General features: G+C 57.5%; 183 protein-coding genes, 35 pseudogenes and 1 CRISPR repeat array (2 of these 219 running past the window's edge). Of the genes and pseudogenes, 99 read left to right on the forward strand and 119 right to left on the reverse strand.

Annotated features, from left to right (window positions below; all coding sequences use genetic code 11):
- From EH209_RS18415 to EH209_RS18435, 5 genes are all read left to right on the forward strand, one after another.
- Positions 1-206, forward strand: partial view of a universal stress protein gene (locus EH209_RS18415; RefSeq protein WP_126664320.1) — the end only. It extends 682 nt beyond the left edge of the window; the window shows 206 of its 888 coding nt (coding positions 683-888); its start codon lies off the left edge, out of view; the stop codon is at positions 204-206.
- Between the two features lie 248 nt (positions 207-454).
- The gene (locus tag EH209_RS18420; RefSeq protein WP_249038837.1) at positions 455-1,516 is read left to right on the forward strand and encodes a CBS domain-containing protein; all 1,062 of its coding nucleotides are present in this window, start codon (positions 455-457) and stop codon (positions 1,514-1,516) included.
- Between the two features lie 115 nt (positions 1,517-1,631).
- A complete protein-coding gene (locus EH209_RS18425) occupies positions 1,632-2,108 on the forward strand; it encodes a pyridoxamine 5'-phosphate oxidase family protein (protein WP_126664321.1) in 477 nt (158 codons plus the stop codon).
- Between the two features lie 284 nt (positions 2,109-2,392).
- A complete protein-coding gene (locus EH209_RS18430) occupies positions 2,393-2,992 on the forward strand; it encodes a universal stress protein (RefSeq protein ID WP_249038838.1) in 600 nt (199 codons plus the stop codon).
- Entirely contained in the window at positions 2,907-3,464 is a 558-nt protein-coding gene (locus EH209_RS18435) for a hypothetical protein (RefSeq protein WP_126664322.1), read from the forward strand. Before EH209_RS18430 ends, EH209_RS18435 begins: the two co-directional genes overlap by 86 nt.
- Positions 3,465-3,605: 141 nt before the next feature.
- Here the strand turns inward: EH209_RS18435 and EH209_RS18440 are convergent, their stop codons facing one another.
- Both EH209_RS18440 and EH209_RS18445 read right to left on the reverse strand, forming a co-directional pair.
- Positions 3,606-4,493, reverse strand: a complete 888-nt coding sequence (locus tag EH209_RS18440) for a universal stress protein (RefSeq protein WP_126664323.1) — start codon at positions 4,491-4,493, stop codon at positions 3,606-3,608.
- A gap of 114 nt (positions 4,494-4,607) precedes the next feature.
- Complete coding sequence (locus EH209_RS18445; RefSeq protein WP_126664324.1) at positions 4,608-5,069, reverse strand: DUF2267 domain-containing protein; 462 nt, start codon at positions 5,067-5,069, stop codon at positions 4,608-4,610.
- Between the two features lie 248 nt (positions 5,070-5,317).
- Here EH209_RS18445 and EH209_RS18450 point away from each other — a divergent pair, with 248 nt between their 5' ends.
- From EH209_RS18450 to EH209_RS18465, 4 genes are all read left to right on the forward strand, one after another.
- Positions 5,318-5,728 carry a universal stress protein gene (locus EH209_RS18450; protein ID WP_126664325.1) on the forward strand — a complete coding sequence of 137 codons (411 nt, stop codon included), beginning with the start codon at positions 5,318-5,320 and terminating at the stop codon, positions 5,726-5,728.
- A gap of 82 nt (positions 5,729-5,810) precedes the next feature.
- On the forward strand, positions 5,811-6,230 hold the full coding sequence (locus EH209_RS18455; protein ID WP_126664326.1) for a universal stress protein: 420 nt from the start codon (positions 5,811-5,813) through the stop codon (positions 6,228-6,230).
- Positions 6,231-6,376: 146 nt separating this feature from the next.
- Positions 6,377-6,580 carry a dodecin family protein gene (locus tag EH209_RS18460; protein WP_126664327.1) on the forward strand — a complete coding sequence of 68 codons (204 nt, stop codon included), beginning with the start codon at positions 6,377-6,379 and terminating at the stop codon, positions 6,578-6,580.
- Between the two features lie 52 nt (positions 6,581-6,632).
- Positions 6,633-7,073 carry a universal stress protein gene (locus tag EH209_RS18465; protein ID WP_126664328.1) on the forward strand — a complete coding sequence of 147 codons (441 nt, stop codon included), beginning with the start codon at positions 6,633-6,635 and terminating at the stop codon, positions 7,071-7,073.
- Between the two features lie 27 nt (positions 7,074-7,100).
- Here EH209_RS18465 and EH209_RS18470 read toward each other — a convergent pair whose 3' ends face one another.
- Positions 7,101-7,745, reverse strand: a complete 645-nt coding sequence (locus EH209_RS18470; RefSeq protein WP_126664329.1) for an SOUL family heme-binding protein — start codon at positions 7,743-7,745, stop codon at positions 7,101-7,103.
- Between the two features lie 143 nt (positions 7,746-7,888).
- Here EH209_RS18470 and EH209_RS18475 point away from each other — a divergent pair, with 143 nt between their 5' ends.
- Positions 7,889-8,833 (forward strand): ABC transporter ATP-binding protein, encoded by a 945-nt coding sequence (locus EH209_RS18475; protein WP_126664330.1) that lies wholly within the window; start codon positions 7,889-7,891, stop codon positions 8,831-8,833.
- Positions 8,834-8,869: 36 nt separating this feature from the next.
- On the opposite strand, the gene EH209_RS18480 is transcribed toward EH209_RS18475, so the two are convergent.
- Entirely contained in the window at positions 8,870-10,060 is a 1,191-nt protein-coding gene (locus tag EH209_RS18480) for a COG1361 S-layer family protein (protein WP_126664331.1), read from the reverse strand.
- A 165-nt stretch (positions 10,061-10,225) separates the two neighbouring features.
- On the opposite strand from EH209_RS18480, the gene EH209_RS18485 reads away from it, so the two are divergent.
- On the forward strand, positions 10,226-11,026 hold the full coding sequence (locus tag EH209_RS18485) for an ABC transporter permease (protein WP_126664332.1): 801 nt from the start codon (positions 10,226-10,228) through the stop codon (positions 11,024-11,026).
- A gap of 1 nt (position 11,027) precedes the next feature.
- Here the strand turns inward: EH209_RS18485 and EH209_RS18490 are convergent.
- Positions 11,028-11,542, reverse strand: a pseudogene (locus EH209_RS18490) (universal stress protein).
- Between the two features lie 90 nt (positions 11,543-11,632).
- Positions 11,633-12,499, reverse strand: a complete 867-nt coding sequence (locus tag EH209_RS18495; RefSeq protein ID WP_126664333.1) for a universal stress protein — start codon at positions 12,497-12,499, stop codon at positions 11,633-11,635.
- 164 nt (positions 12,500-12,663) lie between these two features.
- On the opposite strand from EH209_RS18495, the gene EH209_RS18500 reads away from it, so the two are divergent.
- Positions 12,664-12,852, forward strand: coding sequence for a hypothetical protein (locus EH209_RS18500; protein ID WP_126664334.1), 189 nt, complete (start codon positions 12,664-12,666; stop codon positions 12,850-12,852).
- A 190-nt stretch (positions 12,853-13,042) separates the two neighbouring features.
- Complete coding sequence (locus EH209_RS18505) at positions 13,043-13,810, forward strand: SDR family oxidoreductase (RefSeq protein WP_126664335.1); 768 nt, start codon at positions 13,043-13,045, stop codon at positions 13,808-13,810.
- A 58-nt stretch (positions 13,811-13,868) separates the two neighbouring features.
- On the opposite strand, the gene EH209_RS18510 is transcribed toward EH209_RS18505, so the two are convergent.
- The 3 genes from EH209_RS18510 to EH209_RS25140 form a co-directional block, all read right to left on the reverse strand.
- The gene (locus tag EH209_RS18510; RefSeq protein WP_126664336.1) at positions 13,869-14,318 is read right to left on the reverse strand and encodes a pyridoxamine 5'-phosphate oxidase family protein; all 450 of its coding nucleotides are present in this window, start codon (positions 14,316-14,318) and stop codon (positions 13,869-13,871) included.
- Positions 14,319-14,707: 389 nt separating this feature from the next.
- A complete protein-coding gene (locus EH209_RS18520) occupies positions 14,708-15,202 on the reverse strand; it encodes a universal stress protein (protein ID WP_343132693.1) in 495 nt (164 codons plus the stop codon).
- 239 nt (positions 15,203-15,441) lie between these two features.
- Entirely contained in the window at positions 15,442-15,681 is a 240-nt protein-coding gene (locus EH209_RS25140; protein WP_394343710.1) for a cation:proton antiporter domain-containing protein, read from the reverse strand.
- Between EH209_RS25140 and EH209_RS25270 the strand changes: the two genes are divergently transcribed.
- Positions 15,637-16,179 (forward strand): hypothetical protein, encoded by a 543-nt coding sequence (locus EH209_RS25270; protein WP_164722077.1) that lies wholly within the window; start codon positions 15,637-15,639, stop codon positions 16,177-16,179. The genes EH209_RS25140 and EH209_RS25270 overlap by 45 nt on opposite strands.
- A gap of 137 nt (positions 16,180-16,316) precedes the next feature.
- Positions 16,317-16,634: pseudogene (locus EH209_RS25150) on the forward strand (TrkA C-terminal domain-containing protein); the annotation flags it as partial.
- Positions 16,635-16,679: 45 nt separating this feature from the next.
- On the opposite strand, the gene EH209_RS24715 reads toward EH209_RS25150, so the two are convergent.
- Positions 16,680-16,886, reverse strand: coding sequence for an HVO_0649 family zinc finger protein (locus EH209_RS24715; RefSeq protein ID WP_126664337.1), 207 nt, complete (start codon positions 16,884-16,886; stop codon positions 16,680-16,682).
- Positions 16,887-16,986: 100 nt separating this feature from the next.
- Here EH209_RS24715 and EH209_RS18535 point away from each other — a divergent pair.
- Positions 16,987-17,621 (forward strand): annotated as a pseudogene (locus EH209_RS18535) (IS6 family transposase).
- A 54-nt stretch (positions 17,622-17,675) separates the two neighbouring features.
- Positions 17,676-17,861 (forward strand): hypothetical protein, encoded by a 186-nt coding sequence (locus EH209_RS18540; RefSeq protein WP_126664338.1) that lies wholly within the window; start codon positions 17,676-17,678, stop codon positions 17,859-17,861.
- 76 nt (positions 17,862-17,937) lie between these two features.
- Here the strand turns inward: EH209_RS18540 and EH209_RS18545 are convergent, their stop codons facing one another.
- The 3 genes and pseudogenes from EH209_RS18545 to EH209_RS25275 form a co-directional block, all read right to left on the reverse strand.
- Complete coding sequence (locus EH209_RS18545) at positions 17,938-18,381, reverse strand: universal stress protein (RefSeq protein ID WP_126664339.1); 444 nt, start codon at positions 18,379-18,381, stop codon at positions 17,938-17,940.
- Positions 18,382-18,495: 114 nt separating this feature from the next.
- Positions 18,496-18,690, reverse strand: coding sequence for a hypothetical protein (locus EH209_RS18550; RefSeq protein WP_126664340.1), 195 nt, complete (start codon positions 18,688-18,690; stop codon positions 18,496-18,498).
- Between the two features lie 61 nt (positions 18,691-18,751).
- A pseudogene (locus EH209_RS25275) lies at positions 18,752-18,832 on the reverse strand (DUF7692 domain-containing protein); the annotation flags it as partial.
- Positions 18,833-19,043: 211 nt separating this feature from the next.
- On the opposite strand from EH209_RS25275, the gene EH209_RS25155 reads away from it, so the two are divergent.
- From EH209_RS25155 to EH209_RS18570, 4 genes are all read left to right on the forward strand, one after another.
- A complete protein-coding gene (locus EH209_RS25155; RefSeq protein ID WP_211338395.1) occupies positions 19,044-19,229 on the forward strand; it encodes a lamin tail domain-containing protein in 186 nt (61 codons plus the stop codon).
- 652 nt (positions 19,230-19,881) lie between these two features.
- Positions 19,882-20,832, forward strand: coding sequence for a TAXI family TRAP transporter solute-binding subunit (locus EH209_RS18560; protein WP_126664341.1), 951 nt, complete (start codon positions 19,882-19,884; stop codon positions 20,830-20,832).
- A 174-nt stretch (positions 20,833-21,006) separates the two neighbouring features.
- Positions 21,007-21,504: a DUF1850 domain-containing protein gene (locus EH209_RS18565; protein WP_126664342.1), complete on the forward strand. Its 498-nt coding sequence runs from the start codon at positions 21,007-21,009 to the stop codon at positions 21,502-21,504.
- The gene (locus tag EH209_RS18570) at positions 21,501-24,248 is read left to right on the forward strand and encodes a TRAP transporter permease (RefSeq protein ID WP_211338388.1); all 2,748 of its coding nucleotides are present in this window, start codon (positions 21,501-21,503) and stop codon (positions 24,246-24,248) included. Before EH209_RS18565 ends, EH209_RS18570 begins: the two co-directional genes overlap by 4 nt.
- A gap of 1,897 nt (positions 24,249-26,145) precedes the next feature.
- Here EH209_RS18570 and EH209_RS18575 read toward each other — a convergent pair.
- Together EH209_RS18575 and EH209_RS18580 are read right to left on the reverse strand one after the other, a co-directional pair.
- Entirely contained in the window at positions 26,146-27,099 is a 954-nt protein-coding gene (locus EH209_RS18575) for a hypothetical protein (protein WP_126664343.1), read from the reverse strand.
- Between the two features lie 252 nt (positions 27,100-27,351).
- Positions 27,352-28,593: an AlbA family DNA-binding domain-containing protein gene (locus EH209_RS18580; protein ID WP_126664344.1), complete on the reverse strand. Its 1,242-nt coding sequence runs from the start codon at positions 28,591-28,593 to the stop codon at positions 27,352-27,354.
- A gap of 799 nt (positions 28,594-29,392) precedes the next feature.
- Here EH209_RS18580 and EH209_RS18590 point away from each other — a divergent pair.
- Complete coding sequence (locus EH209_RS18590; RefSeq protein WP_164722080.1) at positions 29,393-31,642, forward strand: DUF4209 domain-containing protein; 2,250 nt, start codon at positions 29,393-29,395, stop codon at positions 31,640-31,642.
- Positions 31,643-32,104: 462 nt separating this feature from the next.
- Here the strand turns inward: EH209_RS18590 and EH209_RS25045 are convergent.
- A pseudogene (locus tag EH209_RS25045) lies at positions 32,105-32,293 on the reverse strand (DNA-binding protein); the annotation flags it as partial.
- 296 nt (positions 32,294-32,589) lie between these two features.
- On the opposite strand from EH209_RS25045, the gene EH209_RS18600 reads away from it, so the two are divergent.
- Both EH209_RS18600 and EH209_RS18605 read left to right on the forward strand, forming a co-directional pair.
- Positions 32,590-33,366, forward strand: a complete 777-nt coding sequence (locus tag EH209_RS18600) for a hypothetical protein (protein WP_126664347.1) — start codon at positions 32,590-32,592, stop codon at positions 33,364-33,366.
- A 110-nt stretch (positions 33,367-33,476) separates the two neighbouring features.
- Positions 33,477-34,043, forward strand: a pseudogene (locus EH209_RS18605) (site-specific integrase); the annotation flags it as partial.
- Between the two features lie 434 nt (positions 34,044-34,477).
- A CRISPR array of direct repeats spans positions 34,478-35,949; the repeat unit is 30 nt; unit sequence GCTTCGACCCCACAAGGGTCCGTCTGTAAC.
- A 266-nt stretch (positions 35,950-36,215) separates the two neighbouring features.
- Here the strand turns inward: EH209_RS18605 and EH209_RS18610 are convergent.
- Positions 36,216-36,406 (reverse strand): annotated as a pseudogene (locus tag EH209_RS18610) (DNA-binding protein); the annotation flags it as partial.
- Between the two features lie 1,416 nt (positions 36,407-37,822).
- Positions 37,823-38,221 (reverse strand): annotated as a pseudogene (locus EH209_RS24720) (hypothetical protein); the annotation flags it as partial.
- A gap of 97 nt (positions 38,222-38,318) precedes the next feature.
- On the opposite strand from EH209_RS24720, the gene EH209_RS18620 reads away from it, so the two are divergent.
- Positions 38,319-38,504: a hypothetical protein gene (locus EH209_RS18620; protein WP_126664348.1), complete on the forward strand. Its 186-nt coding sequence runs from the start codon at positions 38,319-38,321 to the stop codon at positions 38,502-38,504.
- 23 nt (positions 38,505-38,527) lie between these two features.
- Here EH209_RS18620 and EH209_RS18625 read toward each other — a convergent pair whose 3' ends face one another.
- The 3 genes from EH209_RS18625 to EH209_RS25050 form a co-directional block, all read right to left on the reverse strand.
- Positions 38,528-39,889, reverse strand: coding sequence for an HNH endonuclease signature motif containing protein (locus tag EH209_RS18625; protein ID WP_249038839.1), 1,362 nt, complete (start codon positions 39,887-39,889; stop codon positions 38,528-38,530).
- A gap of 707 nt (positions 39,890-40,596) precedes the next feature.
- A complete protein-coding gene (locus EH209_RS18630) occupies positions 40,597-42,183 on the reverse strand; it encodes an HNH endonuclease (protein ID WP_126664349.1) in 1,587 nt (528 codons plus the stop codon).
- 177 nt (positions 42,184-42,360) lie between these two features.
- Positions 42,361-42,645: an HNH endonuclease gene (locus tag EH209_RS25050; RefSeq protein ID WP_343132694.1), complete on the reverse strand. Its 285-nt coding sequence runs from the start codon at positions 42,643-42,645 to the stop codon at positions 42,361-42,363.
- A gap of 64 nt (positions 42,646-42,709) precedes the next feature.
- On the opposite strand from EH209_RS25050, the gene EH209_RS18640 reads away from it, so the two are divergent.
- Positions 42,710-44,110, forward strand: a complete 1,401-nt coding sequence (locus tag EH209_RS18640) for a lamin tail domain-containing protein (protein ID WP_126664350.1) — start codon at positions 42,710-42,712, stop codon at positions 44,108-44,110.
- A 409-nt stretch (positions 44,111-44,519) separates the two neighbouring features.
- Entirely contained in the window at positions 44,520-45,011 is a 492-nt protein-coding gene (locus EH209_RS18645) for a hypothetical protein (protein ID WP_249038841.1), read from the forward strand.
- 301 nt (positions 45,012-45,312) lie between these two features.
- Here the strand turns inward: EH209_RS18645 and EH209_RS25160 are convergent.
- The 3 genes and pseudogenes from EH209_RS25160 to EH209_RS18655 form a co-directional block, all read right to left on the reverse strand.
- Positions 45,313-45,717: pseudogene (locus EH209_RS25160) on the reverse strand (DUF6884 domain-containing protein); the annotation flags it as partial.
- Positions 45,718-45,853: 136 nt separating this feature from the next.
- Positions 45,854-46,495, reverse strand: a complete 642-nt coding sequence (locus EH209_RS18650) for a hypothetical protein (protein ID WP_126664351.1) — start codon at positions 46,493-46,495, stop codon at positions 45,854-45,856.
- Between the two features lie 330 nt (positions 46,496-46,825).
- Complete coding sequence (locus EH209_RS18655) at positions 46,826-47,290, reverse strand: hypothetical protein (protein ID WP_126664352.1); 465 nt, start codon at positions 47,288-47,290, stop codon at positions 46,826-46,828.
- Positions 47,291-47,638: 348 nt separating this feature from the next.
- Here EH209_RS18655 and EH209_RS18660 point away from each other — a divergent pair, with 348 nt between their 5' ends.
- A complete protein-coding gene (locus EH209_RS18660; protein ID WP_126664353.1) occupies positions 47,639-48,133 on the forward strand; it encodes a hypothetical protein in 495 nt (164 codons plus the stop codon).
- Between the two features lie 246 nt (positions 48,134-48,379).
- Positions 48,380-50,041, forward strand: coding sequence for a hypothetical protein (locus EH209_RS18665; RefSeq protein WP_126664354.1), 1,662 nt, complete (start codon positions 48,380-48,382; stop codon positions 50,039-50,041).
- A 428-nt stretch (positions 50,042-50,469) separates the two neighbouring features.
- Here EH209_RS18665 and EH209_RS18670 read toward each other — a convergent pair whose 3' ends face one another.
- On the reverse strand, positions 50,470-50,874 hold the full coding sequence (locus tag EH209_RS18670; protein WP_126664355.1) for a hypothetical protein: 405 nt from the start codon (positions 50,872-50,874) through the stop codon (positions 50,470-50,472).
- Positions 50,875-50,907: 33 nt separating this feature from the next.
- Between EH209_RS18670 and EH209_RS18675 the strand changes: the two genes are divergently transcribed.
- The 4 genes from EH209_RS18675 to EH209_RS18690 all read left to right on the forward strand — a co-directional run bounded on the left by EH209_RS18675 (position 50,908) and on the right by EH209_RS18690 (position 55,181).
- The gene (locus tag EH209_RS18675; RefSeq protein ID WP_126664356.1) at positions 50,908-51,267 is read left to right on the forward strand and encodes a hypothetical protein; all 360 of its coding nucleotides are present in this window, start codon (positions 50,908-50,910) and stop codon (positions 51,265-51,267) included.
- A gap of 222 nt (positions 51,268-51,489) precedes the next feature.
- Entirely contained in the window at positions 51,490-52,716 is a 1,227-nt protein-coding gene (locus tag EH209_RS18680; protein ID WP_126664357.1) for an AAA family ATPase, read from the forward strand.
- 6 nt (positions 52,717-52,722) lie between these two features.
- Positions 52,723-54,537: a 5-methylcytosine restriction system specificity protein McrC gene (locus EH209_RS18685; protein ID WP_126664358.1), complete on the forward strand. Its 1,815-nt coding sequence runs from the start codon at positions 52,723-52,725 to the stop codon at positions 54,535-54,537.
- 353 nt (positions 54,538-54,890) lie between these two features.
- The gene (locus EH209_RS18690) at positions 54,891-55,181 is read left to right on the forward strand and encodes a hypothetical protein (RefSeq protein WP_126664359.1); all 291 of its coding nucleotides are present in this window, start codon (positions 54,891-54,893) and stop codon (positions 55,179-55,181) included.
- Between the two features lie 725 nt (positions 55,182-55,906).
- Here EH209_RS18690 and EH209_RS18695 read toward each other — a convergent pair.
- On the reverse strand, positions 55,907-56,161 hold the full coding sequence (locus EH209_RS18695; protein ID WP_249038842.1) for a MarR family transcriptional regulator: 255 nt from the start codon (positions 56,159-56,161) through the stop codon (positions 55,907-55,909).
- A gap of 161 nt (positions 56,162-56,322) precedes the next feature.
- Here EH209_RS18695 and EH209_RS18700 point away from each other — a divergent pair, with 161 nt between their 5' ends.
- Together EH209_RS18700 and EH209_RS18705 are read left to right on the forward strand one after the other, a co-directional pair.
- Positions 56,323-56,625, forward strand: coding sequence for a hypothetical protein (locus EH209_RS18700; RefSeq protein WP_126664360.1), 303 nt, complete (start codon positions 56,323-56,325; stop codon positions 56,623-56,625).
- The gene (locus EH209_RS18705) at positions 56,622-56,987 is read left to right on the forward strand and encodes a hypothetical protein (RefSeq protein ID WP_126664361.1); all 366 of its coding nucleotides are present in this window, start codon (positions 56,622-56,624) and stop codon (positions 56,985-56,987) included. Before EH209_RS18700 ends, EH209_RS18705 begins: the two co-directional genes overlap by 4 nt.
- A 265-nt stretch (positions 56,988-57,252) precedes the next feature.
- Here the strand turns inward: EH209_RS18705 and EH209_RS24730 are convergent, their stop codons facing one another.
- Positions 57,253-57,861 carry a hypothetical protein gene (locus tag EH209_RS24730; RefSeq protein WP_249038843.1) on the reverse strand — a complete coding sequence of 203 codons (609 nt, stop codon included), beginning with the start codon at positions 57,859-57,861 and terminating at the stop codon, positions 57,253-57,255.
- Between EH209_RS24730 and EH209_RS18710 the strand changes: the two genes are divergently transcribed.
- From EH209_RS18710 to EH209_RS24735, 3 genes and pseudogenes are all read left to right on the forward strand, one after another.
- Positions 57,829-59,667: a winged helix-turn-helix transcriptional regulator gene (locus EH209_RS18710; RefSeq protein WP_249038844.1), complete on the forward strand. Its 1,839-nt coding sequence runs from the start codon at positions 57,829-57,831 to the stop codon at positions 59,665-59,667. The genes EH209_RS24730 and EH209_RS18710 overlap by 33 nt on opposite strands.
- Positions 59,668-59,868: 201 nt before the next feature.
- Entirely contained in the window at positions 59,869-60,774 is a 906-nt protein-coding gene (locus EH209_RS18715) for a mechanosensitive ion channel family protein (RefSeq protein ID WP_126664363.1), read from the forward strand.
- Positions 60,775-61,040: 266 nt separating this feature from the next.
- Positions 61,041-61,238: pseudogene (locus tag EH209_RS24735) on the forward strand (hypothetical protein); the annotation flags it as partial.
- A gap of 130 nt (positions 61,239-61,368) precedes the next feature.
- Here EH209_RS24735 and EH209_RS18725 read toward each other — a convergent pair.
- From EH209_RS18725 to EH209_RS18750, 8 genes and pseudogenes are all read right to left on the reverse strand, one after another.
- Complete coding sequence (locus tag EH209_RS18725) at positions 61,369-61,608, reverse strand: hypothetical protein (protein WP_126664364.1); 240 nt, start codon at positions 61,606-61,608, stop codon at positions 61,369-61,371.
- Between the two features lie 15 nt (positions 61,609-61,623).
- Positions 61,624-61,944, reverse strand: coding sequence for a hypothetical protein (locus tag EH209_RS18730; RefSeq protein WP_164722078.1), 321 nt, complete (start codon positions 61,942-61,944; stop codon positions 61,624-61,626).
- Positions 61,898-62,062 carry a DUF7563 family protein gene (locus EH209_RS25280; protein WP_449271922.1) on the reverse strand — a complete coding sequence of 55 codons (165 nt, stop codon included), beginning with the start codon at positions 62,060-62,062 and terminating at the stop codon, positions 61,898-61,900. Before EH209_RS25280 ends, EH209_RS18730 begins: the two co-directional genes overlap by 47 nt.
- Positions 62,063-62,706: 644 nt before the next feature.
- The gene (locus EH209_RS18735) at positions 62,707-63,555 is read right to left on the reverse strand and encodes a hypothetical protein (RefSeq protein ID WP_126664366.1); all 849 of its coding nucleotides are present in this window, start codon (positions 63,553-63,555) and stop codon (positions 62,707-62,709) included.
- Between the two features lie 320 nt (positions 63,556-63,875).
- Complete coding sequence (locus tag EH209_RS18740; protein WP_126664367.1) at positions 63,876-64,100, reverse strand: hypothetical protein; 225 nt, start codon at positions 64,098-64,100, stop codon at positions 63,876-63,878.
- Between the two features lie 277 nt (positions 64,101-64,377).
- Positions 64,378-65,220 (reverse strand): hypothetical protein, encoded by an 843-nt coding sequence (locus EH209_RS18745; protein WP_126664368.1) that lies wholly within the window; start codon positions 65,218-65,220, stop codon positions 64,378-64,380.
- A gap of 327 nt (positions 65,221-65,547) precedes the next feature.
- Positions 65,548-65,928, reverse strand: coding sequence for a DUF7563 family protein (locus tag EH209_RS25285; protein WP_449271924.1), 381 nt, complete (start codon positions 65,926-65,928; stop codon positions 65,548-65,550).
- 6 nt (positions 65,929-65,934) lie between these two features.
- Positions 65,935-66,348 (reverse strand): annotated as a pseudogene (locus tag EH209_RS18750) (NAD(P)/FAD-dependent oxidoreductase); the annotation flags it as partial.
- A gap of 130 nt (positions 66,349-66,478) precedes the next feature.
- Here EH209_RS18750 and EH209_RS18755 point away from each other — a divergent pair.
- Positions 66,479-66,820 (forward strand): hypothetical protein, encoded by a 342-nt coding sequence (locus EH209_RS18755; RefSeq protein WP_126664369.1) that lies wholly within the window; start codon positions 66,479-66,481, stop codon positions 66,818-66,820.
- Between the two features lie 818 nt (positions 66,821-67,638).
- On the opposite strand, the gene EH209_RS18760 is transcribed toward EH209_RS18755, so the two are convergent.
- The 5 genes from EH209_RS18760 to EH209_RS18780 form a co-directional block, all read right to left on the reverse strand.
- A complete protein-coding gene (locus EH209_RS18760) occupies positions 67,639-71,856 on the reverse strand; it encodes a GH32 C-terminal domain-containing protein (protein ID WP_249038845.1) in 4,218 nt (1,405 codons plus the stop codon).
- A gap of 175 nt (positions 71,857-72,031) precedes the next feature.
- Positions 72,032-73,000: a carbohydrate kinase family protein gene (locus tag EH209_RS18765; protein WP_126664371.1), complete on the reverse strand. Its 969-nt coding sequence runs from the start codon at positions 72,998-73,000 to the stop codon at positions 72,032-72,034.
- A gap of 3 nt (positions 73,001-73,003) precedes the next feature.
- Positions 73,004-73,633: a transcriptional regulator GfcR gene (gfcR, locus tag EH209_RS18770; protein ID WP_126664372.1), complete on the reverse strand. Its 630-nt coding sequence runs from the start codon at positions 73,631-73,633 to the stop codon at positions 73,004-73,006.
- 93 nt (positions 73,634-73,726) lie between these two features.
- Complete coding sequence (locus EH209_RS18775) at positions 73,727-74,977, reverse strand: HAD family hydrolase (RefSeq protein WP_126664373.1); 1,251 nt, start codon at positions 74,975-74,977, stop codon at positions 73,727-73,729.
- Between the two features lie 67 nt (positions 74,978-75,044).
- Positions 75,045-77,309 carry a GH32 C-terminal domain-containing protein gene (locus EH209_RS18780; RefSeq protein ID WP_126664374.1) on the reverse strand — a complete coding sequence of 755 codons (2,265 nt, stop codon included), beginning with the start codon at positions 77,307-77,309 and terminating at the stop codon, positions 75,045-75,047.
- Positions 77,310-77,463: 154 nt separating this feature from the next.
- Between EH209_RS18780 and EH209_RS18785 the strand changes: the two genes are divergently transcribed.
- A complete protein-coding gene (locus EH209_RS18785) occupies positions 77,464-79,692 on the forward strand; it encodes a TrmB family transcriptional regulator (RefSeq protein WP_126664375.1) in 2,229 nt (742 codons plus the stop codon).
- A 58-nt stretch (positions 79,693-79,750) separates the two neighbouring features.
- Here the strand turns inward: EH209_RS18785 and EH209_RS18790 are convergent, their stop codons facing one another.
- From EH209_RS18790 to EH209_RS18820, 7 genes are all read right to left on the reverse strand, one after another.
- Positions 79,751-80,032: a hypothetical protein gene (locus tag EH209_RS18790; RefSeq protein ID WP_126664376.1), complete on the reverse strand. Its 282-nt coding sequence runs from the start codon at positions 80,030-80,032 to the stop codon at positions 79,751-79,753.
- Entirely contained in the window at positions 80,029-82,317 is a 2,289-nt protein-coding gene (locus EH209_RS18795) for an ABC transporter ATP-binding protein (protein WP_126664377.1), read from the reverse strand. The genes EH209_RS18790 and EH209_RS18795 overlap by 4 nt, the downstream gene beginning before the upstream one ends.
- Before the next feature lie 61 nt (positions 82,318-82,378).
- Entirely contained in the window at positions 82,379-83,377 is a 999-nt protein-coding gene (locus EH209_RS18800) for an ABC transporter permease (RefSeq protein WP_249038847.1), read from the reverse strand.
- Positions 83,364-84,374, reverse strand: a complete 1,011-nt coding sequence (locus EH209_RS18805) for an ABC transporter permease (RefSeq protein WP_126664378.1) — start codon at positions 84,372-84,374, stop codon at positions 83,364-83,366. Before EH209_RS18805 ends, EH209_RS18800 begins: the two co-directional genes overlap by 14 nt.
- Before the next feature lie 99 nt (positions 84,375-84,473).
- On the reverse strand, positions 84,474-86,423 hold the full coding sequence (locus tag EH209_RS18810; RefSeq protein ID WP_249038848.1) for a glycoside hydrolase family 32 protein: 1,950 nt from the start codon (positions 86,421-86,423) through the stop codon (positions 84,474-84,476).
- Positions 86,424-86,909: 486 nt separating this feature from the next.
- The gene (locus EH209_RS18815; protein ID WP_126664380.1) at positions 86,910-88,613 is read right to left on the reverse strand and encodes an ABC transporter substrate-binding protein; all 1,704 of its coding nucleotides are present in this window, start codon (positions 88,611-88,613) and stop codon (positions 86,910-86,912) included.
- Between the two features lie 2,120 nt (positions 88,614-90,733).
- Positions 90,734-92,089, reverse strand: coding sequence for a glycoside hydrolase family 68 protein (locus EH209_RS18820; RefSeq protein ID WP_126664381.1), 1,356 nt, complete (start codon positions 92,087-92,089; stop codon positions 90,734-90,736).
- Between the two features lie 223 nt (positions 92,090-92,312).
- On the opposite strand from EH209_RS18820, the gene EH209_RS18825 reads away from it, so the two are divergent.
- Together EH209_RS18825 and EH209_RS18830 are read left to right on the forward strand one after the other, a co-directional pair.
- Positions 92,313-93,368, forward strand: a complete 1,056-nt coding sequence (locus tag EH209_RS18825; RefSeq protein ID WP_126664382.1) for a TrmB family transcriptional regulator sugar-binding domain-containing protein — start codon at positions 92,313-92,315, stop codon at positions 93,366-93,368.
- Positions 93,369-94,366: 998 nt separating this feature from the next.
- Positions 94,367-94,855 (forward strand): universal stress protein, encoded by a 489-nt coding sequence (locus EH209_RS18830; RefSeq protein ID WP_126664383.1) that lies wholly within the window; start codon positions 94,367-94,369, stop codon positions 94,853-94,855.
- Between the two features lie 220 nt (positions 94,856-95,075).
- On the opposite strand, the pseudogene EH209_RS18835 reads toward EH209_RS18830, so the two are convergent.
- A pseudogene (locus EH209_RS18835) lies at positions 95,076-96,508 on the reverse strand (sugar porter family MFS transporter).
- Between the two features lie 260 nt (positions 96,509-96,768).
- On the opposite strand from EH209_RS18835, the pseudogene EH209_RS25290 reads away from it, so the two are divergent.
- From EH209_RS25290 to EH209_RS18850, 3 pseudogenes are all read left to right on the forward strand, one after another.
- Positions 96,769-96,996: pseudogene (locus EH209_RS25290) on the forward strand (hypothetical protein); the annotation flags it as partial.
- Between the two features lie 152 nt (positions 96,997-97,148).
- Positions 97,149-97,600, forward strand: a pseudogene (locus EH209_RS25295) (IS6 family transposase); the annotation flags it as partial.
- An 8-nt stretch (positions 97,601-97,608) separates the two neighbouring features.
- Positions 97,609-97,716: pseudogene (locus EH209_RS18850) on the forward strand (IS6 family transposase); the annotation flags it as partial.
- 25 nt (positions 97,717-97,741) lie between these two features.
- Here EH209_RS18850 and EH209_RS18855 read toward each other — a convergent pair.
- Complete coding sequence (locus EH209_RS18855) at positions 97,742-98,650, reverse strand: DMT family transporter (RefSeq protein ID WP_126664384.1); 909 nt, start codon at positions 98,648-98,650, stop codon at positions 97,742-97,744.
- 156 nt (positions 98,651-98,806) lie between these two features.
- On the opposite strand from EH209_RS18855, the gene EH209_RS18860 reads away from it, so the two are divergent.
- Together EH209_RS18860 and EH209_RS18865 are read left to right on the forward strand one after the other, a co-directional pair.
- Positions 98,807-99,289, forward strand: coding sequence for an Lrp/AsnC family transcriptional regulator (locus tag EH209_RS18860; protein WP_126664385.1), 483 nt, complete (start codon positions 98,807-98,809; stop codon positions 99,287-99,289).
- Between the two features lie 281 nt (positions 99,290-99,570).
- The gene (locus EH209_RS18865; protein WP_126664386.1) at positions 99,571-100,740 is read left to right on the forward strand and encodes an ISH3 family transposase; all 1,170 of its coding nucleotides are present in this window, start codon (positions 99,571-99,573) and stop codon (positions 100,738-100,740) included.
- A 606-nt stretch (positions 100,741-101,346) separates the two neighbouring features.
- Here the strand turns inward: EH209_RS18865 and EH209_RS18870 are convergent.
- On the reverse strand, positions 101,347-103,782 hold the full coding sequence (locus EH209_RS18870) for a heavy metal translocating P-type ATPase (RefSeq protein WP_126664387.1): 2,436 nt from the start codon (positions 103,780-103,782) through the stop codon (positions 101,347-101,349).
- Between the two features lie 9 nt (positions 103,783-103,791).
- Positions 103,792-104,583: a sulfite exporter TauE/SafE family protein gene (locus tag EH209_RS18875; protein WP_126664388.1), complete on the reverse strand. Its 792-nt coding sequence runs from the start codon at positions 104,581-104,583 to the stop codon at positions 103,792-103,794.
- 603 nt (positions 104,584-105,186) lie between these two features.
- Here EH209_RS18875 and EH209_RS18880 point away from each other — a divergent pair.
- Positions 105,187-105,495, forward strand: a complete 309-nt coding sequence (locus EH209_RS18880; RefSeq protein WP_249038849.1) for a hypothetical protein — start codon at positions 105,187-105,189, stop codon at positions 105,493-105,495.
- Between the two features lie 326 nt (positions 105,496-105,821).
- Here the strand turns inward: EH209_RS18880 and EH209_RS18885 are convergent, their stop codons facing one another.
- Positions 105,822-106,262 carry a response regulator gene (locus tag EH209_RS18885; RefSeq protein WP_126664390.1) on the reverse strand — a complete coding sequence of 147 codons (441 nt, stop codon included), beginning with the start codon at positions 106,260-106,262 and terminating at the stop codon, positions 105,822-105,824.
- 1,595 nt (positions 106,263-107,857) lie between these two features.
- Here EH209_RS18885 and EH209_RS18890 point away from each other — a divergent pair.
- Positions 107,858-108,367 carry a winged helix-turn-helix domain-containing protein gene (locus EH209_RS18890; protein ID WP_126664391.1) on the forward strand — a complete coding sequence of 170 codons (510 nt, stop codon included), beginning with the start codon at positions 107,858-107,860 and terminating at the stop codon, positions 108,365-108,367.
- On the opposite strand, the gene EH209_RS24750 is transcribed toward EH209_RS18890, so the two are convergent.
- The 5 genes from EH209_RS24750 to EH209_RS18915 form a co-directional block, all read right to left on the reverse strand.
- Positions 108,362-111,178: a type IV secretory system conjugative DNA transfer family protein gene (locus tag EH209_RS24750; protein WP_126664392.1), complete on the reverse strand. Its 2,817-nt coding sequence runs from the start codon at positions 111,176-111,178 to the stop codon at positions 108,362-108,364. The two genes, EH209_RS18890 and EH209_RS24750, sit on opposite strands and share 6 nt — an antisense overlap.
- Entirely contained in the window at positions 111,175-112,233 is a 1,059-nt protein-coding gene (locus EH209_RS18900; protein ID WP_126664393.1) for a hypothetical protein, read from the reverse strand. The genes EH209_RS24750 and EH209_RS18900 overlap by 4 nt, the downstream gene beginning before the upstream one ends.
- Entirely contained in the window at positions 112,233-115,190 is a 2,958-nt protein-coding gene (locus EH209_RS18905) for a VirB4 family type IV secretion system protein (protein WP_126664394.1), read from the reverse strand. The genes EH209_RS18900 and EH209_RS18905 overlap by 1 nt, the downstream gene beginning before the upstream one ends.
- 77 nt (positions 115,191-115,267) lie before the next feature.
- Complete coding sequence (locus tag EH209_RS18910) at positions 115,268-116,605, reverse strand: hypothetical protein (protein ID WP_126664395.1); 1,338 nt, start codon at positions 116,603-116,605, stop codon at positions 115,268-115,270.
- A gap of 25 nt (positions 116,606-116,630) precedes the next feature.
- Entirely contained in the window at positions 116,631-117,119 is a 489-nt protein-coding gene (locus tag EH209_RS18915; protein WP_126664396.1) for a hypothetical protein, read from the reverse strand.
- A gap of 141 nt (positions 117,120-117,260) precedes the next feature.
- Between EH209_RS18915 and EH209_RS18920 the strand changes: the two genes are divergently transcribed.
- Together EH209_RS18920 and EH209_RS24755 are read left to right on the forward strand one after the other, a co-directional pair.
- Positions 117,261-117,476: an ArsR family transcriptional regulator gene (locus tag EH209_RS18920; protein ID WP_126664397.1), complete on the forward strand. Its 216-nt coding sequence runs from the start codon at positions 117,261-117,263 to the stop codon at positions 117,474-117,476.
- A gap of 365 nt (positions 117,477-117,841) precedes the next feature.
- Positions 117,842-118,429 (forward strand): hypothetical protein, encoded by a 588-nt coding sequence (locus EH209_RS24755; protein ID WP_249038850.1) that lies wholly within the window; start codon positions 117,842-117,844, stop codon positions 118,427-118,429.
- Positions 118,430-119,026: 597 nt separating this feature from the next.
- Here EH209_RS24755 and EH209_RS25055 read toward each other — a convergent pair.
- Entirely contained in the window at positions 119,027-119,335 is a 309-nt protein-coding gene (locus EH209_RS25055; RefSeq protein ID WP_343132695.1) for a HalOD1 output domain-containing protein, read from the reverse strand.
- Between the two features lie 166 nt (positions 119,336-119,501).
- Between EH209_RS25055 and EH209_RS18930 the strand changes: the two genes are divergently transcribed.
- Entirely contained in the window at positions 119,502-119,933 is a 432-nt protein-coding gene (locus EH209_RS18930) for an ester cyclase (RefSeq protein WP_211338389.1), read from the forward strand.
- 25 nt (positions 119,934-119,958) lie between these two features.
- Here the strand turns inward: EH209_RS18930 and EH209_RS18935 are convergent, their stop codons facing one another.
- The 4 genes from EH209_RS18935 to EH209_RS18950 form a co-directional block, all read right to left on the reverse strand.
- Positions 119,959-120,594, reverse strand: coding sequence for an IS6 family transposase (locus tag EH209_RS18935; protein ID WP_126664399.1), 636 nt, complete (start codon positions 120,592-120,594; stop codon positions 119,959-119,961).
- A gap of 123 nt (positions 120,595-120,717) precedes the next feature.
- Positions 120,718-120,930, reverse strand: a complete 213-nt coding sequence (locus EH209_RS25165; protein ID WP_126664400.1) for a hypothetical protein — start codon at positions 120,928-120,930, stop codon at positions 120,718-120,720.
- Between the two features lie 472 nt (positions 120,931-121,402).
- Entirely contained in the window at positions 121,403-122,776 is a 1,374-nt protein-coding gene (locus EH209_RS18945; RefSeq protein WP_126664401.1) for a TIGR00341 family protein, read from the reverse strand.
- 167 nt (positions 122,777-122,943) lie between these two features.
- Complete coding sequence (locus tag EH209_RS18950; protein ID WP_126664402.1) at positions 122,944-123,576, reverse strand: GAP family protein; 633 nt, start codon at positions 123,574-123,576, stop codon at positions 122,944-122,946.
- Between the two features lie 785 nt (positions 123,577-124,361).
- Between EH209_RS18950 and EH209_RS18955 the strand changes: the two genes are divergently transcribed.
- The gene (locus EH209_RS18955; protein ID WP_211338397.1) at positions 124,362-124,655 is read left to right on the forward strand and encodes a hypothetical protein; all 294 of its coding nucleotides are present in this window, start codon (positions 124,362-124,364) and stop codon (positions 124,653-124,655) included.
- Between the two features lie 133 nt (positions 124,656-124,788).
- Complete coding sequence (locus EH209_RS24240; RefSeq protein ID WP_249038851.1) at positions 124,789-125,232, forward strand: HTH domain-containing protein; 444 nt, start codon at positions 124,789-124,791, stop codon at positions 125,230-125,232.
- 401 nt (positions 125,233-125,633) lie between these two features.
- Here the strand turns inward: EH209_RS24240 and EH209_RS18965 are convergent, their stop codons facing one another.
- Positions 125,634-126,638: a formate/nitrite transporter family protein gene (locus EH209_RS18965; protein ID WP_126664403.1), complete on the reverse strand. Its 1,005-nt coding sequence runs from the start codon at positions 126,636-126,638 to the stop codon at positions 125,634-125,636.
- Positions 126,639-127,359: 721 nt separating this feature from the next.
- Here EH209_RS18965 and EH209_RS18970 point away from each other — a divergent pair.
- From EH209_RS18970 to EH209_RS18980, 3 genes and pseudogenes are all read left to right on the forward strand, one after another.
- Positions 127,360-128,754: an FAD-binding oxidoreductase gene (locus EH209_RS18970; protein ID WP_126664404.1), complete on the forward strand. Its 1,395-nt coding sequence runs from the start codon at positions 127,360-127,362 to the stop codon at positions 128,752-128,754.
- 155 nt (positions 128,755-128,909) lie between these two features.
- Complete coding sequence (locus EH209_RS18975; protein WP_126664405.1) at positions 128,910-129,203, forward strand: hypothetical protein; 294 nt, start codon at positions 128,910-128,912, stop codon at positions 129,201-129,203.
- 428 nt (positions 129,204-129,631) lie between these two features.
- A pseudogene (locus EH209_RS18980) lies at positions 129,632-131,013 on the forward strand (ATP-binding protein).
- A 216-nt stretch (positions 131,014-131,229) separates the two neighbouring features.
- Here the strand turns inward: EH209_RS18980 and EH209_RS25300 are convergent.
- Positions 131,230-131,361, reverse strand: a complete 132-nt coding sequence (locus EH209_RS25300) for a DUF7563 family protein (protein WP_449271923.1) — start codon at positions 131,359-131,361, stop codon at positions 131,230-131,232.
- 30 nt (positions 131,362-131,391) lie between these two features.
- Between EH209_RS25300 and EH209_RS18985 the strand changes: the two are divergent.
- The 7 genes and pseudogenes from EH209_RS18985 to EH209_RS24765 form a co-directional block, all read left to right on the forward strand.
- Positions 131,392-131,809 (forward strand): annotated as a pseudogene (locus tag EH209_RS18985) (IS6 family transposase); the annotation flags it as partial.
- A 127-nt stretch (positions 131,810-131,936) separates the two neighbouring features.
- Positions 131,937-133,196 carry a multicopper oxidase domain-containing protein gene (locus EH209_RS18990; protein WP_126664406.1) on the forward strand — a complete coding sequence of 420 codons (1,260 nt, stop codon included), beginning with the start codon at positions 131,937-131,939 and terminating at the stop codon, positions 133,194-133,196.
- A 1-nt stretch (position 133,197) separates the two neighbouring features.
- Complete coding sequence (locus EH209_RS18995; RefSeq protein WP_126664407.1) at positions 133,198-134,448, forward strand: ZIP family metal transporter; 1,251 nt, start codon at positions 133,198-133,200, stop codon at positions 134,446-134,448.
- Positions 134,449-134,589: 141 nt separating this feature from the next.
- Entirely contained in the window at positions 134,590-134,895 is a 306-nt protein-coding gene (locus EH209_RS19000; protein ID WP_249038852.1) for a cupredoxin domain-containing protein, read from the forward strand.
- Positions 134,896-135,803: 908 nt separating this feature from the next.
- Positions 135,804-135,905 (forward strand): annotated as a pseudogene (locus EH209_RS25170) (IS6 family transposase); the annotation flags it as partial.
- Positions 135,906-136,012: 107 nt separating this feature from the next.
- Positions 136,013-136,445 (forward strand): annotated as a pseudogene (locus EH209_RS25175) (DDE-type integrase/transposase/recombinase); the annotation flags it as partial.
- 4 nt (positions 136,446-136,449) lie between these two features.
- Positions 136,450-136,650, forward strand: a pseudogene (locus EH209_RS24765) (RNA-guided endonuclease TnpB family protein); the annotation flags it as partial.
- A 163-nt stretch (positions 136,651-136,813) separates the two neighbouring features.
- Here EH209_RS24765 and EH209_RS19020 read toward each other — a convergent pair.
- The 9 genes and pseudogenes from EH209_RS19020 to EH209_RS19060 form a co-directional block, all read right to left on the reverse strand.
- A pseudogene (locus EH209_RS19020) lies at positions 136,814-137,545 on the reverse strand (IS6 family transposase).
- Positions 137,546-137,593: 48 nt separating this feature from the next.
- A pseudogene (locus EH209_RS19025) lies at positions 137,594-138,013 on the reverse strand (cation:dicarboxylate symporter family transporter); the annotation flags it as partial.
- Between the two features lie 115 nt (positions 138,014-138,128).
- Positions 138,129-138,272: pseudogene (locus EH209_RS19030) on the reverse strand (ArsR family transcriptional regulator); the annotation flags it as partial.
- Positions 138,273-138,585: 313 nt separating this feature from the next.
- The gene (locus EH209_RS19035; RefSeq protein WP_126664409.1) at positions 138,586-139,695 is read right to left on the reverse strand and encodes a Gfo/Idh/MocA family protein; all 1,110 of its coding nucleotides are present in this window, start codon (positions 139,693-139,695) and stop codon (positions 138,586-138,588) included.
- A 275-nt stretch (positions 139,696-139,970) separates the two neighbouring features.
- A pseudogene (locus EH209_RS24770) lies at positions 139,971-140,336 on the reverse strand (transcription initiation factor IIB family protein); the annotation flags it as partial.
- A 455-nt stretch (positions 140,337-140,791) separates the two neighbouring features.
- A pseudogene (locus EH209_RS19045) lies at positions 140,792-141,013 on the reverse strand (hypothetical protein); the annotation flags it as partial.
- Positions 141,010-141,609 carry a DUF7437 domain-containing protein gene (locus EH209_RS19050; protein ID WP_126664410.1) on the reverse strand — a complete coding sequence of 200 codons (600 nt, stop codon included), beginning with the start codon at positions 141,607-141,609 and terminating at the stop codon, positions 141,010-141,012. The gene EH209_RS19050 and the pseudogene EH209_RS19045, both read right to left, overlap by 4 nt.
- 50 nt (positions 141,610-141,659) lie before the next feature.
- A pseudogene (locus tag EH209_RS25305) lies at positions 141,660-141,793 on the reverse strand (DUF7558 family protein); the annotation flags it as partial.
- A gap of 73 nt (positions 141,794-141,866) precedes the next feature.
- Positions 141,867-142,151 carry a hypothetical protein gene (locus EH209_RS19060; protein WP_126664411.1) on the reverse strand — a complete coding sequence of 95 codons (285 nt, stop codon included), beginning with the start codon at positions 142,149-142,151 and terminating at the stop codon, positions 141,867-141,869.
- Between the two features lie 502 nt (positions 142,152-142,653).
- Between EH209_RS19060 and EH209_RS19065 the strand changes: the two genes are divergently transcribed.
- A complete protein-coding gene (locus EH209_RS19065; RefSeq protein WP_126664412.1) occupies positions 142,654-143,145 on the forward strand; it encodes an MOSC domain-containing protein in 492 nt (163 codons plus the stop codon).
- Positions 143,146-143,257: 112 nt separating this feature from the next.
- On the opposite strand, the gene EH209_RS19070 is transcribed toward EH209_RS19065, so the two are convergent.
- Positions 143,258-144,442, reverse strand: coding sequence for a trans-sulfuration enzyme family protein (locus EH209_RS19070; protein ID WP_126664413.1), 1,185 nt, complete (start codon positions 144,440-144,442; stop codon positions 143,258-143,260).
- A gap of 207 nt (positions 144,443-144,649) precedes the next feature.
- Here EH209_RS19070 and EH209_RS19075 point away from each other — a divergent pair, with 207 nt between their 5' ends.
- Positions 144,650-144,970 (forward strand): antibiotic biosynthesis monooxygenase family protein, encoded by a 321-nt coding sequence (locus EH209_RS19075; protein WP_126664414.1) that lies wholly within the window; start codon positions 144,650-144,652, stop codon positions 144,968-144,970.
- Between the two features lie 406 nt (positions 144,971-145,376).
- Here the strand turns inward: EH209_RS19075 and EH209_RS24775 are convergent, their stop codons facing one another.
- The 10 genes and pseudogenes from EH209_RS24775 to EH209_RS19115 all read right to left on the reverse strand — a co-directional run bounded on the left by EH209_RS24775 (position 145,377) and on the right by EH209_RS19115 (position 153,443).
- Positions 145,377-145,580, reverse strand: coding sequence for a hypothetical protein (locus EH209_RS24775; protein ID WP_126664415.1), 204 nt, complete (start codon positions 145,578-145,580; stop codon positions 145,377-145,379).
- Positions 145,580-145,735 (reverse strand): hypothetical protein, encoded by a 156-nt coding sequence (locus tag EH209_RS24780; protein WP_164722084.1) that lies wholly within the window; start codon positions 145,733-145,735, stop codon positions 145,580-145,582. Before EH209_RS24780 ends, EH209_RS24775 begins: the two co-directional genes overlap by 1 nt.
- Positions 145,736-146,726: 991 nt before the next feature.
- Positions 146,727-147,137: a hypothetical protein gene (locus EH209_RS19085; RefSeq protein WP_126664416.1), complete on the reverse strand. Its 411-nt coding sequence runs from the start codon at positions 147,135-147,137 to the stop codon at positions 146,727-146,729.
- Between the two features lie 128 nt (positions 147,138-147,265).
- Complete coding sequence (locus EH209_RS19090; RefSeq protein WP_126664417.1) at positions 147,266-147,478, reverse strand: HalOD1 output domain-containing protein; 213 nt, start codon at positions 147,476-147,478, stop codon at positions 147,266-147,268.
- Positions 147,471-148,409: a DUF955 domain-containing protein gene (locus tag EH209_RS19095; protein WP_126664418.1), complete on the reverse strand. Its 939-nt coding sequence runs from the start codon at positions 148,407-148,409 to the stop codon at positions 147,471-147,473. Before EH209_RS19095 ends, EH209_RS19090 begins: the two co-directional genes overlap by 8 nt.
- Positions 148,410-148,528: 119 nt before the next feature.
- Entirely contained in the window at positions 148,529-148,747 is a 219-nt protein-coding gene (locus EH209_RS25180; protein WP_394343708.1) for a hypothetical protein, read from the reverse strand.
- The gene (locus EH209_RS19100) at positions 148,696-149,562 is read right to left on the reverse strand and encodes a transcription initiation factor IIB (protein WP_394343709.1); all 867 of its coding nucleotides are present in this window, start codon (positions 149,560-149,562) and stop codon (positions 148,696-148,698) included. Before EH209_RS19100 ends, EH209_RS25180 begins: the two co-directional genes overlap by 52 nt.
- 74 nt (positions 149,563-149,636) lie before the next feature.
- On the reverse strand, positions 149,637-150,563 hold the full coding sequence (locus tag EH209_RS19105; RefSeq protein WP_249038853.1) for a thermonuclease family protein: 927 nt from the start codon (positions 150,561-150,563) through the stop codon (positions 149,637-149,639).
- Between the two features lie 132 nt (positions 150,564-150,695).
- Positions 150,696-151,501, reverse strand: a pseudogene (locus EH209_RS19110) (phage NrS-1 polymerase family protein); the annotation flags it as partial.
- Positions 151,502-152,222: 721 nt separating this feature from the next.
- On the reverse strand, positions 152,223-153,443 hold the full coding sequence (locus EH209_RS19115; RefSeq protein ID WP_126664419.1) for an AGE family epimerase/isomerase: 1,221 nt from the start codon (positions 153,441-153,443) through the stop codon (positions 152,223-152,225).
- A 307-nt stretch (positions 153,444-153,750) separates the two neighbouring features.
- Here EH209_RS19115 and EH209_RS19120 point away from each other — a divergent pair, with 307 nt between their 5' ends.
- Positions 153,751-154,584, forward strand: a complete 834-nt coding sequence (locus EH209_RS19120; RefSeq protein WP_126664420.1) for an aldo/keto reductase — start codon at positions 153,751-153,753, stop codon at positions 154,582-154,584.
- Positions 154,585-154,763: 179 nt separating this feature from the next.
- On the opposite strand, the gene EH209_RS19125 is transcribed toward EH209_RS19120, so the two are convergent.
- The 3 genes from EH209_RS19125 to EH209_RS19135 form a co-directional block, all read right to left on the reverse strand.
- A complete protein-coding gene (locus tag EH209_RS19125; RefSeq protein ID WP_126664421.1) occupies positions 154,764-155,171 on the reverse strand; it encodes a helix-turn-helix domain-containing protein in 408 nt (135 codons plus the stop codon).
- Between the two features lie 635 nt (positions 155,172-155,806).
- Positions 155,807-156,082 carry a hypothetical protein gene (locus tag EH209_RS19130; RefSeq protein WP_126664422.1) on the reverse strand — a complete coding sequence of 92 codons (276 nt, stop codon included), beginning with the start codon at positions 156,080-156,082 and terminating at the stop codon, positions 155,807-155,809.
- A 739-nt stretch (positions 156,083-156,821) separates the two neighbouring features.
- On the reverse strand, positions 156,822-157,847 hold the full coding sequence (locus EH209_RS19135) for a hypothetical protein (RefSeq protein ID WP_211338391.1): 1,026 nt from the start codon (positions 157,845-157,847) through the stop codon (positions 156,822-156,824).
- Between the two features lie 224 nt (positions 157,848-158,071).
- Here EH209_RS19135 and EH209_RS25185 point away from each other — a divergent pair.
- Positions 158,072-158,269: pseudogene (locus EH209_RS25185) on the forward strand (IS6 family transposase); the annotation flags it as partial.
- 97 nt (positions 158,270-158,366) lie between these two features.
- On the opposite strand, the gene EH209_RS19145 reads toward EH209_RS25185, so the two are convergent.
- The 3 genes from EH209_RS19145 to EH209_RS19160 all read right to left on the reverse strand — a co-directional run bounded on the left by EH209_RS19145 (position 158,367) and on the right by EH209_RS19160 (position 161,322).
- Entirely contained in the window at positions 158,367-159,701 is a 1,335-nt protein-coding gene (locus EH209_RS19145; protein ID WP_211338392.1) for a hypothetical protein, read from the reverse strand.
- A gap of 705 nt (positions 159,702-160,406) precedes the next feature.
- Positions 160,407-160,730, reverse strand: a complete 324-nt coding sequence (locus EH209_RS19155; protein ID WP_249038855.1) for a hypothetical protein — start codon at positions 160,728-160,730, stop codon at positions 160,407-160,409.
- Positions 160,731-161,034: 304 nt separating this feature from the next.
- A complete protein-coding gene (locus EH209_RS19160) occupies positions 161,035-161,322 on the reverse strand; it encodes a PadR family transcriptional regulator (RefSeq protein WP_126664424.1) in 288 nt (95 codons plus the stop codon).
- Positions 161,323-161,454: 132 nt separating this feature from the next.
- Between EH209_RS19160 and EH209_RS19165 the strand changes: the two genes are divergently transcribed.
- Positions 161,455-161,757 carry a HalOD1 output domain-containing protein gene (locus tag EH209_RS19165; protein WP_126664425.1) on the forward strand — a complete coding sequence of 101 codons (303 nt, stop codon included), beginning with the start codon at positions 161,455-161,457 and terminating at the stop codon, positions 161,755-161,757.
- 88 nt (positions 161,758-161,845) lie between these two features.
- On the opposite strand, the gene EH209_RS25190 is transcribed toward EH209_RS19165, so the two are convergent.
- Complete coding sequence (locus EH209_RS25190; protein ID WP_126664426.1) at positions 161,846-162,001, reverse strand: hypothetical protein; 156 nt, start codon at positions 161,999-162,001, stop codon at positions 161,846-161,848.
- 444 nt (positions 162,002-162,445) lie between these two features.
- On the opposite strand from EH209_RS25190, the gene EH209_RS19175 reads away from it, so the two are divergent.
- On the forward strand, positions 162,446-162,850 hold the full coding sequence (locus EH209_RS19175) for a nuclear transport factor 2 family protein (protein ID WP_126664427.1): 405 nt from the start codon (positions 162,446-162,448) through the stop codon (positions 162,848-162,850).
- Between the two features lie 152 nt (positions 162,851-163,002).
- Here the strand turns inward: EH209_RS19175 and EH209_RS19180 are convergent, their stop codons facing one another.
- On the reverse strand, positions 163,003-163,896 hold the full coding sequence (locus tag EH209_RS19180; protein ID WP_126664428.1) for a hypothetical protein: 894 nt from the start codon (positions 163,894-163,896) through the stop codon (positions 163,003-163,005).
- Between the two features lie 145 nt (positions 163,897-164,041).
- Here EH209_RS19180 and EH209_RS19185 point away from each other — a divergent pair, with 145 nt between their 5' ends.
- Positions 164,042-164,875, forward strand: coding sequence for a helix-turn-helix transcriptional regulator (locus EH209_RS19185; RefSeq protein WP_126664429.1), 834 nt, complete (start codon positions 164,042-164,044; stop codon positions 164,873-164,875).
- A gap of 82 nt (positions 164,876-164,957) precedes the next feature.
- On the opposite strand, the gene EH209_RS19190 is transcribed toward EH209_RS19185, so the two are convergent.
- From EH209_RS19190 to EH209_RS19200, 3 genes are all read right to left on the reverse strand, one after another.
- Complete coding sequence (locus EH209_RS19190; protein WP_126664430.1) at positions 164,958-165,269, reverse strand: hypothetical protein; 312 nt, start codon at positions 165,267-165,269, stop codon at positions 164,958-164,960.
- A gap of 92 nt (positions 165,270-165,361) precedes the next feature.
- On the reverse strand, positions 165,362-165,637 hold the full coding sequence (locus EH209_RS19195) for a PadR family transcriptional regulator (RefSeq protein ID WP_126664431.1): 276 nt from the start codon (positions 165,635-165,637) through the stop codon (positions 165,362-165,364).
- Between the two features lie 179 nt (positions 165,638-165,816).
- Positions 165,817-166,260, reverse strand: coding sequence for a DUF7344 domain-containing protein (locus EH209_RS19200; protein WP_126664432.1), 444 nt, complete (start codon positions 166,258-166,260; stop codon positions 165,817-165,819).
- Between the two features lie 445 nt (positions 166,261-166,705).
- On the opposite strand from EH209_RS19200, the pseudogene EH209_RS19205 reads away from it, so the two are divergent.
- Both EH209_RS19205 and EH209_RS19215 read left to right on the forward strand, forming a co-directional pair.
- Positions 166,706-167,383, forward strand: a pseudogene (locus EH209_RS19205) (IS6 family transposase).
- 135 nt (positions 167,384-167,518) lie between these two features.
- Positions 167,519-168,225 (forward strand): annotated as a pseudogene (locus EH209_RS19215) (transposase); the annotation flags it as partial.
- Between the two features lie 130 nt (positions 168,226-168,355).
- On the opposite strand, the gene EH209_RS19220 reads toward EH209_RS19215, so the two are convergent.
- From EH209_RS19220 to EH209_RS19240, 4 genes and pseudogenes are all read right to left on the reverse strand, one after another.
- Positions 168,356-169,144, reverse strand: coding sequence for an ABC transporter ATP-binding protein (locus EH209_RS19220; RefSeq protein WP_126664434.1), 789 nt, complete (start codon positions 169,142-169,144; stop codon positions 168,356-168,358).
- 10 nt (positions 169,145-169,154) lie between these two features.
- A complete protein-coding gene (locus tag EH209_RS19225) occupies positions 169,155-170,495 on the reverse strand; it encodes a hypothetical protein (RefSeq protein WP_249038856.1) in 1,341 nt (446 codons plus the stop codon).
- Between the two features lie 452 nt (positions 170,496-170,947).
- Positions 170,948-171,624 (reverse strand): annotated as a pseudogene (locus tag EH209_RS19230) (IS6 family transposase).
- A gap of 459 nt (positions 171,625-172,083) precedes the next feature.
- Complete coding sequence (locus EH209_RS19240; protein ID WP_126664436.1) at positions 172,084-173,388, reverse strand: dicarboxylate/amino acid:cation symporter; 1,305 nt, start codon at positions 173,386-173,388, stop codon at positions 172,084-172,086.
- Between the two features lie 392 nt (positions 173,389-173,780).
- Here EH209_RS19240 and EH209_RS19245 point away from each other — a divergent pair, with 392 nt between their 5' ends.
- The 5 genes and pseudogenes from EH209_RS19245 to EH209_RS19265 all read left to right on the forward strand — a co-directional run.
- Positions 173,781-174,620, forward strand: coding sequence for a phosphoenolpyruvate hydrolase family protein (locus tag EH209_RS19245; protein WP_126664437.1), 840 nt, complete (start codon positions 173,781-173,783; stop codon positions 174,618-174,620).
- Positions 174,617-175,054 carry a cupin domain-containing protein gene (locus EH209_RS19250; protein WP_126664438.1) on the forward strand — a complete coding sequence of 146 codons (438 nt, stop codon included), beginning with the start codon at positions 174,617-174,619 and terminating at the stop codon, positions 175,052-175,054. The genes EH209_RS19245 and EH209_RS19250 overlap by 4 nt, the downstream gene beginning before the upstream one ends.
- On the forward strand, positions 175,051-176,277 hold the full coding sequence (locus EH209_RS19255; protein WP_126664439.1) for a Tm-1-like ATP-binding domain-containing protein: 1,227 nt from the start codon (positions 175,051-175,053) through the stop codon (positions 176,275-176,277). Before EH209_RS19250 ends, EH209_RS19255 begins: the two co-directional genes overlap by 4 nt.
- 385 nt (positions 176,278-176,662) lie before the next feature.
- A complete protein-coding gene (locus tag EH209_RS19260; protein ID WP_126664440.1) occupies positions 176,663-177,817 on the forward strand; it encodes a cobalamin-independent methionine synthase II family protein in 1,155 nt (384 codons plus the stop codon).
- Between the two features lie 917 nt (positions 177,818-178,734).
- Positions 178,735-178,881 (forward strand): annotated as a pseudogene (locus EH209_RS19265) (DsrE/DsrF/DrsH-like family protein); the annotation flags it as partial.
- Between the two features lie 367 nt (positions 178,882-179,248).
- Here EH209_RS19265 and trxA read toward each other — a convergent pair.
- Together trxA and EH209_RS19275 are read right to left on the reverse strand one after the other, a co-directional pair.
- A complete protein-coding gene (gene trxA, locus EH209_RS19270; protein WP_126664441.1) occupies positions 179,249-179,608 on the reverse strand; it encodes a thioredoxin in 360 nt (119 codons plus the stop codon).
- A gap of 179 nt (positions 179,609-179,787) precedes the next feature.
- Positions 179,788-180,639 carry a hypothetical protein gene (locus tag EH209_RS19275; RefSeq protein ID WP_126664442.1) on the reverse strand — a complete coding sequence of 284 codons (852 nt, stop codon included), beginning with the start codon at positions 180,637-180,639 and terminating at the stop codon, positions 179,788-179,790.
- 125 nt (positions 180,640-180,764) lie between these two features.
- Between EH209_RS19275 and hemG (EH209_RS19280) the strand changes: the two genes are divergently transcribed.
- Positions 180,765-181,337 carry a menaquinone-dependent protoporphyrinogen IX dehydrogenase gene (hemG, locus tag EH209_RS19280; RefSeq protein WP_126664443.1) on the forward strand — a complete coding sequence of 191 codons (573 nt, stop codon included), beginning with the start codon at positions 180,765-180,767 and terminating at the stop codon, positions 181,335-181,337.
- Positions 181,338-181,398: 61 nt separating this feature from the next.
- Here hemG (EH209_RS19280) and EH209_RS19285 read toward each other — a convergent pair whose 3' ends face one another.
- Positions 181,399-181,650, reverse strand: a complete 252-nt coding sequence (locus EH209_RS19285) for a DUF7542 family protein (RefSeq protein ID WP_126664444.1) — start codon at positions 181,648-181,650, stop codon at positions 181,399-181,401.
- A 250-nt stretch (positions 181,651-181,900) separates the two neighbouring features.
- Between EH209_RS19285 and EH209_RS19290 the strand changes: the two genes are divergently transcribed.
- A complete protein-coding gene (locus EH209_RS19290) occupies positions 181,901-182,494 on the forward strand; it encodes an HdeD family acid-resistance protein (RefSeq protein WP_126664445.1) in 594 nt (197 codons plus the stop codon).
- 18 nt (positions 182,495-182,512) lie between these two features.
- Here EH209_RS19290 and EH209_RS19295 read toward each other — a convergent pair whose 3' ends face one another.
- On the reverse strand, positions 182,513-183,706 hold the full coding sequence (locus tag EH209_RS19295) for an NAD(P)/FAD-dependent oxidoreductase (protein ID WP_126664446.1): 1,194 nt from the start codon (positions 183,704-183,706) through the stop codon (positions 182,513-182,515).
- 224 nt (positions 183,707-183,930) lie between these two features.
- Between EH209_RS19295 and EH209_RS24250 the strand changes: the two genes are divergently transcribed.
- From EH209_RS24250 to EH209_RS19305, 3 genes are all read left to right on the forward strand, one after another.
- A complete protein-coding gene (locus tag EH209_RS24250) occupies positions 183,931-184,071 on the forward strand; it encodes a hypothetical protein (RefSeq protein ID WP_164722085.1) in 141 nt (46 codons plus the stop codon).
- Between the two features lie 2 nt (positions 184,072-184,073).
- Complete coding sequence (locus EH209_RS19300; protein ID WP_126664447.1) at positions 184,074-184,634, forward strand: class I SAM-dependent methyltransferase; 561 nt, start codon at positions 184,074-184,076, stop codon at positions 184,632-184,634.
- 92 nt (positions 184,635-184,726) lie between these two features.
- Positions 184,727-186,778, forward strand: coding sequence for an ATP-binding protein (locus EH209_RS19305; protein ID WP_126664448.1), 2,052 nt, complete (start codon positions 184,727-184,729; stop codon positions 186,776-186,778).
- A gap of 94 nt (positions 186,779-186,872) precedes the next feature.
- On the opposite strand, the gene EH209_RS19310 is transcribed toward EH209_RS19305, so the two are convergent.
- The gene (locus tag EH209_RS19310; RefSeq protein ID WP_126664449.1) at positions 186,873-187,337 is read right to left on the reverse strand and encodes a nucleoside deaminase; all 465 of its coding nucleotides are present in this window, start codon (positions 187,335-187,337) and stop codon (positions 186,873-186,875) included.
- Between the two features lie 418 nt (positions 187,338-187,755).
- Positions 187,756-188,826, reverse strand: coding sequence for a D-xylose 1-dehydrogenase Gfo6 (gene gfo6 / locus EH209_RS19315; protein ID WP_126664450.1), 1,071 nt, complete (start codon positions 188,824-188,826; stop codon positions 187,756-187,758).
- An 852-nt stretch (positions 188,827-189,678) separates the two neighbouring features.
- Between gfo6 and EH209_RS19325 the strand changes: the two are divergent.
- Positions 189,679-190,142, forward strand: a pseudogene (locus EH209_RS19325) (DDE-type integrase/transposase/recombinase); the annotation flags it as partial.
- Between the two features lie 112 nt (positions 190,143-190,254).
- A pseudogene (locus tag EH209_RS19330) lies at positions 190,255-190,572 on the forward strand (transposase); the annotation flags it as partial.
- A gap of 116 nt (positions 190,573-190,688) precedes the next feature.
- Here EH209_RS19330 and EH209_RS19335 read toward each other — a convergent pair.
- Positions 190,689-191,888, reverse strand: a complete 1,200-nt coding sequence (locus tag EH209_RS19335) for a carboxylate--amine ligase (RefSeq protein ID WP_126664451.1) — start codon at positions 191,886-191,888, stop codon at positions 190,689-190,691.
- Positions 191,878-193,800 carry an asparagine synthase-related protein gene (locus EH209_RS19340; RefSeq protein WP_126664452.1) on the reverse strand — a complete coding sequence of 641 codons (1,923 nt, stop codon included), beginning with the start codon at positions 193,798-193,800 and terminating at the stop codon, positions 191,878-191,880. The genes EH209_RS19335 and EH209_RS19340 overlap by 11 nt, the downstream gene beginning before the upstream one ends.
- Before the next feature lie 2,453 nt (positions 193,801-196,253).
- Here EH209_RS19340 and EH209_RS19355 point away from each other — a divergent pair.
- Together EH209_RS19355 and EH209_RS19360 are read left to right on the forward strand one after the other, a co-directional pair.
- Positions 196,254-197,597, forward strand: coding sequence for an SGNH/GDSL hydrolase family protein (locus tag EH209_RS19355; RefSeq protein ID WP_126664455.1), 1,344 nt, complete (start codon positions 196,254-196,256; stop codon positions 197,595-197,597).
- Between the two features lie 1,344 nt (positions 197,598-198,941).
- Entirely contained in the window at positions 198,942-199,370 is a 429-nt protein-coding gene (locus EH209_RS19360) for a universal stress protein (protein ID WP_126664456.1), read from the forward strand.
- A gap of 366 nt (positions 199,371-199,736) precedes the next feature.
- On the opposite strand, the gene EH209_RS19365 is transcribed toward EH209_RS19360, so the two are convergent.
- Positions 199,737-201,992: an AAA domain-containing protein gene (locus tag EH209_RS19365; protein WP_126664457.1), complete on the reverse strand. Its 2,256-nt coding sequence runs from the start codon at positions 201,990-201,992 to the stop codon at positions 199,737-199,739.
- A 226-nt stretch (positions 201,993-202,218) separates the two neighbouring features.
- Between EH209_RS19365 and EH209_RS19370 the strand changes: the two genes are divergently transcribed.
- Positions 202,219-202,788 carry a plastocyanin/azurin family copper-binding protein gene (locus tag EH209_RS19370; protein ID WP_126664612.1) on the forward strand — a complete coding sequence of 190 codons (570 nt, stop codon included), beginning with the start codon at positions 202,219-202,221 and terminating at the stop codon, positions 202,786-202,788.
- A 430-nt stretch (positions 202,789-203,218) separates the two neighbouring features.
- Here the strand turns inward: EH209_RS19370 and EH209_RS19375 are convergent, their stop codons facing one another.
- Positions 203,219-204,718 carry an MATE family efflux transporter gene (locus tag EH209_RS19375; RefSeq protein WP_126664458.1) on the reverse strand — a complete coding sequence of 500 codons (1,500 nt, stop codon included), beginning with the start codon at positions 204,716-204,718 and terminating at the stop codon, positions 203,219-203,221.
- Positions 204,719-205,109: 391 nt separating this feature from the next.
- Here EH209_RS19375 and EH209_RS25195 point away from each other — a divergent pair.
- Positions 205,110-205,599 (forward strand): annotated as a pseudogene (locus EH209_RS25195) (TetR family transcriptional regulator C-terminal domain-containing protein); the annotation flags it as partial.
- Positions 205,600-205,803: 204 nt separating this feature from the next.
- On the opposite strand, the gene EH209_RS19385 reads toward EH209_RS25195, so the two are convergent.
- Positions 205,804-206,268, reverse strand: a complete 465-nt coding sequence (locus tag EH209_RS19385; protein WP_126664459.1) for a zinc ribbon domain-containing protein — start codon at positions 206,266-206,268, stop codon at positions 205,804-205,806.
- 216 nt (positions 206,269-206,484) lie between these two features.
- Between EH209_RS19385 and EH209_RS19390 the strand changes: the two genes are divergently transcribed.
- Entirely contained in the window at positions 206,485-207,021 is a 537-nt protein-coding gene (locus tag EH209_RS19390) for a YqaA family protein (RefSeq protein ID WP_204749676.1), read from the forward strand.
- Positions 207,022-207,124: 103 nt separating this feature from the next.
- Here EH209_RS19390 and EH209_RS19395 read toward each other — a convergent pair whose 3' ends face one another.
- Positions 207,125-207,736 carry a TetR/AcrR family transcriptional regulator gene (locus EH209_RS19395; RefSeq protein WP_126664460.1) on the reverse strand — a complete coding sequence of 204 codons (612 nt, stop codon included), beginning with the start codon at positions 207,734-207,736 and terminating at the stop codon, positions 207,125-207,127.
- A gap of 358 nt (positions 207,737-208,094) precedes the next feature.
- Here EH209_RS19395 and EH209_RS19400 point away from each other — a divergent pair, with 358 nt between their 5' ends.
- From EH209_RS19400 to hemG (EH209_RS19410), 3 genes are all read left to right on the forward strand, one after another.
- A complete protein-coding gene (locus EH209_RS19400) occupies positions 208,095-210,785 on the forward strand; it encodes an efflux RND transporter permease subunit (RefSeq protein WP_126664461.1) in 2,691 nt (896 codons plus the stop codon).
- 117 nt (positions 210,786-210,902) lie between these two features.
- Positions 210,903-211,964: a ferrochelatase gene (gene hemH / locus EH209_RS19405; protein WP_126664462.1), complete on the forward strand. Its 1,062-nt coding sequence runs from the start codon at positions 210,903-210,905 to the stop codon at positions 211,962-211,964.
- Positions 211,965-211,972: 8 nt separating this feature from the next.
- Entirely contained in the window at positions 211,973-213,244 is a 1,272-nt protein-coding gene (hemG, locus tag EH209_RS19410; protein ID WP_126664463.1) for a protoporphyrinogen oxidase, read from the forward strand.
- A 51-nt stretch (positions 213,245-213,295) separates the two neighbouring features.
- On the opposite strand, the gene hemE is transcribed toward hemG (EH209_RS19410), so the two are convergent.
- Both hemE and EH209_RS19420 read right to left on the reverse strand, forming a co-directional pair.
- Entirely contained in the window at positions 213,296-214,309 is a 1,014-nt protein-coding gene (gene hemE / locus EH209_RS19415; protein WP_126664464.1) for a uroporphyrinogen decarboxylase, read from the reverse strand.
- Positions 214,310-215,553: 1,244 nt separating this feature from the next.
- Entirely contained in the window at positions 215,554-215,976 is a 423-nt protein-coding gene (locus EH209_RS19420) for a universal stress protein (RefSeq protein WP_126664465.1), read from the reverse strand.
- A gap of 353 nt (positions 215,977-216,329) precedes the next feature.
- Between EH209_RS19420 and EH209_RS19425 the strand changes: the two genes are divergently transcribed.
- On the forward strand, positions 216,330-216,779 hold the full coding sequence (locus EH209_RS19425) for a universal stress protein (RefSeq protein WP_126664466.1): 450 nt from the start codon (positions 216,330-216,332) through the stop codon (positions 216,777-216,779).
- Between the two features lie 125 nt (positions 216,780-216,904).
- Positions 216,905-217,462 carry a hypothetical protein gene (locus tag EH209_RS19430; protein WP_126664467.1) on the forward strand — a complete coding sequence of 186 codons (558 nt, stop codon included), beginning with the start codon at positions 216,905-216,907 and terminating at the stop codon, positions 217,460-217,462.
- Between the two features lie 125 nt (positions 217,463-217,587).
- Here EH209_RS19430 and EH209_RS19435 read toward each other — a convergent pair whose 3' ends face one another.
- On the reverse strand, positions 217,588-218,472 hold the full coding sequence (locus tag EH209_RS19435) for a universal stress protein (RefSeq protein ID WP_126664468.1): 885 nt from the start codon (positions 218,470-218,472) through the stop codon (positions 217,588-217,590).
- A gap of 57 nt (positions 218,473-218,529) precedes the next feature.
- Complete coding sequence (locus tag EH209_RS19440; RefSeq protein WP_126664469.1) at positions 218,530-218,802, reverse strand: hypothetical protein; 273 nt, start codon at positions 218,800-218,802, stop codon at positions 218,530-218,532.
- Positions 218,803-219,004: 202 nt separating this feature from the next.
- Between EH209_RS19440 and EH209_RS19445 the strand changes: the two genes are divergently transcribed.
- A complete protein-coding gene (locus EH209_RS19445; protein ID WP_126664470.1) occupies positions 219,005-219,448 on the forward strand; it encodes a universal stress protein in 444 nt (147 codons plus the stop codon).
- A 734-nt stretch (positions 219,449-220,182) separates the two neighbouring features.
- Here the strand turns inward: EH209_RS19445 and EH209_RS19450 are convergent.
- The 3 genes from EH209_RS19450 to ppc form a co-directional block, all read right to left on the reverse strand.
- A complete protein-coding gene (locus tag EH209_RS19450) occupies positions 220,183-221,511 on the reverse strand; it encodes a 5'-deoxyadenosine deaminase (RefSeq protein WP_126664471.1) in 1,329 nt (442 codons plus the stop codon).
- 184 nt (positions 221,512-221,695) lie between these two features.
- A complete protein-coding gene (locus EH209_RS19455) occupies positions 221,696-222,832 on the reverse strand; it encodes a tyrosine-type recombinase/integrase (RefSeq protein WP_126664472.1) in 1,137 nt (378 codons plus the stop codon).
- Between the two features lie 357 nt (positions 222,833-223,189).
- Positions 223,190-225,931 carry a phosphoenolpyruvate carboxylase gene (ppc, locus tag EH209_RS19460; protein ID WP_126664473.1) on the reverse strand — a complete coding sequence of 914 codons (2,742 nt, stop codon included), beginning with the start codon at positions 225,929-225,931 and terminating at the stop codon, positions 223,190-223,192.
- 200 nt (positions 225,932-226,131) lie between these two features.
- Between ppc and EH209_RS19465 the strand changes: the two genes are divergently transcribed.
- Both EH209_RS19465 and EH209_RS19470 read left to right on the forward strand, forming a co-directional pair.
- The gene (locus EH209_RS19465; RefSeq protein ID WP_229380288.1) at positions 226,132-227,004 is read left to right on the forward strand and encodes a DMT family transporter; all 873 of its coding nucleotides are present in this window, start codon (positions 226,132-226,134) and stop codon (positions 227,002-227,004) included.
- 610 nt (positions 227,005-227,614) lie between these two features.
- Positions 227,615-228,424, forward strand: coding sequence for an aldo/keto reductase (locus EH209_RS19470; RefSeq protein ID WP_126664475.1), 810 nt, complete (start codon positions 227,615-227,617; stop codon positions 228,422-228,424).
- 232 nt (positions 228,425-228,656) lie between these two features.
- Here the strand turns inward: EH209_RS19470 and EH209_RS19475 are convergent, their stop codons facing one another.
- On the reverse strand, positions 228,657-229,745 hold the full coding sequence (locus EH209_RS19475; RefSeq protein ID WP_126664476.1) for a Gfo/Idh/MocA family protein: 1,089 nt from the start codon (positions 229,743-229,745) through the stop codon (positions 228,657-228,659).
- A gap of 232 nt (positions 229,746-229,977) precedes the next feature.
- Here EH209_RS19475 and iolM point away from each other — a divergent pair, with 232 nt between their 5' ends.
- Positions 229,978-230,686, forward strand: the 5' portion of a protein-coding gene (gene iolM, locus EH209_RS19480; RefSeq protein WP_126664477.1) for a scyllo-inosose 3-dehydrogenase. 446 nt of this gene lie beyond the right edge of the window; 709 of the gene's 1,155 nt are visible here — the first part of the coding sequence; the start codon lies at positions 229,978-229,980; its stop codon lies beyond the right edge, outside the window.

Consider the following 230,686-nt stretch of genomic DNA (forward strand, 5'->3'; position numbering starts at 1 on the left):
TCAAGGGCGATAGCGATGCGGATCTCCGATCGACGACTGAGACTGGACCTCCCTCACGCGTCATCCTCGAGTACGCTGACCGGATCGAAGCTGACCACGTTCTCATCGGCAGTCATAGCCACGACGGCGGAACGCAGACCCTGCTCGGAAGCGTCGCCGAGCAGATCGTCCGGCAGTCGTCTGCACCGGTAACGGTCGTCAGGTGATCGTGGCTCCCACCCACGACGGCCGGGTGGACGTCGCTACTCGTCTCCCGTTTCGAGGGCGGGCAGCGGTCCTGCTGTGAGATCCTTCCGCGGTCGTCGAACCGGAATTCGCAGACCGCGATACCACCGGACGGCTCTGCCGACGCGAGGATATCCGGCCGCCATACGCCCTCGAGGAGTTCGTCAGTTCGTCTCGCTTCGATTCGGGCACAACGGCGATCGTACACGTCAGGAGAACGCTTTGCCAATTGTACACGTCTACTCGAGGATGTTACGCTCTCTACCGGTTCGCTCAAGGCCGCTTTTCGACTGTCAGTTTCCGAAGGCACCCTGTATCTCTCGTCGCAGTGATCGCTTCGGTATCGACGCATTTCCCGTCGGACTTTTTCACACCGGAAATAGACGTCGATCACATGGCGTTTCCCATCCGAGTCAACGACGTGATGAGTTCCCCGGTGAGGACGGCTACTCCGGATACGACAGCGGACGAGGCGGCCGCGACGTGTCGCGAGGACGGAGTTGGATCACTCGTCGTCGTTGAGAACGGTGATATCGTCGGAATAGTGACCAACGACGATTTCGTGCGGCTTCTCGGGGAAGTATCCAAACCGACGGGATGTCCACTTCGCAAGTTCATGTCGACCGAAGTCGTGACGGTTACTGCCGACACGCCAATCGGGGATGCGGTCGAGATAATGTTTGACAATGACATTGCTCGACTCGTCATCGTGGAGGACGGCAGCCTCAAGGGACTCGTCAGTTCGAACGATATCGTTCGATACGTTCCCCAGATCTTCCGACGCTACGAATTTGACTATACCCGGCCCGACAGTATCCGGAGTCGCATCCCCTCTGAAACCGCCTACGAGCTATCCGGCTGGGAAACTGACGCTATCGGTCTCTCCGACAGCCGCATTACTGTCGGCGATCGCGTCGAGTTCACGAAGGCACTCACCGAACGCGATGTTCGGGCGTTCGCTACAGCCAGCGGAGACACGAACCGCCTTCATCTCGACGACGAGTACGCACGCGCCACTCGGTTCGGCCGCCGGATCGCCCACGGGACGCTCGTCGGCGGAGTGATCAGCGCCGCGTTGGCTCGCTTTCCTGGGGTGACGATCTACGTGTCGGAGAATCTCACCTTCCTCTCACCGGTCGAAATTGGCGACCGAGTGACCGCGATTTGCGAGATCATCGAAGATATCGGCCGAGACAAGTATCAGCTTACGACCGACGTCGTCGATTCGAAGGGCGAACGCGTAATCGAGGGGCAGGCCGTCGTGCTCATCGACGAGCCGCGAGGCGTATGAATAATTGGTTATATCCGATTAGGACCTCAATGAGAAGACAGTAGCTCCGCCCGAAAGTATCCGTCTGACTATCGGTAGGTGGGGGATTTTCGTCGCTGTCGTCGATAGTCCACCTATGTCCATCGATGAACTGCAGGAGTACGGAATGGTGAAAATGGACGAAAAAGAAATCGAGGGGTTCCTTTCGAGTCAGAAGACTGGCGTGCTCGGGCTTCCAGCAGAAGACGGCCCGTATTTGCTTCCCATCTCCTATGGGTACGACGGGCACGACCGACTCTATTTCACGTATCTCCTCGGCTCGAATAGCCGGAAGCAAACGTTAAGCGAGGCAACCGACACCGCGAGATTCCTCGTGTACAAGGTGGATACGCCGTACAATTGGCAAAGCGTCCTTTTGACTGGTCACCTTACCGCCATCCCGGAAACCGAGTGGGACGCGCTCAACGAGATCCCACATACCGCCTGGCGGCCCGCCGTTTTCGAATCAGCTACCCTGTCGGGAGACGTGAAAGTCTATGAATTCCAAACCGACGAACAGACGGGAATCAAACACGAAGGACTCCCACCTGCTCTCGAGCCGAACGAAATGTGACCAATAAACACGCTCAAAATAATTCAACTGCTTCGATTTACTACGGTCGCAGTTCCACACGGCGATCCAGCGGCAGATAGAGTGGAAACCGTCGTACGCTCTTCTCATCTAATCACTCGGCTCGTCGACAGCCTTCACCGAGGAAACCACGACGGACCGGAAGTCGTCACTCCCTCGGTCGCAGTCGCGGTCGCGTCTTCGACCCTTCGAAATCAGAAGGAAGGCGGGGGATGTATACCCGAAGATGTACTCCGATGTCCTTCTCGCGACCGACGGCAGCGAGTGTGCACGCGCGGCGACGGTCCACGATCGACCTCGCGGAGACCGACAGTGAGACGCTGCACGCCCTCTATGTGATCGAGACGCGAATCGGCTACGACAGCGCCATCATCGATCCGGAGACGGTCGAAGACGACCTCCGCGCCGAGGGCGAGGCCGTCCTCGAGGCGGTCGGCAATGAGAGTCGGGAGCGGGACGTGGCGCTCGTCGACCGGATCGAAAAGAGGGGTCCCGAACGAGTGATCGTCGAGTACGTCGAGCGCGAAGGCATCGATATCGTCGTCCTCGGGTCACGGGGAAAATCGGCGTTCAAGTCGGTCTTGCTCGGCAGCACGAGCGAGGTACTCGTCCGCGACCTTCCGATCCCGTCGTACTCGTCTCCGACGGCGACGACGGGGAACCAGTCGTGTGATCGCTTCCGAACCGAGACCGGGGATACCCGATCTCAGTCCGAACGATCCGGTCGGACCGCGAGCCGGTATTCCTATGTGTTCCGCATATCCACTACGAACTGGGACGATGAACGCATCGACCGAGTGCAGGACGAAACGCGGGATTCGGTATGCATTGCTCGCGGTGTTCGTCGTCGGCCTCCGACGACGTGACGCGGGTGCGGTCGCGAACGCGGTTGTCGCGACGATCGGCACGTTCCTTCCCGATCTCGCCGAACGAGCGTACGATATCAAACTCCGTCCGTGGCAGCGCATGTATGTCCGTAGCGCGATGCTCACCCACGCCATCGGCATGCTCGGTCCGTACGACGATATCCGGTGGTGGGATCACCTCACGCATATGCACTCCTCGTCGATTCTGGGCGGTGTCGTCTTCGCGATCAGCCGTCGCCAGGGGCGCGATCCTCGTCCTCGGGTCGTCGCCGTCGTCGTCTGTCTCGGACTTCTCTGGGAGATCGTCGAGTGCGCCGTTCACACCGCAGGGAATCGCCTCGGGTTCGAGCCGGTACTCGTCTCGTACGGAACGAAAGACACTGTCCTCGATCTCGTTTTCGATCTAATCGGCGCGCTCCTCGTGCTCGCGTTCGGTGATCGCGTCCTCGGCGATTTCGCAGCCGACGCGTGACCGTCGGTTATCGCCTCCGTCGCCGGGAACGGTCACTCGAGGGTTCGGGCTACCGCAAGCGGAGCAGTGACGCCGTCGAACCGCTATCGTCCTGACGGTGCTAACTGGTCGGACTCGCGAGTAACGGTCGGCACGACAATCCTATCTCGACGACCGCGTCACGACCAGTACAGGGACGTCGAGGGTCCGGAGGAGGGACGAGGTGACGCTACCGAGAACGCGGCGACCGAGATTCGACCGGCCGCGCGCCCCCATGACGACGAGGTCGATATCGGTATCGTCGACGTACTCGCGGACGCCGGCAGCGATGCCGTCGAACGACGTCATCCGCACGACGGCGGTCGTGACGTCCGGAACCTCGTCTCCAATCTCCGTCGCCACGTCCTCGACGATCCCTTCGCCGTTGGCCTCGAGTCGGTCGACGAATTCACGCTCGAGGCCCCCGGCGTCGAAGGCTCCGCCCGCGGCCTGCAGATCGACGACGTTGAGCACGTGGACCGTCGACCCGTACCCTTGTGCGACCGCGGCGCCGTGTCGGGCGGCGTCGGCAGCGATCTCACTTCCGTCAGTGGGAACGAGCAGGTCGGAGTAATCAGCCGTTGCGTCCGATGCGCCCTTGGGGACGACGAAGACGGGGACGTCGCTTCGATGGAGGAGCTGTTCCGTAACGCCGCCGAGGAGTCGCTTTCCGAACCCCGTCAGTCCCTGTCTCCCGACGACGATCAGACCTGCGTCTCGTTCGGCCGCGTACTCGGCGATCCGGAGCGCGGGCTTGCCCTCCGTCAGTTCCGTCGTTATGGGCCGATCGATAGCGGACGCGAGTTCCTCGATTTCTTCGAGAACGGTTTCACCGCGCTCTCGAAGCCGCGCCTTTTCGTCGGCGGACCTCGCGAGCCGGAGCGACTTCCACTCAACGACGTACACGATGTCGACCGCTGCATCGAAGACGCGAGCGAACTCGAGTCCGCGTTCCGCCGCTCGCTGGGCCTCGTCGCTTCCGTCGACGGCGATCACAATACGGTCGTACATATGCCCCGACCTTCGACTTCCACGCTCTTCGTTCTTCGCCAGTGGCTGAGCTGACGCTACTCATCGGGCGCTCTCAGTGAGGTGTACGCATCGTCTCGCGGGTCGGTTCCGCGATCACCCGTTCTCGGGTTGCGGTCCGCCACCCGTCTGTGCCTCTTCGGCGTCGCCCCAGCCGCCAGCATCGACGACTTCGAATAGCTTCTCCCAGTTCTCGTCCCGTCGGTCTTCGGGGAGCTGATCGCGGAGTTGCCGGAAATCCGACTGCGGAACCTGCGTCCGAACGAGATCGACGATGACGCGGGCGTGGTACGCGGCCTCGGCAGGGTCGTTCCCTTCGATTTCGCTCACCCGCGAGACGAACTCCCGCCAGTCGAATCGCTGGCCGTGCTCGTCGACGGCGCCGGTCATGTACCAGCGGATCTCCATCGGCAGCGAGGCCGCGAGATCCTCGGCCGCGCCGTCCGGAATCCGCTGGCCGAGCGTCACGAGCGTGGCTCTGATCGCGCGAACGGTTTCGCCCGTTCCCGGTAGCTCGAGTCGGTGCTGGACCTCGCCGGTGAATTCGTCGAAATTCATAGCACTCGAGGATCCCACACCGCTCAGCAGTATAAACCCCCTCTCGTCGGTCGTCTCAGTTGTCGTTCCGACGAGGACCGGTGTTCGACGCTCGAGCGACGGCAGCACGGCGTCGCCGGTCGCGCACGCGGCGAACGGTGGACCCGAAGTCGTTCGCCGGGCGGAAAAGCGAGCAGAATCGACGCGAATAGCATATCGTTGATAGCTGCAAGGTATATGGTCGGGCCGGGTGTGAGAAAATCACGCCTATGTACAACACGATCCTCGTCGCGACGGACGGAAGCGACGCTGCAAACCGCGCGGTCGAACACGCGACCGATCTCGCCGCGGCGTTCGACGCCGACCTTCACGCGATTTACGTCGTCGACACGACGCGGTACGGGCAAGCGGTACTGTCCGAATCCAGTGGTGTCCTCGAAGAACTCAAGGAGCGCGGGGAAGCGCTCCTCGAAGACGTCGCCACGCGATCGGACGTCGACGTCACGACGGAAATTCGAAACGGGAGGCCGGACGAGGCGATCGACTCCTATGCCGCGGCGATCGAGGCCGACCTCGTCGTCCTCGGCAATCGCGGTCTCGGTGGGGGCCCCTCTGCAGAGGTCGGAAGCGTGGCCGAACGAGTCGTTCGGAGCGCGGGTCGGCCGGTGATTACGGCCTGAGCAGAGTACGACCCGCCCGGAACGTATCAATCGTCGTGATGAAAGGTATATGACTCGATTCGGTGTGCGTCCGAGTGATTCGATGTACGACACGATACTCGTTCCGACGGACGGAAGCGATCCCGCGAACCGCGCCGTCGAACACGCCTTGGCACTCGGCGATCGGTACGACGCTCGAGTGCACGCACTGTACTGTGTCGAGACCCATCGATACGGAGAACCCGCATTGAGCAGTACCGCGGTCGTCCTCAACCAGCTCGAGGATCAGGGGCAGGCGATGCTCGCGGAGTTGGGTGATCGTACGGACAACGCCGGCATCACGTGTACGTGGGATATCTGTCACGGTCGTCCCTGGGAGGAGGCGCTCAAAGCGGCCGACGACGTCGACGCCGATCTGATCGTGATCGGCTATCAGGGCCAGAGCCACACTCGAACCGGAAAGATCGGGAGCGTGGCCGAGCGCATCGTCCGCTCGGCGGACCGTCCGGTGCTGACGGCGTGACTGAGGAGAACCCTGACTCGGAGGGGCAAAACGCCGCTTCCGCACAGGAAGGGCGTCGGCTGCCCCGCACGGACTGGTCGCCGAACGCGACCGTCACGATCGGATCGAGTGGGGATTATAACGGCGGTAGTGGTACGACAGTTGCTATGACGGCAGTCAAAGTCATCCGAGTCATGGGTACGTCGGAAGAGTCCTGGGAAGACGCGGCTCACGAAGCGTTTCGCGAAGCGAGCCAGACGGTCGACGACATCTCCGGTATCCGCATCGAGAACTGGACGGCGGACGTCGAAGACGGCGAGATCGTCGAGTACAAAGCGACGACCGAAATCGCGTTCCCGGTCGAATACTGACCGCCGCGATCGTTCCTGACGGGTTCATGTACCTCCGCGACGTTCGTACGATATGGGAACGCACGTACTCGTCCCGCTCGACGGCTCACCGCAATCGTGGGCCGCGTTCGACCATGCGGTTTCGAATTACGACGGCGAGACAATCACGACGGTACACGTCGTCGATCCGATGGAAGGAATCTATAGCGATTACGGAGGCGGCGGCTACTACGACGCTCAGGTCCACGAGCGGGCCGTCGAGCGAAGTGAAGAACTCGGCGAGCAGGCCCGCGAGCGAGCCGACGATGCGGAGGTTCTCGAGACGACCGTCCTCGAAACCGCGGTCGAAACAGGGCCACCCGCTCGGACGATCCTCGAGTACGCTGACGAGAACGATGTCGACCACATAGTCATGGGCAGCCACGGTCGCTCCGGCGTCGCGCGGATTCTGCTCGGGAGCGTAGCGGAGACCGTGACGCGGCGGGCGACGGTACCGGTGACGATCGTTCGCTGAGCGAGCGAGAGCCGTTCCCGCTCGCGATCACGGCGCCTCGCGGCGAACCCGCTCCGGGGCGTCGGCAAGTTCGACTTCAACCTCGTTCGTTCGCATGAACGGCGGCGTCCACGGATCGTTGTACTGGAGCAGCGTCGGCTCGCCGCGCGGGTCGAACTCCCGGCGAGAGAGCCGCTCGAGCAGTCGGGTCCGTTCTCGATCGACACGCTCGTCCGTCGCGTACCACGAGAATCGGCGCACCGCGACGGTCCGCGGCGGATCGACGACGAGTCGAACGGCGGGATCGGTCGGTATCGGCGCAGTCTCGGGCGTGTACGCCCGTGGAAGGTAGAAGGCCATCGTCACGTCGCCGCCGTCGGGCCCGGTTCGTACGGGCGCGGTCATCGAAATCGACGTCCCGCGGACCGCCACCGGCGCGGTCATCGCCACGTCTTCGCGCTGCTCGTTCGCCCCCGAGATATAGCGAAAGAGCCGACCGAACGCCGTCCGCGTGTCCGGCGCCGTCGTCTCGGCGCGGACCGTCCGCGGATAGCGGCGGATCTCGATACCGTCGAATCGCTCGAGGGGCTCCGACGGGACGCGTTCAGTCGTTCGGTTGACGTACGCGCCCCAGCCGATCCACAGTCCCAGCAAGCCAGCGGTTCCGAGCAGTAGGTTTCGTACCGATCGCATAGGTGCCGTACGTCTCACAGCCCAATAGATCCGTGGGCGGTCCGGGGCCGCCTCGAGTCGTCCGTCGGCGAGGCGTCTGCGTCCTGATGCGTCGTGACGATTAAGCTGGTACGTATAAGGCTCGAGGCGCCGTCAGTTAGCGCGTGAGCAGCGCCGAGCCACAGCCGATCGAACTCGAGTCCCTGACGAAGTACTACGGCGACGTTCGGGGCGTCGAGGACCTCACGCTCGCTGTCGACCGGGGCGAGGTCTTCGGCTTCCTCGGCCCGAACGGTGCGGGCAAGTCGACGGCCATTCGCGTTCTCCTCGGACTGTTGAAGCCGACCGATGGAACGGCGTTGCTGCTTGGACGGGACGTGACGGACCGAGCGGAACTCCGCGACGCGAAGCGGCGCCTCGGCTACCTCCCGAGCGACGTCACCTTCTACGATCGCGTGACTGGCGCGGCGGTGCTCGACCACTTCGGGCGGCTGCGCGGCGACGAGCGACGCGAGGAACTCCTCGAGCGCTTTCCGGTTCCGCTCGATCGGACCGTAAAGGCCTACTCGAGCGGTAACAGGCAGAAGCTCGCCATTGTCGCGGCGTTCATGCACGAGCCCGAACTGGCGATCATGGACGAGCCGACGTCCGGACTGGACCCGCTCGTCCAGAACGAGTTCTACGAACTGCTCGAGGAGCGACGCGAGGCGGGCCGAACGAGTTTCTTCTCCTCGCACATTCTGAGCGAGGTCCGGCGCGTCTGCGACCGCGTCGGGATCATCAGGAACGGCCGGCTGATCGAGCTCGACACCGTCGAGAACATCCTCGCGGAAGGCGGCACGATCGCGACCGTTCGATTGGCCGAGGAGCCGCCGCCAGCGGCCCTCGAGTTCCCGGGTGTCGCGCGCGTTGACCGGCGGGACGGCGACGGCAGGTACCGGCTCGTCCTTGCGCGGGAGTTCGACGCTCTCATCGAGCGTCTGAGCGAGTACACCGTCCTCGAACTTGAGGTTCGCGAGGCGTCCATCGAGGACGTGTTCATGCACTTTTACGGAGGTACGGACGAGGACACCGATTCGCCAGCGAACAGGAACGACGCGACACCCTAACTCGAGTACGCGAGCGCACCCGCCCTGTTCAGGCTCTCAACGCCTCTGGTACCACCAGATCGCCGCGAGCACGAACACGACCGCGACGGCGAGGAACGGTGCGACTGAGTCGACATCGGTGTTCTCGTCCGTTTCGGCGATCGAAACCGGAATCTGAACGGGATCTGCGCTCGCACGGTTCCCGGAGCCCGCGTCGTACGAGAGCGCGAGCGCGACGCTGGTCGTCGTCTCGACAGCATCCGAGGACGACTCGAGAGCGAACCGTGCCGTTTCCGACTCTCCGGGCTCGAGCGCGCCGACGTACGCCGTCGGCGACTCGCTCGTCAGCGGCGGTCCGACCTCGATCGCGGCGACGACACCGGTCATCGGGTCATCCCCATTGTTCGTGATTCGGACCTCGTAGACGCCCGCTCCGTCGACAGGGATCTCGTCGCGGACGGGCGTCACGTCGAACGCTCGGGACCCGTCGACCGGGAGCTCGAGCAGCGCCGGACCGTCGGTCCGGACGACCGTCTCTTCGTCGTCATCGTCGTCGATTCGGGTGTCGTTCGTTTCGTCGGTTTCGTTCAGTCGAAATTCGTCGTCGGCCGGGCCCTCAGTGTCAATTTGATACTGAACGGACGCAAACAGCGGATACGTCTCCGGATCGACGTCCGAGACCACGACGTCAACGGCTACGGTCTCGGTGTCGCCGGGCCAGATGTCGTCGACGACGACCGACCGCGTCGGTTGCGGTGCGTCGGGCGGCCCGAACGTCATGGCGCCGTTGACCGCTCGTACCGTTACGACGACGCTGGTCGCCTGTCGATCGCCGTCGTTTGTCACCTCGAGCGCGACCGGCATCGTTTCGCCCGCACGGACCGACTGATTCTCCGCGACGGCGACGGTGACGTTCCCGTCGGCCGCCTGGACGATCTGCGGATCAGTCGTCGGTACGGCAAGCGGCGGTTCGAGTGCGGACGTGTCGTTCGCAACGGGCGACCGCGGCGCGGACTCGTCTCCGGCCGTACCGGCGGGCGGCGCGCTCGCGTCGGCACTCGGATCGTCGATCGATCCGTTCGCGTCCGTATCGTTTCGCGACTCGTTCTGTAGCGGCGTGACCGACCCCGTTTCGATCGGGACCGTCGCCGCGACGGATCCGAGTATCAGGATGACGACGACCGAGAGGACGCCCGCCGTAACGGCTGCTCGACGCCGTCGATTCGAGGTCGCCTCTCGGCCGCCCATGTCCACCGTGAGACGGTCGATCCGCAGATAAATCGCCCGGCTCGTTCCCGTCGTTGAAGCGCTGATTACCGGACGATTGTCGTGACAACTGCTCGTTACCTCGAGCGGATACGCTTTACGTATAAGGTACCGGCTCCCGTCGGGAGACAGGTCCCCTGATATCCGATGCTCGAGCTTACCTCGTTCGAAGCCGGTCGTCGACTCCGCGGGTCGCTGCTACTCGCCGGTGCCATGGTTGCGCTGATCATTCTCACGATCGCGCTCTTTCCGTCAATTCAGGAGACAGGCGCCGATCTCGACGCCTATCTCGAGTCGCTGCCGCCCGAAGCGACGCGCGCGTTCGTCGGAAACGTAACCACGCTGACCACGATCGAGGGGTATCTCGTCTCCCAACTCTACCAGTTCGGCTGGGTGTTGCTGCTCGCGATTTACTACGCCTACGCCGCGGCCTCGACCGTCGCGGGGGAGGTCGAACGCGGGACGGTAGGACTGACGCTGGCGCTGCCGGTGACGCGGTCGCGGGTCGTGGTCGGCAAGTTCCTGTCGCTCGTTCCGGGCGTCGTGTTGCTCAACGCGATCACGTTCCTCATGGTCTACGTCGGCGTGGTGTTCGTCGGCGAATCGATCGACGTCACGCACCTGTTCGCCGTTCACGCGTACTCGATCGCCTACCTGCTCGCCTGCGCCGGGGTCGGACTCGCGGCCTCCGTCGCATTCAATTCCGTCCGCCGCGCGCAGACCGTCGGCGCCGGATCGGTCTTCGGGCTCTTCCTGCTCGATACGTTCACCTTCGAGACCGACTACGAGTGGATCGGGGACGTCGCGTTCTCCCGGTACTTCGATCCTGGTGCGATTCTCGTCGACGGCGACCTCTCGTGGGCGGACCTCTCCGTCCTCGTGGTCGCCGTCGTCGTCCTCGTCGTCGCCAGCGGTGAATACTTCGAACGGCGCGACCTCTCCGGCTGACTCACGACGGACCGTCAGCCCGCTCCGCCGACTCCGTTTCCCGGCAAAAATCGGCGTGGGGCTCGAGGGCCTCGAGGTTGGACGGCGTCGGACGGCGAACAATGAACACGTCGTATGACTCCTCCGCGGCGACGTGGACGCCGACGCTCGTCAGCGGCGTCACGATGCGGCTGACGTTGTCGCTCCCGAGGAACACGACGCTCGGATCGTGATCCAGTAACAGTCGCTCGATGTGGTCGGCAAGATCGGTCTCCGGGAAAACTCGCGGATACGTTCAAACTCGAACGTCGCAGACGGTGCGAGCTCCCGCACCCGTTCGCGGAGGCTCGCGACGATGGCGTCGACGTTATACGGTTCGTTCTCGTCGATCCGTCTCTTCTCCCGTGCGTATCGTTTTCGCTCCGGGACTACGGCCACGGCGGCGATCCCTTCGTCGAGCGCGTTGCCGTACTCGACGGCCCTGACGAGGGCGGCCTCCGCGAGTTCCGAACCATCGAACGGGACGACGAACGTCATACGTCTGGTCTCTACGCCGGGGTCAATAACTTCGGGTGGCCAGAACGAACGACCGGGCGTTTGGTCGTATCCGCGCTACGGGTTCTCCCGCTACGATTTGTTCGTCTCTCGAGCGCGAACCGTTACGACGGGAGCCGGCGCGGTGCGCAGGACGCGCTCCGTCACGCTGCCCGGCAATTCTCGATCGCCCTCGCTTTGGCCGTGCGTTCCCATGATCAGCAGGTCGACGTCGTTCGCCTCCGCGTACGCGGAGATCGCTCTATGGATCGACCCCCGGTTGACCGTCGTCCGAACGTCAATTCCGGCGCCATCGGCCGCGCTCTCGGCTGCTGCCTCGAGTTCGCGGGTCGCCTTCTCCTCGAGTTGATTGAGCAGCGCCGTCGACTCGGAACCGAGCCCGTAGCGCGTCGCGCCGACCACCGACAGGAGGTGAAGCGTTGCTTCCGTCTCGGCGGCGAGTGCAACGCCGAGTTCCAGCGCGGCTCGTGCGTGCTCGCTGCCGTCAGTCGGGACGAGGATCTGCTCGAACGGATACAGGCCTCGAATATCGTCGCTCGCGCGAGCGACGAGTACGGGGACGGGAGCGTCGCGGACGATGCTTTCGGTTACGCGTCCCAGAACGACCGGTTCGGCGACCCGCCGTCCGTGTGCACCCATGACGACGATTTCGACGTCCGCCGTTTCGACGTATTCGAGAATCCGTTCTCGAGGATCGCCGCGTCGCTGTTCGGTGACGACGGCCTTCACATCGGCGGTCACGCTCTCGCGAGCGTCGTTAAGGATCTCGTCGGCCGTTCGATCCGACACGTCACGGGGTCCGTCGTCGCGGTCGTTCTCGTCCTCGGAAACGACCAGCACGTGAATCGTCGCCGACGGCGACGCGATTCGACCGGCGAGTTCGAGAGCGGCGTTCGCGGGGCCACTTCCGTCGGTCGAGACGAGGAGTCGATCGTACATACGGTGGGTTCGCCGCTCGGGCACTTACAACTATCCGGGGTGTTCGATCGCGCGTGTTCGCGACAAACGAGAGTCCGGGTCAGCGTCACTGAACGGTCCGAAGCCGACACCGCATGAAGTGTTGACGCTGATACTATTTATGCAGGAACGTGATAGGGCAGTTCATGAAACCATGGGCTGAGCAGTGGTGCCACCTGTTGATCGCTCTCGCGTTGATCCTGCTAACGATCGGTATCGGCTACGACTTCGTCTTCGGCACGAAGTTGGCTGACTTCCTCGTGATAATCGGCGGACTCTTCCTCGGCTGGGTAGCGTTCCTCTACTGCCTCGGAAACGCGTCGTTCTGGGGGTAGTCGATCGTCGGTCCACCGTTCGACGCCGACGACGGCGGTTCGCGTTCGATTTCACCCGGTCGACCCTCGAACGCACTATCTGCGAGGACGTCGGGCAGAAGCGCTGAGACCGGACGCAGAAACAAACACGAACGGACCACCGAACAGCTACCGTGATAGAAGCAAGTAGTTCGACGTGGGAGCCGACGGTATGACGGACTTACTCGAGGAGCGAACGGCCATCGTGACCGGTGCGTCGAGCGGAATCGGACGAGCGATCGCGCGTACGTTCGCCGAGAACGGTGCTGACGTCGTCGTCGCCGACGTGCGCGAAGCGCCGCGGGAAGGCGGCACCCCGACGCACGAACTGATCACAGACGAAACCGAAGCGACGGCGACGTATGTCGAGTGCGACGTCTCGAGCGTCGACGATCTCGAGGCGACGTTCGACGAGGCCGAGCGGTTCGGCGGCGTCAACGTCCTCGTCAACAACGCCGGTATCTTCCGATTGGAGGAGTATCTCGAGGTGACCCCTGATCAGTACGATCGACTCATGGAAGTGAACGTGAAGGGAGCGTTCTTCGGGACCCAGCTCGCGGCCCGGCGGATGACCGAGAACGGCGGCGGGAGCGTCATCAACATCTCGAGTATCGCCGGTTTCCTCGGGAACGGGAGCTACGTCGCGTACTGCGTTTCAAAGGGTGCACTTCGACTGTTGACGTACGCGACTGCCCATCGCCTCGGACCCGACGGAATCCGCGTCAACGCAATCCACCCGGGCGGAGTCGAAACCGCGATGATGGAGGACGCCCATATGGGGCCCGGCACGCTCGAGGCGTTTGCCGAAGCGGTTCCATCGCGACGGATCGGGAATCCCGAGGATATCGCGGGTGCCGCGCTGTTTCTCGCGAGCGACCTCTCGGGGTACGTGAACGGCGAGTCGCTCGTCGTCGACGGCGGGTACGTGCACACCGGATGACGAACATGACTCTCTGTGACTGGGAACGCAGAAGCGACTGCCGCGTCGATGACTAACTCTACGAGTCGGTCATCACCTCCTTTCGTCCCGTCATCGTCTCGGGATCGAGGTAGAAGTACTGGAACGCCGTTTCCCGCGGCGGTCGCTCGAAGACGTCGACGAGCGGAATCTGAATTGCCCACATCCCCTGTATCTCGGCGGATTCGTACGGAACATCGGAGATGTCTGATAGTCGTCCCGTAACGACGACGCTTTGCCACCCACCATCGGTCTGGCGGTGCGTGACGAAAGAGACCGGTCGGTCGACGAGTTCCTCTTTTCTGCTGTCTGGCGGAAACGAGAGCCGGTAGTAGAACCGTTTCTCCTCGGCGTTGTACCCGTAGGACACGGGAATCGAGACCGGCGGATCGTCGAGGTCCGTGGAAAACGAGATGACACCCGTTCCGCCGCGGCCGAGGAACTCGTTCATTTCGTCTTCGCTCAGTTGTAACCAGCGTAGCCCCTGCATGTGTCCAGCCACCACGGCACGGTAGAAAGTATCCTCTCACAATCTGCTGGAAATTCGCCTCGAGGAGAACGTCAGGTTCGGTGACTGATACGGTCACGACAGGAAAATCGACTCGCAGCGGCGGAATGTCTTTGTGTCCACATAGCGCACGCTGACAGATGACCGACGAGTGGTCCCACGATACCGACGGCGACGAGAGCAGCGAGGGGAACCGGAAGGATGACATGGCGATCATGCCGAGAAAGTCGACGAACACGGCGACGACCCGATCTGCATCGACTACCGGTGGATGGTTCCGATGTGGGAAATCTTCGAGTCGTCGAACCGAGACGTTCGAGACCATGACCGGTATGCACAAAGCGGTCAGCGACGCGATACGCACCGGTGACTTATCGAACGATCGTCACCGGCACCGGTGCTCGCCGCGCTACGAGTTCGGCGACACTCCCGAGCAGGAGTCGGTCAAGTCCAGTGCGGCCGGTACTGCCTATGACGATCTGGTCGATATCTCGGTCCGCAGCGTAGGCCACGATAGCCCGCCCCGGATCACCCTCAGTCGTTTCGGTCTCGACAGTGTGATCATATTCGTCGGCAAGCGTGCGAACCTCTCGGAAGATTTCGTTAGCGCGTTCCCGCGCTTGATTGGCGCTCGATTCCGACGCGACGACCTCTACGAAATTTAGCGCGTGAAGGACGACGATCTCGTCGTCGGGAAACGTCTCGAGAGCGTGTCCCAACGCGTCGAGTGACTGGCGCGAACCGTCTACGGGTACGAGTATCCGTCTCATCGGTGAGCCTACCATGGGGATGGTAAAATCTCTTGTCGGGATCGACGTACGGATCCGACGGGGACTCTCGAGTTGGGGGTCGCCGTCGCTTTGCATTCGAGTCTGTCTCCGTCTCGGAAGCAGTTTCCGAGTCTGCCTCGGATCGTCGGTGATCAGCCATATCGTTTCGATCAGTAGCACAGAGGCCGGGCAGGATGTCGCGGAGCTGGGGGTCGGGCACGAGCATGGATGCGCACTTTGGCCACCGATTTACGTCGTACTCAGTGCATTTCGTCATTTCGAACCGGCTAATACAGATATTTCTCACTTTTAATGATTCTATCTGGAATATTTATTTATGAATTAATTCGCTGAATTGCATGTTTGAGAAGAGGTGGCGTCGAAAGTACAGACACGATTATAAGTGCGAGCACAGCCGAAAACAGCCGTTGATCGATAATTCTCGAGGTGAGCGCTCCAGCTATTACAACTAACTCGACGCCGGCACGGGGAAGCATTCCGAATCCGATGATCAGTGATTCGTCACCCGAATGGCCAGCGACCCGCGCACCGAGGTAACTGCCACCGACTTTCACGAGTACACCCGCTGCGACGACTCCTCGGAGGTGCTCGAGGACGTCGTCCCACTCGGAGACGTGCAGGAGTTTTCCGCGGTCGACGCCCGCGTACGAGGCCTCGAGCTTCGGGTGATGAAACGGATCGCTGCGGGGCTTCTTGTGCCACTGGTTGGCCTGACAGATCTTCACCTCTGTGCTGTCTCACTGGGGATCGAATCCGAGCAGGTGCCAGCGATCGCTCTCGACGAGTGCCTCGAGCTATCCCTCTTTCTGCCGCTGCTGGTGGGCTTCGATCTCAGACTCGCCGCCCCAATCGATCAGCTGTTTCGACTGCTCGAGGGTCTCGATGGCAGGATTCTTCTTGTCGATGTAGAACCGGATATGAGCCTCCGCTTTCGAAATTCGGCGGGCATCGTCGACGTCTACCGAACCGGCGCCGTAGACCGCGCGGAGCGCATTGTACATTCGGCGCTCGATCTCGAACGAGTCTTCCGCCCACGTCGTCCAGGCGAGTAGTCGCGTTCCCTCTCCGTACGGGCACTCGAGAGAGTCGCCGCTCTTGTAGACCATCTCGCGGAACTGGGGCATGATACCGACATGCAGCGCCAGCGGCGGCTTCCGAAGGGACCGCTCGCCATCGTCGTCTTTGGGCCCTTTTCTGCGCGGTCGAGGTCCCGGAAATCATCGACTTCATGCAACTTAGCGGCAACGCAGAAGTCTTCGAGATCGCTGTTGCCGAGGACGCGCCCATCGCAGGCAAGACGCTCCAGGAAGCGGATAGTGAGGGATTCCTCGGAGAAGGTCTGCTCATCGTTGCCGTCGAATAACCTGGAGACGAACCGCCGATCACTCCAAAAGGAGGAACGCGAATCAAAGCTGGAGATCTCCTCACCGTATATTCAGGGACCGGCGCCACGCCCGATATCACAGATATTTTTGCCCACTACGAGGATCACAACACGACTCGCTGATAACTCGTCACGGTCTGAGACACCAGTTTGGTACAAACAGATCGGTTATTCACCGAGATTGAATATGTGTTCACGACTGGCATCACAAATCGGGCAAACGTGACGGTATATGATCCGCTGGCCATCTGTGTGGCTTGTCCAGTTTCCCTCCTCATCCACGTACCCACATTCCGGGCATTTCTTCTCGGTGTTCTCATAGCGCTGTCGTATCCACTCGAAATCTGATCGTCCTCCTGTGCGCCGTGGAATCATATGGCAATGTTGCCATGGCAAGCAGATAAATCTGTGCTGTTCCCGAGGGACACTGTTTCGTTACGTGTGAAAAGTGAGGCGGTGCGATTTTATGGTGCCTATGCCAAAAATCGACCGCCTCAGCGGGTGTCGCGATTGGATTGATTTGAGTTTGTGGAGCGCGAACGGACACCGCGTCAGCTGATGGAGCTCGGTATTCGACACCATCTTGCTAATCTCTCGCTTTCGAATACCGTTCAAGAATTGGAGAAGTTCGGTGTCGGTCGCAGTCGGAAGACCGTTCACGATTGGGTTCACAGATGCGATCTACAGCCGGCAGTTGACAAGGAACCGAATCACGTCGCGCTCGACGAGACGGTGATTCAACTTGAGGAATATCGCTATTGGCTGTACACTGCTGTCGATCCGCAAACGAACAATAGCCTTCATATATGGCTGTATCCGACGACTACGACCGCGTTGACAGAACGGTTTCTGCGGGAACTCACTGAGAAACATGACCTCGACGATGCCATGGTTCTCGTCCATGGCGCAAAACACCTCCAGACTGCACTCTGCCAAGCTGGGATCCGATTTCGATACGAAAAACATGGGAATTGGAACAGTTCCGAACGTATCTTCCATGAGATAAAACGGTGTACTTCTTCGTTCTCAAACTGCTTTAGCCATGCAAAACCGTCGACAGCTGAATCGGGGCTCCATGCCTTCGCCGTCTGGCACAATGCGACAAACTAAACACGACCTCCAGAGGGGATCCAAGTTTTATGAGAAGGGGGGTGCCCGCCGAATATAGCGCTGAACAAACTCCGCCAGTTGGATCAGGATTCGGTCGGAATCACTCTCCCGAAAGACAACGTCCGCGTTGAGGGCCTTCTCGGCGAGAACGGCCAGCTTCAGGGCGACCAGCACGCCCACATCCGCCACGTCGGTGACGGTGAATGGACTGTTGAGTTAGTCGAGGGACTTGAGCCATGAGCCAGATCTGTGAGCTTAGTCTTCGACGCTACTCCGGTAGGATTGCACGCAAATGTATCGGGAGAGAGACCGTGGATCAGGCCACTTCGTGTGGCGCAGCGACCACAGCCCGGTCGGCGTTCAAGAGCAGCGACTGAGTGACGCTGCCGAACAAGACTTGGTCGAGCGAGGAACGTTTGCGAGCGCTAACAACGATACACTCGGCGTCGTGTTCCTCCGCGTAATTGAGAAGTGCTGGTGCGGGATCACCAGTTAATCCGACGGGCGTGAACTTTCCAGACTCTTCGACCTCTCCGGCGATCTCTCGGGCGATTTTGGTTGCTCTCTCGTCACCTTTCTCCTCGACTATCGCATCTACTTCTTCAAGGGCCTTCCTGGAGGCCTCATCGGTGATGTCTCCCTCCGTGTCCCGAATGTGGACAACGTGGAGTTCTCCCTCGTATGCATCAGCGAGTTCGCGGGCTTGTCTGATCACTGATCTGGCTCGGTCTGACTGATCAACCGCTGCAATGATTGGCATACAAGTCTAAGTTCGACGAAAAACGACTTATTCCTATGGTATGGACTACCATGATCTGGCGGGTACGCGTGAACCCTATCGCTCACTGTCTGGGGGTTAACAGAGCCACAATTGCTATTCTCCGATAGTCCATGTTGACCTGTACTCAATCGACAGTTCATCAACATCAAGAATCTCGTCGATTTCCGTGCACTGCTCGTGAGTGAGGTCGTCGCGCTCGAGGCGGTCGCGGATAGCGGCGACGGCATAGACGGCGCTGAAAACGATGATAAGGGCGCTCGATACCAACGTCTCGAGGGTCTCGAGCATCTTAGACGTTGTTGCGCTCGAGGACGCGCCGAGCTGCGGAGATTAGCGTGTCGACATCTTTTCACGTGAACGCGACAGCGTTGCTTCGGTTATAGTCGTAGAACTGGGTGGCTTTCTGGATCGCTTCGAATCGCTGTTCATCCTCATTATCGGTTCAAACCTAAACCGATCTGGGCGTCTCGTTGTGAGACATGGCCGTGAACACGACTCGCTATTCCTCGTCTTTTCGGTTCACTCGAGCGGGTTCTGTTTATAAAGAGAGGGCCTAATCCAGTCCGATCGGCGCGGGGCCGGGGTGAGTTCCGCGGCGGCCCACGAGATATGAACACGGCTGCTACTCAACTCGTGTTCATATCGGGTACTTCCCATCAGGGTTCACGCTTGAATCGGGTGAGTCTGTAACCATCTACAGCGGGAGCGGGTCGAACTCTGATACAGAACTATACTGGGGCTCTGGTAGAGCAATCTGGAACAATAGTGGAGATACAATCATCGTAACGAATGCTGACGGTGAGACCGTAATCAATCGGGAGTACTAACAGTAGTTCGTACATACGGACTTTCCTCTCGTGTCCATATTTCGAGGAGAGGATTTGCGACGTGCGTCCGTAGGGGGTGAAGGAGTAGGAAAGAGATTCTCTGTATGTGCTTATTTTGTACTCTGCTAACCGAAATGCTGAGCAGAATCAACCTGCTCATGGATATAATCCATAGACTTCGCGGGTGATTCCAGATAGCTATGATTATTGGGCGCTATCGCCTTGACGGCAGCTATTTGAGCTGTCGAATTGCCTCGCTTACTGCCAATCCATGTTGATCGGCAATCTCGTGGGCAAGGTTCAGTGCTCAATCTTCTTTCTCCGTCTCGTTATGCTCCTGAGCGAGCAATGACAGCGCGTAGACGATCAGTAGCTCGTCTTGTGGATGTCGCATAGTGCTCACGTTTGACTATATTTTCACTGATAAACCTGTCTAGGCATATTCGGCAAGCAGATTTCAATGTAGCTGCCAGCGCCGACGATGCGGCTGGCTCGACAGCGCTTAAGGATGTAACGTGATTGTCAATAGTCTCTACTGCGATACACTCTCTGCCTTGCTCCTCGAGAAAGAGGAATTCATCTTGTGAAGTACAGAATATAAGTTTTCTTAATAGTGAGGTATATATCCCTACATGATATAGTAAGTGATGGGATGACATACCACGGGGGTCGACGTCGATTTCTCGAAGTGACTGGTGCCGCCGGTGTAGCCGCGCTCGCCGGCTGTATCGGTGATAACGGCGGCGACGGAAATCGTCTCATCTGGCATGCCGGCGGCACCGGCGGGACGTACTTTCCGCTCTCGAACGAGTTCAAAACCATCGTTGAGGACAACACCGACTTCTCGCTGAACGTCCAGTCGACGGGCGCAAGCGTCGAGAACGTTGGCAGTCTCGCGGACGGTTCGGCCGATTTCGCGCTCATCCAGAACGACATCGCGTCCTTTGCGAAGGACGGCACCGGAATCGACGCCTTCCAGGACAACCCGATCAACACCCTGCGGGGCGTCGCGACGTTGTATCCGGAGACGATCACGCTCGTCACGCTTGCCGGAAACGACATCGCGTCGCTCGAGGACTTAAGCGGCGCGACGATCAACACTGGCGACCTCGGATCGGGCACGCAGGTCAACGCCCTCCAGATCCTCGAATCGGTCGGAATCTCCGACTTCGAGGAGCAAAACGCTGGCTTCTCTCAGGCGTCCGAACAGCTCGCCAACGGGGACATCGACGCGGCTTTCGTCGTCGGCGGCTGGCCGGTCGGCGCGATTGAAGACCTCGCCAACACGAACGACATCGTGATCGTGCCGATCGAGGGCGAGAACCGCGAGGCGATAAAAGAGGACGCCTCCTGGTTCTCCGACGACACTATCCCTGGTGGCACCTACAGCGGCGTCGACGAGGACATCGAGACCGTTGCAGTCCAGGCGATGATCGCCACACACGCCGACGTGTCAGCTGATACCGTCGAGACGGTTACTGCGGCTATCTTCGACAACCTCGGTGACCTCTCGATCAAGACCGACTTCATCTCGGTCGACAGCGCACAGGACGGGATGTCCATCGAACTCCACGAAGGTGCGGCGGCGTACTTCGACACTTGAGCCGGCGCTGTATCGTTGGAACCGGGGCAGAGTGCGCTGACTCATGGTCGACCGGCCATGGGCCGATCCGCCGAATCAATTCATGAACACGAATGACATTGGCCCCCTGTGAGACCGTGACCGTCTCTATCGGCGTTTCACATATCAGGGTGTGTCACTAACTCCCATGTGAGAATGAGCCGCGTCTTCCGTCCGAACGTCTTCGCCGCACTCCTCGTGGCAGCAGTACTGGTCCTTATCGCTGTTGCCACGACGGTCCCGGTTGAGACAGTGCTCGTCGTTGAGGACGTCGAGACTGGCGAACGGTACCTTACTGAGCCAGTCTCCGACGGGAGTACTGTGGGTCTCGAGTACACACATAGCGTGGAGAAATCCCGGGTGTACGATGAGTACCGCGTGGATGATCAAACTCTGGTGAACACCCGGATGGAGTTCGAGTCCTACGGCTGGGGACTACCCGCCCGGGTCGACGTCACGACCGCCGATGGGATGCTCGTGTACGAGCCAGCCGAGCCGATCGCGGAACTGCAAAGTCTTTCGGTCTCACCCGGACGGATCGCCGGTCATACGCTGATCGTCGATGATCGACGATACGATCTGGTCGCTGCAACGAACGCCAGCGACGTTCGCATTCACGTCGAACAACGATCGCTAATCGAGAGAATCCTATGAACACGAACGATCCATCGGACAGTGATTCCGACGGGCCTAACGACGATCGGGATGGTACAAACGACGAACTGACTGAGGAGGTTTCCCCCGAGGAAGCCGAGGAGTTGATCGATGAAATCGAACGCCGGCGGTCGCTACGGGGGGGTGCCGCGGTGGCTGTCGCGGCGATCGGTATCCTGTTTTCGGTCTTCCAGCTGTTCCTGGCCGCACGCGGCTTCTCGTTCACGATCTGGTTGCCGATCGTCGACAACTGGGAGGTCTCGCTCCAGCTCCTGCAGGCGAACGCGGTCCACGTCTCGTTTGCGCTCGTACTCACGTTCCTGCTATTCCCGGCAAGTATGGGAGATGGGATTGTTACGCGAAACCTAGGCCGGATCGTTCCTACCGCATCCCGCAGACTCGGTGAGCGAAACCCCGTCACGCGCCTGCTTGCGCGTGTGCGGGCCACGTTTCGGTGGGCGTTCCTCGATCCCGGCCGAGAGCGGGTAACGCCGTTCGACCTCCTGTGTATTGTCGCTTCGATACTATCGGCGATCTACTTCCTGACGGAGTTCTCCGAAATTCAGGACATGCGGGTGTTCGGGCTCACGTTTGGGCGGCCGATCACCGAGGTGTACCCGTTCCTCCAGCCCGTCCTTGGGGGCGTTCCGTTCGTTAGCGAGTACTCCTACGCGATGGCACTTGGCGTGATCGGCGTCCTCCTGGTGCTCGAGGCTACCCGCCGGACACTCGGCCTGCCGCTTATGATCATCGTCGCGACGTTCATCCTCTACGCGCGCTGGGGCTACCTCATCAGCGGCGCGACGCCGCTTCTCGGTCTACTCGCGGTCCCTGAGTTGACCTGGCCGAGCATCGTTCAGAACCTCTGGTATAACACCGAAAACGGGGTCTTCGGCATTCCGGTGACGGTGTCGGTGAGCTTTATTTACATCTTTATCCTCTTCGGTGCGTTCTTAGAGATGAGCGGCGCCGGCCAGTGGTTCATCGACCTCGCGTATGCGGCCACTGGAGATCGCAAGGGCGGCCCAGCGAAGGCGAGCATTCTCGCAAGCGGCTTCATGGGGACGATCTCGGGATCGTCAATCGCCAACACAGTCACCACCGGCGCGTTTACCATCCCACTGATGAAGCGCTCGGGATACTCACCGGAGTTCTCCGGTGCGGTAGAGTCCTCGGCATCTTCTGGCGGACAGATCCTGCCGCCAGTGATGGGTGCCGCCGCGTTCCTGATGGTCCAGTACACGGCGACGCCGTTCGCGGATATCATCATCCTCGCGACGATTCCGGCGATCGTCTTCTTCTTCGGTGTCTGGGTAATGGTTCATCTTAAGGCGGTCGAAGAGGGAATCGGCGGCGTCGCGGACGTCGATACCGTCTCGCTTGGGGCACACCTCAAACGGGGGTGGTTCTACCTCGTCCCGATCGGGTTACTGTTGTACTACCTCATCATCGAGCGGCTGTCCGTCTCGCGGTCGGCGTGGTTCACTCTCGTCGCGCTCGTCGCGCTGATCTCGCTCGTCTCGGCGTACAGTAAGGAAACGCGCGAGCGACTCCTCGGGGTTTTCGCGGCCATCATTGGCGTCGAACTGGCGAGTTACGTCGTCGCCGGCGTCCCGGTTACCGGACTCGTCACTGGTACCAGCGGGGCTGGAGTACCCATCGGAGAAGCGGTCGACCGTGTCGTCGCCGGGATTGGCTGGTACGCGATGCTGGCCGGCGTGCTGACATTGGCGTCCCGCCCGGACATCGCCGCGCCGCTGCTCAATCTCAACCCGACGGTCCAGACGACTGCCGACTCGATTGGCGATCGAACCGGCCGCGATCTCGGTGATATCCAACTGTTCCGCCTCGGTACGTTCGTCGCCAAGTCGATGGATGAAGGGGCGCGAACGGCCGTTCCGGTCGTGATAGCCGTCGCAGCCGCCGGCATCATCCCGGGAGTTATCAGCGTTACTGGACTTGGTCCGAATCTCACATCGCTGCTGCTCGCACTGTCGGGTGGGTCGATCGTGATTATGCTGCTCGTGACAGCCGTGTCTAGCATCATCCTCGGAATGGGGATGCCGACGACGGTCACCTACATCATTCTCATCTCGATGCTTGCTACGCCACTTGTCGAGTTCGGTATCCCGCTTCTCGCTGCGCACCTGTTCATCCTCTACTTCGGCGTTATCGCTGACATCACACCCCCAGTTGCTGTCGCCGCCTATGCCGCGAGTGGAGTGGCCAAGTCGGATCCGTTTGAAACGGGCGTGAAAGCGTTCTCGCTGTCGCTGAACAAGGCGATCGTCCCCTTCGCGTTCGTCCTCGTGCCCGGTATCGTGTTGCTTCGTGAGAAGCCCAACGCCGACGAGTTGCCGATCCGCGAGCAGTATCGTGTCGTCGGCTTCAGCGACCTCGCGGAGTTGTCATACTCCGTTCCGGAGATCCTAGTTCCCGTCATTGGCGTTTTCCTCGGGGTGATCGCCTTGGGTGCGACCGTCATCGGGACGTTGTATACAGGCATTAATCGCGCCGAGCGGACTGGATTCGCGCTCAGCTCGTTGCTGCTTATGGCACCGGGGCTGCTTTCAGCATCGGTGTTCGATCTCCTCGGGTTCGCCGGTATCACTGTCTCGGTCGACGCGCTCCTGCTCGATCTCACGCTTCGTGGCATCGGATTCGCGCTGTTCGTTGTCCTCGCGGCGAAAAACCGCCGAGAGGCGACGAGCCTGCACGAGACGAGACAAGCTACCGTGGGATGAATGGGAGCAGGCGATAAAACGCCAGATGAGCAGACCTCGAGGACACCCGTAGCGGCTCCGTTCTCCAACATAGCGGGCATAAACCTACGATCTCCGAGTTAGTGATCCAACCGTCTCTCGAAGATGTCGAAGATATCGATGGGAGTGCGTTGGTGATCGAGACCCAAGACTCGAGACAGCGCGAAGGTGACCCCCTCCCCCCGTTATCGATGTGTAAATCGACGCGAGGGAACCCCCCGTGAGAACAGAAAATCGATTGTTGGACCCAAACAACCGATATTCCAAGGAAGAGCGTCTGAACTCCAGGGTTTGGAAAGATTTCTATGGTAGTTCTATATTGGGGGATGATTTATGTGATAGACTGAGAAACAGTAACCGCACTATAGTTATCTCCTGATAAAGTAGAGAATGAATAGTTAGATTCTAGTTAATCAACTGGCGAGCGAGTGAGCCCCTTTAACTCACCGTAATCGTACCGCTTCCAGCCTATTCCTGGTAATCTCTCTATCCGATCCGTATGTTCTAGCGTTTCTCTCGTCGGTCTCGTGGTGAGTTACACATCGATAACGGGGGGAGGGTGGTTGGGTGGTTCCGTAGATTAGAGTTCTCGTACCGACTTATCAACAGTTACACTTCGATGACGGGGAGTGTGGATCGTGAGTCGAAGATAGAGACCAATTCCGATTCCGATCGTCTGGCGCCTAATCGTTATAAAAGTCTCGGAGTTGGCTGTTAACGATCGTCTGGAGTGGCTCGTCGTGTTCGGCTATCGATGCGATCCGATTATCGTCACAGAGCCGGTCCATCATCGTCGTCGGATCCCCAGTGAAGGTAAATTCCATGTACATCCCACCGCCGGCTTCGACCCCACAAGGGTCCGTCTGTAACCATGGCCGATTAGACCACGTGAACAGCTCTATTGGCCGTTCACACTTCATTGTTTCCGTCGACCCGCGATAACCGCTGAACCCCTGGGGGTCGATGGAACTCCTCACGGCGGCTAGCGAGGACGTTCGAGAGACGATTTAATCGATATCAATGCCATTCACGAAAAAGCGTCGCAAACCGCTGATACCGGACTTGAGGACTTCTGTCGGTTGCAGGAGCAACGAATCAGCGAACTCGAAGCGGAAATCACGACACTTACAGAGTGGGTCGAGGAGTTGCGTGATACGCTACAGCAGACAGATGCGGATGCGGACCGGATAGATGTCCTTCAACAGCGGGAACAGTGTAACGAGGAGCGTGATGGCCTCCAAGCGAAAATGGGTACTCTCCGTCGACAACGCGAAGCCGGATTTCCCGAGAAGCACAGGAAATTCGCGATCGGCATGCGCTTAATGTCACTCTCGAACCGGTGGCTCTCACACTTCTCAACTACGAAAAAGGTGAGTTAGAGATTCTACTTCGCCAGGGACGGAGCGAACGTACTTTTCTCGTGGCATACGGTCATGGTGGCGGAGTTACTGAAGCGGCCGAGTGTGAAATATGTGGTCACGAACTTACCTTCGGGAATCCGGCTTTTCGTAAAAATGAGATCTCCATGGAGTGTTGCCCTGTTCTTATTCATTGATATAAGATCATAGTACTTACTTTGGTCTACAATCAGGGGTAGTTCAGATTGTTTCTGAGACAGATTCTGATTAGGTGTGGGTTGCGATCTGTTTCTGTTTCTCGAGTACGCCTTCATTTGCCGTTGATGAACACGGACTTTATATTTCAGTCGAATATAATAGAATATTCGTTATAGAACATATTAAAAGTGGCAAAGAGCGGGTGCTGAGTGCAGTATACCAGTAATCGTGTAGTGTAATCACAGAGAACCTACGCTCGTGTTCATATTGTAGAAATCTGTTCTAATGTCAATCGACCAGCAGAGGTGAAGAGATGACTGTCATCAATACCAGGGGAATTTTTCTATATTTCTTTCCTGTCTCTTTTCAATTTGTTCTTCAGCCCATTCTACTAGTTCATCTAGCACCTCTGAGGGAGCCTCGGAGAATTCGAAGTCTTCTAAGAAGTCAACTTCGGGCTCTTCCGATGCAATCATTGCCGATGAAGCACGACCTCTGGAGGCTGGTTCTAATCGAGCAAGAATTGTCCGGTCATCATAGGCATATTTATACTCCACAAGATGCCCAGATGGCTCCCTATCCACCATTACACAGAACGATGCCATATTCATTAAAAGACGAGCAGCACGGTCAACAGAATCTTCAGTTCGTTCTCCAAGATCATCAACTAAGTACGCTTCATATCCCATCGAATTTAGGCTCTGTCGTAGATCACGCAGTTCCTCTTTATATGGTTCATCAAAATTCCCCAAAACAATAACAGAATTCTTAGCAGCATTTCTAAGATTTTGAATTGCAGAGGCCAGAGAATTATCTGCATCTGCTTCAGATTGTATGAAATTTCCTATATTACTAAATGAGTTGAATATATCGTATACAGTATCTGTGTCTGACGATACACTTCTCACCATACCATCTACTTGTTCGATATTATGATAGACTGCCTCCTCAGAATCTACCCCTAGAAATCTCAACCGTGAGTCGGGATATTCTGAGAATATTGATGTTAGGAATAGATCTCGCTTGCATCGTTCACAGTAGGCATGATGTCTAATATGATAGATGACTTCAGTCCCCATCCCCCGGCCTGGTTCAGTATCCACTTGTTTAAATTCACCATACATCATATGTATTGAATCACAACTCTTGCACCTTCCGGAGATATATCCTGCTTCGATTGGTGATCCATACATTGATGTGACCCCCTGAGTCGTCATTACTTCATTTTCATCTTCACGAATTAGTATTACCTGCGGTGATACAGAGTTTGTTTCCATACTTTCCTGTAGAATTCTCTTACCTGTTAATACCAACTATATTCGAAAAGAGACAGAGTAACAACATATCAGAGACACATTCTGCAGACTAGTCTTGGAGTACTATACTGAGGAAATGCAACCCTCCTAAGAGATTTCAATATTTCCGATAGCCATGCATTGTCGCTCTTTCTCGCCGCTATTGACCCCCACTACTGAATAACAACCTATTTGTCTTCTGATATAGGCAGAAAAGAAATGGTCATCAGCTTATTACGGCTCATATTTTGATTCCGAATATAGCCCTCTTTCCTTCATCCATTTAATGATACCGTCACCATCCATTTTGGTATTGTTCGGTCCGTTCCGAATGTAGAACTTATCCTCAACTGAATATGGTTTCTCAACAGCTTTTGGTACCTCTATCCCTACAATCCATTCACCGATATCCTCCCTGAAAGTTTTGTTATTGAAGTTGAGTGGGAAGTTGCCAGAAATTATATCCGAAATCCACTCTTCCATATCCTGAGGGCTATCTATTCCGACTATTTCTCGATTATCGCTTACTCCAATTAGAATAATACCACCATCCTGATTTGCCAATGCACAGAACTCTTTCTTCAATTTTCGCTTATCATTCACATCACCCACATCAAGCGATTTTTTGAACTCAGTCGTTTCTTCTTCACCATAACGAATTCTTTCTTTTATTTCCTCCTCCGTATATTCACTTTCCAATGACAGATCGACAGACGTTACTTCTGAATTAGCAAGATAATATGCACCCGCAACGTAAGCCTCGATCTCCACTCTTTCCCTGTTAGAAAACTCTACAGTTGAAAAGGTGATATACTGGTTCTCGCTTACATTTGGCAACAGACTCCCCATCCTTTTTTCAATATTTGTTGTCACATTGATGTTTAATATGGCTTCTTGATCACTATCCCAAATGAGAACTATACCACTTTCAGGCGGATAGCTTGGACTCAATCCATAATCTTCGGTCTTTTCGTATGGTCCTCTCCAATTCAATCCTAGCCAATTTTCTGATGGAGGTCCGTATATGTCATCCCAACCAAGTGAAATTGTATCCTCAAATTTGTATCCGCCCCAATATCGGTGAAAATTTGCAGTGGGAGGGCTGCCAGTTGTGAGTTTATACAAAGTAATGTGACCCGCTGCTGCTGTCACAATCTCTTCCTCCTCAAATTCAGAATCCATACCTATCCATGACACTAGAAAGTGCCCATCGTTTTCATTCAAGATATCCCATAACGACGGTGCGGCAAAGTGTGGCGTTTTCTCTGGTCGTGAGTCCTTCTTTAGTTCATAACTCAATCGTCTCACTCTTCTTTGCAGATTTGTTTTTGAATTCCCAATATAATGGACCCCACTGACATCAGAATGGAGAATTCGGTAGATTCCAGGTCCATCCGGAACCTGATGAAGGTCCTCGGATAGTGGCAGAGGGTCTGACCAATCCGCAAAATTCGACGGTGCGTTATAGTCACTCATCTACTAAGAAGTAAAACACTATTTCTTGGTCATAATATTTTATAATGTCTACTACAGGTACCTCTATTTCATGTGCTTCAACTGGAGTCTCTTGTGCAGAGGTTGGGTAGGGGGCTGTAATTTTTTGGCGCTATCGCCTTGGCGACGCTCTCTACTCGAGCTGACGAATTGCGTCACTCACTGCCAGTCCATGTTGATCTGCGATTTCGGCAGCGAGGTCTAAAGCCCAGTCTTCTCTTTCCGTTCCTCTATGTTCCCAAGCGACCAGTGACAGTGCGTAGACGATCAGTAGATCATCTTGTGGGTGTCGCATCCGCTCACGATTGGCCATGGCTTTACTGATAAACCCTCGTAGGCATATTCGGCAATCACGGTTGTCGAAGTCCCGTTACGTCCTACCAGTGGGGTGGCCCCGCTATTACGTCCGATATCAGCCTGCTCAATTTTTCGCGAGCGCGGCGCGCGCTCTGCGCGCCGCGCAATTATCTACCCCCTTAGGGGGCATTTGGCAATCTCCCCTCTTTCGTTCAGGTAGACGATTTTGAGTAGGCTCGGCAACGGCTGATTCAACGATCATCTCACCGTCGCCGAGGTCGAGAAACTCATTGCAGAGTTGGATAAGCATCTCAGACAGACTGAGTAGAGCATCAGTTCAAGAGTAGCACACGTCAGTCACCTTTACATAATTCGGGACCCGGTATTCCGTATGATCCGGTTACTCGATGCGCTCGACAGGGCACGGGCAGACTCCGGGGAAGGTTCCCACTTTGCTCTGCAGTTAGACCGACTTTTCGAATCAGTGGAAGACGAGGAAGAACTCAGCGATGAGACCCGGATCCACCTTGGCGAAATGGACGGTGAATATCTGCTGCCCGATCTCGTGGACAACCTTGAGGACTGGTATAGCGACGGCATATTCCAATCTGCCCGTGACGCACTGGACCAGTTCGAGGACGCCATCGCCGACGCAGAGGACCGCGGATGGGTGAACGTCGCTGCCCAATATCAGTATTGGCGGATCCGCCTCAAAGCAGGGTTACAGGGCCACGACGGTACAGACGAACTCGAAGAAGCACTTGAATTTCTGGAAAACCGCTACACAGATGTCTCCGTCAACTTCACCACCTCAATAATTGAGGCCGCAATCGACAACATCGACGACGTACCGGACCCCAACAGAGACCGGTGGATAGACCTCATCAAGATGGTCGCAGACGCCCACCGAACAGACAACCACTTCAATCAGCTCAGAGAATTCCTCCGGCTGCTGCACGAGTTCAAACGAGCATGCGACCGCGACATATCAGACGTGGAAACCGCACTCGTCGACTCGTACCGAAGAGAAGCCGACCTCGTCGGGCGAGAGAGCCAGCTGCAGAAGGCTGATATCCTCCAGAGTGGCGTCGCCGAATGCACCGAATATCTAAGCAACGAACAGAAGCGCGACTGGAAACAGGAAGCCCTCCAAGCCCGCCGAACCGGGACCAAAACCGAACTCCACAAACTCGACCTGGACGACCTAGACGTGGACGGGATTGAGGGCGAAAGCCTCCAGCAGGCTGTAGCCGAAGAAATGGAGCACAACACCCAGGTATACGTCGACTGGTTCAAGCAGGTGAAACGGGCCTCCGGATCCGGCTCGTATGCCCTTTACTGCCTGGCACTCTCCAGCAGCCTCATCCCCGACCCGAACAAGATTCGCTTGTCAACAGAGGAGTTCGTCATCTCCCAGCTTGTCAGCCGCCAGATCATCTCCCCGGAAGCACACACGCTCTCCGTTGACCCCTCGGACCCTGAGTCAATCCCAAACAATTACGCCCACCACGCAGCAGGGAAGATGTCATCGCTGGGAAACGCGCTGTACCGCCTGATCAAGGAAGGCCATCTTACGTTATCCGACATTATCCACATATTCCGGATCGGCGATACGCTTTCCCCCGACACAGAAGCATTCCTCACCGACGCACTCCTCGAACTCTACGAAGACAACCACCGCCAAGCGCTGTTCCTCTTCGTCCCGCATCTCGAAGCAACAATCGTCGACACCCTCCAATCTATTGGACGACCCGCATACACAATCATCGACGAAGGAACTCAACAACAACTCCTCGGCGGACTGTTCATCGACGGACGCGACCTATTCGGACGCCATTACGCCATCTACCTCCGGTACCGATACACGAGCCGGAAAGGCATGAACCTCCGAAACCGGCTTTCCCACGGCCAGCTCCGGTACCGGAACGCGAACTACCTGAACACGGTCCTGACCCTGTTCGACACTCTGAAATGCCTCATCACACTCAACAGTGCTGACTATCTGAGCTACTTCGGTATTCCTCAGCGGACCCTCTCCCCGGCCACACAGCACGACCAGGAGACCGACCTCTCCCTGTTCACAGACCTGAACAAGCAGATAATTGGCTACGGCACCTCCACTGACGGCCACACCCTGGTCGTCATCCGCGAAAACGGCCACGAGGACCACACCGAACTCTTTGTCGACCGTGGCCGCATCCACCGGTATCTCATCGACGGGACCGGATTGACCCGGGATGAAATCCGGGACGGAATCGACCGGCTCCGCGACGACTACTCTAATATCCCGGACAGCATCGACTATACCTGGCTCGACCAAGACGACCTGGTCCTCCACACCATCACGGACGTAATTGACGACCAGACCGCCTCCCCCGCCGACGCACCCTCACAAGACACGATCATCGAACACGCGAAAGTCCGCGGCATAGACGAAAGCACGACCCGGATCGCGCTCCGGCAGCTTGAGGAACGGGGCAACATCAAGACAAGAGAGATCGATGGAGAAACGGTCGTCCCCACCGACGAATGCCTGAATATCTTCGAACATGCCACCCGCGTCACCGGCATTGGCGAAACGCTTGCGTGGTGCGTCGCCGACCACTTCGACAGCGAACAGGCGTTCTTCGACGCGGACCAAGACACCTTCCAAGCGGTTCCCGGTATTGGATCTGACCGGGCAGATCGACTAGCGACCGACCGCACATCACCCTTCACAGTGGACGAAGAGTGACTGCGGTCCAGCATAGAAAGCAGAGCGGCGGGCTACGAACCGGGCCGCCCGCGTAGTCCGCCTTCTCCAGCGGGAAGCACAACTCGTGGACCTTGGCGGGGTTCTCCCGACCACACACCGGGAACGTCGTGTATGCCTTGGAGGTGGGGACAGGCCGACCCCGCTGGCAGTACGACACCGGGCGAGATAACCGCACCTCCGTTTCGTTTGGATCAACTGGAGATTTTTGTCCGGAGGTGGGGATGGTGCGCTGTAATTTTTCGGCGCTGTCGCCTTGGCGACACCCGCTAAGGGGCTTTCGCGCGCAGCGCGAAACGACCCCGCGGCGTTGCGATGCGATCGCGGCGCCGACCCCATCCTCGAGGGACCGAGTACAACAGAAATTGCGGAAATCAGCTGCTAACGAAACTCTGGTTGTCTAAATGAAGTGAAGGGAGTAGCGTTATCACTATGCAGGCCGGTTCAGCGGTCGGCGACAGCGCCGACGAATCCGGTCTCCGTCCCACCGGCAGGAGTCTTCCAGGTCAACTCGGCGCCGCGGAGGATCGTCGGATCGTTGCCCGACTTCGACCACTTCTCGAGAGCCTCGGCGGCGATCGTGCCGATGTTCTCGAAGCTATCGGCCTTCAGTCGCGAGAGGATCGTGTCGATTCACACAGGCGGCGACCCGGAACCAGTGGCTGGTTCGGTTTAGCTTCAACGCCCGGTGTTTCAGAAACAGAGAATCGGCGTTTCGGATGGTTCAGTCCCATATGACCGACCGAATAGATGTCGGCCACGAAACGGGTTTGATGCGGATGGGCCCTTTTTCGGACGACAGATGGACTGATTCCCTAATCCACATTTGCTAAAAATAATTATATGAATAAAATTTCTATACTAATTTAATCAATATAAACTATATCGTCCTAACTATTAAATACTTATTTAGAATAAAATTAGCTGCGATGGCTGAAAATAACGTAACCAGCCGACGGACGGTACTAAAGAGTACAATGACTGCGGGCACGGCACTGACCGTGGGAAGTAGTGTCGTTAGTGCTAGTTCTCAGGAACTCCCAATCGAGGTGTGGATTACTGACAAACTTGATGAGAACATTGATGAGGTTTTCCAAGAAGGAAGAATCCGGGCCGCAGCTGACGATATTGAAAGTCACTCGAACGTCACCGTAAACTTCACCCAGTTCCAGACGACGGACGCCGTCTACGATGGTGATGCCTCGGATATCTATCAAACATTCAAAGACGAAGAAGGAGGGGATATCAACGAAGGACAGGTGAACATGCTCGTATTTACAAAACCTAGCAAACCAGGTTGCAATCACAATAACGTTCCTCTCAGGGAGGATAACGAACCCATCACTATCCTAAATGGACTGTTCGGAGCCGCACCCGCACAGACACACAAAAACCTTATCATCACGGCTATGCTGCGGCCGGTGTTGGAAGGTCAGATGGGGAATGCACCCGATAGCAGAGACATCAACAGTTTTGGAACGATTCACACTGACATGGGACTAACTAACGAAGCATCTCCACTGGCGACGTGGCACGAACCACGACGTTCCTGGTGTCCAAGTCCGGCGGACATCGACGATATCGGTGAGAGTGACGACCATATTACGAGCATGTGTGGTGGCGAGGTCACTAAGGCCTGTGACCACACGGGGAAATTGAGCAAGTGTACGGCCAATGCGATCGAAGAACAACTTTCCAATCTGTAGTCGCCTTCAAGTGTGAATCGATAACCAACTTTCAGAAATTCTATTATAATCACACGAAGGTCTCTGTCTAGTTTAGCACCTCTGCTAGTAGCTATAACCGCTATCTCGCGGGCGCGCGTGAGGGAGGTGTTCGATCACTCGACGATCTTCTCGATTGCGACCTCGAGAGCGACTCGTCTGGACTCCAGTTTGTCCACCGACCGGAGACGGATACGCCGCTCAAGAAGGGCGAGAAGAGCGAATGGTGGAACATCATCACCGGCTCCGTCGCCGGTGTGCTTCAGGATTACATTGACGGTCCGCGGGATGACGTGACTGACGATCACGGGCGATCGCCGTTGCTGACGACGAGATCGGGCCGTCCCACTATCTCGACGCTCCGAGATACAATGTACGGACTCACCCGTCCCTGCTGGCGCGGTGCGGAGTGCCCGTACGATCGTGACCCGGCGGAGTGCGAGGCGACGTACTACGCGAAGGCGAGCAAGTGTCCGTCTTCGAGGTCGCCCTACGATGTCCGGAGCGGTCGGGTGACGGCCTACCGTCGCAAGGATGTGCCGCGTCGAGTCGTCGGCGACCGTCTCGATGCGAGCGACGATATCCTCGATCGGCATTACGACCACCGAAATGCGCGCGAAAAGGCAGAACAGTGCCACGACTACCTTCCTGACCTGTAACCATAATTCACGAAATCTCGAATGTAGCGTCAACTGTAGGGTCCAGTCCCGTCAGGGTCCATCTGTAACGCTGCCGCGCTGGTTGGTGCAGAGGCTACTGGTGTCACGCTTCGACCCCACAAGGGTCCATCTGTAACCGCCGTTGAAATCGCGGACGTACTGCCCGAAGACGGGCTTCGACCCCACAAGGGTCCGTCTGTAACCTGTCCAACTTGTGCTGAGACAAACGGCGTGCCCTCGCTTCGACCCCACAAGGGTCCGTCTGTAACTGCGGGCACTCCTCGATCAGCAATGATCCCGATATCGCTTCGACCCCACAAGGGTCCGTCTGTAACGATCTCGACGTCGACTTCCCGCGTCGCCTCCGCAGCTTCGACCCCACAAGGTCCGTCTGTAACTGCCGTTCTTTCTGCCGCACAAGGTCCATGAGTCCGGCTTCGACCCCACAAGGGTCCGTCTGTAACGCATTGGTAGCCATCTTCCGCTCCTTCTTGCTCGAGCTTCGACCCCACAAGGGTCCGTCTGTAACTCACTGGGTCGACGTCTTCGAACGGCGGTTCTTCTGAGCTTCGACCCCACAAGGGTCCGTCTGTAACCAGTCGATATCGATCTGGTTGGCCGATGGCGTCTCGCTTCGACCCCACAAGGGTCCGTCTGTAACGGTACTATCCCAACCGAAGTTTGTCGTCCCGAATCCGCTTCGACCCCACAAGGGTCCGTCTGTAACAGGCGTAAACATGGCCGTCCCACGTCGACCACTGTCGCTTCGACCCCACAAGGGTCCGTCTGTAACCAGTGATGTGGACCGCAGCGGACTCGTCTTCAACCTGGCTTCGACCCCACAAGGGTCCGTCTGTAACCCTTCGCAATGCCGCTTGTGCGCTCCGAGGTTATCGCTTCGACCCCACAAGGGTCCGTCTGTAACTAGCCGAGCGAACGCTTCCGGCGACGGAGATAACCGCTTCGACCCCACAAGGGTCCGTCTGTAACCACGAAGTCCGTCCCGTGCAAATAGAGGTCGTACTCGCTTCGATCCCACAAGGGTCCGTCTGTAACAGAGTAACCTCGTTCAGTACCTACTGGAGCAGGTGCCGCTTCGACCCCACAAGGGTCCGTCTGTAACATTCTAACGATTCTTCGAAAGTCTCCTCACAAGTCGCTTCGACCCCACAAGGGTCCGTCTGTAACGACCTCGAATGGACTTCAGAAAGACACCGTTCTGAGCTTCGACCCCACAAGGGTCCGTCTGTAACGCAGCATCCTTTACCGGCCGACGTCCGATGTTGCAGCTTCGACCCCACAAGGGTCCGTCTGTAACGTGCTGGTGTCGTGGCGTCTCGCAGGACCGTACACCGGCTTCGACCCCACAAGGGTCCGTCTGTAACGCCCAGGACGGTGTGGATTTCCGCCAGGCGATCGGGCTTCGACCCCACAAGGGTCCGTCTGTAACGCCCACTTGATACGAATGTCGAGCGTGCTGAATTTGCTTCGACCCCACAAGGGTCCGTCTGTAACAGCTCGACTACGACGGCGACGTCGCAGCGTACTCGCTTCGACCCCACAAGGGTCCGTCTGTAACGTGTGGATGTCTTCGGCCCCAGGCGTCCGATCTCACGCTTCGACCCCACAAGGGTCCGTCTGTAACGTGACCGCACGCAGCAAAGTGCCTCTGAGTTGAGAGGCTTCGACCCCACAAGGGTCCGTCTGTAACCGCGACCACTGGACCAAGGCCGAGCTTCGGACGCTCGCTTCGACCCCACAAGGGTCCGTCTGTAACGATGGGCTGTGACTACCACGATGAGGATGTCCGAGCTTCGACCCCACAAGGGTCCGTCTGTAACTCGCTGAGTTTGAACAGCGGACCCCAATCGACATCGCTTCGACCCCACAAGGGTCCGTCTGTAACCATGGCCAGTTAGACCACGTAAACAGCTCTATTGGCTGTTCACACTTCATCGTTTTCGTCGACCCGCGATAACCGCTGAACCCCCGGGGGTCGATGGAACAACTGGGAACGGTCAGAAGACTGATCGTCGGCGGCAGGATCATCATCGAAGACAGTTCTCTCAACCGGGAGGTGCTTCTTCTCGCCATCGTCGGTGACGACACGCGCCGTATCTCCTTGGCGGCGACGAGTCGGCCGTCCTCGTCTCCACGAGTGTCGTTGAGGTCAGCCATCTCGCCCACGTCCCGCAACATCGTCATCACAGGTTGTCTGACTTCGCCTCGAGGCGCGGCGTCGGATCCTCGTAGAGTTCCACGGGGCTGTCTCGAATGACGGCGTCGAAGTGGTCATCCGCGACGTAGACACCGCTGCCGTCTGGACCGAGCGGGATGTCTTCCCAGTGGAGCGCGTTTAGTAACATGACCTACAGAAGTGATTACCAGTGAGTGTCGTATCGCAACTCAAGCAAGACGCGTATACGGGCGAGAACCGATGTGAACCCTGTACGATAGTCAACGTGACTATCGCTGTCGGTATCAGCATCGTATTGGCTTTCGTATCGGAGCCACTCAGTGTCGTGGTCTTTACTCTGTCGCTAGGCACGATCTACCTTCGGGGCTTCCTGATTCCTGGAACTCCAAAACTGATGAAGCGGTACTTCCCAGATCGGGTCCTTCAGTGGTTCGATAAGGAAGCTCCTCAGTCACCACAGACTAAGTCTACTAAGGAGCAAGCCGACTTTTGAAGTCGGCTTCTCCGTCAAGGGATCTTGCGACCTACTGAGGACGGGGCGGATGTAACTCTCTCATCAGAGTTTCAAACACGATAGTCGCGGAGTCTCGATGACTACTCTGATAACCCCAACCGTGAGCGATTGAGAGAAGCATTGGACGTTGAGCCGGAAGACGGTGTCTTCTCGGCAGTTGGTGAAACACTTTCACTCAGTAAAGACGGCACTCCGTTGGGACAGTGGCCGTCTCCTGCTGCGGTGAAAGCAGACCTAGCCGCAGCGTAGGTGTGTTCGGATTGGGTCTCTGGGTGGGCAGGATCCAATCCTGGGCAAAGAGCGGATCTCCTGCGGAGTATCAGAGCGATCAACAGCGATTTCCCACTCTGTGATGGGCTGGTAAGAATCAAGGAAGAGGTTCTGGAGCCATGCTGCAACTCTTATGATGTTCTCGTTGCCTCGTGCCAGAATTGCGATTCCCGCTTGTTCGAAATAGAAGCGGTCGAGTAGGCTTGGATCCCAATGGTGGAATCCAAGTAGAAGACGGCAAATTCGTACTCAATGCGACGCCAGACGAAATCGGACAGGATACTTACAGTCTTTCCAGGGCTGCTGTCGGTAATTTCAATGCCGTTATTGAGTCAGGATATTTCCGCATCAGTGGCTCGTCTACAGAGACCGGACTCACGACCCAGGAGGGTGACCAAACGTCGTTGACGATTTCTGAGGGAAAGACTGTAGCAGACATCGCTGCAGTCAATGGCGTTGAACCGCTGGACGCGTCAGGTTCTTCAAACCAAATCCAAGGGCAGGAGAATAGCATCACTACGCAAAGCCATAATATAAGTCATGTGAATGTTAGTAGACAAGTACTCCCGCCGAAGGTAGACATCCACATAGACATGAGTGATGAGACAATTACGACCGATATCCTCCATTCAAAGATGCTATTTCCTCGAAATCACATAATTACACCCTATTGTTCGAGGGTACTGAATTTTTAGTGGTATTATTAACTATGCAGACTATCGTACTTAAGTTGTTACTCAATCTGGGGATTTATTTCGATCAGAGTGCACAACCCCTTCACTCAGGGCGGCCACTGAATCACAATTTCCGTTTGAGTACCTGTGTTAACTGGTTTTCGAGTTCAGAGGCCTGTAACACCTTGATCTCACTATCGGCCTGCTCTTCGAGCGATGCGGTCTCTCGTTGCAGATCCTGGACCACGAGCAGACCGTTCCACCCGGACCCAAAGTATTCTTCGTCGTCACGCCCGAAAACGTACTCCTCATTGAGGCGCAAAAAGGCGAGATACTCGAGTGTCTCCTTGATCCCGCGTCGGATCGTATCCTCGTTAGCACTATTTTTGACTTCGACGATCAGATACTCGTGGTCGCCGTCGTCGGAGATTATCTCGAGGATGATCGCGTCAGACCGCCCAGTGTGGTCCTAATACTCCTTCCTGAAGTAGTTGCTAGCGATCTCTTTTGCGGCGAGCTGTACCTAGTCGGTTCGGAACTGGCTGTCTTCGTCGTCACATCGGCTATCCAGTATTTTCTCGTGCCACTGTTTATATAGAAAGCCGCGGCCAGTAGCAGTGATGTCCAATCACCGGCGCCGAGACGATCTGCTGATCGCTGTTGCACTGACCGAGTTCTCAGTCCACTACGAGCGAGTCGATCCTGAACTCTCGCAACGGGCCTGGCAGCTGGCCGCCGATCGCCTCCTCGAGTACGATGTCGGTCCATACGAGGTCGACGAAGCGCTCGAGATCGGCGCCAAGTAGAAGGTCACGCAGACAGAGACTGCCTACTTACCACTATCACTCTCTACGTTCTCAGCCCTCGAGATAAGCTCCTGATTGAACGCATCGCCATCTTTCCCGTGGTGAACTCGTCGATGACAATTCGGGCAGAGAGCAATGACATTATCGGGATGATCAGGACCACCATCGCTGCGACGGTAGAGATGATGTACCTCGAAGTATGGCTCGCCGTCATTGCCGAGAAATGGCGCCTCGTCTCCACAGCCTTGGCAAACGCCATCAGCAACGCGCAGTGCGTATTCTCTGACGGCTTCTGACCTGGAGTATATAGTTCGTGTCGTTTCGACAGTTGTCTGCTGGGTAGCTTCGTCATCAGTTCTCGCTGCTCCCGTAGCTCTCTCGTAGAGCTCATCTGTATCGACTGCACCCAAATCCGGATCAGTAAATTCGACTTCGTTTGCTACTGGCTCGAGTTTGAAACGGATTGCTTTGCGGTGATCCCCGTCTGTGTCTGGAAGCTGCTCTTCGAACCAATCGACACACTCGAACTGTCCAAGATAGGTCACGCTCCAGGCTTCGTCATTGTTCTCGAACAAGTGGAGTTCACAGCTGTCTTCCTTGTGGTCGCGAATCGCCTTGTTCCCACCTGTCATCTCCATATCGCCTGTTCTGCCTTCGCCGGTGTAGATGAACGTATCTCCGCGAAATTCGTCCTTGTAACCGTGTTCCGTTCCGGAGTCGCCTGTGAAAAGAAAAACGTAGGGATAGTCGGCTGATGGTGCAATCCCACGATATCGCGCTCCGCCATACGCTTCGTGGAGTTCGACGCGGTCGTATGTACTGCCGATCTCGAGATCGTCGATCGTCGGCTTCTGGTCGAGTTTTTCTTGGAGTAGTCGCTTTCCAAAGGAGGTTAGTTCGTATCGGTCGGCAGACTGCTGTTTCTCGATCGCATCGATTGCTTGGAGCCACTCAAGGTGTCTGCCAACGACTGCCTGCGGGAGTTGGTATTCCGGGTATGCTTCTCGGAGGCTTGCTTGGATCGCTGTCGTGGTAGTCTGTTCGTTGTCGAGTGTCTGTAGAATCGTCTCGAAGCCGTCGACATTCTCGAGGAGGGCCTCGAAGATGAGTTCTGGGTCACCGGTGTCTGCGAACGTTGCTCCGCGAGGTGTGGTTTGGTACTGGTCTTTTTCGAGTTCGAGCAGGCCAACGGAACGCTGGAAGCCGACATACGCCTTGATCGTCGATTCGCTCTTTGCAGCTGTGTTTGATTCGAGCCAGTCCTGGAGTTCTGCTTTGTCTGGTTCGGTCGTATCGACGAATTTGAATAGTGCTTGTAGGTTTTCGAGTCGCTCCCCAACGCCCCCAAAGAAGCGATCGGTAGTCATCCGGCGGTCGTTTGCCATGGTGGTAGATGCTAAGTCATGGGGTTGAATGTTCTTCTTCAGGTGAGTTAGTCTATTCATTTCGAAGCCGCCGATACCGGCACAGGATAAATCACGATTAGCGGGCTTGAGACGAAACCTACAGCTTCAACTACAGAAGTGGATCAGTCTTCCAAAGCGGACGTAGCGGGATTTTCTTGCAGTCCGAGTATCGGTGGCCTTGGAAAAATGCGACAGTACCGTCAGACTCGGTAGCTGTTTTATTGTTCTGAACGGGTTACTCGAGTGTGGATCCGTGCTCGACGTTCGTCAAGTAGAGAGTTGGAGAACTCGTGACTCGAGGGTTTCGATGAGTCCGGTTATTTGGACAAATCAGGTCAGGAAGGGCGTCTTCAGCACGTCTCGTTCTCTCACTGTTAGCCCCTTGTGCCTGATCGAACGTACTGGTGAGACTGATGTTTAAACAGATTCAGAACCAGTTCAAAATATAGTCATGCCGATCCACCAGTTGACACAAGTTGGTCGTACGTCGGGCGGTGTCGTGCTCCCGAAAAGCGAGCTTCGGGCGCTTGGATTGGTCGATGAAGAGGGCTCGATAAAGAAGCACCCCGTTCGAATCACGCAAACGGACACTGGAACCTAGGAGATATCGTTGATCAACCCTGTTACCTATCCGGAAGAGAAACCGTCAGGATGATTCTGTATTCCTAATCGGTGCAGTTCATCAACTATAGTTCTGAGAGTTCCTTGTTGTGGTACTGTATAAACTCTCGAGAAATCTCATGATCCTCGTGAATGGTGAGCGTCGAGCCATTAATTTCTTCGTCGTACTTGTGGCTGATCTTCAGTGACTCTGGATCGATTTCGATCATCCCGTAATCGAAATCAGCATGATGGTTCGGACACAGAATGAGAACATTCTCTTCACTATCGGGACCAGCTGGCGATCCTCCGAGAGGCTGGATATGATGTGCTTCAGCATACATCTTAGATACCGATTGCCTGCGCTGGTCATCGCACACCTGACACCGAGAATCGTATAGCTGTTTGAGCTGCCTCGTAAGCGTCGTATTCCGAATGACACGAGAAATTTTCGTCTTTACACGGTCCGGTGGTTTGAGATCAGAAGCACGTTCGGTCTGATCAACCACTCCCGAGTCCGTTTCTTCCTCACTAGAGCGATCCGCTGATTCTTCTCCCTCAGTAGTAGGACCGGATGCAATATCCATGCCGAGATCTTGCAACTCTGCATCAACCCGCCTTGAAGCGTCTTCTGTAAGGTCAGCTCGTTCTTTGATCTCTGTTAAGAAGGTTTTCGAGTCGGCCTCGTTCAACTCGTTCGCTCCTAAGTTGAATCGGACGAAGTCTGTACCCTCAAAAAATTCTGTATCGTCGACTGGGTTCTCGAGTTCACATTCGAGTCCCTGGCAATAGATGAATTGCTCGTACTCGCCTTCCCAATTGTGGTGCTTTTGAGTTCTCACCGGAACTGTCTCGGTGATTTCCCAAATCCCCATGATACCGTGACCACTTTGGCGAACCAGTGCTGTATCCCCCTTTTGCATTTCATCGGCCATCCAGGCTACACTCGACGAGAGGCCATGCCATGGTTCAGAACGGTGTCTGCTGTGAACCTCGTTATCAGGAGGTCCGTTTACGCATCGCTTCCAGTTGACCGGCCGAATATTGAACAACCAGAGAGTATGGTCTGATCGGTTCCCTTCCGGGCTTGATTCCGTTTCCGACTCGGTTGAGTTCTCACTTGTGATCTGGCTATTTTCGAATGATAGCCGTCGAGCGTCGAAGTACTCCTCCAGACTCCCGAACGTCTGCCGAATCTCATTGTGGGCCTGCTGGTTCAAGGACATGAACCGCTGCGGATAGTTCGTTGCGTGGCCAGCGAATCCATGAATTTCATCCGAGTCGATATCAACGGAAACGGGCGATTTGAGGAAAATGATGTAGTTCCACGGATCCCCTGGATCGTTGCCACCCGTCTCGCCAGGCTTGTAGTCTGGCCAGAGTTCTTCAGCCAGTTCTGAGTCCTCTCGCGTCCCAATTACCTCAGCGACGTACTCGTACTTGTAATCACCAACGTAGAACAGCAGATAGTTCCCTTGTTCGAGTTGCTTCCAGTACTGGTAGTTTCCCTCCGTCACTCCCCATACTGAGATCTTCTCGTCGTTCTGATTTGCAGCAGGGACTCGGTCATCCTCGAGATGGACTCCATCTAAGACAGTTTGTTGAAGATGGTGATACGCTCGTGAGCCCCCTCCCTGTTTGCTACAAGGTGTGAGATATATTTCAGTGGCCATTGATAATACTGCACTATAGTACCAACCGTTGAAGAATATACGGGTATGACATCTATCTCCGGGTTTCTCTTCTAAGGTATAGGAAGAAGGCAATTCTCGGAACGAGTCTGTACTATCTGTGAATCCAGGCTTTGAGGACAGTCAACTATTTCGGATGCAATTCCTCTGCTTTGTCGATCAGTTTTGATTGAATTCGCCTCCATTACGTCCATGCTGGACCCGTCGATGGCAATTTGAACATAGTGCGATCACATCCTTCGGATGGTCTGCCCCACCCTCACTGCGCCGATAAAGATGGTGCACCTCGAGGAAAGGGTCTCCACCATCAGTGAGAAACGGAGCATCGTCGCTACAGCCTTGACACACACCGTCAGCGACTCGGAGCGCGTGTTTTCTAACGACCTCCGATCGCTGATATGCGGTGCGAGATCGTGATTCGCTTGTCCGACCTTCACCGTTCACACTTGCCTCAGCTCGATCAGCGATACCAACGGAATTGATGATGTAGCAGACATACGTGGAGCATATGTCAGGTAGTTCTAAAACTACGCAGATAAAGCAAATCTGTATCTATGGGTTCGGACTCCTCATGCTTCTGGTCGGTCTCGGAGGAATGTTCGAAGGAGGATTAGGGTTACTTGGTGGGCCAATTCTTCTCGTCACTTCCCTACTTCTAATTCCTAAAACTCGCCCATTCATCACAAATGCTGTCGATTCGGCGGGTGGTCCTGACCTTAGTACACTAGGACGAGGTGCATTTATCGGGCTCATCCTCATCGGATTTGTTGTTGGTGCTGCACTAATTCCGGCGGCTGATTCTCCATCTTCAGAGGGAGTAGATGCACCAACATCGCCATCCGATTCGACGACTTCACCTGATTCAGCATCTGAATCATCACAAGACGATTCTGGTTCATCTCCTGATGACTCCACGTCCGATTCATCAGATGATTCTACATCTGATCCATCCTCTGACGACTCCACGTCTGATCCACCAGATGATTCTACATCTGATTCAACTCCTGATGACTCTACGTCCGATTCATCAGACGGTTCCACATCTAATTCATCTCCTGATGACGCTACAGACAGCGGTCAGAAGACTTCATGGGCGGTTACAGTTCTCTCTGTGACTGATGGAGACACAATGGACGTACGGATGCCAGACGGCAGCACAGACACGATCCGTCTATTAGGCGTTGATACTCCTGAAACAACTGCCAGCCGAACAGATCCGACGGAGTGGGAAGACATCCCTGATAACGCAGATGGACGAGAGTGGTTAGAACAGTGGGGTGCTGAAGCCAGCAATTACGCAGAAGAACGCCTTGGCGGGCAAGAAATCTACATTGAAGTAGACTCGGAATCCGACCGGCGTGGTACGTATGACCGCCTGCTCGTGTATGCATCCCAGTCAGAGTCTTCGTCAAAGTCATTCAATCTCCGACTCATCGAAAACGGATATGCACGGATGTACGATACTCAGTTCACGCAGCGCTCGACGTACCAGTCAGCAGAATCTGAGGCGCGTAACAACGATATTGGCGTCTGGAACTACTCAGAGCCTTCAAATCCACCATCTGATGGAGGGGGTGATTCAGATCTTATAGTTTCGAATATCCATGCTGAGGCGGCAGGAAATGACCACGAAAATCTCAACGGTGAGTACATCGAACTGACCAATGAAGGTAGCTCGTCTATCGATATGACTGGTTGGACTCTTGCCGACGATGCAGACCATACCTTCTACTTCCCATCAGGGTTCTCGCTTGAATCGGGTGAGTCCGTAACCATCTACAGCGGGAGCGGGTCGAACTCTGAGACAGAACTATACTGGGGATCTGGTAGAGCAATCTGGAACAATAGTGGAGATACAATCATCGTAACGAATGCTGACGGTAAAACCGTAATCAATCGAGAGTACTAGCAGTAGTTCGTACATACGGACTTTCGCCTCTCGTGCGCATATTCCGAGGAGAGGGTTTGCCGACGTGTGTCCGTAGGAAGTTGTATCAAAACCGTGTTTCCGGCAGTTCTATTCAGCCAGAGTTCGCCTCGAAACTCCACTACTCACTTAGTGGCTAGCGTACTGCAAATTGCTCCCGTAGCGAGGTTTTCATAGCATCTCCTATGGCAGGAACAACACTACGGCGTTCTGAAACATGTGTTCGCCGTGTTGCCAATACTTATCATTTATATCCGAGAACCTTGAAGGTATGCTGAGCCAACTATCTTGACGATCGCTCTTAACGCTCGCCAGTGGGATCGGCCTCGCAGGTTGTCTAACTGGGAACGACGATAATGGGGAGGAGACTGATTCGGATGCCGGCGAGTCCGTGGAGTCTGAGGACGGCTCGGATGCGCAAGATAATGGGGCTAACGACAGTACAGGTTTTGACGCGTACGATTTCGAGGTAGATGTCCCTGAGGAACGGCATGAAGAGGCACTTGAGAATCTTCTCGAAGGTATCACGATGTTAAACAATTCTGAGGAGGATGACGAACTATACATTGAGGGTGGGATCAGCAGCTATACTAACGATGGAAGTGAGGCGAAAATGGTGATTGAGTATCCAGAGGGCTACACTGACCCGGATGACGACGAGGATCTCAATGAGACGGCCTACACTGCTGGTAAATTTATCGGTGAACGAACCGTAATCAGTGTACTTCTCGGCAAATACGCTTACAACGCAGACTCTCGACCCGAGACATTCGAGGTTCTCTACATTGAGGACGGTGCTGACGAACCGGTCGAGACATCAACCTCAACGGCAGAGGGGGCCGCCGAATTCTACGAAGAGGACGCTGACAGCGCGAACACTTGACCACCGTCTCCGCTGAGGATAGTGACCGACAAGTCGGCGAGCATCTTGACCCGTGCCGCTTGACCGGACTGTACGTCTTCAGGATCGTGAATATTTCTCTGTCACTGGGACCACCTCTCGAGATCTGACTGCTACATATACTCTGGTGAGTCCCAGTCCTCGAGTTCGGTCTGCCCTGACGGGTTCTCTTCGAGGCGGTTGGCCTCTTCTTTCAACCAAGCCATCTGCTCTCCGATCCCGCTGAAGTCTTGCTCCTAGAAGGGGAACTCGACATCAAACGGGAACGGTTCGAATACGTTGCTCACCTGTAGTGGTTCAATGTAGCGGCTGCAGCCAAGACCTCCAGTCGGTGGCAGTGAGGATCCTGCTCGGGGAATCCAGATTTGAAGCCGAGCCATGAGGCTAATCCGTAGTGGACACGTCGGGTCCAGAAGTCGAGCCGTGTTTCGTATAGTGGCTCATCCCACGGATAGTTGGTGTGTTGGTAGGCGTCTGGTTCGATCGGTGCAGGATCGTCCTCGAAGTCTTCGATTGTGGTGTCGTAGGGTTCGATCTCGATATTCGGCCAGAGTACGTCGTATTTCGCCGAGAGAATAGTCCAGCCAGTTGTTTCCTCGATACCAGGTTCAGAGCGGGCCTTGGCATACCGTTGTTTACATTTGAAGTACGAACTGGTGTAGAGGTCTTTAGCTGGGACTGGTTCGTTGGCTTCCTGTTTTTGTCAGCCGCAGCCGATGAGTATGTAGATGCCGCTCTCGATCCGTGTATCACCTTACGTGATGTACTTCTATCCTTTTGTTTATATATCTTGTAGAAGAGTGCAGAGATAAAGATAGAGTTCGTCAGGGGTCGATCATGTACATCAGAGTGGTAGTTACAGCTGCCACAGGTGGCGAGACCGTTGCTGAAATACCTATTGTGGCGAATTTTCCAAGTGTTACAGCCACATTCTTTGATGTTAGAACTTCCTCGTCATCTTCTAATTTGAGGAAATTAGAAAGAACATTCTCAGCAGCTTCCGTCCCTGTTTCTAATACCCACCTCTCGGCTCTAGTAAATGCATTAATGGTTTTCCTTCTAGCTGCCACCAGCCAAGATTTCCTCTCGCTATCCTCTACTACTCCTAAGATACAGTCAAGGACAGCGGCAATCCGTTCATGGTAGCCTTGATCTGTGAACGGATGATCCTCAGTCTCCCCAAACGAATTATCCCAACGATGGTCCTCCAGAAAATTCATTATTTGCTCGCGGGTAGCAATCCTATCGTCGTCGCTAGCAAAGAATTTCGCATGTGAAGTATCTCTAAGAGGTGTATCTCCTTCCATTAAATCCTCTAAGAATGGTTCTGGAATAGTAAGCAGAAGTCTTTCATTTTCACCTTCCTCTTGCATACGTTTCTCAGCAGTCTCAATCCTTGCTCGAAGAGCAAGTAACTCAGACTCAATGATGAGCGACGATGGATCGATCATGTATTCGTATTCCATGATTCAAGAAAGCTGTCACCGTCCCTTGTATTAAACCTCTATCTCTATATACCGATAATACAACTTCTTCGGATAGTCTCGATCAACCTTCTGGCTAACTGCCAGATTGATTCCACATTTTCCTCGAGCAACTGATCTATCAACTCGATTCGTTTGTCGGTGAATACGTCTCCGAATGTCTCCGGTCGTAGTATGAGTACGTCGTTGTAGCCAAGATCACTGTGTACCTCGGCCAGTTTCACTTCAAACTCTTTCGTTGATATGAAAACACAATAATATCTATCGTTTATATATTTTAGGCTGACAAAATGATGTCAAATCGGTAGTCTACTATTGCTTTCCGAATAGCGAGTAAATCAATGAACTACCACCTAACAGAATCGACGCGATAGAGAAATAAGCTGCTGCATACGCTGCGTGAAGAGTCGCCCAGAGGGCGTTGATACTTCCCTGAGCCATCAAATCTGGTTGAGTTCCTGGTTGAAACTTAGCATCACGCAGAGCAGGTGTTGCTCGATTCATCGCATAATATCTTGCCATGTTCAACTCTTCTATTCCAAGTAAGCACAGAGCGATAACTACTAGCCCTAAAACGACGAAATAGATCTCCCAGCTTTTTTCCCTTGCTTTTCTCCATGCCCACTCTATCCGAGGTACTGCTGCTTCCCTCACCTCGAAGAGTTTTCTTTTCACCTCTATTTTTGCGGATTCTATCTTTTCAAAGATCCTGTCAAAATTTGGTATCACTAAAGGAACGACATCTGCAAGGCTACTTATTGTTAGTGCTATACTCATAGAGTACGTTCTGTCGGAACCATTCTAATCTCCAACCAGGAATCCCCTTTCTAGATTAGAAGATATATTTTTCGCAACACTAAACTAAACCGACAACAAAAGCTATTCCATGGTAAAAATGAGTCACAGTTATGCCTCGTATCATCTTCGCTGGGCCGCTTTTTCACTCGAAAGGCGGCCAAGATCGAGGAACGTGTAGAAGACAATGACTGTTCGACAGACGATATTGGAACCAAAGAAGTACCAGTCCATCTCGTTCACCAAGGGTACGTAGTCCACTCAATAATCGGCGCAATTTCCTTCCTTGAAGGTTCAGCGAATGAGGCAATTGCTCTTGCAGAAGGAGAAATGAGGCCAACAATTACCGAGGTAGAAGATGTAGTTGATGACTGGGATTTCCCTGATCTCCTTCAAGAACTGGACGGGATCGAGGAAAACCCGTTTTCATCCAGGCCTCCGACACTGAAGAAGTACCAGCTTCTGTTAGTGTACTCGGGGAACGAGCCGTTTGATACGGGGAGCCAACCGTTTCAGGACATAGATACAATTCAAGCACTACGGAACTACTTTGTCCACTATGAACCAGACTGGATTACGCCAGAACCCTCCAACGACTCTGAACATATAGAACACGAGATCGGAAGTCGGCTTCAAGGGAAATTCGAGTTGAATCCCTTAGCAAGCGACTCTCAGGAATTCTTCCCAACGAAGTGTCTGAGCTCTGGCTGTGCGAAGTGGTCTATTGAAAGAAGTATAGAGTTCGCCGACCAATTCTATGACCGGTTTCTCGGGCTCGAACCGCGTTATGGCTCTAAAGTTGAGAATACATTGCCCGACCGATAGTAAGAGGTAACCTATCTATCTGTAGTCTTCTTGGAGTTTGTCTTTGTATTCTTCTCCAAGTTCTAGTTGACTTGTTTAGACATATAGGTCAATTCTAGAAGTGTTCTTTATATAGGTGATCCTGCAGCAATTGATCCCAAGTCAAAAAATAGAAAACTCACGATTAACCTCTATACCGCACACGTTATTGTATGGGAGATCTCGGCTGTCGAAAAAGGTATATGGGAACCGGGACAGGAAACCTGTATGCCCTGTGAGGACTGCGGTTACTTACTTTGCGTGTCTGTGGATGATTCCCTTTTCTGTCCTCGCTGTCAAGGTCGTCCTGTTGAATCTCAACCGGTAGTCAATGCTAAGACAGATTGGCTTCTCAAAGACCATTTCACAGATGAGAAGATAATTGGGATTATTCAAGAATATAGCAAATCAAACCTGCTATACTATCTGATAACACGGCTAAACCAAGTATCCAACGAATTCACTAGCGAAAAAGGACGAGGACTCCCCTTCAATGAATTTGGCTACCTAACATACATAGTGAAACAAGTCTACGAAGGAACCAATTTTGGCAACGAATTACTGCGAAATCCCGAAGAACTGGAGGAGATACAGGTAGTCAAAGACATATATCCAGACCTTATTACTTCCCTTCAAGATGCCCGAGACAAGTTCGCCGTGTGCATAAAACAAGATGGGTTCACTGGCAGAATAGAAGATTTCACATCTGATTATGAACTCTTCCAGTCAGAATATGGTCTGTGCTTCGAAAGATGCGTTAAGAGCGTTGTTTGCGGTGATCCAGAAGATTTTGAAGATTATAGCTATGTTGCAGATGTTCTCCGAGCAGTCGATAAGACAGACCCTGCCAACGTAGAAACACCACGAGATTTCGCAGATGCCTGGTTCCAGTTGCTTCTATCGCTTCGTCTTATAGCATCATCTGATGATATGGTGGGTGACGTTTACTATACCCGCCTTCCCAACAAGATCACAATATTCGACATCGAAGAGTTCCTGAATCGAATTGATTGCTTATTTTCCGATGAAATCCGGCGTAGGATTCATCAAGAAAGTTTTGTACCTTCGATAGATCCAGAGGCAGTAGATAGGTGTGGTCGGCAAGCTTTCAGCGATAGCTGGGACGAAGTCAAGGATCAAATTATTGTGAGCGAGGATAACTTAGACGCTCATCCGTTCCTCTTTGAGCTAGATACTCTTGAGCCACAGCGTACTGGACCATGTCGATATCGATACGTACCAACTACGAAGATCTACTATCCACGAGCTTTTGCTCGACTAATGAAGTTCCAGATCTTCCCCTTGTTGAAAAACGGTGAATACAGCAGTGGACATGAGTTGCTCACTAGCCTGACTGCAGAAAGAGGTGAAGTGTATGAGAGGAATCTCTACGACTTCCTAACCCAGAAAGGGGTTGAGTGTTACCACGGTGCCGAGATAACCCGTAACAACCCGAAAGAAATCGATCTCTTATGCATTTTTGATGACCGTATTGTATTTATCGAGGTGAAATACCTACTACCACCTATCCGCATTAACGGGCCAGAAGGGATCAGAATCCTCAATGAGAAATTCGATCGTCTCATTTTCAATGAAACTCCTGAGGGAGCTGATCGAGAAGCAGAGGGTAAACCGTTCCCGGAGAAAGTTGAAGCGTGGCGAGATCTGAACCCTGGTGACTCGTTCAGTTCGCAAGTCGGCCTAAATGAGAGTGACCGTGAACAACAGGAGATCCCGGAGGAGTGGAACGAATTAGAGGTTAAGAAGTATGTCATTTCGAACGTTATCCCATCCTACGTCATGAAAGAAGGAGTCCGATTCATCACTGACTTAGAATTATACCGGTTGATCGAATACAGGGACAAGAATGTCCTGTATTCTGTTCCGTAAGGATCTATCTTGAAGGAGCAGTAGTTCTGGGTTAGAATCGATATCGACTATCTCTTGAAGACAATTACATTCCTTTAGATAGAAAATATTATCGTCTACTATTACCTTCACTAAATCCTAAGACCATTCTTATCTGGATAGTTACTAAGTGTATTTAATATCTAAAGTCTAATGGGTGGGTGTTCCCGTACTCCACCTGCCTGAGATGGATAAGATCTCCGGTACGGAGATTCAGCAGCACGGATAACAGATGACCAACCGACGAATTCACCAAAACCGTGACGCCGTCGACATTAAGCCCAGTGTTGAAGATTTCATAATTAGCGAACAGAATCAGAGATTACGGAACTAAGGTGAGAAGGGTATTATGACTGATTATGAGGGGTTAGAAGAAATCGAAAAAACCAGCGATGATGCTCCATCCGCTTTTAATCTTCTTCCGATTCTGTTTCTGGTTCCGCGAGCGTGATCCCCTCGAGTTTAGCAAGGGTGCGACGGAGATCATCTGCTGTAAAATCTGCAATCTCTTCCATCTCCCAGTGGAATAACCGATCGCCACTACCCCTGAAGAGTTCCTCTCGTATCCGATCGAATTGCCCGAAGTAGTATTCCTCGAGTAGCGGTAGGATCTCGTATTTCCAGGCATCCAAAACGTCCGGGACATCCTCAAGACCCATTAGGTACGAGTGACCGATCTGCTTCCCTTTTCCGAAATCCGGCGTATCTACGATCTGGTCATCGAGTTCACGAAGAGCTAAGATCGAAAGAGCAACCAAGCTTCGGTAAGAATCTGGCTCGGTTCGAGCTGTTTCGCGAACATCCTCGAGGGTCACGCCGATTTCATCGTCGACCAGACGTTAGTTGATGTGAAGGCTACGGAAGATCCATCGTTCAAGCCCGGGTACTGGCGGCAGCTTCTTGCGTACTACATTCTCAACGACATCCATCGAGAGCTGGTCGCGGCAGAGATAGATAGTTCCGGTGCAGATACGCCGTACCCAGATATCACGACTGTCGGTGTCTATTTCGCCCGGTTTGGCGAATTCCAGACGATTGACGTGAAGGACTATCTGCAGCCGCGTGAAGAATACGAGCAATTCCGGGCGTGGTTCGTGGACCGTGCAATCGAAGAAAATCATGATGCACGCAGGAATTATGACCCATACCGAGAGGTTTTGACTGATCCGTACGACTTCGAGGAGCAAACAACTCTCTTCGACTTCTGATAGAAATTAACATAACCGAATACTCTGCAACCTGCTTCCAGCGCGGTGTTGTGCCAGCAATCCGTCTCCCTTGGGCTCTGCCCGACAGTGTGGCAATCCCCTCGTCAGGCGGGCCTGAACGGTACCATTCCTAAGATGGCTTTTCAAAAGTCGCCGTCTTCCCCGGGTTAGAAATTATAGCTAGAACAAACCTTATTGTTCTACAGTGATTCTTTCGGAGTAATGAGTTCCTCGGAGCAGGAGTATTCTCTCGATCGGGTTCAAGGATTGACTGATACAATCAAGGATGATGCTGAGTTCGCCCAACGTGTCATCGAAAAGGCTGCAGGACCAGAGGTTCTTGACTACCTTGTAGACGATCTTTCCATCGATGTTCATCACGAAGGGGAGCAGGGGCTAGGGGAAGTCCGGCAGGCTATTCTCGGCTCTGACCACGCATCTTTTGATTTGAAGAAACGCGTCGCAACGCGAGGAGACTATACTACTGACCTTGATGTGCTCGTTCCAGAGTCGGTCAAAAAGTCAGCATTAGGTGCTCTGGAAGCTGGAAAACCAGTCGTACTCTATGGCCCGACTGGTACTGGGAAAACGACGTTCGCGAAACAATTAGCCCTGGAGACCTGCGTAGGATATACACTCGATACCGCCTCTCCATCGTGGACTAGCCAAGATATTGTTGGACGTGTTGCTCCAGACTACTCCAAAGATTCGGTCAGTTACCAGAAAGAACTAGGCTGCGTCTCGAAAGCTGTTGTACGAGCCCGCGAATATGGCGAAAAGTACGCAGTGATCATCGACGAACTTACTCGAGCAGATATTTCGCGAATCTTCGGTCAACTCTACACGGCAATCGAAAACCCTCATCAAACTATTTTCCGGACTGACGACGACGAGACCATCGAACTCATCCCGGAGGTGAACATCATCTGTACGATGAACATGTCTGACCGTACAGTCAACCAACTTGATAACGCAATTACACGTCGGTTTGCGATGATCAAGGTCAGTGACTATGATAACGACGGCCTCGATAACTTGTTCTCTCGCTGGACCACTGACCATCTTGCTGATTCAGCAGTCAACGGCGGGACGCTGAAAGACCTCTTCCAAGAAGACTATCGCCGACTCAATACAGGGAAAGATGCAGATGAGAATGGTATCATGGAGTTCGGACCAATGCACTACCGAGACGTTTCCGTCTTCCTTGAGTCGACAACGTCACCAGAAGGCGTGTATCATGATGAGGCCGGTCGAGCTGTCGGAGAGGCGTTCCGCACCTACATTCTCCCACGCTTGTTGAATTCAGCCACATATTCGCAAATGGATGAGCTCGTCAATCACTACACGAAGCTTGATGAAATATACGAGGAATTCGACTTATCGCCCGCAATCGAGCTAGCGGAAAGCGAGAAGCGGGCACAGCAACAGCGCATGGGAATGCAGAACTAATCGGCGATGAGTACGGCCCAGCTCCCGACTGAAGTTTCCATCACGGAGCGCGAAGAGCGTGTCATCCAATGTCCGCAAGGCATTGAGGAGCAACTGAAGCAGGCGGCATTCGAGCAGGTAGATACCAACGTCTTCGTTAAACGACGACGGTCGTGGGACGGAGAGAGCGAATACAAAGTTGTAGAGGCACGCCTTGACGGCGATGAACTCACAATCTCTGCTGAGGATATTGTAGGTATTGTTGATCTCACTCCGACTTCCCGACTTCAGATCAGACCGAGAATCGGGTGGAGCGAGATTCTGGATATGTTTTTAACCGTCAGCCGTTACAACCGATCTCTTGACTACCAAGGGATCCCGATCCGCGATTTTCTCTCTGAAGATGTTCAGATAGAGGACGTTTTTATCGTAATTGCGGTCAATTTTCTGAACAGCTTAGCCCCGCTTCATCGAAATGGGTTCATCCGCCAGTTTGAGACACAGCGAACTGATGCCGTTGATGCTCGGGGCCGAATTGATGTTGAACGTAGCTTGTTGAACCTTGAGACGGGTATTCCAAAGCAACACTACGTTCAGAAGGAAGTAGATTATAATACACCGATCAACGCCCTAATCCACCGGGCCGGAAAGAGTCTCCTCCAACTATTTCAGAAGAGTGCCCGTCGGCACAACCGCGAGGAATACTTCCGAATCTTCTCTGACCTCAACAATGCTGTCCATGAACTCGAGTCGATGGGAATCAAGGGAGACGGACATAACCTGTCGGAATATCAGCAGATAACGAGCGGACAGCTACCACGGCATCGTGGATACTATAAACGGGCAATTGAGGTATCGAAGATGATTCTCTCCTCGACGACCGGTCAGTCGCTTGAATCCGGGGATGAAGAATTGACAATGGACTATCTGTTCAATATGGCGAATCTGTTTGAGGAGTTCTCGCAGATTGTCCTTGTGGAGGAACTAAGCAAACTCGAATCGAATCCGCTCTATGATGGGTTTGACGATGCACGGGTTGAGGGGGAACCACAGCTGCGACCGTATGTAAATACAAACCAAGCGTGGCATCAACCAGATCATGTACTCTACAAGGGAGACGAGCCGGTTGCTGTGTTAGATAGCAAATATTACCCAGAAACCCGTGATCCGAGTATGATTCGGCCCGACCGAGAGCAGATATTCAGTTATGCATATCTGCTTGACGTAGACCGGCTTGGGTTCCTTTGTCCGGAAGGAAATGGTCGCCGTAATCTTCGAGCTCGTGAGGGGGAAGTAGCGATTATCGGGAGCCGCCAAAATTTCACGACTGAAAGCTATCGAGACGCCATCCGCTCATATCTACTTAAAGTGCTTGAGGACGAGGTCAATGAGTCACAGCTCATCGCAGACTTCCGCAATCACACTGTATGTCATCCAGACGTAAAGGAGATTTCTGTAGAAGAGGCGCTTACTCAGGAGATATTTGAGTTAGAAGATATCGTCTCTCTTTCACGGAGTATTTTTGAGGGTGCAATTTCGGAATCGGACGAGGTCCGTGTTAGACGCGATCTTTCCAAAGATATCCAGTTTAGTCTGCGTCGGTCCCTGAAAAAAGCGATTACCGATCATGCAGAGTATGACCAGTGTATCCCAGTGTTCATAGATACGGCAACGACTACCGATGAAAACGAGGAAAACGGTGAAGAAAATAATCAGTGGGTTGGTGAATCACTCCGCCTGCACTTTGTAAAAGTAACCGACTCAGGCGATGTAGCGGAGTTTGAAACTATCGATAGTTTCCCTCTTGACTGGGAGAAAGATCGAGACGACCCACCTTATTGAGTAGAGGTGGGGGACTACTCCTTCCTTTTTCGCGGGTTCCGATTCTTTTCGATCGCGTTCCTCTTGGCGTGGTACGGAGACGCGATTGTGGCCTTTGTCCGTAACCAGTTCTGGATAATGACTACGATGCTTGGTCTTGCTGTGGTTCTCAGCTATGTAGGCTGGCAGCGGTATTTTTAATTTGATCTCAGATGGTCTTCCAAACTCACTGTTGAGGGGGTGGTGATTGCTCGCTCTATTAGTTTCCCATCTTCCCAAAGCATCCGTCGTAACCCCTATACCGCCATTTCAAAGTCATTCATACCGTAATTTTGCCGTTCACTTTTACGTGTCAATGATTTATTCAGAAATATATGGCAATCAGTCTCCTCGTCACAGGGGTAATCGCAGCGATAGCCGCGATACTGCTATCCCCAGTGTTTGGATACTCAACCAGCGCAGGCTACCACCTCGGAAGTGGAAGTTTGACGAGTAAGGAAAAGGCCGCCCTCCTAAAACTCGCCAAAATCGGAGCAGCTGGTGCCATTGCTGCATACACGGCGCCAATCATTATCGCGATGAGTCCGTTACTCATCGGCGCTGCCGTGATAGGAGGCGTAGTGCTAGTGCTTCACTACGACATCCCGCACTGGAGGATACTATGAGACAGAGCAACGTAGGCGGTGCACTAATGACTCTTGTTCTTGGGCCGTTCATAGGATTCGCTATTGGCGGGCTCTTCTATGCAGTAGCGCGGATGTACGTGATCATGAGGCCGACAGAAGGACCGTTTACGGCAGCCTATGACACGATCGGGACATCTCTCTCTATCAGCTACAGCCTGTTCCAGTTGGCCTCAAGCCTTGAAGCTTGGGTTGCGATTGCAGCGATTGCTTTCGCGAGCTATAGTCTCTTTGCGAGTCTGGGTGGCGGTAGAGGCCGTGGTGGTCTCGGCGGTCGTTAGAAGCACTTCATCATACCACGGAATTCCAGCAAGATATCCCGGTAGTATTTTTGTGCTGGGCGTGTGGGTGAGTACCATACGGCCTTGTGATCAGCAGCCAGTAATCAGATAATGATGTACCGGCAATGGGAGATAACCAATGTTGGATTCGTGGCCTATGATGACATAGACTGGGAAATCAACCCCCAACTCCGAGCCATCGTACAATGACAACAGACCACACGCATTGGAATATCACAAACGAATTCGGAACCGGTAATTTGCACCGTGTTTTGTCTGAATCGGCGTTTCTTACGAAAAATCTAACGTTAATTGCGCGGCCTCGGCACTCATAGAGTTCGTAATAACCTGCCAGACCGTTTTCAACGTGATATATTTATTAAAATTGTTTTACTTCTAAACCATAATATAATAATAACGGCTATATCATGCCCCTATATTACCGTTCTTCCGGGGATCCTCCACAAGCTCATAAAGTCCTTCGTATACCTTGCGTGCATTACCGTGCTCTACGAGCCGACCAAGCCGATCACGAACGTACTGAAGACTGTAGCCAGTTTCGTCAGCAACGTATGGCGCGGTAACACGCCCTTCATTCAGCATATCAAGTAGCGCTTCATCGGCCGGTCCAAGATCTTCCTCCTCGAGCATGATGTCTTCGATAGTAGTTGTTGCGCTCATGCCTAAAGGGACGGTGGCTTTAGACATAACCCTTACCCCACTATCCTTAGGCCCTAAGGGTTAAGTGTATGTGGCACCTATTGTAGAGTGAGCACGGGACGCCTCGGAAAATCTCTGAGGCCGGTGTTCCAGCACCGACCCCGTGCTGGCCTAACCAGCATATGAGTATACAACCGCAATCCCACGAAACGGTTTCGGCTCGCAGTCGCACCGACCCCAGACCAGACTACATTCTCGTCGGCATCGACACCGAGGACGCACACCACGTCTACCGCACCACAGACGAAACCGTCCACGTCGTCCACAACACCGACCGCACCTACCGCTACAACCTAGAGGCCGTCGACCAGGGCATCAATGACTGGATTGAGTACGTCAACGCCGAACGGGGCTTTACAAGCCAACACCTCTACTCGAGCCTCACGAACTCATTCGTCGACGCACTCGAGGGTGACGACCAATGAAGGTCGTCACCACCCCTACCCAACTCCTCGAGGGGTTCCCGGTCGGTGCCCACGACACCACCACGTGCCAACACTGCGAGTACCGACTGTACGAAGGCGACCGTGTGACCATCCTTGCCTCCCGGCCAGCCGACACCGACCGCTGGGCGATCCATCGACCCTACTGCGTAGCCTGCAGTCCCGACACCATCACAGAGCCAACCCTTGGCTGTACGGAACTCCTCGCCGAGTGCAGGCTCGGCACCCGCGCTGATCTGCCCACCCAGCAGACACGATTCGTCGCTCTCGAGCCCGAGATCCTCGACTCGAGTCCACCCTCCAACAGGGCTGAACCAGAGGCGATCCCCATCCCGAATCGGTGACCCTCTAACACGCACTCGCGCCGACAGCCGGTGAGCCACTGCGCTCGGCTGTCCGCACTCTCTGCACTCGCTTCCAGGACTCGATGGTACGCCACTCCACTCGCCAGTCAGCACGCCCCCAGCTCCCAGTTGAGGTACGCCTGCCGTGACCGACGCGGGACTCACACCAACCCACCAGCCGCCGCTGTCCCCACAGGCCACCCTCAAGATCGACACCGATCCTGTCTCGGAGCTGTGGGACCAGCTATTCACCCAGCAGTCAATCCTAGACCAGTTCATCCGTGCCGCGCGCCGGTTCGCCGACGCACGGACTGTCCTCGAGTGTTACGAGATCCTTGAGGATCAACAGATCCCCTACTGGCTGCGCTCTCGCATACTCGAGGTCGCCCGCGGCAACCGGCGGGAAGCCTGGCGACTCGCCGCCGATCTCGTCCCGAACCTCGGACAGGGCCATGCGAGTCTCGAGGATCTGTTCGCGACCGCCCAGTTTTTCGCCGACCACGTGCCTGACGACCAGCCACCGACGCTTGCGGTCACGATCGACCGCGGGTTCGAGGACGTCCCACGTCGCAAACGAGAGTCGATCTGTCGACTGCTCGCCGTCCTCGCAACGGGCTTCGATGTCCGTGTCATCGCAACCGGACGGACCCACCACTGGCTTGCCCAGCACCACCGCGAAGACCTCCCCGGCGTGAGCGAATGGCGAGAGACACACCACCCAACGGAGGACCGCGTCGACGACGCCCTCGAGGTGCTGGATCCGGATGGCCGGAAGGTCGAACTCCTCCGGCAACTCGCCGATGAACCCGCTGAAACACTCTCGAGGCACGCGCTGCGGGCGATGCACGACGTCGGCCGGAGTCGGATCTCTCAACTCTTAGTCTCCGAGCAGCACTCGCTTACCGAACTCGGACTGGTTGCGGAGTTCGGACCAGCAGATGATCGCACTGTCGAGTTGCTCGACGCTGGCCGACAGCTACTCACCACGCTCGATGCCCAGATCGGTCGTCAACAGGAACTGGCCGAGGCCGTGAGCGACACCGGAACAGCCGACCAACAGTGCCGTGTAACCCCGCGCACACGAGGGGAGGAGCATGACGGCAGAAAAGACAGCAACCCCTACCGAACGGCCTACCTCGACCGTACAGGACATGTCGCCGCCGCTGGCTGTGGAGAGAACGGCGGGATCACCCTTGTTGAGGCCCCGTTCGAGGACCATACGGACGGGCCTGACCATACTCGATACGTGAGTTTCGACGGTGATCGCGAGGAAGCTGTCGTTGCCGTTCGGGCAAGTGGGCCCCTGCAGTATGTGGTGAGTCTCGCGACGGCGTTAGCCTCGCCGCAATTGCTCAACCGAGTACTCACCGACAACCGTCTTGAGCCACTAGAAGACCCGCCAGCGATTCTTCGGGATGCTCGCTGTATCGGCGCCCTTTCCGACGAAGCGCTCGAGGATCCCAAGACACTCCGTGAAGCGTTCCTCAAGTGGGGCACCGACCTCGAGGATCTCACCGTGAAACTCTCCGCTGGCGAGTACGAGGATCGCAACCGCTTCCGCAGCGAGATTATGCAGTCGGCTCACGGCCTTGCTGGCTCGATTATCCATCTGTTCGATGCCCTCGGGATCGATATCGTTCGAGAGCTTCGCGTCCCGTCGGGGCTCGATACGAACTCGCTCACAGAACTCGCAACCTCGATCAGTATTTCGGCCGCGATTCAGGGGAAATACGGTGTGTTCGCCTCGTACCGACAACTGTTCGAGTCCCGCGAGGAAAAGCGTCGCACCGCACTCACACCGACTGTTGATGCAGATGACCCGCTAGGAACATTCATCGGCTCTGTCGTCGTTCGTGGTGAGGACGTCCATCGTCTTTACCCATCTCTGGAAGAAGCACTCGAGAGGCCAGCGGCAGTCGCTGATGACGCTCCCGAATTCGCTGTCCACGTCTCCCTTTCGACGGTCGATCGAACGGGCTACGCGAGGGCTGCGACGCGGATCCTGCAGGCCAAGAACCTCCGCCCGACTCGAGATTGCATCTCGCTCCTACAAGCGGTAGTCAAATCGCCATACGCTGCTGCTCGAGCACTCCAGCAACTCGCCAGCGAAGACGAGAGTCGAGAGATCCGACCGGACGAACTCCGCTATGCGTTAGGAACACTCGATCCCGAACAGTTGCTCCCCGATCTCCCACCGACAGTTGGCCGGATCGTTCAGACGCTTCTCACAGCCGAAAACCGCCTGTCACAGCGTGACCTCGCCGACCGAGCGGGCGTCTCAGCACGCACCATTCGGAACTATCGCAACCGGCTCGAGGCGTTTGACCTCATCCGTATTGACGAGAACGGATATCGTCTGGCGCTCTCGTTCCAGACTACTTCCGAACGCCACGATCCCGTTGTTCCAACAGTCCTCGAGGAGAATCAGACGCTCCTCGACGCCGCCGACACGTTTCTCGAGTCAATCCTCCCGCCAGCGCGATACGGTGATCCCGACGACCCACTTGGCGGCGTACTGTTCTGGCCGCCGGATCCGTCGCGATTACTCGATCATCACCGAGTTGGCTCGTGGCTGCGACTAGCAGCTGCGCTCACAGCAACAGGATCTCCCGGGAATAACCGGGTGGTTCAGATGGGCCCACCGCTCGAGCAGCAGCCGCTTTCTTCTAGAGCTACATAGGCCTAGACCATCGTTCTGCCTCGTCTCCTCTCTATCTGTCCGATGTAGTAGCGTCAGTTCTTGAACTCGGTAAGTTGTCTGGCTAGCGAACGTCGATATATAGATTCCTGGTACTGTCTAGATAATGGCAACTGGGAACTATTGTCTGGCACACTCTTATACGTTAACTTGATATGTGGATTCATTCTATTAGTGAGAGAGATGGATTTTACAGTACTCCAAGCTGGAATTCCGACAAGTGGTAGCGAGGCTGTTTCCCAATACGGGCCAGTGCTCATTAGCACGGTGACAACAGTATTATTGTTCGTTGTGATGTTTGCTCTGACCTATTATCTCGGCAAAAAGGTTCTTGTTAGAGCTACTAAACAGTCATTACAGTCACGCGGATTGAAGGCGGGGCTTGTAAGTCTCTCTGTCAGTATTGTAAGCATCCTTGTCCTAATTGCGGCCGTTGCTGTTGCAGCTACTGTCGCTGGGTTTGGTACCGTCCTGACAGCGTTTGCTACCCTTGCTGGTGCTCTGGCACTTGGGCTTAGCTTTGCCACACAAGACCTCATCAGTAATTTCGTATCTGGGGTCTTTATCATCAAAGATGAACCATTCAAAGTCGGCGACTGGATTAAATGGGATGGCAATGAGGGAGTTGTTAAACAGATCAAAATACGTGTGACCCAGGTCGAGACTTTCGATAACGAGTTGGTGACCGTTCCGAACAATCAGCTCGCTAACACAGTGCTCACCAACCCAGTTGCAAACGAGACACTTCGTGTCTCCTGTGATTTCGGTATCAGCTACGATAACGATATTACAATTGCACGCGAAGCGATTATCGATACGGCTTCGAACATCGATGGTGTTCTTGCTGATCCAGGACCCGCAGCGCCAGTGACGACGCTTGGTGATTCAGCAGTTGTCCTTACCGGTCGTGTATGGATTGATCCCCGAAAGCATAGTGCTGCTGCCATCAAAGCAGCGTTTCGTGAAGCCGTTAAACGTCGTTTCGACAGTGAAGGGGTCGATATGCCTTATCCACACACGACCCTTACTGGGGAAGTTGGCCTCGAGAATACTCAAGAAACAGGGGCCGTCGGCAACTCAGCTGAATAGTATCCTCCTGAAAAGGGTCATAGAACTATTCCCTCGAGATTAATTTCACCGCTATCCTGAACTCCACGGATATGTTGGCGTACGGATCCACTGCTGTTCTCTCTTATTACCAAATCACCATGGTGGAACAAAGAAATTAATCGAACCCATAGTTGGTTTTTCTTGGGCATCTTTAGTGAGTGTCAGAACTGTGGGTTTGTTCTGCGAGCAATGAACAGTACAAATCCTAGCCTACTCAATTGGATTCCATGCCCTAACTGTAAAACGTCCAGTACTGGCTCGATGACGATCTCATCTATGATCGGAGAGAGTTGAGATTCACAGAAGACCACGAAAACAATATCATCGAAACGAACGGCCCTGTGGGGTACTATGGCGGGAGGTACATGGTTCCACAAAACCTCTACTCCTATTATGCCAATCACTCAATGGCTCTCAATGGGACGTTCGGAGACGGCTGCTGAATCTCACTTCATCGATTCTTTTTGGAAGGGAGTAGAAACTACACTATCACAGGTTCACTGGATTCTCGAAGACCTATGAGCACCAATTAGCACCTATGAGCGGTAATAGGAACGTGAAAAGAGTAGACGCCTAAAGCAGGTCCTTGGACTGAAAGTGTTTCACCATGCAGCTTCTACACAACGTTTTTCTTAACGGCTTGTCCGAATCCCGTTCTTCGGGGAGCACACGGTGGTCGACAGAGTCACCGCACTCAAAGCACTCGAGTTCGACCGGAACGCCCCGCTCCCCGAGTTCGGTCATTCGCTCTTCGATCACCGGGAGGGTCGGTGGGTTGTAGTTCTCGCCCGTGGGTTCGATGTTTTCGCTCATGTCTCACATTGTCTCTTAGTTTGCTTCCGGTCGCGCCTCGAGTTCGAAGTAGGTGTTCAACTCGTCGGGATTATCGACGATCGGGACGATGCACTCACGGATGAACAACAACACTTCATGAAACACTCGGGCGAGGTGTTCCAGGTGCCGAACCGTGACCTCATGGCCGTCGCTAATGTCTTCAGCAACCTCCCAGAAGGCTTGCTCGAGGAGATCGGGGGCGTGGAAGAAGTTCATCATGGAGTAGTCGGCGACCGATTCGCTCCCACTCTGCGGCGTTTTCAGACATCTATCCCCCACCTCCTCTCTGATCGCCCGGCCCGACGCCGGCGCCACTGAACATCTCAGTCTGTCCTCGGCAATTCGAGCAAGCGTGTAGCGTCCCGTCGTTGGCCGCGAAGACGCGGTGATAGGCTTCCGTCACATGGGCGTCGCAATTGTCGCAGTGAGCCATTATGCTCCCTCTTGGACCACGCGAGCAATTAATGAGGTGATCATCAGGTTGATCCCACAGGCCACCAGCGCCGCGGCCAAGCCTAAGAACTCAAGCAAGACGATCATCCGAAGCGCCGAGTAGTTAACTCGCTCGTCGTGATCGGCAAACTGGTCCCACGCCTCGTCGAAATCGATCTCTTCAGGATCGGTATCACGGACGTCAACACCAGCCTGATCCTCGAGTTAACGCTCGCGTTTTCGGCGGGTCGCTTCGTAGTCCCAAGCGAAACCAGCCCTACTCACGGTCATGGAATCGTTTGATCATCCCGTTGGCGAACTCTGCACGCATTTGGAACTTCCACGAGGTTCCGTGCCACTGAGAGTGACAATCTGGGAGATTTGCTCATGTGCGTATGTGGTGGGTTTGTTGAGTTAGTACGCAAATGGCCCTTCAACGAGAGAGCATACGGCGAGAAGACCGTGGACAGATGGTGACCACGGGATAACCTCCAAATCGGTCCGTGGAGTAGACCGTCGACGGACCGATCGAGCGGTAGACAAGCTAGTAGCGGTACGTTGCTTCCAACCGCATGATGTGTGAATTGTGTTAGGTTAGGGTGATGGCTGAGGGCTCACGCCCGGCCTGCCAGATCGGGGACATGGTCACTCGTGGACACCAGCTGTCTCCTCTTCATTCCTATCGTGGCTGGTTTCGCCAGGGATCTCGGTCCCTTCCATAATCTTGACTCGGCGTTCCTTACTGGTCACGCTTCGGCCACTCTCGGTCTTGTCAACCTTGATCCGGTCCTTCGTGAGGTCCTTCATGGCACCGATTGTTCGGGAGACGAGTTTCTTCGCGTAGGCATCGTCGACGGCACCCCGACCGAGTTCACGGCGGATCCAGTGTTTCATCTCACTGGCGTCGATGTACGCTCGGACACCCTTGCAGCCGTTCTTCCACGGGTTGTCGATCTCGCTATCGCGTGCCTGCCAGAGTCTCGCTGCGAGGTAGTCGCCCTTCGTCTTGGCCGTCCGATCGAGCATCTCGTCGTCCATCTGGGCCAGCTGCTGGATCGGGAGGAGATCAGCGTGCGCCAGGTTCGTCGATCCACCTCGAGCAAGCGGCTCCTCGCTCTCGGGTAGGCGGTAGTACTCGCCACTGTCCTTCTGAATCTTCTCGAGGCGATCTTCCTTGATCGGGAGGTCGAACTCGACAACGAGCTCCGCGGGCAGATGTGCGCCCTTCTCGAGTTCGCGAGCCATCAATTCGTTCAGTCGATCGTCGTTGAGATCGGTCGCAGCGTCGAAACGGGCGTGCTTCCGCTCTTGTTCATTGGCGACCTCGTCCAGTTGCTCCTCGAGCGCGGCGATCCGGTCGTCCTTCTGCTCGATGACGTCCTGTTGTTCTTCGACAGTCGTCTCGAGGTCGTCGACGCGCTCGCGGAGCTGCTGCAGTTCGGTAGCAAGTTGTTCGTTCGTCGGTACGGTTGTCGTGTCCAGGTGGAGTGACATCCTGTGTTCGAATTCCTGCAATTAGGTCTCTTGGACGCCGACGTCACTCGGTATTGTGCTTACCTCCCGCAGATAGTGACCGTATCAAGGAATGAGGTTCCCCCAAAAATTGAAGCGCTTCTTATCATGGTTACTACCAACACGAATGAGGAGTAATGCAGAAATTGTGCTAGTTGTATGTCGCCACTGTGATTCGGTGTGCTTAGGTCGCCGATACGAAGACGGAGTGGTGAAAGGACCACATCGGGGTAGTTGTAGCTGTGGTCGGGGGGATTTTGGTCTAGTTGAAGAGTCAGGATGATCAGTGTCATCCCCAGACATCACGTATCTCCTCCGCTGGCGTGGAGTTCCTGAGCTACTAGCTCGTCTACCGCTCGATCGGTCCATCGTCGGTCTACTCCAGGGGCCGATTCGGAGGTTATCCCGTGGCCGCCATCTGTCCACGGCCTTTCCACAGTATGCTCCCTCGTTGAGAGCCGCTCGCTCACTAACTCAACAACCTCACCACACACGCACATGATTATTCTGTCGGGAAGTTTCTCCATGAGTTCCGTCTAGGACACTGTCTAGATAAGGAAAATTGAAAGATTCGAAGACGGTGAAGATGTGATGAAACCTGTGACACGATCATCACCGATCGAGAGCAGCGAAAATTCGACCACTTTATCACTCTTCTCACAATGAGTGAGTATCTTACCCTTCGGTACGAATGCCGCAACAGCCGCTGAATCGTCGGTCTACGTTAGAAGTGCTTAACTAGACAGTGCCAAGAGACCGCTGGTAAAGTTACTCGAGACGATCGTGAATGTTGAGCTGTGCCGCTCAGCCGTCACTCTCGCCGTCGACGAATCGCAGCCGATCCCAGTCAACGCCTTGTGACGACCGAAAGCCAATACTCATTTCGTCCGCGATGCCATCCGTCACACTTGTGCTAACGGTGCCGAGTACGGTACCGTCAAGGTCTTTGATCCGGAATCCAACCCCGTTAGAACTGTCAGCAACAAATTGACACTCAACAGTTCTATCGACCAAATTTGGGAGTCTCGTGTTCTTGTCAAGAATTGTAACATCATTCCCTGTCTCTCGAGCAATCCGAATTCCACCGTTCGGGTCAACAATAAGCCGCCACCCTGGGGTTTCTGTGGCCCACACGTTGTCCTCCATTCCGAGAAGGATCCAGGGCTGGGAGGTGCTCGGGTCAGGACGCATAAGTACCGAAACCACGCGGCCGTCTTCAGGATAGTTCGGTAGCCCCTGACCAGGGAAGGAACGGATATTCGAGTCGCCGTTTTGCCGAATACCCTGACTCGAGTCCTCGTGTAAGGCCGCGCTCGAGGAGACGCCAACATTGCCGGTTCCGTCACGTGTCCATGGACCCAGCTGACCGCCGCTATCGTAGTCCTCGAAGTCGTCGATTATCAGCCTAGCCGGATTGACGGATTCATCACTCTCGTTGCCAGAGTCATCATCATCATCTAAGTCGCTTGGTTCGCTGGCTGGTTCAGTTTCGTTTTCAGTGTCGTCCTCGTTGTTCTCGTCAGTCGCATTGTTTTGTTTGAGGCTCTCTTCGCTTTTGTCGTTCCTTGGTTCGATAAGGCCTCCGCACCCAGCCAGCGTAACTGAGAGCGCCGTTCCGGCACCTTCCAGTATCGCGCGTCGTCGCATAGGTAGGTATTCTCTGAGGTCCGAATAATAGTACCGAATATCGGAGTGTATGGATAGAAGATTAGTTACGAAACCGCACTTGAGACACTTCTTATTAACACCTACCGCGCCTGAAGACGTGGGAATCCCAAGCGTTAGGATATTATGGTTTGCAACCTGCCTGTTCGTTTGGTGCAAAACGCCTCGAGGGTTGGTTGAACAGGTAGGCTGGTTCCATTCGTCGAGAATCCTGACGAGTTGCGTACCTACTTCGAACTCGAGGCGCGGCCAGAAGCGAACGAATAGGCGGGTATCTCCAGAATATTCCCGGTCACGAACCTCCCGCAGCTACATCGTAGGACCGGGATCCGGGCGGGTCTTGCTTTCCCAGTCACTGGTCGAACGGGGTACTCGCTGGAGCAGAACTTGCAATGCATCACGTCGTCCGGGAGATTGGAGAGTGGCTGTTCGGTGATCTCGCGAGCACGGGTAAGACCATGGCAGTTGGGCGGGGTCTGGTAGTGGGTATGTCTGGCAGCAGCGTACACCACTTCGTCGTCGGTCACTCGGTCCTCGGGGTTGCCTCACCGCACCCAATTCTCGATTGGTCATGCAGTGGGGACAGCTGTGTACCTCGCCGCCAATACCGAACACTCGAATAAAGTCTTGAGTGACGAACCCTCCGCACTCTTCCCATTCAGGCATAGTTACTCCGTCCTCGGCTGGCATCCCAGTCAAGAAGTAGTGCAGCCCGCGTCCGATTCGGGGCAGCGGCGGCTCGGGTCGGCCGTCGGCAAACCCGGTTGCGAGGACGACCCGATCGGCGAGAGCCGATCCGTCGGTGGTTTCCAGTTCGAACGCCCCGTCGCGTCGATCGATAGCGGTTACGAACTCCCTGCGGTAGTCCGCTCCGTACGATCGAATCTGCTCGACGGCTGTCTCGAGGAACTCGTTCCCGGAGATCGATTCGGGAACGCCGATGACGTTGTGCGTCTCCTGCATCATCGCCGCGTGGCCGCCGCGATCGAAGACCGCGGTTTCGTGACCGAGGCGCACCGCGTACAGCGCTGCCGTCAGGCCGGCCGGACCGCCGCCAACGACGGCGACTTCGTAGTGGTTCGTCTCCGTAGAATCTGTGGGTGTCGTCACGTTCTAGTTACCTCTTATTAGTCATAAGCTCGAGCCATCCGTTCTGTAATCGGCACTCAATCTTAATCGAAATAGCGCGGCGCGAAGGTGATTAGCAGTTCACGCCGAACACTTCGGGAGTGCCTCTCTATTGATTAGTCCAGCCAAGAACGCTATTATATGTACGATCGAGGATGTCGAACTGATTGCGGACACGCTTGAGACGTCGATCGAAGTCGTCTATGCGGGTCAGCGGGAACTTGCACAGGTCGGTCTCGAGCCGAGTGATTTCGTCCTCTACCACCACCCGTGGACGGAGTATCCGCATGTGCTCGACACCTGCAAGCTAATAGCACTGGACTGGGTGTCGACAGACCCCGAAACGGCGATGGCGCGGACCGTCGACGAGTCCCTCACGAGCGGTCGTCGCGGAGCCGCCCATGATCCAGGTCGTGACGCTGAGGAGATACTCCTCGAGTTAATCACCGACTGAGTGGTCGGTCGAGAGACTTGCTCAGGAGCGAGTAGCGCCATCCACGCCGTCGTCACCGACGGGATACGGGTAGTAAGCGGTTTCCCCGCAGCCCGAGCGAGTGCCGTAAGAACTTATCTAAAAACAGAAACATCCTTTGTTCTTTATTTCTAATGGTATGTTTTTCGCTAGTCCGACACCGTGCGTTTCGCATCCAAAACCGAGGCCATGTCGCTGGCAGATGTCGTTCGGCAACTGATCGCTATCGGCGAGAAACCCGGCGTCTCCAGCGTCATATTTCTCGGGAATTCACGGAAGAATGAATTCGAAATAATCGTAGTTCTGGCCTATTCAAACTTCGTATGCAGTAGTTCATTTGCTTCAATCGACGGTAACTTACAGCCAATATTGCTCGTCGCGAATCGGATCGCAAGTTCGTCGATCGCGACCGAATTGTGGTCAGTCTCAGGCTATAGACCGACGTAACGAGCCCACTTGTAGACCGCTGACTGCGCCAGTTCAACACTGAATATCTCGATAACTCTAACAGTATTCAAAGGCGGGAATACAGTGGGATGGAGTTGAATACTAGATCCATCAACAACCATCGTGTTGCTTCTCGCTTCACAATACACACATTGAACCGGCCGATACTATACTGAGACGTTCATTTTCGGATACAGTACGTGTGTGAAAACATCACTACGAGCACTGTCAGCGAATCATCCGTGTCTACAGGCTAAACAGGCCGAGCGCCTCGAGATGATGAGACGCTTTCCGTCTCGAACCACGTGACACCGAGGCGGTTCACTGGTTTTCCGCTCTCGCCGCTATTTCTGTTACTTGAGTCGCTTGAAGTTCCACTTCTGGTTGTCGCCGTCCCACCACTCCCACTGCACGCAACGGGTGCCGTCGCTAGTCGAAGCGTCTTCAACGTCCAGTACTCTGCCGCTGTTGGCGTTTCGAACGCGGTAGTGACCGTCAGGAGTTCTGTCAACGGTCCACCGCTGGTTGTCGCCATCCCACCACTCCCACTGCTGGATGGCGTCACCGTCCCCGGTTCCCCCGTCTCGTACCTCGAGCACTTTCCCGCTATTGCGGTTCTCGAACTGGAAGACGCCGTCATTGACCTCGTGAGCGATCCATTTCTGACTGTCACCGCCCCACCACTCCCACTGCTGGACAGCGTCGCCGTCCCCGGTTCCTCCGTCCCGCACCTCGAGTACTTTCCCGCTATTGCGGTTCTCGATTCGGTAGGTCGCGCCGTCGACAAGTCCTTCGGAGTAGTCCCAAGCGGTGAGGCTTTCGATGGTCGCCGTACCGCCGTTCGCGGTCATCGTCGCGTGGACGCTCGTTTCGTCCGGGTAGATCCGATTCGTCATCGTCTTCTTGCCGTCGTTGGCGAACGTGGAGATGATACTCCGATCGACGAACACGCGCACCGTGAGCGTCCCGTCGTCGCGCAACGCCACTGGTTGGCTCGCGACGTCCTTGTCGGTGTCGCCGAAGAAGGCGCCCGCGTCGCCTCGATCGACGAACAACTCCTCCGCGCCGACGTCGTAGGTGACGCGCGTCTCCTGACTGATGCCCTTGCGAAGCTCGAGGACCACGGCGTCAGCAGTGCCCGGATCGATCGTCGCGAGCAGCTCGAGCATCTCACCTTTCACGTTGGTGCCCGCCAACGGGTCGTGGGTAGGCGAAAGGGGTTCGTCGCTCAGATCCGCGAGCACGCCCTTGCGGTTCGACTCGACCGCCCCGTCGAGGCGCTGGATCGGTACGATCCCGCTCCCGGTGTCCCGGAGGGTGATCCGGCGAGGGAACGACTGGGCGCCTTTCCAACCGTCCTCGGGCGTGTCAGCTGCGTAATCCCAGTGGCTCGTCCACGCCAGTCCCAGGCGAGAGTCCGTCGCCGGTTCGTTGGTCCAGCTCTGGGCGGCGTAGAAGTCCCGTCCGGAGTCCGCGTACACCTCGTTATCGGCGACGAACGTCATGCCGTCGAACTGGCCGACGTGGTGTTCGACATGATCGGCGTCGACGGAGACGGTCATCACCCAACGCCGCTCATCGGCGTTCTCGACCGGGAGCTCGAACAGATCGGGACATTCCCAGGCGACGCCATCGGACTCGTAGGTGCTCAGGTACGTCCAGTTCTTCAGGTCGTCGGACTCGTAGATCTCGATCCCCGCCGGTCGGTCGGGTCCGTTCCCCTCGACGCGCGCGACAACCATCCGCCAGTTGCCGGTCGGATCGTACCAGAACGGGTTCGGATCGCGCCAGTTGCCGGTGTCCTCGTCGAGCACCGGGTTCCCGCCGTACTTGGTGAAGGTGTCGCCGCCGTCGGTGCTGTAGGCGATGCGCTGGTCCTCTTCTCCGCCATCGTGGTGGCCCGTGTACATAGTCACGATTGTGTTCTCACCGAACCCGGCCGTGTCGTTCACGTCGACCACCGCGCCACCGGAGTACGCCTGAACGCTGTCCGTGTCCGGGATCTTGGTTCCCTGCTCGGTCCAGTTGACCAGGTCCGTGCTGATGGCGTGATCCCACCGTCGGCGGGACTCGCCGGCCTGGTAGAACATGTGGTACGTACCGTCGTGGTACACCAGACCGTTTGGATCGTTCATCCAGCCGCTCTCGCGTTCGAAGTGGTACCCGGGTCGGTACCGTTCCGAACTAGGCTGTCCGTTCTGGATGTCCTCCATCTCCCAGATCTCGATTGATCGGACGGTGATGTCGCCGTCTCGGTACAGTCGCAGCTCCGTCGAGTCATCGCGCGACGGGTACGCACGCGTCGTGACGCTCTTGAGCGAGTTGACGTAGCACTCGATCAGCGACTTGTCGATGAACGCCCGCAGACGCAGGTTGTCGCTGCCGACATCGACCGGCCCCTGCGTCGTGAGATTGCTCTTGTCTTGCTCCGCTTCCATCAGCGTCGAGTCCTGACTGGTCTGGTTCCGGTCGGTCTTGATCTCGCCGGTCGATTCGTCGTAGTAGACGAGCGTCTTTTCCTCGCCGTCGGGCGAGTGGTGGGAGTAGAAGCCGTACTCCGTCGCACCGTTCGACTCGATCTCTAACTGCAGTTCGACGGTATTGGCGGTGAGGTTCTCTAGCGCGTCGTCGACGAGCGCTGGATCAGCGTCGTTCATATCTAGGAGCTTCTCTGATCGGGCGCTCTCCATCTCCCCGATCGGCGCGATGCCGAGGCGGCCGTCGTCGCGCAGCGACAGTTCCATCGGCGTCCCGGCGTTGTGCGCCCACCCGGAGTCGTGCCAGAGCTGTTCCTTGCGGTGATCCTGTGCGATCGTGAACAGGATTGAGCGGCCCGTCTGCGGATCGACGAAGCCGCTGGGCCCGGTGAAGTGGAAGTCGCCCTCATCGATGAGCAGCGGATCTTGGTGATCACGAACGAACTCGAAGTTAGCGGTGTCCCAAGTCCCGATCCAGTACCACACCTCTGTATCGCCGCCCTGAGGGCTGATGCAAAGGACGTGCTTCTCGTTTCCGTTGGCGTCCGTGCCGAGCGGCAGCAGAACTGGCAGTTCCCAGTTGTCGCCGAGGTGCGGGTAGTCGTCTGGACTGTCCAGCTGGAGCGCCCGTCCCTCGTAGTTCCAGTTGACGCAATCCGTGGAGTGAAACGCGAGCACGGTACCCCCGCCGCCGTTCTGGAGACCCGAGCCGACGAGACAGTACCATTCACCGTTCTCCTGCCAGACGTGGGGGTCGCGAAACTCGTTTTTCATCAGGTCGGGGTCGTCGGGCTGACGCATCACGACCCCCTGTTTGTTCCAGTCAGTGAGCGCTACGTCGTCGTCCTCGGGGAACGTCGACGTTGCCTCGGCGATGGCTTGATCGTCCGTTCCTTCCGTGAGGCCCGCGGTGTAGAGGAGCTTCGGACAGCCGTCGGCGTCGACGACGGCGTCGCCCGACCAGCAACCCGCCGGGTCGATTCCTTCCTCCGGTCGGAGCGCCTCCTCGACGGGGTTCCAGTGGACCATGTCGTCGCTGACCCAGTGACCCCAGTGGATCTGCCGCCAGTAGGATCCCTTCGGGTTATGCTGGTAGAACAGATGGTACTTCCCGTCGAAGTACAGCGGACCGTGGGGTTCGTTCATCCAGTGTGTCGGCGCGATCGCGTGGTACTCCGGCCGGTAGTTGTCGCCGTCGTACTGCTGTGGATTGACCGTCAACTCTTGGTAGCCGGTCGCGGTGAGGTCGCCGATTTCGTTGTTGTGTTTGCTCTGGATCTCGGAGCCGGAGAGCGCGGCATCGTAGGTTTCAAGCTGGCTGACGGCGCCGTTGAACATATTCTGCTTCCAGACGTCTTTTCCCTCGCCAATGTAGTCCATCTGGGAGTTCCTCCCGAGCTTGAGGGCAACATCGACAGGGCCGATCGTCCCCGTTGGAGTTGAGTTCTCGGCGACAAGGGTCCCGTCCTTGTAGAGCTGCAGTGACCCCGCGTTTCCGTCGAAGACGGCCGTGAGGTGGTTCCACTCGTAGACGTCGATCAGATCGTCACTCTTGACCCAAATTTCCTCCCAGCTGTCGCCGAGACCCACCTGGAACGTCCAGTGGCCGTAGTTGTCGACGCCAAACGTGAACCCCTGCTGGGCGCTCCGGTCGCGCTTCTCGATGATCGGGTCGATGTAATTCGACTCGGAGCCGTGAGAACACGGAGCGACCCAGGTGTCGATCGTCAGCTCCGAGAGCTCCTGACTGAACTCCGGCGCGAGTTCGTCGGCCTCCCAGGCTGCCCACGTGGTGTAGCCGTCGAACAGCAGGCCGTTCTGTCCTTTGCCGTCGACCCACAACGGATCTCGGTCGCCCTTATAGGCGACGTGTTTTCGGTACTCTGCGACGCTTTCAACGGTGGAATCACCGCTTCCCTCGTCGAGAGGCCAGTCACCGATCTTGGATTCGGTGTGCGACGCCGTTACGGACCCGGTGAGTGCGCCGCCGATGCTAGCCGAAACGGCGATCCCCCCGAACATCTGTAACCAATCGCGCCGATTGACGTGGCCGATGCTGTCGGTACTAGCGGACTGCTTGTGGTTCTCTGTCACGGTTCGAGAGTCTATCACCATTAACATAAAACTAATCGAGTGTCTGTAACTTCACATTCGAAATATCGTTCGATAACCGACGCCCGCTGAAATCGTGCAGCCATCGCCGGTGTGACTGGGATCCGCCGTGACCGTTATACTGAGAACAGAAAACTAGCGACAAGTCGGCGTGATTTCACTTGTGTGAAGTGTGAGAGTCCACGAATTCGGAGATCATTTTCCAGTCCGGTGGCCGTTCCATCGCTCCCGTCGTAGTCGCCGAGATCGCAGCAGACGCGTTCGCAAACCTGACGATTCGGTCCAGATCGGCAGTCCTTCGCGCAAGCGCGGCGACCGTTGCGGAGACGAACGCGTCACCCGCCCCAGTCGTGTCGACCACGTCGACATCGAATCCTTCGTGTTCGACGGTGCCGTTGCCCCATGGCGCGTCGGCTGTCGCGTACGCCATGGCTCCCTCATCGCCACGCGTAAGAAAGACAGTGTGCGGACCGTCCCGGCAGACTACTTCGCACCGTCGATTGAGCGACTCCTGCCTGTACCCGAGTTGTTCCAGCTCATCGGGCGTCGCCTTGAGGACGTCGGCCATCTCGACCGCGTCTTCGAGGACGCCCGTATCGTCGTCGTCCCACAGTTCCGGACGCCAGTTCGGATCGAAGTACACGGAACAGTTCGCCTCTCGTGCGCGCCGTAGCAGATCGAACACGGCTGATCGAGCTGGCTCGGCCGCGAGTACGACGCCGCCGACGTACACCCACTCGATCTCCTCGAGCGTGCTCGTCGGAACGGCGCCGGTTTCGAGTTTCGTATCGGCAGTGCCGTCGCGATAGAACGTGAACGATCGGTCCCGTGTTTCGTCGTGAGCGACGAACGCGAGGGTCGTCTTCGCTGTGGGATCCTGCTCGACGAACCGTGATGGAACGCCACGGTCGTCCAACGTTTCGATGAGAAAGTCACCGAACCCGTCTTCGCCGACTCGAGTCCAGAACAGCGGGTCAGCACCGACCGCTGCGAGACGCGCTGCGACGTTGGCCGGGGCGCCGCCGGCGCGGCGCTGGTACGACTCCACGCCGCGGAGCTCCCCCGGTACCGCAGGCAGCATATCAACGAGTGTTTCGCCGACCACGAGGATATTCTGGTCATCCATCAGTCATTCCTCCGCGGTTAGATTGACCAGTGTAATCAGCGACCTGACCGGGACGTCGTCGACGCGGTCCGTCCCGTTCTTGTCGACGATGACGGCACAACCCCTGACGTTACCTCCCTCGTTCTCGACGGCCCGAACGGTCTCAGAAATCGTTGTTCCCGACGTTATCATGTCGTCGACGACGTAGCAGTCGGCGCCGTCGACCGACGAGAAGTTGTGGGAGAATGAGCCACTGTACTCGTCGATATCTCCCTTTTCCCAGCGGTGTTTCCGCGGGGTGTAGGTACTGAGATCGACCTTTAGTTCGCTCGCGACGGCCGTCGCCAGCGGGACGCCCGCCTTTTCGATCCCAACGACGAGGTCAGCATCTCCGTCCGTCAAGAGGACGTCGGCCAGTATTCCGCCAAGGTGGTCGAGTCGGCGGCCGTTCTGGCCGACGGTACTCCAGTCAATGTGGATGTCCTGCGGAGACTTCGGGCGTTCGTTGGGCTGTTCAGCGTCCGGCGTCGCTCGTTCGATGAGCCAGCTAGCGGTCTCGCGGGAGACGTTGAGTTCGTCCGCGATCTCTCCCCTGGAGAGTCCGCTCTCAGCCAAACCGGCGGCTTCGCTCACGAGACTATCGACGTTCTTCATTGTCTGTGTGATCTCTCAGTGATCCGCAATAATCTTTGTGCTCGACCGCAGTACCGACGGATTTCGACGTGGAACATCTCACTATGCACCCCGTCATGATCGGTACGTCGCGGCCAGTTCGTTCAGTGCGTAAATCGCTCGCAGCATCTCGGAGCTCTTCCCCTCGTCGAACACCAGTTCGTCGGTCTCGCGGACGAAGTCTAGGACGTCGGTAGAGGCGTGTCCGGGGGCGGCGGAGATCCCGGTCCCCGTTTCCGTGAGCCAACGCATGACTCGGAGATCGCTCTTGCTGTCGCCCATCGCAACGGCGAACGGGTCGTCGATACCGAGCACGTCGAAGGCGGCTTCCACGCCGGCGACCTTATTCAGTTCGAGGCTGCCGATCTCCGCGGCGTCGGCCTCGTAGTACGCGACGTCGATGCGCTCGAAGAGTGCACTCACATCTTCCGGAACGTCACTAACCTTACACTCAGAGGCCTCCTTACGCTCAGTGAGGACGCCGTCAATCTCGGGATCCGCGTCGGCGTAGAACGCTTTCGTCCACTGGCGTCCCTCGTCGCTCAAGTACCCTAACTGCGTCGCCACAGCGTCGCCAAGCAGTTCGAGCTGATGGACCAGCCCCGCGTCGATGATCTCTCGAGCTCGTTCGGAGCCGATCTTAAAGTTCGGCTTCACCGTGATGTTGAACTCGTTACCCTGTAGGTGGCAGTTCCGCCGCAAGTCTTCGGGGGCGTCCGAGAGCACACGTGAGCGAACCGCGTCGAACACGTCAACGATGTCGTCGTCGAGCGACTCATAGAGTAGCCGTTTCGTCTCCGCACCGTGTTCAGGTGTGAATACGCCGGTTCCGGCCTCGTAGACGATCGAGAGGTCGCCCGAGTGGACGATTTCGCTTCCGAGCCCTTGTATCATGAATCCCTTGACGTTTTCCAAGGTCTGCCCGGTACAGATCACGATCGGAACGCCGCGCTCGTGAAGTTCCGTCAGGAAGTATAGCGTGTCTCGCGGGATCTCGTTGTCGGTCGTTGACGCTGACCGGAGCGTCTCGTCGACGTCGAGGACCAGTGCGTTGATCGGACGTTCGTACTTGTTGTACAGATCGAGTGCGGTGAACGCCTGGGTTTCCGTCGCGTGTGCGGCGATCTCCGCGTAGGCGTCTCCGTTCGGGAAATTCCGCCGAATCTGGGTCTTCTGCTGGTCGAGGTCGTCTCGAACGGACTCCCACTGCTGCAGGGAGACTTGTGAATCGAGCGCCGGGAACACATTGACGAGATCCTGACGTGCCCTGAGCGTCTCAGTGTCGGTACTATCGTACAGTCCATACAACTGACTATAAACTTGCACGGAAACGTGTACATCCGGAACCGATATAAAAGTCCCGCCAGCCGCGATGCCACAAAGACTCGGTCGATCACTCGTATGCGCTATCCAGTTCCCAGACGTCCAATCGCTGGACGGTCACATCACCGTCCGCCCACGCCTCGATTCCGGTCGACCGCTCATCCTCCGGATACAGGCGAGTAGTGACACTCTTTAGGCTGTTCACGTATACCTCGAGCATCGACCCGTCGAGGTACACTCGTAGTTCGAGGTCCTCGCCGTCGCGGTCGACCTCGCCACGGTGGACGAGCGAGCTTCGCTCCGAAACAGTCGCCCGTGTTTCGGCGTTTCGAGTGCTGTGTTCGCGGTGGACGACGATCCGCTCCGTCCGTTCGTCGTAATATATCAGCGTCTCCTCGGACCCATCAGGGTTCGCTCTTACCTTCAGCCCGTACTTCTCAGCTCCGTCAGACGCCATTGTTGCTCGAATCTCGACTGCGGTTCCGCCAACGCCGTCCAGTTCGTCGTTCGCATTTGAGACCTGCACGTTCCGGATCTCGGCGAGTCGCTCGGCTCGGAGCGATCGCAGTTCCTCAATCGGTTCGATGCCGAGCCGACCGTCGTCGCGAAGAAACAGGTGTACCGGGAGACCGCCGTTGTGGGCCCATCCGGCGTCATAGTGATCCCGCGGACGACGGTCGTCCTGTGCAATCGTGAATAGGAGGCTCCGACCCGTTTCGGGGTCGACAATACCGTGAGGACCAGTGAAGTGAAACCCCCCGTAATCGATACGTCGCGGGTCCTCGTGGTCCGGAACGAACCGACAGGCGTCGGGGTCCCACTCGCCGAGCCAGTAGTACACTTCCACTTCCGCGGCGCCCTCAATCGGACTGACGATGAACGCGTACTTCTCGGCGTCGGTCTCGTCTTCGCCAATCGGCAGCAAGACGGGCAACTCCCAGACGAGTCCGAGCTCCGGGTACTCGTCGTGATCCGTTCGATGGAGACAACCCCGGAACACCCACTCCGCCAAGCTCTCAGACTCGTATACAAGGGCCGCACCGCCACCGGTAGCGAATCCGGAACCGACGAGACAGTACCACGTCCCGTTCTCCCGCCAAACGAACGGGTCGCGAAAGTCGTTGTCCCGAAGCCCGATCGAATGCGGGCGCTCGATCGCGGACTCGTCGTCCTGACGCCAAGACGTCAATTCGGGGTCGTCGGGATCAACAGGGGACGCTACCACGACGCGCTGATCGGGAGTGCGGTCTATTTCTCCCGCGGTAAAGAGGAGAACAGGGTCCCCGTCCGCGTCGTGAGTCGACCCGCCGGACCAGATCCCATCGGGAGCCAGTCCGTCGCGTTCGGGCGCCAGTGCCGGTTTAAGGTGCCGCCAATGGACTAAATCGTCACTCACCCAGTGCCCCCAATGGATATTGCCCCAGTACGGTCCGCTGGGGTTGTGCTGGTAGAACAGGTGGTACTGGCCGTCGTGATACAGCGGTGCATGCGGTTCGTTCATCCAGTGACCAGGCGGGATCGGATGGTACTGCGGACGATGACGATCTCCGCGATATCGCGACGGATCGAGGGCGATCGTTTCGTAGTTCATCGAGGGGTGTTCGTCGTGGCACGGCGTCTCGTACCGCTCGCGGACGTCGGAGGCGGTGAACGCGCAGTCATAGATTTTGAGTTCGTCGATCGCCCCTGAGAAGTTGTGTAAAGCGAACGTGTCGTCGACGCGTTCGGTTCGGTTGTTCTTTCCAATCAGAACCGGGACGTCGGCCGGGACGATCATGCTCCCCTCGGGAACTCGTTCCACTGCGGTGCATGCGGCGTCGACGTAGAGTCGGAGTGAACCGTCGTCGCCCTCGAAGACTGCTGCGACGTGCGACCAGGAATATTTGGGTAGCGGTGATTCCGTCTGGACAGCCACCCACGTGTCTCCCAGTCCGACTTGGAACGAGCACCGGCCGTGTCCGTCGAGTCCAAACTCGAACCCGCGGTTATCGTCGACCGAGTGGTTGCTGACAATCGGGGAGAGACGCTCTGACGACTGACCCTCGAACGCTCGGGGGGCGATCCACGCTTCGACCGTGAACTCGGTCGTATCTCCGTCGAGAATCTGCCGGTCGTGTTCGATTTGCGTGGAGTAACCATCGAACAACAGTCCGCTTCCCGTGACGCCGTCAATCCATCGCGGATCACTATCCGATTTGAACCGTGCGTCCGCGAACGCGTGCTCGACCGCGTCTCGGCATCCGGACACGACTTCCTCGGCGGACGAGCCCTCGCTTTCGTCGAACGGCCAGTACGCTACGACACGGCGGTTATCGCTATCGTCTCGGTCGGCCATATCAGATGGAATGCCTCGTAATCATAAAAATACCACCCGTCTGTCGGACCGTCGATGGTGAGCTCGCAGCGGCGACAGCAGAGCGCGCGGACGGTTCCAACGTCGGTACTGACGCTCACAAACTACTATACTCCTCTAGTTCTTCGACAAGAGTATGAGTGGTTACGAGAACCTCGACGTATCCGAAATACGCGATTCGCTGCAACGCCACGTCGATATGTCGGAGTACGAGTCGCAGGTGTATCTCGCGCTCGTTCAAAACGGAAAGCAATCGATGCGAGACCTATCCGAGGCGAGCGACGTCCCAAAACAGCGCGTATACGACATCGTCGAGGAACTCAGGGAGCAGGGCTTCGTCGAGCTCGACGACAGTTATCCCAAGAAGGCGTACGCGGTCGATCCCACGAAGACGCTTGGCCCGATCCAGACGCACGTCGAACAGGTCCAAAACGCGCTCGAGGAGTTTCACAAGTCGGTGTCCGACGTCGATAGCGGCGTCGCACAGTTCAGGAACCAGTCGACAATCGAGAAGTACATCTTCGAACTCCTCGACAGCGCCGAACGGACGATCTTCCTGATGACGTCCGTCGATCGACTGCAGATCTTCGAGGACGCGCTACGCGACAACTCCGACGTCCAGATCCGCGTCGTACTCACTGATCTCGACGAGGGGCACGTCGTCGACGACCGTATCGAACTCAACAGTCCTATCCGCGAGTTTGCCGACTACGTCCGGGGGACCGTTCGTAGCGAACCGCTCGTACTCAGTGTGGATCGAAGTGCCGGGTTCTTTTGGCCGAGTACTACCGACGCACGTCGCCAGCCTCAGGAGGGATTCTACGTCACCGATGAGGAACTCGCGTTCATGTTCGATCGGTTCCTCTCGGACACGGTCTGGCCGCTCGGGTATCCGGTCAATCCCGATCAGCGCTGCTCTATCACGCTTCCGCAACGGTACTATCGGATCCACGATTGCCTCTCCGACCTCGAGGTACTCACCGACTCCGTTCCCCTCCGAACTCTGACAGTCCGGTTCGAGGGGTACGACAACGTGACTGGCCAGCAGACCTCTCGAGAGGGCCGACTCGCCGGGTACTACGCGCCGGAGTTCGATGACCAGGCGTACCTCGAAGTCGACATTGTTGAGGGCGACGATGAGCAGTCTCTGACGGTGACAGTCGGCGGCTGGCACTCGCGTCAGGAAGACTACATGGCGACGAGCATTGAACTGGAGAAACACGAAGACTGGTCCGCTGAAGAACTCGACGACGAGACGCTCGCACACATCGAGACGTGCCGGACGGAGCTCCCCGAGGAAATCGCCGGCGACGTCATCGTCGGCTTCGACGGTTACATCGACTATATCAGATCACTGGTCGGGGAACGGAAGAGTCCTCGAATGTACGATGAGATCAGCGAGTTCGACACGCTGCGAGAGATGATCACGAGGGCATCGGCTCAGGACAAGACGCTCCAGTTCGAGTGGGTCGAGAGCAGGCGCTTGCCCGGCGGCCACACTGCCCACGTCGGACAGGTACTCGATACGGCCGGATACGATACTGAACTCGTCGGGTTCTTCGGGCAGCCGATTCGGAACGAGTTCAGCGACGCGTTCGACGACGACGCGCTCCTCAGCCTGGGACAGCCGACCGTGACGGAGTATCTACAGTTCGGCGACGGGAAGGTCCTGTTCACCGACTCCAGTGGACATCAAGCGTTGAACTGGGAAACGCTCAGAGAATACGTGCCGCTCGAAGATATCGTCGATCGACTCGACGAGACTGATCTCGTGAGCATCGGCGGCTGGGCGCTCATCCCCGAGATATCGACGATCTGGGAGGGAATCTACGAGCAGGTGTATCCGCTGCTCTCGTCGCCGCCCGACGACATCATCGTCTGTACGAGCGACGTGCATCGCCTAACGGAGACGACGCTCCGGTCGGATCTGGAGTCGTTGAGTATCCTCAACGATGCGATCCCAGTGACGGTCGTGACGACCAGCGAACAGGCCGCACACTTGAGTGACGCTCTTCTGTCCGGCGACCGGGGGAAGCGAGCGCTCCACGCAACGGCAGAGTCACTTTGCCGCGAGATCGGCGTGTCTCGGGTCGCGGTGACCGCTGCGAAAGAGTCCGTCCTCGCCGGCCCCCACGGGAGCCAACGGATCCGATCGGCCCTGATTTCCGACCCGGCAGAGGAAGGGACGTTTGAGGATCACTTCAGCGCAGGTATCGCCCTGGGTCGCGCCGAGGACCTCTCGGACACATCGACACTCGCACTCGGAATCGCAGTGGCGAGTTACTTCAAACAGTACCAGGAGACGCCGTCTCTGTCTGATATTCGGACGTTTCTCGATACCTATGAGGATCAGGGACCGGCCTGAGACGGCACTAGTACTCGGTTCGGCGCCGTGCGGTTTCGCGGGAGAACACGGCCGTCGATTAGCGGTCCGTGACGACGAGGAGACCCCAGAGAGCCATGACGAACAGGAGACAGATTCCGAGCGCCAGAGCTGCCGCGCCGAGTAGCCCCGCAGTCTGGTGGGCGAGTTTCGTGTTGTCTGTCAGTGGACCAGACGCGGCATCGACCGTCGCTCCGAGAACGGCCAGTAGGACGGTCGCCCCGAACGTGTACAATAGCGCCCGGTACTGATCGAGCAGGATACGGACCCGGCTGCGCTCCCGGCCACCTTCGGTGTCCCAGTCGGTGTCGTTCACGCTCATCGGTCCTCCCCCCGTACGTCCCCGAAGTGATCGTCCGAGGTCCGCTCGCCGCCGTCCGGTGCCGTGCGTTCTTCGGGCGGACGGTCGGGTCCGAAGATGGACTCATCGCCATCGGCACCGTCGAGCGGTTCGCTGTCCCAGTAGGGATGGTCACTATCGCACTCGCGGAAGCAGGCGATCGCGTGATCGTCCGAACCCCCGCTCGCCGGATCAAGTGACGGACACTCCTCGGTGCAGTGCTTTCGGGCTTTCGGACACCGCGTCTGGAACGAACAGCCGCTTGGGGGGTCGACGGGATCCGGAATGTCGATGCTCCGCACCGGTAGTTCCCCACTGCTGTCGTCCGGGTCGATGTCCGCCGTCGACCAGCGAAGAATCTTCGTGTAGGGATGACGCGGATTCTGGATGATTTCCTCGGCGGGGCCGATTTCGACGATATTTCCGAGGTACATCACGCCGATCCGGCCGTCGACCCTTCCAGCGAGATACCGCGCGTTCTCGAAGTTGTGCGAGATGAACAGGTACGACGTATCAAACCGCTGTTGCAGTTCGAGCATCAGATCCATCATCTCGACGCGGAGCGATACGTCCAGTGCACTCACCGCTTCGTCAGCCAGGATCAGGTCCGGGTTCATGAACAGTGCGCGCACGAGCGCAACGCGCTGTTTCTCACCACCGGATAGCTGGTGTGGGTACCGTTCGGCGTAATCACGTGCCGGAGAGAGGCCGACGTACTCGAGCATCGCGATGGTCCGTTCCCGTCGATCCTTGAAACTGAGGTCGTCCTGGGCCTGCTTGAGCGGTGTCTCGAGGATCTCCTGAACGCTCCGGTTGGGATTTAGCGAACTTCCCGGGTCCTGGTGGATGATCTGTAGCGCCGAGCGGATCTCGTCGTAGGCGTCGTCACCGCCGTCGCGAGCCTCCCAGACGTCGACTCCCCGATGCGAAACCCTCCCGTTGGTCGGTCGCTGGACACCGATAGCAGTCTTTCCGAGCGTCGTCTTGCCACAGCCAGATTCACCGACGAGCGCGACCACGTCGTTCTCGTAGATATCGAGGGTGACGTTATTGACGGCATAGACAGTCTCGCTATCGCCAGTGAGTTTCGACCGAAGTCCCGAGCTCTGTTCGAAGTGGACGTCCACGTCGTTGAGCGAGAGTACCGAATCATCTGACTGGCGACCTGTCACGACGTCTGTTTCAACCTGTTCGGGGCTTTCGGTCGGATCGAATGGGATCTCCTCACGCGCTCGCTCCCAGTGGTGACAGGCCGTCTCGTGGTCAGCACTGACGTCGAAGAACGGCGGGTCTTCGGACCGACACTCGCCGGTTGCCAGTGGACACCGAGACGCGTACCGGCAGCCGGTCGCCGTATTGACTGGATCGGGTGCCTGTCCCTCGATCGGTGTCATCGAGTCTAGTGGCGTTTCAAGGTTCGGGACGGCGTTGAGCAGGTCCCTCGTGTATGGGTGGGCGGGATCGCGGAGGATTTCGTCGGTCGGGCCGACCTCCGCCATCTGGAAGGCGTACAGGACGCCGATCCGGTCCGCTAGACCAGCTACCAGTGGGAGGTCGTGAGTGATGAACACGACGGTGAGATCGTACCGCTCTTGGAGGTTCTCCAGAAGGCCGAGGATAGATCGCTGCATCAATAGGTCGAGCGCCGCGGTCGGCTCGTCCATCACCAGCACTCGCGGTTTCAACACTAGCGAGAGCGCGATGAGTGCTCGCTGCTGCATTCCGCCACTCAGTTCGTGGGGGTACGCATCGAGCACCCGATCGGGATCGAGGTGGAGTTCTCGAAACAGCTTACGCGCGTGGTCCATCCCCGACTTGAGGTCGTGGTCGTGTGCCTTCAGCGTCTCCGTGAAGTGATCCCTGATCCGCTGGGTCGGATTGAACGAACTCATCGCGCCCTGAAACACCATCGAAATCTCCTTCCAACGGTATCGTTTCAGCAGGTCACGATCAGCATTCGCGATGTCGACCGGATCGCCGTCCTCGGGGTGATAGATCACTTCCCCGGAGAGTTGGCCCGGATCGACGACCGCGTCGAGGAGCGCCGAGGCGAACATTGACTTCCCAGAGCCCGACTCGCCGACGACGCCGAGGATTTCGCTCTGGCGGATATCCATCGAGACGTCGTCGAGGACCCGCGACGTCCCGCGGCCCATATCGAACTCGACCGAGGCGTTTCGAACCTCCAGAATCACGTCTTGGTCAGCTGACTCTGCGTTCGTTTGTCGTACTACTTCGCGTTCGTGTGTTTCGTAGTCGGAACTCATGAGTACACCTTCGTTTGCGACGAGTGGCTATCTGCCGTGACCGTCCATTCGAGCGCAATCATCACTTAGCCTCCCCGCCTTCGTGGCGGTCGCGAACCCTGACATTGACGACACGGTCGAGCCCCTGGGAGAGCATGATGAGTCCCCACGATAGGAGCACGATCGTCAGGAGTGGCCACAACACCGTGTAGTACAGCTGTGGCGACGTGACTGCACCGGCGTTGTACGCCTTCTCCAGCATCACGCCCCAGTTGACGCCCTCGACCGGAAGCACCCCGAGGAAGTACAGCGCTACGGAGTTGAAGATCACTCCTCGCCCCGACATCACGAAATTGACGAGGATAAGCGGGAGGAGCTGCGGCGTGATGTCCTTGCGCAGGATCGATCCGGTCGAGACGCCCATGATCCGCGAGGCCTCGACGTACGCCTCTTCCCGGATCGTGAGGACCTGAGATCTGAGCGATCGCGCCGTCCCGGCCCACGCGTTGATCGACACGAGGATACCGACGAGGATCGGGCTGGTCGGCTCCCAGATCGCGCCGACGATGATGATCAGCGGGAGCCCGGGAATCATTATCGCCGTGTCAGTCAGCGTCATCAGTATTTCGTCGGCTCGCCCGCCTTTGTAACCCGAGACGATACCGACGAACGCGCCGATCCCGGTAGCGAACACTGCCCCGCCCATCAGCATTAACAGCATGTCCGGGGTCGCGTGGATCAATAGCGCGGCGATGTCCTGTCCGAACTGGTCAGTGCCGAGCGGGTTCTCGCCGAAATAGGACGGACTGTCCCATTTATTCCCGTCCTGATACGTCGGTGACTCGACGAGCCAGACGCCGACCGTTCCGGCAAGGACGAACCCGAACAGGATCAGGAATCCGGCCTTGAAACGCCAGTCGGACCACGCCAGCAGGAACGTTTCCCAGTGTCCGCGAAGGTCCTTGGCGATCCGATCGCGTCGGGTGACGTCCTCCACGGAAACGCTCTCAAGCGGGATCTCCGCCGCGTTGATATCGCCGCCGTCGGCCATCGGATTCCTGTCCTCGTCAGTAGGCTTCACTGGAATCACCCCCGGCACCCGCACGCGGATCGATCAGCCCGTAGGTGAGATCGGCGATCGTGACCGCGATGACGACTGCGACCGATATGATGAGGAATCCACCCATCATCAACGGATAGTCGCGCGCCGTGATCGCGTTGAAGAAGTAGTACCCGACGCCCGGATACTGGAAAATGTCCTCGAGGATGATCGAACCCCCGAAGATGAACCCGATCTGGATGACGAAGCCGGTGTAGATCGGGAGGATTGCGTTCCGAGCCACGTACTGGTTCGCGATGCGACTCGTAGGGAGCATCCGCAACCGTGCGACACGGATGTAATCCTCTCCGAGTACTCTGATACTGTTGCTCCGCATCGCGAGCGTCTGGACGCCGAAGCCCGTGATAATAACCGAGAGCATTGGCAGGGTCGCGTGTCGTAGCACGTCTACTATGAACGGGAGGTTGAAGCCCGGTGTGACGCCGAGGCTCGTTCTGCCGGAGAGCGGATACATTCCCAGGTTCGTGACGAAGATCGCGATGAGAATGATCGCCGCCACGTAATAGGGGACGGAGTTCATCACGATTGCGACAGTGCTGACGGCCGAGTCAAGCCGACTCCCCTCCTTGTAAGCGAGGAGCGCGCCAAGCGAGATCGAAATCGCGAACGTCACGAGCATCGCCGTTCCGAGGACGAACAGCGTCCACGGGATCGCCTCCGCGTAGATCTGGGCGACTGGCTCGTTATAGTACGTCGATTCGCCGAGGTCGCCCTGAAGGACGCTGGTGACGTAGTTCAGGTACTGCACGTAGATCGGTTCGTCTGGCTTGACACCGACGTACGCCTGCACCATCTGGTCGATCTGCTCGGACGGCATGTTCGGATTTTGCTTGCGAAGTTTCGCTCGCATGTAATCGACAGGGCCGCCGGGCATCAGACGTGTCAGACCGAACGTGATCGTGATGACCAGCACCAGAGTCACGAACGATCGGATCACACGCTTTACGTAGTAGTTCATCCGCGGCGCCCCTCCGTCGTATTTTTCACTCTCATAGTGCTATCAATTGTGACAGGCAGAATCACACGATGAAACGGTATATACTTAACGGTCATTATATCAATCAAGGTTTATTTCGGGGTTTGAGGTCGCCTCGGCGCTCGAGTCGTCCGTGAATGCGGACTCCAGCGACCACATGTCTGCCGAGTAGAGTTCGACGGCTCCGCCGACCGCCTCGAGCGAGACGCCGGTGCTATCGGGCCGAGTCGGGTAGATTCGGCTGCTCACACTGGTTCGGTCGTTGACGAACACTTCGATGACTGAAGCGTCGACGAGCACGTGCAGGTGCACGATGCCGTCGTCGGACTGGGGTACCTCGTCGATTGACTGCGGATCGGAATTTGCGGCGTCCGAGAGGCTGGAGTGTTCACGATCGACGATCAGACGATTGCCGTCCGTGTACCGGATCGATGTTCGTTCCTCGCTGTCATCGGAGCATGCGACGACAAGCTCGAACGCGTCAGCACCGTCAAGTTCCAGTTCGAGTTGAATTTCCAGTGCGTCGCCAGAGACACCGTCACACGGTGACGGATCGTCCGGGGAGAGCGTCTGACGGTCGATCGTCTCGCGTTCTCCCCGAAGACGAGTGAGTTCCTCGGCCGGCTGCACTACAAGAGTACCGTCGGACGAAAGCGAGAGCGAACGAGGGACAGACATGGCACCAGACCACCCCGCGTCCCACTGCGCGGACGCACTGCGATCCTCACGGATCCAGCCCCACGAGAGGTACCGCCCGTCGCCGTCGGGGATTGATTGGGCGGCGTAGTAGTTCCCGTGATCGAGCGTCCCCGAGTCCTCTCGGTTGAACGTCTGACCGTCGAACGTTCCGAGGAAGTACGCGACCTTGTCGTAGTTCGAGACCTGCAGCAGCTGCAGGTCACCAAAGTCGAGTAGTTCCGGGCACTCCCAGATCGGCCCGTCTTCGTCGCGGTCTCCGACTAGGATTGGACCGACGTACGCCCAATCGAGAAGATCGTCCGACTGATACAACAGCGCCGTTCCACCGGCATCCTCGGTCCCGGAGCCGATGAGGTGATACCAGGTTCCGTCCTCCTTCCAGACGTCGTGGTCGCGAAACTCGGCGTTCCAGTCGTCGTTCGCGAGGATCTGCGGCCGCTCGGGAGGGTCGGTGATGATCGGATTCTGTGGGGACTTCTGCCAGGTATCGAGGTCGTCATCAGCCGCGCGAGCGAGACAGGGGAGCTGATCATGTCCGTCGCCGCCGGTGTAGACGAACGTGGGGACGTCGTCATCAAGTACCGTACAGCCTGACCAACACCCGTGCCGGTCCGGTCCCCCTGCGTCGGGCTCTAGCGCGATGGGCCTATCCTCCCAGTGAACGAGGTCGTCGCTCACCGCATGCCCCCAGTGGATCGATCCGTGGTACGGTCCAGCCGGGTTGTACTGGTAGAACAGGTGATACTCGCCGTTGCATTTGACTAGTCCGTTCGGATCGTTCATCCAGTTTGCCGGTGGCGTAAAATGGTACGAGGGGCGGTGAGGATCATCGTCAATCTCTGTCCTGACCTGTGTCAGTTCCGCGCCACTCCGCGGTCGAGTGTACATCGCGGCCTCCCCGCGGGCGATATGCTTGATCGTCCCGCGAAGAATCATCCGAAGTGTCGTCAGGTACTCCGACGGCACGCCATCGAACGTGAAGTGTTGGCCGATACCGACGACGGTTCCCGCCCCGACTTGCCAGCCGATGACGCTGTTCTCTCGGGGGACGTCCGTCTCACCGACAGCGGCGCTCGCGAGAACCGTTCCACGCTTCGGGATCCGGCGTTCGTAGGCCACTCGAGGTGTCGATTCGCTACGGGACGGCTGCGTGTGAACGCGGTTTCCGTCACATGACTCGAACAGGTCGGCGTCGGCGAACCGCGAACCGACCAGGAACCCCGCCGGGCGCTGCCCCCACTTGTGGACTGGTTTGTACGTCTCGTCGATGAGGTCCGGCGGCTGCGGATCGATCCCCAACTCCTCGACGGTCGTGACTCCGTGTAGACTCAACAGAAGTCCGCCGCCCCCGTCGAGATACGCCATCAATGCGTCGACCGCACCGGAAGGGAACGTTTCGTCCGCGAAAGAGAGATCACGGTGCCACCAGAGCGCGTCGAACGACGACAGCGATTGTTCCGTCGGTAGATCCTCGAGTGAAACACAATCCACGCCCGCCATGTCCCGTACAGCTCGAAGCGCTGCGCACTGTTCGTCCGTCAATTCACCCGCGGTCAGAAACCCAAGGCTGGGAGAGTCTTTCGACTCTGAGTCCTCAGCTTGCATATCTATCACACGGTGTTTATAGTATAAAAGCATTTTGGCCTCTATTGAAATCCGAGCAAAGGAAGACCCTAGGTTCCGATTTCCATAGGGCAGATAACGATACCTGGGGTGTTTAAGTACTTAACGGGTGCAGCAGCTACTCCACACCGAGGGGCGGTCGGAATCGGGAGCAACACGCTCACGTAACCGATCGTTGCGAGCCAGGACGTTCGCTTATTCGTTGGGCGTCGGCTGGCCCTGGCGGACAGGCCAGTCTTGCACACTCGGTGTCTTCATGATCGCACTGTCGTTTGCGGGCCAGTTCCAGTTCTCGGTGTTGTAGTACTCAGAGGCGATGTACAGTGTCCATGGTCCCCAAGAAGCGTCCATCCAATTCCAGAACCACGCTAGCTGCTGGATGTGCGGCCGCTGTTCTTCCTTGCTCTGGCCTCGCGCGATCGCCTGGAGGCGTTCCCGGATGTTCATCTCTCGAGGCTCCCCGTCGGGCTCACCGATCGGCGGAACCTCGACGATGAACTCGCTGGTACCCTCCCCGTTCCACTCCGAGACGGAGGGTACGCCGAGTGGGTACGCGGTCACCCACGCCTCGTTGACGAGGTGGTTCTGGAATCCCTCGTACGGAAGCGGTGCGGACTGGCCGACCCACCAGTTAGTGAGATCGTAGTCCCGCTCGGGGATCGTCTGTCCGAAGTACGTGGTATCCTCGACGATGATCGCTTCGGTCTCGATACCGAAGTCGCTCAGGATCCGCGACGCAGTTTCCGTCCGATTGCTGTGGAAACCGGCGTCCCTGAACGTGAGCGTGAACTGCTCGCCGTCGGGCTTGTACCACGTACCGTTCTCCTGGGTGAACCCTTCGTCCCGAAGGAGTTCTGTAGCTCGTTCGGTCCCGCCGTCGAACTGCATGAACTGACCTTTGACGTCTCCGAGCCACTCATCGATGAGCGGCTGTGACATTCCCGCGGACAGATCGACGCGCTCCTTGTTCACGTCCGAGAGTGGCAGGTTCTGCATCAGCGTGTCATGGCTCGCTTGCAGCACGTTCGAGAGCGCCCACCGGACCTGCTGGTTGTCGAGAGGCTCGCGGCGGCAGTTGAATGAGATCGACTCGCCGCTATGGCTGTAGAACCTGACGGACTCGTAGTTGTCCGGGATCTGGTCTGCCTGTGCCGAGTTGAACGCCACGTTGTGAAGCGCATCTACCTCGTTATTGCGCAGCGATCGGAGCTTCTCCTGAGGCCCCTGGAGCGGCAGCGCCTCCATCGTATCGAACGCGATGTCGTCCGCCGTGATGTGAGGGTTCTGGTAGTCCTCGTACTTCTCTAGGAGGAGCTGGTTTGCCGTCGCCTCCGACGGCATAAACGGCCCGTTCCCGAGCCCTTTCTCACGGGCCTCGTTGAGAGAAACGTTCCATTCGGCGAGTTCTTGGAGGATCGCACTCTGGTCTTCGTCAGACCCAGCATCTTCCATGCGCTCGAGATAGTCCCTGAAGACGTCGAATTTGAATGTCCAGTTGGTCGGGGCGTCGCCCATCCCGAACAGCGCGTTCTCGAACAGTTGAGTGTCGATCTTCTCTGCGAGCGTCATCTCGACGCTGTATTCGCCCGTCTGCTCGACATCGTCGAGAAAGTCCCAGACGGCGTCGTTGTTCACGTTCCGCCAGCGCATTTGGCCCACGAAGTCTTCGGCCGTGTACGCGTCTCCGTTGAACCACGTATACGTATCAGACAGGTCGAACTGAACAGTCGCCCCAGACTGGACCGTCGACGGGTATTCCCAGTTCTCGACGAGTAGTGGCACCCATTCTTCCTCGTCGGCATGCCATCGCGCGCCTTGCTCGAAGATGATCTTGTTCAAGACGCCGGGAGTCTGCTGTCCGAAGGGGTTGTAGTTGATCTGATCCGGCTGGTTGGCCATCTCGACTCGGAGTCGATCCGAACCTGTCTCGTTCCCGTATCCGAAACAGCCAGCGATTGATGCAACACCGGCGCCTGCGATACCTTTCAGCACCCGTCGACGACGAGGGCGCACACGCTCCCTACCGTCATCTGAGTTACCATCTACCATACACGTATGCGATACTGGTTCATACTACTTATAATTTGGTCTGGTGACCAGATATCCAGACGCCCGCGTTCGGTACGCAGATCTGGTTTCCCGGCGAGAACGAGACTGGTCAGCAATATTCACTACGGCTGTGAATCAATGTGATGGTTACTGGACAATCTCCTTCCTCGGGTGAGTGAACTTCTCACGGTCCGGCGCATATCGGAACGTACAGCGCCCGAAGACCGATTCTAACCTTCATCATAATCAAGGTTGATTATGTATCGTGTAGAATGGGTGTATTCACTGTCTCGGGAAAACTCCTCGGTACGGCGAGAAAAATCGTTCCGGTCCTGGCGAGTGGTTACAGAGGTACAATTGTAAACAGCGTCGGCGGTTTCCTAGCACCGGAGAACAAAAATCACTGCGTGCTATCAAGGAATCGTGCTACGGAAGGTGCTGGCAGAGCGATGACCTCTCTGTCTCAACGAGTGACAACGCTTTTATTTCTCTTGTCTGAAACGGACACCTATGAAGACATTCACTGATCGATTCTGGGATCGCGTGCGTGGGTACGAACTGGTACTTCGTCTTTTCTTCGTCGCCGACGTACTGTTCCTCGTGCTCGCACTTGTAGCGTACCCGATCGTCGAATCAGGATCGGCTGCCCACGTCTTAGTTGTCCTCGACTTGCTCATCTTTGTCGTTCTATTAATGCCTCTGGCATATCTTTTGTATCAGTGTCGAAAGCGACGAGCTGAGGAAGAGATGTTGTAAAGTTCCTCTCTAACTTTCCCGGAGGCCGCTACCCAACTGGCTCCCGTCCGATGTGGGACACGAAAAGCGGTATTGTCGACCAACCTTTTGACTTTACTGTAACTGTGACACTATTTCTGCTGTAATTCTGGACGGGGCTTCGGCGACAATCGCGAGAGGCAAATCGACCTACTTAAGTCCCATTGTATTCAGTCAAGCAAATCATTTCATATTTATATAGATACTATTGCAATTGTTGTATTTCATCGATAGCGTATCTGTTTTACAATGGCTTCCGTACGAATAGGTTCATAGTTCATGAGAACACTCCGTCAGTGTGTATATTGTAATTGGTAGTTATATAAATAAAGAACGAGCATTAATTCAGGTACTCTAGCCTGTTTCTCTCTCTAATTTTCCAACCGCTGTCCATTTAGTTTCCAATGGGAATACAACCCTTCCTACGTTTTCACAGGTAATCAGAATTAAGTTGTTTCAACCGTAGTACTCGTGATCACTTAGGGCTATTTACAGAAGTCGTGACCGCTACTCTCCTATCAGTCGTAGCGCTCGTACGGCCATTCGGTTTCAGCAAAATCTCTGCAGAATCTTCAAACGAGTGCGAAGCACTCTTTTCAACTTGCGGAAAATCCATTCCGCTTGGCTTCGATGAAAAGCACTCCTCTTTAGAAGTCCGTCGTCGTCCCGCTCGCTCACTTCGTTCGCTCACGGCTGTAGCGGTGATCTCTCTACCTCCTGAATCGGTCTGAGCGATGTCGAAGCAAATACGTGGAACGATTAGATTTCGTGAAACGACGGTCCAACAGTTGGTGACTACTACTGCTGACAACCTATCCGGAATCAAACAGATCGAAAAAACTTTCTCGAAACACACCACAGGGATGTTTAGCTCGAGCAATCGACCTTGGATGAGACACACAACTGCCAGACGCAACTCAAACGAACCACCGATGTGGTCACGGACTGCAGTCTACCAAGCCTCCAGAGCAGATCATTGAAAGAGGGTTTCTTTCCACGATATTCTGATCCCCTTCTGCGCTAAGGTTCCTTGCAGCTAGATTCTATTATCGGAAAGGCCCTCTGAGATTGATCTTGCCACTCGATTAGTGTCCCAGCTGCCTGCAGGTCGTGATCCGTAGATCCGCTAGACTCTGCGACCTTTCGAGAGCCGAACTCAGATAGGTAGCAGAGCCCTCAGGAGCCAACTCGTTCCCTTACCGATTATTTCCGTTCGCCCCCTTGTTCGATCCGCCCGAGGGAAGAAAGTGGCCGTCATTAAGTTCGCTGACGACCCGTGTTTCAGTCCCCTCGAGTTGTAGCTTCAGACTCGGCGCCAGCGTCCCACCGAACAGTTCCTTCTGCTCTTCGGGGGGCAGATGGCCGACCTCGTCAAGGCCGATCTCGCCCCGAGACGTATCGTCGAGTCCGCGGAAGTTCTCGAAGCTTTCGATCAGCACGTCGTTCCCGTGGGGCATCGCCAGCCACGAATACGCCTGGAAGGGAGCCGACTCGGGGTTTGCGAGGACCAGTCCGCTCCCGTTGAGCGGTTCGTACTCACCGTAGAGCGAATCGCTCACGAACCCGTACAGCGCGTCGGGACCGCTGAGGCCGGGAGCGAACGTAAACTTGTGGCTGAGGACGAACAGATACCACTTTCCGTTATTGAAGACGTAATGCGGGCGTTCCAACTGTTGGTTGACCTCGATCGCCTCCAGGTTAGGCGGGAGGAGCTCCCACTCGGTGAGTTCGTCGTTGGTCGCTCGCATTACGCCAACGTTCCCGTTGTAGCTTTGCGGATCATCCGGGCTATCGCCTTCCGTGGGCGTGTTCCCCTCGAACACGACGAGATCCTCGCCAGTCTCGGGATGCTCGAAGTACCACGGGTCACGGAACGCGTAGACGATGCCCTGCTCCCGGGACTGCTCTAGGGTCTGATAGAGGTCCCCGTCGGCTTCACCGATGATAACGTGCTCCTGGTCACCGGTCAGCTCGACGCCGTGCGGACTGGTCCGGAGGGACGCGCCCTTGCCGAGTGCGAGTCGCTGGCGGAACTCCGGTTCCGGGCTGGTCGCTGTGTAGAAGTGGTAAATCTGGTCCTCGCTCTGATCGTACATCGCAGAGCCGGCCCACTGGTGGTGCCCAAGCGGGTTCTCGAAGGCCGTCCCGCCCTCCTGCCAGTCATGACCATTCCGGGAATAGAAGTAGCGAATCGTCGCTTCATTGTGCCGAGCACCCGGCACGAGGTCCTTTGACGCCGTGAGGGAGAAGACGACCTGCCAGCCGTTGATCTTTGCAATCGAGCCGTCGCGGTATCGAAGCGGCCAGGTGTCCCAGATCCAGTAATCGTCCGAGATTACGTCGGAGTTCTCATTGATGACCGGAGCAGTCGTATCGTCTGTAAGTTCGATACTGTTTGCGTGTTCGCGAGTCCACTGGCTCGCTTCACCTGTCTCGAGAGCGGCTCCGGAGCCAGTCCCAAACGGTAGCGCGAGACCGGCCGCACCAATTGCGCCAGTTGTTTTGAGTATACTGCGCCTGCTTAGCTCAATATTAGCACTCTTATCTACCATCGCATCTGAGTATTAACTTCTATAGTACTAAAAGATTTCTGGATGGATGAACCATGGAGTATGATCATTATATAATTAACTTACATGAATCTACACAGCTATAGCTTATATTTTAGCTATTCAAAATATTATTTAGATATCAAAACTAAATGCCAAATATGTGTGTTAGCGAACATCATTGAGCACACTAGACTTATATAACTACCTCGTTATAGCATGGATTATGGACGGTAGAGATCTTAGAACAGCTCTTAAGCGATTCGGACTCTCTGAGAAGGAAGTAGCAGCATACCTCACCTCCATCGGGCATGGTAAAATTAAGATGAGCGATTTAGCTGATGAAGCAGACATTTCAGTTCGACATGCGTACAAGGTCGCCGATCGACTTGAACAGCGGGGTCTCATAGTCGTCAATGACCATACTACACCGACAACATTGAATGCAATCCACCCTTCTGAGGCAATATCTCAATTGAAGGAAAACCTATCAACAATTGAATCAGAACTTATCACACGTTTCAAAGAGGCTTCGTTCGAGTCGAAGACAGAGGTCTACAAATCTAAACCAACCCTTTTCAAACGTCTCCGGGAGAGTATTTTGAAAGCAGAAAATGAGATTTTATTATCGCTTCCAGTCGAAGCGGTGCCTGACATTGCTGATGACCTACGAAGAGCGCTTGACCGAGGTGTATTTATCCTTCTGTTAGTGACTAATACAAAAACAGCAGTCTCTAGAGACAGTACAATCGCATCCGTTATGCGTATATCTGAAGGTGATTTTCCTGCGATGATGTGTGTTGACCGTAGGGATGGAATTTTTTCACCGCCAGACCTGCTCCGCCATGCCTATTCATCTAAGCAAGGTATCTCTCTTCAACAAAACTCCTTCATACCAATTCTAATCAGTGCCTTTCTAGGTAACTTCTGGGGTGCAGGATACGAAGCCTACATTAGTCGGCCGAATAATCTTCCCCAAGAATACACCGCGTTTTGTCACGCAGTAGTAGATGCTACGTGCAAATTGAGGCAAAATACAGAACTCTACGCAGAAATAAAAGCTCGAGCTGTGTCTGTTGGTGACGGATTTGAAACCATTCGTGGACAAGTCACTAATGTACAACAGTCAATCATTGCCCCAGAGTCAAGTTCTCGTGCTATCAAAAATACTCTTTTTATAGAGAGCGAGGATACTGTAGTATCTATTGGTGGGCCAGGAGCATTTATGGAAGATTTTGAAGCAAAGATGATTAGGTTATCCACAGATGTAGGAACTAGGTGAACGGAATCACTCAGTTGATCCCTTCTCAGTCTCAGGTGGAAACTTGTAGCGAAATTCTTCAGTCGTAGCTGTGATAGTGGTCAGCCATTACCTGTATTTCATATCTTGTTCAACCCTCAATAGGTAAACTCTCTACATTGAAATCTTTGAGACGAGAGCACATTTATAATATATCCTATATTAAGGCCCATAATGCCGCTGGAGGAGATAGCGTGTTTACACTCGTACTAATGTAAATAAGTCGTATATAGGGATCGGGGTGGAAATGATAGTATTTTATGTTGTTTTCACTATCATATCTATACCTTATTTCTATCTATCTATAAAGTAATTTTAGATGGGCACATAATAGCTGGAGTTCATCGCTAGTTAGATATTGAAGTACAGTATCAAACATACACTCGTAACCAAGTTAATTTCCTATGCTTAGGAGGGGACCAGTCACTCTTGGATCGTAACGTCTCGAACCCTCTACGCACGCGTGAACAACAAAGCAATCTTCGATCAGTCATTCTAGCAGTGGCGGCGGCGAGTAGGCGAGATATTCCTCAGTTCGCGGAGGATGAGCTGTGGGACTGGAAGGTCGTCATCCAGCGTTCCGGTGGGAAGACGAGCCCATCATCAGAATGCTCTATGGCCAGACCGGGCAAATCACGACTCACGGCCAAAGATAACGATGCTGTGTACAGCAGAATTGCTACGATGTGCTTCTTCGTCGTATCGAGCTCATCCCGCTCGTACTGTATTGGTAGGAGAAGATACCGGCTGCCCAAACGCTGAAAAGTGAATTACAAAAAATCACGTACTGCGTTCTCGGACGCGGTCAGCCCACATAGTACCAGGTGAGATCTGCGATCACGGTAAACTGTGCTCAAGCAGGTCCGATGCGGTCGACTCGAGTTCGCCAGCGCTGGCTGTTGCGGTGACGAAATCATAACTATAACTATAGTTAATCTATAGAAATTTACTTACCGCTCGGCAACTATTTTCCACTAAGCATGAACGAAGGATCATACTCTAGAGAGCCGTCACGCGAACCCGAACTGCGAACAATTCTGCTCGGCGTTGGCGGGCGTGATGACTCCCGTGTCGACGCACTCGTGGATGTCGTCAAAGAAGTAGCCTCCAGTAACACCACGGTAATCATCGTCCACGTTTTCGATACGGATTCCTACAAAGAAACGGTCAAGCAGGTAGCGAATACGGAGGACGAACACATCGAACCTGACGAACTAGCTGCTCAGATGAGCACTACCGAGGAGATTACTGGCCGCCTGAAAGCTGATTCGATCGACTACGAGGCTCGCGCGACAACCGGCAGAAAGGGAGACGGGGTTGTCGAGATCGCCAAGGAGGTCGACGCTGATCGCGTGATCATCGGCGGCCGGCAACGCTCTCCCGCCGGAAAGGCACTCTTCGGGAGCACGGCACAGAAAGTCATGCTGAACGCGCCCTGTCCGGTCACGTTCGTCCGCGATCGAAAGTGAGATCGCGATTCTCCTGACGCGCCCGTATTGCGGACCAGGTATCACGGCTCCGAAACCGTATTCATCGCTGTTATCCGACTGAGTTTCCGATCAGCAGAGGCAGAGACAGAGGATGCTCGGTACGTCCCGAACAAATCGATTAGCCAGTGACAGGTCACGACCGCACGAGTGCACATCGCCCAGAAACGCTGGTGCTGACGCCGTTTCGAGATCGACCCGGTTAGTCGTCCGATTTCACGGTGCTAGAGCGCTCGGCTTTCTTGCCGATGGTCGTCTCGCGCAGATTGGATTCGATCTCCTCGAGCGATCGGCCCTTCGTTTCGGGGACAAGCTGGTAACAGAAGACCAGTGCGATGAAACAGAGCCCGCCGTAGAGCCAGAATGTGCCCGTCTGGTCGAAGACGTCGACTAGACGGAGGAACGTCAGCGACACGATCAGGTTCGCAGCCCAGTTGAGGACCGTAACGGTCCCCATCGCGGTTCCGCGGACCTGCATCGGATAGATCTCGGAGATCAGCAGCCAGAACGCCGGTCCGAGTCCGATTGCGAAGAACGCGACGTACAGCATCAGGCTCCCGGTCGCGACCCAGCCGATGATGCCCGAGAGGCCGGGTAGGAAGAACGCGAAGCCGAGGATGGCGAGCATCAAGGTCATTCCGCTGAGTCCGCTCAGCAACAGCGGTCGGCGTCCAACCCGGTCAATGAGGAGGACGGCAACAATGGTCATCACGACGTTGACAACGCCGATTCCGGCAGTCACGAGAATCGAAGCGGTGTCTTCGAAGCTAGTGGACTCGAGGATCGTCGAAGCGTAGTAGATGACCGTGTTGATGCCGGTCACTTGCTGGAATACCGCCAGTCCGACGCCGACGATCAGCATCGGGCGGACCCACGGCTGGAACAGATCACGAAACGAACTGGACTCGACCTGGACCGTTTCTTTGATTTCGCTGAGTTCGGTACCGACCTGGCTTTCGACGCGGGTTCGGGACAGGACCTCGCGGGCATCCGTCTCACGGCCCTGTTCGTAGAGCCAGCGCGGACTTTCCGGCATGAAGAGCATCCCGACGAATAGGACGGCTGCAGGGACCATTCCGAGACCGAGCATCCAGCGCCATTCACCACCGCCGGCGAACGCGAGATTCACCAGATACGCGATGAGGATACCGCTTCTAATGGTTAACTGGTTCAGCGAGACCAGCGATCCCCGTATCTTCGGGGGCGAGATTTCGGAGATATAGAGTGGACCGACTACCGACGCGAAGCCGATCCCGACCCCGTCAAGGATGCGGCCGACAATTAGTATTTCGACGGTCGGTGCGATCGCCATGATGAGCGAGCCGACGAAGAAGACGACTGTGCTGACGAGGATGAGTCGGCGTCGGCCGAGCCGGTCGGCGAGACGACCGCCGAGTGCTGCGCCGATGATTGCGCCGACCATTCCCCCACTGACGACCACCCCTTCGACGTAGGACGGATTCATCGTATAGCCGAACACTGTGGTGAGTTCGAACGCATCCCGAATGTAGAGCATTGCACCGGAGATAACCCCGGTTCGAAGCCGAATAGTAATCCGTTCAGTGCGGCTAACGCCGCGACTACGTAAATAAACGTGTTCTGTCCGTCGGCAGTATCTGTGTGTGATGTCGGCATGGATGAGTGCTATAACTATTTATCCAGATTAGAGTTAATGATTTTTGCTCCGAAGGAGGATGCGATAGTTATCTCGAGGTGCACGGTGTCTGTAGATAGATATCGGCGGTCCACACCCCGGGTCACCTTCGCACTTGCTCGCGTTTCACCGTTGACGGTTGTTCGCGAACGCTTCGCGCCGTGCACTCTCTCTTCGCAGTGAGTCGCAGGCGCTGTTTCGTTACGCGTGAAAAGTGAGGCGGCACGATTTTGTGGTATCCTTGCCAAAAATCGCCCACCTCAGCGGGTATCGCGACTGGATCGATTTGAGTTTTGTAGAGCGAGAGCGGACACCGCGTCAACTGATCGTGCTCGGTATTCAACTCCATCTTGCGGCACTGTCTAGTTGAGCCAGTTTGAGAAGTGAGCAGGTCGTAATATTGAGTTGGTTGCGGGAGACAACAGCGATTCTCGCTGAATTAGGCGTTGAACGCTCTCACGGAGCGGTTTAGAACGGGGTACATCGGCTGGCTGACAGCGAACACGACCCGCCGACGTCCACGAGAGCGAAGCTCTCGTGCGGCCTCTTGGAGCGCAAAGCGCTCCAATGGTCGGCGAATCGAAGATTCGCCTCGACAGCAGAACGCGGAGCGTTCTGCGGACGGCGTCGCCGTCGCGGGTCGCTGTCGATGAAACTACTGTCAAGATTAACGGCGAGTGGTCTTGGTTGTACGCTGCAATAGACATCGAGACAAAACTGATTCTCGACGTCGCGCTGTTTCGTCGACATAGAACTGATCCGGCGGCGGCGTTTCTGCAGAAACTCCGCGAGAAACACGATCTCTCCGAGACTGAGTTTCTCGTCGATCAATTTGGCTATCGGCTGCCCTCTCCCGAGTCGGACTGAGCGGTCGGGTTAACTATACCGACCGAAACCGCATCGAACAGTGGTTTCACACGCTCAAAATGAGAACCGACCGCTTCCCTAATTCGTGGGTGGGCAGTCGGGCGAGCGGCCGAGAGTGGCTTGAACAGTTCGTGCATTACTACAACCACCAAAGACCGCATCAAGCTCTCGACGGAAACGTGCCAGTCGAGGAGGTGCAGAACTAGACAGTGCCTATCTGTCGATGTTGTCACTTTCGCATACTGTGTCAGTCTTAGAGAAATCCGGTGTCAAACGGACAAGATCGACGATCCATAATTGGGTGCAGAAAGCCGATCTACAGAGTCTATGGTTAAATTGCCGGTCGATCAGTGCATCATGGTCCGACTGACGAGTGTAAACCCTGCTGCGACAGCGAGGAATCCAATAACTGTCGTCATATTAATCGTCTGATTGAGAACCAAGACCGATACGACTGTTGCTGCAACTGGTTCCAGATACGCCACGAGTGTCGTTTCTGTCGCTCCAACTTGACGCACTAACCGGAAGTACAGGAGGTAGCCACCAGCACCAGCAATTAATGTAATGTATATTAACGAAACAACTGCAGTCGGAGAAAGGGACTGAGCGTTTGGGAGCGATTCACCGCGAAGGATCCCGCCAGAAAACAGTAGTGTCGCTCCAATAAGCATCGCCCATCCTTGGAGGGCTTCCGCTGGCAGTTCTTCATCGAACAACTGGAGTAGAACAGAGCCAACTGCGAACAGTGTTGTTCCGAGAAAAACCAGTCCAACCCCGAGTACCGTCGATGAAAGCAATGTAGTGTCAATTGACGGTTGCGAGAGAACCAAGACACCACTCAGACCAAGGCAGAACCCGATAACGTCAAGAAGGTCTCGAGACTCACCGAGGATCGGGACTGCAACGAGGGCTGCTATGACTGGTGACATTGTAGTAACGACAGACGCAACTGCACCCGAAATATGCTGAGTGCCGAGGTATAATCCTGCTTGATAGCCACCAAACATGAATCCCCCAACAATAATGATGTTCAAGAGTTCGCGGTTAGTTTGTGGAAGCACTCGATCTGTCGCCATTCGTGCGTATCCAAGGACGAGGCAGCCGGAGATAGCGTAACGGATGCCTGCCGCACTAAGTGGCGGTAGTTGGGTGACTATAATCTCGATTGCTGGGAAACCGGCCCCCCATAGAAAACCCAGTCCAATGATGGTGAGACCTGCAGGAATGTGGAATCGTTGTTGGGTTGTCGCTCTCATATTACGTTGATTAGTATAACCCGCTGGATTGCTAATAATAGAGCGAATACGGCAGTCCTCCACGCGATTTTCGGTTATTCTGAAGCAGCTTCGATATAGATGCGATAAAGTCGACAAAGTTTGAAGTTACTACGAGTTTTAGGTCATTCACACGCTATGGATGAGAAAGACATTCGGATCTTGAAATCACTGGAGGAACTCGAGACGACGAGCACCGAGAAGATTAGAGAATCAACAGGAATTCCGCTGTCGACAATTCATTATAGACTTAACAATCTTCGAGACGCCGGAGTGATCACAAACGATCGACTGGATCTTGATCTTGATAAATTCGGATTAGGTGTGACAATACTTGTACATGTATTCACGAAAGATGATCAATCTCACACGGAGTGTGGCCAGGTTATCGCTGACATTGAAGGGGTTACAAAGGTCTTCTTCACAATGGGGGATACCGATTTCATTGCATTAGCTCGGCTCTCTGACAGTGATAGCGTTGGGCGGCTCATTTCTGACTTCGAAGAACTTGACGAGGTTGCTCGAACTGACTCCACGTTTGTGATCGAACGTGAACTCGACAGTCATTACCCGCTCCAACATTACAGCGAAGAAACTCTTCTTAAAGAATTTACGGAGTAATCTACTCAGCTGGGCGTTCCCTCACTAGGAGAAATGTAAAAGAATATCCCGGAACTTTACCCGGGATGAATACGGAAGTTATAGCGGTGACAAGAGCGTCCGCTCTACTAGGAGCAGCGGAACGTTGTAGTTGCTGTTAAGGAGGTTCAGCCGCTCTTCTTGCCGGTGCGTAATTCAGTTAGCAGCGCCCTCGAGAGAGGGATTAATCAGAATAGCTAGCTGCAAACTTAGTCTCAGTACCTCACAAAGCCGGTTAGTTAGAACGTCTGCTTGCTGCGAATGTGACTAACAAACAGCAGCAAGCAGACAGTGAAATCCACGAGAACCAACTCCTTGACTTCCTCGTCAACCGGCTTGACGAGGAAGTTTCTCTTGACCTTGCCAACAACGCAGATATCGACACAGAGGACATTCACGAGGTCCTCGTCGGCGCGGCCGCCGACGGGACCTCGATTTCCACGCTGTACAACTCCAGTGAAGACTCGCCACCGGCGAACACGATTCTCTACCACCTCCGGACGAAGTTCGAGCCGGAACGGCTCGAACGAGTCGCTAACACACTCCTTCGGAAGGATGTCGTCGAACTGCTCCCCAAGCAGGTGGAGGTCTGCGCAGACCTCCACCTGCGGCCCTACTACGGTAACGAACATGAGACAAACCACCTCTACCACTCGGAGGCCAAGCGTGGGACCACTACGTTCCACGCGTACGCGACGCTCTACGCACGTGTGAAGAACAAGCGCTACACGCTAGCGGTGCGCCGTCTCGAAGACGGCGACACCGCCAGCAGTGTCCTCGTCGAGTTCCTTGGTGTTCTCGATGGCCTTGACGCCGGGGTCAAGGCCGTTTACCCCGATCGCGGATTCTACGACAGCAAGTGTCTCACGCTGCTACAAGCGCACAACTACGCCTACGTCGTCCCGATCATTCGGTGGGGTGAGACGATTCAGCAGGAACTCTCGGAAGGGTGGAGTCGCGTGATCGAACACGATCTGACAGGGAAACTCGACGGTCACAGCTGGACCGTCGAGTTTCCCGTCTACATCGACTGTACGTACCTGAACGGCCGATACGACGAAAACGGTGTGGCGCGTCACGGCTACGCCGCTGACGCGCCGTTCATCGAGACCCCACGCGAAGCTCGATACCACTACTCGAAACGCTTCGGTATCGAGTCGAGCTATCGCTTGTCCGAGCAAGCGATAGCGACGACAACAACGCAAGATGCGACGGTTCGGTTCCTGTACGTAGTGGTGAGTCTGCTGTTGGGGAACGTTTGGCGGTATCTCCACTACGAGTTTGTGGCGACGCCCCGCCGAGGCGGGCGTCGCCTCTGGCGGTGGCCGTACAAGGAGTTCATCAATATGATTCGGCGGGCTGCGTGGACGGCCCTCGCGGTGCGTCGGGCCGTCCCCGCGAACCGACCACCAGACAACCGGTTTACACGGTAACTCTCGATCGGGCTAGCCTGCGGTGTGAGTGACAACCCTGTCGCGTCGGCGGCTGACCGCCGCCGACAGCGACGCCTTTCCGTCGATTCGTCCATGATTCTCTCGTCAAGATCGTCAGTGTAACCGCTTCGACACAGAACTCAGGCCTCAGAAACAGTTAGCCGAGGATGCTTTGTGAGGTACTGAGTCTAGCAATCTTCCCGTCAGTCGGTTTAGCTGGGTGTCTCGACCAACTAGCGGCTACCAGTTCCGACTCCACATCACTGCCCGATCCAGTGTCGGAACTCGAATTCGAGATCACCGATACCGATTTCGATCCAAGGGCTGATCCCGTGATCTCGTTTCCCGAGGAAGCCGACGAAGCGACGGTTGAAGGAACGATCTGGGTAGGATCGAAGAAATGTAACGAAGCGACGCTCACTGACGTTTCCTTCGACAGGGCGGACGGGTCTGTGGAGCTTCGTATCAGCCCCGGGAAATCGGATGAACACCCCAATAATCGCCTTCTCGGCGGTTCCTGCGATGATGTCTCGAGTTCGATCTGCTCGCGTTCGGCGTCGATAATTCGCCAGCGCATCAGTGTTCCCCTCCGAACTTGCAGTCGTCTCAGTGAGCGTCCTCTGGCAGCAATGCTCGGGTTGAATTCGTAACGACCAGTAAGCTACTTGCACCCATCGCAAGTGCGGCGAAAAGCGGATTTAGAAGGCCTAGCACAGCCAGCGGGATTGCAATTGCGTTGTAGCAAAACGCCCACCCAATATTTCCTTTCACGCGTCGGTTTGTCGCCTGGGCGAGATCAAAGATAGTTTCGACAGACGAGAGATCGTCGTCGACGAGAGCGACGTCCGCAGCATCAGCGGCCATCGCAGTACCGCCACCGAGCGCGATACCGAGGTCAGCTGCGGCTAACGCCGGCGCATCATTGGTACCATCACCGATCATCACTGTTCGCCCAGTCTCGTTGAATTGTTCGACAGTCGCTGCTTTTCCTTCAGGGGGGACACCCGCAAACACTTCGTCAACAGCACGATGCTCACGAAAGCTCTCCGCCGCTCGAGCATCGTCTCCGGTAAGGACAATGACCTCCCGTTCGGTATCCGAAATCGCGGTCAACGTCTCGTCCCAGTTCGCTCGTAGTTCGTCACCAACGACGACAACGCCCTCGGTGGTTCCGTCGCGTCCGACAGCGACTGGAACCCGACCCGTTTCGCGGCTGCCGTCAATACGCTCGGCGACTACCGCAGGGACCTCCCACCCCTGGTCACGGAACAGATCTGGATGGCCGACGATGATTTCGTCTCCGTCTACGATACCCGTAACACCGGTTCGATGACTATCAAAGGATTCGACGCGATCATCTATCGAACTGGCGTCTGAGGCGGATTCAGCTGTACTACCGTCAGGCACCGGCCGTTCGGCGGCAATTGCTCGCCCGACCGGATGTGATGACCGCTCCTCAAGGAGCGCCGCCTTCTCAAGTAGGGCTGCCTCTAAATTGGTGTCGGTGACAGTCATCTCGCCCGTCGTCAATGTACCTGTCTTGTCGAAGACAATGGTGTCCGCATCACTGATTCGCTCAAACACGGTATCGTCAAAGATGACAATCGAGCGTTCCAACGCGTCGCGGATCCCCGCAGCGACTGCGAGCGGTGTCGCCAGTCCGAGCGCACATGGACAGGAAACGATCAGTACTGTGAGACCGACGAGAAGGGCTGAGGCCCCATTACCGAGCAGGAGATACACGCCGGTGACGATAACTGCGAGGACGAGAACAACCGGCACGAAGATCGTCGCTAATTTGTCTGCGAGCTTCTGAATACCGTGAGAGCCGCTCTGGAGGTCCCAGACAAGTTCAGCAATCCGATCAAGGCTGTTCGTAGCATCTTCTCCAACACGGATGGTCACCGCACCATTAGTCACCATCGAGCCGCCAACTACGGTATCCCTGATACGCTTCCGTACAGGAAGAGACTCACCAGTGACAACTGCTTCGTCGACGGCTGCGTCGCCATCAACTACCACACCATCAATGGGGATTCGCTCTCCAGACCGTACTAGTACGTGATCATCAACCTCGAGGTCATCGACTGCGATATTTTCATATTCACCGTTTCCGCCAACGCGGCGGGCCTCATCGACCTGAATAGCCGTCAAATCGGAGAGACGGTCGGTCGCCTGTTGCTTGATCGACGATTCATAATAGTTGCCGACCGTGACGATGACAATGATAGCAACAGTCACGTCGTAGTAGATGTGCTTGCCCCCCAGTGCGATCGAAAGTGTACTGTAGAGGTAGGCACTCACAGCTGCGATCGCGACGAGTAGATCCATATTTGGAGACCGCATCCGAATACTGACGTACGCGCCCTGGAGGATTGGCTTTCCAGTCACTGCCAGGATGATTGTCGTGAGCGCCGCGATGACAACGTAGAAAGGCGTCGCAAGGGGACCCGCGAGTGTGGCTTCGAAGAACTCCGTGACCCGCTCACCGTAAAACAGTCCGCCGAAATACGTTGGATAGATGATGACAAGATACTGCAGCATCACGGACATCCCCATGAGAACACCGACCGCAACTCGCCCCATCTCCCAATTGTTCGCTCTCCGGCGGCTAAACGCATCATCACGTGAGTAAGCGCTGTAACCGAGACCACTGATCGTCTCCTGAAGATCAGCCTTTGAGACACGATCTGGATCGTGATCGATCCGAACCGTGTCCGTCACATAGCTCGAGTTCGCGTCACTGACACCCTCAACTGCAGTTGCAGCCGATTCGATGAAGGCCTCACAGGTTGCACAGTGCATTCCATCAACTTCCAGAAACGTTGCTTCGTGATCCGGTGGAATCTCCCGATTAGCCTCTGATTTGTCTCGAGCACGGCGGACGTCTTCCGCCTCGATATCGTCGACGTCGCCGAGCGCATTGTAGACATCGCGACAACCGATACAACAAAACGGGTTCCCATCGTCGACGATATCACTTCCTTCTACGGGAAGCTCACAGAGCGTACAACCAGTTTTAGTTGTGTTATTATTGCTCATTGTATCTTACTAGCTAGTGTGACCACTTGCCGCTTCGATTCCGTCATAGAACGGTAATCTAGGATGCGGTAGATGAATCCCTAGACTCATCAATCCATGTGTGAGCAGGATGTAGCCGAGGACGACGAACGCAACCCCAAGCAATCTATGCACTCGTTGCCGATGAACCACGCCGACGGCGTCAATGATGGTTCCATACGCGAAGACAGTAGGAATTGTACCGAGTCCAAGTGCGCCAAGAGCTACTGCCCCACCGACAGGTGAGCCGATTGCAAACGCATACAGAAACGCTGGGTAGAGGATCGGGCACGGTAACAGGCCGTGAACTGCACCAAGTCCGACGATACCAGGGCCGTTCGCAAGACGATCAACACGTGCCGCAAGCCAGCCAGATATTCGCTCGAGGCCTGGTAAGTGAATACCACCAGTTGTTCGTCCCAGTAAGTAATATACCCCGACGACCATGACGAGGCCACCGATAATGAGACCGATTCCGCCACGGACGAACTCGACGACAGATGAAAGCGATGCAGTCGTCACAAACAACGTACTGCCGAGTGCACCGAACACCGCCCCGAGAAGCGTATAACTCGCCGCTCGTCCGATGTTGAACAGTGCATGCTGGCGCACCTCGTAGGTTGTAAGATGATTCTCCCGACCGCTATCTGATGTGCTGCTCTTCATTTGACTCGCATAAACGGTGACGAGCGGACCACACATTCCGATACAGTGGGCACCGGCGAGGACACCGATTACGAGAAACAACAGCACGTCGACGCCAAGGAATGTGAATAGGTTCATATCTATGTGAGTAGCGAGTGATACTAGTCGAAGTAGCTGTTCCAGATAGTAATGGATTCCGTCTCGAACTCACCGTTCTCCTCTTCAGTTTGGTCGAAACAACCGGCAATGGTAACTGTGATTTCGCCGCTCACTGCTGGCACAAACCAGTGCCGTTTGATGGTTGCATCACTACAGGTATCGCATCGCACCTAACGCGACCTCCAAGCCGAGTCAGAACAGCACATCGATACCTGTCTACACAATCTCGATCTATACGAATCCGAAACACCGACGAGTACCTATCGTACACGACGATGCAGAATATACTATCTAATCTGAAAAACTGGTGGGATGAGTTGAACGACGTGTACTCGAAGGTGTTGCAAATGATCGCTCGTCGTGTCAGCAACAACCTCGACCGCCTCGATTTTGACGGGGCCGTCGTTCTCAAGAGTGTAGAGCGATCAAGAGTGGATCGATCAGGCGCTCGAGGATGTCGACGAGATTCTCGAGCCCGCTCTCGAGACCGTCGTTCAGAACAAGGTCGCACGGGTGCGATACCCTGACGAGATCGACGAGAAGACACGATATCTGATGTGAGAGGTGAGAGTTCCAGGCGCGGTGGTCTGGTTCGACGAGGCGGTCGAAGATCTCGCGTGTCGTCGCGGCGTACTCTCGGCGGTGGATCGAGAGTTTCGCGAGACGATTGCAGCGATGATGATAGCCGACACGCACCCGGAACTCGAGGATCCGGACGACGTCAGGGAGGGTGATATCGATCTGGCTCTCGTCGAGGCCGGGCTCGGGGTGGACGTAGTCCCGGTCGATCCCGACGCTATCGAAGATCCCAAGTCGATCAGCGCGTTCTCACGACAATCGGACGGGGAAATCAGCAGCTATCCAGTGGATCAGAGCCGAGGAGGAACGTGAGGATCGGCCGCAGACATTCGAAAAGGTGAACGAACGGGTTGGCGACCGATGCCCGAACGGACAGGATCGCGGCGAACGCCCAGCACCGCACCGCGGCCGCTGCTGCTGGCGACCGGTGGACAGTCGACCTAGAACACGCAAGATGGACAGTCCCACCGAAACAGCGCTCGCAATTGACAGTCCCTACTGTTGTCGAGTTCACGCATGAACTCGAGTTCAGTGATACGCTGGAATACAGGGTGTCAAAGAAAGTTCCCATACCCTCTCTGTGACTACCCGACAAACGGGAAGTACAGGCCAAGGACTTACCACAGAAGCTGTTCTCATCAGTCCACTCGCATAACTGCTAACCGAAACTGCTCGAACGACCGAATTAGCTCAACGAACTCGCCGGGATCAACCGGTTTTTCGAGCACTGCATCTTCGTCTGCATCATGATCGAGATCCCGGGATTCAATCAAGTCTTCCTTCATCCCAGTCAGGACAATCACTGGCACCTGATCTAGTTCTGGGTGATGTTTGATCTCGTGTAGAACGTCCTCACCGTCTACTTTTGGCAGGTTCAGGTCAAGCAGTACAATGTCTGGTTGGGAAGCGTCTTCGTACTCGCCGCGTTGATAAATAAAGTCGAGTGCTGCTTGGCCATCAGTGACGGTGGTGAGTGTATTTCCGATGTTGCCGTCTGAGAAGGCTTCTTCGATGAGACGAATATCGCCGGGGTTGTCTTCTACCAACAGTATCACCGCCCCTGATGAGCCACTTCCCATAGTCTGATACTCCGGGTGAATAGGTATAAGAAATTCGGTGAGATGCCTATTAAGCGGACTTTCAAGGCTCGAGCATCAGCTATTGCTGAGGACTCTTGATCAGTAAGCACGTGTAGTGAACGGATAGTTCGATCCAGAGTAGGTGAAAAGAACATCATCCGAATTGTTCTCTGATACCCTCTGAAACAAGTAAGATGGACAGTCCCTTGTTCTTACTCGAGTTCAGTGATTCGCTGGTCACCAGGGCTGACAGTCCACTCGGCTGGAAGCCGCCGAAGTCCAGGACATGCTGGTCACCAGAACTGACAGTCCCCCTGTTGCATGTTGGCTGACACGGTGCCGTGTCGCTCGTGGATGGTCCTACTGAACTGGAGTTCACAAGTGACAGTCCCCTACTGTCGTCGAGTTCACTCATGAACTCGAGTCTACGTGATCCGCTGTTCTGGAACCCCCGTGTTTCGCACAAGACGGCACCCAACTAGTGCGGTCACGGTGGCCCAGATGGTGCGTCGATGCTGGCACCCCTAGCAGTGCATTAAGATAAGAGGAATTGATCTATGTTACTCACGTTGGCACCCAATAGGCCGGTCCTACCGGTTGGCACCCCCCCACACTGACGCTTTGCGTCTTTGTTGGCCTATTTCGGCAGCAGAGGACTGTCCTCACTCTCGTCGGTGGTGACTGTCCTGTGCAGTCCCACAGCCATGCTTTGCTGGACCTCACTCAGTCCCTGGGGTTACCTCATCGCTGTCGCCGTTGTGTCCTACTGTTGCAGCCTCTCGCTGCGCGATCTCCTACTGTGCGGTACACTGGTCTGTTGGCGGCTTGCCGTTCTCCCGGTGTTGACTGTCCGCTGGCAGTACACTCTGCTTTGGGGGACCACTGCTCGCACTGCTGGACGTCCCTCTCTTGCCGGGAGAGACCAGCGCTGTGCTGTCCTAGCGCTGTCGCTATCGTTACGCGGTCTCCAGAGTCGCGCTGCTCGAGTTCACGTGGTCACAGTTTCTCGCTGTCCTGGATGGCGGCGCTGTCGGCGCTCTCAGTGCTGACTGTCCTGCTGCGCGGTATACTCTGCTCTGCGGGCGCTGCTCGCATTGCTGGACTGTCCCCCTTCATCTCTGCACCTTTCCGCTCTGGGTCTGATACACCCTGACTGTCCCACAGTCTCATTCCGGCTGTCTTCCTCGCCGTCACTCTCGAGTGGACTGTCCCACTGCTGGTTGTTCCCTACTCTGGGTACCTGGAGCTCACTCGAGTTTCCGTCGGCTCTCTGCGTCCGCTGGGGTGCCCCTGTTCGCGTCATTTTGTCCATCCTCTCTCTTGTGATATATTCGGGTGCCATCCTCTGCTGTTGCACTCGTCAGTCTGACTCTGGTTCCCACCTCGATTTCCCCGTGGTTTCTGTGCTGAACTCTCCTCGAGATCTGTCGCGCACATCTGTGACAGGATGTTGATACTACTCTGGATTTTCCCACTCTGCGTTATTTTTTGGTTTTCGGCTGGCTCATGTACAGCACTCGGTGTTTCTTGACTCAATTGAATCCAACCAGAATATTATTGTTGGAGTAGTTCGTTAGCCTTGAGTATAGTAGACTATGACATCTGATACATCCGCCACCCTCTCCCCCAAAGAAGCCGACGAAATCCAGGAAAAACTTGACCAGGGAAATGAACATCGACGCAACATCCTGAGTGCACTGGTAAGCGCTGAGAGCGACACTCTGAACACGTCAGAAATCCGAAATCGAGCCAACGTCCCTAGCGGGAGTATGAATCACTATCTCGTTACCCTCACCGAGTGGGGCATCCTCGAAGAGACGGGGGAGCGAGAGTACAGCCAAGGCGGCGGACGGAAAGCCCGCGTCTGGCGGCTCAGCGAGAAGGGAGAAGAATTCGTCGAAGAGTACTCAGATGCACTCACTCCGCCAAAAGGGGCCGCAACAGCGGAGCGCGTGACAGCACTGGAAAATCGGATCGAAGATCTCGAAGACGAAACGCGCAAACGCCGGAAAACGATCGTAGAGATACTGAAAGTGATTGCCGAATCTCAAGATAAACAGACCCAACAGCAGGTCTCAGAGATTGTGACCAACGCCGATTTATAGGAGTCGGTCAAGCGATTCCATGTTCTTGTTGTTCGTGTTCTCGTTGCTGCTAGCAGTCGTCTCGCTGGCTGCCTCGCTGTTATCGTCTTCTTCTGGATCGGGCTCCAGATCGTCGTTGCTCTCATTCTGGGGCTCGTCGCCGCCGTCGTCACGATCGTCACGACCGAGACTCGAGAGCGGGATGGTCATCCCGTCAACGTAGACCTTGAGGTCGTCGACGGACAGCGTCTCGTCCTCGTCGATCGTCGGCACCACGATGATGTACCAGTCCTTGCCAGGCTCCGGGGTCTCGCCGTTGAACTCGTATTCCGGGATTATCGGCGTTTTGATGGTTCGCATACTCTTGTCGACCTCGTTGTCGACCGCTGGGTAGCGATCGATGTCGGTGAAGACACTCTTGGCGTCGGGGAACCGAGCGTGCTCCTCGCCGGCGCCATCTCGGAGAATAATCTCGCCGGTGGTTTCGTCGCGGACCCACACGTCTTCGCGAGCGCCGGGACGATACACTCTTTCCCCGTCAATACTCAGGGGTCGAAGGTTGTAGAACCGGATTTTTCCGGAAACGGAGTGTCGCTCTCGAGCGCCTCGTGGCTCCTCGGCCAGCGTTTTCCAGACGTTCTCGGCGACGTCCTCTCGGCAGACGAATAGACAGTTCTTACCCTCGCTGAACGCACTCGCGAGGTTGCGGACGGTCTGTCCCTGTTTCGTCGATCCTGTGCTCTTCTCGGCCTCGAGAACGGCCTCTCGGCCGCCAGTGAGAGCGTCGACCGTCGGATACTCTTCGCGGAACTCCTCGAGCGCTTCGGCGATTGCCACGGGATCGGCGTCACTGTCGACCTCAAGCAGCGGCATCGGATCAAGCGTCCCATCTGGAAGGCTCTTGGTGCCCTCGCCTTGCTCGGCGATTGCCACGTCGGCACCGAGCTCGTTGAACGCGGGGTACGCGTCCTGCAGAACGAGTGCGTGCAGTGCACCGCCGGAACTCTCGTCGTCGCCTACGTCCTGGATGGCCGATATAGTCTCGTCGCCGACAGACAGCCATAGATCGCCGTCCCGCTCGGTCTCCGAGAGCATCGAGTCGGGAATCGGCTGCAGAACGTTCCGCCAGAGGCGTTCTCGGCTGTCTGTCCGAGTCTCGTCATGTTCCGGGAGCGCGGCTCGAATCACGTCCTCGCACTCCTCGAGTGGGATCGAGAGGTCATCCCGGTCCGACCGGAGTGCTTCATCGTGGACGGCCTTGCAGACGTCTCCTTGCGTGCTCTCGTCGGTAAGGAGATCGACGCCCGACTCGGCGAGTCCACCGAATGGCAGCTCTCGTTGAATCTGTTCGTCAGTGAGTGGCTGCTCGCCGTACCGCTCGAGACTGTCGGAGATAATCTCGTCGACGGCGCCTTTGCCCCGAAGCGGCGGGTAGGGCGCGAATGCCGAGAGTTTCAGCGGCCTCGAGTACTCGCCCCCGCCGGTTGGGAGCCGAGTCCATACTTTGTACTTCTCGGTTTGTATGAGGTCGTCTGGATTGTACCCCTTGAACCGGTCTGTCAAGATTTTCGCGTCATCGGCGTCGTTCGCCTTGAACGTGACCAGATTGTCAGCGTTATTCTTGAACGGCTTCAACACGCTCTCGTCGAGTTGTGACGGGTATTGGACGGCAGCAGTGACGCTCAGGTTCATCGATCGCGCTCTCGCGAGCATCGATTTGATGTCAAGTTGCTCACTGGCGATGTCGTCGAACTCGTCGGCAAATATGAAGTAGGGGTCCGGGTCCATCGTCTCGTACGACCGATTTTGCACCGCTGACCAAATCCCACGCATCGCGGCGAGTGTCGTCAGTCGTTTCACGTCTGTACTGTCGACAGGCGTGCGAAGGACGACAATCCGATCCTCATCGATGAGGTCGCGCCAGTCGATCGTTGACTCTCGCCGGGCAATGATCCGACGCACGACGCCATTCTCAACCCACGCTTTCACACGCTTCATGAGCGGGCGGAGTTGTTCCTCGTCCATCTCGGCGACTTGCTCGAGGAACTCGCCGACATAGGGGTCGGGACACTCCTCAGCGAACGTCTCCCGGCGCTCCTGGTTCAACAGGATGAAATAGAAGTCAATAACGCCGTAGTTGGGCCGCTCCGGGTCGGCGTTCGCCTTCATCATGGCTCGAGCCATCGATTCGGTCACTGACTCCATCGTCGCGTGAAGTTCGCCTTTCGCGGCTAACGCGGCTTTCAGATTCTCGAGGCGACTTTCAATTCCCGTCTCGAGTTCGACGTCACTGGCTGTCTCCGGGACATCAAGCAGGTTCAGACCGATCTCCTGCTCGTTCTCGGTCCCCGGCTCAATCCAAACCACGTCATCGAGCCGCTGTTCTGGGAGTTTCCGAAGGAGTTCCCGTGAGTCCTTGCCCTTGGGATCGAAGTACGCGAACCCGTGTCCAGAGTACGCCAACTGGATCATCCAGTTGAGTAGTTCCGTCGTTTTGCCGGCGCCAGAAACGCCAGCCACCCAGAGGTGTTGGGCGAGTGACCCGAACGGGATCCCGGCCTCGCGGAACCCTTCTTGTGGATCTTCAGTGTATCCGACCCACAAGTCCTTCTCCGGATTACTGTGGCCCTCCTCGAGAATCCGACGGACGGCAGGGCCAGCAACGACACCTTCCGCTTCGGTCTCTGTGATGGCCTCGACGCCGCCGATACGTTCCACACCAGTCGGCGTGATATCGTACGTCTCTCCCGTGGCGGTCGTCTCCTCGTCCTGGACGTCCTCGCTCTCGTCGCTGTCGTCGTCGGAACTTGATCCAAATCCAAACAGGTTCATCGGTTCTCACTCTTGTTCGAGTCCGCAGGAACCCGCGAGCCCTCTTGCGTGTGTTTCCAGTCGATCCGTGGTGTCTCGATCTCCTCGTTCGGGATGTGTGCAGCGCTGGCGAGCTCGTCGACGGTCAAGATCATCTCCCGCTCGGACCACGCCCTCGAGTGGACGTCGTTGATCAGCGTCCGAGCATCAGCGACCGACTCGGCGACGAATCCTTGCTCTGTCGTCGCGTTATAGTACTTCACGAACATCCCCGCCACGCCTCGAGCGCGAGCTTCGGCCTCAGTCTGGTTCGGAGAGGCCGCGAGAACGCGGATATTCGTGCTAAAGGCCTGTTGCCCGCGCTGTTGCTCGACGATCTTCGCCGACTGTTTCTCTTTCGAAGATGCGTCCCGAACGCGGGGATTGATCCACCCCTTCACGTGACCGTCGCGAAGGCCCTCGGCGACATCATCGACGGATTCGCCACGCCAGCCGCCGTCGGTCCAATTCGCCGGCTCCGGGCGGAATGCGACCTGGACGACGACGGCCGTCTCCTCGGTCGAGAGCATCTCGCTGGTGATCTCGCCGTAGGGATCGCGCTCGAATCCCTCGCCGTCACGGAAGTGGTGAATCGGGTAGTAGTAGTGTCGCGCAAGGCTCAGGCGAGCACCAGCGACGTACTCACCCGCCTCGAGCGGCGGGAAGCCCTCGCCGCCGGCCTCGAAAACGGCGCTGTTGGCGTAGTTGTTGCCGACGCGTCGGCGGAACTTGTCAGCCGCGGACTCGCTTGCGGCGTGCATGAAGAACCGAATGCGCTCGCCGTCGAACCAGAGCTCGTACGTGTGCGAGTCGCTCGTGTTCTTGCCGCGAAAGTTGGTCGTTACGTCATGGACCGACTGGAGCAGGCCTGCCGCGTCGACCATGCCCTGATTCTCGGCATGTGGCTGAATCTGCAGGAGGACACCAGGTGTCTCGTCTGCGGTCTGTATGTGCGAACTCGTGAGCTGTGTCGAGGCGTAGTTCGATGGATTCGGATCTGAGGCATTGTCACCGAACAGCCGAGAAAGGAGCGACATTACGCCGTCACCTCCCCATACTCGGCGCGAATGTGCTCCTCGAGGCTCACGTCGTCCTCGGGCTCGTACGTCAATACGGCCGTCTCGAAGTCTGATGCCCGAATTCGAGTCCGGAACCACCCCTCGATCGCATTGAAGTTGATCAAGGCCTCGGAGTACCCCTGTCCCGAGTCGCCTCGAGTGGCCCGCTCTCTGATGAACTCGTACTGCAGGTCATTGAAATCGAAGAGTTCGGCGGTCTCGCGATCGAGGTCCGTCTGTGTAAACTGGATCGTCGTTGCCTGTTTGCGGATCGTGTCCTTGTGATCGTCCTCATCCTCACCGGAGACGAACTCCGCGGGCGACTGACTAGCGAACCAGACGCCCGCCTCGTAGTGTCTCCAGTGGCGGGCCGCCCGCTGCAGCCACTCGACAGTCTCCGCAGACTCGAGCAAGTAATGGGCCTCGTCGATCAGGAACAGCGTCTCTCCGGGCGCGTTCTGGACAGCCTCATAGACTCTGTCGAGCATCAGCTGCAGCATGACGGACTTGCCGACCGCGCCCTCGTTCTCCATCTGTTGCAGATCCAGGTAGGAGACGCCGCCGGGCGTGATCTCGGCACTGCCCGTCCCGGCGAGTTCGGCGTACTCACGACCCTCCTGGAAGCCAGAGAGCTTGCGGAGTAGCGTCGCCGCGTTGCTCTCGATCTCGGTAACCTCCATTGTCGACTCGGAGAGCGCAGGGCCTTCGGGATTGTTCGCGATCTCGCGAAGTGTGTCGATGTAGTCGGCCATCGTCGGGCTCTCGAGGCCGTGCGTCGAGTAGTCGTCCGGCTTGATCCCTGCCTTCCGGTAGGTTTCGTATGCGCACTCCTTGATCAGCGTCGTGTACTCGCCAGCATCGACACCCTGCTCGCGGAGGACGCCGCTGATGAACGCGTTGACGGCGTCGATCTTCATCCCGAACGGGTCGATCCCGGTCTCACGAACACGCTCGGGCGTCTCGGAGATATTCAGCGGATTGATGGAGTCCTTGCCGCCGAGAACGACGTGTGTCCCGTTCAGTAGTTCGGCGATCCCGGCGAAGTCGCCAAAGGTATCGCACAGCACGACCGTCCGATCGTCCTCGGCGAGATACCAGCGGACGATTTTCTGTAAGGTGGAGAACGACTTCCCGGAGCCAGAGTCGCCAATAAACAGCGCATGCGCGGGGCCACCAACAGCGGCCGGATCCGCCGAGACCTCGCTTCCGTCCTGCAGTTTCCGGCCCCACTCGACGCCGTTCTCGTGACGAATCTCGACCGAGAGTCCCGGGAATGCGGCACCAAGGACGCCGCCCAAGACCATCGTATAGCGGTCGCGATGACTGACGTCGTCGTACACGTCAGGCGCAGTCGGACTCCCGGAAACGTAGAGGTCGCGCTGTCGGGTATCGGGCGAGAGGAGCGTGAGACTCGCGGGCGTTGACTCAGCGACATCGCGGATGTCCTCGCACCGATCCTCGAGCGCCCGGCGCTTCTCGACGTCGAAGTTGAGATCGTCCGAATTCGCGCCGTTTTCGATCGTTGTCTCTGCTCGCTCGAGTGCGGCTCTCGTCCCGGCGCGAACAGTGATGTACCCGTTGAGGTCCCACGGACGAACGGACGTGTTATGGAGGAGCTTGTACGCCTGGACGTACGCCTCCATGTCGTCACTGACCGTCATCGCTGAGATATCAGTCGCCTCTTCGCGCTCCTCGATATCGGCATTGATCTCGGCAATTGCGTGTTCGAGCTCGTACTCGGTATCCGCTTTATCCCGTGCTCGAGCGTGGAGTGTCACGTCGACGTCGACGCCGCTCATCGTCACGAGCCCCTGCAAGAATCCAGGATCGGGTTCGACCGGCCACTCGGCGATCCAGTAGGTTCTGCAGTATTGATCGCCGACGCGGATGTGATCGGAGTCGATGTCATAGCTTGGCGCCGAGAGGATCTCCTCGAGCCGTCCCTCTCGAACCTCAGTCACATCGTCGAAGTTGTGATCAACGCCGGACCAATAGCGGCTGTGGAGGAGCGCGTTTTCGGCGGGACCAACGCGTTCGACCTCGACGCCGGTCACAGCGCCGAAGACTGTCCCAACCCGCTCGAGACGCTTCTCGAGGGCAGCAGACATCCGACTGTACCATTCCTCGTCGTCGACACCGGCATCAGAGCCGGAGCCGAAGACCTCTTTTATCCCGTCGAGAACAGAGGCGGACAGATCGAGGCCGGTTGTGTCGACGTCTTCGCTGTCGACCGCGACGACGACGTAGTGGCGCCACTGCTTCGCGTCCCAGCGCGGTGTCTCGCTTCGCTCATACCAGTCGGCGACGTCGTGCAAGAGTTCGCGAGCGCCAGCCCAGTTGTCGCCAGCGAGGTGCTCTGAAAACGCAGCCTCACGGTACTTGCCGACCACGTCCGAGGGATCGAATTCGGTTGTCGTCGAATAGTATCGAAAGCCATGCTCGAGCGTCTCGTCGATCCGCGTCGAGAGCGACGAGAGGACTGCCTGCAGCTCGTTGCGTGTCTCAGTGTCTGTATTCCGCGGCTCGATCCGAAGCAAGCCAACCATCCGCCCATCAGCCATGACCGCCGCGCCGTCACGGCGGATCTTCCGGACGCCATGCACGAGGTCGTCAGCGGCGTCCTCTTGAGGGATCGGATGCTGTCGTTTCTGCCGGAAGTAGCGAACAGGGGAGCGCATTTTGTCGAGTCCAGTCGTGGTGTCGTCAGCCCGGCTCGCAAACACTGGGCCGATTGCCGCCGCCGGCAGCCCAATTGATGTGAGTGGAATGATGAGGTCGTCCGCTCCCACGGTCAGTGCGCCGATCGCGCCGCCGAGAGCGATGAATCCCGGAGTGCCGTACCACAGGTCTCGAGCGCGGTAGTCGCCGATTTTCAGTCCGGATTCCACATACGGGAGCGTGATCTGAGACGGGTCCGTTCCGCCGTCATCATTCATGATACATATTGTATTATGGTTTTAGCCATAATGTTTGTTGGGGTACGTAGTACAGAACGAAGCCGAAAAAGAGCGGATTACTGGAAGCCGCGGTCTCGATCTCGCTCAAACTGCTCTCGAGTGCGGCTACCATCGGTCGAGTAGCGTCCCGTGCTGTCCGACGACTGGATTGATCCCACCTGGCCGATCCTTCGGCTCGAGGCCGACGAGACGCCTGGAGAGTCGGTTGAGTGCGGCGCTCCGGACCTGGTGTCCGTAGTCGAGCCGCGCCACGTCTCGACGCGCTCTTTGACGTGACCGACGCGCTCGTTCGCACTCTGTGCGTGTTCCTTGCCCTTGTGCCGACTCATGGCACTCATTCCGAGACCGACGTTGGCGGCTCGATCGGCCGTCTGCAGCGCCGACCACGGGAGATAAACACCGACGAATCCGAGTCCAACGATCGTCGCAATCAGTCCGATAACCGGCCCTGAGACTCCCGCATCCCACGGGAGTAGGTACAGTAACCGCAAGAACATCGCTTGCGTGATATTGACGCCGATTAGGAGTCCGAATAGCCAGACAACGAAGTTGCCGAGGCTTGCGACCGTCCCCTCGCCGTACGCCTTGCAGCCCCATGCGACCGGCCAGAAGGCCACACACAGGTGGATCAAGACGTGTTGTGCGATAATCGCGAATAGTCCAAGGACGATTACGCCGGCATAGGCATAGAGCAAGATGAACGCCAACATCCCACCTGACAGGATTTTTCCCATCCCGTCTGGTGTCCCAAGTAACTCCTCGCCGCCCGGAGCGAACGCGGCCGACGCCTGAGCGCCGAAGTGCAAGAGAAAGCCGGTCACTTGCCACGTCAAGATGATCATCACGAACGCAATGAGCGCGGTCCGTAACTTCTGGCGTCGGCGAAACGGATCGTTGTGCCGAAATGCGAGCGTCGCAGCGCCGCCGACGAGAACGACACCCAGGCTCGTCGTCCACATCGTCATCTCCCAAATCCCCGGCCACCAGCCGTTTTGTGGGTTCGTCCACGAGGTTGGATCGTCGTGTGTTCCCGGCGCCGGGACGTTCGCGATGATTGCGTTTACGAAGTTGAGCCCAGCTGTCACGGCTCCGGCACCCATGTTCATCAGCCACTCGAGGGCGCCATTCAGCCACGAATAGGGGTTGAATGTCCCCCCGAGGAGACCGCCACCTTCTTTTTCCGACTCGACCTCGAGTGTCTCGTTTCCGAGCGTCACGTTTCCAGACGCCTGGTCTCCAAAGGATTCGTTGTTGTACGTGTTGTTTCCGAGTTCGTCCTCGGGCTGGTTCATCTGTGCGGCCGCCCCGATCGGGACGGTCGCCGTGATCAAGAGGAGGATGACTGCAACGCGAGCGATACCTGCTGCTCGTCGATCCTGTGTGTCTGAAAGCATTGATGTTCTTCATCAAACCACCCGCTTAGAACGGGACACCAGTCACGGCCATGCCAACGATACCACTCCACTCGATGCACGAGAACGCGCCGATGCCGACGCGGTCAAGCGCCATTCCGAAGATTGCCGGGAAGAACGCCCCAACTGCGGTAATTCCGGCGCCCATCATCTTCTCGCGGCCCTCACGCTTCTTCTCGCTCCGGCCTTGCCCCAGGTCTTTGAATGCCATCGTTCCCCGGAAGGCGGCAAGTAGGAGGAGCAACACGACTGCAGCACCGAGTCCGAGACCGATGAGCTCGCCGAGCCCAGATTGACATATCATCCCCGCTGCCTCGCTAGCCTGCTGTGCCATTGCCGTCCCAATGGTGAGATTCACCGCCGTGACTGTCACGACCGCCCGCCGAATGGGCGATGAGAACAGTATTTCGCGAGGGTTCTGGAATCCGCGGCGCACCTGTCGGAGCGTACTCGTCACACCGTTCTTTTCATCCTCGGCTATCTCGTTTGGTGACATCTACAAACTAGACTGCGATATATTTACTGATTAATTTTTGGATTAGTAGTAATATCTATAGTATGGATAGTACTACGAACCGTAGCAATAATGATCTACAATCCGTAGGATAAAGTGATAGCGGCGTAATATCTAGCAAATATGGAAGTCGACGAGACCGACAAGATCCTCCTTGATATGCTCGCAGAAGGACGATGTACGCAGGGGTACCTCGTCACCGAAACCGACCTTCCGCGGTACAAAATCCACGACCGGCTGAAGATGTACGGGAAAATGGGATATGCGAAAAATCTCCACGAGAACACTGCGCTATGGGAGCTCGTAAAGGACCCGCGAGAAGAAAGTGATGACGGCTGACGATCCCGCCTGAGAGGCAGCGAGAGGTCACTTAAGCGCAATATGGAAGCTGATTTGAGCCATTCCTGGTAGTATGTAAGGGAAGTTTTGGAATTCATAACCAAGACCTCATAGTGAGTAGTTACAGGTCCGTGATACGGTCCGCTGTACTGTGTAGACTGGTTGTATCGATGTGTTCGATTGGCTCTCGCCGGTACAGACTATCCAGCCGAAAGTACGATCGTGGCCCGTTCTGACGCGTGAGCCGCCAGCGCTGGCGGGTGGGCTCAGAAATGGATATTCTCGAGTGCTGAGAGAATCACGAGCGGGTTGGGAATAGACGCGAGCAGGTCTGAGCGGATGGTATCGGAGAGTCGAGACGAGACGTGGTACTCGAGTTGCTGGAGGATCCACCGGCAATCTTGCGAGACGCTCGTTGTATCGGTGCCCTTTCCGACGAAGCGCTCGATGATCCAGAGACGCTTCGTAAGGCATTCATCGAGTGGGGCACCGACCTCGAGGATCTCACCGTGAAACTCTCCGCTGGCGAGTACGAGGATCGCAACCGCTTCCGCAGCGAGATTATGCGATCGGCTCACGGCCTTGCTGACTCGATCATCCATCTGTTCAATGCTCTCGAGATCGACATCACTCGCGAACTTCGAGTACCGTTCGGACTCGATACGAACTCGCTCACAGAACTCGTAACCTCGATCAGCATTTCGACGGCAATTCAGTCGAAATACGGTGTGTTTGCCTCGTACCGACAACTGTTCGAGTCTCGCGAGGAAAAGCGTCACACCGCACTCACACCGACAGTCGATGCCGACGTCCCGTTAGGGACGCTCATTGGCTCCGTGGTCGTTCGTGGTGAAGATGTCCATCGTCTTACCCATACCTTGAGGAGGCACTCGAGACGCCAGCAGCGGTCGCTGATGACGCTCCCGAATTCGCTGTCCACGTCTTCCTCTTGACGGTCGGCCGGATCGTTCAGACGCTGTTGACAGCCGATAATCGTCTCTCACAGCGAGAACCCGCCGACCGAGCAGACGTATTAACACGAGCGATTCGAAACTATCGAGATCGGCTCGAGGCACTTGATCTCATCTGCATCGACGAGCACGGCTATCGACTGCCGCTGTCCTTCCAGACACCCGCTGAGCGGCGTACTCCCGTCGTTCCCAACTTCTCCGGGAACGATCAGGCGCTGCTCGACGCGGCCGATGCACTCCTCGAGATAATACTACCACCAGAGCGATACGGCGATCCTGATGATCCACTCGGCAGTGTGCTGTTTTGGCCATCGGATCCCTATCGACTACTCGAACATCCAGCAGTCGGCGCATGGCTTGGTGTGGCAGCTGCTTTCGAAGGGACAGCACAACCCGGGGATGGACAGATAGTGATAATTGTCCCACATATCAAGCAAGAGTCATTGGCTGGCAGTGGAACTATGAGAAAGAAACAGCCACGATAGATCAATGGATGAGAGTGTAGACGTCTCACAACAATACACCTTTTCGCCTCCAATCGATCTCCTCTCGGCTTTAGAGTCCCTAAATATCCAGTATTTAGCGCTTCAGGGTGATCGCCTCATAGAGTGGTGGTAGTTCAACGGGGTCAGATCCCTTGACTTCTGCAACCGCCGCGACAACTGCAGAAACAGGCGTATTCTCGGTACCCCGCTCCCATTCAACAGTGGTAGATGTAGTCACGTTAGTTTGAGAGTCGTTTTTGTTGATTCGTGTGCTAGTCTCCCTCATAGATGCTCTACTCCCAGGGTCTATTATAAATGGATTCCCAAAATCTACCGAATGAGATACGGTTTTACATGTTTGATAGGGGTCTTCCCACAGGAGTATACGGGTTGTTACCATCATTCATTATAATGGGCTCAGGCTTACTCGATCGGTCTCCTCAAACGAGATGCAGAGAATCTGGCCACGCCGTCCACACAGTTGCCTGTAGTTTCGGAACTCACCTCCTATGAGCATGTCTCCTATTACCTTATATCCTTACGAAACCTACTGTTAAATGGTGATGGATATGGCCACAACCACGACAAAGGAGAACAAGCAAATTGCACGTCGCTTCCCGGAGGAAGTAGCGACGAAGGGAAAGATCGATGTTATCGATGAGATATGCGCCGAGGACGTAATTGACCACAGTCCGCTTGGGGAGATGCGAGGCCGCGAAGACCTCAAGAGCCAACTTGAATCCCTTCGCACCGCGTTTGGGGACTTCTCGGCGACCGTCGAGGATATCGTCGCCGATGGAGATACCGTCGCTATGCGGGTGACCCTGCGAGGGACCCACGAGAGCGAGTTTATGGGTGTTGAGCCGACTGGCCAAGAATTCGAGGTCGGAAATATGGTCTTCACCCGAATCGAGGATGGTGAAATCGTCGAACGATGGGTGCAGCCTGATACACTCGGATTGATGCAGCAACTCGGAGCTGTCGACCAACCCGGGAAATAACCTGTCCCCGTTCTTTCGGTCGTGTTTAGTTTGTCGCATTGTGCCAGACGGCGAAGGCGTGGAGCCACGATTCAGCTGTCGACGGTTTTGCATGGCTAAAGCAGTTTGAGAACGAAGAAGTACGCCGTTTTATGTCACGGGAGATACGTTCGGCACTGTTCCGATTTCCATGTTTTTCGTATCGAAATCGGAGCCCAGCTTGGCGGAGTGCAGTCTGGAGATGTTTTGCGCCATCGACGAGAACCATGGCATCGTCGAGGTTATGTTTCTCAGTGAGTTCCCGCAGAAACCGTTCTGTCAACGCGGTCGTAGTCGTTGGATACAGCCATATATGGAGGATATTGTTCGTTTGCGGATCGACAGTAGTATACAGCCAATAGCGATATTCATCAAGTTGAATCACCGTCTCATCGAGCGCGACGTGATTCGGTTCCTTGTCAACTGCCGGCTGTAGGTCGCATTTGTGAACCCAATCGTGAACGACCTTCTGACTGCGATCGACACCGAACTTCTCCATTTCCTGAACGGTATTCGAAAGCGAGAGATCAGCAAGATGGAGTCGAATACCGACCTCCATCAGCTGACGCGGTGTCCGTTCGCGCTCCACAAAACTCAAATCAATCCAGTCGCGACACCCGCTAAGGCGGTCGATTTTTGACATAGGCACCATAAAATCGCACCGCCTCACTTTTCACGCGTAACGAAACAATGCCGCAGTAGGCGTCGTCCTGGCGAACAGTTCCTCCGGCTCGATCGTCATAAACGAAGATGGAGGCGAGTCAATTCACCGACCCCGACCGCGATTCCGACCCCGATTGCCCTTCGCCACGATCGTGTCGATGGCGGCTGTGACAGCGAGCACGAACGCGTGGTCTTCACCGGCCATCACCTCGACGCCATATAGATCGCGGAATCGGAACCACCGCCTGGAGATGGTGGCGACAGGGGCGCCGTTCCGCGTGATGGTGTACTCGTGAGCGAAAATGTTCCCTTGCACTTGGAGGTTCTAGCCGTCGGCGACCTCGATCTCGAATCTGTTCCGGAGGGGTTTCACGAGGGCCATGTGACCGTCGCAACCCGTCGGCCGTCTCGCTCGATCACCATCGTCTCCCTGATCCTAGCGATGCGCTCCTGAATGTGGTAGAGTGATCGGCCCTGCAGGTCGTTGAGCTGGAACCCGAGCTGTTACGGCGATTGCTGTCATTCGCCGGTGGCGCATCCGTGACATACGTATTCGTGCTCCTTCTCCCGGAGGTGAGCGAGGCTGCGTTAACGGTTGGTACGATTGAAGGGGCGGCGTTTCTCACTGCGCAGCGAGTCTATGAAGCAACGTTTTCGTCGCTGATAGCCACGAGCTTCTGGGTCATCTTGTAGGCCTTTCAGTCGCGGCTCCCGCTTGGCCGTCGGCCACGCCGTCCTTCGCGTCGATTCTGGACGTCCCCGACGAACAGGACGCGGGGAACGACCGATCAACTGACGCTGAGACGGTCGTATCGAAGTTCGCCCGCGGCGTAGTCCGAGGAGGTGGGCCATCCGAGCGGGGGGTTCGGTGGTTCTTCCTCGGAAACCTCCGCCTCAACGAATCCGACCCGGACGTAGACGTCCTGTCCCAGTCGCTCGGTCAAGAGGTCGTCAAGTTGTTGGGCGAGGTCAGGTGGTGCCTCGCGGTCGCGAGGAATTCCGATGAGGACGTTGACTTCCGGCTCGTTCCCGAGCAGTAAGTCGACGGGTTCGTAGTCGACGGTCACCTCGACGAGCTCGACGCCTTCGATGCCCCCTTCGTCGAACTCTCTCTGGATTTGATCCTGAGCCTGCGCCTCGAAAGACTGCGTCTGGAACGTGGTCCAGGTGACGGCACCGAGGGCGAGAGAGAGGACAGCAACCCCAATGATGATAATTACGATACGAGAGAACACTGCCGCTCGCATGCTCTCGAACTGTCCCGCATCGACCGGTTTGAAGCCGGCTACGTAGAACAGGATGAGCGCCGAGAGGTTGATAGCGAGGAGGTTCACGAGGACGAGTATCCCCGCTCCGACAGCGGCTCCAGGGACCCCGAACGCGATTCCCAGACCGGAGGTTGCCGCAGGGGGAATGAGCGCCACGGCGATGGCCACGCCCACGAGTGCCGAACCGGCACCCCGCATGATGCTAATCGCCCCGGCGAGGCCCGAACCGAGAGCGAGAAACAGCGCCAGAAAGTTCGGATTTGTCCGTTCTGTGACCTGCGGGATGCTCAAAATGTCGAGCTGGGGGGGAACGAGAATCGTCTGCTGCACTACCCAGCCCATGACGGCACCGACCGCGATGGCTGTGACGAGCCCCGTCACTTGGAGCTTAACACCTCGAGATGCCATCCGCTGGTCGTCGAGAATCGTCCCGACGCTCGCGGAGATGGCGGGACCCATGAGTGGCGCGACTACCATCGCACCGATGATGGTGGCGGCGGAGTCGAGTAATAGTCCTGTAGTTGCGATGATCGTACTCAGGATGAGGAATGCGAAAAACGTCGAGTTGGCTGGCGCGAGGTCTTGCGCTCGCGTATACAACTCCTCCCGCGAGATGCGTAGCCCCGGGAACCGTTCTACCAACTCCGGGAGCCGTTGTGAGACGACGGTCTCCGTCGCCATGACGATCGTGTAAGCGTCCTCTCGAACTCCCGCCTCCGTCAGTCGCTCCAGTATCGGTTCGACACCGCTCGCCGGGACGGGGAACTGGACCATGGCCTCGAAATCCCCCCGGCCGACTTCTTCGAAGACCGCGTAGTCGATCCCTTCCTCGTCGAGAGCCCCGAGAACACTCTCTCGTGATCCGTCGGGGATCAATACTTGTACGAGGCGCATACGGTGTAAAGGACGTCTGTAGCAATAAATAATTGTTAAGATGACATGTTAGTCAGGAATATCGCGGAGGACAAACCGGCTTCGAAGCCCCACGGTACCACCACTATTCGATTCCGTGCGACGAGGGAATACCAGTATCAGTTTCGTCTTGTCTGTAGATAGCGGTCTTACCCGAGGAGGTTCTGAAGCGTCAGGACGACGAACAGACCGATCACCAGTTCGGAGATAATCCACGAGTTGTCGTTCATCCAGTCGCGGATCTTCGGGAGTGTGGCTTCTGCCCGCTTGCCCAAGACAAACACACCAAGAGACGGAAGTGCTAAAATAAAGAGTGTGAGCAGGACGAACCCAGCCGCGTCCGTGACCGGGTCGCCGTTCGCCGCGAGGTAGGTTCCGACGCTAATCGAGGTGACAATGTCGGTCGGGAAGACCCCCAACAGGAGAAACCCCAGCCGAAACGAGAACCGCGGTGACGCGCTGGTCAACTTCCCCATCCACTCCGGCGGTTCGGATACGTTCCGCTTTCGGTAGGTCTCCACCGCCGCGTAGAGGAGGAGGACGAGGACAACGAGATAGAGCAGTTGCTTCGCGCTCGCACCGAGTAGACCGCCACCACCGCCGAAACGGTTCCCGAGGAGGTACGCGACGACGACGATGAGACTGATCGAAAGAGACGCGCCGAAGACGTACGCCGCAGAGTTCTTCCGCCACTCTTCGCTCGTGGCGAGAAAGATGGGCGAGAGTATCTGTGGACCCGCGATCATCACGATGGCCAACGGGAGCACCTGCACGAGACTCATAGCTCGTGCTCGTTGTGATCCGATTCGTTCTGTCGACCAGAGCCTCTATTTGCGGGAACGTATGAATTGTGCAACATTATCGGGCTCCCTTGTCGGAGAGTAGTAAGCCGACGATGGCATTAGTGTTATTGGGGGAACACGATAGCCATTGTTTCTTACACGTACTGCGTTCGCCTGGAGTCGCTCTGTTGCCGATTGAACCCCATGCCGTAGCCCCCTTGACGATCAAGATGAGGCACTTCTCGGAACGTTTTATCATCTCAGGAATGTTGATTCAAAAGAAGGGAGTACTAATATAGCGACACATCTTCTCGACGACGAGTACCGCATAATACGCGACGGCGAGCGCACCGCCGAGAGCTCGAAGGGTTCGAGATACGTACGGCGTATCTCGTATTTTAGCGTTCTCTGAGTAGGAATTGAACAGCGCAAAAAAGTTGTGAGGTTCGGTATTTTCTACATTCGCACTGTATACTCAACACGGCTCTGCCAACATCACCAATAGCTGAGAGAAGGACCAGCGTTAGATCTGCGCGATCTATTCAGCACGGCTTGTTTGAATTACTCGAATCTGTCAGAGGTGGCGTGATCGACTCAGAGGATGAGTTCAGTGCGATGATCTCGTTTGTTTCACGCCTAATCTAATGAACCAGCCGTTCGGTAGGTCTGCGAACTGAGCGCCGGAAAGTAATGACGTTCAATGGAAATTGAGAGGGTATAATACCAGAATGATATATGTGGATTAAAGCCTGCTTTTAATACTCTTAGGGGGATAGCCACCAGCAATGGATACAGAAGACAAAGAAATCCTTCGTATACTTACAGACTCTACTAATAGTGAAATTTTAACAGCGCTCACTGATGCTCCTCGCGGCCTCTCTGTAACGGAACTCGCCGAACAACTCGTTTCAGGGGAGGAAACGGAACTCAAGCAGACGATCATCTCGCTCCATCACAATTACCTGCCCCGACTCGATGAAGCGTGTCTCCCGTACGCGGAGAACGCCATCGAACGCGGCGTCGACCTTCACGCCGGGACGAAAAACCGAGACGCTCGAGAGGCCAGCAGCGGTCGCTGATGACGCTCCCGAATTCGCTGTCCACGTCTCCCTCTCGACGGTCGATCGGACGTCCTATGCAGCAACTGTGACGCGGATCCTGCAGTCGAAAAACCTGCGACCGACTCGAGACGCTGTCTCGCTGCTTCACGCATTGACCAACTCACCGTACGCCACTGCTCGAGCACTGCAGCAACTGGCCGATGAAGAGAAACATCGTGAACTCCGACCAGACGAACTCCGCTACGCGTTAGGAGCACTCGATCCCGAGCAGTTGCTCTCCGGTCTCCCACTAACAGTTGGACGAATCGTTCAGACGCTTCTCACAGCCAAAAACCGCCTGTCACAGCGTGACCTCGCCGACCAAGCAGGCGTCTCAACACGGACCATCCGGAACTATCGCAACCGGTTCGAGGCGTTCGATCTCATCCAGATTGACGAGACCGGGTACCGCCTAGCACTCTCATTCCAGACTACTTCCGAACGCCGCGATCCCGTTGGTCCACCAGTCCTCGAGGTGAACCAGACGCTCCTCGACGCCGCCGACGCGTTTCTCGAGACACTCCTCCCGCCAGCGCGATACAGTGATCCCCGATGACCCACTCGGCAGCGTGCTGTTCTGGCCGCCGGATCCGTCGCGATTACTCGATCACCACCGAGTCGGATCGTGGCTGCGATTAGCAGCTGCGCTCACAGCGATAGAACCTACCGGGAATAACCGAGCGGTGCAGATGGGCCCACCGCTTGAACAGCAAGCGCTTTGCGCTTGACACCCTCTCGTGCCTAACCAGTCGATGGTAGCACGGTTCCTTCCTTCAGAACTCTGTCTGAAACTGAATCGGGTAGTTCAGTAAGTACGTGTGCGAACCTAACGCGCTTACTTCCATCAGCCAATATGGATGTTGGGAGAGCCGTGCTGAATACAGAGCGCGTATTTAGTATCGCAACGAACTCAGATACAGGTTCACCCGGAGCCCTGCGGGGTTTTCGTCGTCCCAGTCACTCCGAATGGGGTGCTTCCGTTGCGGGTGGCACTCGAGACCGGCCTGCGAGACTCCCGAACAGCCACTCGGATCGCGTGAGCTGGGCCTCTCGCTCTTGTTGCTTGGGGAACCTCCGTTCACGGGTTTGGGCGTAGTTCAGCAATGCAACGAGGACTACGCCTCCGATCGTGTTGCCGAGGAGGACCGGGAGGAAGAGATCTACGGTGACGGCTGCCAGGCTGGCTGCATCGGAGAACACCAAGTACATGGCTTCGCAGGATGTGACGACGACGTGATGGAGCCCGGTCGCTGGAATCATATAGATGATCCCGTAAATGAGCAGCAGACGGGCGGTCGAGTCCCGCGTTGCATGGTTGAGCCAGACCATGCCCGCGACGAGCCATCCAGCGAAGATTGCCTTGAAGAACAGGTCCCACCACGGTGTCTCAACGGCCTCTAATCCAAACTCCACGGCCAACCGCGTTGATTCGGGGGTGAACACGCCGGTCTTCGCCAGTACTAGCGCGCCCATCGTCGCACCCAAGACGTTGCCTACGAGAACGATCATCCACAGACGTAACAGGAGCGGCAGACTGGCGATACGGGTCAACACCAGCGTCACCGGTGGAAGCGTGTTCTCGGTGAACAGCTGGTACCGTCCCATGACGATGAACAGGAACCCGATCGGGTACAACGTCGCTGCCAGTAAGCCGGTCGGCTCGCCGGGCACCGCTGCCGCGACTGCGGCGTGACCGAGGAACGTCAGTGTGATCGCGAATCCGGCTGCCAATCCGCTGTAAAACAGTTCGCGGCTGCTTGAGTCGATCTCCTCTTCAGCGGTCGCGACGACCCGCTGGAAAATCTCGTCGGTCGAAAACCAGTCTCGAACGGCTGCACCGGCAGCGGGTGCGCCGCTTTGTGCGTGATCGAGCGCATCCCGGAACCGCTCCTCGACCTTGTCGGGATGGAGGGATTGATTTTCTCCTGTCTCCTCCTCGTCAGGCGAGTCCCCACCTGTCATAGAGTCATTACGGCACCACCGGATATGTAATCCCTCCCCGGGGCATTACGGACCGGCGCTGGAGTGGTTCATCCGGGTGAATATGAGCGGAACTACCCGCTGAATAACGTCTCTGGCCGTATTTAGACACGGGATTCGAAGGCGATAGAACCCACAGTCGGGTGTCGTCACGCGAAAGTAAGAGGTGCTATCGAAAGAAAGCCCGTCACCACAATCTCTCGTTCTATCGAGGCTATAGGATTATCGCTTTGACCGCTAGTCGAAGTTCTCGGCGACGATTCGCATATTGGATCAGACTTACGCCCCAGAGCTGCTCTCACTAGACTAACGTCTAAACGAGGCCGAGCCCCTGTATTCAGCAGTCGGGTACTGACAGTGCCGGGGAGATAGTATTCGACGTGCTGCACTTATCCTCTCTATCTCGCACACGGTTTCCATCTGAAATATGATGGTTTGTTCAGCTACTGCTGAATACTGGACGCGTATTCAGCGGATTCCGATGATCACTCGGTGAGTACGGCCGACCGTCGGAACGAAGAACTGCCGTCTCACTAAACTGGTATCGGGAATTCACTCAATTGATCCATCAGCTCGAAGAAAACCACCCTTATCGTGCATCGTGGTGTGCTCTTGCAACAGTTGCATGACCAGCAATGGCTGCCAGATTATCACTAGATGCCTATCTATTCCCTGTGATCGTACCTCGCTTGAGGCGTGACTTATGACGATCACCGCTCCGATCGACGAACTCGAATACGAAAAGCTTGCTAAGGAAACCCATGGCAAGGTGCTCCGTCCCGGAGACGACGGCTACGACGAGGCCCGATCGATCTGGAATGCGATGATCGACCGGGAACCGGCCGTCATCGTCCGCCCCGCCGGGGCAGCCGACGTGATGACCGCCGTGGAGTTTGCCCGCGATCGCGATCTCCCGCTCTCAGTCAAAGGTGGCGGCCATAACGTCGCTGGTAACGCCATCTGTGACAACGGTCTCACGATCGATCTGTCCACAATCTCATTGGTACGAGTTGATTCCTCATCACGAACCGCCCGCATCGGGCCCGGTGCGACGATGGCCGACCTCGACCACGAGACGCAGGCGTTCGGCCTCGCTACACCTGGCGGCGTCATCTCGACGACCGGCGTCGCCGGGGTCACGCTCGGCGGTGGGATCGGCTGGCTCAGCCGTAAATACGGCCTTTCGATCGACAACCTTCGGTCGGTCGATGTCGTCACCGCGGACGGGGAGCTTGTAACCGCAAATGAAGACGAGAACCTGGACCTCTTCTGGGCGATCCGCGGCGGAAGCGGTAACTTCGGGATCATCACGTCGTTCGAATTCGATCTCCACGAAGTCGGCCCGCAAGTGCTTTTCGGGCCGATTGTCTATCCGTACGAGGACGCACCTGACGTGCTCGCCCGCTACGGAGAGTTTACTCGAGGCGCACCGCGAGAGTGCACTGTCTGGGCGAACAGCGTCGCTGCGCCGCCGCTTCCGTTCCTTCCCGAAGCGATCCACGGAACTACGGTTCTCATACTGATGGGATTCTATGCCGGCGATCTCGATGAGGGCAAAGCGGTGCTCGAACCGCTCCGTAAGTACGGCGATCCCATCGCCGACGCCGTCGAACCGATGCGCTATACCGAGGTCCAGAGCCTGCTGGACGAACTGTACGCTGAGGGTGCCCGAAACTACTGGAAGGCGCCCAATTTCACGGCCCTCACCGAAGAGACGATCGACACCGTAATCGACTCCGCTGAACGGTCCCCGACCCCGCAATCTGAGGTACTCATCCATCAGGTCGGCGGGGCCGTCAACGATGTCGCGTCGGATGCGACCGCATACCCACACCGGAATACGGAGTACATCGTAACCGTCGGCGCACGCTGGGAGGATCCGGCGAAGGACGACGAGTGCATCGCGTGGGTTCGAGAGTGTCACGATGCGCTCGCTGAAGGTGCGACGGGCGGGACGTACGTCAACTTCGAGGGCGACCGCGAGGGCCGTGAGCGGAACGCATACGGTGAGAACTACGACCGACTCGTCGAGTCGAAAAACGAGTACGACCCGGAGAACCTCTTCCAACTGAATCAAAACGTGAAGCCGGCGGACTAGGAGGGAAGTGGTTCATACATTCTTTGTATCCAGCACACCTCTCTTGACAGCGACTCGGGAGTTTGGACAGAGCCTGCTGAATACAGAGCGCGTATGCATCACCAAGATTACGAACGACCACAGCATTATCCCGCTTGCTTCCCTAAGGTGCAGGGATGGTAGACACGGAAAACGGCCGAGAGAAGCAAGCAAACGACGAGAACCGACGCGGGGACGGAGTTCCGGACTCGCTTCCCGAGTGCCACCGTCGCGGCTGCACCGAGAGGGCGACGTTTGTCGTCCTCGAACGATATCAGGAAGAAACCGGGCACGGTGCCGTTGAAGCAGAGGCCGTTCTCTGTCAAGAGCATGCCGACGAAGAGAGTCCCACGAATCTTGATGGTAGTTATGCGGATTACGTGTTTCGTGTCGAGCCTCTCCAAGGGACACTGGACATGGACACAGAGTAATCAAACGGATGTAGTTCGATCACTCTGTCGTGCTGAATCCATCCTCTATATTCAGCAGGTCGTTTCTAACGCCTATCCGAGAGATGTGGAGCTGCTCCGGTAATGCCTTCGCCTGTACTGAGTAGTCTGTTCAATCCAAATGGGGCGAAAATAAGCCATACACAGATTTTGGCATTCGCAACTACTGTTTACGCCGGTCAAGGATACCAACATAAAGTTCTTCCTTAGTTAACAAACTGATTATATATATATATATATATATATATATATATTCGAATATATTCGGAAACGAAAATTCGCTCATAGTCACTGCGTTCTACCCGGACGTGTATCCCAAGTTAGCTGATTCAGAATAGCCAATTCTGAATTAGCCTATTTTGAGTTTGGTTACTCGGTATGCTTATACTGATGTCCGAACATCGGACAGTATGGACCTATTCGTCGGCCGACAAACCGAGCTCTCGCGGCTTCAGGACTGCTATGGGTCCGACGAGGCCGGCATAGTCGTCATCTTCGGCCGACGCCGGCTCGGTAAGACAGAACTTGTTCGGCAGTCACTGAGCGATCGCGACAATACCGTCTTCTACCAGGCAACCGAGACGACGTCGCAGGTGCAACTCGACGAGTTCATCAATGTCGCGTCGGAGTCGTTCCCCAGCATCGACCGCATCAAAGGGGAGTGGGAGTCACTTCTGGGCTATCTCGCTGAGCAGGACGCGGTCGTCGTACTGGACGAGTTCCCGTACCTCATCGACGCAGATGAGAGCCTTCTGTCAGTCATCCAGCGGCTATGGGACCAAGAGATACAGGACACGGCCGCGACGCTCGTGCTCGTGGGTTCGTCAATCAGCATGATGGAGGAAGCGACGCTCCTCGGGAACAGTCCACTGTACGGCCGGCTCACCGAGAAGATCGACCTTCGACAGCTCGACTTCGACGCTGCGTGCGAGTTCTTCCCCACTCGTATACCCCGGAGGAACAGATGTTCGCGTGGGGCGTGTTCGGCGGGACGCCGTACTACCTCGACGGCGTCGAACTGGACCACGATCTCGGAACTGTCATCCAGCGCTCAATTCTCTCCCAGCAGGGGTACCTTCACAACGAACCCGAGTACGTCCTGCGTACCGAACTCACCGAACCCAACCGGTACTTCGCCATCCTGAAAGCGATCGCCGCCGGGAACACGACCGCGAACGGGATTGCGGGGACAGTCGGCATCGATGGGAAGCAGATTTCGACGTATGCCCAGAAGCTAGAACGGCTTCGCCTCGTCGAGCGTGAAGTCCCGATCACTGAGGACAAGACGAAGTCACGACGGGGGAGATACCGGATCGTCGACCCCCTGTTCCGGTTCTGGTTCCGGTTCGTCTACGGCAACGAAGACCGATACGAGCGCCTCGGTGACGACGCCTACGAGACAGTTATCGAACCAGAGATGGCCGACTTCGTGAGCCAAGAGTTCGAGAGGCTCTGTCAGGATGCACTCCCCGAGCTGTATCCCGAAGAGACATTCGTCGACATCGGTCGGTGGTGGTACAAGGAACACGAGGTCGACATCGTCGGTCTGACGGACGACGGGACGATGGTCGCTGGCGAGTGCAAGTTCACGTCGTCGCCACTTGACTACAGTGCACTCGCGTCGCTCGAAGACCACACCGACCAGATTCGATGGGCACCCAACAGTGGCGATGTGGAGCGGAAGTACGTGCTCTTCGCCAGAAGTAGATTCACGCAGTCGGTTCGTGAGGCCGCCGCTGAACGCGACGACCTCGAACTGGTCGACCTCGCAGAAATTATCGAGAACGTCTGACTGCGCCGGACGAGGATCTCACCACGAAACTCACAGCCGGCAACTATGAGGATCGCGACCGCTTCCGTAGCGAGATTATGCGGTCGGCTCACGGCCTTGGTGAACACTGATTCATTTCGTCTTTCGATGGGAGTTCGATCGGCTCGCCCGTTGGTTCGATGAGTTCGCTCATGTGTCTCTCTTCCAGTCGGGAAAGTCTAGTTAATTATCTTGCCGCTACTCGTCTGCCCCGGACCCCTCGAACATCTCCATTTGATTCGAGCAAGCGTGTAGGACGCCCTGATTGTCCAAGAAGACCCGCTTGTACCGTTCTGTGACGTGACTTCTAATTCTAATGTAACCTAACATGATTAGGTATATTCAAACCGGCAGCCGTTCCGGATGAACGGCAAGTGGTCTTGGCTGTATGCTGCAATAGACACCGAGACAACGTTGATCCTCGACGTTGCGTTGTTTAGTCGACATAGCACTGATCCGGCGGTTGCGCTTCTGCAGAAACTCCGCGAGAAACATGATTTCTCCGAGGCTGCGTTTCTCGTTGATCAATTTGGCTATCAGACTACCCCTCTCTCAAGTCGGACTGAGCGGTCGGGTTAACTATACCGACCGAAACCGCCTCGAAAAGTGGTTTCACACCCTCAAAATGCGAATTGACCGCTTCCATAATTCATGGGTGGGCAGTCGGACGAGCGTCCGAGAGTGGCTTGAACAGTTTATGCATTATGAACCAGTTGCACTACCCGAGGAAGTTTCACGTTCTATACTGACTCAATCTCTCACTGAGGGTACTAACTAAACAGCTCGAAAATCCACCACCCCTAATTAGCCTAGACTCACTCAAAGTTTAGACGCGTCTAATTTATATATTGGGAGTGCCAACTAGCGCATATGGGTATCCGTAGGCTCAACCAGCGGAGGAGATCATGCCCTCGATAGATTACGATAGTGCAGCAGACGTCATAGAACGTCTCGAACAGCGATTGATCGAATCACTCACCGGTGAAACGAGCGTCAGTCGTCGCACAGTACTCGGCAGTCTCGGTGTTGCCGGGAGTGCAGCAGTCGGACTCGGGAGTACCCGAGCAAGTGTGGTGCCTGGCCACAACGACGAGGATGGACACGGTAACTTCGGCACGGTGGGCGAATACCAGGATCTGGATTTCGACCCGCACGAGTTCCTCACCGCGTTCAACACCGGAGACAGCGGACAGGATAACGTTCCCCAGCAGATCTATGAGGTGGATGGCCGAACCATCCGGGAGTTCGAATTAACTGCCGTCGACACGACGATTACCATCGCGCCGGGCGTTGAGTTCCAGGCATGGGCGTACAACGGCCAGGTGCCGGGTCCGACGATCCGCGCCGTTGAGGGAGACCTGCTCCGGATCAAGTTCACGAACTTGGGACGGCATGCTCACACGATTCACCCGCATCTGAAGAACCTCAACCCGCGAATGGATGGAATCCCTCAGAACGGGCCTGGTGTACTCGATACGGGGGAATCCTTCACCTACGAGTGGATCGCCCAGCCTACCGGCACGCACTTCTATCACTGCCACTCGCTCCCACTGAAAGAGCACATCCACCGCGGACTCTACGGCACGATCATCGTTGATCCGGACCCCGAACGCGTTAGGGAGAACCCACGCGACTATGTCAATTACCCTGGCCCGATTACTGACGACTTCCGGACACAGCTCGTCGAAGAGGCAAGGAGTCGGAATCACGAGTACGCCGAAAACGACGCCGTCAACGAGATGGTAATGATAATGAACTCGTTCGATACCAACTTCGACGGCGAAAACGAGGTCTACGCGGCGAACACACGGGCGTTCGGATACGGGGTCGGTGAAACCGACGGCAACGGTAACTGGACGGCGGGCGAGACAAAACGCCCCATCCAGATTGACAAGAACGAACTCCAGCGCGTGTACCTCGCCAATGCCACGGAGTTCGACCTCATCAATTCGTTCCACACGCACTCGCAGTTCTTCGACTATTACGACCATGGGACGACGCTGACGCCAACGCGCAAGACTGTGGATACGATCATGCAGACGCAGGCGCAGCGCGGTATCCTCGAGATCGACTACTCGGATCACGAACCCGGACTGTACATGTTCCACGCGCATCAGTCGGAGTTTGCCGAACTCGGCTGGATGAGCTTCTTCAAGGTGATCTAATATGACGGACAAAGGAGAACACTTGACGACGGACGGTGGTGTACCAGCTGAGAACGAGACCACACAGCCCCTCGGATTACCGCGGTGGGTCAGCGCGTTACTCCCGATCGTGTTGCTCGTGCTCGTCCTGGGTGTGTTCGCGTTCACGTCACCGCTTGCCGGTGTTCAAAGCGGCGCACCGCTCCCGGACGTGACGGTCACGCACGCAACGCTTCCGAGCGACGACACGGTCGTACTGCACGTGACGAATAACGGGCCCGAATCCGTGACGATATCACAGGTCCTCGTCGATGAAGCCTACTGGAATTTCCGGGTCGACGGAGCCGGTGGTGACCAAACGCTCGCCCCGATGGAAAGCGCACAGATCGTGGTTCCGTATCACTGGAATCCAGGGTGGGATCTCGAGGTCGCTCTCGTCCTCTCTGACGGATCGACGTTCCATAACACGATCGTCGCTCCGAGTCAGTCACCCGGATTTAGCCTCAGTCTGCTCGGGACGCTTGCAGTCATCGGGCTGTTCGTCGGTGTCATCCCGGTCGCACTCGGGATGCTATGGTTCCCCTACATCAAGACGATGAGCGATCGGTGGCTGCACGCCGTGCTCTTATTCGCGGCCGGCGTACTGAGCTTCTTGGCGTTCGACGCCGGGTTCGAGGCGTTCGAACTCGCCGAGCGGGTTCCAGGCGCGTACAAGGGCAACCTCCTGGTCGTCTTCGGAATCTTTGGCGCACTTCTTCTGGTCCAGGCGATCAGTGCGTGGCGTGAGGGCCGTGTCGCCGCTGGCGATAGTCGGGCGAGTAGCGGTCTCTGGATCGCCTATCTGGTCGCGGTAGGGATCGGTCTGCACAACCTCGCGGAGGGACTTGCTATCGGGAGTTCGTTTGCACTCGGGCGTGTGTCGCTCGGGGCATTCCTCGTGATTGGGTTCATGCTCCACAACGTGACGGAAGGCCCGGCCGTCGTTGCACCGGTTGCCCGCGGAAAACGCCCGTCGCTCAAGCACTTCGCCGCACTCGGCGTTATCGCCGGCGCACCCGTCATCCTCGGTGGCTGGATCGGTAGTCTTGCGTACTCGCCGACGATCGGCGCCTTCTTCCTCGCGATCGGGGTTGGTGCGATCCTGCAGGTCAACTGGGAGATCGCTCGAATGGTTCGGGATGCGGGCGGTCGCGTGGCCAGCGCCACGAACCTGCTTGCATTCCTGTTTGGCCTCGGCGTTATGTACGTGACCGACCTCTTTGTGGCGCTCTAATAGACATCACCCAATTCTGTTACAATGTCGATCAAGTATTACGATCGGCGGATGGTGTTGCGACTTAGCACAGCCACTCTAGCGACTCTCAGCACCGCTGGATGTTTGAGTAGGCAGGCGTCGTCGATCCAGACCATCACGATGCCCGACAACCACACGTTTGAGCCGAAGACTACGACGATCAAATCTGGAGAGACGGTAACGTGGACGAACGAGAGCGATATCCAGCACACGGTTACAGCGTACGAAGACGAGATTCCAGACGAGGCCGAGTACTTCGCAAGTAGTGGCTTTGAGTCAGAGCGTGCTGCGAGAAACCGGATCAACGAGGGACTCATCGCTCCGGGCGAGAACTACAAGCACACGTTCGATCAACCCGGAACGTACGAATATTATTGTATCCCACACGAGAGTTCTAGGATGGTCGGAACGATTCGAATCGAATGAGCCACCTCAAGTAATGGGAGACAGGAATCCGCCTAGAGAATCGTTGCTCCTCCCGCATCATTCGAGAAGTGCGCGACAGACACCCTGTAAAAAAGTCACAGCCTACCGCATGCCCCGCCGATTGAGGACGTTCGATGAGATTCGCGAGCGCGTTGATCCCGACGAGCACGACGCAAAAACGCACGTAGCCACGATCTAGTACGACCTCGACGCTTGGGAGTACACGAGTGAGCATTCCGTAGAGGGGGGATCGGTAACGGTTGAATTTCCCGACGAGGGCGTCAAGTGCCTCTGACGTTAATTCGTTATCACCAACTCCTCCTTATCTTTCGATGCCACTTCACCAAGGATTCTCGAGTCTGGTCGCAAGACAGCGGTAACAGACGGACGATCGATGCCTGAACGGACAGGATTTCGGCGAACGCCCAGCACCGCACCGTGGCCGTTGTTGCTGGCGAACGGTGGACAGTCGGTCTGGAACACGCAAAATGGACAGTCACGTGGTGTTGCTCGAGTTCAGTGATTCGCTAGTCACCAGGGCTGACAGTCCACTCGGCTAGAAGCCTCTGGAGTCCAAGACGTGCTGGCAGTTAAGACTGACAGTCCCTCTGTCACGTGTTGGCTGACACGGCGCCGTGTGGCTCGTGGATGGTCCTACTGAACTGGAGTTCGCAAGTGACAGTCCCCTACTGCTGTCGAGTTCATGAGTGAAATCGAGTCCACATGATCCGCTGTTGCTGGAACCGCAGTGTTTCGCACAAGACGGCACCCAACTAGTGCGGTCACGGTGGAACCCAGATGGTGCGTCGATGCTGGCATCCCACTGGTGCTCTCATGCTGTTTACATTGGTCATCCCCGTCTCATTACACCGGAACCCTAGTCGTTCGTAGTACGGTTGGCACCCCATCGAGAGACACAAGCAACTCTTCGCCTGATAGGCGCTGAACGCTCTCATCAGGCAATCTGTCACTGGGTACATCGGCTGGCTGACAGCGTATCAGACCCGCCGACGTCCACGAGAGCGAAGCGCTCGTGCGGCCTCTTGGAGCGCTTTGCGCTCCAATGGTCGGCGAATCGAAGATTCGCCTCGACAGCAGAACGCTCTGCGTTCTGAGGACGGCATCGCCGTCGCAGGTCGCTGTCGACGAAACTGCTGTTAAGATCAACAGCGAGTGTTCTTGTCTGTACGATGCAATAGACACCGAGACAAAGATGATTCTTGACGTTGAATTGTTTAGTCGACATGTTACAGATCCGGCGGCTGCGTTTCTGCAGAAACTCCGCGAGAGATACGATTTTTCCAAGACGGAGTTTCTCGTCGATCAATTTGGCTATTGGACTGCCCCTCTCTCGAGTCGGACTAAGCGGTCGGGTCAACTATACCGACCGAAACCGCATCAAAAAGTGGTTTCACACCCTCAAAATGCGAGTTGACCGCTTCCATAACTCATGAGTTGATAGTCAAGCGAACGCTAGGGAATGAATTGAACAGCTTTTCCACTACTACACATATAACGACTACACTAGTCACTCAACAAAGAATCGCTAGCGGACGTGGTCTGTACGTCTGTTCGTCGTGCGAAACGACGATGAGCGCAGACATGAAAGGTTTCATGAATATCCGAAGAAAGATAACTTAGAGTCCCCCGACGGGGGATATGAGTAATGGCTGGTTGGCATAGCCCGGAGTCTTCCTGTTCGACCGTGAGAGCGGACAGTTCATACCGAGAGAACAGGAAGACTGCAAACCCTAATATCCCAACGCTCGGGATTCCTCCGCTTTCAGCCGGAGGCCAATATGAAATCCACAAATATTCGAGTATCACTATACATCAGCTTCAATATGGTTACAAAAACCCAAGTACCCCATATAGTGGGTTATTCTCAATGCTCGAAAGAATAGGTTCCCGGCACTGTCTAGTTTAGCACCTCCGCTGACGTTTGTCTGTTGAGTGATTGGTGCGGTCGTTGTGTGTTATAATAGTGTACAAACTGTTCAAGTCATTCCCTGACGCTCGCCTGACTTCCCACCCACGAATTATGGAAGCGGTCAACTCGCATTTTGAAGGTGTGAAACCACTTTTTAATCAATTTCGATCAGCGTAGTCGAGCTGACCGCTCAATCCTAACCGAGAGAGGGCAGTCAGATATCCATAGCTATCGACGAGAAACACGGTATCGGAGAGATCGTGTTTCTCGGTCAATCGATGCAGGAATGTAGCGGCCGGATCGGTGCCTCGTCGTCCAAACACTGCGACATCGAGAACGAGTCTAGAGTCCACGTCTATTGCAGCGTATACCCAAGACCAGTCGCCGTTGATCTTGACAGCGGCTCATCAACAGCGACCCGCGACGGCTGCGCCGTCGGCGGGTCTGATACGCTGTCAGCCAGCCGATGTACCCAGTGCCAGATTGCCTGATGAGAGCGTTCAATGCCTATCAGGCGAAGAATTGCTTGTGTCTCTCGGAGCGAACATCCGGTCGCGTGGAGGCGGACGGCGAACACTCTGACGGGCGTCCTCAGAACGCTCCGCGTTCTAATGGGCCGCACAAGAGCTACCCTCTTGTGAACGTCGCCGTCCGCTCACGCTCCCAAGATTCATCAAATTCCGCCGCGTAGCATTCGCTGAGCAGGTCCGCGAGCGGCATAGCCAACCTAGCTCTACGACCTACTCGCTTCTCAAACCGCGCTAACTAGACGATGCCGCTCGGGACGATGCCAAGAACGACCTCGGTGAGCGAGGGGGGTACCTGGGACTCAGCTTCACCGCCGGTAAACTCGACGCCACGGCCGGGTTGAAGGGCGTTCGCGACGGCAAGTCCGATGGTGCCTGCGATGGTAGTCGTTACTGCGTAGAGGCCGACGGTCGCTCCTCCTATCTTGCCAAGTCGAGCTGGCGACAGCTGGCGGATTCCAGTCAGCAGCGTGAAGACGATGATCGGAATCACCAGCAAGTTGAGCAGCCGCAAGAATAGGTCTCCGAGCGATTCGACGACCGTCATCTGCTCACCGAATGCGATCCCCGCTGCGGATCCGAGAAGGAACGTGAGTGTGATGCGATAGATCAATGGCACCGACCGGTACCGCTGCCATACTGGACCAACCGTTGAGTACATGTGCGCTATCAGGGATTCTCTATTTAAACAGCTAACCTTATCGCTCGTATTTGAAGCAGCCTATGACAGCTGTTCGTCCGTAGAAATGGGGACGGACTGCCTCACAACGGATGATTCGGTCGCTGTAGGTGTCGGCGTTCGTCTCGCGGCGGCCGACTGCATTGATCAACGCCGGCGTGATCGTGTATTCACCATCGCTCGAACCAGTCGCCACGGTCAGATCGATATCGCGGGCGACGTACTGCCGAGGCTGCTCGTTAAGTGCCGACCAACTTGGTATCCGATACGCGTTGCGAGTGATCATCTGGCGATATCTCGCTTCAGGAACTGAGTCGTCTTTGCGTCTAGCGACGCTGTTGTTACATCAGGTGTTCACATGGATTTCGGCAGCGGGCTTCAGTCGAGCCCCCGACCCCCTCCTGGGAGCGACAAACCATCTCAAGCGAACCTCCAGTTCAACTTGCAGTTTATGAGTAGACAGTGGTCTGTGTTCTTTATCCAGAACCTTCTCTGAATAGAATCGCCCGATTCGGTAACTACACCTGTACGCGTCACGGGAAAATCAACCATGATCAGTCAAGTTGCACCGCCTGTTCGGTCGGGGACTCCGCAAGCTGGGTCGTCTGATCCAACTCGCTCGAGCGGTAGATTGCGTCAATCACACGCTGGACGGTCAAGGCCTCCTCCACCGTGTTCGTCTCCGGGACACCTGCCGTCGCGATCGCCTCAAGAAACCGTTCATCTTGCTCGCTATAGCCAGTCATAGTAGAGTCTCCGCTTAGATTGACATCAGCGTAATGATCACAACCGGCCGTTCCAGCTTCGAGAATCTGCAGATCCGTATCGCCGATGGTGAACTGGGCCCCTGACTGCGTGCCGCGGACGCGGAAGTCCATATTCTCCTCGCGGTTGGTTGCCCAGGCGGCCTCGAGCGAGATGGTCTGCCCGTCGGCACAGCGAATAAAGGCGCTGACGGAGTCGTCGACCTCGTAGGTCTCGGCCTCGGCGTCCCAGTTGTCACCGAAGCCCTCAGGGTCGGCGTACTCCGCGTCGGTACCGAACGTCGTCCGGGTGACGCCGCTCACTTCGACGATCTCAGGGAAGTCAAGCGCGTAGAGCGCAAGATCGAGCGCGTGGACCCCGATATCGAGCAGGGCCCCGCCGCCGGCGAGTTCGGGACTGGTGAACCATGACCCTGGCCCGGGGACACCGCGCCGGCGCACGTAGTTGGCTTCAACGTGGGTGAGATCACCAAAGCGGCCGCGCGCGTGCTGTTCGTCGAACATGGCCATCGACGCGGCATGGCGATTATGAAAGCCGACCATACAGACGCTGTTTGCCCGGGCTGCTGTCTCAGCAATCCTCTCCGCACTTTCCAGCGTGTGTGCAAGTGGTTTCTCAATGAGAACGTCACACCCTGCATCAAGGGCTGCGACGGCGATCGGTTCGTGAAACCGGTTGGGCGTCGCCACAATGACGGCATCAACCGCCTCGTCCACGACGAGTTCCTCATGAGTCTCATACGTCCGTGCACCGAACTCGTCAGCGAATTGTTCGCGTTGTTCCGAGACAAGGTCTGCGCCAGCGACGATAGTAGCGCCGAGTTCCTGTACGCTTCGAGCATGGAGATTGCCCATACCGCCGAGGCCGACGATTCCGATCCCAATCCCCTCGCCGATCATGGCCACACCTCAGATTCCGTAGCACCAGCAATGGAAGCGCACTGAAAAACAAGCCATTTCGACAGTATTTGTCCCCACTCCTGTTCCAGGGAGAACGCGATCAGCGATCGAAAGAAGGGTAGTGGTTGGTTTACCATACTCACTACTAAGCACGACGTGCTTGTGAGTTAGCCCGGTCAGTGTCTCCGGGTTTTAAATGGTACCCTATTCCGACGACGAGTGATACCTGCAGACTCTGTACTGAACGATCACCACTTTCACACATAGAGCCGAATCCCGTTACAGAGGTTGTCGCTCTGAACGCGTCGAAAGAGTGTACACGCCTGTTCTCGTAGTGAGTCAGATAATACGAGCGCGCTTACGAGACGTCGGACTTCCCCGAGACCCGTTGCAAGATTCCGTTCACGCTTCGACCGCCACTGGCTGCGTCGGTGTTCGCGACGAAGTCGGTTGAGCTGCCGGCGTTTTTGTTCCGAGAGTGTGTTTCCGTGTCCATCTCTGTATCTGCCGATCTCGGTCGACAGTCCGCGGTCGTGGTGATCGGCAGTGAGTGGAGCCTCCGTTCGACAGTGTCTCGAGTCTTCGTCCGAAGCGAACCACTCGGGTCCGCGATCGAGTCGATCTTCTCCGGTAGGAAGACCTCCTCTTCCTCGCTCGGACCACCCCTCGGCTCGTCGGTGGATGTGACATCGGCTTCGACCTCACAAGGGTTCGTCTGAAACCCGGCGGTCATCCTGTATCTGGCCGATTTCGACGTACTTCGACCTCACAAGGGTTCGTCTGAAACCATGACGGAATTCCGGCTCGGACCACTACTACTGGCACGTTACACAAATCGATTTTCATCAACCCCCAATAGCAGGTCTTCCGGGGGGTCGACGATCAGATCATTCAATCTAATTTCTCAACCCACTCCGAGATCGACGGTCCAGAACGCATCAAATGATCCTAGCAACTTACAGCGACCGTCTCTGTGACCACGATATTATCCTGTGACGTCGACGCGGCACTCGAGATTGGCGCCGACAGAAATCAGTAGTCTTATCACGAAATTATCCTGTTTTGTTGACATGAACCGACGGAACGTGCTCCTCGCGAGCGGCGCCGCGACTGTCGTCCACCCTTCGTCGATCGCTGCGTCGACAGGTGGCACCTCGTCGTCGGGACCGTCGACGGTCAACTCCTCGTATACCCGCTCCGGCAGGATGAAGGTGATGTCGTTCCGGCGGGCGAATCGGCGGATAGCCTTGTACCGGTTGTTCAACGGCTGTCCCATCGCGACGAACAGACCGGTGTCGGCGATGTGGAGCGTGCTCACGCGTCGTCAGCTGCGTCGCCGTTGTTGATGTCCATCTCGTCGAGCGACGCGCCCGACGCCTCAAGCTCGTAGTGCTCGTGGACAACGGGGCGGAGCGCCTGCAGGACGATCTCGGCGGCCAGCGGCGAAATATTGAGATCATCAGCCATCAGCCGGTGGGTCACCTCGCCCCGTTCGCGGGCGACGGCGTAGGTGAGCGCCGTTGCGAGGCCGGCAACGCCGTGGTGGTCGATGTAGGTGTCGATGTCGCCGTTAGTCTCGCGGCGCCCGACCGCGTCGATCAGCGCCGGTGTAATCGTGTACTCCCGGTCGCCCGCGGCCGTCGTCACGGTCAGGTCGATCTCGCGGGCGGCGTACCGTCGGGGTTGCTCGTCGTGGGTGATCTCGACGACGCCGGCGTCGACGAGCCGATTGACGTAGCTGTAGGCCGTTCCTTGGGCGAGCTCGAGTTCGTCCATCACGTCCTGAACGGTTGCCTCGTCCTCGTGAGCGAGGTACGCGTACAGTTGGGCCAGCTGTGGCTCTTCCAGCAGACCCGCAACCGAGAGGAAGTCGCGGACGATGTCGCCGTCAGCCCGGTTCGAAGTGCGTGACACGGTTCGTCTCTTAATTACAGTTTACAGCGAAACAGTAAAGAGTGTTTGGGTTACTCCACCAGCGTCGCGACAAGGTGCTCCTCGAGGGCGCGTCCAGTTATGTGGCTGGCCCACAGGGACTACAGCGGGCGCAGAGTTGGAGCGGACCTTCGAGGTGGCCGAGTTCCACTCGGAGCCATGTGAGCCGGACAGGACCGAAGGTCCTTCGGTGCCGAGCGAGATGTCGTAGAAGGCACAGCTAACGAGCGTCTGCTGTCTCACTCGTTCTCTTCGTCGGCGTCGCGGGCGGCCGTCCAACCCCAGTGGAAGACGGCCAACTGCGTAGTTGAGTCGAAGGCAATACTACTCGGTTCGTGGACGAGGACTTGGTCCTCGGGAACGGGCGTGACGACCTCTGCGTCGACGAGCTCACTGACCCGGTTGCGAGCCATCGCGTCGTCGATGTCTCCCGTCGCGACGGCAGCGGCGTCACGGTCCTGAGCAAGAAGTGTTTGTTCGAACTGTTTGTAGTCGGCACTCGTATCGTCGAGGGGATCAGACATGGTGAATCGCGCCGGGCACGCGAGAGTGCGCCTCGCGCCTCATGGCGCCGACAGATTCATCGTCGGTAGCAGGTGGGGTGGTGAAGCAGATCCTAAGCTTCCGGAGTGTTAACCAACAATTTGAGATCGCTCCCAGGATCGTTGGTTAAGGCAAGCACCCTCCGGCAGAACTGCAGAAGAGAACACAAATTCGGGGGAGAGACCGAGATCTACCCACGGCTAGTGGCTACCTGGGTACGGTGACTTAGTCCCCACTATTGCGTTGCTCAGCATCGCTCGGTAAGTTATTCATTGATCTCTCTCAGCGCCTGTTCAGTCTTAATGGCTCTGTTGAAACTATCATATAGTGATAGATTCAGAACCTCCGCGTTCAGTACAGGTGAGAGCGTTACCAGCAGAGCCGTCGATCTATCTGCTGGCTGCTAAGAATCGCACGCTGAAGTTACTTGTCAACAATACCCGCACCAGAGTGTTTATACTGTGCTAAACGCGCATAGCACACATGACCGAGAGCGGCACTGTCGAACGGGTTTTTATCGCACCTGAAGCCGAAGCGGAGATGGAAGAACAGACCGACGTTGAAGCAGTTGCCGAACAGGGACTCCGCGGTGATCGCTACTTTAGCGAAATTGAGACGGGAACCTTCGTCGAGTGGGAGCCAGATGAGGAACGCCACGATGGGTACGACCTCACGTTGATCGAGCAAGAGGCTGTCACAGCAATCGAACGTGAAGCGGGCATCGAACTCGCACCGGGAGAACACCGACGAAACATCGAAACCCGCGATGTCGCACTCAATCATCTCGTTGGACAACGATTCCGAGTCGGTGACGCCATCTGTCGAGGGGATCGACTATGTGAACCGTGTAATCATCTGCAACGCATCACTCAGGACGGCGTATTGCAGGCACTCACTCATCGAGGTGGGCTCCGAGCGGACATTCTCGAAGACGGGATGATTCGCCCCGGGGACGTCATCGAACCGCTCGAATAATCCTCACTCTCTCGTTTAGAAACAGTTCGCATTCCTACTTGCGGCTGCCACATCTGGTGGACAATCGACCCGCTTGCAGATCGGGACGGTCGGGAGGAGGGGGAACGTGCGCCTACGGTAGCGCCGTCCGGAGATCCTCGCAGAGGTCATCGGCGTCTTCGAGGCCAACGGATACCCGGACCAGCGTCTCGGGAATCTCCGCTGACTCCTCACTACGACTGAACTCGTCTGGGATCATTAGTGACGGTACCTCAACAAGGCTCTCCACCCCGCCGAGACTCGCTCCCGGGGTGAATACCTCAAGCCCCTCGATGAACGCCTCGAGTTCGATGAGTGTACCGTCGAACTCGAATGACAGCATCCCGCTGTACCCCGACATCTGCTCACGCGCAAGATCGTGTTGCGGGTGGCTCTCGAGACCCGGATAGTAGACACGAGCGACCCGATCGTGGCTTTCGAGGAACCGGGCAACTGCCATCGCGTTCTGCTCGTGATGTTCCATCCGCGCGGGCAGCGTCTTGATGCCTCGCGTAACGAGGTAGCAGTCGAACGGCGAAAGCATATTCCCAAGCCCGACCCGCTGCGCGAACGCTAATTGCTCGAAAACCCCACTGTCGTCGGTGATAACGGCACCGCCGATCGAGTCGGAGTGCCCGTTGAGATACTTGGTGGTGCTGTGAACGACGACGTCAGCACCCAGTTCGAGTGGGGATTGGTAGTACGGACTCGCAAAGGTACTGTCTACGCTGAACAGGGCATCGTGGTCATCGGCGATGTCGGCTATCGTTTGGATATCGCATAACCTAATCAAGGGGTTCGACGGTGTTTCTGCCCAGATCAAGTCAGTGTCTGCGTTGACTGCATCGGCGACGTTGTCGAGATTACGGGCGTCAACAAAGTCGATGTCAACGCCGAGATGTCCGGCCATGTGTTCCGTGAGCAGTTTTTCGGTTCCACTATAGATGGTGTCCGAGGAGACGACGTGGCCTCCCGGAGGAACCAGCGACAGCATCGTCGTCGATGTGGCGGCCATTCCGGAGGCGAACACCAATCCATGCTCGCCGCCTTCGAGGCGGGCTAACTGCTCTTCGAGGGCTGCCCGCGTCGGATTGCTCTCGCGTGAATAGTCGTGTTCATTGGCATCTTCCCCGTTGGCCCACTCGAACGTAGTCGAAAGGTGGATCGGCGGGACGACGTCGTTCGTTCCATCTCTGTGAGGATGCGTCTCGGTGTCAGCTGCGCCGACTGCGATGGTCGCGAATCGATTCCTGTCGGACTGGCTATCGTGTCGTGTCATCAGATACTCACCACGGGACCGCTCGGACCCGATTTAGAGGGACGTTCATAGGAATGTTTTCAGTTACGAAGGATAAGCGTGAAGTTCCCGGCGAGGATGGCCAGGAACCCAGACCCGACTTAGACGTGGTCAGCGAGTCGTTGGTTGCTAACCATTGTCTGCTCTGAGGGGAAGCGTTTTGTTCGCGTGGACGAGTGAATCGTCCTGATGTATTTGGTGACGTTCCGCCTCGCTCCGGGTGAGTACGATGCGGAGTTTCACGAGTTGAATGACGCGATACAAGCAGCAGCTGAGGACACGGAGGGATATCTGGGCAAGCAGACGTGGCATGCACCGAATAGTGAGGAGGTCCTTGTCGTCTACTACTGGGAGTCGTTGGACGCACTCGAGTCGTTTGGAGCGGATGCGGACCACAAACGCGCGAAACAGCGGTGGACGGAGTGGTACGATGCGTATGAGGTCACCGTTACGGAAGTCGTTGAGACATATGGGAGCGGGTTCGGTGACGATGCGAGCCCACTCGTGTAGGGAATCACCGACTGGTTTGATTACTGAAGTCCGCAAGCGAATACCGAGTTCCTTCCTGTATCGGCAATTCAATAGCCTCGATCGAAATCTCCTGTTTCTGCAAGAGACGCGCGATGTATTCAGCACGAGCCAGCGAACATTATCAGTACCTACCAGAGATACCGACGTTCAGTTCGCACGTGTAGTGAGCGTGTGCTTCACGCTGAAATACATTTGGAAAATAGAATTTCAATAGAGCCGTCTCAAGGAGTGTCTCATACAGTTCGTCGACGGGAATCTGCTCGTTATCCACGGCGCCGCGTTCTGGGTGATACCCCTGATTACCGTACTCCGAGTCGGAACCGGATTGTCGAACCGAGATCTCAGTCGAGCTCAGGGACGTCCTGTGGACCGGGCTCGTCTGGCGTTATCGGTCCAGTACCTCGACGTCGGGATTCGCACCAGCTGGACCAGCGACTGCTTTCGCACGCTCGAGTTCGGGGCACTCTTGCTGGGCCTGCCGTTCGAGGGCGACTGCTCGACGACAGCGGTCGCTTCTCCTACCGTCGACAACGATGTCGTCATCCTCGATCGTGAACCGCTTGCCACGGTGATCGATCTGCTCGAGCATCAGTACGCGTCCTCCTGAGCCGTGTCTCGAGCGTCCGCCTGCAGGTGCTCGTACCGGATCTCACAGCGGTCCGAGCAGAAGCGGCCAGCGTATCCTGTCTGATCGCGAGTGGGTGCCGAACAACTCGGCATCCGACACGCGTTACAGTTAGTCATCTGACGATACCTCGCTTCAGGAACTGAGTCGTCTCCGCGTCTGACGACGCTGTTGCTACATCAGTTGTTCGCATGGGTTGCTGTGGCGGGCTTCAGTTGAGCCCCCGCGCCCCTCCTGAGGGCGACAAACCATCGCAAGCGAACCAGCAGTTTATCAGTAGATAGTATCACGGTTTATTTATCCAGAGTCATTCTTGATATCGAATCGTTCGATTCAGCAACTACAGGTGCGAACAGATCATACACGGCGCCGAGTCGTCACTATCTCCGCACGAATCAGCCACTCTGAAAGCTACTGACCACCATTGCTTATCGAATCCGCTGCATCAGGGTTTATAGACTCGTTCACATACCGAACTGTCTCGGAATCGCTATCCATACCCTCGCGTTCGCGTAACCGCTGTTTCGCGCGTTCCTCCGAGAGTGGATGTTTATTCACCGTTATATCGGGCCTATCGATATCGGGCTCTTCATCATCCAGTTCTTTCTGGATGGTTTGGTAGATATGTTTGAAAACAATGACTATCCCAGATACCCAACACAGACCGATCAATAATAGGTCGAGATGGTTCAGCGATCGTGACACCGATAAGGTCCAGCCAGTCACATTTAGAACCAAGCCGACGAGTGGCAATATTACCGAGAGGAAGGTGGAACGAGCGATAACAGCCAGTGTTTTCAAACGATCCTCCGTATTGATTGCTCGATAATCCTGCCATCGATCGTCAATCTCTGCGTTTAAGGATTCTATCTTTGAATTTATCCGGTGCCATTCTGCATCTCTGTCAGATATAACAGATTACTGAGTGGATTCTCTCATCACTTCGCGAAATGCGGTAGAAAGATCTGGTGCTTGATCGTCAGTCGCTTCGGGTCCAAGAATTATATCCATCAGCGTTGTTTGCCGAATCCGCCTTTTCAAGATAGTGAGCCCGACACTGACGCGTTTGCGAAATGTATCCGCATACCTAAGATTTCTTTTTTCAACGATCTACCGTGCTTCGTCAGCCCGATCAGCGAGTTCAAATATCTCCCAGTGAGAGAGTTCCTCATTTGTATATGCCTCGTATTCTTCTTGGAGACGAACCCAATCAAACTCCGAGATAGGAATTCTACGATCGATTGCAAGCGATTCTTGGAAGAATGCATCTATTTCGGCGTTGATAGCTCGCTTATGCAAGTCTTCGCCGAATTCCTCTCCCGTATCAATCAGGTATTGCTCCAAGTCGTCTCGTTGTTTCTGCAGATTGTCTAACTCGGAAGTTAGGCCCTGTAGCCGTTCGTGTATTCTAGACTTCTCCGCACGGTCATCAACCAATTGATTGATAATTAGTGCGGTGAGGAGACCAAGAAATATACTCGCAGTAGTTGCGAGGGTCGTATAGGCAGTTGCTTCAGTCACCACGTTCACATCGTGAATAAGAACCTACTTAAAAACATCCGACCGACATGTGTGATCAATACGTGTGCTGTACTGAGCGATTGGTGGTATAGAAACTACCACAGGTTAGGGATTCCAATAGAGCCAATCTACGACTTTGTGAGGAACCGTACATCGGACTGCGTGACGAGGACGCGACACTCACCGACCGAGAATCTCACCTCGAGGTCATCGTTCGCTGAGTCCACGAGTTCCTCGAGCGCGTCGACGTCGATCACCCGGTGCAGTTGGTACTCGTCACGACCGAGGCCCTCCGTTTCGAGCGCGTCGACGATTTCGACGAGGAGGGGCCGATCACTCATCTGTGATCACCTCGTCGACGACATCGATGATCTTCGCAGCGGTCGAACTGATCCGCTCGAGTCGGTCGAGGATAGCCGCCGACTCTTCGCCCTGCCACGCAGCAAGGTAGAACGCTGAACCGCTCGTATCGAGCCCGAAATACCGACCGACGATGTAGCCGACGACTTCGGCCTCGAGTTCGCGTTTCGAGCGTTCGGTCTCGTCGTCGACAGCACCGTGTAAGAGTGCGTGGGCGTACTCGTGGACGGTCGTTACGGCAAGGTCGGCGCTGTTCTCACGATCGCGGACCTCGATCAGTGGTTGCTGCGCCGGAGAGCGGTACTGACACACGCCGCTAGCATCACCGTGAGGCCACTCCGCTGGAGAAACGACCTCGACTTCCACTTCAAGCATCGACGCCCCCTCGAGGAGCGCTGGCACCAGTTCGTCGGCCTCTCCGGTCGCCTCAGTTTCGAGTTCGGGCAGTGGCTCCCCTTTGGTTTGGGAAAAATCGAAGACAGGCGTTGGCCGAAAGCCGACGAGACCTTCCGACCACTCTTCAGGCGATGTCTCGTCGTATTCGCAGTCGCTTTGATCGTGGTACGATGGCGAGTTCTCACACTCGGGACACTGCTTCGCGATGATCGGTGCCCAGATCCAGATTGCACTCTCGCCTTCGTTCACATAACGGTTGAATTCGTTTTGCCACGTCCGATAGCCAGCGACATGAGTTGCGTTTGGATACTGCCGAGTGATCAGCAGCGTATTTCGGTAGGAGTAATCGTGAAAGCGGCTCTGGACATCGAGCCACTTCTGGAACTGCTCACTCGAGACGGCGTCATCAACCTCGTCGACGAGGTCGTCAACCCAGGCTTCTATTGTACTGTGCATTTCGTCACGTCTGGTGTCCGAATCATCGAAGGACACCTGCAAACAGTCGCTCGTAGTCATCGTTCGTGACGACGGACGCTCCGTTCTGGAACACCCCTCACCCCTTTGGGGGAAGAAAAACACGCTCGAGGGTGCGCTCGAACGGCTCCGTTACAGGTGTCTCGTCCGGGTTGTGACGGTCAGGCTTCGGCTTCAATCTCGAGTAATTCGTCTCGCCGACTGCGAAGCGTGTTCGGTGATGTGCCTGCGAGATCGGCGATCCGCTGTTGAGAGAGACAGAATCCGACTCGCTGGGCAGCGAGATAGAGACAGCCCGCTGCGACGCCACTCGGCCGGCGACCGATCGTCAGTCCGCGTTCGCGTGCCGTCTGTGCGAGCTCGAGTGCTCGTCGACGCACGTGGTCGGAACCTCGAGTTCTGTCGCAAGCCTCGGAATCCGATCGGTTGCTGTAATCGGCTGTGTCGGTAACTCGAGTTCGACGTTCATCGCGGTGTAGGCGTTGGTGAGTCGCTGCTGATCACAGCGCGCACAGGCTGCGACTTCGGCCCGTGATCGTTTGAGTCCGTGACACCGAGTGGTTGCGTAGACACTGGCTGCAGCCACCGCCTCGAGCGACCGTCCGCGACAGAGCTGTTCGGACTGTGCCGTTCGGAACAGCGAACACGCCTGATCCTGGATACTCTGTGCGAGACCGAGACTGGCGACGATTCGCCGGATTTCACCGAGTCCATAGGCGAGGTTCCGTTCAGCTTTCGACTGCCACTGGGCACGAGACTGTTCGCGACGTAGCCGGTTCAGTTGTCGACGCTTCGTACTCGAGAGGGCGTTTCCATGTCCGTCTTGCTTGTACCCGATCTCGGTGGAGAGGCCTCGGTCGTGGCGTGTTGGTGTCAGCGGGGCGCCGGTCCGTTTCTTGGATCCCTGCTCGTCATGTCGGTCCCAGTCTGGTCCTCGATTTAGGTTGGTGTCCTCGAGGATGAGTCCACACTCCTCACAAACTGTCTCGCGGCCAGTCGTTCGAACGCTGCCGCCACAGTCTGAACAGGTAGTTGTAGTCGTCTGAACGCCTTCGTCGAATGCAGTCGTGTAGATGTCTCTTGTTGCCAGCGATAATTCCGAAGCGGACAACTGAACAGCCCCTTCACCGCTATTGGGGCGATAAAATCGAGGGTTTTCGGAGACAGGAACCGCGAGCGCGTCGAGGGCTTTCACCGCTCGTTATCGGTGCGGTCGCCACCAGCTGACCCGTCGGCGAGACAGCTAAAAAATGAGCTGCCACGCTCGCTTTAGTATGCGAGTTGGTCGACGGTCGTCCCGGCTGCCGTCTGCACCGTTGCCGTGTCACCGTCGTCGTTCCAGATTTCGGTCTCGTAGCCCATGTAGCGGTCGTCGTCGTCGTTCGTTCCACTACCAGTGTGGACGTACACCGAGTCACCGGCGCCGAGAGTGAACTCCGCAAACGTGTGGCTATAACCCGCCTCGTCGGCGAGCGTGAACCCGTCGAGGTCGACCGAACTACTGCCGGTGTTGGTGATCTTCACACGCTCGTCGTTGAGAGAACTCGCTTCCGCGTTGACCCAATCGATAGTGAGCGCACTTGCATCCCCACCTGACGACTCGTCCTCGCCAGAGCCGTCGTTGTTCGGCGACCGACACGACCAGGCGTTTCGCTCGGCGGACTGGGCCTCCGATTCGGCGCTGTAGAACGAATCGCTCTGAGAGAACGTACTATCGTAGACTCGGGCGTGGCCCCGCTCCACGAGATCGTAGTTGAAGTTCGAACCGTCGACCTGTACGTACGCGAGCAGACGGCCGTAGTCACCGCGTCGGTCCGCCTGGCTGTCGAACTGTAGCGTGACCGTTTGGCCAGCGAGTTGGTTAGTCGCGTACGCACTCGCGTCCTCACCCGCGGCTTGCAGGCACTCACGGCCCGCCTGTGTGTCCGGCACGCCCTCGAATTCGCCAGGCGAGACCGATCCGTACGTTTCCGGTGTGTCGACACCCAGTAGTCGAACGGTATCGGTCGATCCGTTCTGGTATTCGATGTCGATTGTGTCGCCATCGACGACGTTCGTCACTGCCACCGTCGTCGACTCGCTGATTGAGGTCGTTGTTTCGACCGACGGCGACGTGACCGCCCCCGCCGAGGCCGTCATCCCTGTTGCAACGAGCGCTACGACCATGACCGCTGTCAGGAGTTTCTGTCGAACCACACTCACTGACCCGACTGCAATCGCCATCAACTTGTGTAATACCTATATTTATCAGTATATACGCATATTTCAGATTATTCCCCAATCGGAACGGGGCTGCACTCACCGACCTTCAGGTATTCGATGAACCTATCAGAGTGCTTCGGGATTGGCCACAGTTGTCATTTCCGAGAACTGCCTTGCACGACCCCAGATCGAGTCACCGTCAGCAGCACCCGCCTCATCCACCTCGGGGTTCGAAGACTGATCACAACGCTCGAGTGCCTCCTGACAGTTACTGAGTTGCTCTCGAAGCGCTTCAGTAGTCGCCTCGAGGTCCGCACTACGTTCGTCCTTCTCCTCGAGTGTTGCCTCGAGTTCGTCGACGCGGTCGGTCAACAGTCGATTCTTCTCGACCAGATACGCATGATTCTGCGCTGATTTGTCACAACTGCTAGCGGTCGACGACTCGCTCTGTCTGGAACTCGCTTCACTCGAGTCGTCTCGAGCGTCCGGATCGTAAAACTCGGAGGTGTTCGTAATCGCTCGTCCGATGGTTTTCTCGCCGTACGTCGATCCATTGGCGTAGTGGACTTCGTCCCATTTTTCGCGGAGAAGCCCTGACTGGCGGAAGGTATCCACTCGAGTGTGGTCGCCGCCGGTCCAGAACGCCAGCAGATTGCACAATGCCATGTCAGCCTCCGACTGGCTATTGTACCCGACCATATTCCTGCTACAGAGGCGCTCGAATTTTGTCCCGTTCGACGTGTTCATTGCCTTCTCGAGCAGTTACTCGTCCTCGAGGACAATGTCGACATCGACTGTACTGTTCGTTGCTGCCTGGCCGTTGCCAGCGTCCTGTTGCTCGGACTGGACTTCCCATCGTTATCAGTCTCATAGACGTACTCGCGGTGGATCGCCAAGAGTGCGTCCTGACGGCGCGCGACTCGAGTAGGTGTCTCCCGGAGAAACACAATTGCATGTCGTTGGCTACCACAAACACGCTTGGTTCAGATTTCCGATCTAACCTCGATGGATCGGACTTGAGGGAACAGTCCGTCTATGAGAATACTAATGTATGGATGAATTGAAAACCTGTCTAATTATACTACTGCGAAGCACGACCTCTGCCTCGAATGTCGAAGAAAAGAGGAAGCTAATGTTGATTACAATAGCGAGATTCTTTCCAAACTGAAATCCATCCTTTGCTACTAGGATCGAATAAGTTGTAGGTCAGATTAATCAACAAGCGGTTCGAGCCTCTGGAGAAATACTTAAGAGTTCGTCGCTGCATGGGTGAGGCCTGAATTCCCGATATTCCTTGTCCGTCAAGACTCGGCTTTCTAGTGTCGATCCACTGTTCCTACGAACAACATGGCTGTTACGACTAACGCTAACAATATCGAGGACGCCAGCCATCGATCCGTATCTGTGCCTCTTCGGCTAACAGATACGTAGGACCAGCAGATAGGTGCCGCTGTTATTCCGTTGAAATCCAATACGTAAATTTTGTCATTCGGAACTACCGTAAGGAGAGGGATTCCACACTGTATCGGTGTGAGCCGCCGGTAATCCTGCTTCGACCGCCTGAATAGCGGACGACAATGACCTACGGTTCGATGCTCTCGTTCGTCTCGGTTGATCACTAGCGGTCTCAGATCGACCTCGGTCGACGTGGCATTACGGACGGTCGCTTATTTTCCGCGCGGACCGCCACCGCTCGTAGTACGCACTCGCGGGATGATAGTCGGGTTCGACGCCCGGTGGTTTCGGTCCGACCGGGTCGCCGCCGTCTTCCGGCGACAGCCGCTTCTCGTACCAGAGTCCGGCGGGACCGCGATACGCGGAGGCGCAGTCAGCGAGCCGTCGTTCCCAGTCGCGGAATCGGTCCCGCTCTTCGTCGTCACCGTGGAAATCCGCGCGTTCGGCGAGCGTCGCTGCGGCACCAAGTGCCTCCGCGAGAGCCCAGCCGTAGCGGTCGGCGACGATCGGTTCGCCGTCACGGTCGACGGTGTAGACGAACCCGTCGCCGGCCCAGCCGAGATCGACGGCGGCATCGAACAACTCCCTCGCGCGATCGTACTGCCCCTCCGTCACGGCTATACTCTCGTCTTCTTTCCCGTAGCGCTCGAGCAGCCCGAGAAATTTCGCCCACTCGAGGTGGTGTCCGGGCTGGTAGCCCGGCGGCCGAAACTGGTGGCGCGGCTCGTCCTCGTTGTAGGCGAAATCGTGCGTCCACTCGTCGGTGTAGTGTTCCCACAGGAGTCCGTCCGTCAACGTCGCGAGGTCGCCAGTAATTTTCTCGGCGATGTGGTTCGCGCGATCGTAGTACCGGCTCTCGCCCGTCGCTTCGTAGGCCGCGATGTACGCCTCGCACGCGTGCATGTTGGCATTTTGGCCCCGGTACGCTTCCCGTTCTGTCCAGTCGGGATTACAGTCACTGCGGAGTAACCCAGCATCGTCGCGGAAGCGCTCCTCGAGCAAGTCGTGCGTCGCTCGGAGGTCTTCGTCGGCGCCGTCGAGACCGGCAGCCGCCGCGCGGGCGTACGCGAGCAGCACGAATGCGTGTCCGTACGCCGACCGCGTTCGATCGACCGGTTCGCCACCGTCGTCGACGACGAGTCGGTAGCCGCCGTCGGCACCGCGGTGTGCCTCCCGCAAGAACTCGAGTCCGTGTTCGACTGCATCGACACACCACTCGGGACCGCCCACCACGGCCCCAGCCGAGAAATTCGCGATCGAACGGCAGGTAGCGACGAGATGCCGGCGGTCGTCCGTGTACGGATCGCCCGTCTCCGGGTGGAGCAACCGAAAGCCGCTTTCAGCGAGCGCGTCCGGGTACTGCAGTCGCAGCGTCGCCAACAGCCTTGCTCGGTCTCTCCCGGACCGTTCCCGTGTCATAGGATAGTAATCCGCACCTCGCGTAAAATCCTTGTTGGAGACTCCCTCGAGGTCAACCCCCGAGTGACGTCTCGGGGTGGCCGTCGCAGACGAGGAATTCATCCTGATGCCGGGTGACGGAGCGACGGAGCCCGCCGAGGCGCCGCACGCCTCTTCGACGCCTCGCACTCGCGGACCCCTCGAGAGAACGCACGGGAGCACGCGCCATTCCGCTCCCCGTTTTAGCCGTACAGCCGTCGAACCCGCGACATTCCCCTGGTTCGTAGCTATTTTGTGTCTCGATAGGCAACGGCCAGTCGTGACTTCTATGGATTCAGTACCAACTCAATCGCTTCCGAGCGGCGACGAAATTCCGATCGTCGGCGCCGGCACGTGGGACGTCGGCGGCGACGCCGTCAAAGAGTCGGTCGACACCGCACTCGAGATCGGCTACACGCACGTCGACACGGCGGAAGGATACAAAAACGAGGCCGAAATCGGCGAGGTGCTCGCCGAGCACGACCGCGAGGACGTGTTCCTCACTTCGAAGGTACTTCCGTCGAACCTGCATTACGACGACGTCTTCGAGTCCCTGGAGGCCTCCCTCGAGAAACTCGGCACGTCCTATCTGGACCTGTATCTCATCCACTGGCCGAACCCGGCAATCTCGCTGCGGGAGACGTTCAACGCGCTCGAGCGCGCCCACGAGGAGGGGCTGATTCGAAACGTCGGCGTGAGCAACTTCAGCCGGTATCAGCTCATGTTCGCCCAGCAGGTCGCGGACGTGCCGATCGCCGTCAATCAGATCGAACTCCACCCATGGTACTACCGAGAGGAGTTACTCGAATATTGCCAGGAGAACGACATCGTCGTCGAGGCGGCCGCGCCGCTGGCCAGAACCGAACTGTTCGACGATCCGGTACTGAACGATATCGCCGATAGCTACGAGAAGACGCCCGCACAGATCGCCCTGAAGTGGGCACTCCAAAAGGACGTGGTCGTGGTGCCGAAGTCGACGTCGGCGGAGCATCTCCGACAGAACCTCGACCTCTTCGAGTGGGAGCTCGACGCCGACGACGTCGCTCGCATCGACGATATCGATCGGATGAACAACGTCTACATGATCGATCTCGACGACGACACCTACGGCATTCCGCCCTGACGTCGGTCGGTCACAACCGAATCGGCGGTCTCTCGCATACGCTCGAACAGAGACCGTGACTCCCGTTTCTCGCTCACAGCTACGAGCGGAGCATTTCGGATTCGGCGAACGTAGGCGAGAAGATCGGTATCGAGAGCGCGAGAACGATTCGAAGAGCGTGAGGAGCGGGCGCTGGACGGCTAGCTCTGGGCGGGAATTTCGGTGTCGGCCTCGGCGTGTTCGTACTTGTCCTCGAACTCCTGGATGAGTTGCCCCATCTTCGCGTACCAGTCGTTTAACATCCGCTGCATATCGTTCGCGATCTGAGTGGGGTCCGTCGGATAGTAGACGTGGTAGTAGCCGCCCTGGTCGTAGTTGATCTGCTCTTTCTGGATAAACCCGCTCTGGAGCAGCCGCTGGATCGAGCGGTACGCGGTCGAGCGCTCTCGGTCGACCTGGTCGGCGACCTCGTCGATCGTCAGCGCTTTCTCGCTCTCGACAAGCACGCGAAAGCACTCCTTGTCGAGTTGCTTGAGCCCGTGGATACACTCCAACAGCCCTTCACACTCCATCTCCTGCTGTAGTTGTTCCGCCATCGAGTTGGCCATGTTACTACCTCGAGAGAGGGATCGTATCGGCATAAGGATTGTGCGAATATTGTGCAATCTTCGTGAGCCGAGAGCGGACGGGAGCGAGCGTCCCGATACGGCGTTAGTCCGCAGATGCACCTCCAATCTGACTGTCGTCTCTCTAAAGGCCACCGCTGATTTGGCTACGTTCCTTGGAACGATTCTCGGAGACACTCACGGCGGCTTTCGACTTGATTCGGTTCAGAGAAACCCTTCTTCTTACGAGATTTAGCTAGCCATAGCGAAGCCTCCCTTTGACACACGATATATTTGTCAGGTACTTCTTGAGATCCGCACTCCTCGTCCCGAAGATCAGCAGCTAACTTTTCGGCTTCTGGTCAGGTACGAAGACGTTAAGCGCGGTAGCTAGCGGGTCCTCGTCACTATCAGTATAACCAGCGAGAGCGTTAATTAGCATCAAGAGTGCTTCAAGTATCGTCTCTCCTGTCTCTTCAGTAGTGCCTACGCGGCAATTGCATTTAGTGCACATCACCTCGCCGTACCGAAGCGAATACTCTCGAGAGCACAGGTGATGCCTCGAAGTACGATGCGCCGAATGGTCTACTGGATCACAGCGCAACACTCAATTCTTCCTGTTGCTACGATCTCCAAGCCTACTGCACAGCTGTTTCGATCGCTTCCAGCTCATCTTTACGGAACGACGACGACACCTCCTCCGGGTTATCATCTTCTAAAACACCGACCTTCCACAAAATTCCTGCTCTCATTTCTGCTTTGGGAGGCAAGCGCCCGCTCGTATCAATCTCATATCCCACCGCATCACAAATTGCAGCTAGGTCCTCTTTCGTGAACGGTGCCGATTCCTCTCGCTCAAATCGCCCTACAGCCACCCTGATTTCGTTTCGAAGTTCAGTGACGGTTTGTGCCATACCTACCACGACACGCACCTGCGTTGTCTTTGTTCCGGTCAACTCAGTTTCAGACGGTGACCGTGGAACCAGATAGAACGTTCAGCCGGTCTAAATAGTGTGAAGGTGGCACGATATCAACTCAATCTGTAACAGTGGCGATCACTCGGTGCAGGGCAAGCAGGTAACAGTGTGGCGGAGAACCCCCCTAACCGCTATCAAGAACAACATGCTCAATAGAGAGAAGATATTCATCATCGGCATTCTCAAGGAACATGAAATACTGGTTATAACACAGCGCTTAGTGGGGTTGTGAGTGATATTATCGTCTCTCTCCTGGTAGTGCCTCTATGGTATCGCCATTGTCCTCCTGAAACCGGCAGTGTTTACGGTGCTTGTCCTCGGTACTGTCACTGTGCTCATCCCGCAGCGGTTGGTACGCCGTGCTAGCCCCGAGTTGCCGATCAACTCGCGCGTCCCACGGAGGGGCGGGTGGATTCACTCATCACAGGATTCGGCCTCTATTTCCAGATAGCATGTCGCTTTGCCGCTGAAGGTGGGGGAACACCCGCGCCAGCCGACGAACCTGAAGCGCTCGTGAATGGGGGAGCGTACGCCTACGTCCGCAACCGACTACATCTGCGTTAATTAATGATCGGGGAAAAGTACCCCTCTGGCAGAGGAAGTCAAAAATGTACACAGACTTAACAAACCTCTTCGTTTTCGCCCTATTGTGTTCACCTTAGAGTCAGGAGGAAATTTAGGGCTTTACGAGGTGTTCCACGATCGATCTGAACTCGGTTCCGTCTATGGTAGCTGAAGCACTGGCCCAGACGGCATAATTGATACCATCTTCGGACCAAAATATCTCCCTAGCACCGAAATCTTCGGTAAGCGCAGCGTAATGACCGGTTGTTCCTCTGAGATCAACAGTCGTTCGCGTTTCTGCGGACTGTTTGTTTGGGTCCGGTGGGATCGATGGCGCCATCGCACTCCCTTTCGGGGCTGCGTTCAGCCACAGATGATCGCTGTTGTTCTCTCGGTCCCGGAAAATACACTCGACAGCCTCGTCTTCAGGGAAAAATACAGCCGAGTCAAGTGCAAAACGGTCCCCGTCAGGGATCAGCGGTGTCACAGCGGTATCAGCCAACGCCATCGGTGCGATGGTGTGGCTGCTTCCGAACGGACGCACTACCTTGTGTTCCCATAGTCCATGGGGGACAGCAGGTGCCTCACACCCGTACCGGAACCAGTAGTTGAGTATGTGAAACGGAATTTGTTCGATAGTCGCCGCCTTCTGTGGGGCCGCCGGCTCCATTTCGTTCAGGACTCGGGGCAACTCATCGTCAAAGGACCCATTAAGGACTGAGATCTCGATCTGTGTTCGCTTGCGTTGGACACAGGCCCCAGTGTTGTCCTTGTAATCCGTACCGATCCATCCGACGGCGTCTCCACACTCGAAAGGTGTCGGATGGTCAGTTTCCCATAGAGGGGCCATACTCGCTGCTATTGGTGCCCAGTCATACAAGAATTCTTTAATACGAAAAGTTCGATCAGATCCTGAGACAACTGCTCTGACTGCGCTCGGATTGCCGTCACTCCAGGGAGTTTGGCCGATTTCATCGGCCGAGACATCGTCTGGCCGACCCGGTGGTTGTTCTGGACGTACCGTGATTTCAGTCACATCACAGTCTGACGGAAGCCATCGGGGTTCAAAGACGACGAAATTCGTCTTGTCCTGCGATTCTGCGAAGGTAGTCCCCTTCGGTGACTCCGCAGCAGACATCAACCGACTTGACCGGGCTGGCTTCTGCCAGACGTTCATTGATCCACTTCCAGTGGGAACGCTGAGGAATTGTCCTCATTCTCTACGCCATTGGAGTATCCTCGTTTATCGATATGGGATTCTAACATTCCTATATATTGAATACTAGTTAGTCCATAAAAATATTTTCGTTCGATATATTATTAACGTTTGAGTTAATATTAAATATGAGGACATAGCGTCTTCTGAATGACCATGTCCGAAACGATAGTCTCAACGGGTGTATCGACAGATCAAGTGAGATTTTGTGGAGCAAGAGGAAATACCGTGACTGTTGATGAAACTTGATATTCAACTTCGTCTTACGGATCTTTCACAAAGCCGATCTACAACCCGAGGATGGACGAAGTCCGGATCACGTTGCAGTCGACAGTGACACAGTTTCAGATGCGGCTAGCGGATCCAGGATAACGATCACCTCGAACTCCAAGAATCAGGGACACTTCAACAGCACCTATAACGAGGTTCGAGTAGGGTAGCCTATGATTCCGTCCCATGCGCAGTGACGGTCCGTTCATCGGCACTCTCCTCGGTCACCACGCGGACAGGGAACGAATCGTCTTGGGCCACGGGATACGTCTCGAAGGTAAGGGTAAACCGTTCTGTTGCCCCGGCAGGAACCGTTACCGTACGACTGTCCACGGTCGCCGGATCATCGCCGATCACTAGAGTGACGTTACGCGTCACCTCTGAACTACCTGTATTCTCGATCGAAGCAGTCACCTCCAAGACCTCTCCACCGATTACTGGACTATTGGTACTCTGAATCCGCACAGAAACCTTCCCATCTCCCTCATTGCCGTCTTCGTCGAAGCCTTCGAACTGCCATGGACTGACCGCTGTATACATATTATTCTCGTTGATCACCCAGGCCACGATCTGACAGGTATGGCAGCCACCATCGATCTGGACCGACGCCGTATCACTGGTCCCACTGATATCGGATACGGCAAGGATCACGTCAGACTGCGTCATCCACCACACAACACGATCCAATTCAATGGCGGAACTCGAAACAGCAAGTTCGATCGTGGTAGTCTCGTCGGCGGCAAGTTCACTGGTACTTGGCTGAGTCGCATCAACGGTTGGCGGTTCAGCGCCGTCATTGGCCACCGTCAACTCCCAACGTGAGGCAGCGTTTCCATCGTCAGCGGTCACGGCCGTATCTACGAGATACGCCCCTCCCGAGTCGAACGTGTGCGTGAAGAGTTCGCGACCGACTGCTGAGAAATACGTTACAGGCCACGGTCCTATCGGGGTTGTAACGTAGTCGCCGTCAACGTACCAGTGCGTGGTTCCCTGTTGTTTCACCAGTTCAGCATCAACCTCGAAGATGACTGTCGTCCCCGGCCGAACCGTCAGTGTCTGGTCGCGATTGGGATATACGTACTGGGCGTCGCACGGGTCAACACCAGCGACAGTGACCATCGTCTCAGCCATATCGGCCCCGGTTTCAAGTCGAACCGGGAACGTGTCATCGGTGCGTACTGGATATGTCCGGAACTGTAGAAAATCAACGGTCCGTGTTGTCCCTGCCTCGACTGGGGCCGTTCGCTCACCGACTACTTCCGGAGTCTCTCCGACAATAAAGTCCAGTTCAACTCGTTTATCAGTAGATCCACTGTTCTCTAGTTCGGCAGTCATATCGAGAAGATCTCCGCCCTGAAGCGGAGTATTGATCTCGACGATGTCGATAGAGATATGACTGGTCGCCACACTGATCCGTTCCACGACCGGAAGTGCACCGATACCGGTTCCCGCTCCTATCAGGTACTGCCGCCGGTTCATATCACTTCCCACCATTTCTGCTGCCAAGAAATTTACATAGGGATCAGAGACGATAAGTCACGAGAATCAACACAGTAGAGTACCACATACGGACAGCACCTCTGGCCAGAGAAAATCTGTATCTCGGACGCCGTCGAACAGGCTGTAGTGACTGGAATCCCACCTCGCGTTTACCGTACGTTTCCTCACCCCAACCATAGTCGGACGCTTCGTCGTTCCGTTCGAAGTAGTCCTCTAGTACCTCCTGTACTCCTCAGCCGAGATCCTCTAACTCACCGTCAATCATTGAAATCGTGTTCGAATCGAGCGACTCAGTCGCGTTTCGCTCCCGCCAGTCGTCCGGAATCAGTGGCGTCGAAGCGAAGGCGGTCTTCGGTTGGGTCCCAGTAGAAGTCGAACGCTTGGAACAGGCCGAGGTCGCTGACAATTCGAACGTGCTCTTTATCGAGGTTCGTGTACTCGGCTCACTCGTTGAATTCCCTCTACGCACCCTCTTGGAGCAGGTCTTCGATGTCCCCACGGTAGAAGTCCTCTGACTCGAGCGTCTCTTCTTGCCACTCGAATTCGCGCGGCATTCCTCGGTTCGAGCGGTCTGGTGGTTCCGGGACCTCTATATCGAGCGCTATACCAGTGGCTTCACTGGTAACACAATAAGGCCTATAGCAGTTCTAAACAAGACGGAATGAGACACCTCCGCAAGCGAACATTCCGTTACTGGATAGAGAGTATGGATCAGTCACGTTTTGAAACTAATAGATTATTGTAACGGCCGCCCGTGGTCGTCGGTCTATATCTCGAGTCGCTCGTCGTTTCGGACCTAATATCCGTTCTCTCAACAGAACTCCGCCGCTTCTCGGCGTACCGCCCGGGACGTTCGAGCATTTCTCTGTCGCAGATTCGCTGGACGATCCAGTCGCTGATGGCTTGGACTTCTTCATCGTCGTCATCGGCATCGATCGTTTCGAGTTCTTGGAAGGCCTTCTCGTAAGCCCTGCGCTGTGTCCAACTGAAATCTGTATTCCGAAGTGTCTTACTGGCTTCCACGACCTGTTTCATGGCCGCGGCAACTGTCGGCCGCTGTATCTGCACTCGGACGGCAGCTGGAGAGTCGAACGTCTCCTCGTCTGTCTCCGGTACTAGTTCCTCGATACTGTAGAATTATCCAACAGGTTGACTAGTCTACTGAAAGCCCGCGGAATTACCGGTGTTTGAACGCGAAAGACACCCTCTATAGTCAGCAAGTGATCTCTAACAAATTTCGGAGACACCAGTAGTTGTTCTGGTAACTGCCTTATCCGTACTGAACTGGAATTCTACGTCCAACTCCGAAAAAAGCCGCAGTCCCAGCTACTGGTAATGTTTACTCCGCGAAGAGGTCTTCCACGTACTGGTCTTCCCAGTCCCGCCGGGCCTCGAGCTCTCTGGTGCCGCGCCGTGTCACCGAGTAAACGTTGGTGCGGCGGTCGGCCTTTCCTTTCTCGACTAATCCTTTGTCGACGAGCGTGTCGAGATTGGGATACAGCCGGCCGTGATGGATCTCTTTCTCGTAGTACTCTTCCAGTTCTTCTTTCAACGCCAATCCGTGTGGGTCCTCCAGGCCAGCAGCAGTGTACAGCAGGTCGCGCTGGAACCCAGTCAGATCATACATATATGATGTCATTACCATCATCGGCTTAAGAACACTGGTATCGGATGCGAATCTGTGTAAAGGATCATGTTAAATCTATCAAAATTTGGGAATCCTTTTATGGCGTGACCGGGAAAATTGGCCGTGACAACAATGAACACACTGATCAATGCAGATGACTCTTCAACGGCCGTGACTTCAGCTATCACTGCAAACTGGGACGCTGATACCGAAAACACTCCCGTCTACGCGGTCGCTTCTGCCGTTGCCGAAGCTGAGGGCGTCGATCCTGTTGATCTGCCACCGCTCTACGAGACGATCGATCCGGAAGCGTTGAACGATCTATTATCTTCCCGGGACGATAGTACGGTGGCCACCGTCGAATTTGAGTACGCCGGATACGCAGTCACTGTCAGCGGAGAGGGAATGGTCACGGTTTGTTCGGACAGCCCTTAGTGGTCTTTCTCGGAGAAGCGGGATTCTTGGGCTTTGCCCTCCGCAGTGAGAACGTTCTCATCACAGTGGGAGAACCATATTAGCCCTCTCACGCTACCGGTCTCCACACGCGGTGCACCGATAACCGGTAGAGTCGGGCGACGGGTTCGTCGACGGCCCGAATCTGCTGTTGCTGGAACTCGACCTCGGTGTGACCGCACGCCGGCCAGTTCGCGGTCGTGGCCGGGCAGTTTGTCTCTGCCATAGTGACAGTACATCTGTTCGATCGTATGCTGGACGCTGTGGCGTTCAGCGAATCAGTTAGCACGGTCGTGAACAGTCATTACACCGCACGCTACGCAGTGTGAACAACCGTGATGTCGACCGTCGATTCTTTCTGTGCTTGTTCTCGAGCGTCGGAGTTCTGAGCGTAGTCCGCTGGATTGACTTCATTGTTGTCCCCCCTGTCCGAGAATGAGCCACATACTGTTAAAAAGATAATATTGCCAACGATAAGGAGAAACCATGCTTTAGGGCATATCAAACAGGCGGATCATCTCCTGTGGTTCCTCGGAACGCTATCAGCAGACGAGTCCCACTGATAGCAACGAATGTATGACATAGTAGTCACTGTCTCTATTCAAACCTTCTTATTGGGTATATGATAGCTAGTTCTCCTCGGGAATGAATAACACGCACGGGGGAAACGATGGCAGCAACAGAGAAAACCAACGCCGAAATCGTCAAAGAACTGTACGAGGCATTCAACCGGGGCGACCTCGAGACCTGCGTGGCTGGATTCGCTGACGACATTACGTGGACCGAACCAGCGGGATCACCGCTTGCCAGCGGGACGTACAGTGGGACAGACGACGTGGTGGAGAACGTATTTGCACCACTCGACGAGCAGTTCGAAGAGTTTGAAGTCGTTGTCGATCGGGTTATCGATGGCGGAGACACCATCGTAATGGAAGGCAAACACCGTACAATGCCGGTAGACGGAGACTCCTTCGAGGTTCCTTGCGTCCACATCATGGACATGAAAGGTGGGAAAGTGACGGAATTCACCAGCTACGAGGATACCGCTCTCACCCAGCAGCTAATGGATGAGTGACTACCGCCGCTATCACAATCGAACTCCATCTTTCGTTGTATCGATCGTCGAACGATCAGTATGAGTTGAGTTGGTAACAGGTCAGCGACCGATCCCACGGTAGTTGTCAAGACCAGTCTACTGAACCGGTAAACAAAATAACGATGGTACCGTCACCGGCGACGCGACGGTACTGGCCCCACGAATGCTGTCCCCGTGAATGACTCGAAATCAGTGAGCTGAATGGAGACGCCATCATCGTCGGGTTGCACCACGTACGACGTGGGGTACTCGTCGGCAGTGAAGTACTCGTTCGGTGTCTTCAATCGGGCGTCCACGTCCGTGTTGAGTTGCTTCACATAATCGAGGGCAACCATTGGCTCGAACAGGATGATTTCTCCTATCCCATCACCGTCGGGTTCAGCTGCTCCGTAGATATGCGTATGCGTAAACTCTCCGTCCTCTTGGTGCTCTGCTGCATTCGGATCGGCGATCGGCTCACCACGTCCTGCCTCAACGAGTGGTGTATCGGGTTCTCCGTCGTCGGTCGTGTCAATTGCTGGTGGGCGGATATGATCCGTGGGCATCCGGGCGGCTGGAATCGAATAGGCCGCTGGTCGTTCTTTGATCCCTGTGACGGTTGAATGGTCACGCATGAAGAACTGAGTATCTACGTGAGGCACGTCGTAGACCCCTTCTGGCCAATGGCCGTCTGGCAGGTAGTTAACCTTCGCGAAGGAGAACTGATGGAGATCGAGGGCGTCACCACTGGCCGTCTCTGATGGGAACGCAAGTGGGACTGCCACCTCTTTCTCACCTAGCGCATTGATCGCGGCGTCATCAAAATGGACGCCAAGTGATGAGAGAGTCCCGTCCGACGCCGTTGTTGCGTACGCCGTCACCGCCCCATCGCCAATCTCGGTCGAGTCCCCTGCGTGGACCCGTTGTGACTCTGATGCTGACACGCTACCGATCCCGGTCGTGAGACTGCTACTCGCTACGACCATCGCCGTTTTCAGCAGTGTTCGCCGACCAATACGTCCCCGCTGATTCGCTGGTCGTTCCATTAGTCTCTCCTCCCGGCCCCGCGGGCCGTAAGTACAGATAGCGGTGATTAATCTATAGCCCTACTTGATGGGAATGTTCCAACCCCCTGCCAATCTTCCCATCCCCCGCAAAGGTATTTGCGACTACCCGAACGTAGCATAGGACATGGCCAGCCATCGCCACATGTTACCATCGAACACAGAATCGACGCTGGACGCAGTCCAGTTCTTCGCAAATTCAGCGAACAGCGTTCGCGTGTTCGAGGCGCTCACTGACGGGGCGACGACAAGTCGCGATCTCGCAGCGCAGACGGAGGCCTCGCGGTCTACCGTTGCACGGATCCTCGACAAAGGTGAATCACGCGGGTGGATCTCCTCTGAGGGGAGTCAGTATGAACTTACGGAGGAAGGGAAAATCATGATCGCTGAATTCCGCGCCTACCTGCAGACTGTTGAGGGGATCCAGCATCTTGGGGACGCTATCAGATGGCTTCCAGAACCCGCTCACTCGCTTGATTACCGCCATTTCCGCACCGCTGAGATCATAACGCCGAAGACGCCGACCCCCTCCAAACCATACGATCATGTGGCGGCGAAAATCCGTACTACAGACGAGGTCCGCTCACTTGTCGAGGTCACGCTGCCCCGATATGTGACGCTTATTTGCGAACAAGTCAACGAACAGCAATTAGATGCCGAACTTGTAATCGAAGCGAACTGGATCGAGACCCTCCCTGCGGAATCAGAGCAGGTGCCGTTACTGCGAGCACGAGCAGAACGGGGCAGTATCTGGACCTATGATGGAGAGATTCCGCTTAATCTGCACCTCTTTGACGACTCAGTAGCGATTTGGCTAGGTGAAGACCGAGACGAAGAACGGGTCGTTCGGGGATTGCTAGTTGCTGAGGCTCCAGCCGTTTTATCGTGGGCAGAGGACCTGTACGAAGACTATCGAACCAAAGGGGAACTGCTTGATCCGGTTACGATATCTGCGAACTAAATAGCCGGTGAAGACACAAGATAGACCTCTCTAGTCTCGGTGATTGCAGGTACAGTCCAAGGGGATAGAATTAGTGTGAAGTTCAGTTACTACCGTTCCGGGCAGACACACCGTATTCGATGTGGACGTGCGGCGTATTCGGTGACTCCGGTGCAGAAGTACCGTTCCAGTCGACGACGTGCACGTTTGCCATCTCGCCGGAGAATCGGAACCGCATCACGCCGGTCTCAACTGCGCCTTCTGCAGCGTGGTCTGTCACGACGGTTGCGTCCTCGAGTGGGTCGGCGCCAACCAGTTCGATGTCGCCGTTGACGGTGATTTCGTAGTTCGAGGGGACACCGCTGCCAACGATCGTTACGAGATTAGGGAGGGTATCGCCAGTCTGTTCAGGCATACTCCGATGACCCTATTCTTTCGGTATAAGCTTTCTTTTCGATAAAATCGTAGGAATTAGTTACTGTCCGCTGCGACCGAATACTATTCGGCCTATATCTCTACGTACCGGTTTTCCCACTCTTGTCGCTCGTTAAGCGCTGCCTCCCCGGTATCCGTGATAGCATAGTAGTTCGTCCGCCGATCGAGCTGGCCCTTCTCAACCAGCTCCTTATTGACGAGCGTGTCGAGATTCGGGTACAGCCGGCCGTGATTGATCTCGGTGCTATAGTACTGATCGACTTCTTCCTTGACATCTTGGCCTGATGGCTGATCAGCACCCGCGATCACATACAGCAAGTCCCGTTGGAACCCTGTTAATTCGTTCATCCTACGTGAGTCTTCAACGATGCTGTATTTGGCTTCTTTTCCGGACTACGTTATACGTATACATACCGTGAAGATCATATTTGGGGAATCATTAATCCAGATAGAAACAGAAACAGGGTCTGCGGGTATCGGCTGTCCCGGCGATCCATACGGGTGTGGCGGAGTAAGCCGACGACCCGTTATCTGATCTCTGGAGCGTCGAAATTGGCGCAAAGGCGGAGCATCCTCGCAAGGAGCTCTGGCGGTCGCGAATACCGTACGGCTTTGCTTCGCCGGTCAAACTCGACAAGCCTGCTATCCTCTAACCGTGGCAGGTCGGCATGGACGAGTGATATCCGCACCCGTTTGACCCGCTCCGACCGCACGGCATCGGGATCTGTCTCCTGTTCCATCGCAGTGACATGCGTTGCCAGTTCGTCGAGCTCACTGACCTCGTGTTCCTGCAGGAAATACAGGATGTAGCGACGGCGCTCGTCCAGCAGTGCATGGAGTATTCCCTCTAATTTTCGTTGTTCACGGTCTTTTTGTCTACCACCATCACTCACAAGTTCTGGATTCGTCTGGGTCTCACTGTCCCGATCGACAAGGGTCGTCCGCTCCCCTTCGGACTCCTCATCTGGCATGTGTGTGGATACATCGGCATAGTACCTTATACCTTGGTAAGTGATGGCAAGGGACGCTACAATTCTCTCCGAACTATCGACAAAAATTCATTCAAAGAAAAATGCCAATCGTAATATCTCTAAGAAGCATCCAGAGACACCACTGGCGAAAACGCTGTAGTTCACGAAATACCACTCCATCTTCATGAGATGGTTGTACAGGTTTATCGATTCTCAGCAATGGGCATCGGGTATCAGAACGCTATTGTGATAGATACGTGCCCTGTACTGAATACTGGCGGGCGGAAAAAGGAGAGACAGTTCGAGCTGATGCACCACCGTATCTGCGACGAACGCATCGAAGTCAGTACAGGGTAAGAACAGCACAGTTGTATGTCAATATGATCGGCACTGTCTAGTTGAGCCAGTTTGAGAAACGAGCAGGTCGTTGAGTGAATTGGTTAGAATGCTCGCAGACCTGCTCAACGAGAGCTACGAGGCGGATTTAGAAGAAACTTGGGTGAATGAGCGGACGGCGACGCCCGTCAGGGCATTCGCCGTCCGCCTTCATCAGACCGGTTGTTCGCTTCGAGAGACAACAACGATTCTCGCTGAATTAGGCGTTGAGCGCTCTCATGGAGCGGTCTGGAACTGGGTACATCGGCTCGCTGACAGCGAACGCGACCCGCCGACGGCGTCGCCGTCGCGGGTCGCTGTTGACGAGACCGCTGTCAAGATTAACGGCGAGTGGTCTTGGGTGTATAGTGCAATAGATACCGAGACAAAGTTGATCCTCGACGTCGCATTATTTGGTCGGCATGGCACCGATCCGGCGGCTGCATTTCTGCATAGGCTCAAGGAGAAACACGATCTCTCCGAAGCTGAGTTTCTTGTCGATCAATTCGGCTATCGGACTGCCCTTGCTCGATTAGGGTTGAACGGTCGAGTAAACTATACCGACCGAAACCTCATCGAAAAGTGGTTTCACACTCTCAAAATGCGAGTTGACCGTTTTCATAACTCATGGGTAGGCAGTCGGGCGAGCGTACGCGAATGAATTGAACAATTCGTGCATTACTACAACCATCAAAGACCGCATCAATCGCTCGACGGACGAACGCCGGCCGACGAGGTACTGAACTAGACAGTGCCGCCATTCTGGTAAAATCAGATTGTTCCATTAGAGAATCGCTCATCCGTAGGAGATTGCTGATACTACTGAGCGGACGCTGTAAAGCCGAAGAGGACACGGGAACCGCGTTAACGGCGCCCGACATAGATGATTCTGCCCGATGTGTTTGGCTCGGAATCGATCGCAGTGGACTGCTCCAACAGGTTTGCTGGCGTGACGATGTTACCTGTCCTCGCTTCCATTCTGGCCGCACGGTCAGAAACGGCAGTTATGGTACCTGTGTAAGGATTGCGGCTGCACATTCAACGATAAGAAGGCACCATTTTCGCCCACTCGAAGGTTGAACTCCGTTGGTGGCTGTTCTTGATCTATGCGTTTCTCCGATTTAACACCAATTTCCGGCAACTGCAGTGTGAAATTGAGGGACACACAAGGCCAATCCACACGCATCGAGCACTTCGCCAGAGTGCTCGATGCGCCTTCCCTCGACTTGTCGAGGCGATCGAAATCGACGAAGTATCGTCTTTGCCGGGAAGAAAGACTGAGCGAAACAGGCCGTCGTGCTCGCGCGGCCTCCCCACGCGTGGGTGCAGAACGTATGATGGCGACAAGCTACCGTGTTCATCCTCGTTGATTGCGGCACCGGACAGCGATACGTGATCCCAGCGGAAGTCGCTGACGAGTCGACGATTCGACTTCTCTTAACCGACCGCCAAGAGGAGTCACTGACCGTTGATACTGACGGATTTGGAGCGTACGAGCTACTCGAAGAGAACGATGCCTTCTCTCATGAATACGTCGTCCACGGTGACGGTGAATACGCCAACGACGAGGTTCACGTCAATACCTGCAAGGGCACAGTCGCACCAGCGACGGTAGCTCTCGCCGCATCTCAGTGCGTTCTAATTGCGATGGGAATTAAATCTTTAAATCAATAGTGTGCTACGCAAGAGCGATTTCTAACCTACTTCTCTGCAGTCTTCGTCAGGTAGTGACTTCGAGAAAGATATCTTCAAGGGAACTCTCCGTATCAGTTTTCATACGTTTTTTGAGTTCATCAGGCGATCCCTCAGCAACCAGTTCCCCATCGTAGAGAATTCCGACATCGGTAGCAATTTCCTCCACAACCGGCAGGATATGAGTCGAAAGGAACACTGTGGTACCATTAGAGGCCATCTCGGTGATAGTCTCACGCACCGTCCGCGCCGCCCGTGGATCAAGTCCACTGGTCGGCTCATCAAGAAAAACTACGTCAGGTTCGTGCATCATTGCCTGAATGAGACCAGTTTTCTGACGCATTCCTTTTGAGTATGTCACGATCCGATCATCGGCGTCAGCAGTGAGATCAAACCTATCGAGTAACTTCTCAATACGTTCTTCGAATTTGTCTGCGTCCATATCACGTAACCCACCGTGATATTCCAGTTGCTCACGGGCTGTGAGCTCTTGGTGTAATGGGGGAGATTCAGGCAGGTATCCAATGTGTTCGATAAGAGCCTCACGATCAGTGACTGGTGCACCAGCAACGTGACCAGACCCACTAGTTGGTGATAACAATGATACTAACATCCTAACCGTGGTTGTCTTCCCTGCACCGTTTGGACCAAGAAATCCATATACTGTGCCACATTCAATAGCGAGATTCAGAGCGTTAACACCCGTGGTGTTACCATATTTCTTCGTCAGATTGTCTGTAACGATCGCCAAGTGGTTACTCTCCTCGGTACCGTCGTTCTTTGTGTCCGATGTTTCTTTATTTTTGATTTTAGTCATAACTCTATAATCATTCCATTTGATAGTCCTGGTATCGCTGTACAGCTATCTGGTACGCAGTTTTTGTTACAATAGCAGCAATAAGGGTTGTGAGAAGAAGCGAACCAAGACGGACAGCAATGATTGGTATTCCAATTACACCTGCACTCTCATACACTGACGGTAGATTCCCCAAATAAGCTGGTACGCCCACGAGAGACACACCCACAAAGGTTGCCCCAAGCCTGATGAATTGTGCCCATCCCATTTCCGCGTATGCCGGGACCTCGGTGAAAAGAGCCGGGACAGGGCCAAATTCCCTGCGCTTTACTCCCATTCCAACAGCGATGTTGATTGAGGCAGTACATGCACAGAGAGCCACACCGACAACTACGAGCATCGTCATCCCAACGAAATTTACGGAACTTATCACGCTAATAGGAAAGACGGCCACTGTAACAACCGGAACGCTAACGACAACTGTAGCCAGAAGTAATCCGCTGACGAATTGTCGTCCATTGACCGTCGTAAAGAGCATTGGCAAGACACGATACTTGTTCCCGATGGGGTTTAATCCGAATATGATTCCTGTTCCAAGCCCAAAAGAGAGCACTACTAACAGCAGTAGTGGAATGCCAATGAGACTGAATAGCGGCAGAAGTATCATTATAGCGAACAAGAATACAAAGACGGGATATAGAAGACCATTCGGTGCACGTCGCTCCATAAGCCAACGCTCTCGGGCGACGGTGAGGACAGGCTGTGAGACGTGATCGCCAAGTAATTGTTCCAGCCGCCCCCCTCCAACAAGGGTGTGTGAGCTGTGGTTTCCTGTTGAAGTGACTGGTTCGGTTTCCCAGATCCGGCGAATGAGTACAGTTGCTATACCTTCTAGAAGTAGAATTGTAGGGACAATGACGCCAAGTGCGATCAGACCGCGACGTGGCTCAATATTCACCTCACTACCGGCACCGAAGAGCGCGAGATCGATAATCCAAGATAGTGAAAGTGATCCAAGGGACGCAATTAACGGGATAACTGACTCCAACGTATCCCAAAAGAGGATCACGATCCCAAGCACGATCGTCCATCCAAACAGATTGAGGAAATCTCTGTAAAAGTTTCTTCTGGCTAGATGTATTCCAATGAGATATGCAATGAGCCTGCCTACAACCCCAAGTGTGGTGGCAAGGGTTGCTAGACTTGCAATCGCTATAATGATAGTAGATGCGACTGTTGGAGAACGAAGTCCAAGTGCGGTTCCAACTGCAACACCAAACACTGGCAAAGCAAGCAGAATGGCTACATAAGTCCATACAAAAATCTGCAGTCCAAGGGCAGCAGTTCTTACTGGAACCGTAGTAAGAAGCATTTCGAGTTCCAGATGTTCGAATCGCGTATGTAGTAAGGAAAAACCTTGCGATAATAACAATATGAAGACAAGACTAACACCGATCAATAGTCTAGTGGTCGGTATTGGATGACCTGAAGCAAGATTGCGGCCTAACGAGTAGCTGACTAATCCAAGTACGATAGCACAGGAAAGTAACACTCCGGAAAAGATGATTTGCCTTTTATTCCCATATAAATTGTGTTTGCGGAAGTGGCATACCAATTCGGTACGAGCAATCCGTTTACTATGTTGTAACCAGGATCGAATTTCCATCTCTTATCAAAATTTTTATATTTATTTTCTTTAAATTTGACCAATTCGTTTTCTCCACTAGGTCGAAACGCCTGTATCAATATATGTCCTTCTGTATTAATTAAATTCTATATTATTTATATTTAAATGGACTATGATAGCGGTCGTGTTGGCACTGTCTAGTTCTGCACCTCCTCAACTGGGACGTTTCCATTGAGAGCTTGATGCGGTCTCTGGTGGTTGTAGTAATGTACGAACTGTTCAAACCATTCTCGGACGCTCGCCCGACTGCCCACCCACGAATTATGAAAGCGGTCGATACGCATTTTGAGCGTGTGAAACTACTTTCGATGAGGTTTCGATCGGTATAGTTGACCTGACCGCTCAGTCCAACTCGCGCGAGGGCAGTCCGATAGCCAAATTGATCGACGAGAAACTCAGCCTCGGAGAGCTCGTGTTTTTCGCGGAGTTTCTGCAGAAACGCAGTCGCCGGATCAGTGCCATGTCGACTAAACAGTGCAACGTCAAGAATCAACTTTGTCTCGATGTCTATTGCAGCATATAGCCAAGACCACTCTCCGTTGATCTTAACAGCGGTTTCGTCGACAGCGACCCGCGACGGCGATGCCGTCGGCGGGTCGCGTCCGCTGTCAGCCAGCCGAGGAACCCCGTTCCAAACCGCTCCGTGAGAGCGTTCAACGCCTAATTCAGCAAGAATCGTTGTTGTCTCCCGAATCGAACAACCGGTCTGGTGGAGGCGGACGGCAAACGCCCTGACGGGCGTCGCCGTCCGCTCCTTCTCCCAAGATTCTTCTAAATCCATCTCATAGCTCTCGCTGAGCAGGTCTGTGAGCATCAACCAACTCAATATTACGACCTGCTTACTTCTCAAACTGGCTCAACTAGACAGTGCCCATTACCGGAAAATGTGATAAATCCTAACGTTCCCGCCGATCCAGCAAGACTTCGCCCGGAGTTACGCCATCGCCATCTGCCGCTATTGGCCGATCAGGGATTCATCAACTGGGAGACTGACCCGTTGAGAGCATCGCGCGGCCCACAGTTCGATCACGTTTCTATCGTATTCGAGGCATTACACGCAGCCTCGATCGATATCCCAGATCCGTTAGTGATCGGTTGTCAGCGACTTGTACAGGAACGACAGGAAATCGATCGGTGAATTCCACTCCGATCGCGTTTCGTTCGCGCACCTAATCACCAAACCACCCTATTCGTAGAGGAGGCTGCCGGTAATCGGATCGATCGCGAGCAGTTGCCGGGGACAGGCCCGCACCAGGTCCCCCGTCTCGCTGCGTTAGTCGTCGCCGGGGATGATCGTGCTGCCGTCGGTCGGTATCTGCGTCCAGACACCGCCATCGAAATCGATCGCATCGTTCCACTTGCCGACAACAGTCGCGACCGCGAGATCGCCAGTGACATTGTTCATCGTTGCGATGCGGCCGAGGATCGGATCGACACCGGCGACGAACCCGACCACCGCAAGCGGAAGACCGACTTGATTGAGTACCACGGTGAGCATGACGATCCCCGCTCCGGGGACGCCGGCAGTGCCGATGCTGATGAGTACGGCGACGATCAGGACGAGCACTTGCTCGGAGAGCACAAGTGGTTGTCCGACCATGTTCGCAGCGAATACGACGGTAATCGCTTGCCTGATGGCGGCGCCGTCCATATTCGCCGTGGCACCGACTGGGAGCGCGAACGAGTAGACGTGCTCCTTGATGCGCAGGTCCTCTTCGGCGTTGGTCATCGTCACTGGTAGTGTCCCGCTTGACGAGCGGGTGGCGAAGGCGGTCACCATCGCGTCCTTCGCGCCGACGAGGAACGCGAGCGGGGAGACGTTCGCGACCACACCCATGAGGAAGAGCAGGTACGTAAACCCGATGTGCACGACGACGGCGATCGCGACCGCGAGTACGAGCTCGCCGAGCGACGAGAACACGCCGATACCCTCGGTGCCGATCCCGGAAGCCATGAGCGCGAACACGCCGATCACGCCGTACTCGAGGACACCACGAACGACAACGAACATCGCCTCGGCGCCGATTTCGAACGCCTCGAATACTGAGTCGACACGATTTGCGAGCTCATCCTGTTGGGCGCGTACGTAGGTGAGTGCAATACCGAAGACGATCACGAAGAAGACGGTCGCAAGCAGGTTCCCCTCGGCCATCGCGGTGACGGGATTGCTCGGGACGATACCGAGTATGACTTCGGTGAGTGAGGGGGGCGCTTGGGACTCGGCTTCACCGCCGGTAAACTCGACGCCGCGACCGGGTTGAAGAATGTTCGCAACGCCGAGTCCGATGGCGCCCGCGATGGTGGTCGTTACTGCGTAGAGGCCAACGGTCGCACCACCGATCCGACTGAGTCGGGCTGGCGATAGCTGGCGAATCCCAGTCAGCAGCGTGAAAACGATGATCGGGATCACCAGCATATTGAGTAGCCGGAGGAAAAGGTCTCCAAGCGGTTCGACGATCGTCATCCGTTCGCCGAAAACGATCCCCGCGACAGATCCGAGAACGAACGCGAGTGCGATGCGATAGATCAACGATACCGACCGATACCGCTGCCACAATAGACCGACTGTCGAGGACATGAGCGAAACCAGGGTTTGTCTATATAAACTGCTGTCCTTCTCGCCTGTATTTGAAGCAGTCTACGACGCCGCCCGTCTGTGGCTATTGTTCTCAGTGGGAGCGGGAGGAGATCGCTGGACAAACGTCCTAGCGAACGAATTCGGCCGTCAACATCTCTCAGATCGGTAGTAGAGCAGCGCCGTGGACTCGTAGAAAACGGCCACCGTTGCCGATGGATCCTTCACGATGATCGATCCACCCAGCCGTATCAGGCCGACGGACTACACACCCTCGCTCGCTCCGAACGCAAACGGCTTGCGTCGCAGCGGCCTTCGGTTCGTCTGCCGACTCTCACTGATTTTCCTACTCGAGGAAAGATTAAAGCGTTGTCATGTGGTCGGCAACAGTTGTCATGGAGTTTACGTGCAAGGAAGCGGTCCGACGACTCGAGGAGACGGTATCGAACGACGAGCCGATCATCGGCGCCGGGGCGGGGACGGGGATGTCGGCGAAGTTCGCCGAGCGCGGCGGGGTCGACCTGCTGATCATCTACAACTCGGGCCGGTACCGGATGAACGGCCGCGGCTCGCTGGCGGGCCTGCTGCCGTACGGCGACGCCAACGAGATCGTGGTCGACATGGGCCGGCAGGTGCTGCCGGTCGTGGAGGACACGCCCGTGCTGGCGGGGGTCAACGGAACGGACCCGTTCCGCCAGATGGACGTCTTCATCGAGGATCTCAAGCGCCGCGGGTTCTCCGGTGTCCAGAACTTCCCGACCGTCGGCCTCATCGACGAGGATAGCCAATTCCGCCGGAACCTCGAGGAGACGAAGATGGGCTACGACAAGGAGGTCGAGATGATCCGGGAGGCCGCCGAGCAGGACATGCTCACGTGTCCGTACGTCTTCACCGAGGAGCAGGCACAGGAGATGACCGAGGCCGGCGCGGACGTGATCGTCTCGCACATGGGGCTGACAACGTCGGGCGACATCGGCGCCGAGACGGCGCTCGACCTCGACGCGGCGGCCGAGCGAGTGCAGGCCCACCACGACGCCGCCAAAGCGGTCAGCGACGACGTGCTCGTCATCTGCCACGGCGGGCCGATCGCCTGGCCGGACGACGCCGAGTACGTCCTGAACGAGACGGAGGGCGTCGTCGGCTTCTTCGGGGCCTCCAGCCTCGAGCGGCTGCCGACCGAGGAGGCCATCGAGAACCAGGCCCGCGAGTTCAAATCGATGGAGTTCCGACCATGACTGAGACGCACTTCGTCGAACCGGACGACGTCGAGAGCCTGGCGTTCGACTGGGGCGTCCTCAAGTGGCTGCACACCCCCGAGGTCACCGGCGGCGACCGCTTCAGCGCGGGCGTCGTGAAACTCGAGCCGGGGAAGGGCCACGAGCGCCACACCCACCCCGAGAGCGACGAGATCCTCTACGTCCTGCGCGGGGAGGGGAAACAGGAGGTCGGCGAGGTGACCCGCGAGATCGCGGCCGGCGAACTGGTGTTCGTTCCGGAGGGTGTCGAACACGGGACGATGAACACCGGCTGGGAGCCGCTATTCCTCCTCGCGGTTTACGCGCCGCCGGGCCCGGAAGCCGAACTGCGGGAGCTGCCGGAGTGCGAGGTCGTCCCCGCCGGCGAACTGCCGACTGCGGAAACCGCCACCTCGAACGACTCCGATCCATGAGCGTCGTCATCATCGGAACGCTGGACACGAAAGCGGAGGAGACCGGCTTCGCCAGGGACGTCCTCGAGGCCCAGGGCGTCGACGCCCACGTCGTCGACGCGGGCGTGATGGGCGAACCAGGACCTGAGGTCGACCCGGAGACGACCGCAAGCGAGGTCGCCGACGCGGCGGGGACGACCCTCGAGCACCTCCGCGAGGAGGCCGACCGCGGCGAGGCGATGGAGGCGATGGGAGAGGGCGCGGCCGAGATCGCCCGGCGGCTCCGCGACGAGGGCGTCCTCGACGGCGTCTTCGGATTGGGCGGGTCGGGTAACACTTCGATCGCGACGGCGGCCATGCGGGCGCTGCCCGTCGGCGTGCCGAAGGTCATGGTTTCGACGATGGCGTCGGGCGATACGGAGCCCTACGTCGATGCCCGAGACGTTACGATGATGTACTCGGTCGCGGATATCGAGGGGCTGAACCAGCTTTCGCGGCGGATCATCTCTAACGCCGCGCTGGCGATGGTTGGCATGGTCTCGAACGATCCCGACGTCGACGCAGAAGAGCGACCGACGATCGCCGTGACGATGTTCGGCGTCACGACACCCTGCGTGCAGGCGGCCCGCGAGCGACTCGAGGAGATGGGCTACGAGGTGATCGTCTTCCACGCTACCGGGACCGGCGGACGTGCGATGGAGTCGCTCGTCGAGGAGGGCGTCGTCGACGGCGTGCTCGACGTCACGACGACCGAGTGGGCCGACGAACTGGTCGGCGGCGTCTTGAGCGCCGGCCCGAACCGACTCGAGGCGGCCGGAGACGAGGGCATCCCGCAGGTCGTGTCGACGGGCGCGCTCGACATGGTCAACTTCGGCCCTCGTGATTCGGTCCCCAAGGAGTTCGAGGGGCGTCAGTTCCACGTCCACAACCCGCAGGTGACGCTCATTCGGACGACGCCCGAGGAAAACGCCGAACTCGGGGAAATCATCGCCGAGAAGCTCAACGCTGCGACCGGACCCACCGCGCTCGCCCTCCCCCTCGAGGGCGTCTCGGCGATCGATGTCGCGGGCGAGGACTTCCACGACCCCGAGGCCGACGCGACGCTGTTCGACGCGCTCCGGTCGTCGCTCGACGAGGACGTCGAACTGCTCGAGGTGGAGACCGACATCAACGACGAATCCTTCGCAGAGACGCTGGCGGAGACGCTCGACGGGTACATGCGAGCGGCCGGACGGGCCCCGTGACGCCGATCGCGGAGTGATCGATCACCGTCCGCCCGGAATCCGGACGGCTCGGTCCGCAGCGAATCGGCGGACGATCGCGCTCTCCGCGTGGTGATAGACCTCGAATCACTGGTGTCTCCGTGCGACTCGTGCCGACGCGTAGACCGAACCGAAACTCTGTTCACCAACTGGAGGAGTGTTCCGTCGGAACTGGAGCTGCTGGTGCTTTGGTCGGTGTTCCCGGAGCGGGTGGGCCGCCACAGGTAGTCGGTCACGACCGGTGTCTCGTCGTCGCGCTCCTCGTTTCGACCGTCGGTGACTCGCTCTGACCGCCGCGGGTGCCGTCAGCCGAGTAAGTACCACTAGTTATATTATGAACCAGAACTATTACTCACGGGAGTACCCAATGACGACTACGGAAGACCGAATTCGCACGACGCACATCGGGAGCCTCCCGCGACCGCCGGAACTGCTCGACCTGCTCACGGCGCGCCAGAACGGCGACGCTGTCGACGAAGACGAGTGGGACGAAACCGTCGCGGACGCCACGAAAGACGTCCTCGAGCGACAGGCCGAGGCCGGACTCGACATCGTTAACAACGGTGAACAGCCGCGGGTCTCGTTCAACTGGTACGTCGCGGACCGACTGAGCGGGATCGAGGGCGAGCGCGAGCAAGAGCTCTGGGCCGACCTCCAGGAGTTCCCCGACTACGCCGAGGAGACGTTCCAGACCGACGTCATCGACCTCTCGATGCAGCCCGTCGTCTCCGGTCCTGTCGAGTACACCGGCTACGAGGAGGCCGAAGCCGAACTCGAGGGATTCCGGAACGCGCTCGAGGCCGTCGACGCTGACTTCGAGGGGACGTTCGTCACCTCGGCGTCGCCGAGCATCGTCGCGACCACGCACGTCGACGACCATTACGACTCCTACGAGGAATTCCTCTTCGCCGTCGCGGATGCGATGGCCGAAGAGTACGAACTCGTCGCCGAGACCGGGATGACCCTCCAGATCGACGCCCCCGAACTCCTCACCATCGGCCAGACGGCGGCCTACGCGGACGAACCCCTCGAGGAGATTCGAGAGGCCACGCGCCTCCACGTCGAGGCACTCAACGAGGCGCTGGCGGGGATCCCTGAAGAGCAGGTTCGCCTCCACACCTGCTGGGGAAGCTACGAGGGCCCCCACCACCTCGACGCGGATCTCGTCGACCTCCTGCCGGAGATCTACGAGGCCGACATCACGGGGCTGAGCGTCGAACAGGCCAACCCCCGACACCAACACGAGTACCGCGCGTTCGCCGAACAGCCGCTTCCAGACGGGTGGACGCTGCTGCCCGGCGTCGTCGACGTGAAGACGAACATCATCGACCACCCGGAGACGATCGCGGACCGCCTCGAGCGCGTGGCCGACGCGGTCGATGAGTCAACGCCGATCGTCGCCGCGCCCGACTGCGGGTTCGGCACGCAGGCCGGCCTCGGGATGGTCGACCCCGAAATCGCGTGGGCGAAACTCGAGGCGCTCGTCGAGGGCGCCGAGATCGCGACCGACCGCCTCGATTGATCGGTCACCGCCGACGACCGTCGCAGCGCGGGACTCGCGTGATCGCCCGGGGACGGTCGCTCTTGTCAAACGCGGTCGCTTCCGATATCGATCGACGGTTGTGTCCTTCGACTCGAGAGCCGTGAAGCGAGGATAGCTCGGTATGGGTGACTGGTCGTAAACTGCTCTTCCAGTTCACCGTATCTGGCCGTCCGTTCCGCCGTCGTGGAATCACCGCCCCGTGTTGGTTTATTGGTGAGACGGTTCGTTTGCACCTCCCAGACACAGCAGCGGACAGATCGTGTGCTAAACTAATTAATAAACAGAACTATAACATAATTAAATTGGTGCTTTAGATTAAAGACGTGAATATGTGTCTCTCAGAGGGGAAGTAGGATCAGCGAAGTATGATAGTCTACTCGTATTATGGAACCTGGCCAAATATCGCCGGCGGGCGACAATCGACGGCCTGTTCGTTCTAAACAGGACTCCGCATCAGTCACTGTTAACTCATGCGACACCACGGGACTCCGAAGACGCTTGTTTCTGAAACTGGCCGGTACAAGCTCCTTACCGATCGCGACCGGCTCTGTTCCGACAGCGAAAGCGAACCGAGACACCAGCCGGTACGGCACCGATGTGTACAGGAATGGCACGTACGGGGGAGTCAAACTCGTACCGACGTAACGGACAGCGGACCGGAAGTAGAGACGAGACGTTCGACGAACGTAACTTCCACCGGAGCAATACTTACCGGTGCTGTCTCAATTATCGGTGAGACCACACTGTCAGGTGTTCGTTCGAATGGCGTCCGATCGGGGATTCTAGCTGGACCGACACGTCCGCCCAGTCGCTTACGGAAAGTGGTTCGTTCGAGGAGGTAGTGACCGACCTCTCCCCTACTACCGAGTACGAGTTCCGTGCGGTCGTCGAGACGAACGCCGATCGACCTGCAGGTCTGCCAGATGACGATCGAGTTGCTGGACGACGACGAGGACGACTGCTGCGACGGTGTGACGACTGGCGTCGGCACAGCTACCGTCCTGAAACACGTGGCCGAATCAGACATCCAGCTCCTCGTCTAATCCGTAGCTGACACCGAGTTCGCGCCCGAAGCCGAGTCTACAGGCCTCGAGACGGTCGCCGACGCAGAACGCAATTGTCACGCTGAAAGAGACGGGGTGGATGCCCGTCGGTGGAGATGTGCCTCTGACAGAGTGTAGCGTTTCGAATACTGCACTGCCTACACCCGTTTTGACACTCAGGATCGCTCGACATCACTCTTTCGTATTATAGTGTAACTTCCACAATAATAGCTGCGCCGCCTCCCGAACGAGGGGATCGTTTAGATCCGGGGCCAGCCCTCGTGGCGGAGACAGCTGCCGAAGCTCGACGACGTCGGAGCCGACGATCACTCCGTCGCGGAGGTCGCCGTCGACTCCGTGCGCCTGTCTATTCCGCGTATTCTTCGATCAGACCGCGGAGTCGGTCCTCTGGCAGCGCGCCGGTGTGCTGTTCGACCTGCTCACCGTCCGCGAAGAGAGCGAGCGTCGGGACGCCGCGAACGCCGTAGGCGGCCGCCAGTTGCTGGTGTTCGTCGACGTCGACCTTCGCGATCACGGCCGCGGTCTCGTCGGCCAGCCCCTCGAGGACCGGCTCGAGCATCTGGCAGGGACCGCACCAGTCGGCGTAGAAGTCCACGAGCACGACGTCGTACGCCGTGGTGACGTCCTCGAGGTGGTCCTCGCCTTCGACGTGGAGCGGTTCGTCGGTCGACTCTCCCGCAGCGCCGCCGCGTGCATCGGTTGCCATCGTCTCTCCGTACGAGCCGACGGCGTTTAAGGGTTTTGCGTATATTATGCAATACACTGTGGCGGCGCTTAGTGTCGCCATCGGGTCTCACTCGGACCGTTACCGGGCCCCGAGATCGGATGAATCGGAGAGGAAGGGAGGAAATGGGGGTCACCAAATTCCCTCCCTCCGCGGCGTTCTCATTCGTCACCCGTCGACGCGTTCGAGACCGGCCTCGAGTCGGACGGGATCGACCGGAGAAATCGAACCATCAGCGCGACGCTTCCGATCGTCAGCGCGCCGAAAATGACGATCTGAGGGACGGGAACGGCCTGTCCGTCTCGGATCATGAAAACCGCCATCGTCAGTACCGCTCCGCCGAGCGTGGCGATCTTCACGAGGAGGACGGCGGTGAACGCGTACCCGTAGGGTCGGTCGGCCCGTAGCCAGTACGCGGTGAGGACGAACGCGGGAACGATGATCCCGAGATCTAACGCGTAGATGACGGACGTGGGGAGCCCGGCCTCGGCGATACTCGGCGGGATCGTCCCGGAGCGAATCGCGGGGAGGAGTTCCGAGAGCCAGAGGAACGCTATCAGGACGGCCAGTAGCAGGTGGAAGACGACGTACATCCGAACGGACCGCTGTCTCACCGATCGCTTCAGCGCGGTCGCGTCCAGTCGGACCATCCCGCCGACGAACGTGAAGAGCGTCAGCCAGAGCAGCGTCGTGTAGACCAGGTAGAGCTCGTTGAACGCCGTCATGAACGAGTAGGAGGCGTAGGTGTAGAGCAGGTAGCCGGTCACACCCAGCCAGACGACGTAGCCGCGCAGCGATCCCCGCGTCGCGAAGTACAGCGACAGGACGAGGGCCGGCAGCGCGACGACGAGCGTCAGTAGGTCCTGTCCGTACACCTGCGGGAGGAGCACCGGCGCGTCGCGATAGAACCCGGGGACGAACAGACCGACAATCGTCGCGATCGCGGTCAGGAGAACGATTGCCACTGTAGCGAGAACGTACGGACACGGAACCGACGGACGAGCAGCGGTCATGCAGCTACGGGTTCTTCGGTCAATCCCCTGTACCTACCGCAGCGATCGGTATCAATTGCTGGTCACCTTCGGTTAGCCGAACGTGCCGGACCAACGTTTTTCGCCGTGCCGATGGAATCCGCCGTATGGTATCTATCCTCGTACTATACGGGACGGGCGAGGGCCAGACGGCGAAAGTCGCCGAGACCATCGCCGAAGCGCTCGAGGAGCGCGGTCACGAGGCGACCGTGACCGACGTCGCAGCCGAGTCGGGGTCGGTCGACGTCGACGAGTTCGACGCGGTGCTGGTGGGCGCGTCGATCCACGTCGGGAAACAGCAGGCCGCGATCCGAACCTTCGTGACGGAACGCCGCGACGCCCTCGAGTCGTGTCCGACGGGGTTTTTCCAGGTGTCGCTGTCGTCGGCGACGGACGACGAAGCGCAGCGCGCGGAGGCCGCAGGCTACGTCGATGCGTTCGTCGAGGAGACGGGGTGGCAACCCGACCGCGTCGGCCTCTTCGGAGGGGCCCTCCGGTATTCGAAGTACGGGTTCCTGAAGCGGTTAGTGATGAAGCGGATCGCCAAGGAGGCCACCGGTGATACGGACACAGCTCGGGACTACGAGTACACCGACTGGGAGGAGGTCGAGACGTTCGCGAACGACTTCGCCGCATTTGTCGAGGGACGACTCGGCGTCGCACCGCCGTCGTCGGAGTAACCGACGTCGACGGGAGCAAGGTATCCGAGCAAGCGACGAACCGCGGACTCGAGGCCGGTCGTCACGGCTCGTCGTCGGGTTGGCGCCAGTCGAGAAGCGGCGAGTCCGAATTCGCACAGTCGGGCTCGCCGCAGATTCCCGCGTCGGCACCCGCTCGTTCGACGCCGGCGGCGACGCGCTCGATCTTCCAGTCGGCCTCGTGACCCGTCGCCGACTCGTGGTCGTTGAGTGCGACGCGTGCACTGCCCAGGTTCGCGAACGACTCGCGGAACTCGCAGTCGCGACATTCGAGCACGACGCTGTCCTCGTCCATACAGGACGATCGGCCCAACGCGATGAAAACGCTCCGGTCACGTTTTCAATTGACACTCACTCGTCAGCCGCTCAACAACTCATTGCAGCAACGGTGGTATCAAGAGCACCGCCGCCGCGACGACCGCAATGATGGGATCACTTCGGACTCAAGCGGTCTCGGTTTCGGACCGGTCCGTTTCCCGGACAAACTGTCAATCAGTGTATATAGTATATATCCTTGCATGACGTTAGAGAAACTGGTGAACTACATGAGTACAGTAACTGCGAACACCGAAACGAACGCGCTCGAAACGGAATGGAAAATGCTGGCGGTCGCGGGCGGAATCATCGCGATCCTCGGCATCCTCGCCATGGGACTCCCGTTCGTGACCGGCGTCGCGACGACGTACCTCGTCGGATCGCTCCTGGTGCTCGGCGGACTCGTCCACGGGAGTCGCGCCGTCGCCACGCGCGGAGAAAGCGGAACGCTCTGGCAACTGACGCTCGCTGCGGTCTCGGTTCTGGGCGGTATCGCGGCGCTCGTGAACCCGATCGTCGGCCTGCTGACGCTCACGCTCCTGGTCATCGCGTACCTGCTCGTCGACGCCGTCGTCGAGTTCGGAGCGGCCCTTCGCATGGGACGCGAATCGGGTCGGGGATGGATCGCCGCCAGCGGCGCGCTCTCGCTCGTCCTGGCCGTTCTTCTCCTGGCCGGATTCCCCGCTGACGCCGTCTGGGTCGTCGGCCTCGCCGTCGGCGTGAATCTGTTCGTGACGGGGCTCTCGATGGTCGCCGTGGCGTACGGCGGCCGCCGCCTCGCTCACGACGTCACCCCGCCGACGGGCGAATCCCGTAGCGCGTGAACCGAATTCCCCTTTTTGCTACGCGACGTACTCCCACGAGCCGGTGTAGGCGCCGTACAGGCGTCGAAGCATGCCGGCGTCGGCGAGCAGTTCGATCGCGGTCGACGGTCGACTCGCGACGCGTCGCATCACGGTCGCGGGTCGGCGCGTAACATCGTCGATCGTCAATCCCTCGAGCGCCGCTGCGACCGAGGCCAGGAGGTCGGGGTCCTCGTGTTCGACCCACGCGCCGCGCATCAGCCGTGCGAGCCGGTACTCGGACCGCATCAGCTCGTACAGTTTCCGCGGGTACGCCGACTCGTTTCCGTCGGCGATCAGCGCCGCGAGGAGGTACGCCGATCTGATCCCCTGACAGATCCCTTCGCCCTGATACCGGTTGGCGATCCCGGCCGCGTCGCCGACGAGAAACACGTCGTGCTCGGAGTCGTAGGTGCGGGCGGGATCGAGGCTCGGCCCCCTCGGGATGGTGGCGATATTCACGTCCGCCCGGTCCGGGACAGGAAACGAGTTCCGCTCAGCCGCGGCCTCGAGCGCGCCGAAGTAGTCGTCGGGCCGCCGGTCGCCCGCCCAGCCGATGCCGACGTTCGCGTGATGATCGGTCTTCGGAAACGCCCAGGCGTAGCCAACGTATCCCTCGAAGAAGATCCGCGGCCAGTTCGCGTACGCCGAGAAGTCGCCCTCGACCGTCGCGTTGAGCGCGATCATGTCGCCGGTGTATTCGCGCATCTCTCCGCTCGCTTTGAGCGTCAGGGACGGCTGTCCGGTCGCGTCGATGACGTAGTCGTACGTCTCCACGATGTCGGCGTACTCGCTGGGTGAGATCGATCGGCCGGTCCGGAATTCGACGCCTCTGGCTTCCAACTCCGCCGCCCACCGTCGTTCGACGACGGGTCGCTCGCAGACGTAGCCGGGCTCGCACCGAACGTTCGACGTCGCGAGCGGTCCGGCGTCGCGCGGACGGTTGGTCCCCTCGTACACGCGAAGTTGGAATCCGTCGACATCGTTGACGAACCCGTTTTCGGGCGTCTTCTCGAGCGGGACCAGCGTCGCGTCGTTGATCGCCTCGCCGCAGTCCACGCGCTTCTCGTCGTACTCCTGACGCTCGTAGACGGTCACCCGGTCTACGTCCGCGAGTCGGCGCAGACCCGTTGCCGCCGCGAGTCCCGAAACCGATCCGCCGAGCACCGCCGCAGTCGGCTGCGTGTCGTCCATCGCTGTGTCCCCGCCCGAAACCAACCGTCTCGATGGTAATGAGACTAGTTGATTCTCCATCACTTTCGGACACTCACGGGACGAGAGGGGTCTCGTCGGCCGAACGATTCTCGGGTGCTGGCGGCGACTCGAGTCGACTCTGAGAGCGTTTCTCATCGACGACTGCGACATCGGGGGACGTAGGACCAGAAACAGTTTTCATGATCGGCCCAATACTGTACAGTATGACGCTTCCCATCGATTCTGGCCGTCGCGGTTCGATCTCTCGGATCGCACGGTTCGTCGGAACGACACTGGACGAGCAGATAGCTGGAATCGTCGTCGAGGCCAGCGAACTCATCGAGAATGTCACGGAGGAGCCGTAACCGTGGGCTACCACACGTTCGACGCCGGGCGGGCGGACAAGCTCGAACGGGCCGAACGGCGATACCGATTCCTCTCGGCCGAGGAACTGCTGTGGGCGCTCTCGCTCTCGCCGGACGACACCGTCGCCGACCTCGGCAGCGGGACCGGTTTCTTCACCGACGACGTCGCGCCCCACGCCGGCGCGGTCCACGCGGTCGACGTTCAGGAGGCGATGCACGAGTACTACCGAGAGAAGGGCGTCCCGGAGAACGTTGCCCTCGTGACCAGCGACGTGAGTGACCTCCCGTTCGACGACGACGCACTCGACGCCGCGTTCTCGACGATGACCTACCACGAGTTCGCGAGCGACGACGCGCTCGCGGAACTCCGACGGGTCCTCGCGCCCGGCGGGCGACTCGTCGTCGTCGACTGGGCCGCGACCGGCTCTGGCGAGGACGGGCCGCCGGTCGACGAGCGATACGGCGCCGACGAGGCGGCGACCGCTCTCCGCGACGCCGGGTTCGATATCGAACACGAGGCCGTCCGCTCGGAAACGTTCCTGTTGATCGCGACGCTCGAGTGAGTTTCCAGCCCCGTTTCACCAGTTTTTGATACTTCGTAACTCCCTTTCAGAAACCGACAAGGTAAACCACGTCTATCATATAGTGGATCCAAATGAGTCGTGGTGGGAAACAATCTATAACCGATGCGATCGGTGACGTCACCCGAGCGTTGGTTCCGACCATCACCGAACCCGAGATGCGCCAACACGTTTGCGAGGCGTTCGTCGCGTCGGAGGTGTACTCCGTTGCGTGGATCGGCCGCTATCTGCCGGAGCGAGACGACGTGGTTCCGAACGCCTCCGCCGGGATTGCGGAGCAGACGCTCGAGGACGTCTCCACCGCCGAGGAGTCGCCTCGAGCGGAACTGACGAACGAGGCGGTGCGCACACAGGAGATTACGGTCCGACGGAATCTCGTCGACGATCCGCCTTGCGATGAGTGGCGCGACCACGCCCTCGAGCACGACTACCGAACCTGTGCGGCGATCCCGCTCGTTTACGAGGGGACGCTGTACGGCGTCTTGCAGCTGGCTACCGACCGGCCACGCGGGTTCGAGACGGCCGAGCGAGAATCGCTCGCGGAACTGGGCGTCACGATCGCCTACGCCCTCGATGATGCGGAGTCGCCCGCGAACACTGACCGCGACGAGAGCGCGGAAGCGGCGGAAGAGATGACGGAGGTACCCATCGAGGCCGAGCAGAAACGACGGCTCTACGAGACTATTATCTCTAGCACGCCCGATCTCGTCTACGCCTTCGATCTCGACTACCGCTTCATCTTCGCCAACGACGCGCTGCTGGAGATGTGGGGCCAAACCTACGACGAGTCCATCGGCAACACCTTGCGAGAAAACGGCTACGAGCCGTGGCACGCGGAGATGCACGAACGCGAGATCGACCGGATCGTGGAGACGAAAGAGCCCATCCGTGGCGAAGTCGCGTTCGAACACGCCGAACACGGCCGCCGAATCTACGACTACATCTTCGCACCGGTGCTCGACGACGAGGGCGAGGTCGAAATCATCGCCGGGACGACGCGCGATATCACCGAGCGCAAGGAAGCCGAGGAGGCGCTTCAGAAGAGCAAGGAGCGATTCCGCGCGCTGGTCACCGCGAGTTCGGACGTCGTCTATCGCATGAGCCCGGACTGGAGCGAAATGCACGAACTCGAGGGCAAGGAATTCATCGCCGATACGCAGGAATCGACCAGCGACTGGCTCGACAAATACATCCATCCGGACGATCAGGAACGCGTCACGGCGGCCATCGACGAAGCCATCCGGACCAAGAGCACCTTCGAACTGGAACACCAAATAGAGCAGGTCGACGGCAGCCTGGGCTGGACGTTCTCGCGTGCGGTACCGATGCTGGACGAGGACGGCGAGATCGTCGAGTGGGTCGGGATGGCGAGCGACATCACCGACCGCAAGGAGTACGAGCGGGAACTCGAACAAACCAACGCGCAACTGAAACGCTCGAACCAGGAACTCAAGCGATTCGCTCACGCCGCTTCCCACGACCTCCAGGAGCCGTTACGGATGGTCTCGAGCTATCTGCAGCTACTCGAACAGCGGTACGGAGACGACCTCGACACCGACGCGACGGAGTTCATCGAGTTCGCCGTCGACGGCGCGGATCGCATGCGGGCAATGGTCGACGCGCTGCTCGAATATTCGCAGGTAAGCACCCGCGAGAACGACTTCGAGTCGGTCGACTGCGAGGCGGTCCTCGAGCAGGCGACGGAGAATCTCCGGATGGCGATCGAGGAACGCGAGGCCTCCATCACGTCGGACGAACTGCCCACCGTGAGCGGCGACGAACGCCAACTGATTCAACTCTTCCAGAACATCCTCGATAACGCCATCACGTACGCGGGCGACGAGCCGCCGACCGTCCACGTCTCCGCCGAGCGACGGGACGGCGAGTGGCTGTTTTCGGTCCGCGACGACGGGATCGGGATCGATCCCGAGAAGACGGAGGACATCTTCGAGGTCTTCAACCGCCTTCACGCTCCCGACGAGTACGGCGGAACCGGTATCGGTCTCGCTATCTGCAAACGCATTGTGATGACCCACGACGGCCGCATCTGGGTCGAGTCCGACCCCGGCGAGGGGACGACGTTCTCCTTCACGATTCCAGACGGCACTGGTGGAGAAACGACATAGCGTACGTGTACTGTGGCTCAGCTTGGTGTGGCTCCGTTCGGTGCGTCTACCGTCGTATCGTTGAATCGGATGCCTCGAGCCGTGAGATGATGGGTTACCAGTCGTACTCGTGGTGGAGCTGGCGCCCCTCCTCGTTCAGCACGGGGCCGGTAACATCGCTGACGCCGTCGAGAATCTCCGCCGACCGGACCGTCGGTTCGCTGTCGGTGAAGGCCGGGAGTTCGTCGCTGCCAACGCTGTAGACGACCCGTCCGAACCCGGCGCTGATCATCCCGCCGGCGCACATCGGACACGGCTCCGTGCTCGTGTACATGACCGTCTCGGCGCGTTCGTCCGGGTCGAGTTCTCGACACGCCCGATACGCGAGGTGGAGCTCCGGATGGCGGCGAATGTCGTCTTCCGTGACCACGCGATTCGAATCGGCCATGATGACCGTATCGTCCCGGACGAGCACCGTCCCGAACGGTCGGTCACCGCGATCGACGGCCTCGCGAGCGAGTTCGAAGGCCCGGCGCATGTGCGCCTCGTGGTCGAACTCATCGACGGTCGGTTCAGACATGTCTGTACAGTGGCTCGAGCAGCTACATAAACCGTGGTGGACCGACGTGTGAGAGCGTCCGGAGTGTTGTCACTGCTGTCGCCGATCGTCACCCCCTCGACGGACGCTTGCGAATGCACCGGTGTCCCGCCGGTGAGCACGTTCACCGGCGTTTCTGTCTCGTCGGTGAATAGGATGTCTTCGAAGGTGTGTGTCCCGAGGATCGCGTCGGGGGCCAACTTGAAATTGTTGAATAAATTATCAGTTCCTTCTGGAGTCATCAAATCAGGAGCCTACAGCGGGGCTCAGTCATCTCACCCCCGAAAAACAACTTCTGCTGTGAGTGCCAGAAAAGGGTTCACAGTATTCATGTCCGGGATTCCCGAATCAGTCAGTACAGACACATACGTGGTCGATCGTCACCAGTTTTCTATCTCGTTCACAGGTCGAGTGTGACGCGTTGTCCTCTCTCAGCGGATTCGTAGAGGGCACGGATGACGCGCATGTCGACCATACCGTGTTCGCCGTCAGGTTCGGGGTCGAGACCACGCTGGAGGCGGTTGGCGAAGTAGTCGAACTCCTCGCGCATCTGGTCGACCGGCTCCGGCTGATACTCACTCTCGATGTCCGGTCCGGATACCCGGAGCACTTTCTGGGTGTTCGGGAAGAAGAGCCCCTCGATGCTCAGTTCACCTTCGGTGCCGACGAACCGGAGGCTCGAGGTCACTGTCGCGCTGTGCGTGACTGTACACGAGGCGAGCTTTCCGTCGGGGAACTCTAGCTGGAACGCTGCGTGCTCGTCGGTTCCCTCGTAGGCCGGCTGTTCGGACTCCGTCCGGGCGTACACCGCTTGGGGATCTTCCTTCAGGATGAACCGGATCGTGTTTAGCGGGTAGATCCCAATATCGTTGAGCGTCGTCCCGCCGGCAAGGTCGGGGTCGAACCGCCAACTCGTCTCGTCGGCGGCGTCGAGGATCGTGTCCGACATGTGCCCGAGTATCGAGACGACATCGCCGATTGCGCCGTCCCGGATCAGTTCTCGGGCACGGCGGGCCACCGGTTCGGTCTGGAGTCGGTAGGCGACCATCAGCGGGACATCCGCTTCCCGGCAGGCGTCGACGAGTGCCTGAGCGTCCTCGACGGTCGCTTCCAGGGGTTTCTCGCAGAGGATCGCCTTATCGTGCGCGGCCGCGGCTTCGACGTGGTCCCGGTGGAGTCCGTTCGGCGTGCAGATGTACACCGCGTCGTAGGCATCGGTTGCCGCGCCGTCGGCATACTCGTCGTAAGTGAGGGTACCCTCGATCCCCTCCAGGTCAGCTGCGGCCTCCTCAGCCTTCTCCGTACTGGAACTGACCAGGACCGTCGTCGTGCAATAGTCCGCGTTTTCGACGGCAGGGACCGCGTGCTCGCGCGTCCACCACCCGAGTCCGACCATGGCGAACCGGATCGGATCGGCGTCTGTGGGGTGTTCCCAGTCGCGAGCACTGAAACTGTCGAGATCGAACTCCATGAGCGAGGATTTGCTGCCATAACAGATAGTCTTCACGCACGAGGAGCTACCAATCGAGTAGAGACGATTTCTGGGAGCGTATCCGACAATTCAGTCTCCTACGAGTGCGGTCGTAGTACTTGAAGTTTTATCTGAGTACAACGCCTCAATATCGTGCTTCGCGGCCCAATCGATGAACGCGCTCGTGGATTGGTCGAGTCTGCGTTCCGCCGCTTCGCTTGCCTTATCACCGACTTCTGCGGCCCGTCTAGTTGCTTCCTTGGCCTCTGTCACTACGCCGTGAGAGATCTGCGATGTACGTGGACTGGAACGACACCTTCCCATACTTCGGTAATTCTGAGTCAGACCGTTTCAATCGATATGTGGACCATACCGAGGAGTGCTACATCGGCTGCATTCCCAGATCGATGTTGTAGGGACCGATGCTTCTGGTGTGGTATTATGCTCTTCGAAGGTGTGAATCGTCTCTTCGTCGCAGTGTCGACAGTCAAGTCACGTTTTGTGTGAAATGTTTGGCTCTGTTGTGGCCAGATTCGATCCGGATGTCTCCTGTAGCACAAGTGCAGGAACGAACCACCGACGTGAATCCTCGAGTGCGGCCAATTCTTCGCTGTCAGCAATTGCGTCCCCCCACTCGTTGTAAAGAATCGGCAACTCTCTATCGGCTGTCGCCCATCCTGTGATATCTTGGTCCTCGACGGCGTCAAGTTGCTCGAGCGGCTCTGTTGAAACCCTCAAACTGTGATAGGAACGGCATGCTGAATATACGCTGCAGAGACAGGAGCGGTAGCTGGGCACCGTCTAGTTAGCACAGTTTGAGGAACGAGTAGGTCGGAGAGCGAGGTTGGAACTATGCTTGCAGACCTTCTCAGCGGGTGCTATGCGGCGGAATTTGATGAAGCTTGAGAACGGGAGCGGACGGCGACGTTCACAAGAGCGTAGCTCTTGTGCAGCCCATTAGAACGCGGAGCGTTCTGAGGACGCCCGTCAGGGCGTTCGCTGTCCGGTTCCATGCGACTGGTTGTTCTCTTCGAGAGACACAAGCAATTCTTCGCTCATTCGGCAGTGAAAGGTCTCATCAAGCAATCTGGTACTGGGTTCATTGGCTGGCTGACAGCGTTCCAGACCCGCTGACGGTTTCGCCGTCGCGGGTCGCGGTTGATGAAACCGCTGTCAGGATTAACGGCAACCGATCTTGGATGTACGCTGCAATAGACATCGACACGAAACTCATCCTCGATGTAGCGCTCTTTGAACGGCGGGGCACCGATCCAGCTGCTGCGTTTCTACATGGACGTACCGCGAAACACGATCTATATCACGGCGAACGAGGCCACTTTTGTGACAACATCTAACAAAGAAAAAGAGGCCGGTGGGTACAATACTTCTGACGAACCACTGCCAGTGTAGGTATTTGCGGATGGTACTATCCAGCCGATCAGTCCACATAATGCCTGCTCATGTCAGCATCCATTCCCTCAAATTCTGGATGAAAAAGATGTCTTTGAGACCGCTAAAGCGACTCAAAAGGTTGAAGACCGAATTGAGAAACTCAGAAAGGACGTGCAACTGAAGCAAACAATACTAGACGAGACGTACAACCTACGGAGCGGAGTCGAGCGAATCAACGACGCAGTCAAGGACTGCGGCCTCGAGCACGTTCATGCCCAAGGCCGCGTTCACGCACGAGCGCGGTTCCCCGCACTATGTCTTCGCCTCGTCATCACAATCACCACCTATGGATGAGGAGATAATCCAGGAAGTACTGTGATCATAGTGTGGAAACTCTTCTATGACTCCCTATAACCGACAGCAAGTGCATGAAGTCCTTGAGACCGAGATCCAGTATCAGTATGAAATGGTCAGCCGAGCCGGCTGATCACCGTGCTCTTGAGCTCGCTGCGGATCTGTCGGGCGATCGGACGCGGGTCGTCGAGGTGGAGATAATCGAAGCCAGGGTCGTTGTAACACGAGCGTAGGATCTTAGCCGCGCGTCCTGGCAACGAAGGCCGCTCGACGAACGGAGACTCCTCGCGGGCGATACTGACGAGGTGCTCCAGCTCGCCGTACAGATAGTGCGTGCTGACGCCAGTCTCGTAGCTAGGACTGATTAGTCCAGAACGATCGGTAGCTGTATACCAGTACCAAGCGGGGAAATCCGCCCCCGCACAGGTCGCACAGGCCAGCGACTGCCACATCCGTGGATTGATCTCAACGATGGTAAACTCTCCAGTTTCGGCATCCTCGACGTACTCGATACAGGCCAGCCCATGCCACTCGAGTTCATCGAGGATCGCTCGGCCAGTTTCCTCAAGTTCGGGAATGTCAACTGACTCGCGATAGACGCCGCCGCTACCGGTGTAGGAATCTCCCCGGAGCTGTTTGTGCTGGAAAGTCCCGAGGGGTTCGCCATGGTCGTACAGCGCTCCGAAGAGGTACTCCTCGCCATCGATGTATTCCTGAACAATCGGTTCATGGCCCATCTTCTCGACGAGTGCGTCGATGTCAGGCGTCTCGCCTGCCGGGATATGTTCAACCGATTTAGCAATCCCGGAATCTTCGAACGCCATGTCCTCAAGGTACTCGTCAGTGAGTAAGTTATACCGGGATTTGATGATCCGGTCACCGCTCCAGTCGGTGACCTCGCCGAGCAGTTGCGTATCTGGGATTGCCACGTCCGCCCGAGCGGCCGCCTCCGTGAGGTGCTTCCGGTCGTGGACGTCCCGCAGCCTCTCGAGGTCTGGGACGACGACGTCGACGTGGCGGTCGAACTCGTCGGCGAACTTCGAGAGAAGGTACGTATCGTGTGGCCGGTGGGGGATAATCGTTCTGACGTCTGGCCGAGCGGCCAGTCCCAGTAGCGAATCCTTGTACGCTGGGAGGTCACTCGGCGCCGGAACTAGCACCGATTCGTCGCAGTACCGGGAGGTTGTGACGCTCAAAGACTCGTCAGCGACCGCGGCGATCGTGTGCAGGCCGCAGTCAGCCAGCGAACGGATCGAAGCGTATCCGTGGGGATACCGTGAGGCGGTGACGACGACTGCGTCGCGCTCAGCAGACATCGTCGAACTCCCCCCTCTCGAGCGACCAAAAACTGGAGTCCGTTACGTCGGTTTTCTGCGTGCGATCTGTTTCGGGTTCGAGAATGCGTTTCGTGACTGGCATCGTGAGTAGTGTCAACAGCGTGTATAGTTCGCCGACGCGGTTTTGGCCGCGCAGGTGGGTACGGTACCGGTCGTCAATTCTGTCAGCGTCGAGGCCGGGGAGCTCGTCGGCGAGGTTGGCAGTTCGTTCGAAGACGTTCCCCGCGAACGGCTCCGAGCGGAGCAGTTCGGCGTCGTCCAGCCAGGGACCGTTAGTTAGGTACGGCTTCGGTGATGTCTGGTTGCGAATGTGTTTGTCCCATAGCTCCAGCAGATGTCTGCCAGCGTATTTGATCGGGAACGATCGTGAGAGCGCGACACCGGTGGTTGCGTGGGGAATCGCTGCCAGGTCGGGCGTAAGACGATCGACCGCCTGCCCGATAAGATCCCGTCGGAGTCGGTATCGGACCGGCATCGACAGAGAGAGGTCGATAATACGGTTATCGAGAAACGGCGACTGGTAGGGAAGCATCCGGTGGAGATCAGTATGGAATCGCAGGTCGTCGTCGTTTGAGAGCGGATAGCAGTCGCCGTAGTAGACGAGTTCGTTGAGGGAGTTGTACGTGACACCGTGGTGGATAATTTGCTTGCCCTCTCGGTAGATATTTGCCTCGAGGATCGACTGGAGATCCGTCGAGGTGGGAAGATCGTCGTGGGCCGATTCGAGCAGCAAATTGATGTATTCGTCGACCGTCTCGATCGATTGCTCGATCGGCACCGTTACCGACCCGAGCGGGCCGGCTGACACTGTCGGAGAAGGGACGCTATAGTCATGGAACAGCGAGTCGGCATATAGTCCCGACAGGAGTCCGTCGACTCGGTTGGTGATCTCTGTTTCGAAACCGCTAGTGTAGGGCTGGGTGAACCAGCCGTTGAACGAGCCAGCCCACCGGTTGCGCTTGAGGGCGTCGATCCGGTATTTGGCTCCTCGGTCGAGTACCTCGAAGTCAGCGTCGGCCTCGAGGGCGACCCGTTCAGCGGTGCGGGCCTCGCGATTCATCCAGTCGTTCATGTGGAACGCGGTCGCATCCTCGAGGGTGGCTAGAACGAGCCGCGAGTCTCGACCCCCTGAAAGCAAGACGCCGTACTCGCGGTCGTCGCGGGTCCACTCGTCGACGACTGTACGGAACCGACGCACGAACTCGTCGACGAACCACTCAAAGGACTCATCGCGCGGGCAATATTCGGGCCGCCAGTACTGGTCGCTCTGAGTCGTACCGTCAACTAGCGAAATAGTCGTGATCGTACCCGGCTGGAGTTTCTCGACGCCTTCGAGAGGAGTTGTCACCCCGAATGTGCGCCGAAAGGCAAGATATTCGTGGAGGTACGCCGAATTGAAGGCGGTATCAACGTCCGGGTGGTACGGAAGAAATTGGATATTCGTCGAGAAGACGATTGTCTCCTCGTCCGGCCGTATCCAATAGAGTGGCACCGTCCCGAACCGGTCGGTACAAAGAGTGAGCCGATCGTGCTCACGATCATAGATCAGGAGTGTGAACGTGCCGTTGAGGCCGTTGACAAAGCGCAGTCCGTCGCGCTGGTACAGCGACACACAGTACTGTGCAGGGTCAACATTGGCAGACCGTGTCCTGTATCCGCCGGGTTCGCCAATGGCACTCGCGTCATAGCCATATATGTCGCCAATCACCCAGCAACGGAGCGGCTCATCGCCGTCGCAGGACTGGCTTGCGGTGTGACACCGACCTGGATCAGCCGTGAGTGCCACGTTGTCGGTCACATGCTGAATACCGTCGTCAGATAAATCCCATTCCCCTAGTGTATCCTCTAATTCCGTTCCGTGAATATCAATAATACCGTATGTTCCATTCATTGTTTAATTTATTGCTATTGCAAATATATTTTAAAAATGGTTCTTGGAATTAGTTCTTCACAATCCCCTCGTATAAGTAGTTCGGTTGTCATCTTTTAAGAGATCATCAACTAATTCGGTCTAAGTTACTAATTCTGTTCTGATGGAGTTGTTATTGGCAGCATAACTATACTATCCAAGCGAGAATTTGTAAATTGATTGTTTATAGGCACACAATGATTGTGAACACATACATTATCTATATGAGGAACCTCTGGGTTGGGGAGCCACTAATCAGGCACTGGCCTGGATCCTCGTCGTGTGAGGCCTTGAGGACGAGCTGAGATGCCTGCAGCGACGCAACCTCGTTACGACGGAGACCCAACCGCACAGCGCGAGTACCAGTAATTCTTCACCGGGAGACTCGACAGCGTTGTAGATTCGGCGGACTTGCCGGCTCGAAAGGGCAGAGTTGTCTTTCTTTTCTCGGGTCCAGTTGTATTCCGCATCGGTGTCTGAAGCTGAGTTGAAAGCGGCTTTCGCCCGCTGTTCGAGGTGATCGTAGAACTGGTCTTCGGGAATTGCCTCGAGATCGGCTTCGGACTCGACTGTCCACGGACTCTGTTCGACGAGTTCGTCGATCGAGCCGAAGGTTCTTGCTCTTATCGACTAATAAACAAGAGTTTGAGTGAATATAGCGGTGTCTGTATTATCCCTCCTCTCCCTGTTCGAGCGGGTGGGAGGAACAAGCCCCAAGGTTGTTTATCAGTCATAGTTCCGACGATAGTACCGGTTCAACCGATACGACCACCCGGAAACCTGACCTTCCTCTACGGTCTGTGTACCACTTCACAGAACATTCAGGCCTTACTGGGAGGGACTAGTATCGAGGCCAGCTGTCAACTGGTGCTGTGTCTGGATCCCTGTGTGGAACCGCTGGACGATCTCGGACAGGTGCTCCGGACACGCCAGCGGAATAACGGCCCCATCCTGAACTTGGACCAGAGGATGCGGCGAGTTATACGGGGAGAGGCGGCAACTGGGACACGACACTCCGCCAGCCGGTCGATGATGCAGAAGATCGGCCGTGTCTTCGGACGTCAATCCACAGACCGAAGAGAACTGTTCCAAGTGCTCGTCACAGCTGAGGACAGGGATCGTGAGTTGATCCAGGAGGAGAAACGATACCTCTTGCCATCCGCCAGACTGGACAGCAGACTGGCACGCATCACATCCGATAGCCGACAGCGACTGCTGGACATCAGGTGATGCCATTGTATATCCTCGGGCCGCCACACAGGTAAGTCCTCGTCTACGATGAGTTCAGCTTCTACCCTATACTCCGGTCTCGACACTATCCCGCAGTACTGCGAAATCAAGTCTCTGAGAATGTGTAACTCCGCAGTCGGGACACTCTTCCTACCAGAATCCTTCCGCGTGACTTCAGTGCTCACACTGCCTCGGATCTGCCTCCAACGACAGTAGCTCCCACCCCGGATCTGGCTCTGAGTACAGGGACGCTCCACTTCCGGATCTCAAATTACCCGAGAGAAAAAGCAAAGACGTACTCGTTACTCTCAAGATTCTCATTCGGATACTGGTACGTCGGACGGATGTCTTCGAGGAGTTCCTCGACACTGTCCCAGAGAATCGAGGAAGGAGTTTCGTGTTCGAATGAGATTCCCCAGCGGTCCTCCCCCTCAGCGACTTCGTACTGAATCGTCCGCAAACGGGTCAGTTGCTCCGAATTTCATGCTGTTGCCTCCATGAACTGGTCAGCGATACACGTCGTCAGCTCGTCGAACGTCTCGAGTGTCGGTTCCTCGTAGTCAAGGAGATTGCGGCCGAACTCGATAGGTTGTAATAGTCAGGTACTCCTCGAGCGCAGAGTAGTCGAATCTCAACAGTTCGTCGTCGATCGGGACGTTCGTGCTCAACCGACCTGCCACTCCTCGTAGTCGTCTTCGTTTCTGCCGTCGAGGACGACGAGATCCGCCGTATCGTCCACACCGATGAGTCGAGCGACTGCCGCCGGATCGAAATAGTACTGCTTACAAAATTCAGTGTATGGACAACCACGCTCACACTCGATCCGCTACGGGGCTACGTGCGATGTCCAGTGCTGGGAATAGTACGCTCCCTCGTAGCGAATATCCACTCCCATAGCTTGCGTCGCCGCCGGATTCGCCTCGTTCCGCTTTGATTCGAGTTTCGCGAGTGTCGTTTCCCGTTCCTCGAATCGCTCTCTTCGTCCGAGGCCGAAATCGGACCGCAGGGAGCGGTCTGCTGTGATGCTAGTCCGCGAACGCCGCAGACGCGTTCGACTGCTTTCTCAGCGCCGGTTCGTTCCCAGAAAGTGTCTCCTAACGGTGACGCCCTGGAACAGGTAGGTGTCATATTACTAAATATTGTTTGACTATATTTTTGTGTGGAATGCTAGCGCAAAATAGCGGCCGACAGTGTGGGTGCGAACAATGACCGGGTCGACCCGACGCGAGACGTTGAAGTCGCTCGGTGCCGTTTCGGGGCTGGTACTCGGCGGCACCGGCGCCGACGTTCTGACCGGTGATTCGCCGACGGATACCGAGAGACCACCGGGACGCTCCGGCACCGAGTTCGTGGGAACGTGGACGGCGAGCCCGATGGCGCCGAACGACGAGGGCCTCTCTCAGGAGGGCTTCGAGGACGAGACGCTTCGACTGATGGTTCGGACGAGCGTCGGTGGAAACGGCGTCCGTATCCGCCTGTCCAACACGTTCGGTGACGAACCGGTCACGTTCGAACGGGCGTCCGTCGGGATACGGGCCGAGTCCGGTAGCGCCACGATCGAACCCGGGACGCTCCGGCAACTGACGTTCGGCGGTGACGACGACGTGACGATCACGGCCGGTGGTCGCGTCTTGAGCGACCCGGTGGATCTGCACGTCGAACCGGAGCAGGATCTGGCGGTCAACCTCTACGCGGCGGCGCCAACGGGCCCGACGACCTTGCACCACCTCGAGACCAAGACGTCTTTCGTCGCGGAGAGCGGCGACCATACGGACGAAACCGGCGCAGACGCGTTCACGACGGAAATCTCCCAGTGGTTCTACCTCGACGGGGTCGAGGTAGTCTCACCGGAAACGAACGGCGCTATCGTCTGTCTGGGCGACTCGATCACCGATGGCTTCGAATCGACGTACGACGCCAACGCGACCTATCCCGACTTCCTCGCCGAGCGAATCAACGAGAGCGGGAGTCTACAGAAATCGGTGTTGAACGCCGGTATTGCCGCCAATCGCGTACTCAGCAAAGGCGCCGGCGAAAACGCTCTCGCCCGGTTCGACCGAGACGTCATCGCCCAGACGGGCGTGACCGACGTGCTCCTGTTGGAGGGGATCAACGATATCGGAGCCGGGACGGGTGCGGGCTCCGAAACTCTGACCGCCGAGGACCTAATCGACGGCTATCAGCAACTCATCCGCAGGGCTCACGCGAAGGGCCTGCGGATCATCGGCGGAACGCTGACGCCGATGAAAGATAATCCACACTACACGCCCGAGGGCGAGGAGATCCGCCAGACGGTCAACGAGTTTATCCGGACGAGCGACGCCTTCGACGGTGTCGTCGACTTCGACGAGGCCATCCGGGACCCCGACAATCCCGAGCGGATGCTTCCGAAGTACGATAGCGGCGACAACCTCCATCCGGGGGACGTGGGCTACGAGGCGATGGCCGAGGCGGTCGATCTCTCGCTGTTCCGGGGTCGCGGCCGAAATGGTGGAAAGGGGCACGGCAAGAACGAGGGTCGGGGAGGCAGTCCGGGCAAAGCGGACTGAGGCCACCGCGAATCGGCCCGGTGGTGATCCCGTCGGTATCGCTGACGCGGTCTCCGCTCTTACCGGCTCTCTGAACGTCGACTGCTTGTGGGTCACGGTGCGGTGTCTCGAGTCGGCAGTCACACGGCGAGCGACGGAACGCGGTGGGAGTCGCCGGCAGAAGCTGTCTGCTCGCTTCGCGGAACGAACCGAGTGGGCCGGTTATGTCGACGGAAGCGATAGTGGACGGATCGTCCGGTGAGATCACGAGAGGCGAAGCGATCGTACTGGCTTACTTGTCAGCCTCCACCCTTAACGGAGATCGGTTAAATGGTTCATCTGGCGGGACAGGAGTACTGTCGTTGCCGGCAGCTCTCGTCCGATCCGAGACATCTAGACCCGCCACTAATCGGGAGTATCCAACGTCAGAGGCCAATTCGGTTCACCCCTTCCCACCAATTGACACACCACCATCGACAGGGGGGATCCAACGCCGGGCCCAACCGGCGTTTCTCGCAGGACGCAGTAGTCGAAAGTCGCGAGCCGCGGGTAACGACAACGTCCCGAGACGGTCGTGATCGCCGCGACGACACTCTCTGTACGGCGCGCTGACGAGGGTCGCGGTCACTCCGAAACGGTCGACCGGCTTCGCAGAGCGAGTCTGGCAACAGGTCACCGCCCGATTCTCGAGCGGAATGTCGGCTCGAGAGGCGTTGAAAAACTGCTCGAGAGCGGACGACTGTTCCGAATTCGGCTGAAAGCAAAAGTCCCAGCGGGCCGGGGCAGGCCCACGGTGGCTGACGACAAGGTCGGGTGTGGAGATGGGATCGCTTTGTCGCGTGGGAGAGGTACGCGACAGTGGATGTGTTCGGCGCAAGGGTTATCAACCCAGCCACGATTCCAACAGACTCGGAATCGGCTCTTCACGCCCTGGCACTCGTGGCCTCGACGCGGCTACCGCTCCGTTGGAATCGGTGGCGAGCGATTTCTCCGAACGGGGCTGTTCGCCGAACGACGCTCGATCACGAGAGCGGCTCGGATAGGTCTCCATCTGGCACTCGTTGCGGTCAGTTATCTTTCGATACTTCGCTCTGCTCGGCTTTCGGACGGAATTCTCTCGCTAGTTCAGGATAGATCCGTGCAGTAGCACGCCACCTCTCTTGATCCTTCAAGCAATGACTCTACGAAGAATACTTATGATTCTATAGGTGAACGAAACGAATGGTTTTAAACTGACAATTTCTTCTACGATCTCGGTGGCCATCCGTCTCGACCGTATAACACTACCTCCGCGCTACTTTCTGTGAACCAGACCCTTCCAACCAAACCCAAATTTATTTGCCTTCCAACATCTAGTGGTCTCATATGACGATTGTTGCTTCAGTTGACGATGAGGAGAGATCGAACGCAGTAGTGAGGGAAGCAGCGACGCTAGCCGATCGCTTTGACGAACCGCTTCACGTCCTCTCCGTGTACGAAGAGTCGGAGCACGATCATCTCCTCAACGAGAAAATCGACATCGATCAAAAGCCGACGGATGAGGACAGAAAAGAAATCGCTCGAACGGTCGCTGAACGGGCTTCCGAGGGAATTTCGCGGGAGCACGAAGTAATCGGACGAACGGGAAATCCCGCCGAAGAAATCCTGGAGTATGCAACCGAAGTAGATTCCCGATATCTCGTTCTGGGCGGACGGAAACGATCGCCAGTTGGCAAGGCGCTATTCGGAAGCGTCACCCAATCGGTCCTTCTGGACGCGGACCGACCGGTGGTCGCGGTAATGGACAGCAATTGATCCGCTCTGCTGTTTGATCTCCGCAGATTGTCTGTTGCTCACCGGGAGGCGTTCGACGACTCGCAACCCCACTGAAATGCGAGTGTCGGTGTCGCCAGACCGGTGAACGTGTCGGCATCGTTTTCGGATCATCCGCCGTTCGGAGGCGGAACGTCCCACGTGACTGACAGACCGGAGCGCGTGCGATGAGTGGCAAGATTCCCCCGACGAGGACCGCCAGCAGCAGCGCGGTTCTCAAGCAGGTCGTCACGAAATCAGTTTCTGACGAACAGTTGTATTTGGAGTACCCCGAATGGGGAGAGCCAGTACTTCGAGTCCGAACGGCACTCGAGGAGGTGAGTCGGTGATCGAGGTCGAACAGTATCGTCACTCGGGAATCGGGATGAACTCCGGTTCGACCCGTCGCAACCGACCGGTGCTCTCGAGAAATGAGTGGAGGTCGTCGTAAAGGTCGGTGCCGTCCCCGGCACCGCCCTGCGAGTCTCGCAACGTGTACCAGTCGCCGACCAGCGCGCAGAACCGTTCGGCGCGGGTCACCGCCACGTTCAATCGCCGCGGACCGTCGAGCGGACGGTCGAGGAAGCCGACGTCGCCGTCGGCGTTGCTTCGGACCAGCGAAATCACGATCGCGACCTTCTCGCTGCCCTGGAAGGAGTCGATCGTGTCCACGGTCACCTCGCGGCCGCGCTCGAGTTGGGCGGCCAGCTTCGTCCGAACCGCATCGACTTGCGCCGTGTACGGCGTGATGACGCCGATCTCGGAGGCCTCGAGCCCGGCCTCGGTTCGGAGTTCGTCGACGACGTGCGCGACGAGTCGGGCCTCTGCGTCATTGCGCTTCGAGTGATCGATCGTCTCCTCGCTGCCGCCGACGTCGTAGCCGACGAGCGCCGGCCGGTCCGCGAGCGACGCGACGTCGCGGCCCTGCCGCAGCGCCCGGTCGTAGAAGCGCCGGTTCGAGAACCAGGCGATGTCGCGGTGCATGCGGTACTGCGTCCGCAGTTGAACGCCGACGCCCTCGTAGACACCGCCGTCGGCGTAGAGATGCTCGAACAGCGACATCCCGGCCGCCGATTCCGGCGGGTCTTCGGTCGCGCTGAACGGCGGCAGCTGCTTGTGGTCCCCCGCGAGGACGACCTTGTTCGCCCTCGATAGCGGGATACAGGAGGCGGTACACGTCGCCTGAGTCGCCTCGTCGAGGACGAGCACGTCGAACTCGCGATCGAGGGTGGCGGCACTGCTGTTCGTCGCGGCGACGACGTCGGCCCGACCGTCACAGGTCGCGTACCGCTCGCTGACCACGTCGTTCGACGAATTGCCGGCATTGACCCGCCGGAGGACAAACTCGTCGGCGCCGTGCTGTGCGTAGGCGTGGAGCGACCGTTCGTCGGCCGTTGCCGCCGTGCTCGAGCCGGCGACAAGGTTGTCGACCGCCTGGTTCGAGTCGGCGCAGACGAGGACGTCGTCGCCCGCCTGCACAGATCGCCTGACGACCTCGACGAGCGTTCGCGTCTTCCCGGTGCCCGGCGGTCCGTGGATGCAAAACAGGTGATCGGCGAGGAGGGCACACGAAACCGCGAGCTCCTGTTCCTGATTCAGTTCGACGTCCTGCTGGCTGCTCTTGACTCCGGCGGTGTCACCGAAGGTGACCGCCGTCTCCCCCGTCAGGAGCGCGCGGTGATCGTCGCGCTCGCGAACGCGTGCGATCGCCTCGAGTTCGCGGTCGTAGGGAACGGGGTTCAACAGCAGGGTCACCGCGTACCCGCGTCGCTTCTGTCGGAGGTAGCCGCCGACGGTCGACCGGTCCTCGATGGCGTGCCAGTCGACGGCCAGTCTCACGGTCCGCCCCTCGATCGAATCGACCGTCGCCGCGATCGGGAACGCGTCCGGCGCGCGCTCCGCGCTCGGCGGGACGAGCTGGACCTCGTTCCCCTCGAAGATGCCGAACTCGCGTTGGACGTACCGATACCGGTCCTGCGCCCGGTCGTCGCCGTCGTCATCGATTCTGAACCGATAGGTCCCGTCTTCGGGCTGGCCCAGCGACGAGAGCGAAGGGATGGCACCGAATCCCTGCTCGCGGAGTGCTTCGGGCGTCGACCTGGCCGCTTTCTCCCTGTTCGCGTCGCGCTGGGCGTCCATCTCCGCCCGGACGAACGACTCGAGTTCGTCGAAGAACGACGCCGCGTCGTCACCGGAGAGCGGGTGGCGCGGAGGCTCACGCTCGGCGATCGGCGAGTCGAAGTACGATGGGGGATCGTCGGGCGCGTAATCGGAGTGCCAGAAGCGCACCCGTTCGGCCAGCGTCGACTCGACGAATGCGTCCCGGTCGATCGACTCGTAGTCGTCGCCGTCGTCGTAGACGAAGATTTCGCCGTGGAGCGCGTGATCGGTGAAGGCGATATACTCGCCCGTCAGCGCAGCGCTGTCGGATTCGTGAAGCGGAACCGCGATCCAGTCGTCCTTCTCGTGATGATCGAGTCGGTCGTGGTAGCTCGCGTATTCGACGATGCCATCGATCGGGACGGGCTCGTCACGCGTCGCCTCGAGGTCGCCGTCCGTCGGCGAATAGAGCGTCGCAGTCGAGAGCTCGAAATCTCCGATCGCGTTCTCGAAGAGGAGGGACATATCGATCCGGTCGCAGCACTCGCTCCTAAATCTTCTCGTCGAATTGGTATGTGGGTCGAATTGAAACGGCCGTCGGCGATGCAGCGGTTGATATAGATCCCGGTAATACCGTCCACTGAGTGATAGATCGACTGATGAAGCCCATGCAATAGACGGGCGCGTGGCTATCGGTTCAGAGTTCAAAGCTGAGACGATGACACGAGATGAACGGTTCTCACGCCGCCGGATGCTCGAGTTGACCGGTGTCGCGGCATCGACAGCGTTCCTCGCAGGATGTGGCGGCGGTGGCGGTGGTAACGGCGGCAACGGCGGCGGTAACGGCGGTGGTAGTAGCGGTTTCGAAATCGATCCCGGAGCGACGATCGAGTTTAGCGGTCAGACGACCGAGTGGGAGGGCCTCGCCCCGTCGGCGATCGAGGGCGAATCGAATCCGACGCTGATCTTGCAGGGGGGCGAAGACTACACGATCGGTTGGACCGAGGGCGACGGTTCGGATCACAACATCGAGATTCGGAACGAAAATGACGAAGTCGTCGACGATCTTTCGACCGAAATCGTCAGCGAACCCGACGAGTCGCAGATGCTGGATATCACGGCAAGCAGTGAGATGGCCCAGTACGTTTGCCAGCCTCACTCGTCCCAGATGGTCGGCGATCTCCAGATCGAAGGTGGCGGTGGAAACGGCGGTAACGAAACCGGGGGCAACGAGACTGGTGGCAACGAAACCGGCGGTAACGAAACCGAGGGTAACGAGAGCGGCGGCAACGAGAGCGGCGGTAACGAAAGCAGCGAGTAATCAGTCGCTCTCGATCCGGAGCCGATTTATCGGCGGTACGACTATCGCGAGTCACAACCGTGTATAGCGGCCGTGTGACGAGGTTACAGTCTGAGAACGAACCCCTCGACCGCTGTGATAGGAAGTGCCGGGGTAAGTTATGATGGCACGAGCGGCGGCGGCTGTCTCGTGGAACCCCGGCAGAATTCGTAGCCCTCTATTTCCAATAGTGGTACCGCTTGCAATGGCACCCCGTTTCAACGACCGATTCGCGTATTCTGTGGGTGGCGCGGAGCTGGTCCGCTACGCGCGACACTCCGACCATCGTGCTATTTTGGTTCGGTTCGATTCCGGAAGCAGCGCGACAATCGACGTACCGATCGCGCTGCGTTCGAAGCGTCACGTCACCGATTTTGGTGGGTGACGCGAGCGCGTCCTCGAGTCGTCGGTCTCAGTCGTCGGACGACGCGGTATCCGTCCCGGGGGCGTCGGCGCCGATGTTCATCCCCGTGAGGTCCGTCGTCCGCCACGTCCCGCGCTTGAACCAGAGGTACGCGACGACCGCACCGATCGCGTTCGAGATCGGGAACGCGATCCAGAGTCCGACGGAGCCGATCGCCGACGACCCGAGCCAAGCGATGGGCAACCGGACGAGGCCGAGCGTCACGACCGAGACGACGGCGGCGATCATTGTTTTCCCGGCGCCGCGGAAGCCGCCGGTGTAGGCCCGCATGACGCCCATGAATCCGAACGTTAGGGCGGCGTACCGGAGGAACGTCGCGCTCTCGGCAACGACCGCTGGGTCGTTCGTGAAGACGGCCGCGATCGGCCGCGCGGCCACTAGCGTGACGAGTCCGACGCCGGACAGGATGACGAGCATGGCGCGCGCACCGAAGTGATTCGTCGCGGCGGCCCGATCCTGTTTCCCCGCGCCGATGTTCTGACCGGTCATCGTCTCGATTCCCTGTGAGACGGCCAGCGCCGGGAGGAACACGACCGAGAAGATCCGGGTTCCGATCCCGTAGGCGGCGCTGATCTCCGCCGGAAAGGCGGCCAGCACGAACAGCAGCAGGTTGATCGACAGCGAGCGGGCGGTCCCCTCGATCGACGCCGGGAGTCCGATATCGACGATCTTCCGGCCGAACGTGAGATCGGGCGCCATCTGCGTCAGCCGGATCTTCACGCCCCGGTCGCCGACGAACATGATCGCGAGGCCGACGGCGAACGCCAGCGCCCGCGAGAAGACAGTCGCGATCGCGGCGCCTTCGATCCCCGATCCGGCGTACCCCGTCAGTTCGAACAGTGATGCCTCGAGGCCGCCGGCTCCGAAGAGGCCGAACAGGGGATTGTTCTCGAAGCCGAAGATGAGGATCGGGTCGAGGACGACGTTGAGGGCGACCGAGCCGGCCATCACGTACATCGGGGTAATCGTATCCCCGTACCCGCGCATGAGCGCCATGAACACGGCGAAGCCGAACACGCCCGCGAGGCCGATCGAGTAGACCCGCATGTAGTCGGCGACCAGCGGCGAGATCTCGGGACCGGTCCCGAGGAGCACGAGGAACTCGTCGACGAAGGCGTAACCGACGACGCCGAGGACGAGCGACGCGACGACGGCGTAGGCCATCGTCTGCGAGGCGGCGTACTCGGCTTTGCGCTCGTTGCCGGCGCCGACGTGTTGGGCGACCAGCACGCTGCCGGCGACGGAGAGGCCGAGCGCCAGCGAGATCATCAGGAAGACCATCGGGAACGCGAAACTGATCGCCGACAGCGACGCCGTGCTGTGGCGGCCGAGCCAGAAGGTGTCCGCGAGGTTGTACGTGACCTGAAACAGGTTCTGGATGATGATCGGCAGGGAGAGGTAGAACAGCGGCTTGCCGATCCCGCCCGACGTGAGATCGAACTCGTCGGAGTCCTTGAACAGCGAGTCGACGAACCGGCGCACCCCCATCAGTTAGTCACCACAGGTGACTTGACGGCGCTTTCTCGGCGACGGAAATCGGCGGTGTCGCGTCCGCGGGGAGGGCGACATCTCACCGGAACCAATCCGATTATTGCAGTAGCGTTCATATCGTTCAGTACAGAGGTTACTGACTGGTCAGTCAAAAACGTTCGGGAACGGGATCGATTTGGGTCGTTCGCTCAGACGCTGCCATTCCCCGTGGAGGAATCTTGTAGCCGCGCCATCGAACAGCGATCGACTAACGTCGGGTCAAAATCGACATCCGTGGACTCCTCGAGAGCGGGGTAATGGCCGATTCGACGACTAAAACGGTCCCCGATCCGGACGCGACGATCTCCCGCGCGCTTTGCGAACCAGGGACGCTGGTCTCACGATGTAACGGATTGCCGATGAGTACAGGAATCGATCGCCGGATCCACTCCCACTACGACACCGAGGAAGACCTGCTCGCGGCGTTCTTGGACTACGTCCTCGATCGATTCACGGATCTGGTCCACGAAATCGAAATGACGGCTTCCGAACAGCGCCTCGAGTCGCTGCTCGACAAACTGTTTGTCGAGCGCCATGACCAGCAGGAGTTGCTCGTCACGGTCCTGGAGGGCGGAGTCAGGCGCCGTACAAGAAGCGATTTAGCGACCGGTTCCGACAGAACGACGAGTACGTTCGGTACCTGCTTCGCACGGTGATCGATAAGGGCATCGAGGAGGGCGTGTTCGCCGACGTCGACTCCGATCACGTCTCGCGGGCGCTCATGACGTTCGTCGACGGCGCCCGGACTCGAGCGGTCGCTCACGACGGCGAGAGGAACTGCCGACGAGTACGTACAGGCGGTACTGCTGTCTTCTCCCTCGGACCGAGCGGTTCGCTAAGTGTACTCGCGCGCTTATCACCTGAAAGAGCGTTACGGAAGATATGTGCTCTAAACCGGATTAGTAACCACGTCTAACCTAAGTCTCTTAGATGTTTTTCTAAGATATTTATCGTAGATATAGGGTCGAGCATGTAGGCTCGAAGGGAAACGTCTCGTTTAACAGAACTGAAAATATCGAGGCACAACGGCGAGCGCCTCCTCCCTATCGATCGGCCGACTCCTCGAGTTCGTCGCCGTCGACGTCGACCGTTTTCGTACACCAGTGACAGAACTCGAGTTCCGGATCGAGTTCGTTGCCGCAGTGGGGGCAGTCGATCGCGCCTTCGTCGGCCGTCGCTGCGCTGACTGCGTCCGCGTCCGCGTCGTCCGTCGTCGCCAGGCGAGCAGCCGCGTTCTGGACGTGGGCAAGCAGATACGCGTCGACGACGCTGAGCCCCGCGACGAAGATCATTGGCGCCATCGCCAGTATCGTCTCAGCGTTCATAGTCCCGGCCATCAGTTTCTCGACTGCCGCGGGATCGACGAACAGAGCGGACACGAGGAACGACGCAGCGAGCCACCCGAGCGCGCGGCGCCACCGGCGAAGGTACAGGTGGCCGAACCCGGTGAGAATCGCCGCGAGCAGCGCTGCGAGCCACGGGCGTTTCCGCGATATCGATCGAACCATGTGTTGACTAACCGTTCAGTAAGTAAAAAGTCTTCGTGACCGCTCCTCCTTGTCGTGGAGTCGACGCACGACGGGCGCGGGACGTTGCTCTCGAGCACTCCGTCCCGACGAATCGCGGAGCGTACGGCTCGGTACCGGCCGAACGAACACTCCAACGCGATATACACGCAAACCGAACGCTTACCCGACCGGACGCCGATGTTCCGACTGTCGTTCATGCTTGAAACCGTGATCGCCGCTGTCGGCGGCGGACTCGAGGCCGTCGTCGAGACGGCGACGGGCTGGCCCGGAATGGCCGTTATCTTCGCGTACTCGTTTCTGATCGCGTTCGTCCTCCCTGGCCCGAGTGAGATCGTGCTGATCGCGCCGCTCGATCTCGGGCTGCCCTCGTGGGCGCAACTCTCGAGCGTCATGCTCGTGAGCGCGATCGGCAAAGCCGTCGGCAGCGTGTTGGCGTTTCATATCGGCCAAGAGGTCAAACAGGCCGGTCCGGTAACCCGCTGGCTGCGCCAGTCGCGATGGGACGTGCTGCAGTGGTCCGAAAAGCGCTCGGTCCAGCTCGCACAGCAATACGGGTACGGCGGCATGGCGATCGCCCTGTCCGTCCCGTTCTTTCCCGACACGATCTCGATCTACGCGTTCGCCGTCCTCGAAACGGACTACGTGCGGTTCGCCGCCGCGACGTTTCTCGGGAGTCTCGGGCGGCTTCTCGTCACGGCCGGCGTCTTCGGCGGACTCGTGACGGTGTTTTGAACCCGATCGAATCTGCCGAACTCGCGTAATCGCGACCGGCGCGTTGTCGTTCGGACACACCGAGACGATTCGACCCGTGCGGTGGCCGGTTAGCGCCGCCGGCTCACGCTTCGACGAGGAGATACTCCCGAACGTAGCGCTCGAAGGCGGCGCGGCTGTCCTCGAGGACCTCCTCGTCGTTGTTGGTGACGCGAAGCACCATCGTTCCGAGGAAGACGTTCTGGAAGAGCGCCGCCGTTTGCTGGGGGTCGACCTCCTGGAACACGCCCTGTTCGATTCCCGACCGGATCGTATGTGCGATGTGTTTTCGAATGAAGCGATCGCTTCGGGAGAAATACTCCCGGTAATCGTCGTCGTGGGCCGCCTGCGATCGAAGTTCGACGACCGCCTGCGTGAACTCGGTCGACGTCGCGGCGTCGCCGAAGCCGAACGTTTGGTCAACGATTTCCTCGATGTGATCGTCCACGCCCCCGTCCTGGTACGCGGGGATCTGGCCCTCGATCTCGTCCAGCATGAACTCGAGGAAATCGAGGAGGAGTTCGTCCTTGCTGTCGTAGTGGTGGTACAGTAGCGACTTGCTCTTCGAGAACTCGTCGCCGATCCGCTGGATCGTGAGATCACTGTATCCGTGTTTACAGAGTGCGGCGTACGTCGCGCTCATGATAGCGCCGCGAGTACCACCCGGATTCTCGAGGAATTGCGGAAGCTCCGTCATCGTCCTCGCGTCCCGTCCTTCCCGTGCGTTTCGACGGCGGTCCGACGTCGGTTCCAGGTCGATTCCGTAGTTCCCACCATGCTGACTGCCGGATACGACTACCAGCTATAAAAATCGATTGAACGGTCAGTCCAGACGGATCGGAACGGATTTCTCTCAGGCCCTCCTACCGGGACGAAACAGCCGAAGAGAAAAAGCATATAAGCGTTGATTGAATATTCAGTCAACACATGACAGCGAAACCGAAACGAATGGCCGGGATCACGACCGCTACCGGTCGGATTCGGGGTCGCTCCTCGCTCAGTAGCGAGTCGAGCGCACCGAACGAGGACGGGATACGAGGAGGTCTATCCGCCACATGAGTTGGATCGATGCGATCTCCGACGTGGTCGCGGACTACAGTCGGCCCGTGATCGCCGTCATGCTCGTGCTCACGCTCGTCGTGGGTGCGGGCGCCGGAATGGTCGAGCAGTCCTCCGACCTCGATGCGTTCCAGAGCGACAGCGAGGAAGCGCAGAAGATGGAGTACATCGAGGAGAACTTCTCGGCGGGCCAGGAGAACACGTCGGCCGCGCAAGTGATCGTCAGGGGTGAGAACGTCCTCACGCAGGAGGCGATGGTCGAGAATCTCCAGTTACAACAGTCGTTCCGCGAGAACGAGACGATCAACCGGACGCTCGCCGACGAACGGCCGACGGTCGGCGTGGCGAACCTCGTCGCACTCGCGTCGTTGTCCGAGGGTCAGCAGGCGACACAAGCGGACGAGTCCGGTCAGCAACGGGTCGCACAGGAGGACAACGCCAGCCAGCAACAGGGTGCACAGGCGAGTGCCGCGTCGCCGACGCTGCAACAGCAGATCGACGCCCTCGAGTCGATGAACGAGGCGGAGTACGAACGGGCGCTCGGCGCCGTACTGAGCGAAGAGTCGTCGGGCGAGATGAGCGGACTGGCGTTCATGCCGACGAGCTACGAGCCCGGCTCCTCGAGCGCGAACGCGACGATGCTGATGGTCACCCATCAGACCGACGGCGGTGGTGGCCAAGAAGGGACGGCATCCGATGCGGTCACTGACGCGCAACTGGCCATGCAGTCCATCGCGAACGAGGACGTCGAGGACGGCAGTTCCGAGGTTATCGTCTTCGGCAGCGGGATCATGGGAGAGGAGATCGAGAACTCGATGGGCGACAGCATCGCGATCGTCGGTCCCCTCGCGCTGCTGTTCGTCGTCGTCGCCTTGCTGGTCGCGTACCGCGATCTGCTCGATATCTTCCTCGGTCTGGTCGGTATCGGCGCCGTCCTCCTCTGGACGTTCGGGTTCATGGGTTGGGCGGGGATCGACTTCAACCAGATGTTCATTGCGGTGCCCGTCTTACTGATCGGGCTCTCGATCGACTACGCGATCCACATCTTCATGCGTCACCGCGAGCAGCGTCAGGCTGGCGGTGCGTACGGCGCGGACGACACCCGCGGCTCGATGCGGGTGACCCTGGCCGGCGTCGGCGTGGCGCTCGTGTTAGTGACCGCGACGACGGCTATCGGCTTCCTCTCGAACCTGACGAGTCCGGTGCCACCGATAAAGGACTTCGGTATCGTGAGTGCGGTCGGGATTACGGTCGCCCTGCTCGTCTTCGGCATTCTGGTTCCGGCGCTCAAAATCGAACTCGACGAGTTCCTCGAGTCGCACGGCGTGGATCGGAAAAAGCGCGCGTTCGGGACGGGCGGCGGCCGATTCAGCCAGCTCCTGTCCGTCGGATCGACGGCGGCGCGACGGATGCCGCTCGTCATCATCCTCGTTGCAGTTCTCGTGAGCGCCGGCGGCGCGTACGGCGCGGCGCAGGTCGACACCAGCTTCAACCAGGAGGACTTCATCGCGGAGGATCCGCCGGAGTGGACGGACAACCTTCCCGGTCCGATGGAGCCGGGCGACTACTCGATGAAGGAGAACCTTGAGTTCGTCAATCAGAACTTCGCCCGGGAGGACTCCCAGGCGCAAGTCCTCGTCGAGGGGAACGTAACCGATCCAGAGACGTTACAGCGGCTCGAGGCAGCTGAGAGCGAGGCCGCCGAGAGCGACGTCGCAATCACGCTCTCGAGCGGCGAGGCCGATGTCCAGAGTCCCCTCGGAACGATGCAACAGGTCGCCGCCGAGAACGAATCGTTCAACGCGACGTTCGCCGCGGCCGACACCGACGGCGACGGCGTGCCCGATCAGAACGTCGAGCAGGTGTACGATGAACTGTTCGCCACCGCGCCCGACGAGGCGGGTAGCGTCATCCATCGGACCGACGAAGGGGACTACGAGGCCGTTCGGATGGTCGTCTCGACGAGCGGCGCCGCGTCCATGAGCGACGTCACGGACGAGATGCGAGCGATCGCGGACGACCTCGACGGGAACGGACTCGAGGCCACCGCGACCGGACAGACGATCACGTTCGACATTGTCCAAGACCAGCTGATGGACACGGTCATCGAGAGCCTGCTGATCACGCTCGTGGCCGTCTTCGCCTTCCTGATGGTCGCCTACCGGATCACGAAGGGCAGCGCGACCCTCGGGGCGGTGACGCTCCTCCCGGTTGTGTTCAGCGTTTCGTGGATTCTCGGGACGATGTACTTGCTCGAGATTCCGTTCAACGTCATGACGGGGATGATCACGAGCCTCACCGTCGGCCTCGGGGTCGCCTACAGCATCCACGTCAGCGAGCGCTACAGTCTGGAACTGGAGCGCACCGGCTCGGTCTGGGAGGCGATGTCCCGGACGGTCACCGGCACGGGCGGCGCGCTGTTGGGCAGCGCGGCGACGACCGTCGGCGGGTTCGGCGTCCTCGCCTTCGCCATCCTCCCGCCGCTCCAGCAGTTCGGAATTATCACCGGACTGACGATCACGTACGCGTTCCTCGCCAGCGTGATCGTCCTCCCGTCGCTGCTGGTGCTGTGGACGCGGTATCTCGGCCCCGATGTTTCCTTCGGCTCGCCGAGTAGTTCGCCCGCGCCCACGGCTAGCGACGGCGGGCGACCGGCCGACCAGTCGGAGGGAAGAACCGACGACTAATCCGGCGGGTTCCCCTCCCTCTCCCCGTCGCGGTAGCAGGGACGGTATCCGCGGGAGAACTTCGCGCGTGCGACGCGTATCGACATCTTTGAACCGCTCGAGTACCTGGATCCGACTATGAGCACCGGTATCGCTGTTCTCAACTTCGGCGAACCGTCGGAACCGGACCGAGACGCCGCTGTCGACTACCTCGAGCGGATCTTCCTCGCGAACATGGAAATCGAGGGCGAGACGACGCCCGAGGCAGCGCGCGAACGAGCGCGCTCGCTGGCGGAGCGTCGCGTCCCCGCGTTGATCGAGGAGTACGAAGCGATCGGCGGGTCGCCGCTGAACGCGCACGCCGAGACGCAGGCAGAGCGACTCGAGTCCGAACTCGTCGCTCGCGGCCACGACGTGACGACCTACAATGGGTTCCAGTTCACCGAGCCGTTCGTCGAGGACGCGGCGACCGCCGCGGCCGAAGACGAGGTGTCGAACCTCATTGGATTGCCTCTCTACCCGCTCTGCGGGCCGTCGACGACGGTACAGGCCCTCGAGGACCTCTCGGCCGCCGTCGACGATCTCGACTGGTCGCCGGAGTACCACGAGATCACCGGCTGGCACACGCACTCGGCGTATCTGCGGCTGCGTGCCGACGCGATTCGTGACACGCTCGAGCAAAACGGCCTCGAGTTGGGGACGGACACGCGACTCGTCTTCTCGGCCCACGGCACGCCGCAGTACTACCTCGAGGAGGGGAGCCGATACGCGCAGTACGTCGACGAGTACGCGGAGATCGTCAACCGAATGCTCGGCGACCCCGGCTACGAACTCGGCTACCAGAACCACGAGAATCGCGATGTCGAGTGGACGGAGCCCGACGTCGAGTCCGTCGTCGAAACCCTCGACGCCGAGCGCGTCGTCGTCGACCCAGTCAGCTTCATGCACGAGCAAAGCGAGACGCTCTCCGAACTCGACCTCGAACTCCGCGAGGAAGCCGAGGTACAGGGGCTCGGGTTCTTCCGCGTCCCGGTTCCCTACGACGACGACCGCTTCATCGAGCTCCTGGCCGACCTCGTCGAGCCGTTCGTCGCCGACTTCGATCCGGGGTACTACGGCTTCCAGTCGTGTACGTGCCGGGATAGCCCGAACGCGATGTGTCTCAACGCCCGCCGGAACGAACCGGCGCAAAACGAGTGAGATCCGGGATGCGTATCGGAATCGTCGGAGCGGGGATGACCGGGCTCGCGCTCACGCACACGCTCGCCGAGCGCGGCGTCGACAGCGTCACCTACGAAGCCACCGGCGAACCCGGCGGCGTCATCGACTCCCGCGTCGTCGACGGACGCGTCATCGAGGTCGGCCCACAGCGCTTGCGACTCAGCGACCCGGTCGCGGAGTTAGTCGATTCGGTCGGCTTACGACGGGAACTCGTCGCAGCCAACGACTCGCTCCCGTTGTACGTCTACAGCCGCGGGGCGCTTCGGCGCGTTCCGCGGTCGGCGACCGCGTTCGTCAAGACTGACCTCCTCTCGCCGACGGCGAAGCTTCGCGTACTCGCAGAGCCGTTGACCGGGGATGCGAAGCCTGACGAGTCCATCGCCGAGGTATTCACGCGTAAGTTCGGACGGGAGGCCTACGAAAACCTCGCCGGGCCGATCGTCGGCGGCACGTTCGGCTCCGACCCGGCCGAGATGCCTGCGCGACACGCGCTCGAGTCGCTGTTCAAACTCGAGCAGCGACACGGAAACCTGCTCGTGCCCGCCGCCAAACGGCTCCTCGGCTCAAGCGAGTCGCCCCCGCCGGTCTCGTTCGAGCGCGGATTGCAACGGCTCCCACGGGCGCTCGCGGACGCACACGACGACCGGGTCCGGTTCGAAACGCCGATCCGATCGATCCGTGAGTCGGGAGACGAGGTCGTCGTCACGGGAGTCGATGGCGACGTCGAGCGATTCGATCACGTCGTCGTGACGACGCCGGCGAGCGAAACGGCCGACCTACTTCGGGAGAGCGTCCCGAAGGCGGCGGCTCTCGAGGAACTCACCTATAACCCGCTCGCGCTCGTGCATCTCGTCTCCGACGCCAACGCGACCGGATTCGGCTACCAGGTTCGACGCGGCGAATCGCTTCGGACCCTCGGCGTCTCCTGGAACGCGAGCCTGTTCGACCGTGACGGCGTCTACACGGCCTTCCTCGGCGGGATGAACGACGCCGAGCTCTGTGATCGGGCGGACGAAGAGATCGGCCGGATCGCGACGCGAGAGTTCGAGCGCGTCCTCGGCGCCGAGGCCGACGCGTTGCACGTCGAGACGCTTCCCGCGGCGTTTCCGGCCTACGATTCGTCGTGGAGCGCGCTCGAGCGTGTCGATCTCCCCGAGCGGATCCACCTCGCGACGAACTACACGTCACGAATGGGGATCCCCTCGCGCGTCCGGGAGGCGAACGGTCTCGCGGAGACGTTCGCGGACGAAGCCAGCTAGGGCTGCCCAAACTCGGGTGGTCTCACCGTTTCCGATCGGGAACGGACCGAGCTACTCCCACTCCCAGTTTTTCGCGGTTTCGACGAACGCCGCAACCGACTCGATCGGCGTCTCCTTGCCGACGCCGTGCCCGAGGTTGCAGATGTACCCGCGGGGACCGGCGGCCTCGATCATCTGCACGGTTCGGTCCCGAACCGTTTCGGGATCGGCAAACAGCAGTGTCGGATCGAGGTTACCCTGCACCGGCGTCGCCCCGAGTTCCTCGCGCGCACGCTCCAGGTCGACGGTCCAGTCCAGCGAGACGGCGTCGGCGCCGCCGGTTCGCAACTGCTCGAGCCGGCCGCCCATCCCGCGAACGAACAGGATCGTCGGCGCGTCGACCGCCGACAGAATCCGCCGGTGCAGCGGACGCACGTACTCCTCGTAGTCCGCCGGCGGGAGGACGCTCGCGTAGGTGTCGAACAGCTGGACAACGTCCGCGCCGTGGTCGACCTGCAGTCGGAGGTACTCTGCGACGACGTCCGCGAACCGCTCGAGCAGGTCCTCGAACGCGGCCGGCTGTTCGGCGCGGAACCGACGGATCGCTCCGTTCTGACGGTCGGCGCCGCCGGCGACGGCGTACGACGCGAGCGTGAACGGCCCGCCGGCAAAGCCGATGACGGCGTCCGTCTCGGCGACCGACGCGGACAGCCGATCGAGCAGGTCGTAGACGAAGTCGAGTTCGGTCTCGACGTCGCGGTGGTCCTTCGGAACGTCGGCGGGTCCCTCGACCGGGTTCGGGACGACCGGACCGACGCCGGATTCGATGCGGTAGTCGAACCCGAGGGGCTCGAGACACGTGAGGATATCCGAGAACATCACGACGCCGTCGACGTCATACCGCTCGTAGGGCTGGAGCGTGATCGTTTCCGCAATCTCCGGCGTTTCGATGGCCTCGCGAAACGAGTGCTCGTTTCGGAGCTCCCGGTACTCCGGGAGGTGGCGTCCGGCCTGGCGCATCATCCAAACCGGCGGCCGTTCGGTGCGTTCGCCCCGCGCCGCTCGAACGAGAAGTGGTGTGGTCATACTCGGACCTTGCTCACCGGGTAAAGAGTAGTTTCGGTTGCCGTCCGCTCGAATCGACTCGGATACTCGCCGCCGTGGTGCTCGCGGCGTGTTCGCCGGCCGCTGCTGCAGTCGCTGCACTCGTGGGTCGACTGTTGGAATACTGGTTCTCATTCCGGGATCGGTCGAACATACCGTTCGTGGGAATGCCAATCGACCACATCCGCTGGACGGCGGTCGGCTCCTCGAAGAGTCCCGCCAATTTCTCTACACCGTACCGTAGCGGTTAGAACAGTATCTACCACAATCCATATATATTCTTCTGTCTTGATCGCTAACCCTTGACACCCATTATATGTCGGTGGTATTCTCGAATTATTACATACATACAACCGTAAAATTCTCCGGGAAAACGTCCCGTTTCGGTGGTGGCAGTGATTCTACCTGTGTGGGAAATTATACGGGTAGAATAACACCCGCTGCGAGACCGATAAGCAATCAGACGACGGTCGGTCTTTCCACCGGACGGGCAACCGGTCCGGGGTCTCGGAATTGACGCGAACAATCCGGTCGTCCCCAGGAATTTCGAGCTATTGACACGAAGATGGAGAGGGAGAGAGATCATCCATCATCCCGTTCGAGGGATCAGAACTCACAGAGGTCGCCCGACCCTCGAGTCGATTTCTACGATTCGAGAGGGTAGCAAGCAGCAATAACTCCCGTCGTGTTACGACGGCGTGTCGTTCAGTCGATTGGGTCCCTCGTACGCCTCAGTTTCCGGGTTGCTCGAGCGGGTAACGGTTCGTTTCGGTGCTGGAACATCGCGGTCGCAATTTCGGAACACTCCTCTCTCCGTCGCCGTCTATTCGACACTAATCGACGGAACAGTCGTCGGAAATCAGCACTAACGTTAGCTTATCCTGTCGTAAGCCGCGGACGAAACCGACGCCGAGACTACGGACTGCAAATGCGAGCCACGCGATATGTAAGGGACGGCTATCAGCCGCTAACCGTTCTCGTTCCATCGATGGCGTACCGCCGACCACGATCGCCTCGTCGCGACCGCACCGAGGCGACCGCCCGTCGAAATCGTTTGGGCCTCCGCGGGGCGGCGAGCACGCCCGCGATCAGGTCACAGCGATGGTATCGGCCCATCCCGGCGCGGCCGTCGTACTCGATCACGTTCCTCGTTCTCGAGCGCGGGTGAGTGGCGGCGGTGGATCTCGAAAACTCGAATCGAGGGTCGTGGCCTCCCGGGAGGGCGATCATCGAACGACCGTCACCGGCATCGAGGCTCGCCGGACGACCTGCTCCGCGACGCTGCCCAGCAGCACGCGCGAAACGCCCGAGCGACCGTGGCTGCCGATGACGATCTGATCGACGTCGTTTTCCTCCGCGAACTCGACGATGTCGCGAATCGGTTCTCCGACGACGGTTTCGGTCGTCAGCGAGGCCTCGCGGCCGTGCTCGTCGGCGATCTCTCGGGCCGTCTCGAACAACGTTTCGGCTCGCTCTTCCTCAAGTTCGACGAGTCGTTCGAAGTGGAGGTGGGTGTCTGTCCGATAGGTCGACATCGAGGGGTTGACGACGTGTAACGCCGTGATATCCGCGTCCGGAAACGTCGTCACGGCGTGTTCGATCGCCGCTCGCGCCGGTTCGGAACCGTCGATCGGGACGAGGACGTGCATGGGAGACCTTCGACGACCAGCGACATATACGCCGGGTGAATTCTCGTTATACGGGACTGCGGGCGAGGGTCTCGGATCCGAGCGGAGCGCTCGAGCGACGACTCGGTCGATGGCCGGACACTGCGCTGCCGGTTGACGAACGCGCCGACGCGACCCCGTCAACCACCTTCTTCGAGATTGAACGGAATCGTACGACTGCGTCTCATCGGGCCGCTGCTCTATCGCTTCCCGACGGCACACCGCGCCGCGTCGCGTGACTGTCCGTCCGGTCCTTCCCAGTGGACTCTCGCGCTCGAATCGTCGCTTGCCATCCCGCGGAGTAATAACGGAGGCGGTTGGACGTCCACCCACGGATGTACTCCGACGTCCTTCTCGCGACCGACGGCAGCGAGTGCGCCCGGGCGGCGACGTCGCACGCGGTCGACCTCGCGGCGACCTACGGTGCGACACTACACGCGCTCTACGTGATCGAAACCCGGATCGGCTATGACAGCGGCGTCATCGATCCGGCGACCATCGAGGACGACCTCCGCGCCGAGGGCGAGTCCGTCCTCAAGGCGGTCGGCGATGAGAGTCGGGCGCGGGACGTGACGCTCGTTGATCGGATTCGGAAGGGTGTCCCCGAACGGGAGATCGCCGACTACGTCGAGAGGGAGGGGATCGATATCGTCGTCGTCGGGACGCGAGGGAAGTCCGCGTTCAAGACGATCCTGCTCGGGAGCACGAGCGAAGCGCTCGTCCGTGACGTATCGGTTCCCGTCGTACTGGTGTCCGCGGACGGCGAGACGGACTCCGATACCTGAGGGGTTCTGACGAGTCGGCACGGCGGGGCGGTCGAGCCGTTTGCCGTCTGCCCCTACCGGGCGTCTAGCGCCGTACGTGCAGCGTTACCGCTATATATCCCGAGCAGTCAGTACGACCTAGGCGCATGTCCATACCGGCCGAGCCGAGCGGGGAACGCGGAACCCGGTACGCGCTACTCACCGTGTTTCTCGTCGGACTCCGGCGACGAGATCCGGGCGCAGTCATGAACGCCGTCGCCGCGGCGGTCGGCACGTACCTTCCCGATTTCGTCGAACGCGCGTACGATGTCGAGCTTCAGCCGTGGCAGCGGGCGTACGTGAACACCGCGCTACTCAATCACGCCGTCGGGATGCTCGGTCCGTACGACGACGTCTGGTGGTGGGACCACCTCACGCACGCTCACTCCTCGTCGATTCTGGGCGGGGTGATTTACGCCGCCAGCCGTCGGCGGGGACACGATCCAGGTCCGCGGGTCGTCGCCGCCGTCGTTTGTCTCGGCCTCGTCTGGGAGTTCGTCGAGTACGCCGTTCACACCGCGGCGAACCGTCTCGGGCTCGAGCCGGTACTCGTCACGTACGGCCCGAAGGACACCGCCCTCGACATCGTCTTCGACCTGGTCGGCGCGTTGCTCGTGCTCGCGTTCGGAGACCGCATCCTCGACGCGTTCGAGGACGTCGAGTAAGTCTTTCCCCCGCTCCGCTCTCCTCCCCTCCTTCTCGACCTCTCCCTCGAGGCAATCGATCCTTCGATGGGCCGACGACATCCAACGAACCCCGCGTTAGACCGCGAGACGCCTCGGCGAGCCGATCACGACGAACGCACCACGAACAGTACGGGGATGTCGACTATCCGCAGGAGTGTCGAGGTGATGCTTCCGAGGATTCGGCGACCGAGGCTCGACCGACTGCGGGCGCCCATCACGAGCAGGTCGATATCGGCCTCGACGACGTACTCGCGAACGCCGGCCGGGACGCCGTCGAAGGACATCGTCCGGACGACCGCGGTCGTGACGGCCGGCGCCGCGTCCTCGATCTCCGCCGCCGCGTCCTCGACGATCTCCTCGCCGTCCACCTCGAGTCGTTCGACGAACTCCTCTCGTAGCCCGCCCGCGGCGAACGCGCCGCCCGCAGCCTGCAGGTCGACCACGTTCAGCACGTGGACCGTCGATCCGTACCGCTGTGCGACCGCGGCGCCGTGCCGGCCGGCGACGATCGCGCGTTCGCTTCCGTCCGTCGGAACCAGCAGGTCGGAGTAGTCGGTCACCGCGTCCGACGCCCCCTTCGGGACGACGAAGACGGGGACGTCGCTTCGATGGAGGAGCCGTTCCGTGACGCCGCCGAGGAGTCGCTTTCCGAGCCTCGTGAGCCCCTGCCTGCCGACAACGATCAGGTCCGCATCCCGGTCGGAAGCGAACGCAACGATTTGATCCGCGGGCTTTCCCTCGGCCAGTTCCGTCGTTACGGACCGGTCGAAATCGGACGCGAGCGCCTCGATCTCCTCGAGCGCCGCTTCACCCTGTTCTCGCAGACGAGCCGTTTCGCCGCCGGGGCTCGCGACCCGCAGCGCTTTCGACTCGACGACGTAGACGACGTCGACGGCCGCATCGAAGACGCGCGCGAACTCGAGTCCGCACTCCGCCGCTCGTGCGGCCTCGTCGCTCCCGTCGACCGCGATGAGGATTCGGTCGTACATGGCCCGACGTTCGACGCCGACGGTCTTCGTTCTTTGCGGCTGGTCGAACCGACTACACTACGGCCGGACGGGGAGCTCGGCACGTCCGTTCGTCCGCATTACCGCTCGATTTCGCTCCGGCCACGCCAGGAGCCGCTCCCGAAGCGGCTCGCCGGTTTCGGTCTCCGGATCGTAACCGACGAGCGTTGCAGTCACCGCCAGGACGATCCACCCGCCGTAGCCGAGAAAGACCGTTACCGGCGCGAGGACGACGATCGAAACGGCGACCCGCACGAGTCGCTCCCTGAACGAGGGATCGGCGGTGGTATGGCTGTCTGGTGCCGAGACCATACTCGAACGTCCGGCCTGGAAGATATTCAAACCAAAGGTGACCGAACCTCAACATGAACCGACACGGTCCGTTCGGAGTCGAGTAGCGACGCGACCCCTCGTCTCCCGATCGAGTATCCCTTCTGGACGGAGACGTATACTCGTTCCCACCCCTGTTTCCACGAGGAGTAGGTTTAAGTCCTGTCTGCTGTATCAATGATACATGGGACTAGAAACGGTCGTTCTCGTCTGTAAGCCCGGCGACGAAGGATTGGGGTCGAAACTCGCGGAGACGGTCGTCGATATCGCAACGCCGGCGAACGCCCGCGTGGAAGTCGCACAGGTGTTCACGGACGACGAGTACGAGAATACCACGACGAGTCTCGGTCTCGACGACGAACCCGAGATCGCCCCCGAACGGATCGCAACCCAACACGGAACGTTTCGGACCATCGTCGATCGGTTCGACTCTGAGGGGCTCGAGTACGACGTGAGCACCTCCATTGGGTCGCACGCGGACACCATCGTCGACCTCGCCGCCGACGCGGATCTCCTCGTCATCGCCGGCGACAAGCGGTCGCCGGCCGGAAAGGCGATCTTCGGGTCGACGACCCAGGAGGTACTGCTCTCGTCCCCCTGCCCGGTGGTATTCGTCCGACGGGAGTGAGCTCGAAGCGACGGACCGGAATCCCCCGCCTCGAGTGTGAAGGGTATCCACGAACTGTCGCAAGCTGATCGAGAATAGCGAAAATATGGCTCTGTTATCATACCACCTATCTCCTGGTTCTATTTTTCAGATACTGTTATGGACACTGATAATACATCTATTGGAGTACGAAACTGTACTCTAGTGAGTCGTCGATCGATGTTCGATACTCGTCCCGATTATCGTCCCCCTCGATTAGTCTAGAAGGCGGAATACCGTTCACTACAGTCAGTTCGCGCAGTCAAATCACTGCGAAGAATGCTCGTACTGTCTGAGTAAGTCACTACTCGTTCATGCTTTGGATATCTCCCGAGAACTATGTCAGCACGACCATTTTAATTTCGTATACTCGACTACACTAGATACGGTGGTCGGCGGTTATCCGGTCGTAGATCCGTCCTGAGAAGATACATGTTCGGACTATATTTGAACTATATTTAGACGGATAGATCGGTATACCTCTCGGATACGAATCTGTTCTAGAATCCGAAGATACCAACGGCGACTACTCAGTCCAAGTCAGTCGAGAGTACACGAACGAAACAGTTCTGAAGGCGACAGAACACGGGACGGATACTGTTCTCGAGACGATAACCGCCCTTCTGCGAACGCCACCGTTCGATCTGGAGACAAGATCTGATATTATCGGTTACTGTCGCTCGTCTTCCGTCTGAAAGCGATAACGAGGACACCCCTCACGGCTGCGCTTCGGCGGCGCTCTCGCGGTACTCTTCGAGCGAGAGATCGATCTCACTCGCCTGCTCGCGGATTGCGTCGGCGTCGACTGACGTGACCTCGCCGTCGTCGACCAGCACGTTCCCGTCGACCATGGTAAAGACCACGTCGTCGCCGTGAGCACCGAAAACGAGGTGCGAGAGCGGATCGTGCAGCGGCGTGGCGCGGGTCAGGTCCGTATCGAGGCCGACGACGTCCGCGCGCCACCCCTCGTGGAGCGCGCCGAGTCGGTCGAACCCCGCGACCTTCGCGCCGTTGATCGTCGCCATCTCGAAGAGCGTCGCTGCCGGTGCGGCGACCGGGTCGAGAGTGTCAACCTTTTGCAGGAGGCTCCCCTGTCGCATCTCGGTGAACGGATCGAGCGTGTTGTTACACGGCGGACCGTCGTTGCCCAGCGCGACGTTGATCCCGCGCTCTATGTAGTCGACGACCGGCGCGACGCCGCTGGCGAGTTTCATGTTCGAGGACGGGCAGTGCGTGACGTGGGTCCCCGTCTCGGCGAGCAGTTCGCGTTCGCTCTCGTCGGTCCAGACGCAGTGGGCGAGGACGACGTCCTCGCCGGTGAGCCCGACCTCGTCTAACCAGTAGATGTTCCGCATGCCGGTGTCCTCCTCGACGGTCTCGATCTCGCCGCGGTTCTCGCTGGCGTGGGTGTGAATCCGGACGCCGTCGTACTCGTCGGCGAGTTCGCGCGCCCCGCGCAAGCACGCCTCGCTACAGGAGACGGCGAAGCGCGGCGTCACCGCGTACCGGATGCGGTCGTCGAACGCGCCGTGGTACTCCTCGATCAGTTCCCTGCTCTCGGCGAGAGCCTCGTCGGTGTCCTCGAGCAGGGCGTCGGGCGAGCGCTGATCCATCAACACCTTCCCGAGCACGCCGCGAATGCCGATCTCGCCGGCCGCTTCGAACGCGCGCTCGGCGTGGTTCACCGAGAGGTGGTCGACGCAGGTCGTCGTCCCGCTCTCGATCATCTCGAGGTAACCCAACTTCGCCGCGATCTCCATCTCCTCGGGCGAGAGCGACGCCTCCATCGGGAGGACGTACTCGAAGAGCCACTCGAGTAACTCGGAGTCGTCGGCGATCCCGCGGCCGAGGCTCTGGACGGAGTGGAGGTGTCCACCGACCAGTCCCGGCAGGAGGATGTCGTAGCGCCGTTCCTCGCGGTCCGGATACCGGTCGCGGAGGTCGTCGCGTCGACCGACGGCGTCGATGCGCGACCCGTCGACGACGACGGCTCCGTTCTCGATGACGGTTTCGGAGTCGGCGATGACCGTTCCCGAGAGTATCATACCACGCGAGAATCCAGCCGCACGCACAAAACGATTCGCATTCTGTCGGTGCTCTAGCGGAATCCGATCCCGGCATCCGTGAGACGAGCGAACGTTTAGCTATACTGATAGGACACGCGCACCCCCAGAACCCCGTCCACAATTACAAAATTACTAGTATCTTCCCTCTTGTATCGGGATCGCGTCAGGTATCGTGTTCGGTGAACGCCTCACCGGCATCTTCCGCCATCTCTTTGGCTTCGATGTGCGAGTACGATTTGCGGACGACCTCCTCGCTGTTATCCAGCAGTCGAGCGGCGGCGGTGAACCCGCGCTGGCGAACCATCACTTCGCCGGCGCCGCGGCGTCCGCCGTGCGGGGCGAGGTAATCGTGTTTCCCCTCGAGTTCGAGATCGGCCTCCTCGCAGAGCCGACGCATGATCCGGCGAGCGCCGTCGGTGTTGATAGAGGGCGGCGACAGGTCGCGTTCGCGCAGCGCGTCGAACACGTCGGTCTGTCCGGTGAGTTCATCGACGACGGTTTCGATTTCGTCGGTCGACCAGCTGTATTCGTCTCGTAACCCAGTACGAAGCGTCTCGTACAGCGAGGGGAGGTGAAACGTCGGAAACACCGGCCACTCGTCGCTCGCCGGATCGAGCAATCTTTTGTATCGCCGCATAGGATTTACGGCCTGTTTCGTCAGTGATCGATCGGACCAGTCCTGCTTCTTGGCGAGGACGGTCATTTTCTGGTCGTCGAGCGAGACATCGCCCCACCGAAGGCCGTTCCGGCGATCGTCTTTCGGATCCGCGAAGATCTCCCCGCCGCGGACGCCGGAGTAACAAAGAACGTAGACGAGCGCCCGGTCGCGGAACTCCCGAATTGCGCCGAATCCCTTCTCGTCGGCGGCGTCGTGCGCTCGTTCGTCGACGTGTCGCGTGATCAGGAGTCGGTGTTCGTCGGTCCAGGCCTGCTGATCGCCCGACCGACGGCCGTCGTTCTCCGGAAGCGGCTCCTTCGCGACGTTTCGCTGGGCGTAGTTCGCCTCGAGGAGCCCCTCCCGGACACACCAGCCGACGTATGCACTCACCTGCGCGTAGTAGGTCCGGATCGTTCCCGGCGCGAGGTCGCGAGCGGTGAGATTCCGGGCGTACCGGCGAAACGTCCGTTCGTCGAGTTCATCGAACGTCGTGCCAGATTGGGCGTCCGCCTCGAGCCACTCGAGGAAGTCCTCGACGCATCGCTCGAGGTTCCGACGGTAGTTGCCGCTCCCTTCGCCGCCCTTCGACTTCGATCGAAGGAACGCCTCGAGCGGGTCACCGACCGGCGTCGCCGCGTTCACGCGTGATCACCGCCTCGTGTCCTGTTACAGCCCATCGTTCGTGATCCAGAGATGGATCGAATCCTTATAAAACTATACTAATCAAGTGTGTTTGGGGGGAGCGACGGCTCCACTGCGGCCAAACTTCGAGTACAGCACACGGATGCGTTCTGGAATAAATTGGATACCGATTCATCCAACGTCACTGCTACGCGATCTCGCTATCGTCGATCACGTTACGTTCGTCGGCGAGCTGGTTCGACTGAACACATCGCACAAACGGTGAAACCGAGACCACGCCGATCGTCCGTTGATGTCTATCTGCTGGTGAGCGCGCTGCCACCCATCGGCTCGTCACGGCCCGTCTGCCGCGCTTCCTTATCCCGTATTTTTCATCCCGGCAGCGATCCCTTTGACCGTCAGCCGGAGCGTTCGCTCCTCGATATCCGTGCGGTGGTTCCGGTCGAGCAGATGCACCTGTAGCATGTTGAGCGGGTCGACGTAGGGATTCCGTTGCTCGAGATTCTCGCCGAGCCAGTCGCGGGTGTGGAGGCGATCGCGTCGCCCGATTTCCGTGATCAGTTCGGTCGCCCGCTCGTACTCGCCGGTCACGCGCGGGAAGAACCGTTTGCGAAGCGTCGCATCGGCCATCCCCGCGTACTGTTCGGCGATCTCGAGTTCGGTTCGCGAGAGCGAGAGTGCGGCGTTGTCGAGCGTGGTACGGAAGAACGGCCACTCGTCGTACATCTCCTGTAGCGTCTCCATCGAGCCACCATTGTCTCGCGGCTCGTCGCCGCTCGACTCGTCCGAGGAGCGTGGCTCCTCGCTCTCCAGGTACGCTTCGATACCGGTCGCGAGGGCGTACCAGCCCGGGAGGATACACCGCGACTGCGTCCAGGAGAACACCCACGGGATCGCCCGCAGGTCCTCGACGGTCCGCTCGCCGCTGCGGGAGGCCGGACGCGAGCCCAGGTTCAGGTCCTCGATGACCGTGATCGGCGTCGCCTGCTCGAAGTATTGGACGAAGCCGTCGCTCTCGAGGAGATTGCGGTACTCCTGCCGGGCGGCGTCGGCCATCGTCTCCATCGCGTTGATCCACTCCGCGGGGATCTCCTCTGCTGGCCGGTCGATCGCCTGCTTGCGCGCCCGGAGTTGGGCGTTGAGCATCTGCTCGATGTTACGCTCAGCGATGCGGGGATTGCCATACTTTTCGGCGATCGCTTCCCCTTGCTCGGTGAACTTGACCTGGCCGGTGATCGTGTTGTTCGGCAGGGCCAGCAACGCCTCGTTCATCGGGCCGCCGCCGCGGGAAATCGAGCCGCCGCGGCCGTGGAACAGCCGCATCGTCACGTCGTGGTCGTCGCAGATCTCGCCCAGACGGCGCTGGTTTTTGTACAGCGACCAGTTCGCGGCCAGGAAGCCGTTCTCCTTGTTCGAGTCCGAGTAGCCCAGCATGATCTCTTGGGTTCGCCCGCGGGCCTCGAGGGCCTGCGCGTAGGCTTCGTTCTCGAACAGCGTGCCCATGATTCGGCGGGCCCCAGAGAGGGCGTACTCGGTCTCGAGCAGCGGGACGATGTCGATCCCCGCGTGCTCGGGTAGCGAGACGACGCCGGCCTGATCCGCGAGGAATAGCACCTCGAGAACGTGGCTGGGCTCGTCGGTCATCGAGATGGCGTAGGTGTCGATGGCGTCGACGCCGTACTCGGTCTGCCAGTCCCCGAGGCTGTCGAAGAGTTCGAGGACGCGGGCCGAGTCGTCGGTCAGCCCGTCGGTCTCACCGAGGTCGAGCACGGGTTCGTCCTGCAGGACGGCGTCGGTCAGGAACTCGACGCGCTCGTCCTCCGAGAGGCCGTGGTAGTCGATCCCCTCCCGCTCGAGGGCTTCGGCGATGGCGTCGGTGTGTTTCTGCTGGTGGTCGCGCAGGTCGAGGCTCGCGAGCGAGAAGCCGAACGTGTCGACCCGTCGGCGGATGGGATCGACGTGGGCTTCGACGACGGTCTCGCCGCCGTTGGTTTGCAAACTCGTCGCGATGACGGCTAAGTCCTCGAGGAGGGCGTCGGCGTCTTCGTAGCCGCCCGGTCGAACGTCGCCGACACGGCGGAGCCGCTCGCGCATGAGCTTGAGCTTCTGGCGGTAGGGCTCGCCGGGGTACCGCTCCTCGGCCGTGCGGGTGACGCCGGGCAGCCGTTCGCGATCCGTCTCGAGCGAAGCCTGAAACGCCGACCCCACGTCGATCCGGCTACCGTCCTGACTCAACACGCCCGACAGGCGCTTGAGTTGCTCCTGGTAGCGCTCGAGGACGACCTCGCGCTGGCGCTCCAAGATGTTCGCCGTGACCTCGGGGGTCACGTAGGGATTGCCGTCACGGTCGCTGCCCGCCCACGAGCGGAACTCGAACAGCTTCGGGATGTCGACGTCGCTCGAGAGTTCCGAATCAATCGCGTCGTCGAGTTCGTCGTAGATTTCGCCGACGACGTCGAACAGGGTGTTCTCGAGGTACCACTGCACGTTTCGTGCCTCGTCTTCGGGCTCGGGTTGCCGATTTCGCACCTGCGGCGTCTGCCAGAGGCTCGTCACCTCGGCGTCGATGTCCCGCCAGACCTGTTGCTCCTCCGTCTCGGTCAGCAGCCGCTCGTCCAGCGTCTCGAGGGACGTTGAAATATCCCGCAGTTTGGATTTCACGGTCTTCCGACGGGCTTCGGTCGGGTGCGCCGTGAAGGTCGGCTCGATGAGGATATCGTCCAGAATCTGCTGGACGGTTTCGTCGTCGGCCTCGCCGAGCTCCGCCGCCGCGTTCTCGAGGCCGTCGTCGAGAGTCCGCTCGTGAGAGCCCGTTCGGATCGTTCGGATCCGCTCTCGTTCCTCCGCGAGGTTGATCAGCTCGAAATAGGTCGTAAATGCCCGCGCGACGGTCCGCTGATTGTGGGTCGACAGTCCCTCGAGCTCCGTAATTAGCGGATCGCGGGTGTCGAGATCGCCCGTGCGGTAGTCGATCGCGGCCCGTCGGCACGATTCGACCGTCTCAAAGGCCTCGCGGGACGTCTGCTCCTCGAGGATGGTCCCCAAGAGCGCGCCGAGTTCGCGAATATCTTGACTGATAGATCTGTCGTGGAGCTCCATATACCCTGAATATCGCTTTGGCGTTAAAAATCTCTCGCCGAGACAGAAGGGGACATCGGTCCGTTCGCCGAGCGTGCACTATTGGAGACACCACGTCCCGAAACCCCGAGCGGTGCCGTCAGTTTCGAACGGCCGGTTTCCCGGCCGGTCGACGGACCGAAAGCGAATGCTTCTTGCGGTCGGCAGGGGTGGACAGCGATGTGAACATCGGAATCGCGTTCGCCGGCCTGGCCGCGTTGCTCTATGGAACGTCCCTGTTCGTGATGAAGCGGTGGTTCGCCGACTACTCCTCGCCGACCTTCCTCTCGATTACGTACGCGATCTCAATGGTCCTCTACCTCCCGGTGGTCGTCGCCGCCGACGGCCCCTTCCTTCCTGCGTCGAATCGAGTCAGCGTTCTCGGAGCTATTTTCGCGGTCACGGCGTTGACGGCGCTCGCCATGGTATTCCTGTTCCGGGCGCTCCGAATCGGCGAGGTCTCGTACGTCTCGCCGATCAGCAAGATCATCCCGGTGTTCGTCCTTCCGCTGGAAGTGGGGCTACTGCGACAACAACTCTCCGCACTTCAGGTCGGAGGCGTGGTCGTCGCAACGATCGCGATCTACGTCGCCAACTGGGAGGGAACGACGCTCCTCGCCCCGATAAAGCGGGCCAGTCGGTCCAGACCAGCCCAACTGGCGCTGCTGTCGGCCGCGACGTTCGCGGTCGTCGACGTGGGCAAACGCGTGCTAATGCAGGAGCTGGCCATCGCACCGACGACGTACGTTCCGTTGATGTTTTTCGGCATCGCCGGGTTGATGGGGCCGCTGGCGATCCGCGCCCGCTGGCCGGACGACTGGTGGCGCGACCTGCCCTTTTTCGTCGTCACGGCACTGGTCATCGCGGCCGGGAACCACGTCGTCTTGCTCTCCTTTCAGCGATTGCCGGCGAGCATCGTTTCCCCGGTCGTCAACGGACAGGCGATCGTCGCTGTGATCCTCGGTGCGATCTTCCTCGAGGAGTCCCACCTTCGGACGCGTCTCGCTGCGACCGGCTTGGCCATCCTCGGTATCACGATGATCTCTCTTGGGTGAGCACGAATAGTCGTCTGGGAGTGCTCGCTTTTGCGAGGGCGATTTCTGGCGACGGACGGAGGCGACTGGTACATCCCGTCGAATCGAATGTATACAGGCTGAACCCCGGTGTTTGTGCCTCTCAAACGCGTGGACGAGGCCGGATGCGATAGTTACGCGGATACGACCGAACACCAACAGAGAATTACGCCAGTACGGGTGTAAACAAACGAGCGGCTACTGCTCCGTTTCGATCAGCAGTGAACGGGAGATCAACCGACTGAGAATCAGCGTTATTCGCCTCATTCGGCCGTTTGTAACGATCAAACGCGGTGAGAAACCGGATCGAACCGAGAAATTGGAGCGAGAGCGATATCGCTTCTCACTCGCGTACCGAAGGCAGAAATTCGTTCACGGGAATCGAGAGGAGAACGCGAATACCGTTTTGTTCTCTCAAACGCCATCTTCTTACCCTCTCACATCGGGACTGCGTGAAGACGTGTCAGCAGGGAGGGTACGCTGATACCAAGCGCCGAAATTCGGCGCTGGTTGTTCCGGACGGAGTCTGCGATGGACCATCCCGTTATCCGAGACGGGAAGGTATAAGGGTCGTTCGAGCCACAGTGTAGATATGTTCGAGGAAGACGCATACAGGCTCGGATTCGGGACGTACAGTCTCACCGATGAGGACGGGATCGACGCCCTCGTGACGGCGATCGAGTCGGGATACCGGCACCTCGATACGGCCCGCCTGTACGGCAACGAGGAAGAGGTCGGCGAGGCCATCGCCCGAGCCGACGTCGATCGCGACGACCTGTTCGTCGCCACGAAGATCGCCCACTTCGAGGAACCGGAGAAGACGCCGGAGTACGTTCGAAACGGCGTCGAAGAGAGCCTCTCTCGGCTCGGAATCGAGACGATAGATCTGCTCTACCACCACTGGCCCCGCGGCCGGGACGACATCGAGACTGTGCTCCCAGTCTTCAACGACCTCGTCGATGCGGGACAGGTCGAGCGCGTCGGCGTGAGCAACTACACACCCGCCGATCTGGAACTCGCCGACGAACTCCTCGAACAGTCGCTGTACGCGGTGCAGGCCGAGATGCATCCGTTCCTGCCCCAGGACGAACTCCGCGCAGCCGTTCGGGACCGCGACGCGTACTTCGTCGCCTACTCGCCGATCGCGCAGGGCGAAGTGTTCGATACCCCCGAGATCTCGGCGGTCGCCGACAAACACGACGTGAACGAGGCCGTCGTCAGCTTAGCCTGGCTCCTCTCGAAGAACGGCGTCGTTCCGATCCCCCGGTCCCAGACCACGGAACACATTCGGAGCAACCGCGAGGCGCTCGAGGTCGACCTGGACGAGGAGGATATCGAACGCATCGACGGTATCGATCGCCGGCTCCGCTGTGAGGACCCCGACTGGATGGAGTGGGAGTAAGCGAGCCCACAACGGCACCGCTTGAAGACGACGCGTTCTTTCGGTCGACCTCTCTGCGCTCGGCGAATCGATCAGCGGCGTCTACCCGGCTCTTGTGGCCGCAGTCAGTGATAGCGGGGGAAGTACTGTCTCGAAAAGAACGGACGGAGCGCGACGAGACCACCATCGCGCGTCGTTGTCACGACGATTTCGCGGGTGCGCCTCGGTTCGACCGTGACGGAACGGCTTGCGACTATCGGCTGACGCTGCTCGCCTCGCCTTCCTCGTCGTACGTTCGGATGAGGTCGGCGATGAGTTCGACGTCGCGCTTCGATTCCTCCGGCGGCGTCCGCGGCTCGGCCTCCCCCTCGATACACTCGAGGAAGTGTCTCAGTTCGCGTTTGAACGGCTCGTCCGACGACGGGGTGTAGCGGGACTCCGTCGTCTCTTCCGTCCCGAGTTTGGTGCGGACGTCCGACGGCGTGTTCTTGATGAACGCGTTCGAGAACTCGATCGACGCCGATCCCTCGGGAGCGTCGACGCGGATGCGCTCGTCGTACCACTTCCGATCGGTCGCGCCGGACTCGAGGATACACCGGCGGTCTCCTTCGTATCGGAGCTGAGCGGTGACGTACTTCCAGCCCTTGAACACGTCGACGTGGTCGATCCGTTCGACCGATCCGAACGCGGACCGGAGCGCGTTGACGTCGTGGCAGATGCTCTCGAGGTGGTACTCGTAGGCTTGCGTGAGCGTCTCATCGTCGGTTCCGACGGCGGCCTCGACCTGTTGTTGGCGCTTCGAATTGCTCTCTTCGATGAACGCGTCGTCGAGGTCGGCGTAGACGATGTCGTAGTTCTCCTCGATGACCGCGCCGACGTCCGGCGGAATGACGGTGCTCGTGACGAGATCGATATCAGACAGCTCGTCCACTTCGGCCTGGAACTTCTGGAAACCGGGATCGAAGCGCTTCATGTAGCCGACCATGCAGACCGCGTCCGTCTCCGCGGCCGCATCGATCACCTGCTGGGCGTCGTCGGGCGTCACGGCGACCGGTTTCTCGACGAACGTGTGCAGATCCGCCTCGAGGGCGGCAACGGCTACCTCCGCGTGGGTGTGCATCGGCGTGGTAATGACTACGCCGTCGAGCGTGTCGGCCTGATCTTCGATCAGCGCCGTACTTTCTGTGTACCGATGGGAGACGTTATACCGATCGCCGAACGTCTCGACCACGTTCTCGCCGGGGTCCGCGATTGCGTGGATGTCCGCCTTCGGCAGTTCCGCGAGGTACGGAACGTGCATGATCTGTGCGATAGCGCCGACACCGATGACTCCGAGCTTCATCTCAGCAGTGGGTTAGTCAGCATCCCACAAATAGCTTACCAACCCATATGACATGGTAGCTATCGAGGGAGAGAACCGGACGAAAGACCCGCACGTCCAGGCAAAAACCATCGACCACTTTCGGACGATCACTGACCGCTGAGACGACAGCTATCGCCCGTCGAGTCGAGTCCACGGGGGCTTTTCCCATACTTTTATAACCGCCTCTGCCGATGTCTGGGATAGACAGACAATGAAAGCGTTACTGCTTGATGCGGAGTGGAATCCGCGCTCCGAGTACGACCTTACGGATAGCGAGCGGGAAACACAGAAAGCACACAATAGCGCCCAGGTCTGGCAACATCCCGAGATGAACGTCGAAGACAGACCCCGACCGGAACCTGAAGACGACGAGGTGCTTATCGAGGTCGCCTATGCGGGTGTCTGTGGCAGTGACTGCTCTATGATTCAGACCGACGAAGAAGGGTACATGCACTATTCGGCGTACACACAGTTCCCAAACGTAACCGGTCACGAATTCTCGGGGCGGATCGCCGAGACCGGTGATGACGCAAACCTCTTCGAACCGGGCGAGCGAGTGACCTCGGAGGTCGTCGACTACTGTGGCCGATGTCAGCAGTGTCGGCGTGGCTTCCACGGCCACTGTGAGAACTTCGAACAGGTCGGCTTCACGATCCCCGGCGCGTTCGCGGAGTACGTCACCGTCCCAGAGAAAATCGTCTGGAGCGTCGAGTCACTCGCGAACGCCTACGAGGACGAAGATGAACTGTTGCGAGCAGCAGCCACTATTGAGCCCAGCACCATTACCTACCACGGTATTTTCGTCCGCTCTGAGGGTGTCTTACCCGGCGATCACCACGTCTACCATGGAACGGGGCCGATCGGTCTCACTGGAATGAATCTCTCACGAGCGGCGGGTGCAGGCAAGGTTATCGGGTTCG

The organism is Haloterrigena salifodinae (assembly GCF_003977755.1).
GTDB lineage: Archaea > Halobacteriota > Halobacteria > Halobacteriales > Natrialbaceae > Haloterrigena > Haloterrigena salifodinae.

What these genes read in the sequence shown, in the direction of transcription:
- EH209_RS18425 (WP_126664321.1), top strand. Translation starts at nt 1,632, where the DNA reads ATGTCCATCGATGAACTGCAGGAGTACGGAATGGTGAAAATGGACGAA.
- EH209_RS18435 (WP_126664322.1), top strand. Translation starts at nt 2,907, where the DNA reads ATGAACGCATCGACCGAGTGCAGGACGAAACGCGGGATTCGGTATGCA.
- EH209_RS18440 (WP_126664323.1), bottom strand. Translation starts at nt 4,493, where the DNA reads ATGTACGACCGTATTGTGATCGCCGTCGACGGAAGCGACGAGGCCCAG.
- EH209_RS18445 (WP_126664324.1), bottom strand. Translation starts at nt 5,069, where the DNA reads ATGAATTTCGACGAATTCACCGGCGAGGTCCAGCACCGACTCGAGCTA.
- EH209_RS18450 (WP_126664325.1), top strand. Translation starts at nt 5,318, where the DNA reads ATGTACAACACGATCCTCGTCGCGACGGACGGAAGCGACGCTGCAAAC.
- EH209_RS18455 (WP_126664326.1), top strand. Translation starts at nt 5,811, where the DNA reads ATGTACGACACGATACTCGTTCCGACGGACGGAAGCGATCCCGCGAAC.
- EH209_RS18460 (WP_126664327.1), top strand. Translation starts at nt 6,377, where the DNA reads ATGACGGCAGTCAAAGTCATCCGAGTCATGGGTACGTCGGAAGAGTCC.
- EH209_RS18465 (WP_126664328.1), top strand. Translation starts at nt 6,633, where the DNA reads ATGGGAACGCACGTACTCGTCCCGCTCGACGGCTCACCGCAATCGTGG.
- EH209_RS18470 (WP_126664329.1), bottom strand. Translation starts at nt 7,745, where the DNA reads ATGCGATCGGTACGAAACCTACTGCTCGGAACCGCTGGCTTGCTGGGA.
- EH209_RS18480 (WP_126664331.1), bottom strand. Translation starts at nt 10,060, where the DNA reads ATGGGCGGCCGAGAGGCGACCTCGAATCGACGGCGTCGAGCAGCCGTT.
- EH209_RS18485 (WP_126664332.1), top strand. Translation starts at nt 10,226, where the DNA reads ATGCTCGAGCTTACCTCGTTCGAAGCCGGTCGTCGACTCCGCGGGTCG.
- EH209_RS18495 (WP_126664333.1), bottom strand. Translation starts at nt 12,499, where the DNA reads ATGTACGATCGACTCCTCGTCTCGACCGACGGAAGTGGCCCCGCGAAC.
- EH209_RS18500 (WP_126664334.1), top strand. Translation starts at nt 12,664, where the DNA reads ATGAAACCATGGGCTGAGCAGTGGTGCCACCTGTTGATCGCTCTCGCG.
- EH209_RS18505 (WP_126664335.1), top strand. Translation starts at nt 13,043, where the DNA reads ATGACGGACTTACTCGAGGAGCGAACGGCCATCGTGACCGGTGCGTCG.
- EH209_RS18510 (WP_126664336.1), bottom strand. Translation starts at nt 14,318, where the DNA reads ATGCAGGGGCTACGCTGGTTACAACTGAGCGAAGACGAAATGAACGAG.
- EH209_RS18520 (WP_343132693.1), bottom strand. Translation starts at nt 15,202, where the DNA reads ATGCAAAGCGACGGCGACCCCCAACTCGAGAGTCCCCGTCGGATCCGT.
- EH209_RS25270 (WP_164722077.1), top strand. Translation starts at nt 15,637, where the DNA reads ATGGCCAGCGACCCGCGCACCGAGGTAACTGCCACCGACTTTCACGAG.
- EH209_RS24715 (WP_126664337.1), bottom strand. Translation starts at nt 16,886, where the DNA reads ATGATTCCACGGCGCACAGGAGGACGATCAGATTTCGAGTGGATACGA.
- EH209_RS18545 (WP_126664339.1), bottom strand. Translation starts at nt 18,381, where the DNA reads ATGCCAATCATTGCAGCGGTTGATCAGTCAGACCGAGCCAGATCAGTG.
- EH209_RS18550 (WP_126664340.1), bottom strand. Translation starts at nt 18,690, where the DNA reads ATGCTCGAGACCCTCGAGACGTTGGTATCGAGCGCCCTTATCATCGTT.
- EH209_RS18560 (WP_126664341.1), top strand. Translation starts at nt 19,882, where the DNA reads ATGACATACCACGGGGGTCGACGTCGATTTCTCGAAGTGACTGGTGCC.
- EH209_RS18565 (WP_126664342.1), top strand. Translation starts at nt 21,007, where the DNA reads ATGAGCCGCGTCTTCCGTCCGAACGTCTTCGCCGCACTCCTCGTGGCA.
- EH209_RS18570 (WP_211338388.1), top strand. Translation starts at nt 21,501, where the DNA reads ATGAACACGAACGATCCATCGGACAGTGATTCCGACGGGCCTAACGAC.
- EH209_RS18575 (WP_126664343.1), bottom strand. Translation starts at nt 27,099, where the DNA reads ATGGAAACAAACTCTGTATCACCGCAGGTAATACTAATTCGTGAAGAT.
- EH209_RS18580 (WP_126664344.1), bottom strand. Translation starts at nt 28,593, where the DNA reads ATGAGTGACTATAACGCACCGTCGAATTTTGCGGATTGGTCAGACCCT.
- EH209_RS18600 (WP_126664347.1), top strand. Translation starts at nt 32,590, where the DNA reads ATGGCTGAAAATAACGTAACCAGCCGACGGACGGTACTAAAGAGTACA.
- EH209_RS18620 (WP_126664348.1), top strand. Translation starts at nt 38,319, where the DNA reads ATGTCCAATCACCGGCGCCGAGACGATCTGCTGATCGCTGTTGCACTG.
- EH209_RS18625 (WP_249038839.1), bottom strand. Translation starts at nt 39,889, where the DNA reads ATGGCAAACGACCGCCGGATGACTACCGATCGCTTCTTTGGGGGCGTT.
- EH209_RS18630 (WP_126664349.1), bottom strand. Translation starts at nt 42,183, where the DNA reads ATGGCCACTGAAATATATCTCACACCTTGTAGCAAACAGGGAGGGGGC.
- EH209_RS18640 (WP_126664350.1), top strand. Translation starts at nt 42,710, where the DNA reads ATGTCAGGTAGTTCTAAAACTACGCAGATAAAGCAAATCTGTATCTAT.
- EH209_RS18650 (WP_126664351.1), bottom strand. Translation starts at nt 46,495, where the DNA reads ATGGAATACGAATACATGATCGATCCATCGTCGCTCATCATTGAGTCT.
- EH209_RS18655 (WP_126664352.1), bottom strand. Translation starts at nt 47,290, where the DNA reads ATGAGTATAGCACTAACAATAAGTAGCCTTGCAGATGTCGTTCCTTTA.
- EH209_RS18660 (WP_126664353.1), top strand. Translation starts at nt 47,639, where the DNA reads ATGAGGCCAACAATTACCGAGGTAGAAGATGTAGTTGATGACTGGGAT.
- EH209_RS18665 (WP_126664354.1), top strand. Translation starts at nt 48,380, where the DNA reads ATGCCCTGTGAGGACTGCGGTTACTTACTTTGCGTGTCTGTGGATGAT.
- EH209_RS18680 (WP_126664357.1), top strand. Translation starts at nt 51,490, where the DNA reads ATGAGTTCCTCGGAGCAGGAGTATTCTCTCGATCGGGTTCAAGGATTG.
- EH209_RS18685 (WP_126664358.1), top strand. Translation starts at nt 52,723, where the DNA reads ATGAGTACGGCCCAGCTCCCGACTGAAGTTTCCATCACGGAGCGCGAA.
- EH209_RS18690 (WP_126664359.1), top strand. Translation starts at nt 54,891, where the DNA reads ATGGCAATCAGTCTCCTCGTCACAGGGGTAATCGCAGCGATAGCCGCG.
- EH209_RS18695 (WP_249038842.1), bottom strand. Translation starts at nt 56,161, where the DNA reads ATGAGCGCAACAACTACTATCGAAGACATCATGCTCGAGGAGGAAGAT.
- EH209_RS18700 (WP_126664360.1), top strand. Translation starts at nt 56,323, where the DNA reads ATGAGTATACAACCGCAATCCCACGAAACGGTTTCGGCTCGCAGTCGC.
- EH209_RS18705 (WP_126664361.1), top strand. Translation starts at nt 56,622, where the DNA reads ATGAAGGTCGTCACCACCCCTACCCAACTCCTCGAGGGGTTCCCGGTC.
- EH209_RS18710 (WP_249038844.1), top strand. Translation starts at nt 57,829, where the DNA reads ATGCACGACGTCGGCCGGAGTCGGATCTCTCAACTCTTAGTCTCCGAG.
- EH209_RS18715 (WP_126664363.1), top strand. Translation starts at nt 59,869, where the DNA reads ATGGATTTTACAGTACTCCAAGCTGGAATTCCGACAAGTGGTAGCGAG.
- EH209_RS18725 (WP_126664364.1), bottom strand. Translation starts at nt 61,608, where the DNA reads ATGAGCGAAAACATCGAACCCACGGGCGAGAACTACAACCCACCGACC.
- EH209_RS25280 (WP_449271922.1), bottom strand. Translation starts at nt 62,062, where the DNA reads ATGGCTCACTGCGACAATTGCGACGCCCATGTGACGGAAGCCTATCAC.
- EH209_RS18735 (WP_126664366.1), bottom strand. Translation starts at nt 63,555, where the DNA reads ATGTCACTCCACCTGGACACGACAACCGTACCGACGAACGAACAACTT.
- EH209_RS18740 (WP_126664367.1), bottom strand. Translation starts at nt 64,100, where the DNA reads ATGGAGAAACTTCCCGACAGAATAATCATGTGCGTGTGTGGTGAGGTT.
- EH209_RS18745 (WP_126664368.1), bottom strand. Translation starts at nt 65,220, where the DNA reads ATGCGACGACGCGCGATACTGGAAGGTGCCGGAACGGCGCTCTCAGTT.
- EH209_RS25285 (WP_449271924.1), bottom strand. Translation starts at nt 65,928, where the DNA reads ATGCCAGCCGAGGACGGAGTAACTATGCCTGAATGGGAAGAGTGCGGA.
- EH209_RS18765 (WP_126664371.1), bottom strand. Translation starts at nt 73,000, where the DNA reads ATGGATGACCAGAATATCCTCGTGGTCGGCGAAACACTCGTTGATATG.
- gfcR (WP_126664372.1), bottom strand. Translation starts at nt 73,633, where the DNA reads ATGAAGAACGTCGATAGTCTCGTGAGCGAAGCCGCCGGTTTGGCTGAG.
- EH209_RS18780 (WP_126664374.1), bottom strand. Translation starts at nt 77,309, where the DNA reads ATGGCCGACCGAGACGATAGCGATAACCGCCGTGTCGTAGCGTACTGG.
- EH209_RS18785 (WP_126664375.1), top strand. Translation starts at nt 77,464, where the DNA reads ATGAGTGGTTACGAGAACCTCGACGTATCCGAAATACGCGATTCGCTG.
- EH209_RS18790 (WP_126664376.1), bottom strand. Translation starts at nt 80,032, where the DNA reads ATGAGCGTGAACGACACCGACTGGGACACCGAAGGTGGCCGGGAGCGC.
- EH209_RS18795 (WP_126664377.1), bottom strand. Translation starts at nt 82,317, where the DNA reads ATGAGTTCCGACTACGAAACACACGAACGCGAAGTAGTACGACAAACG.
- EH209_RS18805 (WP_126664378.1), bottom strand. Translation starts at nt 84,374, where the DNA reads ATGAACTACTACGTAAAGCGTGTGATCCGATCGTTCGTGACTCTGGTG.
- EH209_RS18815 (WP_126664380.1), bottom strand. Translation starts at nt 88,613, where the DNA reads ATGGCCAACCAGCCGGATCAGATCAACTACAACCCCTTCGGACAGCAG.
- EH209_RS18820 (WP_126664381.1), bottom strand. Translation starts at nt 92,089, where the DNA reads ATGGTAGATAAGAGTGCTAATATTGAGCTAAGCAGGCGCAGTATACTC.
- EH209_RS18825 (WP_126664382.1), top strand. Translation starts at nt 92,313, where the DNA reads ATGGACGGTAGAGATCTTAGAACAGCTCTTAAGCGATTCGGACTCTCT.
- EH209_RS18830 (WP_126664383.1), top strand. Translation starts at nt 94,367, where the DNA reads ATGAACGAAGGATCATACTCTAGAGAGCCGTCACGCGAACCCGAACTG.
- EH209_RS18855 (WP_126664384.1), bottom strand. Translation starts at nt 98,650, where the DNA reads ATGAGAGCGACAACCCAACAACGATTCCACATTCCTGCAGGTCTCACC.
- EH209_RS18860 (WP_126664385.1), top strand. Translation starts at nt 98,807, where the DNA reads ATGGATGAGAAAGACATTCGGATCTTGAAATCACTGGAGGAACTCGAG.
- EH209_RS18870 (WP_126664387.1), bottom strand. Translation starts at nt 103,782, where the DNA reads ATGAGCAATAATAACACAACTAAAACTGGTTGTACGCTCTGTGAGCTT.
- EH209_RS18875 (WP_126664388.1), bottom strand. Translation starts at nt 104,583, where the DNA reads ATGAACCTATTCACATTCCTTGGCGTCGACGTGCTGTTGTTTCTCGTA.
- EH209_RS18885 (WP_126664390.1), bottom strand. Translation starts at nt 106,262, where the DNA reads ATGGGAAGTGGCTCATCAGGGGCGGTGATACTGTTGGTAGAAGACAAC.
- EH209_RS18890 (WP_126664391.1), top strand. Translation starts at nt 107,858, where the DNA reads ATGACATCTGATACATCCGCCACCCTCTCCCCCAAAGAAGCCGACGAA.
- EH209_RS24750 (WP_126664392.1), bottom strand. Translation starts at nt 111,178, where the DNA reads ATGAACCTGTTTGGATTTGGATCAAGTTCCGACGACGACAGCGACGAG.
- EH209_RS18900 (WP_126664393.1), bottom strand. Translation starts at nt 112,233, where the DNA reads ATGTCGCTCCTTTCTCGGCTGTTCGGTGACAATGCCTCAGATCCGAAT.
- EH209_RS18905 (WP_126664394.1), bottom strand. Translation starts at nt 115,190, where the DNA reads ATGAATGATGACGGCGGAACGGACCCGTCTCAGATCACGCTCCCGTAT.
- EH209_RS18910 (WP_126664395.1), bottom strand. Translation starts at nt 116,605, where the DNA reads ATGCTTTCAGACACACAGGATCGACGAGCAGCAGGTATCGCTCGCGTT.
- EH209_RS18915 (WP_126664396.1), bottom strand. Translation starts at nt 117,119, where the DNA reads ATGTCACCAAACGAGATAGCCGAGGATGAAAAGAACGGTGTGACGAGT.
- EH209_RS18920 (WP_126664397.1), top strand. Translation starts at nt 117,261, where the DNA reads ATGGAAGTCGACGAGACCGACAAGATCCTCCTTGATATGCTCGCAGAA.
- EH209_RS25055 (WP_343132695.1), bottom strand. Translation starts at nt 119,335, where the DNA reads ATGATGGTAACAACCCGTATACTCCTGTGGGAAGACCCCTATCAAACA.
- EH209_RS18930 (WP_211338389.1), top strand. Translation starts at nt 119,502, where the DNA reads ATGGCCACAACCACGACAAAGGAGAACAAGCAAATTGCACGTCGCTTC.
- EH209_RS18935 (WP_126664399.1), bottom strand. Translation starts at nt 120,594, where the DNA reads ATGTCAAAAATCGACCGCCTTAGCGGGTGTCGCGACTGGATTGATTTG.
- EH209_RS18945 (WP_126664401.1), bottom strand. Translation starts at nt 122,776, where the DNA reads ATGCGCCTCGTACAAGTATTGATCCCCGACGGATCACGAGAGAGTGTT.
- EH209_RS18950 (WP_126664402.1), bottom strand. Translation starts at nt 123,576, where the DNA reads ATGAGTCTCGTGCAGGTGCTCCCGTTGGCCATCGTGATGATCGCGGGT.
- EH209_RS18955 (WP_211338397.1), top strand. Translation starts at nt 124,362, where the DNA reads ATGGATACAGAAGACAAAGAAATCCTTCGTATACTTACAGACTCTACT.
- EH209_RS18965 (WP_126664403.1), bottom strand. Translation starts at nt 126,638, where the DNA reads ATGACAGGTGGGGACTCGCCTGACGAGGAGGAGACAGGAGAAAATCAA.
- EH209_RS18970 (WP_126664404.1), top strand. Translation starts at nt 127,360, where the DNA reads ATGACGATCACCGCTCCGATCGACGAACTCGAATACGAAAAGCTTGCT.
- EH209_RS18975 (WP_126664405.1), top strand. Translation starts at nt 128,910, where the DNA reads ATGGTAGACACGGAAAACGGCCGAGAGAAGCAAGCAAACGACGAGAAC.
- EH209_RS25300 (WP_449271923.1), bottom strand. Translation starts at nt 131,361, where the DNA reads ATGTTAGGTTACATTAGAATTAGAAGTCACGTCACAGAACGGTACAAG.
- EH209_RS18990 (WP_126664406.1), top strand. Translation starts at nt 131,937, where the DNA reads ATGCCCTCGATAGATTACGATAGTGCAGCAGACGTCATAGAACGTCTC.
- EH209_RS18995 (WP_126664407.1), top strand. Translation starts at nt 133,198, where the DNA reads ATGACGGACAAAGGAGAACACTTGACGACGGACGGTGGTGTACCAGCT.
- EH209_RS19000 (WP_249038852.1), top strand. Translation starts at nt 134,590, where the DNA reads ATGCCCGACAACCACACGTTTGAGCCGAAGACTACGACGATCAAATCT.
- EH209_RS19035 (WP_126664409.1), bottom strand. Translation starts at nt 139,695, where the DNA reads ATGATCGGCGAGGGGATTGGGATCGGAATCGTCGGCCTCGGCGGTATG.
- EH209_RS19060 (WP_126664411.1), bottom strand. Translation starts at nt 142,151, where the DNA reads ATGTCTGATCCCCTCGACGATACGAGTGCCGACTACAAACAGTTCGAA.
- EH209_RS19065 (WP_126664412.1), top strand. Translation starts at nt 142,654, where the DNA reads ATGACCGAGAGCGGCACTGTCGAACGGGTTTTTATCGCACCTGAAGCC.
- EH209_RS19070 (WP_126664413.1), bottom strand. Translation starts at nt 144,442, where the DNA reads ATGACACGACACGATAGCCAGTCCGACAGGAATCGATTCGCGACCATC.
- EH209_RS19075 (WP_126664414.1), top strand. Translation starts at nt 144,650, where the DNA reads ATGTATTTGGTGACGTTCCGCCTCGCTCCGGGTGAGTACGATGCGGAG.
- EH209_RS24775 (WP_126664415.1), bottom strand. Translation starts at nt 145,580, where the DNA reads ATGCTCGAGCAGATCGATCACCGTGGCAAGCGGTTCACGATCGAGGAT.
- EH209_RS24780 (WP_164722084.1), bottom strand. Translation starts at nt 145,735, where the DNA reads ATGACTAACTGTAACGCGTGTCGGATGCCGAGTTGTTCGGCACCCACT.
- EH209_RS19090 (WP_126664417.1), bottom strand. Translation starts at nt 147,478, where the DNA reads ATGAGTGATCGGCCCCTCCTCGTCGAAATCGTCGACGCGCTCGAAACG.
- EH209_RS19095 (WP_126664418.1), bottom strand. Translation starts at nt 148,409, where the DNA reads ATGACTACGAGCGACTGTTTGCAGGTGTCCTTCGATGATTCGGACACC.
- EH209_RS19115 (WP_126664419.1), bottom strand. Translation starts at nt 153,443, where the DNA reads ATGACACGGGAACGGTCCGGGAGAGACCGAGCAAGGCTGTTGGCGACG.
- EH209_RS19120 (WP_126664420.1), top strand. Translation starts at nt 153,751, where the DNA reads ATGGATTCAGTACCAACTCAATCGCTTCCGAGCGGCGACGAAATTCCG.
- EH209_RS19125 (WP_126664421.1), bottom strand. Translation starts at nt 155,171, where the DNA reads ATGGCCAACTCGATGGCGGAACAACTACAGCAGGAGATGGAGTGTGAA.
- EH209_RS19130 (WP_126664422.1), bottom strand. Translation starts at nt 156,082, where the DNA reads ATGGCACAAACCGTCACTGAACTTCGAAACGAAATCAGGGTGGCTGTA.
- EH209_RS19135 (WP_211338391.1), bottom strand. Translation starts at nt 157,847, where the DNA reads ATGTCTGCTGCGGAGTCACCGAAGGGGACTACCTTCGCAGAATCGCAG.
- EH209_RS19155 (WP_249038855.1), bottom strand. Translation starts at nt 160,730, where the DNA reads ATGAAACAGGTCGTGGAAGCCAGTAAGACACTTCGGAATACAGATTTC.
- EH209_RS19160 (WP_126664424.1), bottom strand. Translation starts at nt 161,322, where the DNA reads ATGTATGATCTGACTGGGTTCCAGCGCGACCTGCTGTACACTGCTGCT.
- EH209_RS19165 (WP_126664425.1), top strand. Translation starts at nt 161,455, where the DNA reads ATGAACACACTGATCAATGCAGATGACTCTTCAACGGCCGTGACTTCA.
- EH209_RS25190 (WP_126664426.1), bottom strand. Translation starts at nt 162,001, where the DNA reads ATGGCAGAGACAAACTGCCCGGCCACGACCGCGAACTGGCCGGCGTGC.
- EH209_RS19175 (WP_126664427.1), top strand. Translation starts at nt 162,446, where the DNA reads ATGGCAGCAACAGAGAAAACCAACGCCGAAATCGTCAAAGAACTGTAC.
- EH209_RS19180 (WP_126664428.1), bottom strand. Translation starts at nt 163,896, where the DNA reads ATGGAACGACCAGCGAATCAGCGGGGACGTATTGGTCGGCGAACACTG.
- EH209_RS19185 (WP_126664429.1), top strand. Translation starts at nt 164,042, where the DNA reads ATGGCCAGCCATCGCCACATGTTACCATCGAACACAGAATCGACGCTG.
- EH209_RS19190 (WP_126664430.1), bottom strand. Translation starts at nt 165,269, where the DNA reads ATGCCTGAACAGACTGGCGATACCCTCCCTAATCTCGTAACGATCGTT.
- EH209_RS19195 (WP_126664431.1), bottom strand. Translation starts at nt 165,637, where the DNA reads ATGAACGAATTAACAGGGTTCCAACGGGACTTGCTGTATGTGATCGCG.
- EH209_RS19200 (WP_126664432.1), bottom strand. Translation starts at nt 166,260, where the DNA reads ATGCCAGATGAGGAGTCCGAAGGGGAGCGGACGACCCTTGTCGATCGG.
- EH209_RS19220 (WP_126664434.1), bottom strand. Translation starts at nt 169,144, where the DNA reads ATGACTAAAATCAAAAATAAAGAAACATCGGACACAAAGAACGACGGT.
- EH209_RS19225 (WP_249038856.1), bottom strand. Translation starts at nt 170,495, where the DNA reads ATGCTTCTTACTACGGTTCCAGTAAGAACTGCTGCCCTTGGACTGCAG.
- EH209_RS19240 (WP_126664436.1), bottom strand. Translation starts at nt 173,388, where the DNA reads ATGTCCTCGACAGTCGGTCTATTGTGGCAGCGGTATCGGTCGGTATCG.
- EH209_RS19245 (WP_126664437.1), top strand. Translation starts at nt 173,781, where the DNA reads ATGGAGTTTACGTGCAAGGAAGCGGTCCGACGACTCGAGGAGACGGTA.
- EH209_RS19250 (WP_126664438.1), top strand. Translation starts at nt 174,617, where the DNA reads ATGACTGAGACGCACTTCGTCGAACCGGACGACGTCGAGAGCCTGGCG.
- EH209_RS19255 (WP_126664439.1), top strand. Translation starts at nt 175,051, where the DNA reads ATGAGCGTCGTCATCATCGGAACGCTGGACACGAAAGCGGAGGAGACC.
- EH209_RS19260 (WP_126664440.1), top strand. Translation starts at nt 176,663, where the DNA reads ATGACGACTACGGAAGACCGAATTCGCACGACGCACATCGGGAGCCTC.
- trxA (WP_126664441.1), bottom strand. Translation starts at nt 179,608, where the DNA reads ATGGCAACCGATGCACGCGGCGGCGCTGCGGGAGAGTCGACCGACGAA.
- EH209_RS19275 (WP_126664442.1), bottom strand. Translation starts at nt 180,639, where the DNA reads ATGACCGCTGCTCGTCCGTCGGTTCCGTGTCCGTACGTTCTCGCTACA.
- hemG (WP_126664443.1), top strand. Translation starts at nt 180,765, where the DNA reads ATGGTATCTATCCTCGTACTATACGGGACGGGCGAGGGCCAGACGGCG.
- EH209_RS19285 (WP_126664444.1), bottom strand. Translation starts at nt 181,650, where the DNA reads ATGGACGAGGACAGCGTCGTGCTCGAATGTCGCGACTGCGAGTTCCGC.
- EH209_RS19290 (WP_126664445.1), top strand. Translation starts at nt 181,901, where the DNA reads ATGAGTACAGTAACTGCGAACACCGAAACGAACGCGCTCGAAACGGAA.
- EH209_RS19295 (WP_126664446.1), bottom strand. Translation starts at nt 183,706, where the DNA reads ATGGACGACACGCAGCCGACTGCGGCGGTGCTCGGCGGATCGGTTTCG.
- EH209_RS24250 (WP_164722085.1), top strand. Translation starts at nt 183,931, where the DNA reads ATGACGCTTCCCATCGATTCTGGCCGTCGCGGTTCGATCTCTCGGATC.
- EH209_RS19305 (WP_126664448.1), top strand. Translation starts at nt 184,727, where the DNA reads ATGAGTCGTGGTGGGAAACAATCTATAACCGATGCGATCGGTGACGTC.
- EH209_RS19310 (WP_126664449.1), bottom strand. Translation starts at nt 187,337, where the DNA reads ATGTCTGAACCGACCGTCGATGAGTTCGACCACGAGGCGCACATGCGC.
- gfo6 (WP_126664450.1), bottom strand. Translation starts at nt 188,826, where the DNA reads ATGGAGTTCGATCTCGACAGTTTCAGTGCTCGCGACTGGGAACACCCC.
- EH209_RS19335 (WP_126664451.1), bottom strand. Translation starts at nt 191,888, where the DNA reads ATGTCTGCTGAGCGCGACGCAGTCGTCGTCACCGCCTCACGGTATCCC.
- EH209_RS19340 (WP_126664452.1), bottom strand. Translation starts at nt 193,800, where the DNA reads ATGAATGGAACATACGGTATTATTGATATTCACGGAACGGAATTAGAG.
- EH209_RS19355 (WP_126664455.1), top strand. Translation starts at nt 196,254, where the DNA reads ATGACCGGGTCGACCCGACGCGAGACGTTGAAGTCGCTCGGTGCCGTT.
- EH209_RS19360 (WP_126664456.1), top strand. Translation starts at nt 198,942, where the DNA reads ATGACGATTGTTGCTTCAGTTGACGATGAGGAGAGATCGAACGCAGTA.
- EH209_RS19365 (WP_126664457.1), bottom strand. Translation starts at nt 201,992, where the DNA reads ATGTCCCTCCTCTTCGAGAACGCGATCGGAGATTTCGAGCTCTCGACT.
- EH209_RS19370 (WP_126664612.1), top strand. Translation starts at nt 202,219, where the DNA reads ATGCTCGAGTTGACCGGTGTCGCGGCATCGACAGCGTTCCTCGCAGGA.
- EH209_RS19375 (WP_126664458.1), bottom strand. Translation starts at nt 204,718, where the DNA reads ATGGGGGTGCGCCGGTTCGTCGACTCGCTGTTCAAGGACTCCGACGAG.
- EH209_RS19385 (WP_126664459.1), bottom strand. Translation starts at nt 206,268, where the DNA reads ATGGTTCGATCGATATCGCGGAAACGCCCGTGGCTCGCAGCGCTGCTC.
- EH209_RS19390 (WP_204749676.1), top strand. Translation starts at nt 206,485, where the DNA reads ATGCTTGAAACCGTGATCGCCGCTGTCGGCGGCGGACTCGAGGCCGTC.
- EH209_RS19395 (WP_126664460.1), bottom strand. Translation starts at nt 207,736, where the DNA reads ATGACGGAGCTTCCGCAATTCCTCGAGAATCCGGGTGGTACTCGCGGC.
- EH209_RS19400 (WP_126664461.1), top strand. Translation starts at nt 208,095, where the DNA reads ATGAGTTGGATCGATGCGATCTCCGACGTGGTCGCGGACTACAGTCGG.
- hemH (WP_126664462.1), top strand. Translation starts at nt 210,903, where the DNA reads ATGAGCACCGGTATCGCTGTTCTCAACTTCGGCGAACCGTCGGAACCG.
- hemG (WP_126664463.1), top strand. Translation starts at nt 211,973, where the DNA reads ATGCGTATCGGAATCGTCGGAGCGGGGATGACCGGGCTCGCGCTCACG.
- hemE (WP_126664464.1), bottom strand. Translation starts at nt 214,309, where the DNA reads ATGACCACACCACTTCTCGTTCGAGCGGCGCGGGGCGAACGCACCGAA.
- EH209_RS19420 (WP_126664465.1), bottom strand. Translation starts at nt 215,976, where the DNA reads ATGCACGTCCTCGTCCCGATCGACGGTTCCGAACCGGCGCGAGCGGCG.
- EH209_RS19425 (WP_126664466.1), top strand. Translation starts at nt 216,330, where the DNA reads ATGTACTCCGACGTCCTTCTCGCGACCGACGGCAGCGAGTGCGCCCGG.
- EH209_RS19430 (WP_126664467.1), top strand. Translation starts at nt 216,905, where the DNA reads ATGTCCATACCGGCCGAGCCGAGCGGGGAACGCGGAACCCGGTACGCG.
- EH209_RS19435 (WP_126664468.1), bottom strand. Translation starts at nt 218,472, where the DNA reads ATGTACGACCGAATCCTCATCGCGGTCGACGGGAGCGACGAGGCCGCA.
- EH209_RS19440 (WP_126664469.1), bottom strand. Translation starts at nt 218,802, where the DNA reads ATGGTCTCGGCACCAGACAGCCATACCACCGCCGATCCCTCGTTCAGG.
- EH209_RS19445 (WP_126664470.1), top strand. Translation starts at nt 219,005, where the DNA reads ATGGGACTAGAAACGGTCGTTCTCGTCTGTAAGCCCGGCGACGAAGGA.
- EH209_RS19450 (WP_126664471.1), bottom strand. Translation starts at nt 221,511, where the DNA reads ATGATACTCTCGGGAACGGTCATCGCCGACTCCGAAACCGTCATCGAG.
- ppc (WP_126664473.1), bottom strand. Translation starts at nt 225,931, where the DNA reads ATGGAGCTCCACGACAGATCTATCAGTCAAGATATTCGCGAACTCGGC.
- EH209_RS19470 (WP_126664475.1), top strand. Translation starts at nt 227,615, where the DNA reads ATGTTCGAGGAAGACGCATACAGGCTCGGATTCGGGACGTACAGTCTC.
- EH209_RS19475 (WP_126664476.1), bottom strand. Translation starts at nt 229,745, where the DNA reads ATGAAGCTCGGAGTCATCGGTGTCGGCGCTATCGCACAGATCATGCAC.